We start from the raw sequence: 230,686 nt of genomic DNA on the forward strand, positions 1-230,686 counted from the left end.
CATAAATTTGTCTCTTTACATCTTATTTGCGGCAGGTGCTGTACTAGGCATTTACAGTATTGCCAACAAAAAATAAATTCCATTTTTGATACTGTCATTTTGTAATCGCTATGAATCACTAATATGATGAAAAAATTATTTTCCCTCCTTGTTTTAATCTCCCTGAAGAGCTTCTCACAGATGTATGTTGGCGCGTCAACACCGGTGTACGTTAAAAATCAGGTGCTGTACGTAACCGGCGTCATTAATCTGGCATCGGGCTCCAATCTATATTTACGCAACAACTCCCAGCTGCTTCAAGGCACCGCGGCAGCATCTGCAAATTCAGGCACCGGCACTGTCTCGGTTTATCAGGAAGGCACCTCTGATAATTTTGAATACAACTATTGGTGTTCGCCAGTCGGCGCCGCCAGTGGCGCAGCCGGGGGGTCAAATTTCGGAATTGCACTTCTGAATCGCCCGGTGAATTCAACAGATGCCGTATCGGCTGTAATACTTCCCGCAGGAAGTTACAACGGAACTGCGCTTCCCTTAAGCATAGCCTCTAACTGGATTTACAAGCTTACCAATGCAGGCAGTTATTCCCAATGGAGTTTTGTCGGCGCGGCATCTTCAATGGCGCCAGGAGAAGGATTTACGATGAAAGGGACAAGCGGATCCGATACTGCAGATCCGGAAGCAACAGGAGTTGTAAACAATAACGGCGCCGGCAGACAGCGCTATGATTTCCGGGGCAGGCCCAATGATGGGAATATTTTGGTTTCGGTAGGCACGGGCAATGCTGCGACACTTACAGGCAACCCCTATCCTTCTGCACTGGATTTGAATGCTTTTCTGATGGATCCCTCCAACAGCTCCTGTACCCGCGTAGCTTACTTTTGGGAACAGGACAAGACGGTGGATTCTCATTACCTCTCAGCATACAGGGGAGGCTACGGCACCTATTCGCCCGGCTCGCTGGGAAGCAATGGAATCTACGTCCCCGCCACTTTCAACAGTTACAACAGCGACGGGTCGCTAAACACAACAGGAACATCTTCCGGTCTGGCAATCGAGCGCAGATACAGTCCGATCGGACAGGGATTCCTAATCAACGGAAATACCAACGGCCAGGTTACCATAAAGAATTCCCACAGGGTATTTTATAAGGAAGGGGGCGCTTTATCTCAATTTGCTAAAAATTCAAAAAACACCGAAGCAGGGAAAATGCAGGAAAACACCGAGATTTCACACATTAAGATAAATACGATCATCAATAGCGCTTTCACCAGACAGCTTGCCCTTGCCTTTATGCCGGACGCCACAGACGCTGTTGATCCCGGTCTCGACGCACTGAACATGGACGAGGCCCTGCCTGCTGACGTTTCATTTTGGCTGGAGAACGCCAGCTATGTGATTCAGGGCGTAAATTTTGACCCTTCTAAAAAAATACCGCTTGCCGTCCATGCCGACAAGGCCTGCACCTTGAAGTTTTATATACCTGAAACTGTGGACTTTGATGCTTCCCAAAACGTGTATCTGCTGGATGAACTGGATTCCTCCTATCATGACATCAAAAACGGAAGCTATCAGGTGGGCGTGGCAGCCGGCATCTATAACGACCGGTTTAAAATAGCTTTCAACAGCCAGACATTAGGCACTCCGGGAGCATTGAGAAGCAGTCTTGCCATCTATCAGGAAAATGAAAGCAGGACACTGAAAGCTTTAAATCCCGGCCGTCTTAAATTTCGTTCTTTTAATCTGTACGATATGACAGGAAAAACAGTACTGCACAAAAAAGGACTGCCGCAGGAAGAAGTCTACAGTTTTTCAACGGCAGCTTTAAGTTCCGGCGTCTACATTGCTGTTTTCCTAACCGAGGAGAATGAAAAGATCACCCAGAAAATCATAATTTTCAATTCGGGCGGTTAAATCAGGATCAAAACCCTCTGCTCATATACTTTTTGACTGCCAAACTACTATTCAAATAAACCCATACACTATGACAGCTTCTAAACTTACAAAAAAATACTTCATATCGTTTCTGTGCCTTTTACTCACCTATGCTTCCCACGCGCAGATCGGAATTGGTACTGTGACGCCTAATGCCAGCTCGGTTCTGGACATAACCTCCACCACACAGGGTCTTCTGATGCCCAGAATGACCACTTTGCAGCGAAACTCCATAACTTCGCCTGCCGACGGCCTAATTGTATATGACACCGATCAAAGGGCTTTTTACTACTACATGCCGGCTACCTCTTCATGGGTCCTTATAAACAGCGGTGGAAGTCCAAGATTAAACTTTAAACGCATACGCTCGACAGATAATCTCGCAGTGGTGCTGGCCGCGGAACTTGCTGCCGGAGGAGGGGCAAAATATGTTTTAACTTCAAACACTTTATACGAAATCAATGGCACAGTGACCTTCAATCTTCCTATTGATCTGAACAATGCATACATTCAGGGTCTGGATGCCAATGAAGACATTATAGCAAAAACTTCGGGTATTCTTTTCGACGGCACCACAGGGGGGAGTATCAGAAGTGTGACCATTACAGCTCCCGGGGCAACTGTTTTTAACCTGAATGCATCATCATCGGCTTCCACATTTTTGTTCAGGGACTCCATCATTGCCAATTCAGGAAGCGTAGGAACTGTATCGGGCTTCGGGCTTGTTTTTGCCAGCATAGTAAATTTTTCCGGCAATACAAACGGAATTACATACAGCAATATCGGACAGCTGCTGCTGAGTAATCAGGCATGGTTCAGCAATAATGGCGGCACCTATGAAAAATTGACCGGTATATTTAACCTGGTATCCAAACAGGGGGGTTTCTCGAATGTTGCATCAGGAGCTTATGGATTTGACGTATCGGCCGCAGGTATTTCCATTTTAAGCGATGCTGTATTGGAGTCCGTGGTTTTTACCGGTCCTGCACCTGCCAATTATGTGCGTCCGTACACCTCGGGAACTTATTCGGGCTATAATTTCAACAACAGCTGGAATGTCAGGGCAGCGGGTATACCGACCGAAACCGATGCGAACGCCACGGGCGATTTTGCAATGGACTATGCGGTGGGAAGCGGATTAGCGGTACCTTTTACGAATAACTTAAATCCCAGTGATATTGTAAAGGTAGGGGCCGGCACACCCTCTACGGTCTACTCCAATTTATTCCGATTTTCAACAGATGCCGCCAATCGTCTGCGATACGTAGGCAAAAAGAAAAGGATCTTCCAAATTTCTGGATCTATTTCTTTTCAGGTTCCCGCGGCAGGAACTTACATCATTTACATTGCCAAAAATGGGGTGATGCTCACACAGTACAAGATCTACGGGAGGGGTGCCTCCACTAATGACATCGTGGTGCTGCCTCTGAACGCTACCACCGAAATGATTACCAATGATCAAATTGAGGTTTTCGCACAGCGCTACACGGGAAGCAACGGCAGCATAGTGGTGCCCAATATGACATTAACCATCAAATAGAACTCTCAGAAAAAGCACGGCCGTCGCTTCTTTGCAGCAGCTGAATAGAAAATGACTCTGCGGATTTTTTTTCATTCAGCTGTAATACTTGCCGCACCCTGAGAATAGACAGCTGATAATTGTGCCGGCCTTACCTGAAAAATCCCTTCAGGCGAACTTCAATTATGGAAAACGCAAATAAACTCTGCAATGAATCATCCCTGGATTATCAGAAAATGAAACTGGATGAATTTAAAGAACTTCTTACAGATTATTTAGAATCTGAAAAAGCTTCCCGTTTTGGTCTGCCGGATCCCGGGTACTTTGCGTACAAACTGATGATGCAGACTGTCGATCTGGAGGATCTTGTCCAAAAAGAGACAGGTGCCCCGCTGCAGGAATACATAGAGGGAGGCATAATCAAGGCCGCAAAAGTAAAAATTTTTGACACCAGCAGGTCTATCAACTATACTGCATCAGAATTAGGTTATAAAAACATTCATCATTTCACCAGACTGTTTAAAAATAGGACCGGAATGACGCCTTCTAAATACAGGGAGACGGTGATCAAACATTTTAAAGATAAATAAACAATGGAGTCAGTATTAAAAAATATCCTTAAAACTTTGATTACACTGATTTGAAATGACAGTGGAAATACCTTTTAATTTCGACAAAAACCAATACAAATTTTAAGGATTAATTCAGGAATCAATAATTTTCGTAAAGATTATAAAATAAACTTTAGCGCACATAATCACAACCTTGAGATTTCTGACGATAGTTTGGCAGAGCAGCAAGGGATAGATTTCTTTTATTATAGAGATTAAAGAATGCAGAAATATCTGCCTGGGGATCGAAATCAAATCAGTAGAAAATTTCTTTGTCCAAGGCCGCATTCCAGTTTATTTGAGGAATTTCCCCAGTAAAGATTTAACTACACTGAAACTATAGGCTTTACAGCCTAAAAATCTTCTCCCAGTTCCGACTTCCATCTGTTCTACACCCAATATCCCCTTAAAGACAAGCTGAAGGAAATGTCAAGATTTCTTGGCTTCGAAAATGATTTTTCCATGAGATACATTCCGATAAAACAATTGGAGCTTAACTGCGCCTTTCTATTTTCCAGCCGGGCTCCATGGAGAGTCTCCCAAAAATACAAGAAACAGGCAAACCCGCATGCTGGAGCTATCTGATGGTTTGCTGCTTTTTTAATGCCGTAAATTTTAAGCAAAGGCAAACCATTTACTAATTCGGCATTCATCGATAAATCTTAAACACTATTTGCAGCCTTCCGAACCCAACTATACCTTCAGCTCCTCCTGCTGTAGAATTTAAGCTTCAGACACTGCTTTACGCTATATTCATTAAACACTGTCCTGATGGGCAAATTAGATGATAAAAGTGTAAATTAGCATGCGTCAGATTAAAATCGTAACTTTTTATGAAATGGATTACTAGAGAAAGACCTAAAATAGACAGGATCGCCTGTCCATGGCTTATTAAGAACTTTGTGGATCCCGATGCTGAATTTATTTTCGTGCCTTTTGACAAGGTGATCGAGGAGGCCTCGCGTCTGAATGCTGTCCCTTTTGATATCCCAGATGTTGAATTCACACACTATCACGATCAGTGCACTTTTGACTATATAATAAAGAAATATGCCATAAGCGATCCTGCCGTGTCGATAATTGCATCGATTGTGCGGGGGGCCGATACCGACCGGCATGACATTGCGGCCGAATCAGCCGGGCTTTGGGCAATTTCTGCAGGACTTGCCCACAATATCTCAGATGACAGCCAATTGCTTGAAACAGGCATGATCCTCTATGATGCACTGTACAGCTGGGCTTTACACATGTACAAGCAGAAGCACCTGCAGAACAGTCCGTTTGAAAAGCTGCTGCATGAGGTCTACAGCAAGTTTTTAAAAGACAGCAAATCGGCAAAAACCCCTTCCTGGGTAAAGGAATTGAAAAACATGATCCAGGATCAGATCGATGCACAGTTTTCTTTCGACCTGAAAAAAATTTCTGTCGAACTGGATCTGAATCCTTCTTATCTTTCAAGGGAATTCTCCAAACATTTTGAGGATCTGAATTTTGGAGAATATGTCAGAAAGCAGCGGATTGAAAAAGCAATCAGCCTCATTGAGGGTTCAGAGTATACCCTTACTGAAATCGCCTACATGACAGGCTTTTCAGACCAGAGCCATTTTACCAGGATTTTCAAGCTTCATACGGGACACAATCCATCTGCTTATCGAAAAAAAATCCAGAAAAAGTAAGCAATATACAAAACGTAAGATACGTTCTATTCACTGCCATCTGATAGCGGTAGCTTTGTTTTTATATTCTAAAAACAAAAACCAATGCAGTTAAAAAATCTGCAGTGCATTTTAATGCTGCTGCTTTCAGCCGCCTCGTTTTCACAAAACAGCTTTCACAAGATATCGGCCTACGTCGGGGTCATGCATCCTATCGTAACCATAAACAGGGACGAAACAGCTCTTAATTTCAGGGATTATTACGCAGTGGGGCTTCCAGTGGGAATCAACTTGTGGAAAAGTGAAAAAATCGGATTTTCTTTTGAGGTCGTGCCCAATATCAAAGACGATCAGGGAAGCAGCAAGGTTACCAATCTGCTGTTTCATCCCGGAATTCTGGCCGCTTTAGGACATGGATACACCTTCGCGGGAAGAGCCGCTTTCGAATCTTCGGGAAGATACGGTTTTACCCCCGTTCTGAGCAAGACCGTACTTAAGAGCCAAAACTGCAGTTATTTTCTCGCACTGCCCCTGCCCGTGCGCTTTGGCAATGACCACCCCGCTTCATTTACTGTCGGATTCCAAGCTGGAATCGTTTTTTAAATACTGAGATCATGAACCAAAAACCAAAATACTCATTAAAAGAAATCACACCATACTTTTTAAAGGTGGGCACATTTGGCTTTGGAGGCCCCGTTGCCCTTGTCGGCTATATACATCGGGATCTGGTGGAAGACAGGAAATGGATTTCCGAGGAAGAATACAAAGAAGGTCTGGCGCTGGCACAGCTGGCTCCCGGCCCTCTGGCTGCGCAGCTGGGCATATATATCGGCTACGTCCACTACAGCTTTCTGGGTGCTACTCTGGCCGGATTCGCTTTTGTGCTGCCTTCTTTTCTAATGGTGCTCTCCCTTGGCATTGTCTACCAGCTTTACGGCGGACTGCTATGGATCCAGTCGGTTTTTTATGGCGTAGGTGCAGGCGTTATCGGAATAATCACCCTGAGCGCATACAGGCTTACAGTAAAATCAATTGGAAAATTCAGCCTGGGATCATTCAAGGAAAAATGGCTGCTCTGGCTGTTCTTTATTATCATATTGGCAGTAACCTATATAACCGAACGCGAGCAGATTCTGGTATTCATTGCCGCCGGTCTGATCTACATGCTGATCAAAGCCCGCCCTATGGCTAAAATTTCAAAAACAGCAAACATATCTGTTGTTTTTTTATCCGGAATATGGGAATTTGAAAGCGGAACACTTTTAAAGATTTTTATTTTCTTCGCCAAAGCCGGCGCATTTGTATTTGGAAGCGGACTGGCCATCGTACCTTTTCTGCATTCGGGAGTTGTGGTTGAAAACAAATGGCTGACCGAACAGCAGTTTCTGGATTCGGTGGCTGTGGCAATGATTACACCCGGCCCTGTTGTGATAACAGTCGGTTTTATAGGATACCTTGTAAATGGCATTGCGGGTGCTATTGCGGCCGCAATGGCAACCTTCCTTCCCTGCTATCTGTTCACCATCGTGCTTGCTCCATTTTTTAAAAGAATAGTCCATAATAAAAGCGTAAAAGCCTTTGTGGAAGGCACAACGGCAGCCGTGGTAGGCGCTTTGGTAGGGTCTGTAATCGTAATTGCGAAAAGAAGCATCATAGATGTTCCGACTGCTTTGATCGCTTTTTGCGCCATTCTTTCATTACTGTATATTAAGAAAATCCAGGAACCTGTAATTATTGCCATAGCGGCAGTAGCCGGAGTAATGATAAAATTTATTTTTTAAGCAAATGAATTAAGATTTAATTGTCACTTTTTTGCCATAAAAGCTAAGGCAGTTTTTAAAGATATTTTTTCAATCTAAGTTTTGTGACTAGATCGTGGCACATCGTTATTTCAAAAATAGAAAACCACCTAAATTGTAGCCTAAGAAGTTTCGGTTTGAATATTGAAAGGGATTACTTTTGTGCTACAAAACCTAAATCGCATAAAAGTAATTCATAGAGCCAAAGAAAGACAATCCTACCTTAACTTAAAATATTCTTTTAAAATCCTCCATAAAATTTGTAAATTTCTACATTACTTTAATGCGATAACTCAATCGAGTTTTTATATTTTTTTGCATCAATCCCCAACAGACATCTACTAAACCAAATTTACAAAACCAATGGAAGACAGACACTACATATAGAAAGCCAATTTCTTCAAATCGTCCAAAAATGATTTTGAAATTTGTCCTGTCCCTCACTTAAGGAGACAACTACATAGTAGTTGTCTCTTTTTTTATACACAAAAATATAGATTTTTCAAGCCTTCACAACCTAAATTTGTGGTTCGATTTTTTCACAAGAAATTCTTAGCCTGTTTGAAAAAAACAGCCTTAAGTGGTGCTATTAGAGAATTAGTCGAAACTGAACAATGGTTCGAAATCCCGTTAATGATATAGGATTTTTTTTCTATTTTGGTTTATCGTAATTTTTTGATACTAAATACAGTAATTCCAAATAATTTTAGCTTTCTTCTCATCTATCTGAGTGCTGTTTTTCGATTAAAAATTGTTACTCAACTGATGCAAAAAACAGGTATTTTCCTGTTTTTGAAAACAGGAAAAATAGTAAAATCAACATTTGATAAGCTTAGGTTCGAAAGTTAGGCAATGCCGAACAAACCTCTTCAAAATCAGAAAACATTTAATTTACATAAAGAATAGGCAGATTACTTTTCTTATTGAAGTATTGATAGATTTGTTGTTCTATTGACGCTAAAAATTGATTAATTTTCCCCCCGAATCATCTGGATAAAAATTAAATTTTGAAATTTGTAAAGAAAGACAGCTACATCTTTTTAAAGTTGTCGCTGCCCATGTTTTAATCATCTTTTTAAGAATATTAAGAATTACTTTATTATAATGGAAATTAATATTTGAAATAAAACTAAAAATAAAAATAAACACCTGTTTCTCTAATTAATGCTTCTTCAAAAAGATTGATTATTTCCTCAACCTTTTTTAGTAATTCTTTTTCAAATGAACTCTTATTTGAATTTAATTTTTTAATCACTTTTGTGATGGATTCTTTTCCTCTCACCTGATCAGATTCATAGTCATCAATATTAGAAAAACCTGCATCATTAATCAAATCAAATATCCCACTCTCAGATAAAATCTTAAATTCTTCAACATTTAAAACCAATTCTATAAGTTCATCTTTAGTTGCTTCATCATAGTCTAACGCAGCTTCTGCTTTTTTGTCTTTTGGAACTGTAATTATTTTTTGTCTCATTAATTCTAATCTATATTGTTAAAATGAGTTATTTGATTATATTCAGATTGACTTCTTCCCATCTGTTTTCCATTTACTATTTTATTATTAGGAACTACACCATCTAAGTTCAAATATACTCTGGAGGAATACCTTTTTTGCGACAAAAAGTTAAGGCAGTTTAAAAAATATTGAGAAAGGTTTTGAGTTAAATAACTTTTGAGAAGGACTAATTCTAAAATAATTCAGCACTTTATAAATTTGAAACCATGGAGAATACCCGAAAAAAGTGGCCATTATAATTTAAAATCTGTGCGAATAAATGCTATTTTTGTAGTACATCTTTAATCTCAGGCTCAAACTCCTCAATAACCCAATCAAAAAATACAGCAAAATAATGTTTATACAATTCTACGTAAATATGTATGAATTTATTAAAGCGTACTAGATTTTCGGGACTATTTTGTAAACTATATTTTTTTGTTTCTACATCAAAAAAAGAAATTGGTTCAATATATTTTTCCGTATTTTCTTTATCAAATCTGAAAAAAAACAAATTGAATAAACCTTGATTTATGACTGTTAAGTAATTAGAAAAATTATATGATAAATTAATATTTACCTCTTCTTCTTTTATTCCAAATAAGATTTTCGGCGGATAGAAATAAATCAATTTTTAGCTCCGATGGAACAACAATCAAGTAACTCATAGAGCCAAAAAAAGACAATCCTGCCTTAACTTAAAACATTCTTTTAAAATCCTCCATAAATTTTGTAAATTTATATATCAGTTTAATGCGATGAATCAATTGAGTTTTTACAATTTTTGCATCAATCCTACTCAGGACATCCAAACCAAATTCATAACGCCAATGAAAGACAGACACTACATATAGAAAGCCAATAACTTCAAATCATCCAAAAATGATGTTGAAATTTGTCCTGTCCCTGTCACTAAGAGAGACAACTAATAAATAGTTGTCTCTCTTTTTTTATACACAAATAGTAGATATTTCAAGCCTTTACAACCTAATATTTGTGGTTCGATTTTTCACAAGAAATTCTTAGCCTGTTTGAAATAAACAGTCTAAAAGTGGCGTCGTTAGAGAATTAATCGAAGCTAAACGATGGCTCGAAATCCCGTTAAGGATATAGGATTTTTTTCTCTTTTGGTTTATCGTAATTTTTTGATACTAAATACAGTATTTCCTAGATAATTACTAAACATAACTTAAATATTCCAGCCTTTTATCATGCGGAATATAACAAGGTGATCCCAATATCATTGTATTCCATGGTTTCCAGTCTCCTGCAAGCTTAATATTATTTTCTTTATGATGCTCTAAAATCCCTGCCTTTAAAAAATCCTTTAAAGGGATATGCAATGTCCTTAATGAACATCATACGCTCGTTGACCCAGCGGTAAATAACTTCAGCATAATCCAAAAGCTCCTGTCTTTGTAACAACTTATCCCAACAATACTGCTCTTCATAAGATCGCTCTTTGTTAATCACTATTTTAACCCTGTGGAATTTCTGGTCAGAATCTTTATACTCTTGAAATTTATTTGTCATCTATAATTGTTGCTCAACTGAAGCAAAAAATTGACTTATTGCTCTAAAGATTTGTTGCTCTAATGACACGAAAAACTGGTTTATTTCTGTTATTCAGTTTAAGGCAGAAATTATCTTATTTCTTTAGTAAACTCACTTTGATTTTTTTTAAAGAAGAAAAAACTTAACAAATTATTTGCTTTTTTATTAACAAATGTTCATGTGATAAATTTTTAAAATAAAAAATATTTTTTAATTTTTATTCATACAAGAATGAAGGTAAAAATAGCCAAAGCATCCATTCACAATAGCTTTTTATATTTATTTATTATCATTTCTTAACAATAAAGTATAAAAACAGGTAGAAATACGTGAAATTTTAACTAAAAATATTAAACAAATCTGACAATATATAATTAATATTGTCTTACAAAATTGTATTTAAGATTACTCATGGTTTTAAAAGATAATTTTCATTTTATAACATTACAATACCATTGCTGCCTATGATTTAAAGTCAATACATTAAAGTTAGTTAAATTCTAAAACACAGATTATGAAATTATTATTTTTAATGGAGTCTGTTAATGTTTTTCATATCTGATTCCCCAAATCAACCGAATAACAAACCTAAACTTAACCTATGGCAAAACGACTACCCAAACTACCTCCTTTGCTACAAAGTAAAATTTACAAAACCGGACAAACCAGAAGCGCGAATGATGATGTAATTTTTCAAAACCGAGCCAACAGAAACGGCACTGTTTTGATACCTTTTGAATCGATTCGTTTATTCGATATTTCCATATTCACTTCGGATAAATTTGAAAGCGGTTTTATTGTTTTACTTAGTCCGGAAGAATATTACACAAATCCTGACACAGTACTCCTCATGAGAGCCCGAAAGTTAAAGCTTGGTGTCAATGCAATCTTGCTATACGAAACAAGAGCGCAATGGAACGAATTTAACCCGTACAGAAACAAGCTTAATATCGCTGAAAAAAGAACATCTCCTATAGATGGTCACTTTGTTGCCAGAATACCATCAACTTCAAAAAACGAAGAAAAAGTTATTCTTGGTTTTAATACGAGTAGTTGTAAAGGTGCCGGAATCAGGGTATCGGAATACGCCTCGCTTTCAACGATCAAATCTTCTCACTTGCAACTGGAATATTTATTCTGGCTTTGCCATAACTCAAAAGAAATAGCACTTGGTGCCGGAATGACAGATAGTGAGATCGAAAATCGAATTACGGCGATAACTGCGGCTTGTAATAATCAAAAGTTATCTAATACTGACCGGCTTTACAAAGCCCGGATTATTGATAGTGCTAAAAACACGATTTGTCCACTTTGTTTAAAAAAACTAAGTGCAGAGAATTTTCTCATCAACTTTTTTGAATCCGCAGAAAAGTCGGATATTAATAAAGAAATTAGTCCAATAAATCTTTTTTACATTAATCAGCTCAAAACTGGTGAATTTAATCATACCCCTTATAATTTAGCCTGGGGACACCAAAACTGCAACATGATTTGTAAAGAAACAGGAGTAATCGAAACTATTAAATGGATGAAAGAAATTGTAGTAAATACGATTATTTTCAATAGGGATTCATTCTCTTAAATACCTCTAAGTATTAAGTCAAACATTTAAAAAAGCTATTTGCAAAAAAAAATTAACTTTTGCCCATTGGCATAAATTATTGAATCATTTCTAGATCAATTATTTAAGAGTTAAACCGGAAAAGCGATTTAAAAAACTGTTTTTGATTTATTTAAACAATATGAAAAGAATAAAAAATTTCACCCCAAAAAAAAAGAAATGATGAGAGAGCTAAGAAAAAAATACATAGAAAATTATAGTGGTTTTCCAAAAGAAATTTGGATTTTGACACTAATAACTTTTATAAACAGAACAGGGACAATGGTAATTCCCTTCCTGTCGAAATACATGAGAGAAAATCTCAATTTCGATTATAATCAAATCGGTTGGGTTATGGTTTGTTTTGGTCTCGGTTCCTTTGTAGGTACCTGGCTAAGCGGTGTGTTATCTGATAAAATTGGATTTTATAAAGTAATGATCGGAAGCCTTTTGGGAAGTGGTCTTATCTTCTTTATGCTGCAATATATAACCTCTTTTCAAGGATTTTGTATCGCTATTCTGTTTTTAACAACTATTGCCGATATGTTTAGACCAGCAATGCTCGTGTCCTTAAACACATATAGCCGAAAAGAAAATAAAACCAGAGCGCTGTCTTTAGTAAGATCAGCAACAAGTCTGGGTTTCCTGTTTGGTCCTCCTTTGGGCGGTCTTATAATTATATTAGTAGGGTATAAATATCTCTTTTATGTAGATGCCGCTACGTGTATTTTGGCCGTTTTAGTTTTTGTTTTGCTGGTCAAAGAAAGAAAATTACCTTTTAAACTTAAATCACACAATATAGGAGTTGACAAATATGCGATATTAAAAGATAGAACTTTTTTAACTCATATGTTTATTTCCCTTATTACAGGAATTATGTATTTCCAGGTATTTACGACATTGACACTTTACCACAAGGAACAATTTAATCTATCAGAAGTCAATAGCGGTTTACTTTTAAGTTTTAGTGGGATATTAACTTTGCTGTTTGAGTTACCGATTGTTAATTATGTCGAAAAAAACAAAATGAATAAACTGAATGTTATCATGGTTGGTCTCTCCTTTATGGTACTTAGTTATATTCTTCTTTTATTAAATGACAAGTGGTATGGAATATTGTATGTAATGATGTTTTTCATGACTCTTGGCGTGATGTTGACTTTTCCATTTTCAAACTCTTTTGCCATGACCCGGTCACACAACAATCAGGAAGGCAGGTACATGTCTGTATTTACAATGAGTTTTAGTCTTGCGCATATATTAAGCGCCAAAACAGGTATGGAAATTGTCGCCTATGCCAGTTACAGGGCTGATTTTATATTTATGAGTTTAATTGGAGTATTCGCTATTACGCTTTGCTACTTTTTGGTTAAAATGGTTGAAAAAGAATCAATAGAGACTAAAATAAAAATAGTGCAATCTATTTTTGTTGACAAAAGCAAGAGTGCTTAATTTACTTTTATACGAAAATGAGTTATAAACTTCTTTTCAATATTTAAATAAATTTTATACTCTTAATATGAAACAAAACTCTCATTTAATATGAAAAAATATATTCTACTAAGTGTCATATTTATTTTTAGTTTTTTTATTCCTTCGAGTATAATTTCACAAAAGCTTTATGGCGGAATTGAAATCGGAAGCAAAGGAGTAAAAATGTCGGTAATAAATGTCCAAAACATAAAAAAAGGAAAATATGAAGTAATTGATTTTTGGACAGAAAATGTGGCCATCGCAAAAGGTATTTCCATAGATGGAAAATTAGCGGACAGTGATATTGAAAGTGCTTTTAATGTAGTAGTGAAAAATTACACCAAAATACTGAATGAATACAAAATTGAAGAGAAAAACATCTTTATAGTGGTTTCCTCAGGAGTTGGAATGGCCAAAAATATAGATATTTTACTGCAGAGACTCCATGTGTTTACTAATATTGATGTTGCAAAAATTTCTGCTGAAACGGAAGCAAAGTTACTCTTAAAAGGATGTATCCCTCCAAAAGAGTATTCAGATTCTTTGATTCTTGACATTGGCGGAGGAAATACTAAAGGCGGATATGTGGAGGAATTCGATATCGATGACATTTTAAAATTTTATCCCATAACATTAGATTTGGGTACCGTAACTTTAACAGAGAAAATAAACAAAAAAGCAAAGACCAGTACAATTGATGAATTTAATGAGCTTTTGTCATCAACCTTACCTGAATTAAAAGAGCAAATACAGGATTTGTACAAACAAAACCCAAAAATTTTCAACAAAAAAAACATGTACATGTCAGGGGGTGCTGTTTGGGCATTCTATACGCTGTATAAAGGAAACAATGTAACAGAAAATTTTAGTTCCTTTAAAATTAGCGATGTTGAAGCTTACAACACTATTATAAAAACGGATTATGCAAAATTTGAAACATTAGCTTCTCAAAACAAAGATGTTGAGAAAGTACTTAAAACCTATTCTCAAAAATACCTGATTGCAGCAAATACATTATTATTGACGTTGCTGGAAAAAATGCCTGCCATTAAATCAAAAGATATCTATTTCACAAAACAAGGACAAATGGCTTGGTTGCTTTCGTATATTGCTGATTCAGCAAAAAAAGCTAAAAATATAAATTAAATATTATTTTTCTAAGCACTATCTGGTCTTAGATAGTTTCGAATCAAAAGTTTTGTAATTGGCAATTTGGACAGTAATACACGGATGATCTATTGTAAACATGAGTCATAAAAAATCCAGTAATGATTTGATTACTGGATTTTTTATGGATTCTTTTTATTCAGTGAAGTCAATCATTAAACATTATCTATAAATAACCTCAAATAATTTTTTGCAAATCCAATTGAGAAGATGGCTTAGCTTTTAATTCTAAAATCCGGTTTTTTTCGCATAGATGCGTTTGCAAAAAGATCTTCATTTTTAAGCTTAATAAACTCAAGACCAAATTGTTTGTCCCGGTACCAATTGTTTATAAGCAAATTCAAGTCTTTGCTTTTAGTTATTCCAATAACCTTAGTGTCATTAATAAGCAGATCTTTTAAAATTATTTTATCCAAATATTCATTGGTAATCGAAATGGTATCCGCAAATACAATGAGTTGACTAAACCCTGATATTACGGAATTGGTTAATGTTAAAAAAGTATTTTCCCTGATTAATATGGCTTCATATTTAAGTCCTTCAATTTCAGGTCCAATATTTTCAGTATGCATCATTGTTATATTGGTCGCATTTACTCGAGTCATTTCTTTCTTACTATCTAAGACTTCTCCTTTTCTTGTATCGACTGTTTCCATTTCGAAACATCTGGAACCATACTTATCTGACAAAAATGGACTTCTAATAGCAATACTGTTAGAGATATTGCATTGAACGCCTTGAGTAAAATCAAAGTCATCATCAGCAGATCGAAAAGATATTAAATGACTGGTATTAATATATCCTCCATAAAACTGAAAAGAATCATCATCGCATGAAGTAACTTGTATGTATTCTAACTTTGTTTTTTTACCCACTCCGGCTAATGACAATCCATTTAGTGGTTTATTAGAAGGTGTTTTTTTTCCTGAAAATTCGATTCGCACATATTTTAAAATACCAGAGTCACTTTCTTTATTCTCTCCGCCATAAAGTGCTTTTTGCGGATCAAGTTCAAAATCCAAAGTACCAATTCCTCCAGTCTTATTAATGGGTGCATCTCCCAAAAGAATAATACCTCCCCAATCACCCGCATTTCGATCTCCCGAGTTTTTGCTGGAAGTAAAAACTATCGGATCAGTTTCTGTACCTTCTGCCATAATTTTGGCTCCTTTTGTAATGACTAATATCGACAAAGTCCGGGTATCGCATCTTATAAGTGTACCAGGCTCAATTGTCAGGGTTGCATTTGAAGCAACATAAACTGTTCCAACCAATATATAAACATTTTCTTTTTTTAAAGTCATGTTTGAAGTAATAACACCAGTTAGTATTATAGAGGCTTCATTATAACTTGTGCCTTTAGGATTGAAGTTAGTCCAAATGTTTAACCAGTTAGCGTCACCGCTTATACCTTTGGTCTGCTGTGCGCTAATCAATATTGTGAAACTAAAAAATGCAAGTAATAGGAATTTCTTTTTCATAACTTCTTTTTCTAAAATTATTTAAAAAAAGGCCAATCATTGAAAGTCAGCCGTTTAATGTTTTAAAATCCATTATATTTTAGCAGCAATTTCTTTTTTGTATTTGTTTAGTATTGCTTTTGTCATTCCCATGTTAGCTTTAGTTGAATCAACTGCAAGATAAATCATATACATGTTGTTATCAGAAACGTCAATAATATGAATTTGAGACGATAAAGTAATCATGATATCTAAAACAACTTGATTTTTTAACCCCAAGGCACTGATTGCATTCAATTTTGCTTTGACCACTTCAAGGTTGAAAGCAGAAGCTAATTCAGGATCAAAATCCGGAACCACAGAAAGTGAGTAGTATGAAATTCCGCTTTGAATTTCTGCAATTGAAACTGCAATAAAACCTGGTGTATTTTTTTCAAGATCTTCTCCAAATTGTTTTAAAAAGTCTGACATAAATTTAGTATTAAATTGTTTTTAATAGTTTTTGCTTTCAACTGCAGCATTAATATTACAAATATATTCCTTAAAACAATTTCAACACTTTTCATTTGAAGATAATTTCTTACTTTTTACTTATTTTTTTTTAAAATTTTCTTTTTAGAGAATACTAAAAAGAAAAGCACTGAAAATCAAATGTTTATATTCTACTATTTTATCACCATCAAGTGGTTATTTTCTAAATAACAAAAACAATCCACATTTAAAAACAATAAATTGATAATCAGCTGTTTATACTATATGATTTTAACCACTGCATGGTGTTAATTATTTTAAATTATTATTTTTTGTCAAATTAAAAATCTAATAATCTGTTAGTTACGAATTAAAAAGGTATTTTTCCCCCTTTGATGGTAAATATCCCAGAACTTATTCATAATCACTATGTAAAAATTAAAAAATATAAAAAACAAAACAGTTGTGCATACCACCGGACTCATCTTCAATCCGCAGCGTCTGCTCAGCAGTCTGAGCTTTGCTATGACCTATAAAATCACTGAAGAACTGCTGCCCGATGCCCATGTGGTTAAACTTTTCAAACTCCTCAAAGTGGAAACTGGAAACTCTGATAAAGATGAAATCTTTTATATGAGCTCTCATACATCTTCGCGCATCAAAGTAAAAAACTTCTTGAATTCGCTGCAATTCTCAGCCAGAGACCTTTCAAGAACAATGCAGATCATTCCGATTGGATTACAGGACTGGAATTCTTCTGCTTCAAACTAAAGAAAGTTAAATATCCCGAGGACGCTATTGCAGCAGCACTTTCAATATTTCCCTAAGCTCTGCAATACTGTTGGGCTTGGATATATATTTTACAGGTGTACTATTGGATTCGGCAGACCACATCCTTATTTACTTCATTTACAGACTCACGGAATATGAGGCAGTCATCATGGTCATCATCAATTAGCAATATATTAGCAGGCAAAGGTGTGCAGTTTGTATGGCGGGAACAATATATAGCAGAACACCTGCTTTCTTCAATGATTGAAGACTTTGACGGCAACAAAATCAACATTGTTCAAAGTAATACCACTATTTAAAATTATATACGAAAATAGTTATAGTGAAAATACTTCTTCTAAAGGAACTTCTTTAAAAAGCAATTCTAAAATTCGGTTTTCTTAACCTTTAATTCTTCTTCTAAATCGTTTAAAATAATTAACTGCATCTTATTCCAAGATTATGCTTACTCATACATTAGAAAATCGTACTCATTACATTTTTTGCATTATAAAAGCCTATTAGTTGGTATTTTTAATAAAGAAATTAAAAACTAGGTAGAAAACTCTAAAATTCTAATCATATGAAAAGCAAAAAAAACTTTACCGGCGCCATCGGTGCGTGGCTGACTGATGAGCTACATCCAGCAAACGCGACCTACAGCTCACCCAACAGCAATTTTAGTTCTATTAAGCTCAACGGGATATACCACACCCTTGATTACCTGAGCATCGGCTGGTTTGGAGTGGATATGAGTAACCCTAGCAGTCCCACCCTGCAAACCAGTAACACATATCTTGCACAACAGGTTTTAGATGCCCGTGCACAAAACCCGGACATCACCATATTTGCTTTACTGGCCTATACCCAAGAAATCACCAACGATCTCCAAACGATCATCAACAACCCCACCCTGCTGACCACTTTTGCGACCAATGTTGCCAACTTTTTGGCTAACAATGACCTCAATGGTTTCGACATAGATTGGGAACAGCCCACGAGCCAACTCTCCCATAATCAATGTGGCCAATGGCTCAACGCATTGGGTAAGGCTTTCGGGGATACCTATTATCTGGCCATTTCGGCGAGTTCTAACCAGTCCGGTAATGTCAAAAACCTGAATGCGGATGCTGTGAATGCCAATGTGGATGTGTTCAATTTGCAAAGTTACTGGGTTAGCGATCCTAGCGTATTTATTGCACACGGTATCAATGCCGATCTATTGGGATTCGGTGCTTATTTAGAAAGTGATGTCACTGCGCTTTATGCTTCTCAGCAATACGCTGCTGGGATTCAGTACCAGAGTAAGCAATACCCCTACCAAACTATGATGAGTTGGCGGCTTGATTCTTCCAACTGGCCTTTCGAGCAAAGTCAGCAACTATTGATGCGGCCATACCTGACCGGCCAACCGGATGTGGTTGTGTTCGACGATGGAGCCATCTTGAATGCACAAACTACTCCTACTATTATCCAAAGTATCGTTATTCGTAGCGGAGATGTTGTAGATGCCATCCAATGTACCAATGCCAGCAGCGACGGCTCGTATGTGGTACAACTATTACAACACGGTGGTGATGGCGGCAATGGGAATAATCCGATCAATCTCACAAATGGCCTCACCGCTTTCAGTTACGTAACAGGCTACTGGTACGGACAGAATGTGGTCGTTCAAATCACCATCAACGGCACAAGTTATCCCGCCACCATTAATCCCAACGTAGTTGATACACAAAATTTTCAGGTGACTGCTCCTGCGGGTAGAACTATTATTGCATTCAGTGGACAAACCTCTTATGTGAATTTGGCAGGCGGAGGTTTCAGTTGGGTGTTATCGCAGATCAACGGAGTATTCGGTTAATGATTTTTTTATTCCCTCTGGTGCTCGTATGCAACGAGTGCCTACATAATATTTAAAAGATAATTGTAGCGTTTGTAACGCGGTCTAATAAAAAAAGGTTCTTAATACGTTTTATTAAGTAGTAAGTATCTAAAAAGCCACATTGCAAACGCTTTGATTTAGTTTATACAAGTAAAGGGGGGGGCTCTGTCGCATCTGTCAGAATCAAATATAACACTTTAAGTAATTTAAAAGTTAGGCCGCCAATTTACAGAATGATTTAAACATAGTTATCCCTGGTTCAATCATCTGATTCTTTCTCAGCATATGCACAACTTCAATTCCGCTCAATGTTCGCCTTGCTGGTTCAAAGCTTTTAAAGCCTAACCCGTTTTGTATCCTCCATTTTATAAAACGATGATCCTGTTCTATAATATTGTTGAGATATTTACACTGCCGGATTTTAATCTTTGAGAATGAACGTTTGTTATAGACTTTGATTGCTGCAGTATTAGAACCGCTTTTATCAATGTTTATTACTCTTGGCCGGCAATTATTAGTAATTGCTTTAATTAGAAAAGACTTAGCGCTCATTTGTTGTCTTTTTCTGCTCAAAAGAAAGTCAACCGTATTACCTAATTTATCTACCGCTCGATATAAATAACACCATATACCTTTTACTTTGATATAGGTCTCATCCAATCTCCAGCTCGTCCCCACTCTGCCTTTTCTCTTCTTCATTTCTAACTGGATGAAAGGTGTAAACTTATAGACCCAGCGTTGAATAGTAGTATGATCAACATGAACTCCGCGCATTATCATGATCTCTTCAACATCCCGATAACTAAGTGTAAATCTTAGTTTGACAGAAATCATCTTTTACCCACCCATTTCTTTTCACCCAATATCCCTCTATTAATCAGATAGATACAATCTATTATTTTGTTCATTGTAGCGGTTTTTACTTTGTTTGGATATGCTCTGAATTTTGTTTGAAAATTCCGTTAGGAATTTTTATTTGTAATCTTTTATTATAAATTTACAACTATCACAAAGGGCCAACTTTAGTTAGAAATCAAAAAAAATATGAAATCAATTCAATCAATCACTTTTATTTTATTATTTATAACACAATTGTGTTTAGCACAAAGTAAGAAAGAAAAACTAGAACAGCTTTTTGAATTTTACAATCAACAAAATCTTTTTAACGGTTCTGTTTTTATTTCTGAAAAAGGAGAAACTTTACTAAATAAAGGTTATGGATTATCAAATGTAGCTTTAAAAAAGGAAAATAACGCTAACAGCATTTTTCAAATATATTCCATTACAAAAACTTTTACAGCAACAGTAATTTTAAAATTAGTAGAAGAAAAGAAACTTTCATTACAGGATAAACTTTCAAAGTTCTATCCGGATTATCCTGATGCAAGGACTATTTCAATTGAAAGTTTGCTAACCCATACCTCTGGAATTTATGAATATACCAGAGGCAATGATATGAAAGACCAAACAGAAAAATCATTTGTTGAATTTCAAAAAACTAAACCTTTGGATTTTCCTGCTGGAACTGATTGGAGTTATTCTAACTCGGGATATTATTTTCTAGGCTATGTAATTGAAAAAGTTACTGGAATAAGTTACGAAAAAGCAGTTGAAAAATACATCTTTAAGCCATTGAAAATGAAGCAAAGTGGTTTCGCTTATAAAAATCTAAAAAGCGAAAATAAAACCATTGGCTATGAGATTTTTTCTGAAAAAGAACAAAAACCATCGATTGTTTATGATCCGCCTATGCCTTTTGCTGCTGGTGGAATATACTCAACTGTTGAAGATTTAAATAAATATTATAATGGACTAAAAAATTACAAGATTATCTCAAAAGAAAGTTTAGAAAAAGCATATACGCCTTTCAAAAACAATTATGGTTATGGTTGGATTACAAGGCGTATGTTTGGAAAAATGACAGTTGGTCATAGTGGTTATGCAGCAGGTTTTTGCAGCAATTTTGTTCAAATTCCCGAAGATGATATCTGCATTATACTGCTTACAAATACAGAAAGAGGTTTAGACACTGCTACTTATGCTATTATGAAAACTTTGTATAATTTGTATAATAAAGATTATAAAATTCCAGTTGTAGCCAACATAAGCTCAGAAACTTTAAAGCAATATGTGGGAACTTATCAAGTAGAAGACAATTTTGTAATTTACCTTACAGTTGAAAACAATAAATTAAAATTGCAAAGTGGAAACGGGCCCACAACTATTCTATATCCTGTAAAAGAAAATTTGTTTTACGCTGAAGAATTAATGGGTGATGTAGTTTTTGAAAGAAACGAGACTTCACAAATAGAGTCATTAAATTTTCATGTAGGAAATCAACTAAAAAAAGCAAAAAAAATATTTCCTTCCTGGGGAATTGCAGGAACTGCCACAGAAAAAGGCTGGGAAGGTCCTGATGCAAAACTTGTTGAAACTGAAACAAAAGGAATTTGGACAATTAAAAATATTACTTTAAAAACAGGAGAGTTTAAATTTCGTTTTAATGACGATTGGACTTTAAATTTTGGAAAAGATATGAGCGACGGAATAATGCCAAAAGGAAATAATATAGAAATTTTAACAGGCGTTTATGATATTACTTTGGACATAACTGATTACGAAAAACCAAAATACAAAATCTTCAAGAAAAGTTAAAAAACAGCCTACAACTGCTAAAGGATTCGTTGCCGTGCGTAGCACGAATATTAAGCCTCTAGACTACATACAAACCGCTTCAAAACAAAAAAAGAGACAACCAGCAAATAGTTGTCTCTTTTTTTATACACAAATTTGTAGATTTTTCAAGCCTTTACATCCACATTTGCGTTTCGATTTTTTCGCAAGGAATTCTTAATCTGCTTGAAATAAAAAGTCCTAAAGTGGCATTATTAGAGATTTAATCGAAGCCGGACGATGGTTCGAAACACGCTGTCTCGACTACCGTTTTAATCTAATAAAAGATTTGAAAATGAATTGTTCTAAAATGAAACTACTTACCTTGTCTAATTAAAGAAAATACATGAAAACCAATTCCTAAACAAATAGAAAATAATGCTCTATACCAAGGAATTATTCCTGTACTAACTAATTGTATAGTGCCAACTATAAAAAGTGGTATATAAAAAAGTACGGCAGTTATAATTCCTGGAGAATAACTTTTTAATTTAAAAACTCCCCAAATATGAAAACACGCATTGGCCATAAGAATAGCGGCCACGTCGTACCAGATACTGTGTCCCAGCTTGGTGTCTCCAAAATGAATCGAAAAAGCAATGGCGCACATCATAAAAGTGTTAATCCAGACTAAAAATCCGCCGTTATTTTTTTTAACTTTTTTAGGAGGAACGAGTCTTGCATACCAGTCAGCAAAACCTCCTGGAAATAAAAAATTCTTCAGTAACATGCAGCATAGCTGCCACTGCTAATAAAAGTGTTAGTGTTGAAAATGTTATCATGTTATCTTATTTAATGTTCTGGCAGCAAAGTTCCAGAATCATCAAAACCTAGACGATAACAATTGTTAATTAATTAATCACTTTCTGTTTCGTATTCTGCTCAATGATACAGAAGTAATCCCTAAATAAGAAGCAATATAGTGCTGGGGAACCCTTCTTATAATTTCAGGAAATTCCCGAAGCATCTCCTTGTAACGTTCTTCGGGAGTATTTTTAATCTGCGATACCATACGTTTCTGATACGATAATAATGACTGCTGTATGTAACGGTAGTAAAATTCTCTGACATGCGGCAACTGCTCTATTTTCTTTTTAAAATCGGCTGTACTTATACTGTATAAGATTACGGGCTCGATAGTTTCTATAGCATACCAGCTTTTCTCTCCAGAAATAATACTTTCTATAGAAGCTATAAAACCTCCCTCAAAAAGAAACTGGACTGTAATTTCTTTTCCTTCATGATGTAACCACACCCGTGCGGCGCCATTTTCAATATAATAAATATTCTGCGCTACAGTTCCTTCATTTACAAGCAGTGTCTTCGCTGGAAATTCGCGTCTTTCAAATATCTCTTTTAGTTTCTGTATTGATTCGGCTTGTGATTTCATTACTTATGCTTTTTTTGTCTCCGATCGTACATGCGGCTTGTAAATTTACGATTAAGTAAACAATAAATCAATTAGATGCAATGTAATTACTGCTCGACTGAGGTTGAAAATTGATTAACTCCCTACCAGCTGTATTTTAAAATCAATCTGGCATTGAAAGAAGTTCCCGCGGTAAAATGAATTTCTTCTACCGGATCAGTTTCTTTAACAATTAAGCCAGCATCTTTTTAGTACGCTGCACTATCTCAAATCAATCACATATCGCTTCTCTAAAGATAAAATCTCTATTTTCTCTCATTACCACATCCTACAAAAGTTTAATTATCTATAAAAACAAACATAAATAGCATAATTATCTTATATTGATCAATACTTAGATTTATTAACCTTTTATTTTGAAATTTGCAATACAAAATAACTACAACCAACTAATTAAAAGCGGTCATCTTAGAAGATTCAATAATAAAAGAAATATATGGAAAACACTCACAATACAATCAAGAATGATTTTGTGTTCACCCTAAAGAGCACTTGTTTAGATGAAAACTATCACCCCTCAAGTGAAACGCGTCTGACAACCAACTTTGCAAATCTGGCTAGAGGAGCTAATCGCCAGCAAAACTTGCGTAATGCCTTAAATATGATCAACAATCGATTTAATGCATTGGCTCATTTGGATAATCCAAAAGCGGACCGGTACCTTGTAGAACTTGAAATCATCACAGTAACGATGAGTATTGATGATAAAAATAGCATTAACAGCCTGCCGTTGATTGAAGTTTTAAAAACGAATATTTTTGACCGTAAAACTGGCCAGCGTATCGAAGGTATTGCCGGGAATAATTTTTCTTCTTACGTACGCGATTATGATTTCAGTATTTTATTGATCGAGCATAATAAAGATAAACCTAATTTTTGTATTCCTGAAAATTTTGGTGACCTGCACGGAAAACTTTATAAGTGCTTTGTGAGTTCAACTACCTATAAAGAGCACTTTAAGATGTCACCGATCATTTGTCTAAGTGTATCTGGCAACAAAACTTATACCCGCACTGATTATCAGCATCCGGTTCTGGGTTTTGAGTATCTGCAGAATGAGTATTCTATTACGGATGAATATTTCTCCAAAATGGGCTTAAAAGTTCGTTTTTTCATGCCTGCGAACAGTGTGGCACCGATGGCTTTTTATCATTCGGGAGATCTACTTGCTGATTATACCGATCTTGGACTAATCAGCTCAATCAGCACCATGGAAACTTTCCAGAAGATTTACCGCCCTGAAATTTACAATGCAAATTCAGTGGCTGGGAAAATCTATAAACCTAGTCTTAAACACGAAGATTATTCACTGACCCGCGTTGATTATGACCGCGAAGAGCGCAGCCGACTGGCTGTTGAACAGGGTAAATATGCTGAAGAGCATTTCATTACCCCTTACAAAAGTATCTTGGAACAGTGGTCTGCTAATTTCACTCTTTAATTAATCAAAAATATTATAACTACTGCATTATGAAGAAAATAGTATTGCCCACCTCAATTGTTGGAAGTTTACCTAAACCAGCTTGGCTTGCACCACCCGAAAAACTTTGGTCTCCTTGGAAATTAGAAGGCGATCAGCTGCTTGAAGGGAAACAAGATGCTTTGCGCATTACATTGCAGGAACAGCAATTAGCAGGCTTAGATATCGTTTGTGATGGTGAGCAGACACGCCAGCATTTTGTAACCACTTTTATCGAACATTTAAGCGGTGTCGATTTTGAGAATCGTAAAATCGTAAAAATCCGTGACCGTTATGACGCGAGTGTTCCTATGGTTGTAGGTGACGTTGCACGTCAGAAAGCAGTGTTTGTCGAAGATGCCAAATTTTTACGCAAACTGACTGATAAGCCTATAAAATGGGCATTACCAGGACCGCTTACCATGGTAGATACATTGTATGACGACCATTACAAAAGCCGGGAAAAATTGGCGTGGGAATTTGCGAAAGCACTCAATGAAGAAGCAAGAGAACTTCAGGATGCAGGGGTAGATATTATCCAGTTTGATGAACCTGCGTTTAATGTGTTCTTTGATGAAGTAAACGATTGGGGAATGGCAGCATTAGAAAGAGCCATAGAAGGCTTAAAGTGCCAGACTGCAGTGCATATATGCTACGGCTATGGGATAAAAGCGAATACTGATTGGAAAAATTCATTAGGCTCGGAGTGGCGACAATACGAAGAAATTTTCCCGAAAATTCAAAAGTCTAAAATTGATATTGTGTCATTAGAGTGCCATAACTCAAAAGTGCCTTTGAATTTAATAGAACTGGTTCGCGGAAAAAAAGTAATGGTTGGGGCAATTGATGTGGCAACCAATACTATCGAAACACCTGAAGAAGTAGCTGATACCCTTCGTAAAACGCTTGAATTTGTAGATGCCGAAAATCTTTATCCTTCGACAAACTGCGGTATGGCTCCGTTATCTCGTACTGTAGCAATATGTAAGTTAAATGCTTTAAGCGCAGGAGCAGAAATTATACGCAGAGAATTTGCGATTTAGTTATAAAAATCTATTAATTGGAAAATGTATCCTTGTGATCCCTCAGTCCGTAGAGTTTAGCGAAGTAACTCTGCGGACTATAAATTTAGAAACTACCGCCTCTTCACACATTCGTACAAAAAAAACTTCAATCAAATGTCAATATTCTTAGGGGTTAAGCTCCTTAAATTACATTTTCAAGAAAACTTCCATTATCCACCAAATTGGTTTTTAAAAATAAAATTCACATAAGCTTGCTTATTACAAGTGGAGTTAATTATCTAATCCTTATCGTAACGACAATTAGACAATAACAACCGATCTTCACCCTTATTTTATGGCAGAGAGCCAGCAAAAGTTTAGCCTCATTCTTTACCGAAAAAGATTAAGGAAGCACTGAACATAAATAAAAATTATTCTTCTTTTCGTCTAGCCATACGCTGGGCGATGATGCTCGCTGCAATCAATTGCAGCGCATGATAAAGCATGAGCGGCAAAAGTACGATGCCTGTAATGGAACTGTGCTGAAAGAGCACTTTTGACATGACCGTGCCGTGTACCAATGACTTTTTAGATCCGCAAAACAAAACAGTAATACGATCCTCATCTGAAAAGCCAAATAAGCGACTGAATAGTCCCACACAAAGGAATACAGCAAAAAACAAGGCCATCATCCCTGTGGTTAGTCCGGCAAGTTCAAGGGCGGTGAAACCTTCAAAAAGATGCTGGGAGAATGACTTGCAAAACGACGTGTAAATGATGGTCAGGATAATTCCTTGATCGAAATATTTGAGTTGTTTCTTGTATTTTTCGGCAATGGTGCCAAAACGGGAGTTCAAGCTGATGCCGATAATAACAGGCAGCAGTACTTGTAGAATCAGCTTTATAAAGATATCAGTGGCATCGAAGCCACCTGTTGCAGAAGCGATGAACAGCCCAACCCAGAGCGGTGTCACCACTACCCCAATCAGACTGGAAATACTCGCATTGAAAATGGCCGCTGAAATGTTGCCCCTAGCGATGGAAACCATCACTACAGAAGAGGAAACCGTAGAAGGTAACGCCGCCAGAAAAAATACGCCTAACCAAAGCAGCTCAAAGCCGTTGTTCACAAACAATGGTCGAAATGCCAAAACGATGAGCGGAAAAAACAAAAAGGTAGTCAGCTGCACGACAATGTGCATTTTCCAATTAGCGAGTCCGGATTTTAGTTTCTCAACACTCAGGCGCAAGCCATAAAACAGGAAAATAAACGACACGCCTGCATTGGCAATCTCTTCTAGTGAAACAGGTTCTTTTACCATGCCTGGCTGGGGCAGAAAATAAGCCAACAGAATCATGGTTGCTATCATTAACAAGAAACCGTCCAAACCTGCTTTACTTAATACTTTTAATAATTTCTTCAATGTGAATGTGATTTTAATATATTCCTCCATTTAAACAAACTGAAATTTTTCTCAGTTCAATTCTCTACGCAAAGTTATCTTATATAACTAAAAAAGCTATTCAATACTCTCACTTAGGAGAATTCAGCTGTTTTACCACACATAAAAAGTATTATTTACTTTTTTAAATGTATTTTTGAAACTTAAAAAGATTTTTATTCTATGGAAGAACTCGATACAACCGATCTGCTTTTACTGAAAATATTGGGAAACAACTCAAGCTATACCATCAAGGAACTTGCAGCGCAGGTAAATCTTTCGCCAACTCCTGTGCTTCAGCGTGTAAAAAGGCTGGAAAATAATGGTTATATCAAGAAATATATTGCCTTAATTGACCATGAGAAATTTGGCCATGGATTTATTGTTTTCTGTAATATAAAACTCAAACAGCATGACCGCAACATCGGTAACAGTTTTGTAGAGGATATTATGAAAATTGACGAAGTGGTGGAATGTTATAATATTTCTGGTGATTATGACTTCATTCTGAAAGTATTCGCCAAGGACATGAAACATTATCAGAATTTTGTCTTTAATAAATTGGGATCTGTTACAAGTATTGGCAGTACGCAGAGCACTTTTGTAATGTCAGAAATCAAAAACCAGCATAATATCAATCTATAAAATTCATTGCGGTTAAAAATACTATCTGTAATGACATCAGCAGATCTTCAAGAAATTAAAAAAGTAAGCAATAAATTGCAGGTTTTAAACCCGAATCTGAGACCAATAAAAAAACAGCCCAAAGGCTGTTTTACTTTTATGTGATACTGCTATAAATCGTTACTAATCTGTAAATGTATCAAGCAATAATTAACAACTAAGACATCTGGTGCCAAAAGAAACATTAAAAAAATCAATCATAGATGGCGACAATTGAATTTACTTTGATATACTCTGTTTTCCTCTTTTGTTTTCTTACCAGAAAAACCGTGTAAGAAGCAAAATAATTAACTAGTAAATAAACTAGTTTCGAATCATTTTACTTTTATTTTCTTTTTTTATCACACTCAAAAAATTAAGCAAAATTGTCACTCCATTAAAGTAAAAATTGGTTTATATCTTTATGGTATTTGAAAAAAACATCAGAAAAATAGAGCCTAATTAAAGAAGGGTTCGAATATATAAAAACTTAAATTACTTTATCTTTTCTACATCGCTTGGTTTCCATGTTTTATCAAAAAAGGCCTTTGTTGGTCCGTAAATGCGTAAAATCACAAAAAAGCCTTTATTTGGAATCGTCTTTATCCAGTTTTTACCACTGCCGGGACTTTCTGGACCTGCATAGATATCAATTGATCCATCCTGATTAGTAACTGGCTTATCCATAGCATTAATAGATGGAAAAGGCTGACCGTTATCTAGACCAGAAGCAGTAATAGGATCATACAAAGTAACCGACCAAAATAAAGCCGCCGGAATACCTTTCGGTAAATTCACTTTATACAAATGATCGCCATCAAGGAAATTACCTTCTTTATCAACGAAAGTAACCGGATACTTAGCCCCAACATTTTCCATATTCACTGCCATAGCAGGGCTTGCAGAATAAGCAAATGTAAAGAAACCCGTTCGAGGATCTATAAAATTAAAATCGGTTGATGTAAATGTAGGATTGCCAGGAAATACATTCAGCCATTTTCGATCATCGTACCAAGCCCCGTTTGGCACAATAGTTTGTGGAGAATAAGAAATGGCATGCCCCATACGAAAGGCAGTTTTCGCAGCTTTATCCAACAATTCTTTTGTTTCTGCATTGGGATTAAAGGGCTTGTTTTTTAAAATACCTATTGCGGCGGCCATACCACGCATTTCCATATCGGCAGGATCAGCATATTCGCTGTTAATAAATCGGCTCAACATCTCAAACGCTTTTCCATCCTGAGGATATAACATATTAATTGGCACGTTAGAGCCATTAGGAAACTGCATTGTTTTGGCACTAGCCTCTTTTCCCAGCGGATAAATTTTCAGCTGTTCCATTACCTTTACTGGTTCTTCCAGCTGTTTGGGATCTTTAAAAAAGCCGCGGAGGAAAACAAAAACATTATACGTACGGGAGCGATATGGGTAATATCCTGTCGGTAAAGTGCCTTTGTAATCGGGCGGTAGTAAAAGATATTTACCTCCTTTGCCTTTATCAGGACCGGGCAATCCAATGTCACCAGCCCAGATTCGGCCCTCAATTGGAATTTCGGAAGCTACCGGCCTTTGGAAAAAATCATCTAAAATACCCTGCATGCCTGGAGGAACATCTAATACTAAAGGTGCATCTTTCTTCAAATCAATATATCCCATTCCATAAATTACATCCGAATTTGGCGTGGTAATAAGGGTCTTGGCATTAAGTCTTTGTTTCCAAATCGGCACAATATTATAACCCGCACCAAATTGCTTTTCCGAAGCTTCTTTCATTGAATAAATATTTAATGCAGGAAGAGCCCAAATATAAGTTTGCACTGCACGCTGGAATAATAATTCATTCTGTAAGGATCTAATACCATCTTTTGACGGAAAACCTTTTGTGAAAGGGATATTGGATAAAGCAGCATAATGATCAGAAGATTTTTCATCCTTTTTATTCTCTTTACAAGCTGTTAACAAACAAATTACAAGCAATGATAAAATAACTTTTTTCATAATTTTATGATTGAATAATTATCGGATAATGTTATTTCTTATAACTACTAGAAAATAAATTACTTCTTTATTTTTTCTAAGATTTTAAATTAACCTTCACCTCTCCTATTTTACCTTGAAACGTAAACGGTACTTCATAATCTCGGGTTACAGGAGTACCAAAATCTTCTCCAACATCCAAAGTTTCATCAGATGAAAAACGTTTTGGAACTGTTTTAGGAATATCACCTTTTGCTACTTCTTTTCCGTCTACCATCAAACTTACTTTTGCGGCTTTACCCGCGCCTCCACCTGAATAATCAAAATTCATTACAATGGTGTGTTTTCCAGCGCTCAAAGCTGTCGGAGATTGAATTGTCCATTTGTGATTAGGGTAATGTGAAAAAGCATAAGTAAATGTCGGTTTACCTTTTAGGAGCATCAATGCTGTCCCTCCAAAATAGCCCCCCTGTGTCATGATCATTCCCTCATCTCCTGCTTTTACTTCGATACTAGCGGTAAGGCTGTACGAAGTATTTTTCATATTGGGAGCCATACCTTCTGTGATACGTGATACTCCATTGTGATACACAAATTCAGTTCTTCCTTTATTAAAATTAGGCCTATTCTCTGGGTTAAGTCTTTCAATGTAACGATCATCTAATGGAAAAACTTCATATTTTGATGCTTCAGTCACGAATACTTTTTGCAATTCTTTCAGCTTTTCTGGGTTTTTAGCGGCAATATTATCAGTCTGCGAAAAATCAGTATTAAGATTATAGAGTTCCCATTTATAATCATTCATTGGATCTTTTGATGCCGGGTGATTTCCTTCCCAAGGTAGAATTTTTGGTGTTGTACTTGCTATCCAACCGTCTTTATATATGGCTCTGTTACCAATGATTTCAAAATATTGCGTTGTATGTTTTTCTGGAGCTTTGGCATTATCGAAAGTATATTCAAGACTTGTTCCAGCCATGGGTTCTTGTTTAAATCCGTCTACAGTTTCTGGTATTGGCAGATTCGCAGCTTCCAGAATAGTGGGAACAATATCTGTAATATGTGTAAACTGACTGCGGATTTGTCCTGTCTGCTTAATTTTTGCAGGCCATGAAATAACCATTCCTGTACGGCTTCCGCCTAAATGGGAGGCAATTTTTTTGTCCCACTGATAAGGCGTATTCATAGCGTGAGCCCAGCTTTGAGAATAATGTTCTGCCATCCAAGGTCCTCCAAATTCATCCAAGTTTTTCAGCATAAATTCTTCGGTATCGACTTCTCCGTTTACCATAATACCAATTTCGCTGGTTAATCCATGTCCTGTAGGATCTTCGGCACTTGCTCCGTTATCTCCCATTATATAGATAATAAGCGTATTATCAAGCTCACCCATATCTTTAATGGACTGAATCACTCTTCCGATCTGATAATCGCTGTACGATAATTGAGCCCCATAAACTTCCATTTCTCTTGCTACAATTTTTTTCATATTAGGAGAAAGTGCATCCCATTTTTGGTATTCGGCTGGAGTTGGAGCTAATTTCGCATCTTTAGGAATAATACCTAATTCTTTCTGCTTTTCAAACGTCATCTGACGTTGTTTTTCAAATCCATAATCAAATTTCCCTTTGTATTTTGCAATCCATTCTTTAGGAGCTTGATGTGGCGCGTGTGCTGTTCCTGGTGTGTAATACACAAAGAACGGTTTATTCGGAGATACCGCTTTCTGTGTTTCAATCCATTTGATAGTATGATTTGCTAAATCTTTATCTAAAATATAATCTTTATCTACTTTTCCGTCAACGATATATGGATCTACGGGTTTTGTATTTTCCATTAAGGCTGGTCGAAATTGATGAGCATCGGCACCAAGGAAACCATAAAAATGCTCAAAACCTAAACCAGTCGGCCATAAATTAAACGGACCAGCAGGCGTAGTCTGCCAATCTGGAACATTATGGTTTTTACCAAACCAAGAAGTTCCGTACCCGTTATCTGTTAGAATTTTTCCTATTGAAGCGACACTTCTAGGAACCAAACTATTGTATCCCGGATATGGCGTAGAAAATTCCATTATAATTCCCGTTGCTGCAGTATGATGGTTTCTTCCTGTTATTAACGCAGCTCTTGAAGAAGAACAAACCGCTGTAGTATGAAAACGATTATAAGTAAGTCCCGTTTTTGAAAGATTGTCAAAAACTGGTGTGGGAACAGGTCCTCCAAATGTGGAACTGGCTCCATACCCAACATCGTCGATCATGATTAATAAAACATTTGGAGCTCCCTGTGGTGCACTAATTTCCTTTGGCCACTCTATGGGATCGGAGTCCTTAATTGTAGGAGCAATTTTTCCTAATTTTTGATACGGTTCAATCGGAAGATTTTTTCTGTCCGGCCAGTTTCCATTTTCTTTTTCCTGCGCGTTCATTATTCCACAAGAAAACAATAAAAATATCCCAATACATAAGTGCTTGTAATGTCTCATACTTTTCTAATTTTAAAATGATAATTAAAATTAGTTTTTATGATTAGTTCAAGTACCTGATTTTTTCTTTATGATGTTTCATATTATAATTTGCAACCAATTTAACTTCGTTTTTCATTCAAAAAATAAAGTAAAAACTAAGTATTAATAGTATTTTACAAATCAAGGTTTGAAGTTTCAAGCAGCAATATTAAATATTTGTATAAACTAAAAAAGCCGTCAAACCAAAAATGACATGAGCAAAAAACAATTGAAGATAATAACCTTTGTCTGATGCTTTTTTGTAAAACCCGGAAAATCTGAACATGATAATCCATGAAATGATTCCAATTATACCGCAAACGGCTCCCATATATAAGCCGCTTAAAATAGTGAGAGGTACAATTTTATTATCCCATAACAGGTAGTAACCGAAAACAAAAATAAAACCTATTATATAATGAATAACCCACGCATAAATACTTTGTAAAAATTCGGAAACAGTAATATTACATCTATCAAGGATTAATTTGAGTAAAACTGGTTCCTTATACAACTTTTTAAAGTTTTCAGAAATTAAATAGCTGAATAAAGTCATTGCAGAGGTAGAAATTATCGTTGTAATTAAAAGTCGTATAATCATATCGATATATTTTAATAATTTTTAATCTGTTATAAAAAATTTTGTATTTAGTTTAAAAACAGCAAATTGAGTATGTCATTAGATATTTACTTCTTTTTATTCTTTTTGTACTCCTTCATTCTCTTTTTCGCTCCATCATCAACACCTCGGCCTTCTGGAATTGGTTCATAGATAGAACCTTTTGTATTTGGCGTTTCAGGTCCTGTTTCAATCATGTATTTTTCGACCATATTGCCTCCGAGATGTTCAGAAAGCCTAGGAAATACATTTGCGCTGAATGATGAAACTTGCGCCTTCCATCCTACTGGGACGATTTTTTTTGGACGCAGTGATTTTCTTAAAACGGCATTAACGATTTTTTGAGGTTCATCCATCATGGCCATTTTCGGTTCTACGCCTGTGTAATTGGCTGCATGTTTCCAAATAGGCGTATCAACTGCCCAAGGCTCAATCGTAACCACTTTAATTTTATCATATCCGTTAAGGCGAAGTTCTTGAGAAAGAGCGAGATCTAAACTTCGTATACCAGCTTTAGTCGCAGAATAACCGCTCTGATAAGCAAGCGGAATTTCTCCCATAACCGATGCAACATTAATCAGCACGCCTTCTTTCTGTTTTATAAAAAGATCAACTGCTGTTCTGCTGGCATAGAAAAAACCTTTTAGATTGACATCGATCACTCGCATCTGATCTTCAATCGGTACTTCCCAAAAACGTCCTATTGCCGTCACTCCTGCCATGTTAATCCATACATCAACTTTGGAGAATTCTTTTAAAGCTGCTGCTTTTAATCTTTGCAAATCTTCTTCTTTACTAATATCCATTGTAACAACTACGGCATTGCCTCCAGATTTGCGTATGGTATCAGCGACTTCTTCTAAAAGATCGGTACGTCTTGCGGCAAGAACAACATTGGCTTTGTATTTTCCAAGCTGTTGTGCTATTCCACGTCCCATTCCGCTGGAAGCGCCAATAATGACATATGTTTTAGCCGAAATTTTCTTCTGACCAGAAGCACCAACTTTCCATGTAGTACAGCTTGCGGTTAAAACAGAAATGAAGCATAAAATAAAAAGTGATTTTAAAATCGTAAGTGTAGAACTGACTTTCATATTTCTTGATGTAATTAAATTGAATTGTATTAATGAAAATACAATCAATTCGTTTCTTTAACTTATATGATTCGATACTCCAAGTTGTAAAATTCCAATTTATAACCAATTCATTTATAACAAATTATATTCTGAACTCCTCATATTATGTAAAAGCACGGCATAATAATATAAAACTCTGATTATCAAGCTTGTTAATTTTAGAGTGATTAGATAAAAGAAAAACAACAATTCAAAATTATTATTATGAGCGATAAAAAGCATATCTCCAGACGTTCAGCTATTACAGGAATGGGTGCGATTTGCCTCACCACAGCGTTTACTCCTGTTCTAGGCGCCGACTTTAAAGTTGATGAAACAAGCCCATCTGTACTTCCAGAAGATCCACAGACAAAATATCCCCGTCCTCCTTTTAAAGAACAAAAACAACCTTGGCCAGGTTTGGTCAGCCAAATGAATCCAAGACCTGATCACGGTGAAAAAAGTTACAAAGGTTCGGGAAGGCTTAAAGGACGAAAAGCACTGATCACAGGTGGCGATTCGGGTATGGGAAGAGCGGCCGCTATTGCTTACGCAAGAGAAGGCGCCGATGTTGCGATAAACTATTATCCAACTGAAGAAGAAGATGCTAAAGAAGTAATCCAATTAATTAAAGCAGAAGGTAGAAAAGCGGTTGCCATTCCAGGTGATCTGCGTGACGAAAGTTTTTGTAAATCTTTAGTAGATCAGGCTGTTAAAGCACTTGGAGGTTTGGATATTGTTATTAATAACGCGGCAAGACAGCAGACACACGAATCGATTCTGGATATCTCAACCGAAGATTTTGATGCTACAATGAAAACCAATATTTATGCTCCTTTTTGGATTATAAAAGCGGCTCTTCCTCATTTAAAACCAGGTTCTTCGATAATCGGAACAAGTTCGGTTCAAGCCTACGCTCCTACTGAAGATTTATACGACTATGCACAGACCAAAGCAGCCACTACTAATTATATAAAGTCGCTGGCAAAACAGCTGGCTCCGAAAGGAATACGAGTTAATGGTGTTGCTCCAGGTCCTGTATGGACTCCACTTCAGGTAAGCGGCGGTGCTACAATGGAAAAACTCAAAAATTTCGGATCGCAGACTCCTTTAGGAAGACCTGGACAACCTGTCGAACTTGCCTCCATCTACGTACAACTTGCTGCAGAAGATGCTAGTTATGCCACTGGACAGATTTATGGTTCAAGTGGCGGAGAAGGAAATCCTTAAAAATTTTTAAAGTTTAATTTAAAACTATAAATCATGCCTTGGTATAACGGAGATTATCCTCCCTCCTATAAAAATCAGCCGAAAGAAGTTAGAGAAAAAGCAGTTGAAATAGCCAATGCACTGCTTCTGGATGGCGCGGAAGAAGGAATTGCAATTGCAACTGGACTTAAACAGGCTCGTGAGCTTCTAAAAAATCATCACGAAAAACACTAAAACTTTATAATTATGAAAACAGATAAACAACAATCGGAGAACAGTATTGACGAAAATACAAACCAAAACGCAAATAGTTCCTACAGCGGTTCTGGAAGTATGCAGCCTGGCGGAAGCACAGGTGAAGCTGGTCGATTAAATGACTATTCTGAAGAAGAGGAAAAAACGAAAGAGCAAATAGAAAATGAGAATAAGAGTAGAAACACAGAAGGAAAAAGTATCGATGAGGCAACAGATCCGTCAAAACTGGATAAAATTTAAGCCTTTAACTTTTTAAACAATTCAATATTAACAAATTAAAATTAACTATTATGTCAAGAGAAAACTATGATAACTACGATCAGGAAGATCTTACTTATCACGCAGCAGATCATTCAGCAAGCGATTCGATCAATTCAGAAACAATGGAAAAAAAGATCCTGCTATTAACCAGCATGAAAACGAGTCACAAAGACACAAACACACGCCAGAATATCTGGAAAGAGAAAATGAGGATAATGACACCTCAGATCCTTTCTTTCAAAAAAATGCTTCTATAGCACAAGACCTGGACGACGAACTGAAAGGTGAAGACGATGAAGACGATGATGATTTTGATAATGATGCAAACAGAAGAACTTTAGACGAAACAAAACCTGATGAAGAGAAGGATGATGAATATTAAATCATTTGCAGCATTAAAATCTTTAAAAAAATAAATCCCGAAAAGAAGCGAATTACCTTCTTTTCGGGATTTGTTTTTGCTGTTTTTTAAACTTTTAATCAGCTACATATTTATTGTTCCAATACAGCATTAATAAAAGTGTTACAATAATACAAGATGCTGTTCCTTCAAAAAATAAGGAAAGACAATAAGACGTTACAGAAGGTTCTCCTCCAAACATAAAAGCTTCTGATAATGATTTGACATAATTATTACCGCCTTTGGCATAACTGTAAATAAGAAGTGCGACGATACTTACTACTACCGCTGTAAATGAAGTAATCGTTGCTGATATCGCATTAGGAACGAATTCATTTTTTCCTTCAGCAAGATTCATTTTTAAAGTTCTATTAACACCGTAAAGGATAAAAAGAACATTTAAAAGTCTCAAATAAAATAAGTTGGAGAGATTCAATAATTCCATCAAAAGAAAGAACAAAGCGATTCCCACAAATATCAAAAGTCCATTGACAATTTCTTTAGGTAATTTCATAATTACATTTTTTAATTCAACAATAAAAAACTAATAAACAATGAATTACAAAATAACTAAAGAAATGTTCCTTTTCATTTTAGTATTACTTTTTAAACTTATATAATGTCCACAATCATCCTAATAAAAAACGCTCCGTAAAACAGAGCGTTCTTTATTCTAGAATGTCAATTTATTATTTAACAGAATCTGTTCGTACACTTTGACTACCCTTTTGAGTAGAACCAGCAGTTCCTGAGCCGGTTGAACCTTCACCTGTGGCTCCTGTTGTTCCTGTTTTTCCGTTTTGAGAGCTATCCACAGCGGTAGAATCCATTGCAGGACCAATCGTGTCTACAGACATATCCATAGAGTCTGTCTGATCTGTTTCTGGATAGGTGTTGTTGTTTTCATTCTTTTTACAAGAAAAGGTAAGAGCTGTTAAAAGCACCAATAGTAATACGGTTTTAAAAAGCGTTTTCATAATTAATCATTTAAAGTTATGGCTCAAATCTAAAACTCTGATTAACAGTAATTTTATATAATTGTAAGAGTTAGTTACAGAAATCGTAGCAAGCCACGTATTCCATAAATGTAAAATCTGTAATATCAAGTACTTAATATTGTAAATAATACTCAATTTACTAACCGAAATTTGTCTTATAAATACATTTTTAAAGTGACGAGAGCACAATTTTAAGAGTATAAATCAAAGACAACAGCTATGAACACAACACTAGTATCCAAACAAAATAAAGCTTCAAAACCATTATTAAAAAATAATGTATCCAACCTAGAGCGAATTCTAATGGTTACAAGCGGGGCATATTTACTTTATAATGCCTTATCAAAAGAAAGCAAAAGCATTACACAGGCGGGCGCAGGCGGTGCAATGCTTTTAAGAGGAATTTCAGGATATTGTCCTGTTTATGATGCTGCCGGTCATTTAATGCACGATAAAGCTTCAAATGTGAATATCAGAGTCAACAGCGTAATAGAAAAACCTGCAAGTGAGGTGTATGCTTTTTGGAGAAATCTCGAAAACTTACCAAAATTCATGAACCATTTGGCTTCTGTTAATTCTGTTAATTCCACTATTTCAGAATGGACAGCAAAAGGACCTGGCGGTATAGGACAGCTGTCATGGAAAGCAGAAATCATCAAAGATGAAAAAAATAAACTTTTAAGCTGGAATTCTATCGAAGGTTCTACTATAAAAAATGCTGGAAAAGTTGTTTTTAAATCGAAAGGAAAAGCAACAGAACTAGATGTTACGATTTCGTATCACGCACCACTTGGAATTGCAGGAGAAAGTGCCGCTAAACTTCTGAATCCGTATTTTGAAAAATTAGTTAAAGATGATATTTCTAACCTTAAAGTATATTTAGAAACGCATCAAGATAAAAATAGTTAAAAAAATATCTTTTCTTTATTTTTTTGGGAAAGCGTCTTCTTTTAAATGAAGGCGCTTTTTTTGTTTACTTATCAAACAGTGAAAAAACTATAAAAGAGATAATGAATCATATAAATTTTTTTTGATGCTTTTATTGAAATTTGATTAAAAATTAAAGATCATATGAAGACATTTTTAAAAAATAACGGCTTATGTATCTTCTTTTTAATCCTGTTTATCGGATCATTTTTAGGACAAGTCGTATTTGGTTTTGAAGAATATAACAAAGAACTTATTGAAGATGGAGCCAATACAATAAATCTCGCCAATTATCTCACTTCTGGACACTTCTTCCAGTCAACTTTTGAAAATTGGGAAAGTGAATTTCTACAAATGGCACTATTTGTTGTCGCCACCATCTTTTTCAAACAGAAAGGTTCATCTGAATCTAAAAAAATAGATGAACCCGAACCCGTTGACCGTGAACCGGATCCAACAAAAAAAGATGCTCCCTGGCCGGTTAAAAAGGGAGGATTTATTCTTAAAATATACAAACATTCGCTTACTATTGTTCTTTTACTTTTATTTCTAATTTCTTTTGTTTTTCATTTTTTTGGAAGTTTAAAAGATGAAAATGAAAAGCTTTTAAGAACTGGAAAACCGCTGGAAACAGCATCTGCTTACTTAACAGATTCAAGATTTTGGTTTGAGTCTTTTCAGAATTGGCAAAGTGAATTCCTTTCTGTCTTTGCTATCATTATGTTATCGATTTATCTGCGACAGATTGGTTCATCACAATCCAAACCTGTTGATGCGCCGCATATGGAAACAGGAGATTGATTTTTAATTAACCGCCTTCGTCTCTATTCAAAATAACAGAGACAAAATTGAATGTAAAAATGTATAACTAAAACAGATTACTATGAATGCTATTTCTCCTTGGGCAGCCAATGTACAGACTGATATTGATTATAGTACCGCTTTAACTACAATAAAAAGGTCGGGCTATACTTTTGATCTGTACAGTTCTAGAGATTCATTTTGGATTGTTGCCACAGGAACAAAAAAAGAAAGAATTGCTTTTCGCGCTGCCTACGCATTGAATAGTTTTTTCGAAATTAACAGCATATCCAAGACTAAAAATAAAATTACAGTAAAACTAAAGACAGAACTTGGCAGCTACGAAATAGTTATTGATTTTCCTGAATCTGATTCTCATTTACTGCATTATAAAACTATTTTCAAAGCCAATTTGCCTTTGCTTATTCCGTTTTGGCCGCGCGATATACTGCCTTTGACACAAAACGGAAACATCGAAAACACATCGGGAAAAATACATGTCAGCCAAATTGGAACCAGATCAGGAATCCTATTTGCAAGTGTCAAAAAACCTAAAAGAAGCACTTTGTTCTATTTTCAAAACCTGAGTTCATTGTCAGACTATTGTGAAGCAACAAAAACTTCTGTTGCTGAAACAGTTGGCGGTACGTGGCCTGAAATTGGTTTTCAACTTCCAACGACTATTGAAGAACCTCTTCCAGCAGAAAAATCTTTTGTTATATCGGATGCCTACGTACTGCTTGGGGATGAAACAAAGGACAATCCGTCAAAATTATGCATGGATTATCTTGAAAGTCTTGCTCAGATTTACAAACTTATCCCACGTCCTCAAACAGAATATCACGACTGGACAGAAATTGCTCGTAAAACAATAGCTGATCTTGAATATAATAAAGGATGCTGGACACAGACAAAAGGCATTCCGTATTTAAATGCCTATCTCTGCGATTACGAAACTCCTGCTGAAAGTATGGTGCAGCTGGCGGTTTTGACGCCGCTTAAAGAATACGAAAAATGGAATTCTGAATCGTATCGTTTATCGGAAGATTTACGCAGCGGTCTTTCTGCATTTTATGATCCAAAAATACAAAGCATTACACGCTGGCTTCCTGCCCTGCATGATAAATTAGATCAGTCTGAAGAACAAAAGAAAGACACTACAATGGATTCCTGGTATCTGCATCATCCGCTTATAAACCTTACCAGACTTGCCATTTTTGGTGATAAAGACGCTGAAAAACTGGCGCTAGATTCTATTGATTTTGTGATAAAAGCGGCACATCATTTTGATTATGAATGGCCTGTTTTTTATAACGTAGAAACTTTTGAAGTTATAAAAGAAGAAACACAGCCGGGAAAAGGCGGCGAAAAAGATGTTCCGGGCGCTTATGCACATTTGATGCTTTTAACGTACCAGCTGACCAAAGAAAAACGTTATTTACACGAAGCCGAAAAAGCGGCGAAACAACTTATACAGTGCGGGTTTGATATTTTTTATCAGGCGAATAACACCGCGTTTTCAGCAAATGCTTTATTAGAATTATATAAAATTACCCAAAAGAAAATTTATCTCGAAACCAGTTATATGTGCCTTGCCGGGTTATTTAAAAACATGCAGCTTTGGGACTGCCAATATGGTTTTGGTAAAAACTTTACTAATTTCTTTTCGATTTTTCCTTTAAATGACGCGCCGTATACTGCTGCTTATGAAGAAATGGAAGTATACACAGCATTGACCGAATATATGATTCAGTCGGAAAATATTGAGATACTGCCAGGACTCAAAATTCTTCTTCCTGAATTTGTAAAATATGCTGTAAACAGAATTCCGTATTATTATCCTTCACTCCTGCCAAAAGAAATGCTTTCTGAGGATGTTAAAACCGGCGAAATCCAACAGGATTTATTCGCGCCTCTCGAAGATTTATATACTGGCTGGGAACAAAGCGGTCAAGTCGGTCAGGAAGTTTACGGTGCCGGCGCTGCTTTTGCTGTCGTGTCTAGACAGTATTTTAAAATTAATGATAATTTCCTGATTTTTACTGATTATCCTGCTACTAGTTTTATGAAGAGAAAAAACATTGTTTATTTAAAAATTGGCGGCAATAAAGAAATGCAGTGCAGCTTAAAAATCATTATAAAAAAGAACATAAAATCGCTGCAGGTTTTTCAGAATGAATTACAAATGCTCTATTATAATAAAAATGCACAAATGCAGGAATATAAAATTACCGGCGGCTCTAAAATTAAAATCAGCTGGTAAATATTAAGAAAAAAGGTGAAGATCAAATAAGAACTTCACCTTTTTCTTTTAAAACAATGGAGATTATTTCCATGGATCTAAAACTACTTTGACACAATTATCTTCTTTCTTTTTGAAAATTTCATAACCATGTGAAATTTCAGAAAGCGGCAATCGGTGTGTAATAATATCATCCAGTTTAACTTTACCTTGAATCACATAATCTAAAAGTTTGTCGATGTGTTTGTGTGCAGGAGCCTGTCCTCCTTTTAAAACAATTCCTTTATCAAAAAACTGTCCTAGCGGAAAATTATCATAATTTACGGGATAAACTCCCAAAACCGATACAATTCCGTTTCTTCTTACGGCGCTCATACAGGCTTCTAATACTTTAATAGATCCTTTTTCAAAATTAAGTGTCGCTTTAATTCGGTCGCCTAGATTTCGATCAGGCTCAAAACCAACTGCATCAATGCAGACATCGGCGCCGCGTCCTTTTGTGAGTGCACGAATCTGCTCGACAACATCTTTAGGTCCATCGTTCCAAAGAATTGTTGTTGAACTAGTTGTTACTCTTGCTTTGTCCAATCGGTATTGAAGCGTATCGACAATAATTACTTGTGAGGCACCGCGAAGCCAAGCACTTTTAGCAGCCATTATTCCTACTGGCCCCGCTCCAAAAATAGCAACAGTTTCGCCTCCCTTTACTTCTCCCCAATCTACACCCGTGTAACCTGTTGGAAAAATATCGGTAAGGAAAAGCACTTGTTCGTCTGATAAATCTTCCGGCACTACTCTTGGACCGTAATTTGCATAAGGAACTCTCACATATTGTGCTTGTCCTCCATCATAACCACCGTATAAATCGGTATAACCAAAAAGCGCTCCTCCTTTCTCCGTCATAATTCCGCCTTCTGGTCCGTAATGTTCTGGATTGCTGTGCTCGCAGTTTCCTGGAGAATCGTGATCACAGAAAAAACAATTCCCGCAGGCAATCGGAAATGGCACTACAACACGATCACCGCGTTTTAAATGCGTAACTGCAGAGCCTGTTTCTTCTACAATTCCCATAAATTCATGTCCCAAAACCATCGGCCGTGGCTGCGGGAATCCACCAGAATAGATATGAAGATCGGATCCGCAAATCGCTGTTGAGGTTACTTTTAATATTATATCGTCTTTTTCCTTTAAAATTGGATCATCCACCGTATCATATTTAATAGAGCCTGGTCCATGTATAACTGCTGCTTTCATAGTGTTATTTTTTTATAATTATTCAAAGCCAAATAACTATTAATAAATTAGTTAGACTTACACTATTTTTTAAGTTCCTTACATAAAACACAACTGGCAATCCTATAAAAGACAAAATTTATACTGTAAAAAAAATCTGATTGTTGTTAGTAGATTTGAAAGAATGATTTATAAATATAAACTACATTAAAGATGAATAAATCAGCAGACAAAATAAATGAAGGAAGCATTACTTCTGGAGATAATGTTTCTTTTTGGATTGACACAACTTCAATTTTAGCTTTCGATAAAGTCACGCAAGACATTTCAACAGAGGTGCTTGTTATCGGTGGTGGAATTGCCGGACTTACCACTGCTTACAAATTATTAAAAGCAGGAAAAAAAGTTGTTTTGGTAGAAGACGGTTTCTTAGGAAGTGGTGAAACAGGACGAACAACCGCACATTTAACCTGCGCGCTTGACGATCGGTATTATTACCTTGAAAGTACTTTTGGTAAAGAAAGTGCAAAACTTGCCGCAGAAAGCCATACCGCCGCTATTGATGAAATCGAAAAAATAGTTACCGATTTAAATATTGACTGCTCGTTTAAAAGAGTCAGCGGTTATTTATTCCTGCATCCAAGCGATAAAGAAAAAAACCTTGACGAAGAATTTAAAGCTACCGTAAATGCCGGGATTAATACTTCTATGATGCTCAATATACCTTATTTAGCAGGAGCAGAAAACCAGCGATCTATTAAATTTAGAAATCAGGCTCAATTTCATATTTTACATTATTTAAAAGGACTTGCCGAAGCTGTAAAAGCGCTCGGCGGAACCATCTTTACTGAAGCACATGCCGAAAATATCACGAAAGAAGGAGCTTCAGTTAATGGTTTCGATTTTAAAGCAGATCACATTGTTGTTGCAACCAACACACCAATTAATGATGTCTTGACCATGCACACCAAACAACATGCTTACAGAACTTATGTAATAGGCGCTAAAATTCCAAAAGACACTCTACCCTACGCTTTGTGGTGGGATACTGGAGATGTAAAATCAAAATGGGTTTCGCAGCCGTATCATTATGTTCGTTTAGAAAGTTTTGATGACCAATATGATTTATTGATTTCGGGCGGAGAAGATCATAAAACGGGACAAGCCGATGAAGAAGGCATTTCTGAAGCAGAACGCTACGAAAGACTTGCTGTGTGGACCAAACAGTATTTTCCTATGGTGGATGAGATCACTTACAAATGGTCGGGACAAGTTATGGAACCTTATGATTCGTTAGGTTTTATGGGACGCAATCCTGGCGATAAAAACATCTACATTATTACGGGAGATTCTGGAAATGGAATGACACATGCTACTATCGGCGCTATGATTATTACCGATCAAATTCTGGGGATAAAAAACAAATGGGAGGATTTATATAGTCCGTCCCGAATCACTTTTAAAGCCATTGGCGATTTTGTAAAAGAAGCCGGAAACATGGCATCTCAGTATTTGGACTGGATTACAGCATCGGATCTGAACAATACAGCCGATTTGAAAGCGGGAGACGGAGGTATTCTTTCTTTCGGATTAAAAAAGGTCGCTGTTTATCGCGATTACGATAATACACTTCACGCCTTTTCAGCAGTTTGTCCGCATTTAGGATGCATTGTAAAATGGAATGACGATGAAAAAACATTTGACTGTCCATGCCACGGTTCAAGATTTGCCACCGACGGAACTGTGACCAACGGACCCGCAAAAAACGATTTAAACAAAATTCAAGTTAAATAAACCCACACAATTATGGAAAATATCACAAACTACTTTGGACAGAACATCCTTCAAAAAAGAATTGTAATTACAGGCGGTACAACCGGAATCGGCAAAGCAATAGCTGATCTTTTGGTTTCGCTTGGCGGTCGCGTTTTTATATTCGGAAGAGACGAAAATGACTTTAACAACGCTATGGATGATATCAAAGAAAAATCTAAAACCGGAGAGATTTACGGAGTCACGGCAGATATTACCAAAAAACAGGACATCGAAAAGGTCTGGGAAAAAGTAGACAGCGTTCTTGGCGGCATTGATATTCTTATAAACAACGCTGCTTTACCTGCAAGAGGCATAATCGAAGGGGAATATGAGGAATGGAAATATATTTTAGAAACCAATATTTTGGGTTATATAACTTTCGCAAAAGAAGCTGTTAACAGAATGAAAGAACAAAAATCGGGACATATCATTAATATTGGTTCGATGAGTGCTGAGGTAAAAGAGAAAACCGGCGTTATTTACGTTTCCACCAAGACAGCCATAAGAGGTTTCAGCACGGCACTTAGAAAAGAAATAAATCCGCTTGGAATTAAAGTTTCGCATATTGAACCTGGAGCGGTAACCAGCAACATGCAGCCAGATCCTAAAGAAGTACAGGAAGAAAAAATCGAAAAAATGGAAATGCTTGAAGCAGAAGACATTGCTATGAGTGTTCTTTTCTGTTTATCGCAGCAAAAAAGATGTGATATTGTCAGTATGCAGATTAGGCCTCATTTGCAGCTTATTTAGAATGAAGTAAAAAACTAATTAAAAAAGGCATTTAATCAAATTTAGAAGGCAAAAGTTAAAAATTATAGTATCTTTAATGTAAGAATTACACGTTTCTTGATATACAATGACTTTAGAAAATACCATCACCACTGAAAATATTTCTCATAACTTTCCAATTGCAGCTATTGCAGGCGCTGCGGGAGAATTAGAAGCTTTACATAAAATAATTTCGCAAATACCACAAGACTCTGGGATTGCTTATGTTATTGTACAGCATTTATCATCCAATACTGTCGATAATCTCAGCGTAGAATTAGCACAGTCAGCAAAGATTCCTGTTGCCGAAATTGTAAGTACAATTGATTTTCAGCCTGATCACATCTACCTTGTTCCTCAAAATAATTATTTAATAGCAGAAGATGGCGTTTTAAAAATGGATGTCATAAAACGCATTGATAAAATTACTCACAATATTGATAAAACCTTTGATGCTATTGCTCAGGTTTACAAAAGTTTTGCCATTGGCGTTTTACTTTCTGGAACCGCTTTTGACGGAGCTTTCGGACTGAAAAAAATCAAAGAATACGGCGGTGTAACCATTCTTCAGGATCCTGAAACTGCGACATTTAAAACAATGTCGCAAAACAATGTCGAGACAGATGCAGTTGACTTTATTCTGGCTCCAGAAAACACAGCGTTCCAATTAGCTGCTATCCGTAAAAGTTATCTCGACAATTACGCTTACAGCGAAGAAGAACATATTCCTAAAAAAGAGGAAGATGTACTCAATCAGATTTTAAATCTAATTCTGCAAAAAACAGAAAATGATTTCTTTGATTATAAAAGACCTGCAATCCGAAGACGTATAACACGCAGAATGGTTATTTTGAAAAAAGAAACCATGAGCGATTATTACACGATTCTTCGCAATAATAAAAACGAACAGGAACTGCTTTTTAATGACCTGCTGATTCCGGTTACTTATTTCTTTAGAGACGAAGAATCTTTTGACTCTCTTTCTCAAACCGTTTTACCACAGCTTATTCAAAACTGCACTAATAATACTTTACGTGTTTGGTCGGCAGCGTGTTCTACAGGCGAAGAAGCGTATTCTCTCGCTATTGTTATCTGCGAATATTTGACGCTGCATAATTTTAAAGATTTAAAAGTCCAGATTTTCGCATCGGATATCTCTGAAAAAGCTATTGCAAAAGCCAGATCGGCGGTCTATTCGGCGCAGGATGTTCGACATATTTCTGAAACGCGATTAGAACAATATTTTACCAAACGCGACGGTCATTACCATCTTAATAAAATAATCAGAGACATGTGTATTTTTGCTACACACAACTTTATTAAAGATCCGCCGTTTGCTAAAATCGATTTGGTTTCGTGCCGAAATGTACTAATTTATCTCAACTCTTTCCTGCAGGAAAAAGTGCTGGGTTCCTTCCATTATTCGCTGAAAGAGAAAGGTTTTTTATTTCTAGGAAAATCAGAGTCTGCCAATAATGTACAGCATTTATTTGAACTCGTTCTGAAACAAGATAAAATTTACGCAAAAAAATTCACGCCTGCCCGTTATGTGCCTCAGGCTTTTAAACCGTACACCAATTTACCTGTAAGAACAAAAACATACAGCAGCACAAATCACGAAACGGACTTTAGAAAAACTGCCGACGACATTTTATTTTCGAGATATACACCTTCAAGCGTTATCATAAATGAACATCAGGAAATTGTTCATTTTCATGGAGATACTTCTCCTTATTTATTACCGGCTCCTGGAAGACCGAATTTTAATATTTTAAAAATGGCACGCGAAGGCATTAGTTTCGAACTTCGCAATGCTATTTCAGAAATCACTACGAATAGAGAAAATATCATTCGTAAAAACCTTTCTGTAAAAGATCAAAATTATCAGGCATCTTTTGAGATTCTGACGCTTCCAAATGACGAAAATCATCTAATGATTCTTTTTCATAAAAATCCGCTTCCCGAAATAGATTCAGAATCAAAAAATACTAAAAAAAGTGCCGATCAACTTCGAATTGCAGAACTCGAAAAGGAGTTATCCCAATTACGTGAAGATATCAAAAGAGTTACAGAAGAGCAACAGACTGCTTTTGAAGAACTGCAGACAACTAATGAGGAATTATTAAGCAGTACCGAAGAACTTCAGGCCTTGAACGAAGAATTGCAGACTTCTACAGAAGAACTTCAATCTAATAATCAGGAACTTATGTGTACAAATGACGAACTTTTAGATCGTCAAGAACAACTGCTTTCGATGCGTCATTATGCAGAATCTATCGTACAGACTATTAGAGAGCCTCTTATAATTATTGATCAAGATTACAATGTAAAAAGTGCAAATCCGTCTTTTTACAAATATTTTAATACCACAGAAAAAGATGTCCAAGGATTTTCATTTTTTGAAATTGGTAATGGTCAATGGGATATTCCAGATTTTAAAGATCTAATCTTCAAAATGATAATTCAAAAACAAACTATCGAAGATTATAAATTGGAAATTAGCAGCAATGGCGAAAAGAAGACGCTCATAGCCAATGCGCATTTAATTCAAAATACAAAACCAGAAGGAATGATTCTGCTGGCATTTGAAGATGTTACGGATCTTCTAGCTTCGAATGAGCTTTTAAATAAAAGAAATATAGAATTGCAGATTTATAACGAACAGCTGGAAAACTTTACTTCTGCCGCGAGCCATGATCTGCAAGAACCTCTTAATAAAATTCATATGTTCTGTCATCGAATTTTCGAAAAAGAAAATACTTTGTCAGAAGACGGAAAACATAATTTACAGCGTGCCATGCGTTCGGCAAAAAATATGAGTCAGTTAATCGCTGATCTTATTAATTATTCAAAATTAAATTTCACCGAGAGAAAATTCAAAAAAACCGACTTTAATCTGATTCTGAAAAAAACCCTGAGCGATATCAAAGATTCTATTGATGAAAAGAAAGCCGTTGTAGAAACAGCCGTTACAGAGAATACAGTAAATGTTATTGCCTTTCAAATACAGCAATTGCTTACCAACTTAATTTTAAATGCGGTCAAATATTCAAAGGAAAATGTTACGCCTGAAATACGAATAGAGACGATGAAAGCTCCTATTGATGAAATAACAAATCTTGGTGGAAATACGGAAATAAAATACGTTAAAATTAATGTTATTGACAATGGTATCGGCTTTAATAACGATTTTGAAAACCGCATTTTTGAACCTTTCTTTAGATTACACAGCAAAGATGAATATAAAGGCAGCGGACTTGGTTTAACTCTTGTAAAAAAAATCGTATCCAACCATAACGGATTTATTAAAGCTTTTGGTAAAGCAGGTTTTGGAACTACTATTAGTATATATCTTCCAGTGTAAAATATACTAAAATGTTATTTATGGGAATTATGAAAGAATTTACTGCAATTATAAAAAACTAAAATCAAAAGTAGGTTTTATATTTATTAAAAAGAAAATCTGCTTTTCCTTCTAAAGCTAATTTTTGAAGAATCAAAAATTAGCATGCAATACCCCATTTCATTTAGAAGTTCCGTAGTCTTTTTTTTTATCAAAACATTAAAAATAAGATTGCCGTAAACCTCATAAAATGAAAACTAATGAACCAATAATACCTTCTCATAATTCTCATTTTCAAGTTACAGCAATAGCTAGTGCCGCAACGGAAATTGATTTATTAAAAAAAATTATTTCTGATCTCGCATTAGATTCTGGAAGGGCGTATCTTGTTTTTGAAAGTCTATCGACTCCTCAAACCCATAATCTTGTTGATGAATTAACTTCGCACACTAAAATACCTGTTGTAGAAATTGTTCATCATGTTGATATCCAGCCCAATCATATTTATATTGTTCCCGAAGATAATTTTCTGATTCGTGAAGATGAAATATTAAAACTGCAGCCTAAAATCCGAAGCAGTAAAACAAACAATAGTTTCGATTCCTATTTTGAAGCAGTTGGACAAACCTATAAAAGTTATGCTGTAGGTGTAATTTTAAGCTGGTTCCCACTTGATGGTGCCACAGGGCTCAAAAAACTAAAGGAAGCGGGAGGTGCTACTATTGCGGCGCTTTCTAAAAGAGGAATTATTCAAAATGCCGTTACTTCAGAATATATCGATTATTTTACGGCGCCACATGAAATTGAAGACAAACTTTTACAAATTCATGAGACGAATCTTGTTACGCATTCCTACGAAGAAAAGGAAGAATCAACACCCAGCGAACAAGAACTGCTTGATGAAATAACATCAATACTATTTTTAAAAACGGGTACAGATTTTCAGCACTATAAATATACAACGCTGCGAAGAAGAGTTGCAAAAAGAATGGTTGACACCAGACAGGAAACGATAGAAAAATACCTCGTTTTCCTTCGAAACAACAACAAAGAACAAGACCTGTTATTTGATGATTTTTTAATATCTGTCACTTATTTTTTTCGTGATCAAGACGCTTTTGATAATTTATTCAAGACTGTAATTCCTTTTCTTATCAAAAATGCCATCAATAATACTATAAGAATTTGGTCTGCAGGATGTTCTACCGGTGAAGAAGCCTATTCGCTCGCTATTTGTCTTGACGAATATCTAGAAGAGATCAACAGAAAAGATATTAAAGTTCAGATCATAGCTTCGGATTTGTCTGAAAAATGCATCTCTAAAGCACGTATGGCAACTTATACGCTGCAAGATGTAAAAAACATCAGTGAGAAAAGGCTCGAAAAATACTTTACCAAAAAAGAAAACAGTTTTCATGTCAATAAAATAATTCGTGATATGTGTGTGTTTGCTGTTCACGATTTGACAAAAGATGCCCCATTTTCTAAAATTGATTTTGTATCCTGCCGCAATGTATTAATCTATTTTGATACCGATTTACAAAATCAAGTATTGGCATTATTCAATTATGCGCTTCGCGAAAATGGCTATCTGTTTCTTGGAAAATCGGAATGGGCACATAGTGTTTCCCATTTATTTGCAGCTGTCGATAAACTGGATAAAATATATACCCGAAAAACAATTGTACCGCTTCAATCCAAAAAAATATTCTATCGAGATGATAATACCAAACTAAAACAAAATACCGAAATTGAAAATGATTATATAAAAATTACTTCAGACATTCTGTTAGAGCATTTATCTCCCGCTGCAGTACTACTGATTAATGAAGATTTAGAAATAGTACATTTTCATGGCGATACAAGTCAGTTTTTGCAACAAGCTCCAGGAAAACCTAGTTTTAATATCTTACATATGGTTCGAGAGGAAATAGCTTTTGAACTCAAAAATTATATTACAAAAGCCCGAAACGAAAAAAAGAATTTTTCAGGAGAATTCATTGCCGTAAAAAATCAGCCGCAGCTCACTTCTTTTGAAATTATCTATCTTTCGGCACATTCCGAATTACTGCTTATTATTTTTTATAAAAAGACAATTCCTGCATTAGATTCATATCACAATAATGCACAAAATACAGAAAAAGAATTGCTGCAGTTGCGAGACGATTTTAAAAGAGTTACCGAAGAGCAGCTTATTTATTTTGAAGAACTGCAGACTACAAACGAAGAATTGGTAAGCACCAACGAAGAATTGCAGATGATTAATCTGCAGCTTGAAAATTCTACCCATGAACTACAGTCTAATTCTCAAGAACTTTCTTGTGTAAACGATGAGCTCAGAGATTATCGACAAGAATTGACGTCTGTACGCAACTTTTACGAGTCTATTATAAATACAATAAAACAGCCTTTGGTTATTATTGATAAAAATTTTATCATTAGAAATGCCAATCCTTCTTTTTACAACTATTTTAAAACTACAGAAGAACAAACAGAAGGCTTTTCTATTCTTGATATTGGAAACTCAAATTGGAATAATCCGTTGTTTATAGAATCGGTCTTAAAAAAAGTGAGTCGAAACGAGATTGCAGAAAATTTTAAAATGCAGTTTAATTTTGATAACTCAAACAAAAAAACAATGCTTATTACGGCATCACTTCTCCCCGATTCTACTGCAAACGGTAAAATATTAATAGCATTAGAAGATATTACAGATTTAGAAAAAAGCCTAGAATCTATAAATAGTAAAAATCAAGAACTGCAGCTGTATACTGAAATGTTAGAATCATTTACAAATTCTGCAAGTGATAGTTTATTAGAACCGATTCGCAGAATTTATATGTTTGGAAAAAAACTTTTAGATGCTGAAAAAGACCTGACAGAATCTGGAAAACACAACTTAAATCGTTTATTAAGTTCTGCAGTCAATATGAATCAGCTTATTGAAGATCTGATTGAATATTCAAAAATAAATTTTACCAGGAAGGAATTAAAAAAAACAGATTTGAATGTACTTCTGAAAAAAACAATAATCAGTCTAAAAAACACTATAAGACAGCATAAAGCAACAATCGAAATAGATGCACTGCCTACTCTTTTGATAATTCCTTCGCAAATGATGCAGCTTTTTACGCATCTCATTTCGAATGCCATTAAATACGCGAAACAAAATGATATTCCGAAAATCAAAATTGGTTTTGAAGAAACGGATTCTGATGAAATAATAGATTTTGGTGCAGCTCCTGAAAATCAGTATGTAAAAATTTTTATTAGTGATAACGGAATTGGTTTTCACAAAAACTTCGAAACCCTTATTTTTAATCCTTTCTACAAACTTCCTAATGATGATAAGGAATACGGAAGCGGACTTGGATTAACATTAGTACAAAAAATCGTTTACAATCATAAAGGTTTTGTCAAAGTAGACAGCGAACCCAACAAAGGTACCACGGTGTTTATTTATCTCCCGCTTTTACATTAAATACAAAATATAAAATCTCCATAAACGGAGATTTTTTTTGTTTTGTATAGTTCGTGGCAATTCTAGAAAAATCGTAAGCAATTGTATAAAAATGACATTTCTTGAAAATTTAAATTTGAATCACTTAATAATTCACAATCTAACTACCTGTAAACCCGACACGTAAGTTTGTGAATTATGGAGAGTTTTTAACTAATTAAGAAACACCATGAAAAATTTTCAAGACGAAAAACAAAGAGATTTATCCATCAATACCTCCGATGGAACAAACAAATTTTTAACCACTGATCAAGGTGTAAAAATTAATGATGATAACAATTCACTTAAAGCCGGTGATCGCGGACCCTCTTTATTGGAAGACTTTATTTTAAGAGAAAAAATTACGCATTTTGATCATGAAAGAATTCCAGAAAGAATTGTTCACGCCAGAGGCTCAGGCGCTCACGGATTCTTTGAAGTAACCAATCCGATACCAGAATTAACCAAAGCAGGATTTTTACAGGAAAAAGGACTAAAAACACCCGTTTTCGCTCGATTTTCAACTGTTGCAGGATCAAGAGGTTCTACAGATCTTGCCCGAGATGCAAGAGGATTTGCTGTTAAATTTTATACGCAGGAAGGAATTTACGATTTGGTAGCCAATAATATTCCGGTATTTTTTATTCAAGATGCGGCTAAATTTCCCGATTTGGTTCATGCTGTAAAACCTGAACCTCACAACGAAATTCCGCAGGCTGCATCGGCACACGATACTTTTTGGGATTTTATTTCACTGATGCCAGAATCAATGCACATGATTATGTGGGTAATGTCAGACCGTGCGATTCCGAGAAGTTATAGAATGATGGAAGGTTTTGGCGTTCATACTTTTAGATTGGTAAACGCTCAGGAAGAATCGGTTTTTGTGAAATTTCACTGGAAACCAAAATTAGGGACACACGCTGTCGCTTGGGATGAAGCTCAAAAAATTTCAGGTAAAAATCCCGATTTTCATCGACAAGATTTATGGGAAGCCATTGAAATGGGAAATTTCCCAGAATGGGAATTAGGAGTGCAAATCATTCCAACCGAAGACGAACACAAATACGACTTTGATCTTTTGGATCCGACGAAAATTGTACCCGAAGAACTAGTTCCTGTGACCATTATCGGAAGAATGGTTTTAAACAAAAACCCCGAAAATTTCTTTGCAGAAACAGAACAAATCGCTTTTCATCCCGGTCATGTTGTGCCAGGAATTGATTTTACCAATGATCCACTTTTGCAAGGGAGATTGTTTTCTTATACCGATACACAATTATCCAGATTAGGAAGTCCGAATTTTCATGAAATTCCAATTAACCGAAGCGTGGCTCCTATTCACAATAATCAGCGTGATGGACATATGCGTCAGGAAATCAACAAAGGGCGTGTAAGTTATCATCCGAATTCTTTGGGTGGTGGCTGTCCTTATCAGGCAAAAATTGCTGAAGGAGGATTTGCAAGTTTTAACGAACGTGTTGACGCTCATAAAGTACGAGCAAGAAGCGAAAGTTTTACAGATCACTTTGGTCAAGCCAAATTGTTTTTTAACAGCCAGACACCAGAAGAAAAAAGCCATATTGTAAAAGCGCTTCGATTTGAACTTGGAAAAGTAGAAACCACAGCAATTCGAGTTAGAATGCTGGGATTATTATCTCAGGTTGATGCAGAACTTGCCGAAAAAGTAGCCAAAGGTCTTGGCGCAACAGTTCCTTCTACTTTAGAGAAACCCATAAATAAAGGCGTTTCGCCAGAAACAGAAGAAGCTGGAACTCAGGAACCACAGACAGTTCAATCTTCAGTTGAATCTTCTCAAGCTTTAAGTATGGTTAATAATCCAACCAATTCGCCGACAATCGAATCCAGAAAAGTTGCCATTCTAGTATCTGATGGTGTTTCTGAAGCTTCTGTAATGAATATGAAAAATGCACTTAAAAAAGAAGGAGCAAAAGGCTGTGTAATCGCACCGCATTTAGGTTCTGTAACAACAGATGCTGATGGAGCAATTGCGGCAGAATTTAGTTTCTTAACCGCTTCATCTGTATTGTTTGATGCTGTTTATGTGCCACATGGATTAGGACTTAATGAATTGGCAGAAAATGATGATGCAATAGAATACTTAAGCGACGCTTATAAACACTGTAAAGTAATTGGTGCCGATGGTGAAGCCGCAGCAATTATCAGCGGAGCGCCTTTTGCCGGTAAAATCACAAATGATGATCCAGGGGTTATTGTAACAAGCGAAATCGCTTCTGAAACATTTGCGCAGGAATTTATCACGGCTATGACGATGCACCGTGTTTGGCAGCGTGAACCTAACTTATACAACTAATATCAAAAAAAAATAAAAATGAAAAATTCAGAAAAACAAGGTCAGACTAATGCTGCACAACCAAAAGCAGCTCCGTCTAAAGAGATAAAAAATAATGCAAAAAAAATCGATATTGTAGAACCGGCTGCAGATGCAGCTGTCGAATTGAAAGATTTGTTTGTAGACAGTCTTAAAGATATTTACTGGGCAGAAAATGCCTTAGTGGGCGCGCTGCCAAAAATGGCAGCCAATGCTACGGCAGCGGGGCTTTCTGGGACTATTTTAGAACATCTTTCTGTTACACAAAATCAGGTAGCGAGATTGGAACAGGTTTTTGATTTATTGGGCGAAAAAGCGGAAGGAAAAAAATGCGAAGCTATGGCTGGATTATTAAAAGAAGGTGATAGTATTCTGGAAGAAACCACCCCAGGCGCTGTTAGAGATGCTGGAATTATTGCTGCTTCGCAAAAAATCGAACACTACGAAATTGCTACTTACGGAACATTGGTTGCTTTTGCAAAAGCAATCGGTGAAAATGATGCTGCCAAATTATTAACACAGACTCTTGCAGAAGAGAAAGAAGCAGATTGTCTGTTAAACGATGTTGCTTTGAACGTCGTAAATTTTACAGCGGCTGAATAGGAAAAAATAACTTTAAAAAAATATATTATGAACTTAGAAGAAAAAGAAAATTACAATCTGGAAGATCAAAATTTTCAAAATAAAGAACGATACGAAGATCCTGATATCGATATGCCTCCAACGGATCACCCTATATCTGACAATGCCGAACCAGATTATGGAGACGATTTGGAAATCAATGAATTTGACAAAAGAGAATCAGACGAAGATGAAGTCTTCAATGATGAATTTGAAGACGATGATGATGATGATGACTTTGATGACGACGAATTTGATAATGCAGATTTAGAAGATCTTGACGAAGATGACGAAGACGGCACAAGTCCAGATCGAAATCTATAAAACAAATAAACCCATCTAATTTTTAGATGGGTTTACTACTTTTATACGTTTTGTTTTTCTTTTCGCTTTTTATTTCCTGTTGATTTTGATCTTTTTTGGTATTCCAAAATTGAACAATAGAACTTAAGACTTGTTTGAATTTTTCTTCACTATACGGATTTATAAAATAACTCTTCACGGGAACGGAATAAGTATCAATGATAAAACAGTTCGGAAATAAGATGGAAAAAAACAAACAAGGACAATCTGTTTTTTGACTAATAAGTATATGATTCTCTATATCTTGATGTTTATTTTTTTCTTCAAATTGAAGAATATTAGCGAAAAATATAAATGGGGTTATATCTTCTGATACTAATTCTTCATCTGCTTCTTGAAGTGTATCAAAATAAAGAATCGCGTTTGCTATAGGTAATTCAGAAAAAATTTGACCAAACATACGGCGATTATCTATATTTTCTTCTATAATGATGATTGGCCCTCTCTTATCCATAACATTTTCATTTTTGGGATTATACTTGAGAATCTTACAAAGGTCAGGAGAATTAAACCGTCAATTTATATAATTCATATTCATGTCTTATATAATTCCCATGTTTTGGTGTTTTTTAACTGATTCACGTTAGAAAAATAGATAATATCGGAGATTCTATGGTTGTGGAAATTATGTAAATCGCAAGCATAATTCTGTAAGCAGCAATTCTGTACGAATCTATCTTTGTAAAAATAATCTCTAAAAATAAACCCCATGAAAAAATTTACCCTGCTATCTATGATCATAATTCTGATCTCACTTTTAAATTATGGTTGTGAGCATCTTTGCGAAGATGAAAATTCTTCACAATCCCATGTAGAAGCCTCACTGCATAAAACAGATACACTAAATCTTTCAAAAATAGATTAACCCTACTCATTAAAAATTATGTCATGGAAAATTCAAAAATAAACCCAACTCAAAACTGCAACAGTTCTAATTTAAGAATGTTTCACGGAGAAGATAATGAAATGATCTGCTTAAAAATTTGTAAAGGTGATTGGGGTGACTGGGATGATACTCCTGAAAACACCATTCAAAACACGAATATTGACGCTGACAATACTAGTATGGATATCAATTCAGATAACATTTAAACACTACATCAGGGTTTCCTTTTATAAATACATTGTAGTTGAGATCTTTCTTAATCATACATAAAAAAACAGTCTACAAACGTAAACTGTTTAAATAGACTGCGAATGGATAAATATTTACTTTCCAATAGTTACTATTTTAGAGCGAACCTGCCTTTACAAAAGTCTGCCAGCCGCGCATGGTTTCGATAAAGCGTTCGCTGAGTCCGCCCTGACGAAGATAATCGGCCGCGACAGGCAATTGCGGACTGTCGTACATAGGATTTGCTTGTACCTGGAGCGGAAAATCTCGCTGTAAAATAGCGGCGCGGGCAATAAGTACAAAATCACAGCCTTCATCGAGAAGTTCGCCGGCACGCTGGGCACTCATAATTTTTCCTGCTGCACCTAAGCGCACACCTTTACGAGGCAGTTCAGTAAAAATGCTGAGCATGGTTTTGCCTTTAAAGGTGCCATCTCTAACAATCTGCGCAGAATCCCATAAAGCCAAATCGAGATAATCGATTAATTCACGGTCAAAAATGTCTGCCGTTACTTCACGAAGTTCTTCCAGAAGCAGTCCGAAACGTTCAATAGACAATCGCCAGCCAATTTGGAAATCGGGACCACAGGCTTTACGAATACCTTCGATTACTTCCAGAGTAAAACGAGCACGATTTTCAAGACTTCCGCCGTATTTATCGGTACGATCGTTTAAATTGGGCGACATAAATTCGGAAAGAATCCATCCGAAAGCACCATGAACCGAAATTCCGTCAAACCCTGCCAGCTGCGCTCTTTTTGCTGCAGCGATAAAACTTTCGCGAATGCGTTCAACTTCTTCGGTTGTAATGGCTTTTAATCCTTCTATTGTTTTACCCGATGCAGGAGACACTATTCCTCCTATATCCGGTTTTGCACGGTGTCCGGCATGATGTAATTGTACTGCAGACAAAGCACCTCCATCTCGAATAGCAGACGCCATTTTGGCTAATCCAGGCAGATGATCATCGCTATGAATACCTAACTGACGCTCAAAAGCGATTCCTCCTTTTTCTACGGTTGAAGCACTGGTTTGGATTAATCCGTAGCCGCCTTCTGCCAATTGTTCCATCCAATATTGGTCATAAATAGAAGCTGTACCGTCAAATTCACTTTGCTGGCTTGTTAAAGGTGCCAGCATAAAACGGTTTCTCATGGCAGGTCCATGCAGTAATGTAAGCGGTTTAAATAAATCAGAAACAGACATATTATTTAGTATTTAGTTCAACTTTTATAATCATTAATCGATGCAAAGTTGTACAGATAACCGCTTTCTAAAAATGGATCTTTTTTACTTTCTCATGGACGTTTTTAAACCAAAACAGCTTTATAAAAATTCTCCATCATAAAGTAAATTTCCTCCATTCTCCAGCAGACATTACCGCCTGATCTTTGCGGTGTTAATAAAATTTAATCAAAATGAAAAAAACAGCTATTATTATTCTATCTGATCCAAAAGCAGGTTCAGAAGAGGCTTTAGGACGTGTATTCAATGCTTTAGCATCAGCATACGAATTCAAACACGAAGGTGAAGATGTAAAAATTATATTTCAGGGTGCAGGTATCAGATGGCCTGAACAGCTAGAGAAACCTGAACATCCTGTTTATGCTCTTTATAAAGAAGTAAAAGATCATGTTCACGGTCTTTCTAAAGGATGTGTTGCCGTATTTGGCACCGAAGTATCTGGTTATGAATTATTAAACGATAATGAAGTTCCTGGAACTCCTGGTCTGCCAAGTTTTGTAAACCTTAAAAAAGAAGGTTACGAAATTTTGATTTTCTAACACCACTCTTAACTGTCCTCTTATTTCCAGAGAGGACAGTTTTTGTTTTTTTAAGTACATTAGCGAAACCGTCAAAGATAAACCGCATCAAAACACATAAAATTATGCAGAAAGATTTTCAACAATATATGCATCAATGTCTGGATCTTGCCAAAATTGCTCTTGAAGCGGGAAATCCGCCTGTGGGAGCTATTATTGTTTTAGATGGAAAAGTAATTGGCACAGGCATAGAATCTGGAAGATCAACAGGCGATATTACCAATCACGCCGAAATAATGGCTGTTCGCGATGCTTTGAAAAACGGTTACTCAGACCAGCTGCATGTAACAAAAATGTATACGACGCACGAACCTTGTATTATGTGTTCGTACATGATTCGTCATCATAAAATTTCTGAAATCATTTACGGGACAAGCGTGCCTTACGTAGGCGGTTTTACTTCAAAATATAATGTCTTGGAAGCAGAAAATGTTCCGAAATGGGGAAACAGACCAAAGGTGACCAAAGATGTCTGTGTGGATGAATGTAATGCACTTAATTCTCAGTTTTTAGAATTAATACAAAAAGACCAATAATTATGTTATCACAATCTGTTTATACACTTGTCAATCAGCAAAATGGAAACCTGTCATTCAAAGTCTTTGAGTTTGATAACAGCAGTTATTTTGATCATATTCAGCGCAATAATTTCTTTACAATTATCATTATTAACTCAGGCGAAGGATTGGCGAAAGTTGATCTCAGCGAATATTCGTTTAGAGAGAATACATTATTTGCATTTTATCCTTATCAGCCGTTTATGCTGGCATCAGAAGGACCAATGACGGGAATTTCGGTTCAGTTTCATCATGATTTTTTCTGTATTTACAGACACCATAAAGAGATTGCTTCAAACGGAATTTTATTTAATAATGTCTATCAGCAGCCTTTTATTCTTTTGGATCAAAACAATAAGCTGACACTGATGAATATTGTTCGGGAAATTGTCAATGAATTAAAAATGGAGGCTTTACGAAAAGATGAAGTTTTGGTTTCTTATTTAAAGATTTTTTTAGTGCTCGCTACGCGAATTAAACTCGAACAGCAGTCTGTAAAAGAAATAAGTGGAAATGATAAACAGCTTTTCATCATTCAAAATTTAAGAAATGCTATAGAAGACCATTTCAGAACCAAACATTCTGCCAGTGAATATGCCGATATGCTTCATGTAACACCGGTTGTTCTGGCACGCGCTGCAAAAAATCATTTCAACATGACTCTTTCTGATTTAATAACGGAAAGAATTATTGTGGAAGCCAAAAGGGAACTTTATCTTACTGACAAAACAGTTAAAGAAATTGCTTATGAACTGGGTTATGATGATGAATATTATTTCAGCAGAGTTTTTAAAGGTAAAACCGATATATCGCCGCAGTCATATAGAGAAACTATAGGTTTTAACAGAGGAGCAGTTTCGTAAATTATTTAATTTTATTAAAAAATAGACAACTATAAACTAGTTGTCTATTTTTTTGTCTTTTATATTAAATGAAAAACTTATAAATATATCAGAACTCTTCAATCATCGAATTTTTATTTATTTTTCGCAATTCGAAATCCAAATCCATCATTTCGTGTCCCTTTTGGTGATTGGTATCTGACTTCAGGCATATGAATTCCATATTCCAATGGTCTTCCGTTTTTGTCTTGTGTTTCGTAAAACCAACTAACACCTTTTGAAATTTTATATTGTCCTTCTGTAGGCCCTTGAGGATTTCTTTTACTAACCAAACTATCCTTTTGGGGATTGTACCAATCAAAAACCCATTCGCCAACATTCCCAGTCATGTCATATATGCCAAGTTCATTTGGTTTAAGAAGTCCTATTTTATGAAATGTGTCGTTTGAGTTTTCTTTGACCCAGCCAACTTCAATTGGATTATTACTGCCGCTATATTTATATCTTTTTGTTTTCATTCCACCTTTTGCCGCATATTCCCATTCTGCTTCTGTTGGAAGCCTTCCTCCTGCCCATTTTGCAAATTCATGTGCTTCGTCCCAAGTTGCAAGCATCGGATTTTCGTCTATCCACTTGTAATAAACTTTAATTTCATGCGCATTTTCAATAGGTGGATCAGGCATTTTTCTGCCTGTTTCTTCACAAAATTCTTTAAATTGTTTAACCGTTATTTCATATTTACTAATGTAAAAATCATCAAGTTCAACTACTCTATGCGGACTAGTAAATCCGTTTATAGAGTCGCCTTTCGGACTTACGACAATCTGGTTTTTGCCTTGTTCAAAAGTACCGCCTTCCACAAAAATCCATTCAATTTTTCCTTCACTTTTCTTGCAAGAATTGAGAAATAAAAATCCAATTAAAAATATAAATGTTCTTAAAGTCATTTAAATTATAGTGTTTATTAAATTACTGTCAGCTCATATATAACCTAACAAAAGTTCGCAATTATTACTCAGCAGCCGCCTTTTTGAGGGGCACGTTTATAAATTACCTTATTATTTCGTTCTACATAGTCTCCAGATATAATTGGGTATAAATACTTGGGCGCGTGAGATACACCATGACTTTTTATTATTATTGTGTCGTTAACTTTCAAGCTTTTTAATTGCTCAAATTCATTGCTGCCCGACTTTTCCAATCCAAAACTTAGTATATAATCATCATGATTAATCTTTACCATAATTCCAAAACCTAATCTTGACCCTGGCGGAAGAGAAAGAGAGGTTACAACTCCCTTCATATCGTCATAATCATCTATAGCTTTTCTTATTTTAGCTTCACTAGCATACACTTTTTTGCCTTCGGGAGATGCTTCCCAATTTTTAAACATTATGCCATCAGGAGTAGCCTCCCATTTTTTTCGTTGCACTTTCTTTTCAGCAGTTGAAAGATTTTGGACTACTTCTTTTTTAGGAATTTCATTTTTAATTTCACGATTAGCAAATACCAATCCGCTTACCACCACCAAGGATAAGATTAGCGCATAAATGATTTTTTTCATACTTTTTACAGCTTTAATTAATAAAATAGTTTACTTTCTTTTTAAAGTTTATGCAGCAAAATTACTTTGATAAATTTCGGCTCGAGGGATAAAAATTGTAAATAAAAATGTAAACTTTGTAAATAAATTATTGACAATATGCATCTTAGTAGAAATCTGATCTCTAGAAAACGTAAATATCTATTTGTATTGACATTTGTCTTGTTTTCCGCTATAATTTACGCAGCCTTCCGTACGGAAGATCGTGACGGCTTTGACTTTGCCAAAAGAGAAATTTTACTTCGAAAAATCGGACATGAATTGCTTTTACAATCAGGTGACAGTACATCAAGAGTACTCCCTGTAAAAAAAATTTCAGAAAATGAATATCAGATTAGGTTTGAGAATGATTTTAGTTTTCAACCCGATTCATTGGTCAATATTACAAATCGTTTATTAGTCAAAGACTCGTTCGCAAGTTCTTATATCGTTAACGTTCTGAATTGTGGCAACTCTAGTGTTGCTTATGGATATGTTATATCCAAAAATAAAAAAGATGATATTGTAGCCTGTTTAGGAAGAAAACAGCCCAAAGCCTGTTACATGATTAATATTAAATTCAAATCAACAGAAATAATTACCACAGACAGCAAATATCTTTTGGGAAGTTTGTCCATTTTAGCATTTGTCGGGTTTATTTTTCTGAAATCTGTTAAGCCACGAAAAGAAATACCTGATAGTCAAAATACTGGCATTTATTCTTTAGGATCAGTGTTGTTCGATGCAAATAATCGAAAGCTCATTATAAATGGAAATACAATAGACCTCACTGGAACAGAAACCCGTGTGTTGCTTATTTTTGCTTCTTCTCCAAACGAAATAATAGCGAGAAGCCGCCTCCAAAAAGAGATATGGGAAGATGATGGTGTTATTGTAGGCCGTAGTTTAGATATGTTTATATCTAAGCTTAGAAAGAAACTAGAATCGGATTCAAATATTAATATTGTCGTTGTACGCAGCAAAGGATATAAACTTGAAATTAACTAGAAGAAAATATTATCAGCTGAAAAAATCTTTAATTACAATAAAACATATTAAGTAAGCTATTAAGAATTTACATTCTTATCCAAACAAAAAAAGATTTCCTATGAAAAAAATCAGAATATTTCTTTGTTTACTCCTTCTCGCATCTATTAATTGCACTTCACAGACATTAAATGATACTATTGCCCTTATTAATAAAGCAATGGCGATTTATCTACCAGAAAATCCGGGTTCGCAGTTATCGATAAAGAAAAATGGAAAAATCATTTTCTCAAAAGCTTACGGAATGGCCGATTTAGAACATAATGTTCCTTTAACCTTGACCTCTAAAATTGAAGCTGGTTCTGTTTCCAAACAATTTACTGCAGCTGCAATTTTATTGCTGGAGCAACAGGGAAAACTTGCTTTAAATGATGATGTTAGAAAGTATATTCCAGAACTTCCTGATTATGGAAGCATTATCACTCTGGAACAAATGATGCACCACACGAGCGGCATAAAAGATTGGGGATCTATTGCTGGTCTTACCGGCTGGGGAAGAACTACAAAGACTTTTACAAATGATGATGCTTTAGAAATAATCACATCACAAAAAAACTTAAACAATAAACCAGGAGCCGAATTTATATACAGTAATTCTAATTATACCTTATTTGCCATTATTGTAGAACGAGTTAGCGACTTAAGTCTTGCAGCATTTACTAAGCAAAATATATTTATTCCGGCAGGAATGATACATACAGAATGGAGAGACAACCGTAATCGAATCGTAAAAGAAAGAGCTATAGCTTATGATCTTGAAAAAGAGGAATATCAAACTAATATGCCAAATGAAAATGCATATGGCAACGGAGGTTTACTAACAACTACAGAAGATTTATTAAAATGGAATGACTTTTATCAATCGGGTAAATTTGGAACTCCTTCTCTATTTTCCAAACAATGCAAAACTGAAAAGTTTACTAATGGTAAAATGAATAATTACGCCGCGGGTTTGTTTGTTTTAAAGTACAAGGGCTATGAACAAATTATGCACGATGGAGCTACAGCAAGCTACAGGGCTTATTTAGAAACATTTCCAGAATTAAATCTTTCAATTGCGTTCTTAAGCAATACCTCGCAGTTTGATAATAGTAAAAACCGCTTAGACAACATTTTGAGAAATATTTTCATTTCTGAAAAAGAAAAAACGGAAGAAAAAGAAAAAACAATAAACGCAGCTGCAACAATTTTAAACACGTATACCGGCTGGTATAAAAATGACAGAACTGGTGCGGGATCTGAGATAGAAGTGCAAGACGGGAAACTTTTTTTTAACAAACTTCCGTTTGAAGCAACATCCGAAAATAGATTTATAAATGGTTCAAGAACAATTGAAATAAATCAGAAAAAAGGTCTTTTAAATTATATTACGAATACCGACATTATTCCATTTTCAAGAGTTCAAACCGCAGTATATTCTAACTTAGATTCTTTTACTGGGAAGTATTTTTCTGCCGAAACCAATTCGACATTACTAATTTTTCAGAAAGAAGGAAAACTATTCTTGCAATTAAAGCCACAGAATGAATATCAATTAGCTCCAACTTACCAAGATGCTTTTAATATTATGGATTACGGCGGGAATCTTTATTTTTTAAAAGACAAAAAGAATAAAATTAGCACATTGAAAGTGAGTCTGTCCAGAGCCAGAAATATAGAATTCGTTAAATTACCGTAACGTTTATTATTCAAAAAACATCATTTTTTACTGACTTTTAAGCATCAGATTATATTTTAACTTATTTCTCATTTTTATCCGAATTCATTAAGATCATTTGATATTTTATGAGTAAATTGGTAGTATGAGAACAAATCCCGATGTATTGATAATTGGCGGAGGCCTTGCTGGTCTTGCGGGCGCACTGCATCTATCTAAGAAAGGGCTTCAAGTTACTCTCATCGAAAAATCGGCCTATCCTCGCCACAAAGTCTGCGGTGAATATATCTCAAATGAAATTCTACCTTATCTGCAATGGCTTGGTCTGGATATTTCTGAACTGCAACCTACAACTATTTCAAATTTCGAATTTTCTGCGCAAAATGGAAAAACGGCCAAAACAAAACTTCCGTTAGGCGGTTTCGGAATCAGTCGTTTTGCTCTTGATCATTTTTTATATGAAAAAGCATTACAAAATGGATGTGTTGTTATTACAGAAAATGTAAATGACGTTTCTTTTGAGAATGATTTTTTTACCGTAAAAACTTCACAACAAGTTTTAACTTCCAAAATTGTGCTTGGCGCTTACGGAAAAAGGTCAAATATCGATCAGGTTTTAGATCGAAATTTTATTGCTAAAAAATCTCCCTGGTTAGCCGTAAAAGGACATTATTATGGTCAGTTTGATAATAGTCTTGTAGCGCTTCATAATTTTCAGGGTGGTTACTGCGGCGTATCGGTTGTGGAGAAAAACATCATAAACATCTGTTATTTGGCCGATTACGAGACTTTCAAAAAATACAAAAACATAGACGATTACCAAAAAGCAGTTGTTTACAAAAACAAAAATCTGAAAGCTGTTTTTGAAAACGCCTCTCCTATTTTTGATAAACCGCTTACAATCAGTCAGATTTCATTTGATAAAAAAAATCCTGTAGAAAATCATATTTTAATGATTGGAGATACCGCTGGACTTATACATCCTATGTGCGGAAACGGAATGGCAATGGCAGTACACAGCGCAAAAATAGCATCAGAACTGGTTTTGGATTTTTACAGCGGTAAAATAACATCACACACTTTATTAGAAAAAAAATACAAACAAGAATGGGAAAAGCATTTTAGCAGGCGTTTGTTTATGGGCAGAATTTTAGCCAAAGCACTGACACATAAAACGTTTACACATTTAATGACAGCTGCTGCGGCATCAATGCCATTTTTACTTTCAACAATAATCAAACAGACTCACGGCAGTCCTATAACAATCAACTCATGAGTCTGAATACCGAATATAGAACACAAGAATCGGAGATAATGGATGATTTTACGCTCGAAGGCGAAGAATTAATCGATACATTAGATCAAATAGCCAAAATCAATCAACTTCTTGGAGGCAATAAACTAACACTTAGCGGATTAAAAAAACTATTATTAAAAACAAATACTTCAACAGCTTTAACCATTGCAGACATCGGCTGCGGAAACGGTGATATGCTGCGAATGCTGGCGAGGTTTGGTAAAAAAAACGATTATAATTTTACCTTAATCGGTATAGATGCTAATGCGTTTACAATACAATATGCCGAGGATCTTTCTGCAGCATTTGAAAATATCGAATATAAATGTCTGGATATTTTTAGTCTAGAATTTAGTTCCTTGAAATACGATATCGCATTGTGCACCTTAACCCTGCACCATTTTACAAACAGCGAGATTGAAAATGTGCTGACGCAGATTTACAACAACGCCTCAACAGGAATCGTAGTAAATGATTTACATCGAAGTAAAACGGCTTATAGATTATTTCAATTAATATGCAGTGTTTTCGGCCTCAATGAAATGTCTCGAAAAGATGGACTTGTTTCTATTTTAAGAGGCTTCAAAAAAAATGAACTGGAGCAATTCTCTAAAAAACTAAATTTTAAAAACTATACCATAAACTGGAAATGGGCTTTTCGCTACCAGTGGATAATCAAGAAAATATGAGCGTAAACATAGTTACAGCTGTTAAACAGCTTCCACAATATTCACGAGAAACAAAAGATATTCTTCCTTTTTTAGACGTATGGCTCGAAGGTCAGGAAGAACGTTTTATTAAAAAGGTAAAAAAAATATTTGAAGGCGCCGCAGTAGACAAACGGTATTCTATAATGGAACCAACAGAAGTTTTTACTGCAACGTCTTTTGAAGAAAAAAATGATATTTACAGCCGTGAAATGATCGTTTTAGGTCATCAGGTTTTAGAAAAAGCACTCGAAAAAACAGGCTGGGATCCGCAGAGTCTTGATTATATTATTACGGTAAGCTGTACAGGTATCATGATACCGTCTTTAGATGCTTATCTAATCAATAAAATGAAACTGCGTCAGGATATTGTGCGTCTTCCCGTAACAGAAATGGGCTGTGCTGCTGGGATATCGGGAATTATATACGCAAAGAATTTTCTGAAATCAAATCCCGGAAAACGTGTTGCTGTAATTGCTGTCGAATCGCCTACTGCTACATTTCAGCTCAATGATTTCTCAATGCCGAATATTGTAAGTGCTGCAATTTTTGGTGATGGCGCGGCTTGCTGTCTGCTTTCTTCACATGAAGACGATAACGGTCCAGAAATCCTAGACGAACAAATGTATCATTTTTATGATGCCGAACATATGATGGGTTTTAAACTTACCAACAACGGTCTGCAAATGGTTTTGGATATAGAAGTGCCAGATACTATTGCAAGTCATTTTGGTGACATTATTCATCCGTTTTTAAAACAAAACAATCTGGAAATAAAAGATATAGATCATTTGATATTTCATCCCGGCGGAAAAAAAATCGTTAATACTGTCGAAGCACTTTTTTCGGGATTAGAAAAGAATATCGATGATACAAAAGAAATTCTTAGACAATATGGCAATATGTCGAGCGCTACCGTGTTGTATGTTTTAGAGAGCATTATGAATCGAAATCCTGAAAAAGGAGAAAAAGGATTAATGCTGAGTTTTGGTCCCGGATTTTCGGCACAGCGAATTTTATTACAATGGTAATATTTTAAAATTATGGAATTAACCGATATCATAAAACAACTTCCGTACAGCGAACCTTTTTTGTTTGTAGACGAACTGCTTCATGCCGATGAAAATGGTGTGAAAGGAACATTTACCTTCAAAAAAGAACTCGATTTTTACAAAGGCCATTTTAAGGATAATCCTGTTACGCCAGGTGTTATTTTAACTGAAACGATGGCTCAGATCGGAATGGTTTCTCTTGGCATTTATCTATTAAACAATGACATTAAAAAAGATACCGTAATCGCTTTTACTTCTGCAGATATGGAATTTTTAAAACCTGTTTATCCAAATGAAAAAGTGACCGTGACTTCGCAGAAAATTTTCTTTCGTTTCGGAAAACTAAAATGCAGCGCTGTAATGACCAATGAAGCCGGACAAGAAGTCTGCAGAGGCATTCTGGCGGGAATGATAACTCAAAAATTATGAAAAAACGAATCGTAATAACAGGTCTTGGCGTAGCGGCTCCAAATGGTGTCGGAATTCCGGCATTTATGAATGCGATTAAGAATGGAGTTTCAGGAATTCGTCATAATCCATTGCTCGAACAATTACAATTTTCGTGTCAAATCAGCGGTGAACCTGAAATCTCGGATGAATTGAAGGCGCAGTATTTTACCGAACTCGAACTTCGTGGTTTTAATAGTTCTGGTATTTTGTATGGTGTTATTGCTGGCATAGAAGCTTGGAAAAATGCAGGTTTGCTTTTTAATGAAACCCCAGATTGGGACAGCGGTGCCGTTTTTGGTTCGGGTACATCGGGTATTGATAAATTTCGAGAAAGTATCTACAAAATTGATGAACTGCAAACACGAAGACTTGGCAGTACGGTTGTAGCACAAACCATGAACAGTGGCGTAAGTGCTTATCTTGGCGGTAAAATTGGTTTAGGAAATCAAGTAACAACCAATTCATCTGCGTGTACAACGGGCACAGAAGCAATTTTAATGGCCTATGACCGAATACAATCGGGACAGGCAAAACGAATTCTTGCCGGAAGCACCTCAGACAGCGGTCCGTATATCTGGGCAGGATTTGACACGCTTCGAGTCTGTCCATCAAAATATAATGAAGCTCCAACAGAAGGCTCTAGACCAATGAGTGCTTCGGCTGCGGGATTTGTTCCTGGAAGCGGTGCTGGCGCAATGGTTGTTGAAGATTTAGAAAGTGCTTTAGAACGAAATGCAGTAATTTATGCCGAAATATTGGGCGGAAACGTTAATTCTGGCGGACAGCGTGACGGTGGCAGCATGACAGCACCAAACAGCATTGCGGTTCAAAAATGCATCGAAAATGCTATTATCAATGCTGGAATTACTGCAAACGATATTGACGCCATAAACGGACATCTTACTGCAACCACCAAAGACAGTCTCGAAATTGAAAACTGGACAAAAGCATTAGACCGAAACGGTGCTGATTTTCCGTATATCAACTCTTTAAAAAGCCTTACGGGTCATTGTTTAAGTGCCTCTGGAAGTATAGAAAGTGTTGCCGCTGTATTGCAGCTTCACGAAGGTTTTTTGTTCGGAAATAACAACTGCTCCGACCTTCATCATGAAATTACTGCACTTATAGATCCTTCAAAAGTGCTTTTGAACACTATAAACAGTAATCCAAAAATAATTGCCAAAGCTAGTTTTGGTTTTGGCGATGTAAATGCATGTGTACTCTTTAAAAAATTTGAAAACTAAAATGGATAGAAAAGAACTTACCGAGAAATTAAAAAACATTATAAAACCTTATGCTGCAGACACAGATGCCTACGAAAATCTGTCTGAAGAAACCGATTTTATTAATGATTTAAAAATTAACTCTGCCAATCTTGTTGATATTGTTTTGGATATCGAAGAACAATTTGACGTTGTAATTGACAATGCTGATATGGAACGTATGCTAGACGTTAAAACGGCAGTAGAAATCATAGAAACAAAACTAGCGGCCAAATGATCGGCAATGATGTCATAGATCTTCAACAGTCACGCGTAGAAAGTAATTGGCGGCGTAAAGGTTTTATTGAAAAACTGTTTACTGATGCTGAACAGCGTCTTATAAAAGAGCATCATGATCCCGAAATCATGATCTGGCTGTTGTGGAGCATGAAAGAAGCGGCTTATAAAATCTATAACCGTCAGACCAAAATACGGGAATATATCCCGAAGAAACTAGTATGCTCAATCAACACATTAAATGATTTTGAAGCACAAGGTTTCGTGATTTGCAATGGAAATAAATATTACACCAAAACACAAATTTCGCCCGAAAGCATTCACACTACAGCCGTAACCAATATTGAAAATCTTGACAACATTATTGAAGTAGAAAAAAAGCGAATCGTAAAAAACGAAAATGACATTCCCTATCTGGTTATTTCTTCTAATACTTTAAAAGACGTTTCCATAAGTCATCACGGACGTTTTGAACATATCATTACAATCTCAGAAAATCAATAAAAAATCCGGCACCAAACGTGCCGGATTTGCATTTTTTTCATTTATAAAAGCACAAACTGCTCTCTATTTAAGACAGTCCCAATCGCCGTTAGCGCAGATTTATAATCTGTGCTCGCAAAGTATATCAAATAGCTATTTTCGACTGTAAATGACCTTTTTTATTTTCGTTTCCTAAAATATTTAGGAACATAGAATAACAGAAAAATTACTAGAATTATAAATACAATTTCCATTTTTGAGATTTAATTTGATTTCAAGTAAAATTAAATTTTTAAATCAGTTTATGCTATCCAATGAGGATTAAAAAAAAGAAAATCTAATTTTTTTTATGTTTCGTTGCAGCAATATATCTTCGATCGCGCGGATTTGTAATCTGTGCCTGCAAAGTATATTTTACTAAATGTTATTCCGCTACAGCGTTAATCTGGTTCTTTTCCTTAATTTTCGCTACTCCCCTTTCTTTTATTAATGCTGCTGCATCTAGCATTTTCATTAAATGTATATAAGGCGTCGTTAGATCGGGGTCGGAATCTACGCTGTGTGGTGATAATGAAAACTCAAGCATTAGATATAGAAATAAGTGAAATTCTTCCAGCGTTTTTACTTCAAATGCTTTTTGGAATACAATAAACGGATTCTGGTATTCTTCTTTCGTTAAGGAAGAAAGATTAAAAGCCGTTTCAAAAGTAGAAGATACTTAAAGACCGTGTTATTTTACGGCATAAATCATTTATAATATTTAATGAAATGAATTATTTCTTCTCCGAAATTAAACTCTTCAAAGTCTTGTTCATCTTCTGAGTAAAGTAGAATTTTATCTCCCATTTCATTCAGATAAACTAATCCATCATCACCTACTGAAATATCTATAACATCGCGACAATTATCATTTTTTCTAACTCTTGTTATTGTTTTAGATTCAACTATATTAAAGTTTTTTATTTTGACAACCTCAAATACAGTATCTCGTCTGCTTAAATCCAGATAAGCGCATAAGAGTTTTAAATCGCTACCACTCTCAATGTAATCCATTGAAGTGGAAATAGATTCTTTTAAATGATGAATATTCAAAATTTGAAAATCGTTTTTTATTAAACGAATAAGCAAAAAAACTCCAGTTCCATCAATGGATCCCCTGAGTAAAATTAATTCTTCATCATGATGGTTAATTACTTGAAGATCAATATTTTGTAATTCGTACAAAAAAGAGAATTCTTCATCTGAATCTAACAATTGTAGCCATTCATTAATTTCCTTAAAATTCCTAACACTAGTTCTTATAGATTCAATAGTTACTATTGGGATAAATTGAAAATCTTCTGCTACTTGATAGACAAGACTATTGTTGCTATTAAGGAAGTTACGTTTGATTCCAACAAAACTATTTTTGTAGGGAGTCAACTTAAGGTAGAATTCCATATAATAACTCTTAAATTGGCAAAAATTATTAAAAATCAACATTTTTACTCCTATTTGTATTGTGGTGACAATTTCTCCTTCATTGTTAATTTTACAAAAAACATCATTTATCCTCTCTTTTTCAGATGCATGGTAAAAAAAATTAGCAATTAAATCTTTTTCAGGATTCCAATAAAAGCAATCTCGAGCATTGACACCAACAATTATAGTTGATTCTAGAGTTCTGACGACTTGAATAGCAGATACTTTTAATTGCTTATCTAGCGGTAATTTAGCATATACTTGATTTAAATTTTTAGGGTTTCTGAGTGTTAACTCACTGGAAGTTACAACTAAAATAAACTTTTTAGGTAAATTTCTAATAATAGCAGCCTTCGGTTTTTCAATATAAAGCTCATTTACATCAAACTCCAAATATCTTTTCAATGAGTTAATGATTCTTGTAAGGTTTTCAAATAGATATCTATCCGAACTATACTTTTTAATTAAATCTAACTTCAACGCCATTGAAACTTTTATTTCTCTAATAAATACAGAAAGATGTCCTGAAAAATAAGCATCATGAATAGGACACCAATTCAATAGTTTTAGATCCATTAAAACATCTTTTGGAATTTTATCTAAACAACTATAGGCTAATAAGCCAGTATGAATAAACCGTAAATGATCGAGATTTTCTGGTGTCCATGAATCTTTAAGCCAATCATTAACAATTTCCTTTAATTCAGATAAATCAAAAATTGACTGAATAATATTTTGGCTGAAAGTAAACTTCTCTCTTTTGTCAATTATAGTGTCATTATAATCTTCAAGTGCTTTATTAAATAAGATTACCTTTTCTGACTCTATCCAATAATATTCTTTATCATAAACATCTTCGATAATTGAATTAAGCTTTACATTTTTTTGTCCATCTAATATTAATTCTCTTAAACTCGCCAATTCTTCCATTATACTCTCTATTTCCAATTGTTTTGAGCCAACGCACGTCATACCACAAAACAATTTGCACCATTCATCTCCAAAAAAATTACGCACTATGATAGGATGTTTTTTTAGAATCCTATTGATTTGGACACTATCCCATTTGATCAAGTCTATTTTATCCTTTTTTAGATCAGACTTAAGTTTATTGAATTTATCTTGTAGTCCAGTTGAGTTTAACTCTAAACTTGTACACAAGAAAAACTTGTCACTTTTTGAATACCATTCTCCATTCTTAAATTCTTGAACAATTTCATCAAGTTTTCCTGGAGATATTACTTGATATCTTTTACATTGAAAGCATTCATATTTATTGGAATCTTTGAAAGCAAAAATGTCAATCCCCTCCTGTTTACTACCTGAAACGCCATAAATTTCACAATTATCAATTGAGTGGTATACTTCAACCAACCTAAGGCAAAGTCTTTCAAAATCAACCCATGATAATTTTTCTATAGGTAATTCACTAATTTTTGTATCTGCAGGCGGAAAAATTTTGGATTCTGGACTAGTTAATAAATATGATTTATCTTTTACTTTTTTACTCATTACTTTCTTTTATTGCGCCTTATGTTGTAAAGCTTACTTTTAAGTATTACAAAAAACACAAAGCTATCTTAATTTTTCAGATACAATATTTAATATATGGTTCCCTCTTGCATTAGCTTCTCGCTCGTGAATTTAAGGCACAATTGAGATAATATAGATTTGCTTCATTTTCTACCAAAATCAGCTGGAATTTCACCCCAAGCTTTTGTTTCCCATTTCAATATTTCATTACTATATTCATTTGATCTTAACCATTTTTCTGCACGTTTCATAAGTTCAAAAACTTCTTTATTATTTTCTGTTTCTTGAATATTACTTCGTGAAGTTTTATCCTTAATCCAACTTATTGCTATTCTGCTATCAGAATAAATAGGACGTATATCGTTGCTTTTTTTCATATGCGCTAATGCGTGTACTAGAGCTAAAAATTCACCCATATTATTTGAGGCATCTTTAAAAGGACCTTGTTTAAAAATTATCTTTTTGGTTTCAGTTTCAACTCCTTGATATTCCATTAAACCTGGATTGCCACTGCATGCGGCGTCTACAGAGATGCTATTTAGAATAGGTTCACCTATCAATTCTAATTCTTCTTTAGACAACTCCGATTCAAAAATTTTCTTTCCTTTATAGTCGTCATATTCTTCAGAATATGCTTGCCGTGCTAATTCTAAAGTTTGAAAAGATTTATATTTTGCACTTGCAAAACCATGAACACTTTCCTTGCATTCATCCCAACTTTCGAATATTCCAATTTTTCTCCCTTCCCAAACTACGTAAAACTTCTTGCCTGCCATATTTTCAACTCTTCAAAATTTTGTAATAAATTAAGATAATACTAGTTTACTTATTCTATGTCTTTTTGATCAATAAACAATGCCAAACTTATAGTACCGCTTTCATTTTCTTTTACGGTTTTCCATAAATTGAAGTCATTAAATAACTTGCAAAATAATTTTTAAATGAATAATTAAATAGAGTATAAATACCTATTTTAATTTTAAAGAGTACGAAATATCCCCGATAGCCCGGATTTGTAACCCGATAGCGCGGATTTATAATCCGTTAGCGCAGATTTCAAATCTGCCCTATCGTTGCGGAAATATATCTATGTAATCGGGTATCTGATATTCATATATTATATATTGTTTAAATGCATATTTTTTTTTTTGGGAATTACTGTTCCTTAAGGTAATGCTCGACTAGGCATTATTGTTGGAGAATTCATTAGTTCTGGATTTTAGATTTTTATTCCGTTTAATGGAGGAGTTAACAGGAAATCTCTCCATGCTATTAGAATTTCTTTGAATTCTTGAAGAGGAACTAAATCAACAATGTTTTCAACATTGTCGTCCATTATTTGAACTCCAAATGGTGTTAGGAAGGCTACTTCATAATTACTACTAACATCCGGATCGTCAATTGAACTGAAATTACCATTAATTGTTATATTAGTCATATCAACGAAATTATTTAAAGTTTCAATATTTTTTATTGATTGGATATGCCCAATACCACCAGTAGCAATTTTATAAATTCGACCATCAATAATTTTATTAATAAATTTTATTTTTTTGTTTTCTATTGCATTCATAATTATCTTGTAAAAATTTGATATATACTTATTATCTCATTTGTCCCGATCGCGCGGATTTGTGATTCGTGCCCGCAAAGTATTTCCTTTGCTGGCGCGAGCGCCCCGCTCGTGCACACACAGAAGATTAATTTCTATTTTCAAGTTAACTATTCAATTTTTTGTAGAACAAGAAATACTTTACGTTCACGAGCGGGACGCTTGCGCTAGCGGGGGTTAAAATCAACTTTTTAATTTAGCAACATATTGACTTTCCGTTAAATTGAAATCATTAGGTTCCAGTACCAAAGTAACTGTTATATTATTCAAGGTAATTAAATAGTATATATCTGATGTTGGCCATCTTTTATATTGCAGTGGATTGGCTTTTATTGCAGTAAATGCCTGACCAATTATGGTTTTATAATAATCCCCTGCATGACATTGTTCTTTAAAATTCTTTAGCTCTATTAAAAAATCTCTCAAGCCTAAAGTAGGCACTTCGTATCTTTCTACTTTGTCAAAGTCTCCGTACCGAGATATTGTAGTATCGGAAGATACATAAAATAAATCTGTACCCCAATTCAAATAATCTAACTGTCCTGCAATAACCGCATTTAATTCGCGTAAAGTTTCTGTTATATGGTTTAAACTCATATCTGATAAAGCTGATGCCTGACTTAAACCTGAAGTACTTACTCCAATCATTACGGCTCTATTTATTGAATATTTTGTTACGAGTATCTGATATTCATATATCATAATATATTGTTTATACTTTTCGTTCACGATCGGACGATCGCGCCTGCGTTGGGGTTAAAATTCTCTTTCTAATTGAGTAATATATTGGCTTTGTGTTAAATTGAAATCATTAGATTCTAATTTTAGACTAAAAATTATATTATTCAAGGTAATTAAAAAATCAGTATCTGACGTTGTCCATCTTTTGTATTTTAATGGTTTGGCTTTTATTGCAGTAAAGGCTTCACCAACTATAACTTTATAATGATCGCCTGCAAGACATTGTTCTTTGAATTTCTTAAGTTCTACTAAAAAATCTCTCAAGCCTATCGTAGATACTTCATATCTTTCTACTTTGTCAAAATCTCCATATCGAGACACTGTTGCTTCAGAAAATACATAAAACAAATCTGTACCCCAATCTAAATACTCTAGACTACCCGAAATAACTGCATTTAATTCATTTAGTGTCTTTGTAATCTCGTTTATTGACATTTCAGATAAAGATGATACTTGATCTAAATCTGAAGTACCAACTCCAATCATTACATATCTTTCCGTGTAGTATCTTGTTACTGTTAATTGGTATTCATACGACATACTGGATCTTTTTATTATTTACAATTTTTTTCCATGTTTAGTACACGAGAAAGACTACTTTCGAATTCTTATCCCTTGTTCTTGTAATTTAATAATTCGCGAGTTTCCGGCATATCTTTTCCTTTAGAAGAACAAAAATCTATCAAATCATATTCTATTATACGCTGAATACTTTCTGCTTTATCTGAAATAGATTTAATTCTATCTAACAATTCCTCTTTTATGTTCCCAGCATTGAAATCTTCTTCGTTTCCAATGATAAGTTTGTGAACTAACCAATTCCTTTGCTCTAAAAAAGCATTTAATTCATTTTGCAATGACAAATTATATAGTTCCTCCCTAATTGCAATTCCAATAGCCTTGCCTAAAGTATACCTCTGGTTTTTCTTTAAAAATTCATCCGCCCGTTCTTTTGTTTCTGCAGGATTCATTTTAAGAGTAATTGAATGACTCAAAGCTTGTTCAACCATTTGGGTTTTAAATACAGCTTCTCCAATTAAACAATACAAATTGATTTCAATATTGTTGGCTGGTATTTTTGTAACATTCTTTTCCATATGCTTTTCGTTTTAATAAAATTCATCTAACTTGTATATAATTCTATTAATCAAAGATAATTCCCTTAATACGCAATCTTTTTGCGCAGTGAAAAGATTATTCAATTTTTCTTGAATTTTATTTGCCTACTTCTGCTGGCACAAGCGTCTCTGGTAAACGTCAGCTATTTTTAATATTTAACTAGCAGTAATTTTAAATTTTTCTATATTATATTTAGCAAAAAAAAAGTCATTATATGCGCCAAACTTATCTTATTTCTTTTCTATTCTTTTTAGTAGTAAACACTTTCTATCCACAGAGTAATGATTTATCTGTTTCAGACTTTAGAGGAAAAGTCAAGACCTTAATAACTTACTTAAATGATGAAAGAGAAAAAAGCATTTCTTATAATGAAGATGGAAATATAACAGATTATGTTGGACATGACCCGATAGCGCGGATTTGTAATCCGTGCCCGCAAAGTATATCTTAACAGATTAAAAAAAGAAAATCAAGTTTTATTAATATTGAAACGGGCACGGAAAGAATTTCCGCGCTATAATTGAACATATCACCAGCCGAATCGTTAGCGCGGATTTGCAATCCGTGCCCGCAAAGTATAGCAAACATAACAGTAAGTATTTCAAAATAAACACAATAGAATTACATCTAAATCATTTTCCAATCCCGCATAATTCCTTGCTGAACTAAAATAATAATCTTCAGCCGCACTAACAGTTTTATCTTTTACTGGATTATTGTGAATGTATTCTACTTTTTGCTTAATAAATTTATTGCTGTAAATAAGTTCTGCATGATAACCGTTTTGCCAAACTTTATAAGTCTGATTCTTTTTTAAATGCTCACATGCCTTTTGAAAATATTCGAGCATCCATTCTCTTCTGCTTTCGGGTTCATCGATTATAGTCTTTATTATTTTTTTGGATGTAAATTTTTTAAAATCTCTAATAATATCTGATAATACAAAACTATTCGTCCCTTTGCAGAGCAAATGGATATGACTGCTCATAATACAATAAGCATAAATTTCTAAGCCTTTATTTTCTTGACAATATTTTAAAGCATTTATTAAAATGTTTTTCTGATTTAATCTAGTAAATATATCGATCCAGCCGACAGCTGTTATAGTTATAAAATAGGCTTCATCAGTTGTTGTTGCTTTGTACTTTGTAGACATGTTTTTTCTACAAAAATAAAAATACAAAGAAAAATCTTATATTTATTTTGCAAAATATTAAAAAATACTTTGCGGGCACAGATTGTAAATCCGCGCTATCGTTGTGGACAATATTGAAGAAATTCTTTGTGGGCACAGATTACAAATCTGCGCTATCATTGCGGTTAAGAATACTGAAGAAATACTTTGCGGGCACAGATTGTAAATCTGCGCTATCGTTGCGGAAGAATATTGAAGAAATTACTTTGTGGGCACAGATTGCAAATCTGCACTATCGTTGCGAATTTTGTTTTAAACATTCACCAATTCCAATACCACTATTACCAGTAAAAGTGAAATACCCACAAAAATAAAACCCAAAGAAGTCCAATATAACTTCAAATTAATGTAATCTTTAAAATATTCTGAATTATTATCTCTTTTAATTCCTACTTTCGGCTTGCCTTTACCTTTATATCTAGTGATATATATAGCAGCGCCTATGACTATCATTGCCAATAGTATTAAAATTATTTGTGCCATTGTTATTTTTTTATTTAGTTTTATTTGTTGCGGGCAGTAATTCCGAATAAATTTCTTTATCCGATCGCGTAGATTTGTTAATCTGTACCCGCAAAGTATTTCTAAACAGATTTAAAAAGAAAATTCAGCTTTATATAGGAACGGGCACGGAAAAAATTTCCGCGCAATCGTTGCAGATTATCTACATTTTTGCAAGACAAATTTAAATGCATTACCAATAGATTCGAAAAGTTTGAAAAACGAATTAATAAATAATTCTACAAAAACTCTTCGGAAAGCAGGAGAAACGAGCTAAGAATTAGAATTTAAGTGGACTGGATGAAAAATCCGAAAAATTTGAAATCAATGATGAAGGTTCTACATATTTTGTATTCTTACTGATTTTTCCATCTTTGATGACATAAGGATGAGTAAGCAATATATCTGAAAGTGTATTAGAACTGAAACTATTTACATCATACATACAAATGAGTGATACAGCGTGTTTTGGAGTGAGTAGATTTAGGCTGGCTTCGTATTCTAAAAGTTCATCGGTTCCTGGTAGATTTTTAAGAGCCCAAACCATATCGCCGCAAGCTCTTACGCTTTCATAACCGGCTCTTGATGCTGATAATAAATTCTGTTCAAGCATTTGATACATTCTTTCAGCAGCAAATTTGCCATCTTTTACGTAAGTATTTTCAGAAGCCAATACTTCTAGTTGACCACTCGCTAGTTTTTCAGCAATAGATATTCCATTCTCAGCCAAACATCGGCAATGTTCACCATGACGGTTTACTTCAAGGATGTTAATGACTTTGTCATTTGCTTGCAAACCTTCCAAAATATAAGCAACGATTACCTCATATTGTTGTTCTTTAGAATCGAAAAATCCGCAAATGTGCATTGGAGCTGATAATGATTCTCCGCATACGTTAAAAGATGTTTGTGTGTTCATAAATCAAATGTACACAATTAATTTCGGCAATATGCTTTATCTGTCAAAACTTGCGATATAATTACCCTGCTTATATCCTGCCAAAAATCTATCGCTGATAACAAAAAGTTCAGGTAAATTTCAACAATAAAATTGTAAATAATACTATAGAAAAAAAGATGAACACCAATGAAGTGTATTTTAGTTGTTTTTGATATTCTTCAGAACCTCTTCTTTCTAATAAGTTATTATAATAAGAACTAGTCCATTTAAAGTTTAATAAAAACTTATAAAATTCAAGTCTTTTTAATTCTCTTTTTTGAAATTTTGCGGGATTAATAAAAACATACAATCCAAAAATCAAGGCGGATAAAGCTAAAATAAAAGTAACTAAATCTTCCATATATTAAAGCGATTATTCTTTAGTTTAAAAACCTTATAAAACACAAAAATAATTGTTCTCTACGCTCTTTTAAAGTATAACTATTCTTTTTTTAATTTTACGTTCTATTTCAGGTAACAATTTATCATTTAAAAGATTATTCATGCTTTCATCAAAATTGGGAAAATTTGGAGGACTAAGTATATTTTTCTTTTTTACATTGCTAATATTCCCAACATTAAAATCTGAAACTCCTTCATTCGTTTCTAAATTTATAAAATCATTATTCAAAAATATATTTGTTCTTTTATCTCCATTGAAAGCTCCCGCTTTTTCAAATTCTATTCCAAAATACCCATCAACAATAAGTAAATAGTCCAAATTATATTTCACTTTTATTTTTTTTAAATCGTCGATTACATAATCGCGTTTTGTCCAAACAAAAATTGGGTTACTTGCTTTACTAACTGTATCTTTTATTTGAATAATTTCAACATTTAATGGAGCTAAATTTTTTAAATAGGCATTCATTATTCTTTCAATCGGGTTTCCTTTTCCAGTTTCTAAAAATTTATAAGCACCTTTAAACATATCATTTTTGTCTACGGTTGAAACTTCAACCGTATTAGACATTACTTGTCTGGTTATTCTGTATGGGCCATTAATATTAAAAAGCACACCTAGTTTTTTCTTTTCAGGGTTTTGCGAATAGCTAAAATTAAAAAGTACAGTTATACATACAACTAGAAAGATATTTCTTTGCTTCATTTTTTTATTTAATTAAATTTTAATTGGGGTGCACGAATAATTTAGGAAAACCTATTTATTTTTAGTTTTAAAAACCTTATAAAACACAAAAAGAATCACTAGCCAAACCGGAATTAATTCTACAGATAACTCCGTATTCGTCATCCACATAATAGCTAAAATACCCAATAAAAAGGCAAAACAAATGTAATTGCTTACGGGATAAAATATAGAAGCAAATTTTGTTTTTGTGTTTTCTCTGTCTTTTGCACGTCTAAATTGCAGATGGGTATACGAAATCATAACCCAGTTTATAACCAAGCAAGAAACTACTAAAGACATTAAAATACCAAAAGCTTCTTCGGGCATTATTTTGTTTATTAAAATACAGATCGCAGCAAAACAGGACGAAATTAAAATAGCATTAACTGGTACCGAATGTTTGTTGAGCTTCTTCAAAAAACTAGGCGCACTGCCTTGATCTGCTAAACCAAATAACATACGTGAGTTACTGTAAACACTACTGTTATAAACCGATAAAGCGGCAGTTAATACAATTAAATTAAGCACATTGGCAATAAGCTTTGTAAAAAAGATTTTCTGTCCAAATAACGTAAACTCCATTCCGTTTAAGTTTTGAAAAACCATTACAAACGGACTGCTGTCTGTCGTAATTTGTCTCCACGGTGATAAAGCAAATAAAATAACCAACGCTCCCACATAAAATATAAGGATTCTATAAATAACCTGATTGGTTGCTTTTGGAATGTTTTTTTCTGGATTTTCGGCTTCTGCAGCGGTAATTCCAATTAGTTCTAAACCGCCAAAAGAAAACATAATCAAAGCCATTGCAGACAATAAACCTTGGAAATTTCCATTTGCCGTTTTCTCAAAGAAACCTTTTGGAAAAAATCCTCCATCGTTATACAAGTTATGAATCGTCGCATGCTCTCCTCCTGTTCCGCTTAATAACAAATAAGTTCCAAAAAGAATCATGGCAATAATAGCAACCACTTTTATAATCGAAAACCAAAATTCGGTTTCTCCGTACACTTTTACAGAGGCAAAATTCAAAGCATTAATAACCAGGAAGAAAAATAAACTGGATGTCCAAAGCGGAATTTCGGGCCACCAAAACTGTACATACACTCCAATGGCGGTAAGTTCTGCCATGCTCACGAGGATATACAAAATCCAATAATTCCAACCTGAGGCAAAACCCGCAAACGAACCGCAATATTTATAAGCAAAATAGCTGAAACTTCCTGAGACAGGTTCTTCGACCACCATTTCGCCCAATTGTCTCATTATAAAAAAAGCAATAATTCCGGCAATTGCATATCCTAAAATTACAGAAGGCCCTGCTAATACAGCCGCTGGACCAATGCCAAGGAAAAGTCCTGTTCCTATAGAACCGCCTAAGGCAATTAACTGAATGTGTCGGTTAGTAAGTCCGCGTTTAAGCTGATTCTCTGCTGCAGCATCTTGATTTTTTTCCACAGATTAGGTTTTTAGGAGTTAAATGTATTTGGAAATGTATAAAAAGCGAAGATAAGTTAAAAAAGGAATCGTACAAAGCTTGTTTTAGTGCATCTGTCAGAATCACGTATAAAAATTCAAGTTTTAAAAGTAATGCGCCTATTTCTTTTCTGGAATCTACCAGACATTGGTAAAACAAACAAGTCCACACCCGAAAAGGCATGGACTTGTTTGCCTATATCAAAAATTTATTCACTTCATTACATCTGTTGTTTTATTACCTTCCTCCGCCGGTGCTTCCTCCTATTTTAGTCACCATAGAGGTCAATGTAAAACTGGACGATAATACCGGATCGCTAAACGTTCCTCCTAAGTACAATCCGTTAAATTCTGTTGCATTGGCTACACTAGAAACTGTAACCAGTTTATAGGTTTTACCCGAACTGAATTTACTGCCCGATAATAGCAAAGTTGTAAAACTTGCAGGTGATTTAAAAGTCATTACCTCTGCGTTATCAGGATCTAATACACTGTATATAGTTCCCGCATTTCCACTTCCCAAAATAGCAGAAGCTTGAGTAGATACGCTTGCAGTCGGCGAACTGGTTGCTCCTCCTGCTCCAACTAACAATCCACCCGTAATTTTGAAAGTATTGCTGTCACAATCAAAACCTTCTTCTGGACTCTTAGCTCCTATCGCAAAGGTTTTTCCACCAGTTACAGTAAGTGTTCCGTTAGAATCGATTCCATCATTTGTCGTACTGTAGGAGACAATTGTACCGCCATTAATATAAATTGCTTTGCCTGCATTTATTCCGTCATCTACAGCTTTAATATTAATAGTTCCGTCATTTATGGTCAGCGTGCTTTTACTCTCTATTCCTTCTCCTCCTGTACCTGTTGTGGTAATAGTAATCGTTCCGCCATTGATCACCAAGTACGGGTCTATTGTAGTATCAGTATCGTATGACGCTGTTATCCCGTCATCTGCGGCAGTAATTGTAATTGTTCCCGCGTTGATTACGATTGGTCCTTCTTCTGCTTCGATGCCGTCGCTCGATGCATTGATGTTCAGCGTACCGCCATCGATATAAACACCATCATTGGTATGAATACCGTCTGAAACCGCTTTGGTAATCGTAATTGTACCGCTTTGTACACGAACATAATCGTCTGCTGCTATACCGTGTTTATTGTTTGCCGTAATATTCAGAGACCCCGTACCTGACAAAATAAGCTGTCCTTCACTAAAAAAAGTTCCTTTTTGGTCTTCTGTAGATGTTGCATAAGTGGCACCATCTTCTAAAGTGTTTGTACCGCTTAGTACAATAAAAGCGCGTTTACCTGACTGAATATTAATGGCAGGTCCATCGTTGTTTTTAATCGATACTCCGTTCAGCGTTAGTTTATATTTTTTATCACTGTAAATTTTGAGCATTCCGTCTGTGGTTGAACCCGTTATTTCATACGCAACTTCGGCAACAGTAGAAGTTACGATAACATCTGATCCAGAAATGGCAACAGTTACGCCGGTTACAGCATTTTCGACTGTCGCGGTTGTTCCGTTAAATGTGATTTTAACTGTAGAAGAAAAAGTTGAATTGGCCAGTATATCATCTGCATTCGCTCCAGTCTCTGCCGATCCTTCTGCTGTTCCTTTTGCCGTCGCTGCGCTGATTGTTACGACATCAGATGTAACGACCGTTTCGTCATCATCACTATCATTGTCCTTTGAACATGAAATCATCACAAGGCCTAAAAGCAGGCAGGAATAAAAATATCTTTTTGTTTTCATACTATTGGGTGTTTAGAAAAGCTCTATCTCTGTATTTTAACCATAACTAACTAATAAACAGAGAATAAACAAATACAATTATAACTGCAATACTATGTATATTTTGAAAATCCGAAAAATAAACTAGACCAGCACGCCTTATTTTGTCGTGAAAGAAATGATTTACTCTACGAACGGTTATTTAAAATTTTGTTTTGAATAGTGTCCATCTTTAGTAATATTTCCTGATTCGATAAAATCTTATTCTGAAACTTTTTACCTAAAGTTTTATTTTTTATTCTGATGATTTTGAGAGTAAGGCTTTTTTAAAGGAATAATTTTCGCTATCTTGTTAGTACATTTTTAAAAGCCACAATCATGAAATTCAGTATTTTACTTTCGTTTTTTCTACTTATACTAATGAGTTCCTGTGAGCCAAAAAAGGCAATAGATTTTAAAAAGTCACTTGCACAATCGGAGCGTAAAGCGTTTGATATTATTCTTGGAAAAGAGGGTTCTGGCGAAAAAAAACTGAAATACCTAACAGAGGATAACTACAAAGGCGCCTTAGCTGCTGTAGATCAACAAGCCACGGAGTTTGATCATTTAATAGATGATATCAAGAAGCTTTCAACAAAAGATATTCCTGAAGCTGAACCGCTTAAAATGGCGAGTATTGCGTATTATCAAGCCTTGAAAGAATTACATATATTCGACCGCAAAGAAATAGCCCAGCAAGAACTTCTTGCAACGCTTAAAAATGATGAAAGCAAGAAGGCAAACGATAACCTCATTGCACTTGCAAAACAGAAAAAATTGCTCTACACCACAGTATATAAAAAGGAAGCGCTCCTCCATACAGCAACTGAAAAATTCAATACTGCAAATGGTTTAGAGTAAGAGCTTTCTTTTAATTTAATCTGAACTTTCTAATCCTATAATTTAACTCCATTCTGGAAATTGAGTTCGGTTTAAATCAAGCTTTTCAATAGCTTTCATTTCAGTCGGATCGAGGGTAAAATTGAAGATATTTAGATTTTCTAAAATATGTGCCTTTTGAGATGATCTTGGAATGGCAACGATACCACGCTGAAAGTGCCATCTAAGATTTACCTGAGCAACAGTCTTTCCGTGCTTTTTAGCAATTTGAGTCAATACCTCATTTGTAAAAAGACCATTACGACCTTCAGCAAAAGGCGCCCACGCTTCCATCTGGATATTATGATTTTTTAATACTTTAAAATCATTTCCCTGTTGAAAATAAGCATGAGTTTCAATTTGATTTATAACAGGTTTTATCTTAGCATAAGACAAAAGATCTTTCAACTGCTCTGGATCGAAATTACTTATTCCGATAGCCTTGATTTTTCCTGCTTTGTAAAGTTCTTCCATTGCCTTCCACGATCCTTTTACATCGCCTCTTGGGCGGTGTATCAAGTATAAATCAAGATAGTCAAGTCCTAGTTTTCTCAACGTTTCTTCAAATCCTTTTTTGGCATTTTCGTACCCAGCATCGTCAACCCATAATTTTGAAGTAACAAAAAGCTGTTTTCTATCAATACCGCTTTGTTTTATTGCGCTACCTACTGCTTCTTCATTTCCATATATTTTTGCGGTATCAATAAGTCTATAGCCCGCCGCTATTGCATCGGCAACAGATCGCTGGCATACTTCGCCCGAAAGCCCGTACGTTCCAAATCCGAGCATTGGCATTTTTAGACCGTTATTCAGCTTAATGTCCGGAATGTTTACTGCATCATTTTCTATTAAAACATTTCCAAATAATTCAGGCATTCCAAAGATGCCAAGGTACATTCCCGCAGCTGCAAATTTTACAGTATTTTGCAAAAACTTGCGTCTATTTATTTCGTTTTTTGGATTTTGAGAATTCATTTTTTTGGTTTTTGGTCAGATAATTAGGTAATCAATTTTGGTTACGAAATATACTAAATTATCATTCTCGCAAGATCATTTTTAATTAGTATCATTTCTAAATTCAGAAGGCGTAATGCCTTTATACTTTTTAAAAATATGATTCAGATGGCTTTTATCCGTAAATCCGAAAGCATCGGCTATTTCAGAAATACGCATATCACTGTGAAGCAGACGGTCTTCGATCAATTTTAATTTATAATTTAAAATATATTGCTGCAGACTTATAGCAGCATGTTTTTTAAAATAACTGCCCAAATACGTTGAAGATATGCCAAACTCCTGTCCGATACACTCGATCCTTAGTTTTTCGGGAACGTAAATATTAGATTGAATATATTGCAGAATATGAATGGTTTTCTGATCTGTCGTTTCACTAATCTGCTCGGGATATACTTGATAAACATTTCTAGCTATAATAATTAGAATACTGTTAACCAGTTGAATTGATAATTCTTTCTCATAAAAATCGTGATTCAGCTGTTCTTGAATGAGAATATCCATTAAACTCTTTATTGATTTTGCATCATTCTTGTTTTTAATAATATTGCCTGGTTCATGTCCAACATTTTTCAGGATCATTTCAAGGCGATTGAAGAGTTCGAGTTCTTTTTCATTCGACTTCACAAAAATATTATTAAATCGAATGAAGAAAAACTGAGTCGGTTTTTCAATATGAAAAATATGCTGATCGTTTGGCGCCACCAGAAAAAGATCGCCTGGTTTATAATTCAATTCTAATTCGTTTATATGCTGTTTCCCTGTTCCCTGCACTATATACACCAGCTCAAAAAAGGTATGAGCGTGAAGTCCTCTCGGACAAACATCCAGCATTTCTTTGAGAACCAGCTCAAAAGGCATCCATAAATGATCTTTTACCATAGCCTAAAATTACACAAAAAACATGGATTTATACAACTCACAAAAAATTGGCTGACGGAACTTTGCGATGTAATAATTAACAATAAAAAAAGAAACAAATGAAAGCATTAGTATTAGAAAATTTTGGAGAAAAATATACATTAAGCGATATCAAAAAACCATCTATTGAAAAAGGAGAAGTTTTAGTTAAAATTAAAGCCAGCGGTATTAATCCGTTGGATTTAAAAATAAAAGAAGGTCAGGCGGCACATGCACAAGTAAGTCTACCGGCGATTCCGGGTATCGATTTGGCTGGAATTGTGGAAGCTGTTGGTGAAGGTGTTGCCAATTTTAAAATCGGTGACGAAGTTTACGGAATGACCGGAGGCGTTGGCGGTGTTCAAGGTTCTCTGGCAGAATATGCAGCAGTTGATGCAGATTTGCTGGCTTTAAAACCAAAAAATCTTAGTTTCAAAGAAGCTGCTGCTCTTCCGCTTATTTTTATCACTGCTTGGGAAGGACTTATCGACAGAGCAAACGTAAATGCGGGGCATAATGTATTAATACAAGGCGGTGCCGGCGGAGTTGGTCATATTGCTTCCCAAATTGCCATTGCAAAAGGTGCAAATGTTTTCGCTGCGGTTTCTCCTGCACATATAGAATTAATCAAAAAATATGGTGCAACTCCTATTGACTATACAATTTCGACTCCAGATGATTATATTTTGGAACATACTAATGGAGAAGGTTTTGATATTATTTATGACACTGTTGGAGGCGCTGCTTTAGATAACTCATTCAAAGCTGCAAAACAATATAAAGGTCACGTAATAAGCATTCTTGGATGGGGAAATCACAGTCTGGCTCCTCTTTCTTTTCGCGGTGCCACTTATTCGGGAGTTTTCACCTTATATCCTCTTATCTCGGGGAAAAACAGAAAAGAACATGGTCAGATTTTAAAAGAAGCAACGCAATTAGTAGAAGCGGGAAAAGTTATACCAATTGTTGATGCTAAAAATTATACGTTTGAAACTATCGAAGAAGCCTATAACGCTATAACAAACGGAACAGCAAAAGGAAAAGTTGTGATTACTATTGAATAACAAAAACTAAACTTCTACACTAAATCTTGCAGATCAATGATTTGCAAGATTTTTTATTTTAATCACTTTAGAATTTTGATCGTAAATTAAAAAACAATTAATTACTCAGATCTGCCACGATTGAAATACCGGTTCTTTCGCGATAAAATTGAGGAGAAATAGTTGTGACCTTTTTAAAAAAACGGCTGAAATAATATTCGTCTTCAAAATTTAGTGAATAAGCAATTTCCTTGATACTCATTCTTGTGAGATGTAATTTCTTTTTGGCTTCCAGAATAATGCGTTCCTGAATAAGTGCCGATGGTGATTTTTTAAAATAACGAATACATCTTTTACTAAAATTATTTGGAGTCATAGCTAGCAAACCTGCATAATCATTAGGTTTGTGTAATTTCAAGTAATTTTCATCAAGCAGGCGCATAAACGTTTCCATTTGTTCGTCTCTTTTGTTTAATCTCTTATCATTTTCGATTGATTTATTTTTGATGCCGCTCGATTTAGCCAGAAACAATTGAAGATACGAAATCAATACTACGTCATCCGGATTGTCTTTCATGAGCTCATTTTCCATATCATCGAGTAAAAGCAGAAACATTTTGGCTTCAGATTCATTTAAAACAATTGATGGCTCAATGTAAATATTATTGAACAACAAGCCATTACAACTCACCTGTTCTTTATGATATTCAATACAATAAAAATCTCCGTGAAACTGAAGCATTACAAAAGGAATATGATCATCAGAAACCAAATAAATATGCTGTAAAGGTGTCGAAAACAAAATAGTAGGACCTTCAAATTCAAATACGCCAAAATCGGCATGATAATGTCCTTTCCCTTTTGGTATAAAAATAACACTGTAATTTGAAAAACACTGAGGCTCTGTAAAGTTACAATCCTTTTCTTTTTTTATGCTGATCAGATCATCATTGTCTGGTGAAATTAGTTTTTTCAATGTTTAAGGTTTTGTAATTATTAAAGGATTTCTCTTTAAATGTTATCATTTGAAAAGCTTCGATCTTTAAAAACAACAGGATAAAATTACAACAAAAATCATTGTCACATTTATCCAAGCCTTATCATTTTTTGTCCATTCATTGCCTGTTTCAAGCACAATACCTTTGCTAAGTAAATCATTAATACTAAATAAAAACAAAATGAAAAATACAATTTTACACCAGATTGCCAGCCTTGATCAGCTTGGAAAAAAAGTTATTCGATACGGAATAGTAATCGTTTTTGTCTGGATAGGAACTTTGAAATTCTTTACTTACGAAGCCGATGGAATTGTGCCATTTGTAGCCAACAGTCCGTTTATGTCTTTCTTTTACGAACATCCCGATGAATACAAAACACACGTAAATAAGGAAGGCGAATTAATCCCTGAAAATCATCAATGGCATGAAAGCAATAATACTTACGGCTTTTCGAACGGATTGGGTATTTTTCTAATCGTATTAGGTGTTTTTCTTGCGCTTTATAAAATAGCGCCATTATCAAGTATGATCGCCAGTCTGCTGATTTTTATTATGACTTTGGGAACACTTTCTTTTTTGGTCACTACTCCTGAAAGCTGGGTGCCAAATCTTGGAGATTCACAATGGGGATTTCCTTATTTATCTGGTCGCGGTCGTTTGGTTCTCAAAGATATTGTGATTCTTGGAGGCGCCATTATAACGATGAGTGAATCAGCTCAAATTTATCTTTCACGTTTAAAAACAAAACAGAATTAACTCAAAACATTATTTAACAAATCAATAAAAGCCGATATTCTCCATCATTTTCAACAGGAGCTCTATGAATACATGGAAGTACTTGCTGTTCGGGATGATCTACAGCCAGACGCCACAAATGCATTTGCCCTAAATTAATTATTTCTGCATTATCATGTATTAGGTAATGCAGATCAAAAAAATTCTCCTCTAGGAAATTTTCAAATTCTTCTTCTGGACCATCATGCAGTTCTCTTAGTTTGGCTCGAATTTCTGGAACTAAAATTTTCTGGTCTGCCTGGGAATTAGCAACAATTTCACTTGCCGCTCCATGATAGGTACATAAAAAAGTGTCTGTCAAAATAGGCGAACGATCAACATGAAACGAATAAACATCGGTGGATATGAAATCAAATTCATCATCACGCTCATAACATTTCAGCAAATTAAGAGAAGGCGAAGCTCCAAAATCCATTAATAATTGTAAATCATTTAAGATTATTTCTCTTGCTGTATTACCTTTTTCTGAGAGTTCGAGCGCGATTAAATCTTCGGGATAAACTTCTGTAATATTTTCTTTTAGAGATAATTTGGATACAATTTCCTTAAAATCGCCATCCAAATTTCTATGCCAGCAGAGTGCATTTATTTCTCCTTTAAAATCGGTTTGCACAAGTTCTGAAAAAGTCGATACCAAACCAATTTGACTGCTGGAAGAAAATGTGTTATTCATACTTAGATTTTAAGAGATTATTCACCTGCAAAAATAGGTAATAGTAGTCATTCAGGACATTTTTAGTGCTGTAAACTTACGGATTTTGATCTATCCTTTTTTTAAAGATCAAGAGTTTGTAAATTATTTTATGTGAATAAAAACACATTCAAATAATTGATTCTCAAATCAAAATTAACAGATACATCAACTTTTTTTTACAAAATCCGATATTTTTAGTGAAACAGTGTTGCATTTAAGAATAAGAATTCTATATTTGCAACTCTGTGGCATTAATAAAGTGCAGATTCATTTGAATGAAAAAGAAATTAAAATTTATTAATATTCTGCTTCCGCTGATAGTATTGTTTGCAATACTATTTCCGGCGATTCATTCGTATAATCATATCCACAGCCACAATTCAAATTCTAAAAAAACCGAGCTGTCTCATACAGCAAAAACCGAATTTAAAATACACAAGCATCATGAAGAATGTGCTATCTGTCATTTTAAATTCAGCCCAATTACCACATTTGCTTTTTCACCTTTTGAGTTTTATAAAAACAGCTTCATCACTTCGTTTGTTGTTTTTTATTCAAAAAGCTATTCCAGCTATTTTAAAGGTTCATTATTCGCACTTCGTGCACCTCCCAGAATTTAAGAAATAGTCATTTCAAAAATTTCTCATTTCGTGTTTACTTAAACTCTAAAAATTAGAGAACTGTTTTCTATGCACTAATTGCATCGTAGTTTACATTCTGCAAAAGAAGTTTATCACTCTTCTATTTATAGCTTTAAGTTAACGAAATACGGCTCAATAGCTGTAATGTCAACAATTCCATCAAATCAACTTCAAATGCTTTTTTGCTGCTGTTTTGTTTTGAAATGACGATTTCCTATTTCCCACAAACATACTTTGTACAATCTCTAAACGAGCTATTTAAAAGAATTTGACTTAGCGCAAAAGCGTCTGAGAGGTCGTTGTTATGCCCTATTCTAAAATTCTCCGGCAAAGTATCTTCTACGTAATTTCAAAATAAATATATGAAACGAGTAAAGACCAAATCTCAAAAAATCAAAGCGTTAAAACACATCAGTGTTTTATTTCTAAGCATTTTAACATTCAGTTCATGCAGCAATGACGATAATCACGGAGCAGCTGAATTATTAATACCTACAATCGATAAAATTGAACTCGGATTAGGCAACAATGAAATTGGCGTTATTGGCAAAGATTTCCATTTCAATGCCGAAGTAACAGCTGGAGACAAAATAGAAAACATACAAATAAAAATTGTGCAAATAAGTACTGAAACGTACTCAAAAGTCTGGTCGCACGAAATAAACTGGACACAGTATGCAGGAGCCAAAAATACCATTGTACACAAACATTTCGATATTCCAGCCGATGCTGCAGAAGGCAAATATGAATTTATCATAACTGTAAACGATCAAAACGGTACAAAACTAGAAGTAAAGAAAAACCTAAACATTTATACCACTGAAAATCTGCCTGTAAATCCGACAGCTGTAATATTTAATGTATTTAAAAACGATAATTTTTTCTACCGAAAAGGAAAATATTCTCAAGAAGGAAGCAGCTTTACAACGGCAGATAAATTCTTATCGCAAGTGTCGCTTTCTGGTGTTAAAGGAAACGGAAAAATGTATTTGCTGTTAATCCATAAAAATGCAAAACACATTCCTGAAAGCATTGACCAGATTGATTTTAGCAAAGTAATTGTTTATGATGTTGTTGAACACAAAGACATAGCCGAAACAGGCACTTTTTCTAATACCATTGCCGACGCCAATTTTAATGTTGTACGTGATATGCCTTTACTGAACATTGGCGCCGTAAAAGATAATAATCTGCCAACACCGCAAGACATAACAGGAACAAGAGCTTGGACATCTGGCGATTATCTGTTTTTAGCTGTGTACAAGAACACTACTTACAACATCAACTGGTCTCAGTCTATTAACATTCCAATTTCTTTATAAAACAAGAATTTCATTAAACAATTTAAATTATATGAAACCTTTAAAATCTACACTTTTCTTTTTAGTATTAAGCGCTTTGTTTACAGCCTGCAGCAGTGATAATGACACAGTTGACAAAGAATATCCGGTAATTATTTATAATACTAATGCATTCCCTATTCAATGCAGCCAAGTTACACGCGGACAAAAATTTACTTTTCGCGCTTCATTCAGCGATAATGCGGCTTTAGGATCGTATAGTCTTGATATTCATCACAATTTCGATCATCACACTCACAGCACCGAAGTATCTGACTGCGAAACAGATCCGATAAAAAAACCTGTAAAACCGATGCTGTATATTAATTCGGTTACCATTCCAGATGGTTTAAAAAACTACGAAGCTGTGCAGGAAATATCGATTCCGGAAGATGTTGATCCCGGCGATTATCATTTTATGATTCGCTTGACAGATAAAGAAGGCTGGCAGACCCTTAAAGGTATAAGTATTAAAATTTTATAATCTGTTTTTAATGATTGAAAATAAATCAAACAGCATCTTGATTTTCCTGTTTTTTGGATTCGTCTTTTTAACGAAAGTACATGCTCAGAACAATACAGAAGTAAAAGAACTCGAAGAAGTTATCGTTACCGATCAGTCTGAAAAACGTGCCCAAAAAGAAGCATCGCTAAATGTAGAAACCGTAAACAGCAGTTTTATTCAGCGAAATCTGGGCGGGAGTCTTATGCAGTCTTTACAGCGAATTCCGGGGGTAAAAACTATTTCTATTGGTTCTGGCGGCTCAAAACCATTAATCCGCGGGCTTGGTTTTAATCAGGTTATTGTGGTCGAAAACGGTATTAAACACGAAGGGCAGCAATGGGGCGCCGATCATGGTCTTGAAATTGATCAATATGCGGTTAATCGTGTAGAAATTATAAAAGGACCTTCGTCATTTATGTATGGTTCAGATGCTATTGGAGGTGCCGTAAACATTAAGCCTGTGCCATTTCCGAAGAAAAATACATTTGGCGGCAACATCGATTTTACAGCCAAAAGTAATAACGAACAAGTGGGAAGTTCATTGAATTTATTTGGAAGAAATGGAAACTGGTTTTTCGATACCCGAATTACTTCAATGGATTATGGAGATTACCGCGTCCCTGCAGATGTTGTGCATGTTTATAATTACGCTGTGCCTTTGTATAAAAATCGTCTGCGCAATACAGCAGGACGCGAACTGGACTGGCATGCGAGCGCGGGATTTATTGGAGAAAAGTTTAAATCAGCGTTTTATTTCAGTAACATTTACAGCAAAAGCGGCTTTTTTGCCAATGCGCACGGACTCGAACCTCGTAACGTAGATCTTGAACTTCACGACAAATCAAGCCGTGATATTTTGATGCCTTTTCAGGAAGTTACGCACACTAAAATAAGCAATACCACTTCGTTTGAAATCGCAAATCATAAATTTCAGACGCAGTTAGGTTTTCAAAAAAACTTTAGACAAGAATGGAGCCATTATGTCAATCACGGCTATATGCCGCCGATTTATCCTGCGGATATGTACGCACCACAGGATTTGGAAAGACAATATGATAAGGAAGTAGTTTCGGTTTCAATTAAAGATGAATTTTCAGCAGGAAAACATCAAATTAATTTTGGTTTAAATGCCGAACAACAGCAAAATCAAATCAACGGATGGAGTTTTTTAATTCCTGCTTTTAATCAGTTTAACAGCGGTTTATTTGCTTATGATAAAATACAGCTGAATGATTTGTGGATGCTTCACGGAGCGGTTCGTTTGGATTTCGGTAAAATCGAAATGAAACAATACACCGACTGGTTTGAAAGTGAGGTTTCTCAAAACGGACAAACTGTGCAGGAATATTTAAAACGATCTGAAGATTTAACCAAAACATTCAACAGTTTTACGTGGTCTGCAGGTGTAAACTACAATCCCGGAAAAGTATCTTTCAAAGCCAATGCCGGAACAAGTTTTAGAATGCCTATTGCTAAAGAACTGGCTTCAAATGGTGTGAATTATCACTATTTCCGTTTTGAAAAAGGAAACCCAAATTTGGATGCAGAACGTTCTTATCAGCTCGATTTAGGAATCGATTGGCAGGAAAATAAATGGTCCATTCAGGTAAGTCCGTTTTTTAATTATTTCCCCAATTTCATTTATTTAAATCCAACTTCACAGCATGATATTTATTATGGCGCAGGAAATCAGGTTTTTGAATATCAACAGAGCGAAGTAATTCGTTATGGAGGCGAATTGCAGGCAAAATATCAGTTTCTGAAAAATCTGAGCGGTGAAATGCTGGCCGAATATCTTTATTCAGAACAAATTTCGGGCAGTAAAAAAGGGTATACACTTCCCTTCTCGCCTCCTGCTTCCGTTTTGTTTGGTATTAACTATACTCCTGAAATTAAGTATTTAAAAGAAACTTATTTTTCACTCGATTATCGTTTTACCGCACAGCAAAACCAGATTGTGCCGCCAGAAAAAACAACCGCTTCCAGTCAGGTTTTTAATCTGGGCCTGGGTACAAAATTGCAAACCGCAAAACAGGATTTTATTCTTTCACTGCAAATTCAAAATGTATTCAACACGAGATATTTAAATCATACGAGCTTTTACAGACTTATTGAACTTCCGGAAATGGGCAGAAATATTATTCTTTCTGTAAAAGTTCCCTTTTTGATTCATCCCTAAAAATTACAAACAAATTTTAATACCCAAAACTCATGAAAAAAGTAAAATCAATTCTTTTATTTTTAATGACAGCTTCCCTCTTTACTGCCTGCGACAGTGATGATACTAATGAAGCCGCAAAACCGAAAGCCGAAAATATTGAAATTGGAACAGCCAATAATAAACAAGCTTTAATTGGACGCGATTTTCATTTTAATGCCGACGTAACCGCTGGCGATAAAATTGCAAACGTAGCATTAAAAATACTTCCTAAAATCGGCGAAACCTACGCAAAAGACTGGAAATTAGAGTTTACCTGGCCCCAATACAATGGAACAAAAAATACGAATGTTCACAAACACTTTACGATTCCTGCTGATGCCGCCGAAGGCAAATTTGATTTTCTATTTATTGTAACAGATGAAAACGGATCTGTGCTTGAAATTAAAGAAACCATTACGATAACAGATCCTGCGAATATGCCTGTTGATCCGATAATTGGGCGTGATATGCTGTCTCGAAATGATGATCTGATTTATTATATGGAAACTTGGGTTGAGCCTCAGTTAATCTTCAAAAAGAATGACAAATTAACGGCTCATGCGCAAATCAGCCAGATTATGGGCAACGGCATTTTATATTCTGTTTTAATCAAAAAAAGTCTCAATTATCATCCTTAAAGCATTGATAATCTTGATCTTAAAAAAGTTATTATTATTTCTAAAGTAGAACATAAAGATCTTGGAGCAGCTTCAAAAATTACAACCCTGCAAAAAATAAACGATGTCTACGGAGGTGAAAGCATTGTAATTGGAGCGGAAAAAGATAACGAAGGAAACGCGATAACTGCCGAAAAAGCCTGGGAATCCGGCCAGTACAATTGGGTCGTACTTTACAAAAACACTTCTTATAACGTAAGCACCTATAAATCGATAGCTGTTACGCTCAACTTTTAAACCTAAAATCATTTAAATATTAACCCTAAATACATTTTAAAAATGACTAAAAATTATTTCAAACTGATCTTCTTAGCTGCTTTTTCGCTTATTGCTGTTTCCTGCAGCAATGATGACGACAATACTGTAGAAACTCCAGATGAAGCGCTGACCGAATTTAAGTATTTGAGAATTTTACTTTCTGATGAAAAAACAACACAGCTTACACTTGTAAATCCTGTAGATGCCACATCATCGTTCTTTACTGCTAAGTTTGCTAAATCTTCTCTTTACACAACTGAATCAGGAAGATATGCCGGAATTGTACACAGACTTGACAATACTGTTGAAACTTTTGACAGCGGATTTGAAAGCCACGGCGATCACGTTGATGTTGACGGGGTACCGCAGTTTGGTGCTTTAATTGGTCAGTCACTTCTTCCAACGCACTTTAAAAGTAAAATTGGAGAAATCCTGACTTTTAATGACGGCGACGGAACTTTATCTGTGGCAAAAGAATCTGAAGTAAATACTGCCGGAGCTAAATTTAAAACCATCAATGCCGGGCTTTTGGCACATCACGGAGCAATGGCCACTTTTGGAAACGGAACGTATGCGATTACGGTAAAAGACAATTCGGTAACAGGAACGCTTCCTGAGAAAGTAAAAATTATCGACAATACTGGTAAAACTTTATTTGAGCCGACTCTTGCTACAAAAGGGATTCACGGAAATGCTTCTGACGGAACGTATGCTGTTTTTGGTTCTGCAAGCGGTGTTTTGGTGGTAGAAAACAACGGAAAACAAAAGCTGATTGCTTTTCCAGAAGATTTTGGAACAGCTTGGTTTGGAACTATTTTAGAAACCGATTACAATGGAAAATTTGTTGGTTTTACAGCGGCTAAAGGTGCATATTTAATTGATGTAGTAAACGGAACAATAAAACCTATTATCCAAAACACCACAATTATGCAGTGCAAAGTGAGCTACAATCATAAAAAACTGGGAGTTTTGCTGCACTCTGGTGATTTTAAACTTTATGATTTAAGCAGTCTTTTAGCAGAAAAAGAAGCAAAAGTTATTGCAGAAACAGCAAGTGATGCAACATTAAAACCACAAATACAGCTGACACAAAGATTTGCTTACATTACTTCTCCTTCAACTGGAGAGTTATTACAATTTAGTTTTGAAAAAGGGGCAATTGTAAATAAAATTAAAGTTTCGAACACGCCTTACATGATCACAATTCTTGGACTTGAAAATAGCGAAAGTCACTAAAAATGGACGAGCATAACTACGACTTAAATTGCTGCTGAAAATAATTATTTCCTTGTTACAAAAATGAATACATTAAAAAGCAGTCACTAGATTATTTCGTTTTATTTCTCAAGATTTTCTAGTTTAAGTTCGAATGATGCTCACCATGCAAAAGCCCTAATCTTATTTTGATTAGGGCTTTTTTTGAGATAGTTTCTAACTTTAATTCAAATCAAATTATTTTTTTTCATCTACAAAAACATACAATTTTTGCACTTTTCCGTTTTCAATTACAAACAAATCCATACCGCTTACTACAGCTGGTTTTTCTTTTGAACCAAACTGCCAATACAATCGAACTATATTATGATTGGTTTCTACTGATTTGGCAGAAAATTTAAATTCACGATTTTTGGTCTGAAGTTCTACAATGAACTTACTGATATCCTCAATTCCTTCAGCAATAAAATGACGATCAACCATTTCTACATCAGAAGCATAAACTTGTTTTAATAAAGCTTTACGTTTTGTTTCGTCTTTTTCGTTCCATATTTTAAGATGGTTTTCTACTATTGCTGTATTCTTTTTAGAATCAAAATCATCAGCCGAAACTTTTTTCACTACTTCATTTTTTGGAGACCATAATATTGTTTTTGGATTGGCTTTTTCATATCCTTTTCCGTTTGGATACGAAACCAATTCCATTTTAGAGCCCCAAGGCGTTTCAAAATAAACCCAAGTTTCTCCAGCAGTATCTCCTGATGGCATTGTAAAAGGCTCTCCTAGTATTTTTACGCCTTTACTTTTTAAATATTGCACCGAAGCATTAATATCATTTACATAAAAGGCAATATGTGAAGCTCCAATATCGTCAGTATTCGGGTGATTTAAACTTCCTTTGTTGTCTGCATATTCAAAAACTTCAATGCTGGCTCCGTTTCCTGCATTTATCATTTTTATAGTAACAGCACCGGTATTTGGATTAATATGATTTAATTTTTTCCAGTCGGCGTCAAGCGGAATTGGTCCTAACTGGGTTACAGGCGTAAAACCAAGTACATCGTTAAAAAATGTAACCGCTTTATTGAGATCCGGCACATTGATTCCGACGTGATCGATTCCAACAATTCCTGGATTATTTTGCGCGGCTGTCTTTTCTGATGCAGAAAAGAGTATTAGTAAATTAAGCATTGCAGCCGCTGAAGTTTGTACTTTTTTATTTGATTTTTTATGAGTTGTTTTCATGATTAAAATTTATTGATATTGTTATTGATATTGATATTGATATTGATATTGATATTGTTTAAAAAGAAAATTAATTAGTGTAAGCTGCTACCCATTTTGCTTTAATATTGGCACGAGCTTCTATAAATTCTTTATCAGTTCCCTGAGCGATTGCATCTAGCGGAAAACGAAGCGGTCTCTCTCCTTTTTTCATATTTACCAATTCTAAAATACCATCTGCAATGGTTTGTGGATTCATTTCGAACTGCGCCATTTTACCAAATAAAGCGGTACCTAATGCGTTAAATTTGTCGGTTGCCGCTGTTCCGTATTCTTCGATAATCTCCGTTTTATCAGCGTGAATTCCAGCTTTAGAACCATTATTCATTTCTGTTGGATAAACTCCCGGCTGAATGCTTACGTTTTCAATTCCGTAATCTGCTAATTCATCTTGTAATCCTTCCGTAAAGCTTTCTACCACAAGTTTTGAAGCAATGTAAGGCACCATGAAAGGAAGTGTGTGTCCGCTGGCTCCGGTTGTAATATTAATTACAAGTCCGTTTCTTTCTTTTCTCATTGAAGGAAGCACCGCTTGATACATACGAAGAACACTGTAAACGTTGACATCGAACATTTTACGAACCTGATCTACAGAATAACCTTCAAGCAGACCAAAACCGCTTACTGCTGCATTATTGATAAGAACATCAATTTTTCCGTATTTGTTGATTACTTTTTCGATAGCAGTTTTAACTGAAGTATCATCCGTAATGTCGATATCAACTACTTCAATGTTTTCTATTGCTCCTAGTTCTTTTGCTGCAACAGCATTTTTATCGTTTGTATTACGCATTCCTGCAATAACTGAATGACCTGCATTTGCTAAAGTTACCGCTGTTAATTTTCCAAAGCCTGTACTTGTTCCTGTAATGAAAATTGTTTTTGACATGATTTCTAATATTTAAATGTTTATAATGTTTGTTTCTTTTGAACATTACAAAGTTGCGACGAATGCAAAACCTGCACATTGATTAGAAATAAGTAAAAACTTGATCTAGATCAAGAGTTTGAAACGGGCATAAAAAAAGGAGCTTTAAAAGCTCCTTTCTATATTATTTCTTTGCCGTTTGTTTCCGTATACGGCTTAGTGTTTCTGGCGTCATGCCTAAGTATGAGGCAATCATGGTCTGCGGAATTCGAGAAGCAAACCCCGGATATTTATTTACAAAGTTTAAATACTTTTCTTCGGCTGTTAAAGTTAGCGAAGCCTGAATTCTGTTTTGAGCGGCAATAAAACTTCTTTGTAAAATAGTATTGACCATATTATTAAACGCTGGAATTTCTCTGCACAGCAATTCAAAATTTTCGTGAGTAAAAAGTACAAGTTCAGTGTCTTCAATAGCGTCAATGTTAAAACGAGACGGCTGCTGCATCATTAAACTTTCGCGGTCGCCTGTCCACCAGTTCTCAATACTAAAGCTGTTCACATGTTCGCTTCCTTTTTCGTCAACCGTATAAGTTCTTACACAGCCCTGCGTTATAAAAGCATCGTATTTCCAGACATCTCCTTCTTGAAGTAAATATTGTCTTTTACGTAGTTTTTTAATAATAGCAAAAGATTGGATACGCTCTGATTCTTGCTGCGTTAGTTCAGTCTTTTCGTCAAGATACTTTTGGAATATTTCATACATAGCCTGTAAAATTATACAAAATACATCTAGTGAACAAATTTTTGAAAGTCTAACAAAACTTCACAAACAGCTGAAAGGTCATCCAAATTCTCTAGCCCAAGCTTTCAAAACTACACTATTTGAGAAATCAGTAAAATGGTAATAAAGAAAACTATGGAAAATACCATTAAATTTATTACTCTGTCTTTATTCTTTACCGATTTGTTGGAGAGATAAGATTTTGTTATTTCACGGCTTCGATTTTTATTTGCTTTCATGTTTTTAAGATTAAGAATGTTTTTGATATTACTTTAAAAACAAATGACGTGCCAAAGCGTCTAAAAACAAAACAAACTACTGAATATCAAAACATTCAAAAAAAAATCAAATAATTTACCATTCAAAAAATTATCATTATGATAGGATGAGATGCTTATCATGATAAGAATTAATCTTTTTCAATGCTTAGTTAAACTTCGTCAGCCCTCCAAATGATAATTAAGTAAAATTCTAAATGAATTCTGTAAATCATCCTTACTTCAAAAAAACTATTTTTAGCGACAAAATCAATGAAAGAAATGAAAAGAAGAAGATGAAAGTATAAAACTGCTTTTAGTTATAAAAAGAGAATTACAGCTTTTCCCTAATTAAATATGTTTGAAGAAAACTTATGAATTTTATTTCTTTACTTTTACCAAAACTACAAGACCTCCAGATCTAATACCAAATGTTACTTAAAAACCCAAATTTGAATTTAACTGATACTACTTCCGATTACTACTTTCTTCAAAATGGAGGTAAAGCTGCAAAAATTATTCAACAAATTGACTGGAGTTTAAACCCACTGGGAAGTCCTGAAATGTGGCCGGAAAACCTTAAAAACACTCTTGCAACAATTCTTTCTTCAAAATTTCCTATGTTTTTATGGTGGGGAGATGATTTAATTCAATTCTATAATGATGCTTATCGTCCAAGTTTTGGCGCAGAGGGAAAACATCCCGCTGCTATGGGACAAAAAGCGGTAGACTGCTGGCAGGAAATTTGGGATTTTATATATCCGCTTATCAATAAGGTATTAAGTACGGGAGAAAGTATTTGGTATGATGATCTGCTGCTTCCTATTTACCGCAATGGAAAACTTGAAGATGTTTATTGGACTTTCAGTTACAGTCCGATCCGTGATGATCAGCGCATCATCAAAGGGGTTTTGGTGGTATGCACAGAAACCACTGAAAAAGTACTTTATAATCAAAAAATAAAAGAAAGCAAAGAAGAACTAGAATTTGCTGTTGATGCTGCAGAGTTTGGAACTTTTGATCTAAATCCAGTAACAAATCGTTTTTCTGCCAATAATAGATTAAAAAGCTGGTTTGGTCTCCAGGCAGATGATGATATAGATCTTGCCAATGCAACCAATGTTATTGCGCAAGCCGACAGAGAACGTATTACAAAAAGTATCAAAGATACTATGAATTTCGAATCGGGCGGCAGATACGATGTCGAATACACCATTATAAATCCGCTTACGAAACAACAGCGAATCGTTCATGCATTAGGAAAGGCTTGGTTTGATGAAAATAAAACCGCTTACCGTTTCAACGGTACTTTACAGGATATTACTGCCCATAGAAAAACTACAGAAGAACTTCTAAAATCACGTCAGCTTACCGATCTTACCATTAAAAGTATGGGATTGGGATTGTTTAATGTGGATTTTGCTGATAATAATATAGAATATTCTCCCGAATTCAGCACGTTGATTTCTGGTACTATCAAACACAACTTAAAAAGAAAAGACTTCTTAAAACACGTACATCCAGATGATTTACACCTCCGTTCTGAAGCCATTCAGAAAGGAATAGAAAACGGTACATTTTTTTATACGCCAAGAGTGGTATGGGATGACGGCAGTATACATAGAATTGCAATTTCGGCAGCGAGAATATTAGACAAACAAGGAAAAGCTACAGCTTTTTCAGGAACAGTTGCAGATATCAGCGAGCAGGAAAGAAATCGGGATGCTTTGATTCTTGCTGAATCCCGTATAGAACAAAACAAACGTGATGCAGATACTCTTTTTCAAAACGTAACCGACAGTTCTCCAACTGGTTTGTGGCTTTCTAACAAAGAAGGAACGCTGACTTATTTTAATAAAACGCTTATTGAATTTACAGGACTTCCGTATGAAGAACTTTTAGCAGGAAAATGGACTTCGTCTATTATAGAGGAAGACCGTAAAAACACCAAAGATGTTTATACCGCTGCAATTGCCAGAAAAGTTCATTTTGATGTACTTTTTCGCGGCAGAAAAAGTACAGGTGAAATAATATGGTGCAGAGCTGCAGGAGATCCATTTTATGACAGCGAAGGAAATTATGCAGGCTATGCAGGTTTCTGTATGGATATGGATGAAATTATCACCGGAAGAAAAGCACTTTCAGAAAGTCAGCAGAAAGTCAGCCTTATGATTGAGCAGTCCCCTGTGGCAATCTGTCTTTTTACTGGCTATGATATGAAAATAGAAATCGCCAATGATATAATGATCGGCTATTGGGGAAAAGACAGATCTGTAATTGGTCTTCCTATGGAAGAAGCCGTTCCAGAACTTAAAGGGCAGCCTTTTCTGAGCATTTTACAAGAAATCTATCGCACAGGAATCGCTTACCACGGCAATGCAATGCCCGCAGACTTAAAATTGAACGGCGTACTCAAAACGTACTATTTTGAGTTTACCTATACTCCTATCCGTGATATCAATGGTGAAATTTACGGTATTATGGACATTGCTGTAGATGTAACAGAACAAGTAATGGCAGCAAAAAAGCTAGAGGAAACAAGGACTGCGCTTGCGGGAGCTATTGAATTGGCGGAGCTTGCAACTTGGTCTCTTGACGCATCTAGTAACACGATCACTTGTTCTGACCGATTTAAACACTGGCTTGGAATTAATGATCATACTGCTCCTACTGATGAATTATTAGAACTAATAACGGAACCCAACAGACAGAAAGTTGAAGCATCACTGCAAGAAGCCCTTAAATCTAATTCTCCTTATTTTTACGATTACGAATTTCCTATTACCAATAAGTTAACCGGCCAAGTGCGAATTATTCATGCCAATGCGCAGATTATTTATGGTAAAGATGGTATCGTAGAAGCGTTGAGCGGTACGGCACAGGATGTTACAAAAGAACGTGAACTGCAGGAAGAACTAAAATTTAAAGTTAGAGAAAGTACCGCAGAACTTCAGGCGGCGAACGCAGAACTTGAGAGCAATAACCGCGAGCTTTCGCAGTTTGCTTATATCGCTTCACATGACCTTCAGGAACCCATTCGAAAAATCAGTGTGTTTACAGATATGCTGAAAAACAGTCTCGAAAAGAATCCAGAAAAGGCAAAATTGTATATTGAGAAAATATCAAATTCATCCAGAAGAATGGAAAATCTGATAAAAGATGTTTTACAATTTTCAAGGCTGAACAGCTTTTCTCAAAACTTCGAAAAAGTAGATCTTAATGCCGTAATTACAGATGTATTAAACGATTTTGAACTTACAATCGAACAGAAAAATGCCATCATTACAGTAGATCAATTTCCCGTTTTAGAGGCGATTCCGCTTCAGATGTCACAGCTTTTCGGAAATTTAATTTCGAATGCTTTAAAATACAGCTGTGCTGACAGAGCTCCACAAATTGAAGTAAAAAGTGAAATCATATCAGAATCGGAGAAAAAGGAATATGCAATTAATACGGAAGGGAACTTGCTGAAAATACAAGTTTCAGACAATGGTATTGGTTTTGAACAACAGTATTCTGAACAAATTTTTAATATTTTTCAGAGACTTCACGGTAATGATCAATTTGCAGGAACAGGAATTGGACTTGCTTTATGCCGAAAAATACTTCAAAATCATAACGGAACTATCTCTGCTTTTTCTACAGAAGGCGTCGGAACGGTGTTTACAATCATAATACCGCAAATGCAATAAAAAGAATAACGCGACCAAAAAATATTCGGTAAATAATGTATATTTACATTCATTTTTTAACCACATATGAAAATTGTTTTTTTGATAGATGATGATGCTGATGACCGCGAAATTTTTGCTGATTCATTGTCATCATTAGATTCTAGCATTATGTATCAAGAAGCCGTAAACGGACAAGATGCATTTGAAAAACTGCTGTCTGGCACATTCCCAAAGCCTGATTTAATTTTTCTGGATCTTAATATGCCTATCATGGACGGAAGAACATTTTTAAAAAAAATCAAAGAACATAAAGATTTTTCAGCAATTCCTGTTATTATTTATTCTACTTCATCCAGCGATCACGATAAACAATATGCTTCACAACATCAGGCGGCTATGTTTTTGACTAAACAATATTCAATAGCTTTGCTAACTCGCGATATAAAACAGGCAATCGAAAACTTTCTCGGAGTTTAAGTTTTTTTCATAAATATCTTTTTTTGCAGGTTTTACAATAGTAGCTTTTTCGATAAAGTATTGTATTGCTGTATCTTATTTTTTCCTTACAAATTATTATAAGTCATATTATTATAGTTTAACTTACTCTCTTCTACTACAGTTTTGCCATCGATTTCTAACGGAACATGGACAGATAAACATTGCCCAATAATTAAGTTTAATCAAGTGTTTTAATAATAAAATCAAACTTTTACAATTTACTATTTTTAATTAATCTAAATAAAGTTATATTTGCAACGTTTTAGCGCTTTAGTGTTAAAATAATATAATCGCCTTTAGAAATTATTGCAATGCTTTATTCTTTTACTGCTAAAATATCATCCTCAAAAAAACTAATCTTACTACTATTTTTATTTTTTGTGAAGCTGAGTTTTTCTCAAAACATTATAAAACCTGTCAAGATAACTCTAACAGATTCTGAAACGAATCTTCCTGTAAAAAGAGTTTTAATTACTGTAGAAAATGCTTTTCAGAAATATGAAGCGCAATCGGATGATTTTGGTGTTGCTCTTTTAAACATCACTATTAATGGAACTTATAAGATAAAAATAAACGAAAAAGCATATCAAAAAATTGAAAACCAAATAGCATTAATTGCGGGACAAACTATTTCTTTGGTGCTTATTCCTAAATCGATCGAATTAAACGAAGTTGTTATTACCGCCACTGAATCGCGAGGCATGACCAGCACTTCGATCATTGATAAAAAAGCGATGCAGCATTTACAGCCGTCAAGCTTTACAGATCTGTTGGAATTACTTCCTGGCGGACGTTCAAAAGATCCGGTTTTCAATTCTTCTAATTTTATTAAACTGAGAGAAACTGGAACTTCAGATTCTAATTATGATATTTCATCTCTAGGAACTGCTTTTGTAATTGACGGCGTTCCCATTAATACCGATGCTAACCTGCAGTATACTACAGGCTCCAGAATGAGTATTACTCCTGGTTCTGGATATGCTGATACGCGCAGAAATACAACCTCAAAAGGTGTCGATATGCGTGCTATTTCTACAGATCAGATTGAGAAAGTCGAAATCATCCGCGGAATTCCTTCTGTAGAATATGGTGATTTAACCAGCGGACTTATTAAAATTAAACGCAAAAGAGGCCGTACCAATTTGGAATCGCGTTTAAAAGCAGATGAATTCAGTAAACTGTATTATGTTGGTAAAGGTTTTGAATCGGATGAAAAACGTTTTGTGCTAAATGTTGGTTTTGATTATTTGGATGCCAAACCAGACCCGCGTAATAGTTTTGAAAATTATAAAAGAATTACAGCTTCTATAAGAACACAGAAAACATGGGAAAATGATACACACGAATTACAATGGGATTCTAGTTTAGATTATACGGGTTCTATTGACAATGAACGCGCCGATCCAGATGTTGGTTATGCAAAAATAGACCGTTTCAGTTCTGATTATAACCGATTTTCGACGGCAAATTCTTTCGATCTAAATTTTAAAAAAGACTCTTTTTTAAAGTCACTTCTTCTGTCAACATCAATTAGTCAGCAGATTGATAAGATTGAACAGACTAAATGGGTTCAAGTTTCGAGCGCAACGGCAATTCCTAACAATACAGAACAAGGAGAATCTGACGGTATTTTTTTAACGCCGCAATATATCTCAAACCTTACGGTTGACGGAAAACCTTTTGATGCTTATTTAAAAGCAATGGCAGATTTTGAAATGGGTTTATTTGGATTAAAACACAAATTAAAAGCAGGATCAGAATGGACGTATTCTAAAAACAACGGAAAAGGACAAGTTTATGACACCACACATCCGCCTTCGCCCGAAATGTCGACGCGACCGAGATCTTACAAAGACATTCCTGCAAGCACCGATATTTCTTTTTTTGCAGAAGATGCTTTTACAATTCCGTTAAAAAAACATCAATTGAATATCGCTGGCGGTATCAGGGCCATGTCGCTATTAAATGTTCCTTCGGATTATGCCGTTTCTGGCAAATACTATTTCGATCCTAGAATGAATGCCCAGTGGGTTTTTCCCTCTTTTAATATTGGCAATCATGCTTTTAAAGCAGCATTTACAGCCGGAATTGGGAAGTACACTAAATTCCCTACGCTTGCCCAGCTTTATCCTGATTTTATTTACAACGATTTGGTGCAGCTTAATTATTATCATGATAATCCAGCTTACAGAAGAATCAATTTAATGACGTATAAAACACTTCCGGTAAATTATGATTTAAAGCCTGCGGTTAATAAGAAATGGGAAATTCGTGCCGATTTTTCGTATGATAATAATCGTTTTTCGGTTACCTATTTCAACGAAAGATTAAATTCTGGATTTAGAAATGGCTCTAGATATCAGGCACTTTCTTATAAAAAATACGACAACAATTCGATTGATCCTTCTACTTTAACTGCACAGCCCAATCTTTCTGATATGACTTATGTTACGGAAACTTTATTAACATCTTACAGCATTACAAATAATGGAAGTTCTCTTCTAAAAGACGGAGTTGAATTTCAGTTTTCATCCAAACGTTTTTCCGGCATAAATACCCGATTTACATTAAATGGAGCTTGGTTTAAAACTACTTATACCAACAGCGCCCCAGTGTATAAAAGCGGACAGAAAGATATTATTATTGATGGAAAAAGAATGCCGTACATCGGACTTTATCAATTTGATGATGGTTCTCAAAGGCAACAGTTTAATACGAATGTAATTACCGATACTTATATTCCGTCGCTGGGTATGGAATTCTCTGGTTCGTTTCAGTTTTTGTGGTTTACCAGCAGTCAGTCCACCCCTATGAATGGAACGCCTGTTTCGTATATCAATCCTTCAGGCGAAGAAAATCCTTATCTCGAAAGCTATAAAACTGATCCTATTCTACAATGGCTCGATATTAAATACAACAATGCTTTATTTCAGAAAAAAACAGTTCCGATGTCGATGAATATGAACTTGAAAATCTCAAAAGATTTTTACAAGAGATTCCGAATTTCCATGTTCGTAAATCGTCTTTTCAGTTACTATCAGAACTACGAAATCAATGGTCAGAAAATAGAACGCAGGGGTTTGAATTCTCCTTATTTCGGAATGGAACTCAACTTGAATTTTTAACTTTTAATACTAAATAAATACCCAATTATGAAAATTAAATTACTTCCCATTTATTTAACAATAGCCGTTATGGCAATACTACAGTCGTGTTCTAAAGATGATGATAACGACGGCGTAAAACAAAGCGCTGTAACTTTATCGATAGTAAATCCAGACGATTTAAGCAGTGTTACATACGCTGACCTTTCGGTTTCTTTTAAAGAACTAAATACCGGAAAAGTAACGCAGAACAGTTCTTTTACAGGAAATAATCTTTCGATTACACTTCCAGAAGGTTCATATGAAGTTTCTATTGATGGAAAAATCAAATATTCGGCAGATGGAAGTGCTGCAGAAGCTTCTGTAAGCGGTTATAAAGAATCGGTTGTTATTACAGGTTCTAATGCTTCTGTTTCGTTAAATGTTTTCTTAAAAACGACTCAATCTGATTTCGTTATTGAAGAAGTATTTTTTACCGGAACCAGAACGGCTGAAGGGAAACAATATTTAGGCGATAAATATTTTAGAATTTACAACAACACCGATAAAGTGTTATATGCAGACGGATTGATAATTGCACAGTCTGAGTTTATGACAACAGACAAACAGGATTATACGCCAAACATTATGGCTCAGGCTTTTGCTGCAGCAGCAGTTGCGGTTGTTCCTGGTACTGGTACAACATACCCAATTGCGCCTGGTGAATATTTTATTATTGCTGAAGATGCTATCAATCATAAAGAATACAATCCGAATTCGATGGATATGAGAACGGCTAAATTTGAATTCTACACAGAAGATACTGATGATGTTGATAATCCAGCGGTTCCAAACATGGAAAATTTATTTTCATCTATGGTAATTCATAACAGAGGTTTTAGAAGTTTTGTAATCGCTCGTATGCCTTCAACTGTAACAAAAACAGCGTATTTGACTGATTACACGTATGATTATGAGTACAACTTAGTATTTGGCGGCGAAAGTTATCCGATGGGTGAAAGTGTGTATAAAATTCCAAATACATGGATTATCGATGCAGTTAATTTAAGTGTAGAATCAGAATTTCAATGGATTGTAACGGCTCCGGTTTTAGACATGGGATGGACTTACTGTGGAAAAGTAGATTCTGATGCGACTCGCTACGGAAAAAGTGTACGTCGTAAAACGCTGTCTACGGCTTCAAACGGTAAAAAAATATTAAAAGACACTAATAATTCAACCCTAGATTTTACGCCTGAAGCGAAACCATCTTTAATGAATTAATAATCTAATCATGAGCTTTCGTTCCCTATTTCTATTTTTTGTTTTCAGTTCAAGCATTTTGCATGCGCAGGACAGTACTTCGGTATTAATTCGCATTCATGAAAATTTGTCCCCTGCTGTTCATTTTTCAAATGCTTATTTTGTCAATCCTGCCAATACGCCTTTTTCCCGCCAATATTCTTTATCCGAATTAAGTACGGGATATCAAACAACTTCAGAACAGACTTCTATACAGCAGTTAGGAAATAGAATGAACCAGTTTCTGGTTAATGTGCAGTCGTTTTATAAAATTAATTCTGAAAATACTGTTTTTGGAAAAGCGTATTACAAAAACGGAAAACGTAAAAATGTGCATTGGAACGAAAGCTCAGATTATCAAATGATTTATCCTTATGTAACGGCCGATTCTATAGGCGGTACTATTTCTTTTGAAGAATATGCTTTTAAGGGCGGTTATGCTAAATCATTTTCGAAAACTACTTTTGGAATCGCAGCTGATTATCGCGCTTTACTCGAATATCGCGACGTTGATCCCAGACCCAAAAATACAGTTTCTGACTTGAAAGTTCAGGTTGGAATCGCTCAAAATATTGGCAGTCATTATGTTGTTGGAACTTCTTTTGAAATTCAAAAATACACGCAGTCAAATGCTCTAAAATTCTTCAGCGAATTGGGCGCTCCCGCCATTTATCATATGACCGGAATGGGCGTTTACAACAATCTTCTTACAGGAAATAAAATGAGTTCATTTTATGACGGAAGAGGATATGGTGCTAATTTACAGTTGTTTCCAAAGTATCAAAATGGTTTTATTTTATCAATAGGATATCACCATTTTGATTACGAAAAAATAATGACAGAATTTCAAAACCTCATCGCTTCTTCCCTATTAGAAAAACGATTTGACGGCGAACTTGCCTATTTAAACAAATCTGAGAAACGCATTTGGGGAACCAAAATTCAGGCATTTTATACGGACAGAATTGGTACAGAAAATATATTTGATAATAAATCGACCACTTCCTACATCAAAATATCGGATGCTGATAAATATTCGAATCAGGTTACTTCTATTGCCTTTTCAGGAATGTATTATATTCCTGATCCAGAATTATCTTGGTCGGTTTCGCCTGTTTTTAATTTAAAAAATACCGTTGAAAAATATATCGATCCGTTACGAAAAATGGACATTACGCAGGCCATTGGGAGATTGGATTTTACGGCTTCAAAACTTTTGTCAAAATCCTTAATCAGCATTTTGGCATCTTTTGAATACAACAAGGCTTTAAATTCAAAAATGAGCCTTCAAGATCGTAAAACCAATTCTACTTTTGCTATGCTCGATTCAAATTTTGCTTATTTATCTTCAGATTATGCCAAAATTAATCTTGGCGCAAGATGGGATTTTAAATATGATTCCGATCTTAATTTTTACGTGAAAACTAACCTGAATTATTACAATTTTTCAACAGATAAAAACAATACCGATTTTCAAATGTCGGTTGGTATGACATTTTAATCTGTATTACAATTTCTTATTGCTTTCTAAATGAAATCCCTAGTTTTAAAAACGTTTTTTTTCAGTCTTTTTATTGGTCTTATTTATTCACTTTTGAGTTTTAGTGCTGCATTTTGCGAAAAAATAACCCATTCTAATTTGCGAGAACTTTACAGTAAACCTATAAAAGAATGGCCTAAACCCACTATTGATGAAGGCGTAGCTTGGCAGGAATTTGAATCGCTCGCTGTCGATACTAGTTACTACGATACGATGAATGACCCGAAAGTAATTTTAGGACAAATGCTTTTTTTTTGATCCTAAACTTTCTGGTTCTAATCAGGTTTCGTGCAGCAGCTGTCACGATCCTGAATTGGCTTGGGGCGACGGAAGAGAAGTTTCTTTGGGAAATGATCATTTGCAAGGAAAAAGAAATACCCCTTCGTTATACAATATTGGTTCGCGAAAATCTTTCTTTTGGGACGGGCGCGCCTTAACGTTAGAAGAACAGGCAAAAGCTCCGATTTCTGCGCATCATGAAATGAATATGGAATTGAAAAATCTTTCCAAAAAATTGAAAAAGATTAAAGGTTATGCCGAATTATTTCAAAATGCCTACGGAACGCCTGAGATTACGTATGACAAAATCCTGCATTCGCTAGCCGATTTTCAAAAAACAATCCGCAGTAAAAGAAGTCGGTTTGATGCTTTTATTGATGGAGATTACTCGCAGTTGACCGATATGGAAATTGAAGGTATGCATCTTTTCCGCACCAAAGCACGTTGTATGAACTGCCATTCTGGGAAATATTTTACAGATGAATCGTTTCATAATATCGGACTTACGTATTACAAAAGAGAATATGAAGATTTGGGACTTTATGTTATTACAAAAAAAGCCGCAGATGTGGGAAGATTTAGAACGCCGTCTCTCCGCGATGTCATGCACACAGGCCCTTGGATGCACAATGGTTTATTCGACAATATGACGGGAATTATCAATATGTACAACAGTGGCATGCACATGATTGATCCTGATGAAAACGAAAAAGCAGCAGATCCATTATTTCCTCAGACCGATGTCTTGATGAAAAAATTAAATCTTAATGATGAAGAAATTAATTCTTTAGTCGCTTTCATTAAAACATTATCGGGAAGACAATATAAAATGGATCGACCTAAGATTTTAAGGTAAGTTTTAACTAATTTAAATACCAGATCTTAAAATGCGTTTTCTTCTCTTGCCAATAACTCTATTTTAGCTGTAATGATGGAGAGTTGGTCTTCAATCAAGATTTTACCGTCTCTCCATTCTTTTTGAATAGAATCTAAAGTAACCCTAAAAATAAAAACTCCAGTAAAAACATAATCTGCCGAATCTTCTCCAACACGAGGCGGAATTCTTTTTAATGCTTCTCTCAAAGAAATAGTAAGAGTCGTTTTATTGTCAATAATGACGACTCCTCTATTATCTCTTCCTTTTTCAAATTGGTGTCCTCGGCTTTCAAGAAGTTTTATCAGCGTGTCCATAAATAGCAGCGCCCGAGGCATATTTTCTCTGGAAACATTCAAAAAAAGAACTTCATCTGCGTTTGTTATTGCATTTTGACTGATTGCATTTTGATTCCAGAAATCTTTCGTTTTGCTGATTATTTCTTTGGGATTAACAAGCTCTTCAGGAACTTTTGCTAAAGATGTATTGTCCTTTTTGATTGCCTCTGATAAACTGAGAAGAGTAGAAAATTTTGTAGTGCTTCGTAGTTTTATTTCATATTTTTTGGTTGGAACTGCTATTGATTGTAATCCTCTGTAATCATTAGATAAAGGTCGTTTTTGTTCTTTATCATATTTAAATTTCAGCCAATAAGTACTTTTTGGAACTGGAATTTCCATTTTTATGCAAGCATTTTTTATTCCCAATCTGGTAACATCATAATGTTTTTGGATTACACTTATAGGAAACTTCCAAACCAATTCATAAAGTTCTAAGCGCGTAAAATTAACTTTTTCCATAAAAAAGTACTGCAGGTTAAAATAAAACACTCAAACTCGGTTCATTAATCCGAATCTGAGTGTTTATAAAAAATAACTATCTATTGCACACCGCCGCCAAGTGCACGATATAATTCTGTTGCGGCATTTAATTTTTCTAATTTTATAGCAATAAGATCTAAATCATTTTGAAGAGCGCTGTTTTGCGCCACTATAACGTCTAGATAAGTTGCCATACCGCTTTTGTACAAAAGATTAGCATCGGCAGTTGCTTTTTCTAAAGATGTTGCTTTCTCTGCTGCAGTTTCCATACGTTCGTCTGCATATTTCAATTTTGACATGGCACCTGAAACCTCAGCAACCGCAGTAATAAAAGACTGCTTAAACTGAATCACTGATTTTTCCTGCTCAATTACCGCAATTTGATAGGCTGTACGAAGCGTACGTTTCTTAAAAATTGGCTGTACCAGATTGGCTGCAATTGTTTTTGTTATTGATCCTGGAAAATTAAACCAATTATCAAACTCAAACGAATTGGCTCCAATTGACGGATTTATACTTAATGTCGGGTACATTTCTGCTTTTGCAAGTCCCGTTTTGGCTGTGGCCGACATTACCGCATATTCTGCACTTTTAACGTCTGGTCTTCGGCTTAAAAGTAACGCAGGCACTCCAGAAGGTAAATCGACATCCAATTCGGCTGCGTTTAGATTTCCGGCACGAATTACAGCTTCAGGATATTCTCCGCACAAAATCATAAGAGTGTTTTCCTGTACTGCTATATTCGCTTTTGCCTGCGGTACCAGAAGCTCCGCAGTTTTCTTCTGAGCTTCTGTCTGATTTAAAGCCAACGAACTAATTAATCCTGATTTGAACTGAAGCTGCATCATACTTAAAGTATTAGTGCTTAATTCAATATTTTTTTCTGCAATTTTAAGCTGTTCGTCTAATCCTAAAAGACTAAAATACGATTGCGCAACCTGAACAATTATTCTGGTTTTAAGAGCTGAAAGATTTTCTTTTTGAGCAAAATACGATGCTTTTGCATCACGCTTCTGCATTGCTGCTTTTCCCCAAATATCAGCTTCCCAAGACAAGTTTAATGTTGCATTGTAATCGTCTATATAATCTTTATTTGTAAACTGAGAACTTAAAGAACCATTTAAAGAGTTTTTTGACTGATAGCTGCGACTGGCTCCTGCATTAAAATCTAGTGTCGGCGTAATAGCCCATTTTGACTGTTTGTAGCTCAAATCCAATTGTTCCATAGTTTTTATGGCAGTAAGCACCTCGTTATTCTTAACGAGGGCTTTTTCTATCAATTGAACTAATAACGGATCTTTATAATACGTTCTCCAAGGAAGCAGCACTGTATCGCCGGTTACAACAGCTTCTTCTCTGTATTTTTCAGGCGTTTTTAAATCTGTTCTTGCATATTTCTTTCCAACAACACAAGATGTAAGCATCAGAATACTGCTTAAAGAAATGATGATATGATATTTTATTTTCATTATTATTCCTTAATGGTTTGAACTATATTTTTTTTGCCTGATATTTTTTCCTGTAAGTATTGAAACAGAATAAAAAGCAGCGGAATTACAAAAACTCCTAATACGACGCCGCTCAACATTCCGATTGCCGCGCTGACACTAATGGATTTATTTCCGACAGCTGTACCGCCGTGTGCAAACATTAACGGAATCATACCCACAATAAAAGCAAGTGATGTCATGATAATTGGACGTAATCTTGATCTGGCGCCTTCTATAGCTGCTTCGGCAATTGAAAGTCCAGAGAGTCTTCGCTGCAAAGCAAATTCAACGATAAGAATGGCATTTTTGGCCAGCAAACCAACAAGCATGATTAAACCAATCTGAACGTAAACATTATTATCCAATCCAACTGATTTTATTCCTGCGAAAGCTCCTAAAACTCCTGTCGGAATTGAAAGTAATACCGCCAGCGGCAATAAATAACTTTCATATTGTGCGGCCAATAAGAAGAATACGAATAGTAAACACAACCCGAAAATGGCAACCGTTTGATTTCCTCCCGCTTTTTCTTCTAAACTCAATCCTGTCCATTCATAACTGTAATCTGACGGAAGTTTGTCTAATACTTTTTCAAGATTGGCCATTACTTCTCCATTACTAAATCCTGGCAATGCTACTGCTGTAATATTCACAGAATTGTAAAGATTGTATCGGTTTACAGATTCTGGTCCATATACTTTTCTAAACTTTACCATCGATTTTACAGGAACCATTTCATTTTTATCATTTCGAACAAAAATTTCATTAAAAGCATCTTGGTCTGTTCTAAAGATTCCGTCTGCTTTTACATTCACTCTGTAAAATTTACCAAATCGTGTAAAATCTGCCGATTGATCTCCCGCAAAATACGTTTGAATGTTGTTTAATAATTCACGTACATTCACTCCCATTTGTCTCGCTTTATCTTCGTCAACCTCCAATTCTAACTGTGGATAATCGGCTCTAAAAGTCGTATACGCATATTGTACACCTGGTTGCTGCATAATCTGTCCGATTACTTTATCGGTCATCGCCTTTAATACTGCTGGATCTCGGGCTGTTCTGTCCTGAAGTACAATTTCTGCACCACTTGTTACTCCAAAACCTTCTACCGGAGGCATTCTAAGTGCCATAATAGAACCTTCTTTTATCGTTGAAAGTCTACCGCTGATTTCACCCAAAACGGCATCAATATCCTGAATTTCTCCTCTGTCTTTTTTAGGTTTTAGTTTTACGAAACCTAATCCGTAAGCAGAACTTGCACTGTTACTAAGAATATTAAAACCGGTAATACTGGTGTGCGTTTCAACAGCTTCTAATGTCGATAACTGTTTTTCAATTTTCTTAACTACTTCTGTTGTTCTGTCAAGCGCAGTTCCCGGAGGCATTGATAAACTGTAAAGAATAAAACCGTCATCTTCCATTGGCACAAAACTTTTTGGAGTCGACATCATAAAAAATGCTGCGATTGCGGTAATAATGGCAACTAATCCTACCGAAAGCCATTTTCTGTTAATCAAAAAACGAACACCTCTAATGTATCTATCTGTCAGGTTATTAAAACTGGTGTTGAAACCTGTAAAAAAACGTTCTTTAAATCCTGAATGATGTTCTTTTCCGTCATGTCCGCTGTGATTGTTCTTCAATAATAAAGCACATAAAGCAGGAGTTAACGTTAAGGCATTAACTGCAGAAATGATGATCGCTATCGCAAGTGTGTAAGCAAATTGTTTGTAGAAAATTCCAGAAGATCCTGTCATGAATCCGATTGGAATAAACACGGCTGACATTACCAAAGTAATCGAAACAACAGCTCCAGTAATATCAGACATTGCGCTGTGTGTTGCCTCTTTTGGCGTAAGCCTTTCGTCATCTTCCATTTTACTATGAACGGCTTCGACGACAACAATTGCATCATCGACAACAATTCCGATTGCTAGTACGAGCGCAAACAGCGTTAAAATATTAATTGTAAATCCTAAAACGAGCAGGAAGAAAAATGTTCCAACAATAGCAACCGGCACGGCGATCGCAGGAATAATAGTCGAACGGAAATCCTGAAGAAATATAAAAACTACAATAAATACCAATATAAAAGCTTCAAACAATGTCGATTTTACCTGTCCTGTCGCTTCATCCAGTTTATCTTTTGTGCTTAAAATTTTAACGTACTTTATTCCTGGAGGAAATGATTTTGATAATCTTTCTACTTCTTTGTTGATTCCAATTTCGATATCATTGGCATTTGAACCCGAAGTCTGCAGAATAGCCATTGTCACGGCATTCTTTCCATTCGATTTGTTATCACCGCTATAGGCAATTGATCCAAATTCAATTCTGGCAACGTCTTTTAATCTTAGCAGATTATTGCCATTATTTTTGATTACAATATTCTCATATTGCTCTGGTTTGTTTTTCTTTCCTTTATAACGAATTACATATTCTAAAGCCGCTCTAGACTCTTCACCCAATTTCCCTGGAGCCGATTCTAAACTTTGATCTGCAATAGCCTGCGTAATATCTGACGGAACAAGTCCTGCATTGGCCATTTTTATTGGATCAAGCCAGACACGCATCGAATAATCTTTTTGTCCAAAAATCTGAACCTGCCCTACTCCAGGAACACGTTTCATTTGCGGCACCAAATTTATATTCGCATAGTTTTGAAGAAAAAGCTCGTCGTATTTGTTATTATCATCTGTATAAAGATTGAAGATAACAATCATACTATTTTGCTGTTTAGAGGTGGTAAGTCCCATTCTAACAACTTCCTGAGGCAGTTTTGGAGTAGCCTGTTGTACCCTGTTCTGCACATTTACGGCAGCTTGATCGGGATCTATTCCTTGCTTAAAAATTACGCTGATAGAAAATGAACCATCGTTACTTGCAGTAGATTTTATGTACTGCATATTTTCTACTCCATTAATTTGTTCTTCTAAAGGCGTTACTACCGAACGAATTACGGTTTCACTATTACCGCCGGGATAAGAACCGCTCACCATAACGGTTGGCGGTGAAATATCCGGAAATCTGGTTACCGATAGTCTGGTAAGGCCGATAATCCCTAATATTACCAAGACTATAGATATAACTGTGGCCAATACCGGCCTGTCTATAATTTTCTTTAACATAAAAAATGTTATTTACTTTTTTGATACAAAAATTAATTTTTACTAATCGCTTTAGATGGTTCTTTAGGAACGACTTCCATACTGTCGTTAAGAACATCAATAGAATTTAAAGCGATTTTGTCTCCTTGTTTTAGGCCGCTTTTGACAAAGTAGTTTTCTCCGGCACTTCCTCCAATTTCGATTGGAACCATGGCTACTTTATTGCCTTCTTTTAATACAAAAACAAAAAACTTGTCTTGGATATCTTTTACGCTTGCCATTGGAACTGAAATTACATCTGATAAGCTATTGTTGAGTACAATTCTAGCAGAACCTCCCGAACGTAATATTTTCTTTGGATTGGGAAAAACAGCTTTTAAAGCAATTGTTCCGGTTGTTCTGTCAATGTTTCCGCTGGCAATTTCTAAGTTTCCTTTAAGTTCATAAACACTGTCGTCTGCCATAATAAGGCTAACCGTTTTCTTAGACTTGGTGTCTTTGATGAAAGACAGGTAATCGGCTTCGCTAAGTGAAAAGTATACAAATACGGTATTAATTTCCGAAAGAACCGTTAATGGAACCGCGTCTGAAGGCGTAACAAGATTTCCTACACGATTCGGAATTCTGCTGATATAACCGCTTACCGGCGCTTTGATTAATGAAAAATCGGCATTTATTTGAGATGATCCTAAAGCTGCTTTTGCCTGAGCCACTTGAGCCTGAGCCGCTTCGTAATTAGCCTGTGCTGTTTTTAACTGCATATCAGAATATACATTTCCTTCAACAAGAGGTTTTATTTTTTCAACTTCAAGTTTTGCATTTGCTAAATTGGCCAAAGCACTTTTGTATGAAGCGCGGCTGTTGTTTACCTGCTCTGCAAAAACATCTCCTTTGATTTTAAAAAGGGATTGTCCTTTAGAAACATAATCACCTTCTTTTACATAAATTGCTTCCAGATAACCAGATACCTGAGCTTTTATATCAACATTTACGGTACCTTCAATAATTCCTGGATATTTTTTTTCTACTTCACCTGAAATAGACTGCGCCTGAAAAAAATCGACTTCTGGTTTTGGAGCTCCATATGCTTCTGCTCCAGGATCTTTTTTGCCGCATGAAAAAAGAAGCCCAAAGATTACTAAAATAACCAGCTGTTTCAGTGGTGTATAATTTTGATAAAATTGTTTTGCCATTTTTATTATATTAAATAAATAGATAGAATTTGACGGCAAAATAACAGCGAAAACAAGCGCTCGGATGCTGAAAAATTACCCAAGCGTATTTATTCGCGACTGAAACGAAGTTTTTAACAACTCAATTTTATGGCAGTTTTTTTATGGAAAATATCAGGGATATTTTAGTAAATGAGAGTTGTTGGAAAAGGCAGAATGGTAAAAACAAAAATTAGAGGAATATACTGTATTTCTCTAATTTTATTTTCTAACGATCCATCCAAGATTTAAAAAGGGAAGCTTTTTCCCTGCTGATGATTACCTCATGCTGGGGTGCTCTTTTTAATTCTATTTTAAGTTTAGAATTAAAGTAATTTGAAATTGATTTGATGCTTTCTGCACGGATAAAAAACTGTCTGTTGGCTCTAAAGAAAATATCAGGATCTAGTTCCATATCTAATTCTTCCATTGTTTGGGCGACAGGCACAATGGTATTATCCTTTAGAAAAAGATGCGATGTTTTAAACTCCGAATAAACAAAGTCGATATCGGAAACATTTACACTTTTGTAACCATCACGATAATTTACCAAAAAACGTAATCTGTAAGAAGCTTTATTGACAAAGCTTTTCAAGATTTCGGAAATGTCATTAGTATTTTGAGTTTTAGGAAGTGTCTTAAATTTTTCGAGTGCGGTTTTTAATTCATTTTTTTCGATAGGCTTCATTAAGTAATCAATGCTGTTTACTTTAAAAGCCTTTACCGCATATTCGTCATAGGCTGTTGTAAAGATTACAGGACAACTAATCGTGGTTCTTTCAAAAATAGAAAAACTGATTCCATCCGCCAGACGAATATCCATTGTTATTAAATCCGGCATTTCATTAGATTCCAGCCAGGCAACAGATCCTTCAACTGTATCGATAATATTTACAATCTCGCAGTTAGGTTCCAATTCTTCAAGTAATCTTTTTAGACGACTTGCATTGATACTTTCATCTTCGACTATTAAAATCCTCATATTATTTAAATTAAAGGGAGAATAACACTATAAAAACCATCAGCTTCTAAGAAGATTGGTTTTCGGTTAAATAAAATTTTATATCGGAATTCGATGTTTTTCTTTCCAATTCCTGTTGATATCAGACTCTTTCCTGTAGTCAGCTGCAATGCATTTTTTACAATAAGATTATTTCCTTCCGAATAAACAAAAATCGTGAGCGGATTAGCTTGTGTTGCCGTATTGTGCTTCACGGCATTTTCTACTAATAACTGCAGTGTTAAAGGCGGCAGATGAAATTCTAAATGATCTGAATTTACATTTATTTTCAATTCAATTTTATTTCCCATCCTTTTCTTTAGAAGATAAAAATAGGAATTCAAAAAATCAATCTCTTCTTTTATACTAATTGTATGTTTGTCGAGATTAGAAATCATATAACGATATACTTTTGTAATATTTTCAAGAAAAGAGGCCGCTTCATTTTGATCTTCATAAATTAACTCCGTGAGTGTGCTGAAATTATTAAAAATAAAATGCGGATCAAGCTGTAAACGCAGTGATTCTAATTCAGACCTCGTAACTGCCTCTTGAAGCTGCGAAGCTTTAATTTTTAACTCAGCTGCTTCTTCTGATGTTACACGCCAGCGGTTAAGCAGAAAAATACCTGTGTGTATAAAACTGATAAATAAGGATAAAATAGCCGCTATTATATTAGACTGCCAGACCATTATTAATTCGCTTTCGCTGAGAGGTTTAAATGCATAAAAATAAGACCATAAATAAGAGAAAAAATAATTCAGCAGTATATTACCAAAAATGATAAATAAGAACTGTAAAAAAGCCCTGAAAATTGGTTTCTGATCCCAGCTTATCCAATAATTAAGACTTCTTCCAACAAATAAGCTTAACTCTGTCAGGATTGCACAATAAAGTAAAAGAAGGAAAACATCAAGAGTCCAGCCAATTACAAGCAGTGAATCCTGCTCATGATTTTGATACGGATTCAAAAGATAATAACTAGAAAGATAGGCAAAAAATACAACTGGTATTACTATAACCCTGTAATATTTGTAAAAGAAATTTTTTCCTGATTGTTTTCCGATATTTGAATCCATAAGTTAATGTACTATATTTTTTCGAAAGTAGAAAATCCTAAGACAAACACAGTGCTGCTTGGAATTGATTTACTTTGTAGTTTTCCATTTTCTGCCTGCGCATAACACCCCACTTTATACAGGTTGCTCCCCACGAAAATCCAGCACCAAAGGTAGTAATCAATATATTTTGTCCTTCTTTAAAATCATCTTTAAAATCCCAGAGACATAACGGTACTGTTGCCGACGTTGTGTTTCCGTATTTTTCGATATTGACTTTTACTTTATCAAAGCCGATATTTAAATTGTCGCTTACCGCTTTAATAATTCTCAGATTAGCCTGATGCGGCACTACCCAGTCGATCTCTTCTTTTGTCAATTCATTTGCCTGAAGCACTTCGTTACAAACCTCGCTCATTGATGCTACTGCTTTCTTAAAAACATACGATCCGTCCTGATGAATAAAATGTTTTCTATGCAGGAGGCTCACCATATTTGCAGGATTTCTAGAACCTCCTGCGGGTACCAAAAGTGAATCTGTTCCTTGTCCATCGGTTTTTAATATGCTTTTTTGTATTCCGTATCCGATTTCCGACTGCTCAAGAAGTACCGCACCTGCACCGTCCCCAAAAAGAATACAGGTGTTACGGTCTTCATAATCTACAATCGAACTCATTTTATCAGCACCTGCTACAATTACTTTCTTGTATCTTCCGCTTTCTATCATTGCAGCACCCATTTCCAGCGCATACAAAAAACCGCTGCAAGCCGCGTTTATATCCAATCCAAAAGCATTCCTAAGACCACTTTTTTCGCAAACTTTGCTGGCTGTCGGTGCGAGTTTGTAATCTGGTGTTGCAGTAGCCAAAATCAAACCCTCAATTTCTAGAGGATCCACTTCATAATTCTTCATTAAATTCTGAATTGCTTCACTTGCCAGATACGAAGTAGAATGTTCCTCTTTTTTAGATATGCGTCTTTCTTTTATTCCAGTTCGCTTTTCAATCCAGTCAGAAGTTGTATCAACCATTGCTGTAATTGCATCATTGTTTAATATATAAGATGGAACAAAACCTCCTACGGCTGTAATTACTGCTTTCATTTTAATGTATTTTTTTATTTATAAGCTTTCAATTTATAGGTATATACTTTTGATTTGTTTTTTCTTTGGCTTGTTTAGGTATTTATGAAAATCCAACGCAATTTTTAAAAATGCTGGAAAAGGAAACAGCGTACATAAACTTGAGGAAATCAAAATCACTGCAGCGATAATTAAATCTGTACAATCTGCATTGGCAGAACGATCTGAATAAACGGCATACAAAAGGAAGAAAGTCATTAGCAAAACGGAGACAAACAGCATACTGCCAATTTTTGCCGCTCCATTTAAAATTACCTCATCTATGTTACCACTATTCTGAATGTGATTAACAGCGGCATCGGTTTGTGAAAATACTCCAATTGTCATTACAGTAACACTTCCGATAAAACTGATAAACATCAGGATAGTAGAATCATACAATAAAAAATTACAGACATTCCAAAAAAGTAAATAATGGAGTCCAATAGCCATAATTGGCGCTAAAGCCAATACATAACTTTTGTATCTAAAAACCAATAGAAAAAAATATCCGAGCAGTAAGATTAGGAAAAAATGATCCTGAAAATCAATACCCGAAAAAAACATTTTTTCATTGGTCAAAAAAAGAAATGAACCAAATACAACGGTTAAAAACACGATTACAAAACAGATCGTTTTATTGCTGATGATCGGACTAATAATCCAGACAATTTTTGCGCTGGAGTCATCTATTTTTTGATTTAGTTTTAATGATAATTTTTCGGAAAACGACAATTTTAGATCGTCCTGCATTCTTTCTTCGTTTATATGCCCCAGAAACAAACGGCATAATAACGGAAGCAGTAAACAAGAATTAATCAGAAATACGGTTCCCGCTGCTATTATCAATTTTATATGATTGATTTCAATACTATCCAAGCTAAAAATTAAAAGCAGCATTAGGGTTACCAATGTCAATACAACCGCTTTAAAATAGGTTTTTAAAGCTTGCGAAACCGCATGAACGGCATCGTGATCCAAAGGTTTTTTATTCTGATGGACTGCAATTATCAAATAGATATTCGTTAAAACGGACAGAGCTAAAAAAACAATTAAAATCAATAATGCAATTGAAGAGGATTTTATCTCTAAAAAATCCATACAAAATAGTATTCCTAAAGCGGTGTTTATCGTAGAGACAATCGTAATTAAAACCGAAAATGCGTCATTCAAAAACAAATAACTAATGCCAAAAGAGACTAAAAACCAAAAAGTAAAATTATAGTTCTCCACTCCATATAGGGCTACTTCTGTTTTATTAATAGAAATACATCCTAAAATAAAAACGAATAGCGGAAGAATAGAAATAAGTGAATTATTGAAAAAATCAGCTTTCATTTATAGTGCTTTAAATTACTTTTATAAAGCTGGATAAGACAATAGCGGAATACTTAATCCTGCCGCCATAATTCTGGTTTTGCTTCTATGAACAAGAGAATCCCAAAAACCATATTTCTGCGGTACCATGACTAGAATATCCGCACCATAAGTTTCTATTTCTTTATGTATTTCGTTAATTACTGTATTCGATCTAACACTTTTATAAACATACTTAACCTCTTGAAGTTCTTCGTTTGCAATAGATTTAATTAAAGTTTCACTTTGCTCTTCTTTTAGAGTGTTCAGCTTTTCTTCTACACTAAAAAATTCAATTTCACCTCCAAGCGTACCGACAATTTTTCTAAGCCAGCTGAATTTTTTTATTGAAGTTAAACTTAAAGTATCACAGGCATATAAAATTTTATTGGCTGTTTTATAACTCGCATTAATTGGAACTGCCAAAACGGGAATTTTTAAATTCTTGATAACCGAAGTTGTTGTATTTCCCATAATATCTTGTTCCAGCGAACGTTCTGCCATTCCCATAACCACAAGTTCGGCATTTGTTTTTTCTATAATTTCTTTTAGAAAATCTTCTACAAAAGAAAAACTACAGCAAGTACTTACTTCAATATTGTAAAGCTTTGAAAGATCATTTCCTAAATTCTGAAGCCGTTCGGTATTTTTATCGATCTGTTTTTGCATTGCTTCGGCGGTTATCTGCGAATTGGCACTGTGAACACTTAAAGAAAAAGAATTGAAGAGAATTAATTTTGCTCCAGTTGATTTTGCTATTCCCGCGGCATAATTGACGGCATTATTGGCTGTTTCAGAAAAATTGGTTGCGGCAATGATATTTATTGGAAGACTCATAAAAGAACTATTAAAGATTATAAGAATGTAAAATTGCTTAATAAACCTCTTTAATAGTCTGGAAATTGACTGTACAGTCAATTTTTGCGTCTCAAACGTATTTTTTAGCATCCGAAAAATACATTCAGATAAAATGTATAGAGTAATTTTAAAACATGGATAGTAGAAAAATAGAACAAGAATTGAAAAAAATATGGATTGAAATTCCGACCGCTAATTCTGAAAAAACAAAATTGAATGAATGGGAAAAATTAAGATCTAAGTTGTTTTCTTCTAATGATAAAACGACCTGAAATTTTATTAATCTTTAGAAAGATCATTGTTGACTAATTAAAAAAAAGAAACGGCTAAAAAATTAGCCGTTTTCTCTTATCCTGTGATTTTTAATGATTGAATCATTTGATCTGCTATTTCTAAATGATAACTCAGCACAATTGAGCCTCCGTCAAAATTTCCCGAAACTTCTGCTTTTAAAATCATTTCCTTTTCTTTCTCTTCAAAGCTTAAAGGCTTCATTACAGCTTTGTATCGCTCGTTGGCATCTGCAATCCAATGTTCTATTTCTTTTCTTCCTTTGTGTGTTTTACCTTCATCAAAAACTACGGCCGTTTCTGAAAAACAATTTGCATAAGCAGCACTGTCAAAATTATTTTGCGTTTTTACTAAATCTTGTATTACTTCTGGTAAGTTCATAATTTATCTATTTTATTGTTAATAATTCGGTATTGATTGTAATTTAAATCGTTGGAACTGTGCCTCCGTCGATTACATATTCTGTTCCTGTTAAATAGCCTGCTCTCGGCGAAACAAGGAATCCGACAAATTCAGCCACTTCTTCTGTTTTTGCCGCTCTTCCATAAGGTATTCCTCCTAAAGCATTCATCACACTTTTTTCAGCCTCTTCCAGCGAAATATTAGCGCTTTCAGAAATACGTTCCATCATTCTTACTGATGCTTCGGTCATAATCCATCCCGGAGAAACGGTTAGAACACGAATACCTTTTGAAGAAACTTCTTTAGACAAACCTTTGCTGTAATTAATCAATCCTGCTTTTGCAGCAGCGTACGGAAGAGTCGAATCGTATAAAGGCAATTTTCCCTGAATAGATGCGATATGAATAATAACGCCGCTTTTGTTTTCAAGCATTTGAGGTAAAAATGCCTTATCAAGTCGAATCGGCGCTAATAAGTTTGCTTGTAATGTTTCTTCCCAATGTGTATTGGTTAACACTGCAAAACCACCTCCTGGAGTTTCAGAGCTTCCGAGGTTGTTTACAAGAATATCCAGTCTGCCGAATTTTTCTAGTACCTCAGCTGCAACTTTAGCAGCAGCTTCGGGTTTACTTAAATCTGCCGCTATAAAATGTAAATCGGTGTCGGGAGTTTCCGGCTGGTTTCTCGCACTGATAATTACTTGAGCGCCGGCATTTTTTAAACGTTGTGCTATGGCGCTTCCAGTTCCTTTTGTCCCTCCTGTTACCAGCGCAATTTTGCCTGATAATTCATTCTGATAATCTAATCTTTGTTCCATCTTAATTTGTTTTGTACAAATTTGAGAACTAAGGAACTTTCTCACAAGTACGGAATTACGATTCATATAGGGATAAATTTTTCCCCTATTGCACAAATCAGGACATACTAGTATTTTTACATTATGTATGAAAGAAAGACAATACCCAACTTAAACTGCGGACTTGACCTGATAGGTGAAGTATTATATGGTAAATGGAAGATACGCCTGCTTTGGTTTATAAATGAAGGCCATAAAAGACCAAGTGAATTACAGCGTAAAATTCCCGATGCTTCCCGCAGAGTCTTAAATATCCAGCTGAATGAACTGGAAGAACATGAGCTGGTTACCAGAAAAATATATCCTGTTGTACCGCCAAAAGTAGAATACAGTTTAACCGAATTTGGTGAGAGCCTGATTCCTGTAATAGGAACTTTAGGCCACTGGGGAGATGAGCATCAAGACAGGCTCAGGTCTTTAATTATTAAAAAATTTCCAGCTGCAGATACTGAAACAAAACAAGATATTTAGTAATCCTATTAAATGGAAATCGAAGTATTATATAAAAAATAAACAGCGCAAAAGGCATTGCGCTGTTTATCAAAAAAAAACTAACTTAACTTAACTAACCGATTTTTAATTTCTTTTAATAACCAGGATTATTATCGCTAGGTTTTATATTAGGATTTGAAGAGGTTTCTCTATTTGGAATCGGCCATAATTCGCTTTTACCCGCAGTAAAACCAGTTCCCTGCAATTCGGTATTTGCAATTCCCCATCTTATAATATCATCAAAACGAGACTGTTCGCCAGCAAATTCGACTTTACGTTCGTGAACAATTGCTGTAAATACAGCTTCTTTTGTAGCTGTAATATTGGTTGTCAAATTGGCTCTATCTCTAATTTGTTTGATGTAAGCAATCGCTGCAGCCTGCGAACCTCCGTCTCTTTGGTTTTCACATTCGGCTTTCATAAGCAATACATCAGCATAACGCATTACTTTGAAATTAATACTTGATCGTAAAGCTTCATCTTCTCTGTCATAATAGTTTTGATATTTTTTCCATCCCGCTCTTCTAATACCCGCAGAAGTAGTAAAATTACTAGCAACCATTACCTTAGTTCCTTTTAAATAGGTTGAACCCGGCACATAAAAAGTATCTCCAAAACGGTCATCTCCTACTTCGTATGAGTCTAATAAATTGTCTGACGGATAAACATTAAACCAGCTTAGATTTCCATATTCCTGACCTCTTAGTGTTGCTTCTTCAAAACCAGTTCCGCCACTGTCACCTTGCGATCCCCATTGGTCTCCTGTTCCATTTTTTTCATCAAATTCAATTTCAAAAATAGACTCTTTACCATGTTCTGTTTCTGCCATAAAGTTGTTATAAAAACTTCCTTTGTCTTCAAGGCTGAATCCTGTAACATTATTTAAAGCTGTAAGCGCTTGGTCATATTTCTTTTGGTATAATAAAACTTTACCCAAATAAGCAAAAGCCGCTTCTTTATTTGCTCTTCCTGCAGTTTCTACACCTTTTGCTAAAAGATTTTGAGAGGCAAATACCAAATCTTCTTCAATCAAAGCATACACTTCTGCCTTCGGACTTCTTGCGTTACCGATAATAGTTCCCGTTTTGTAAATTGGTATATCGCCAAAACGTTTTACTAATAGAAAATAATAGTACGCTCTTAAAAAATGAGCCTCTGCTAAAAATTTATTCTTCTGCTCTTGTGGTAAAACCGAATTTGCCAACGCATTGATTTTAACCTCATTATCCAATACAAAATTAGCTCTCGAGATTCCGATATAACAAGATTCCCAGTAATACTGAATAATATCGTTTCCTGCATTAAAAGAAAAATCCTGAAAAGGTTTTTTATTTCCTTCTAATTGCGGGTTACCTAACGTTTCTTGACTCATAAGATCCATTGCAAAAGAAAAGTTTCTTCCATAAAGCCCTCTTGTCTGCAAATTGGCATAAGAGGCATTTACAGCAGATTGTACCTGATCTTTGGTTTTAAAGAAAGTGTCAGGTGATAAGGTGTTAGGATTATTTAATTCTAATTCACCACTGTCGCATGAAGTTAAGGTTAAAACTCCCGACAGAACTATAAGTATATATTTAATTTTTCTCATCATTATATAAATTAAAATGTAACATCAAGTCCAAAAATGATAGATTTTGGCTGTGGATATCTTCCTAAATCGATACCAGCAGAATTTGCATTGGCATCTGCACGCGCAATTTCAGGATCTAAACCGCTGTAATTGGTAATGGTAATAAGATTTTGTCCGCTTAAGTAGAATCTTGCTTTTGAAAAATAAGGTTTAAATGCCTCTCCAGAGAATGTATATCCGATAGCAATATTTTTTAACCTTGTATAAGAACCATCTTCTATATAACGTTGGTTTGCTGATGACCAGTTGATGTCTGCACCTTGCGCTCTTGGCAGTGTTGCTGACGGATTAGTAACTTGTCCGTTCACCACAATGGCCCTGTCTAAAACATCTGTACTGGCATTAAATAAACGATTCATTCCTTTTAGATCAAAAGTATTGGCGTTGTAAATATCATTTCCTTGAACTCCTGATATAAAGCAGTTAAAATCGAAGTTTTTATAAGCTGCATTTAGGTTTAAACCGTAAGTAAAATCAGGGTACGGATTCCCGATATTGGTTTTGTCATTTGCATTAATAATTTTATTACCATCGCGGTCAACAATTTTAATATCTCCCGGTTTGATTGCTGTCTGGCCAGGACCGAAAACTGCATCTACCTCTGCCTGATTCTGGTAAATTCCGTTAGTCTGATAACCGTAGAAATAAAATAACGGCTGTCCTACTTCAAGTCTTGAGAAACTTTCTAAACCAGCTCTTGGTACTGGACCTCCTAAAACGCTAGTTACGCCTGGTGCCAAACCTACAACCTCGTTTTTGCTTGTTCCTAAATTTGCTACAGCAGACCATGTAAAATCTCCTTTTCTGTCATTAAAACCCAATGATATTTCATAACCGCTGACTTTTACGTCGGCAACGTTTTGAATTTGAGTTCCACCGCCCGCAGATCCAACAGAAGCCGGAAGCGGCACTGCAAAAAGAATATCAGTGCTTTTGTTGTTGAAATACTCAAATGAACCCGTTAATTTTTCATCAAAAAAACCGAAATCCAAACCGATGTTTCTATCCAGTTTTGATTCCCATTTCAGATTTGGGTTTGGAGCCACTCCCAGCGAAACACCAGGCGCATTTCCGCCTCCAATTGGGTAGTTGTAATTTGCAATTAAAGTGGCGCTGTATTGATAATTGTCGATTCTGTCATTTCCTGTTGTACCTGTACTAGCTCTAAGTTTTAATGTGCTGAAAACAGAATTCTGCATAAAACTTTCTTTAGCAATGTTCCATCCTAAAGCAACAGAATAGAAATTTCCCCAGCGGTTATTAGCTCCAAAACGAGAAGATGCATCTCTACGTCCTGAAACAGCAAGCAGGTATTTATCATCATAATCATAATTGATACGAGCGATGTAACCAATATTTTTTTCTTCGTAATTAGCAGAACTTAAATTCCCTTCATTGTAACGAAGCTGATCAATTTCATCTGAAATATTATAACGGCTTCCTGCTACTAAATTTTGCGATTTTCCGTCGATTTTGGTAATTACTCCCAGAACCTCAAGATTGTGTTTACCTGCAATTGTCGTTTTATAAGTCAAACTATTATCAAAAACAATTGTCTGTCCTTGACCGTTGGTTTCGGCTGTGGTAGAAAATGCTTGTTTGTGGTAAGAACCATCCTGATAACTTGGAACAAAAGTGTGGTCTTTACCCGTGTAGTAATCCAGAGAAACCTGAGATCTAAATTTTAGACCTTTATAAATTTCTAATTCAGCAAAGATGTTTCCGATTATCGATAAATTATTAATCTTCTGATATCCTAAATTAGCTACACGCACAGGGTTTTCTGCATCATTTCCGTCAATAGCACTTGGCCCTTGATAACCTCCTAAATTCTGGTCATTGTAAATTGGAAAATACGGTGCCATTTTTATAGCGTGCTCCAATAATGTTCTTCCTCCTGCACTACGCTCTGGGTTAATTGTGCTAAAAGAAACCCCAATATTACTTCCAACTTTAAGCCTTCCAATATCTTGTGTGTTATTAGCTCTAAATGAATAACGCTCAAAACCAGTATTAATAACGGCTCCAACTTGTTTCAAATATTCGGCAGAATAACGGCTTGTGGATTTTTCTGTTCCGTTAGAAAAACTTAAGTTGTAATCCTGCATTAAACCCGTTTGAAAAATCTGATCCTGCCAGTTGGTAGTAACATTTCCAAATTCTGCCGCTCTTGCTGTTAAATCACTTCCCAAGTCTTTTGCATATTGAAGATATTGCTGTGTATTTAAAACGCTGTATCTTTTTGTAATTTCCTGTCCGCCGACATACGTACTAAATGTCAGCTGACCTGGCCCTTTTTTACCTTTTTTGGTCGTTACCACAATAACCCCGTTAAAGGCTTTTGAACCGTACAAAGCTGTTGTAGAAGCATCTTTTAAAACCGAGATACTTTCGATATCATTAGGACTCAGACCAGAAAGATTACTCGTTAATACACCATCTATCACATACAACGGCGCACTGTTTCCCATTGTGGCCAGACCACGAATAGTAACGGTCGGATTTGTTCCTGGCGCACCATTAACAACAGTAACTCCCGCCGCGCGACCCTGTAAAGCCGATTCTGCATTGGTAATGGGTACGGCGGCAATGTCTTTTGAACTCACGGTAGAAATCGCTCCTGTTACTTTTGTCTTTTTTTGAGTTCCGTAAGCAACAACAACTTCATTTAAATTTTGAGTAGAAAGAGCCAGCGTAACATCTATTGTACTTCTCTGCCCTGGCGTAATGGTTTGAGAAATCAAGCCTACATAAGAAAAAGTAACTTTATCTGTGGGATTTACTCCTTTTAAAGAATATTTACCATCAAAATCTGTGGAGGCACTATTTTGCGTGCCCTCTACTAGAATACTCGCACCAGGCAAGGGAAATCCTGACGGATCTGTAACAACACCTTGGATTGTTTTTGTTTGTGCGGTTAAATGCTGACTGCCTATTATGAGCAGCCCAATTAGTGCAATTTTAATTTTCAACATACTTAGTGGTTTTTGTTTGGTTTAAATAGTTTGTTTAACGAAACAAATATAAAAAAACACTCACAAAAACAATCGGTTGTTTTTGAATTTATTTAAATTATTAATAAAAATAGATTAAAATAAAAACATTAAATTTAGTTAAAATACAAATATATTATTAATATAATAATTTAACAATATTTAACAGTAAAAAACGTAATGATTTAATAGTCATTTTGACCATTTGCTAAAAATTAAATAATATGTTATATTTTTAAAAACTTGATGTAAAATCTTATTTCATCACTCAAAAAGTAAGTTTTATTGTACCAAAAAATAAATACAACAGGTTATAAATGAACTTTTACTTACATCAATAATGACAGTTTTTACATTCTCCTGACAAAAAATCATCCTGCAATCGGTTGTTAAATAATCAAATCGAGGTATTTTCTATTACTTTTAGTGTTAAAAAAATCAAAATACAATTTAAAGAACAATCCGTTTAAAAAAATAAAAGCCACGATTGAAACTATTCTCAATCGCGGCTATTCATTCTATTTAAGAAGAGAAAATATAACTTCTCTTTTTAGATCTGTTGTTTATGAGTCTGTTTCTGTTTTTTAAATTGATAAATTGAACCTGCAACGAAAAACAATAACAAAACAAGAAGTGTATTGCCAATTACAGGATCGGTAATATCTTTTGCCAGCGGATGCCTGACGGGAACTCTTGTAAAGGTTTCGTTAACTGTTGGAACAAGAGAAAGCAAAAAACTAAAAGACAGCGCGAAGTTTTCAAAATAACGCGCTCTCCTACTATCTTTTCTTTTTAAATTCAGATAATAAGCAATTGTTACCAGAAGAATTATAAAAATCGAAAACGCGTGCCCTGGATTAAATCCGCCGTGTTTTGAAATACCTAATGAAGTTAACGATGTAATGATTGTTCCGTAGAAATAGACTTTACCCGATATGGTGTTCAAATTAATTTTGCCATAATTGATAAAATCTGCCAACGCCGCCACAATTGCTGCAACACCAATAACGGTGTGAAAAATTCCTAGACCTGATAATCCCATTTTTTTAATGATTTAAAGTTGTTTGAAGTACACCGCAAACTTCCGATAGATTCAGAGAAATGATTTTGCCAATTCGTCCAATTGTTTGGCAATTTGGTCCAAAAAAAAAGCATCGTTAGATAAATCGTAACGATGCTTAAAATGAGTATAAATCAAATTTACAATTATAATTGTTTATTGAGTCCTTGACGGTAATTTGTCGGGCTTATCTTGTATTTACTGGTAAAACTTTTAGTAAAATTGGCTAGATCATTAAAACCACAATCAAAAGCAATTTCGGTAATACGCTGGTCTGAAAACTCCAGAAGCTCTGCTGCTTTTTCGAGTTTCTTAGCTTTAATATAATTCGCAGGAGTATCATTATATATTTTGGCAAATTCACGTTTAAATGATGAAACACTCAAATTATGCTGCTGTGCCAATTCTTCGATTGTAAGCTGCGAAAACAAATTGGCTTCTATTATTTGTTTGAAAGTATAAACCGTTGGAGAAAAAAGCTGTGATAATATTAACTGTATTGATTCTGAATTCTGCGTTTGAGACAATAGAAGTATAATTTCCTTTACTTTGAGTACCAAAATATCTTCATTAATCAGAGACGGATTTTCAAAATAAAACAATAAGCCTTCGATGTATTTCTGGATTAGGAAATCATTATTAATTTTTTCACTTGATTTATTCGATATTACATTTTTAGGCTTCTGAAGCAATAATGGAAGTTCTCTGTCGTATATTTTTTTTAATATTTCTGGGTAAAAAGTAACAATCACAATTTCGCAGTTACTCGTTGAATTTGAATGTTGCATCTGTTTTCCAGATTGTATGCAGTTTAGCAATAACGAATAATTGGACGCTATGTTTATTTGCTGGTCATTGAATTGATAATCGGCCTCCCCTCCTTTCACATATAAAAAACAAGCCTGTTCGGTAACCGGAAAATCAAATTTAAACGGCGGTGTTAATTCAATTTTTTGAATGAGTGTTTTGCCGTAAAGCTCATGCTTTTTATAATCGTTTACCATAACTTATTTACATTTTCAGATCGTTTTTGGGTATTGGCAATACCTTTTGATCTTTTGTAAAAATACTATCTTATTGCTGATTAAATAAATTAATGCGCCGTCTATTTTTAAATTATCATTACGGCATTATAGCCATTTTTTCTGTTAGGAGTTTTTTTATACGATTTTCTTTGTCCCGATCATTAATTTTTATCTCAATTCCATTTCCAGAATACTTTTTGTAAGCTGTACCATCTTTTGATTCTATAATTTCAAAAGAAAGTAACTTTCCCGGAATATAAGCTCCCAGCCAATTCGGATCTGGTTTTTGACTCCAGGTAATCCAAATCAATTTTTCGCCATTTTGCATAACTGAATCATTTGCTTTTAACCTCTCAACTGCTTTTTGATTTCCATATAGTAATGAAGTGGTGTGTTTTTTATTATTTATTGATGAATTAATCACCTTTAAGTCTGAAACTTTATTCATTAGTTTTTCTGGAAGTGAAGCTTCGTTATTTAAGCCTTTTTCTCCTTTAAAATCAGAACACGAAGAAAGAAAAAGTAAAAAAAGTACTGTTGTAAAATATAGTGTCGTTTTCATAACTATTGTAAAATTGGAAGAGTAAATACATGATCGTTTTTTTCCATTGGCTGGTGACAGCGCATGCACTCAATTGTAAAATCGGCATTTTTACCGTAGGGTTCCAGCTTCGGTGTTTTAAATCTTGCAAATCCCCAGCCATTTGTTGTTTTGTATTTATTATGATCTTTAATCATAAACTCTACTTGTTTAAAGGCTCCCTGCGAAATATTTCCTTCTGCATCTTCAATTTCATCGTATGCCGCTTTGGCCAGAATCGCTCCATCCGGCCACGGACTGATCTGTTTGTTTTTAATCGCTTTTACAGCAATATCATTACCGAAAATAATACGCATTGTTCCATTATCAACACGTTGCGTGGTACTCACAACTGCCCAGTTTTTATAATCTGCGATATAAGCAATTCCATTAGGCGCTTTTGGAACTTCTGACTGAACTTCTGCCTGAACTTCTGCTTTCTTGAAATGATCAGACTGCGCTTTTAATGCTTTTATTTTTGAAGTATCCTGCGGCATATTATTCACTCTAAGATTCCATATATAACCTTTCAATACTTTGATATCCTGAGGTGATAATTTAGCTTTTGGATGCGCGAGGGTATAACTGCTCAATGGCATGGCACCCAGCGTAACCTGATTTACAGATTCCCATAATTTTGCTTTTTGATCAGCAGGAGACAATTTATCCCAATTAGAAAAATTAAGTCCGTTTCTGCCGTCTTTAATATGCTTTGCAACGAGCCAGGATACAGGCACTATTTTATCATACCAAGTAAGATTCGTTTCATTAGAATGACAATCATAACAGGAATTTTTTAAAATGGTTTGTACTTCGTGAGGTACTTTTAAATCTCCCGTAATTGGTGGATTTGTTATTTCAGGACGCAGAAACTGTAATCCGCAAAAAATGACAAGCAGCGTTACTAAAAGAATTATGACTTTTTTTCTTTTATACATTTTTGGCTTTTCCATATGAATAGTTTTAATTGTTTTCTAGAAGTATTTCTTTAAGCTGCATCAGATTTTACAACTTTAAAATTGATTGTAGAAATCTGATATTCTGTAACAGCCGTAAAAATTTATATTGCAAATTAAGTACGCAGAACGTACTGAAATCAAACAAAAAAGGTCGAAAGGGAAAAAATGAACTTAAAGAGGAATAAATCAAAGCCAATAAAACAGACGCTTTTCTTTACGAATCTGTTTTCAGATTTTTTTTGAAACGCGCAGTATAAAATTATCAATTTTAAAAATTATTATTAACTAAATTTGATTTATTAATTGAACCATTTCCTATGAAAAAAGACAAACTGTATCTTTTTACATTTTTATCCTTACTCGTTGTTGTGTATATCTGCGGTTATTTCAGCATGAATTATTTAGTAGATTTAAGTACCAAGCAGTTTTTAAAAATACAAATCGAATCCAGTAAAAGGGAAGCAAAGGAAATGGCCAATCTCATTTCTTTTCAGGCACAACAGCATAATGACAAACAACTCATCGTCAATAACGTTCAGAAAAGTATTGAAAAAACGGACACACAAACCGGATTCATCTGCATGTTTGATCATACGGGGAAAGAAATCTGTCATCCTAATCCTGAAAAAATCGGACGAATGACGGGGCCAGATGAATCTTTTATTTCTAATATTCATAACAACAGTGAAGTTGACCCTGAAGATTTTTATTCCTATCTAAAAAATAGAACCGAAGGCGGTGGTCTGCGAAACTTTAACGATCCTAAACGCAACTCTGAAATTATCTATTTATACCCTGTTAAAAACACGGACTGGATTGTAGCATCACACGCGAATCTCAAAAATATAAACAAACAAGCAACGGATTTGAAATTTTATTTCATTCTGGTTTATCTCTTAACTGGTACTTTAATTGTCATGCTTTCCTTTTTTATGGTGCGTCTTTTTGGAAGTCGTTATGAGAGAAAACTTGAGCAGAAAAACGAAACACTTTTTAATGAAGTTTTAAACTTATCAAAACTCAATTCTGACCTTACGAACTACAAAACAAAAATAAATGTATCTGAAAATAGAGATACTTTAGATGTTTCGGTATCAAATAAGAAAAGGATTTTGACTTATTTGAAAAATGAAATTGTTTCTCTTGAAATTGAAAACATTGCTTATATCTATATGGAAAATACCATTACTTACGTTAAAGATATAAACTCAAAAGTATCAACCAGCAATAGCAGTTTAGAAGAAATTTATAATGAATTGGACAGTACTGCATTTTTTAGGGCTAACAGACAATTTATTGTTTCTATAAAATCTATTGACAAGATCCTTAAATATGGAAACAATCAATTAAAAATTGAAGTAATTCCGAAATCAGAAGTTGATATTATAATCAGTAAAAATAAAGCCGCTGAGTTTAAAACCTGGCTGAACAGATAGCAGTTAATATTCAATAAAAAAAAAGACCAAACATTTTAAACGTTTGGTCTTTCAATTCATTTTATAAAAGGAATTAACGGTTTTCAAATTCTCTACGATTGTAAAAATTGTCATCATCGTTGTTAAAATGAGAATCGTCATTAGGATAATAAGAGTTCAAAACTCGTTTTTCATATTCCCTGTCAAAATTATGTTGTGTATTGTATCTGCTTGTTTTTCTGAAGGTATTATAGCCAATATTGTTTGCCATAACAATTTTTGTGTCTTTGTTTATGCTGACAGATCCTATTGGAATAATAATATGACTGTCTCCATCTTTATACACAAACTCTTGTCCATTGTCATTTGCTATAACATCGTGGACTTCATTTTTACTGTCGTCAATTAATTTTTTATCCACTTTCACATCCAAATAAACAACGCGCTGCATATCTTTATTTACCCAAAGATTATCGATTGTTCCTATCGTGTGGTTTTCAGAATCTACTATTTTCCATCCTGTTACATCAGAATAGTTTGATGCAACTTTATAATCAGAAAGTTCATCCAGTCTGTATAAGTTTTTTTTATTTTCCATACTTTCAATTTTAATATTTTAATTGTCCATCTTCCACATTAACGAGTGGTATCAACTGCAGTAGCTGTTGTATCCACATCTACAGCGTTTTCAACTTCTACTCTTCTTACATTTTGTGCTTCATCTTCTCTAAAGTAGATGTAATAAACAACTGCACCAATTAGTAGAATTGCTACAATCCAAGGCCAAACAGGCTTCTTTTTCTCAATTTTAATTTCTGCCATAACTATATATTTTAGTGTAACATTAAATTTTTAAATAAAATTACAACTGAGTACAGGACTAAAAAGTATTTAATTTCAGGCAGAATTTATACAATTCCCAGCAACTTAAAATTATATAAGCACCTGTTACTCAAAATGTAAGAATTATAAAATAGTTTTGCGTAACTTCATGTTTAAATTTTTTGGATATGGAATCTAATGATATGCCCGTTTCTCAAAATGAATCTGAACGTCTTGCAGCTTTAAAACGCTATAATATACTCGACACTCTCCCCGATAATGCTTTTGACGATGCTACTGCCCTTGTCTCTTATATTTGCGGCGTTCCTATTGCGTATATTTCTTTTATAGATGAAAGCAGACAATGGTTCAAATCAGAAATTGGAATCGGAGTATCTGAGGTTCCGCGCGAGATAACTTTCTGCCGTTATACCATCATGGATTCTAAGATGGTAGAAATTCCCGATACACTTTTAAATGAACGTTTTAAAGACGATCCGAATGTTACGGGTGGTTTTAAAATCAGGTTCTACGCAGGCGTACCGCTCACCACTCCAGACGGATATCATATAGGCGTTTTGTGCGCAGCCGATCATGTGCCTCGACAACTTAATGAAAGTCAGCGCACTGCACTCTTGATTGTGGCAAGACACGTTATCAACACTTTAGAACTAGGAACAAAAAACAACGAACTGGCGAGTCAGAAAAAAATAGCAGAACGCGCTGTAGCCGCCAAAGACAGTTTTTTGGCCAACATGAGCCACGAAATTAGAACACCACTGAATGCAGTAATCGGTTTTACCGAACTTTTGGCTGGAACCAAATTAGATGATCAACAGCGAAGTTTCGTAAAAGATGTACAAACCGCAGGAGAAAACCTGCTGTTAATTGTGAACGATATTCTCGATCTTTCTAAAATTGAGACTGGCGGACTTACTCTCGAAATGCAGCCGTTTGATTTAAAAAAAGCACTTCGACATATTTATGACTTACTGAAAGTAAAAGTGACTAAAGAAGTTGAATTCAACCTTTTTCTAGATGCAGATCTTCCTGAAATGGTATTAGGTGACCAAGTGAGACTCAATCAAATATTGATGAATCTGGCAGGAAATGCACTTAAATTTACCAGTGAAGGCGAAGTAACCATATCCATAAAAAAAACAGAGGAAACAGATGAAGTTTATATGATTCGGTTTTCTGTAAAAGATTCTGGTATTGGAATACCGCAGGAACATCTAAATATCATCTTCGAACGTTTTACACAGGCAGAAGAAAGTACGACCCGAAAATTTGGCGGTACGGGACTTGGACTTAGTATTGTAAAACAACTTGTTGAAATGCACGGTTCTAAAATTCATGTCAAAAGCCGGGAAGATTTTGGATCTGAATTTTTCTTTACGCTGAGTTATAAAAAAACATTTCAAGAAAAAAATGAACCTGAAGCAAAACCTGTAAACGATCTTGGAAGCCTTAAAATTTTGCTTTGTGAGGATAATCGACTCAATCAGAAATTGGCGCAGAATGTAATTGAAGGTTTTGGTTTTGAACTTGATATTGCCGAAAATGGTGACCAAGGAATTGATTTATTATCAAAGAACCAATATGATCTAATTTTAATGGATCTTCAAATGCCTATTAGAGATGGTTATCAAACAACAAATTATATCCGAAGCCAATTAAAAAGCACCATTCCAATTATTGCTATGACTGCGCACTCGCTGGCTGGAGAACAAGATCGCTGTTACGATGCCGGTATGGATGGTTATGTTCCAAAACCTTTTAAACAATATGAACTTTTGGAAACTATTAAAACTGTCTTGAAAAAAGAACCAAAATCAAGAGAACGCGCGAAAGCAGATTTATCGCGAATTGAAGAAACTGACCGCATAAAACCAGGCTGGAAAAAAGAAGTAATAACTCAGTTTATAGAAAAAGCGCCTTTGGAATTGAAAGAATTTGAAAGCGCTGTAAAACGGGCTGATTTTCAGACTGTACTCCATACTGCTGAAGAGATTCAAATCTGGCTTCATCTTTTTCTTCTTGAAAATCTCAGCAGGCATTTGACTAACATTGAGCATGAAGCCCACAGAAAAAATTTTACTATAGAAACCTCAGACAGCCTAGAAATAGTAATGTGTAGTCTTAAAGATATAATGAATGATTTACAAAAACAGACAAACAACAATTGAAGTTTAGAAAACTTACACTCTTTTAAAAATTAGAATATGGAAAATTTAGAAACACATAAAAATAGTCTCAAAGGAAAAAATGTCGTTATAACGGGTGCCAGCAGTGGTGTCGGGCGTGCAGCCGCAGAAGCTTTTGCACGTGAAGGATGCAATATTGTAATTGCTGCCAGAGGACAAAAAGGCATTGATGAAGTCGTAGACTACTGTCGCGGGTTGAATGTTCAGGTAATCGGCGTAGCTGCGGATGTATCTGTTGCAGAAGATGTGGAGAGAGTTGCCAAGCAAGCGCTTTCTATTGGAAGAATTGATATCTGGGTAAATAATGCCGGCGTTATGGCGAGTGGAAAATTTGAAGAAATTCCGTTAGAAGTTCACCAGCAAGTCATAAAAACCAATTTATTTGGCTATATGCATGGTGCTTACAATGCGATCAAAATTTTTAAAGACCAAAATGAAGGTATTTTAATAAACAATGTTTCGATCGGAGGATTTATGCCTGCACCCTATAGTGCCGTGTATTCAGCAACTAAATATGGCATAAGAGGAATGATGGAATGTCTTCAGGGCGAAATATCGAACCGAAAACATATTCATATTTGTAATCTGTATCCGCAATTGCAAAACTCTACAGGAAACCTGCATTCTGCCAAGTATTCTGGTTTTGATGTAAAAATTCCTTTTATTGCCTCTGATCCGCGTGATACCGCTGCCAAAATGGTTGAATTGGCAAAACATCCAAAAAAAGATTTATTCCCCGATTTACGAGCCGCTGCAATGGCAAATACGTATAGAATGTTTCCAAAAATGATCATTAATACAGCCTCGGCTGCTGTCCGTATGAAAATGAAACTCAACAATGATAAAGAAGGAGATTCTGGAAATGTTTTAACAAATTCTAAAGAACCATTACGTGTCTATGGAAAAACGCCTTCAAGTTCTTCACACAGCATGAGTTTTGCATTATTAGCAGGAATAGGCTTTAGTGCTGCTTTGTTTTTGATTGGAAAAAAACTTTAAAAAAAATTACTTCTGTCTGCTTTGTTCAGGCAGAAGTTTTAATTCCATCTTTCTTTTAAATAAAAAAACATCTTTTCTTACAAAACACGTATAAATACCTATCAAAATCTGCAATATCTTTCTTAAATTTAATTAACTGAATAAAAGCGACTTACAATATTACACCGCTTCTTAAACAGCCTGTATTCCCAGACAACTACTTATATCACTTATAGCTTAACTTAACTACCAGCAATTATGACAATAGGAATTATCGGAATCGGAAGTCTTACCCTCGAACTGGCCAACAGAGCCTCTCACGCGGGATATAAAGTTATTGTAAACAATCCAAGGGGAAATTCACTTGTTCGTGAAACCCTTGAAAAAACAAATCCTACTATTCAGCTGACTACTCTGCAACAAGCGGCGGCAGCAGATCTGGTTATTCTGTTTGTACCCAAAAACGATCTGGAACAGGTTATCTCAGATCTTCCAGATATGACCGGAAAAACCTTGGTGCACACGAGCGGGCTGATCTTTAATCCACAATCGTTGTTATCTGGGCTGAATTACGCTATGACTTATAAAATCACTGCATCGCTGCTTCCTACAGCTCATGTGGTAAAACTTTTTAAACCGCTTAAACTGGAAAGTGGAACAACCGAATCACAAAACAAGGAAGAGATTTTTTTTATCGCAGACCACGCACCTTCCAGTCTTAAAGTAAAAACATTTTTAAATGCGCTGTATTTCTCAGCGATCGATCTTTCAGGACGGCTTCGGCTCAACCATACGGGATTAAATGATGGAAATTCACTTTTTTCGTCAGGAAGAAAATACTAAAAAATTATTGTTTTAAATCTTATTTTTTTACTGTCGCGTTTTCAGTAAACTACGAGATTATTCTCTTGTCCCCTGCTCCATATCTGGTCAGCAGGCAGTTATGCCGTATACTTTATTATGCAATTCCTTGGAGATTATTTATTATTACAGAAACAATAATTCGTTAACAAACTCATTTCCAAGCCATTTTAAAACCATATAAAAGCAGATTTCGTATATGAATTAAAACTTCTATTATGACAACCGATTCTTTACATTTGCCTGCAAAAATATACAAGTACCTTTCGCTAAATGAAGGTCGAAGTGTTTCTTTTGATGAACTGTATGCCTTTGTCTGTCCTTTCTATGGCGAAGATTTTTCTTCTGAAAATTTTTCTGCAAAAACGAGGCATCAGACCCATTTAATGCAGTTATTGGTATTTCTTTCTGATCTAAACTTAATAACTTTAAATCAGTTTACAGACGAAAGCTCTCTTAATTTGTTGAGCAGGAATTAATTTCTGAAATAGCATCAACAGTAAAATCATAAACTAAAAAACTGCGTAAATCCTAAAATCTACGCAGTTTTAATGCTACTGAATTTTATTTTTCCTAAAATAAAACTAATAAGTCACACGAAATCCACGCGTACATGACTTTGATTTTTAATTACTCTTTTAAATTTACTTCTTTCTTTTCTCCGTCTTTATCTATAGTGACACGCTTTTCAATATTGGCCTTGTCAATATAGGATTGCCTTGCTGTACCATAATTTGTTGTAGATCCTGTATAACCCCAATAATTATAATAATTTGTATAACCCGATACATAAGAATAATTATAAGAATTAGAAAAATCGAAACTCGCCATAACGACATAAGTCCCCGGCATCAAATCTGCAAATTCAAAATGTCCTTCGTCATCATAAACTTTGACTCTTTTGATGCTGTAACCAAAATCCGGATCCAAAGGAACTTCGGGCATTTTTTTCTGTTTACGAATTTTCTTGTTGACTTCTACCCATTCTTCATAATATGCCGAATTCGGAAAAAGTGTAATTTCTGTACCTTTTGGTGCAAATTGTTTTTTAGAAGTATTAACCAAACCGCCTAATTTTTTACCAGCGTCTGATCTCGCATAAGCAGTTCCAATAATAACGCTGTTGCCTTTGGAAATCTGTCTAGCAACTTCTTCTTTGTTGAATTTGTTTTTAATTGGCTGATAATCCAGCTCTTCATTAACTGTAATTTCCCACATACCTTTAGCCATAGACATCTCTCGCTGCCAAAGACGGTGATCTTTTTTGTCGATAATATAATTATAAGTGGCTTTAGTACTTTCTTCTAAAACTGTTACAAGCCAAGTATCGTGTTTGCCGGTTCTCGGAGAATTATAAATAAAGCTTTTTACCTGTGTAATGGTATAATCTTCTACGAGAGCGCCTGTCTCATCACTATAATAAAACTGCGGAAAACGGGCTTTGTAACCTACATCTAATGGCAGAGTTGTAATCAAATGATCACTCCAATTGTAGTCAATATACTCTCCTTTCGGATTCAATTTCAGCTTTTTATCTTTTTTGGTTTTCTTAGAATAAGAAGTACCAGTAGTCAACTGACCAAAGTTTAGATTTATTTTTCCGTCTTTTCCGTCAAAGTCATAACTGATAGGTTTTAGCGTTTGTGCATCTACCACAGAAATACGGGTCGTATTGCTTCCTTTGTCTTTTGGAGTATAAACATTGGACAAAGTCAATTGGTTATTGGCCGAGACAATATCATACCTCAATGTTCCCATTTTTCTCCAGCTCGTATCTTTCACATAATAAACCGTATAAAGTGATTTTTCTGCTTTGATATATTTGGTATTGATATCCTTACTGCCTGGAACAATTGTCTTTTGACTGAATGCAATAAACGGAAATAGGATTACTACATAAAAAACCTTTTTAGAACGTGCTGTTTTATTTTTCAAAAAAGCTTCTTTCACTAATAAAAAACGATCTAGAATGTTTACTCTCATGGTGTTTTTTTTATTGTAACAAATTTACCGACGCCAAAAACATAAAACAATACCTGATTTCATGGTTATTTAAAGCTCTCATTAGATTTAGTAAAATATATTTTGATGAATTTTTACTGCTGTAATTTGTTTTTTTCTCTTTATGATTTCGATCATAAAATAGGGCTTCCTTGTCGCTTTAAATTTGTACTCGCAGGTGCTGAAGCGATTTTAGCAGCTGCATTCCAAACATTTACAAAATCCTAAAATTCAAAAAAATGACTAATCATCAAAAAGAGCTCATATCGGCTACGGTGCCAATTTTGAGAGAAAGCGGCGAAGTACTTACCAATTATTTTTATGCCCGAATGTTTAAACACCATCCTGAACTAAAAAACATGTTTAATATGGGAAATCAGGCTAACGGCAGACAAAAATCAGCACTAGCCAATGCCGTTCTTGCTTATGCTGAAAATATAGAAGACCCTAGTGTATTGATTGGTGTTCTTAAAGGAATCGGTTCCAAACATATCAGCCTTAATATTCAGCCGGAACAATACAAAATAGTAGGAAATCATCTTATTGCTTCTATTAAAGAAGTAATTGGAGAACCCGCAACTGATGAAATTCTGGAAGCATGGACTACCGCTTTTTATCAGCTGGCCGCTATTATGATAAACATGGAAAAAGATTTATATGCCGAAAATTTATCAAAAGCTGGTGGATGGAATGGCTGGCGAAAATTTATTATCAAAAAAATTGAACAAGAATCAGCAGAAATCAAATCATTTTATCTTTATCCCGAAGATGGGAAAGAAATTGCTGATTTTCATCCAGGTCAGTTCATAAGTATTCAAGTTTTTATTGAAGAACTCAATCTTATGCAGCCAAGACAATACAGTTTGTCAAGCTCATATAATAAAGAATACTACCGAATTTCTGTAAAAAGAGAAACAGGTATAAATTCAAATCCGTCTGGAAGAGTTTCTAATGCACTGCATTTAAAATCTGAGGGTGATGTTGTATCCATTTCTGCGCCTGCCGGTCTTTTCCATTTAGAGAAAGATTCCGAAGATCCTTTAGTACTTATAAGCGGCGGTGTCGGACTAACTCCTATGTTGAGTATGCTTGAAACGAACATGCATTCGCTGCAGAATAAAAAAACAGTCTGGATTCACGGATGCAGAAATGAATCGGTTCACGCCTTTAAAAAACAAATTGAGCATTTAAATCAAAATGCAGAATGGCTGGAAACATTTACTTTTTATGATACAATAGAAGACGAAACAAATCTTCCTGTAAATACCTCTCAAGGTCGAGTAAATCTGGAAAAATGCAGCGAATCAATTTTGCTTGAAGGTGCTCGATTTTATATTTGTGGTCCCGAAATTTTCATCAAAACACAATATGAAAGTCTGCTTAATTTAAATATAAGTGAGGAAAATATTTTTTACGAAGAATTTGGTCCACAGCTTATCAATTTAAATTAGAATGAAACTTCAGGAAATCTTCAAAAGCAGTTCACTTGAAAAATTTTTGAAAAATATGCTGACAACATTTTTTATAACGCTGACATTAGCCTGCATTAATTTTGGCAGTAATGCCAACTTTTTATACTTATGGATGCGTTCTTGGGGAGTGGCGGCGTTAATTTCTAATTCTTTTACCTTTTTTATTTTTCCGAATAAATATGTTAGAATATGCAGACAGAATATTGCAGACCGTATTTTAATTAAAAACGCTAAGAAATACCTGCTCTAGATTGCAGCATATTTATCACATTAAAAACGGATCAGCAGTCAATTATAGGATTATAAAACTTAAAAATCCTGTATTTGACTGCTGTTCTTAATTTAAAAAATCCGTTAATCTGTTTTCTAATATTTCTTCCTCTATATGACCAAAATGCTGTCCTAAGATATTATAATTATCATCAAAAATAATAAATGACGGCGTTCCGCGTAATTGGTTAAGTGTAAAAGTCTCTGCTATTATGGGAATCTGAGTATAATAGGATTTTACCTTTTTTATTAAACTTACTTTTTCTTCTTCAGAAAAGTCACTAAAATTCGGAACCACACTACACATTAATTCAATTTTATCTGAATTTAAAAATTCTTCAGAAGATATAATAGTATCAAAAGCCGTTGGAAAGTTTATCTTTTCTGAATAATTAGAAAGCCCATAATTGGTATTATAATAGTTTTTGGTTGCTCCTACCAGTGTACCGTCATTCAACAGCAGTTTTAAGTTTGCTTCGTTATTATATTCAAAGTCTTCAAAAGCAGTGGCAACTCCAATAAAACCAACTTTATCATTAAATGAGTTATAAAGTTTATTCATCATCGGAATACCGTAAATAAAACAACCGGGACAATTAACTTGAAATACAAATGCCATATTAACTTTGTTTAATATGAAATCTCCTTGTACTAATTCTTGAATGTTTAGATGAAATTTTGACATCGCTTGAATAATTATTTAGTGTAAATAGTATTAATTACACCTCAAAATTACTCCAGATTACTGTCTTTTTAGTAGACCAGTTTTTGTAATAATTTCTATTTTCTGGTTGATGTAACAAACTTTAAATCAAAACAAAAAGAATATGACAGCGTTATTCTGGAGACCGTTCTTAATTAAGTATTTCCTGAAGAGAATCAATAACTTCTCTAAAGTTACTAGGTTTTTTCAAGAATTTAAGATGTTTGAATTTTTTAACGGCTTCTTTAATCGCACTTCCTGACTGGCCGGAATACAGCACAACCGGAATTTTTTTTAAGCCTTTTATTTCCCAAAGAAGTTCAAGAAATTCACTTCCGTCGAGATAAGGCATATAATAATCGAGAAAGATAACATCTGGAAGTTTCTTGGCCTCTCTCAACTTTTTGAGTGCTTTAAGAGCGTTGTTTTCAACCGAACTTTTTATCTTAGCATCGATTGCTGCTAATGCCATAACAAAAATTTCTGCATCATCTGCATCATCATCGACTAGTAAAATATTCTTGTAACTCATATGTCTAAATTAGAATGATATAAAAATTTAGACCTTATATAATTTTGTTTTCAAGTTACACAATTCCCATATTTCAAAAATAATGCATAAGTCATATACAAACAAAAACACTCATAATCAAACAACTAAAACAAATACATAAAACTATTTACTATAAAAAATTACTCTTTTTTAGGTTCATAACGCATTGCAGTACACAAACAATTTTTTCTGTTTTTACTCTTTAAAATTTCACAGTTCACGCACGACTGACAGTTTTGCCAGAAGTTTTCATCAGATGGAAGTTCTGAGTATGTTACGGGTTGAAATCCAAGTTCATGATTCATTTTCATAACAGGAAGACCCGAAGTAAGGCTGAAAATGAATGCGTCAGGATATTTTTGACGGCTTAACTCAAAAATTTTCTCTTTGATTTTTTTTGCCAGCCCTGTATGTCTAAACGCAGGCGCTACAATTAAACCCGAATTAGAAACGTAATGATCTTGATTCCAAGACGAAATAAAAGAAAAACCTGCCCAAGTTCCGTCTGCAGTATAGGCAATTACGGCGTCTCCGTTTTTCATTTTTTCTGCTAAATATTCTGGTGGTCGTCCCGAAATACCTGTTCCGCGTAAAATAGCTGAAGCGGCTGTTTCTTCGCAGATTTCTTTTATAAAGTAAATATCAGCTGCGTCTGCCACTTTGATAGTAAATTCGGTGCTTATTTGAGCTATTTGGGAATCGGATGAATTTAAAATTTTGTTTTCAGAAAGGTTTATAATTTCTAGACCTTTCTTTGATAATTGTAAATCGATATATCTAGTTTTCATATAAATGGAAAGTATTTCAGCTTTAATTAAATTGTTAGACACAAAGTAATCTGAAACACAAAATCTGATTTTCAAAATATATACCAGTGAACTTTTGCAATACGAAACTCAGTATAAGTACCTGTTTGAATGCAGATTGCAAAAAAACTTTAATTTGATTAGTAAAAAGATTGATTATCAAAATGATAAAATCATTTCATTTTGATAAAAAATAAAAGGCTGTTTCATAAAATATGAAACAGCCCATTATATTTTGTAAATAGACCCCTAATTCTATTTTTTAGTATAAATAATTAAGAGCTATAATGTCATTAGAATTAAATGCTCCAGTTTCATTTGAACCGAAACATGCTCTCATGTAAGAAGTTGCATCATATCCTGAAGGAGTTCCAGGGATTTGAATTGCACCAACGCCAGCTGTACCTTCGTTCGAGTTCTGTCCACAGCTTTGACGGCTAAACCAGTCAGTATGACGTAAACCAATGCAGTGCCCAATTTCGTGAGCTGCTACGTGTGCATTTACATTTACAGAATAGCTTTCTAATCCAGAATACAATGTAACTGAGTTAAAAGGATTTCCTCCAGAAGGGAAACCAGCTACTCCACCCGCAGATCCTGTTTGTCTTCTTACCACAATGTTTGCGCCAGAAGTACTAGAACTGAAGGTCAATGTAAAGTTAATAGACAATCCTAAATTGTTGTACCTGTTAATTGCTGCCTGTAACCCCGCCCGCATATTGGTTGTAAGCGCCGTTGTTCCAGTTCCTGTTAATCCAACAACTTTAATAGTTTTTGGAGCAGCTACTAAGTTTGTAGTACGGTATTGTTCTGTGGTAATACCTCCATGAAGATCCATTTTGCTTAATTGATCTGGAGTTATAACAATACATCCTTCTACCAAGAATGCATCTTCTGTTGTACCATCTAGTTTCGTGTTTTTAATCACTTGAACATCCGAGTTGTTCAGTGAAAGAGAACTAATTTTATCTAACACTTCTTGTGTTACTTTAAGAGTTTCTCCTTTTGCCTGATTTGCTTGAGTTGCATCTTCTTCTTTGTTACAAGAAAAAAGAATCAGTGTTGTAAATGTCAAAGCTAAAATTGTTTTGATCTTTTTCATAAAAAAGTTTTTGGGTTAAGTTGAATGATTAATTAAGAATGGGGCCTTTACAGAATATTATTACTACTTATTTTCAAATTTATATAAATTTAATCTTAAAATACTTATAAAAATATAATATAACAAAATTAACATTTATTGTTATAAAAATATTTGTTTATAAAAAATCATCAATTTTAGAATTGTTTAAGAAAAACATTTATTTAAATAAACAAATAATTATCAATCAATTACAATATAAAGCCATTTATCTAGTTACTATTTCAAAGCAAATTTGTTTCATTATTATTAATTATTTTTGCATTTTCAAGTTTATAATAGAGTAGTTTTTTATGCATAAATACAGACAAATACTTATGAATACTTCAAATTCTGACAAAATAAAAGTTAATTAAATTATTAAGAATATTTTAATAACTTTAGCCTTACCAAAAGGTCAAAATTTGACCTGATAGCAACATACTATTTCCCCCAAATACTATTATAGATGAAGTTTCAAATCATTTTTTTCTTTTTAATGTTAACCACAATAGGTTTTTCTCAACGTTCAGAAAAATGGAACCAATACATGAAGAAGGAAAATGAAAGAGAAATGGAGAAATACTATATTACATCTTTAGAAAATGCGCATGACAAGAAATACAAGGTTGTAAAAAAGCTGGATACAACATTTTGTATCATTAAAATGGAAAGTTTAAAACGGCATCAATTAGAAAAAAAGGTAATTCCAGCCAATAACTTATGGAAATTACCTTCGAATTTTTCAAATCATAAAGATGACAGATACTATATCCTGGCGACAGATTCTCTTGAATCTTTAATAGCTGAATTAGAGTCAATTAATATTTATGATATAAAAGCACAAGCTGGTAATCTGGTAATCATAAAATCTAATTCTCAGAAAATTATTGATGAGGTCATTGCCTTAAGCAGTGTGACTTCCGTTTCTCAAGAGGCAATGACGCCAAAAGGGGAATCAAAAATAATAGATCAAAATTTCAGCATTAATAACATAAATAAAGCACGTGATAATTTTCCTCTTTTAAAAGGCGAAAATCAAATTATATCTATCAAAGATGATTTTTTTGATCCTGATGATGTTGATTTATTACATAAACTTATTCCGTCTTCCACACAATCTTCAACCGTGTCAAGTCATGCAACTGCTATGGCTACCATCGCATCCGGATTAGGAAATAGTTCTGTTTTAGGAAAAGGTGTTGCCGAAAATGCTAAATTGCAATCTTCTAACTTTTTGAACATTTATCCTGACGAAAACTCAACTTTAGAAGGTGCAACGATTCAAAACCATTCGTACGGGACGGAAATTGAGAACTTTTACGGCTCACTTGCAAATGCTTACGATATTCAATTATCAGAAAATCAAGATCTTGTTCACTGTTTTTCATCTGGCAACAGCGGTTTAAAAGGCTATAAATCTATTACGGGAAATTTTAAGCAATCTAAAAACGGAATTGTATTGGGCTGTATCGACCAAAATGAAGTAATTATGCCATTTTCGTCAAAAGGTCCCGCTTATGACGGTCGAACAAAACCTGAGTTAGTCGCTTTTAGCACACAAGGAACTTCTAATTCGACAGCATTGGTTTCTGGAATGATTGCTCTTATGAAACAGCATTATAATTCCTTAAACAATAGCACTTTAAATAATGCTCTTACAAAAGCAATCTTGATTACCAGTGCCAAAGATTTAGGGCAGATTGGTCCCGATTTTACTTACGGCTTTGGCTCTATAAATGCTGATAAATCATTGAAAACCATAAGTGAAAATAGATTTTTTTCTGGTAATCTAAGTTCTGGCCAGACAAACTCACACACTATTATTCTTCCATTAAATGCAAAAAATTTAAAAATTACTTTGGTCTGGAACGATTTGCCGGCGGCTATTAACAGCAATATCAGTTTAGTGAATGATTTAGATTTAGAAGTTACTACACCTGATAATACCGTTTTTCTGCCTTGGATTCTAAATCCGGATTTTCCTGAACAATCGGCCGTTAGAGGAAAAGATAAACTGAATAATGCAGAGCAGGTAACTATCGAAAATCCTGTATCTGGATCTTACACGATTACTGTTACGAGCGCTTATATCACGACATCTCAGGATTACAGCATTGCGTACGACTATGAATTAGAAAATCAATTTGAATGGAATTATCCTAGTAAAAATGATAATTTCCCTTATGATGGTAAAATCATTTCTCCCTTCAAATGGGATTCTTCTTTTTCCGGAACAACAGGTCAATTAGCTATCACTTATGATAATGAACAGACTTGGGAAATTATTGCAAACGGCATCAATCTAGACAGCAAGCAATTTATGTATACTCCTGCAAAGCAAAGATTTTCGAAAGCAAAATTAAAAATGAAGATTAATAACGTAGATTACATCTCTGATGATTTTATTATTTCTTATGATTTGAACATCACAACGAGTTTGGTCTGTAATGGCACAACAGAAATCAATTGGGACAAACCTGCCGATGTTGTTTCATTTAATATTTATGAGCTGAATAATGATTTTTTAGAATTTAAAGAAGAAATAACAACCAATAATTATACCTATGACAACGGAAAAATTCATACTGTTGTTCCCGTATTTGACAATAGTGAAGGAATAAAAAGCGAGTCGACATTGCAGCATGAGCAAAACTCAAATTGTTATTTTGAATTGACTATGGCAGAAACTTTTGAAGAAAATAAAATAAAAGTGAGTGCCAGTCTTTTCAGTCTGTACAATATCAAAACAATTGAATTAATAAAAATAGATCATAATACCGAAATTGTTATAAGCTCAATTACGGAAGTAGATTCAAAAACATTTACATTTTTAGATGATTCACCGATAAAAGGCAGCAATAAATATAAAATCAATATCATTCTGGAAAACAATAATGTCGTAAGTTCTGAGATTATTGATGCGGCTTATTTAGGCGATGATTTGTTTTTTGTTTACCCTACCCTTTTAACTAAAAATAAAGAATTGAATATTGAAGCAAAAAAAGATGAAAATGCAGTTTTCTATTTGTACAATATAGCCGGACAAAATACTATTACTTCTCCGCTGCAGCCAAAAAGTAATAGTATCAATCTTAAAAGTACGGCTTCTGGAATTTACCTCTACAAAATAGTTACAAAATCTGGCGAAATCCAGACGGGAAAAATTGCAGTATTTTAATTCCGTTTTTTATTTTAATTAAAGGAAAGTATCAAATCGCTCAAAGTGACAGGTATATCCGTTAGGATTTTTTACCAGATAATCTTGGTGGTATTCTTCTGCTTTCCAAAATGTTGAGTAAGGCTCAAGGGTTGTAACCACTTTTCCGTTCCATCTTTTAGAATCATCAACTATTTGAATAACCTCTTCGGCAGTTTCTCTTTCCTGATCGTTTTGTATAAAGATAGCCGATCTGTAGCTTGATCCTCTGTCGTTTCCTTGTCTGTCTATTGTTGTTGGATCATGCATACGGAAAAAGTAATCTAAGATTTCTTTATAAGAAGTTACACGAGTATCATACGTGATTTCAATTCCTTCGGCATGTCCGGGATGATTTTGGTACGTTGGATTTTCATTTTCCCCTCCAATGTAACCTACTTCCGTATTTGTTACTCCTGGGCGTACTCTAAACAAATCTTCCATTCCCCAGAAACAACCTCCGGCTATATATGCTTTTTCTAAATATTCCATAATAATTATTTCTATATTTTATTGTAATTAAATCTATTTTTTAGCTCCTACAAAATTAACAAAATGATACGGGTATTTGACCCCGAAGCGATTCTTAAAACTTATTTTATTATAGACAAAAACAGCTGCATTAAACAAGGCCGTTGTTATCCAATTTCTTTAATCAAAAATCATAACTGAATCCTCATTCCCCATTATTATCATATCTGTCAGCCCGATAAAAAGTCCGTGAGCTACTAATCCTTCAATCTGCGTTAATGCTGTGGCTAAAGACTTTGGATCTTTAAGTAAACCAAAATCAGCATCAATAATATAATTTCCTTGATCGGTTAAAAATTCTTTATCTGCTGCCATTCTAATTTTACCTTTTCCATTAATACTCTCAATCTGCCTTAAAACATAATAAGAGGCAAAAGGTATTACTTCAATCGGAAGTTTAAATTTTCCCAGCGTTGCTACTTTTTTTGAAGAATCTGCAATTATAATTTGCTTCTTTGTAACCGACGCCACGATTTTTTCGCGAAATAATGCGCCTCCTCCTCCTTTAATCAGCAATAAATCAGAAGTAAATTCATCTGCTCCGTCAATGGTAATATCTATTGAATCTACTTTATTTATATCTATTAATTCGATATTTAAAGATTTGGCAAGTTCTCTGGTTTCATTTGATGTAGGGATTGCTTTAATTTTTAACCCATTTTTTACTCGTTCGCCGATTTCCATTATGGCATAAAAAGCGGTTGAGCCAGTTCCTAAACCAATAATCATGTTATCGTCAATAAATTTTACCGCCTCTTTGGCAGCAAGCATTTTTTCTTTTTTTAAATCTTTGCTCATTTTTGCAATTACAAATTAAAATCGTAAGACAAATATTCACTTATAAAATCAATAAGTATTAGATATTTTCTCCATCTTTTACAGACTTATAAATGTATTAAAAAACAATAGTTTTTCTAAATCAATTAGCAAATTTATTAGCCTTACAATTCAATCTTCTTTGTTTTAAAAAAGCTAAAAATAGGTACAAAAAATATCCAGACTGGATTATTGCGTACGTAAAAACGTACTTTATTACTCCTCTTGTAATTTAATATTAATCAACTTTGTATCAACCAATTACTAGTTGCGTAATGAAAAAAGATTGGGCACAAAAAACACATCTGTTTCATTATCAACAATGTAATAAAAATCACTTACTAACAATTATTTATTTACTAACCCCTAAAATTTTTAAAATGAAAAAATTTTTAAGATTAACCAGTTTGCTATTTATTACAGCATTAGTATTTAATTCCTGCGAAAAGGAACATGATTTGAATACGCCGGAAGCCGTTGAGAAAGATGAACTTGCCATCGTGAACTCCGACGCTTCTTCACCCAATGTCGAGATAAATGGCAGTTCTACAGCAAAAGGCACTGCAGGTGCTAGAACAATTACATTACAAACCAACACGTTATCATGTCCTGGAGGCTTGTGCACTTCTTATGGCGTTTGGTCAACGGGCGTTTATACTGTTTGGTTTACAATGAAATTTAATAATGGATTTTATTGGAGCCGAGGCGGTAAATGCGGTTACGGAATCTTGATTGGAGACCAAAATACCGGCGGTGATGCGGCTTGGGACGGAAACGGCGGCAGCGCAAGGTTTATGTGGTATTGCCCAAATGGATCTAACAGTGCTAAAGGAAGCGGTGCTTATCTGCAGCCTTATGTTTATTACAGAGATCAGCCGGGACAATTTGGTAATGATTTTGGAAAAAAATACTATATCCAAGAAGGCGTTACCTATAACTGCCAGATTTCGGTTAAGTTGAATACTGGTTCAAATACCGACGGATATGTAAAATATTATGTGAACGGTACGGAAATATTAAATCAAAAAATTCGCTGGGTGACGAATGACGCTAAACGAAATGTAAACGCAGTAAGCCTTCACACTTTCCGTGGCGGCAGTCAGGAATACTGGAAAGCTCCAGTGACAAGTTCTATTTCGTATCCTAGTGCTTCTTGGGATGCTCTGTAATTAAAAAACTTTATTCTAAAAGCTCTAAATCGATGGATTTAGGGCTTTTTTTTATTATAACAGTTTGTTTTTTATCTCTTTATACTTTGAACGTCCTATGGGCAGTAAAGTTCCGCTTTTTAATTGCATACTGTATTTCCCTCCTGTTTCTACAACAATTTTATCTGCCTGTTCCCAACAGAGAATATACGATTTGTGTATTCTTTCAAATGTTTCTGGAAGCAGTTTTTCTAAAGCTTCGAGCGATTTATCGTGAAGTTCTATTTTATGATCCGTCAAATGAAGTTCGGTATAAATCCCTGCTCCTTTTATGTACAAAATTTCATTAACGGGTATAAGTCTAAAGGTCTTTGCTTTTCTTACTGCTAAAAAACGTATAGCCCTGCCAGATTGTTTTCCTGACGTAGTATAACGTGTAAATGCCTGTGCAAGTCTTTGTTCATCAAAAGGTTTCGGAACAAAGTCTAAAACGCCGTAATTGAATGCTGTAATGGCTTTGTCTGTATAAGCTGAAATAATAATTGTCTGAAATGGACCGGCAACAAAAGTCTGCAGAATTTCAAAACCGTCTTCTCCATTTAGATTTAAATCCAATAAAAGCAAATCGATCATATTTTCTTCAATAATCGAAAGTCCATTTTCCAGCGAATCTGAAAGCAGAATTTGTACGTCTTTAGCAAAGAAATCACGTGTCATTCTTTCTATTCTCTTTGCAATACGCGCTTCATCTTCAATGATTAAAATCTTCATTTATCAAAAATTTTAATGGTTGTCTCCCAGCCTTTTTCTATAGAATGAGAATCAAAAGACCAATTTTTACCATAACTTTCCGTTAATCTGGCTTTTACATATTTAAAACCAGTTCCAACACGTTGTTCTTTTTTCTTCTGACGATTTGCAGCAAAAGTCTCTAATGTATATTGTTTGAATTGTTTTTCTCTGGTAAATCTCAGACAAAAAACAATACAGCTGTCTTTTGGCGGCAGACTGTGCGTAATTCCATTTTCAATAATTGTATGAAGAATTGCCGGCGGAATTGTTTCGTTTTCATCAATTCCTTCTTCCTGCCATTCATAACAAATTTCTTTTCGAAAAGACATTACTTCCAAATGTCTTCGGCATAAATCTATTTCTTGTCTTATTGGGATAAGCGTGTCTTCTGCAATGTCATTCATTATATCAAATTCTTCTGCAATAGCGCGAATAAAAACAACACCTTCTTTTGGAGATTCTTCAATCCAGTCAATTAATGAAGTTAAAGTATTTCTAAGAAAATGCGGCTGAATATTTTTCTTTATTAATTGTAATTGTAATCTTGACGAAAGCAGTAAAGATGCGTTATGAGCTTCTTCTAAAGCTTTTGCTCGTATTGTGTGCAAATAAAGCATACAAAGCACAATGATTGTAAAGGCAATAAACAACCCAAAATCATAAAACATAAAATAATTGACTGCGGCGCCTGCCAATAATCCTGCCGCGACAATAATACCACCTTTTATTTTTCGATACACAGCATCAATGGCAATAATAATCGAAAATAAACGAGCGGCAATTGTAAAATATGCGGCTGAAATATCATAATGCCCGTAACAATAAATATAGATATAAATGAGCGTAATCAGCAAAAGAAATAAAACCAATTTCTTTCTTTTAAAATCAAACTGCAGCATAAAATACCAAGGAACCAGTATTGAAATGGCAAAAGTAAGTCCGCCGATGATTTGTAATCGGGTATAAAATTTATTGTATGGAATATCTACATAATACTTTACATATTCCATAATCAGCAGCGAAAAGAAAAGCAGGCACATGATCCCGAAAAGTAAAACCGTTAATTCTTTTCGAGTACTGTTTATATACAAAAAGAAATAATAGATTGCGGCGATTAGAAAAGCACCCGCCATTAGATTCATAAACGATAATACAATTAACGGCGCCCTGTGGAGCTGTAGAAAATTTTTGAGTTTTATATGAATTTCCCGTTCTGCATCGCGAAAATACGTCTGAGTACCAATTAGAGTTACAACGTGATTTCCAACTGTAGACAATTGCTGCGGAATCTGATAAAAAGTGGTTTCTGTTCCTGGTTTTTCAGCAAATCCTGGTTTTGCCATTTGACCATTTTTTCCGACCAAAACGCCATCCCAATAGACATCAAAAGCACCAAAAGCATTTATCTGAAGTCCAAGCGGTTCAGAATTATTTCCCAGCTTTTGTATCGAAACGTTTGCTTTAAATTTAAAAATCGAATTTTCAGATTTCCCTAAATCTGGCCGCTGCTGATCGTAATCTACATTGTACGTTACGTCTGTAGTTGCGTATTCATTGTAATGTTGACAAGAAGCCAACAATAACAGGAATAAAAGGGTTAAAAAAGCACGTTTATACATACGTTAAAGGTAAAATAAATATTGATTTGAAAAATGCATTTGAGAAGTCCACGGAGCCGTTTGCAAGTTTTTAAAAGGAGGATTTTATTTTATCTGCTAATCTTGTACTACAAAACCAACCAAAGATGAAAACTCTAGTAACCGATATTTTAATTTTATTTCTTCCTTTTTTTTGCGCTGCACAGCAAACTGTTATTTCTGGTAAAGTTCAAGACAATGCAACAAAAGAAGCATTGCCTTACGTAACGGTAACGATACAAGATGCTGCCTCAAAAACGATAACAGCCGGCGTAACGGATAATAAGGGTTTATTTAGCTTAGAAGGAATTTTAAATGGCACAGAAACAATTTCTTTTAGTTATACAGGCTATCAAAATTATACGCATCCATTGCAAATCACATCTGGAAAATCTAAAATAGAATTGGGAACCATTTATTTAATAACCGAAGCCGTACAATTAAAATCGGTAGAAATAAGTGGTCAAAAATCAAACATCAGCTTAAAGCTTGATAAAAAAATATTTGAAGTCGGTAAAGATATTTTATCGCAAAATGGTTCTGCTCACGATGTTTTAAATGGCGTTCCTTCTGTGGCAGTCAGTCCTTCTGGCGGCATAAGTCTTCGAGGCAACAATAATGTTTTAGTTTTAATTAACGGAAGACAATCTGGGCTTACGCAAAACAACGCTCTTGACCAAATCGCAGCCGATCAAATTGAACGAATTGAAGTGATTACCAATCCATCGTCTCGATATGATGCTGCGGGTTCTGCGGGTATCATTAACATTATTCTGAAAAAGAATAAAAAAAGCGGTTTCAGCGGTCAAATACGATTAGTTGCGGGGTCTCCAAATGACAGCCGTCTTAATCCGAGTATTAATTTTAAATCCAACAAAATCAATATTTTTTCGAATTTCAGCATTCGTTCCAGCGATTACGTTGGTTTGTATACTACGAATCAGGTAACAAATCTTACTACTTCTCCCAATTATATGAATCGAGTACAAAATGAAGACCGCCACGACGATGGAAAACTTCTTTATTTTGGAGCTGATTATTTTATTGATGAGCATCAAACAATTACCGTTGCTTTTTTAAAGAACGGAACACATGACAATGACAAAACAGATTTAGAATACAATTATAAAAGTAATCCCAATAGTATAACGCCAGACAGCCTTTTGGTGAGAAATGGAAAATCATTAGAAAAACGCGATTACAGTCAATTTGAGTTTAATTATACCCGAACATTCAAACAAAAAACAAAAAAATGGACAGTCGATGTTCAATACGATTGGTGGAACAGCGACAAGAAATGGAATCTTTCTACAGAACGCTTAACTCCAAATCCTTTAGATTATCCCGGTATTCGAACAAGATCAACAGGAAACAGCAGAGACTTTCTTGCCAAAAGTGATTTTATACAGCCAATTGACAGTGTTTCGGTTTTAGAATTCGGAATAAAAACAGAAATAAGAAAAGTTTCAAGCGATTATTTAGCCGAGCAAGAACAAGACAATAATTGGATCATTTATCAAAACATTGATAATGATTTGAATTACAGTGAAACGATAACGGGCGCCTACGTACAATTTAGCGACAAAATCAAGAAATTTAGTTACATGCTTGGACTAAGAACAGAGTTTACAGACATTTCAATTAAAGATGTAGAAAACACTTATAATGACCAGAAAAATTATAATAAACTGTTCCCAACAGTAAATTTAAGTTATGGATTTGAGGCTTCAACTTTGCAATTGAATTACAGCAAACGCATCAGACGTCCTTCACTATATGCTTTATATCCATTTAATGAAGTTACCGATTTGAATGCACAATATATTGGAAACCCAGATTTAAATCCTTCCTATACAGATGCATTCGAAATGGCGTTTCTTAAAACCTGGAAAACATTCACTTTAAATCCTTCCCTATATTATCAATATGAAAAAGGTTATATTCAGGATTTCACCTATCGTGAAGATGATATTTTCTTGACAACGCCCATAAATATTGACTATGAAATACGAAGCGGCGTTGAATTATCAACCTTATATAATCCGTATAAATGGCTTCAGATTAATGCCGAAATGAATTTTTACAGCTTTAAACAAAAGGGAAATTATAATGAGGAAAAGCTGGATTATAAAAGCGAAAATTTTACCGCACGTTTAAGTACGCAGATCAAACTTCCTGCAAAGTTTGGTTTTCAGGGACGCTATAATTTTCGAGGTGAAAAACGTAATGCACAAACAGTAAATGAAGCTTTGCAATCAATTGATTTTGGATTGAGTAAACAACTCTTCAAAGACAAAGCTACACTAGTTTTTGATATCACAAATGCTTTTAATCTCCGTCAAAATAAAAGCGTCACCACAGGAATTGATTACCTTATTAAAGAAAATAGTATTCCGAATGCAGCAAGATATCGACTGAGTTTTGTTTATCGTTTTAATCTAACTGATCCAAAAATAATTAGACAGGCTAAAGATGCTAATAGAAATTGATATAGTTGCAAAACGTATCGAAAGAAAATAAGTTTTTTCATTTTAATATTCAGTCATCTATCAAAACATAATAATGTATGCCGTACAAACATCTTACTGGTTGTCCATCTTTTATAGCCGGAGTCCACTTTGGACATAATTTCAGAACTCTTACCAATTCATTACCAGAACCGTAGCCAAAATCGCGAATAATTTCAATATTAGACAAGGAACCATCTTTTTCAATTATAACTTTTGCAAAAATACCTGCCTGTATTTCTTCTCTAATTATTTCTTCCGATTTAACATAATTCTTTTTTATAAAAGCTTGCAACTTTTCAGTATCACCTGCATATTGCGGTAGAATGTCAACATCTTTAATATTATAAACTGTAGTATCATTTTTTAGGGATTTTTTTTCTGTTTTCTCAGAACGCTTTTGTTCGTTTTCTTTTTTACAACCTGTTAATCCCAGGATAATTATAATAAAAAGTATTTTTTTTATCATTTTTGTTCTTTTTCTATTTTGTCTTCAAATGTTACTTTTCCGTAATTTACTTTTTCCATTCTATACCTAAAAGGAAGATACGAATCGGCTATCCATTCTCCATTTTCAAAGATAAAAGACAAATGTTTTCTAATCCTATTTTCTGGAGTATAAATTTGAAGATTGTCACCTTCAGTCGGTTGATAATCAAAATCAAAACAATTTTTACTGTTAAGATGCGTAAGCATAATTTCATTAGTCAAATCTTCTGATAAAGTTTTCTCTGGCATATACCCCATTCCATCCATTGTAGTTAAGCTTGGACCAAGACATTTTTCTAATGTCCAAGTAAACTCGCTGCGGGCTTTGTTTCTGGATTTTCTAGATTTTTTTTGATGCACAATTTTATCCATCGTTGCTGGAAAACATGTACAAAGTTTGATTTCTTTATCTGATTTACACATCTGTTTTGATATTAGAAAAAATTATTCTTCAAATCCGATATTCATTTTTATCCAATTATTAATCGTTCCTTCACCGCCAATTCCTTTTATAAAAAAATCATCTCCTTCTTTTTTTATCATATACGCAGGTCTTAGATATTTGCAGCGATGATCTTCTCTATCATAATACAATTCTAAAATATCATCATTCTCAATTCCTTTATACTCACCTTCGCATACAAAATCACCTCTATAAGCTATTGATTTTAAATCAATTTTGTCTGCCGTGATCGTAAAATAATAAGTCGTATGACCTACTCCGTCGTTCGTATATTCACCATCTGCTCCAGCTTCAAACTTTCCGTGAAATTTTTCTGTAATTGGTTTTATATCTTTTAATTTATGAGATAAAAATACATCTGTAAAGACATCAATTTGTTTTCTTTCGATAGTACTATGTAACAATCTTTTGACAAAAAACCATTCATTATTTTCATAAATATAAAAGTATCGGTATGCATCTTTTTTCAATGTAAGCTCTCCAAACTTATTAGAATAGTCCAAAATCGCTTCTTTTGGATAAAAGTCAACAAAAACATTATAATTATCTAATTCACGTTTCAAAACCTGATTTGCGCGATCGCCTATGATTTTTTTATCTTCATTATCTATTTTATTCTTTTTAAGTTCAGCAAAAAAACCTTTTGAATTATCAATATCCCAATAGTCTCTAAATTCCCATGATTTACCAATATAGGTAACCATGAATGAACCCAAATTTTCATCAGAAAAAGTATAGGAAAGTGAACCATCATTAAATTGAAAACCTTCAGTTTTATATTTATCATCAAAAAAATCGACTGGAGCAGTTGTATAATCTTTGTATACAGTTGCAGGAACATCGGCGATTTTCTTTTTGCCGTTTTTTTGAGTTTTTACAATTGTTTTAGAAACTTCTTTTGTTTCTTTTTTACAAGAAAATATTACAAATGAAAGTAGAAATAAGTATATTGTTCTTTTTGTCATAGTTAACTTTTTAGTAAAACTAGCAAATTTTATTTTCTAATTAACATCTATTTCAATACCAAATATAAATGAAAAATAACCTGCCAAAACTAGATTTTTTATATTTTAACCCCGAGCGCACAAATGAAAATTTCATTAATAGGATGCAATTACATTATGATAAGTTTGAGTGGGATGACAGACATTTTGATGATTATATGGAAACTTGTTCTTATGAGGAACTTATCTATTTGATGATCTATATTCATAGAGATAACTACCCGAGAGAGGCATTCTATCCTAATATTTCTCTATGCAGTAATTATCAAATTTTAAAAAACTACGTCAATGAAAATGGAAGAACGATAACTGAAACTCTAAGTGAATATAACTTTTTTATGAGAAAAGAGGTTCGCAACATGATCACTCAATATCATTCAGAAGAATATTCAGATGAAGAAGTATTAGAAACCTTATGGACTGGTGAATCTTATATGCAAAGTATGTTTATAGAATTTTATAATGATGTGCCAATTGAGATAATAGAAAAAGCACTTGAAGGAAAAGAGTATAAAAAAATAAAATATAATGATGTCATTTTTTATGAAATGAAAGATAGCGCCTTAACTAATGTAGAAGTTACAAAAAACAGCATCAAAATTAATATAAATGAAGATAAAGCCACACCATATTTTGGTCTATGGTAAGAAATAGATATACTTTAAATTAACATCAAATTTCAACACTAATATTTTATCTTCGTCTATAAAACTTCAAAACCAAAATCTAATTGAAATCAATTAAAAACAGTCTAACTATATTCTTTTTATCTTTTATCGTATTTACATCTTGCAAAAAAGATGAAAAGGTTTCTAATCAAAAGATAAGCAAAGAAAATCTTGAATCGGAAGCACAAGAAGATACTCTCCAAAAAGCAAAATCAGCAGTCATATTTTCTTTTGAAAATCAAGACAATACTGAAGTAATTAAAATAACCGCAAGCGAAGTAAGTGATGATGATAAGTTTTTTCTTGTTGGCAGTAAAAACATTTTGACAGCTTCAAAGTACAAAAAAAGCAAAGACAAACTTCAATTTATTAAGAGTGAAAAATTATTCGTAAGTGACTATTATTATGTACATATTGATCCTAAGCACGTTTTAATAAAAAAGATTCAAAAAGAAGATTATTTTTTATTTGCAGTAGAAGAAGCTCCAATGGGTAATGGAGATACTGAATATTTTTTAGATTTTATTATACTCAACATCAGTAATTTAAATTTCTATACTTTAAAATATAGCGGAGAAGCTACTTTAAGATCTGACGAATCTATAGATGGTAAATTCTTAAAGAATGAAACTTTGGAATCTAACATTTTAATCAAAAAGGAATTATACGAATTTGCAAATAAAAGCAAATGGGTTTATAATCCTTCTGAAAAAGAGAAAAACATTAATTATTATAAAAATTTTGAGCAAAAATGGTATTTAGATAATGACAAACATTTAGATCCATCAGTTTTTAAAAGCACCTATTATACGGAGAATCTATTTCAATATAATGGAAATTACAATAATGATCAGGTTACCGAAAACACAGATTTTAAGATTGTTACCTATTTTCGAAATAACATTATTGGATATGACAAAAATAAAAAACTATACTTCCCAATTTTTGTAGAAAACTGTGTTTCAGGATGTCATAAGGAAGTAAAATTTATATCAGAAAGTGAAATAGAAATATCATATTCCGAAATACAAACACAAAAGCCTGACACTATTGATTTACATAAAATCAAGTTTACCAATTAAGGATTTGTAAAAATTAAAAGCCCTCTTTTTTTAATAAGAGGGCTTTTTAATTTAAGTTTATCTCCAATTCAATGCAGGAGCAACATGTTCTAAAATTGACGACAAAAGATGTATATTATAGTCAACACCTAAAGTATTAGGAATAGTCAACAACACTGTATCAGCTTCCTGAATCGCTTCGTCTTGGGCTAATTCTTCAATTAGTTTATCTGGTTCGGCAGCATAACTTTTTCCAAAAATGGCTCTTTTATCTTGTTCGATATAACCGAAACTATCAGCGCCTTTCCCCTGTCCTCCAAAATAATATCGATCCTGCTCGTTTACTATGGCAAAAATTGAACGGCTTACAGAAACTCTTGCTTCACGGTCATGTCCCGCTTTTTTCCAAGCTTCTTTGTACAATCTAATCTGCTCAGCCTGCTGTACGTGGAAAGGTTTTCCATTTTCATCAAACTTTAAAGTCGAACTCTGCAAGTGCATTCCGTTTTCTGCAGCCCAAATTGCGGTTGCATTCGAGGCTGCTCCCCACCAGATTCTTTCTCTTAATCCTTCAGAATGTGGTTCTACACGAAGCAATCCCGGCGGATTTGGAAACATCGGGTACGGATTAGGTTCTGCAAATCCTTCACCTTTAAGCCCTTCTAAAAAATCTAACGCTTTTTTGCGTCCCATATCGGCATCATTTTCGCCTTCTGCAGGTTGGTAACCAAAATAATTCCAGCCGTCAATAACCTGTTCTGGTGATCCTCTGCTTATTCCTAATTGTAAACGTCCTTCTGATATCAAATCGGCAGCACCGGCATCTTCTACCATATACAAAGGATTTTCGTATCGCATATCGATTACACCCGTTCCTATCTCGATTTTGCTCGTTTTCGCACCAATTGCCGAAAGCAGCGGAAAAGGCGAAGCCAATTGCTGTGCAAAATGATGTACGCGAAAATAAGCGCCGTCTAAACCTATTTCTTCTGCCGCAACGGCCAAATCGATTGATTGAAGCAGTGTATCGCCTGCTGTACGAGTTTTGTATGCTGGATTATTTGCCCAATGCCCGAATGATAAAAATCCTATTTTCTTCATAAATGGCTTGTTTTTTACTATTACCAAATATACGCATACTTGCTGGTTTTGTTACTATTTCCTATGTAATTAATGTATGAATTCTTCAACTTCTTAATCTTCAAATTACTTAACACCTTTATTCGGTTATAAATTAAAATATTATTTTTTAACACATAGAGACATAGTTTTTTTCTTTAAAATAAGACGCTTAAAAGAAACTAGTTTCTCACACATAGCTATGCGAATTCAGTAAAAGTGAAACGCCCTTTTTAAACTTAAAAACTATGTCTCTATGTGTTGAGAATAATAACTTTAAATCATTTTTTAACACATAGAGACATAGATTTTTTCTTTAAAATAAGACCCATTAAAAGGAACTAGTTTCTCACACATAGCTATGTGAATTTAGCAAAAGTGAAACGCCTTTTTTAAACTGAAAAAACTATGTCTCTATGTGTTGAGAATAATTGCTTTCAACATATTATTCCGTAAACATCTGTAATTTGAATACAAGCTTCTGTGATCTGCAAACCTTTACCCTATTCTTTCTTTCGAAATTTGTATTCTAATAAAATGACAAAAAGATGAAACAGATTAAATTAGGAAATCAAGGATTAATTATTCCACCGATAGGTTTGGGATGCATGGGAATGACAGGTTTTGAAGAAGGAAATATGTATGGCGCTGCAGATGAAAAAGAAGCGATTCAAACCATTCATCGTTCATTTGAATTGGGAGGTAATTTTCTCGATACAGCAGATCTTTACGGGCCTTTAAAAAATGAACAATTAATCGCTAAAGCTATCGGAAAAGATCGCGATAAATACATTTTAGCAACCAAATTTGGCTGGGAAATCGATGACAACAATAAAGTAACCTGGGCAATAAACGGAAGCAGAAAGTACATCAAAAAAGCCGTGGAGCGTTCGCTTAAAAACTTAAATACAGATTATATCGATTTGTATTATATGCATCGTCTGGACAAAAATACGTCGATAGAAGAAACTGTAGATGCAATGGCAGATCTTGTGAAAGAAGGAAAAGTAAAATATATCGGACTTTCGGAAGTATCATCTGAGACGATTCGAAAAGCGCACAACGTTCACCCAATAACGGCTGTTCAAAGTGAATTTTCTTTATTTGAAAGAACTGTTGAAGAAAAAGGAGTTTTGAAAACACTAGAAGAACTCAAAATTGGTTTTGTTGCTTATTCTCCTTTAGGACGTGGTTTTTTATCAGGACAAATCCGTTCGATTGATGATCTTCCAGAAAATGATTTCCGAAGAGCAATTCCGCGATTTCAGGAAAACTATTTTCATAAAAACATTAAACTGGTAAAAGCGGTTGAAAAAATGGCGGAAGAAAAAAACGTAACTTCCTCTCAATTAGCGCTCGCATGGATTATCAGCAAAGGAATTGTGCCGATTCCAGGAACCAAACGCAGAAAGTATTTGGAACAAAATATCGCTTCTGCAACTATAGAATTAAGCCAAGCTGATATTCAAAAACTTGAAAGTATCGTACCTTTAGGCACAGATACTGGAGCTCCTTATGATGAATTCAGTATGGGACTTCTGGATTATTAAATTTAAAAAGACGCTGTAATGAACACAATCGCATCTGTATCTGCTTTTCACCGCTTACTTTCACTTCCAGAACCCAAACATCCAATGGTGAGCGTGATAAACTTATCTGAAAGTATTTTTCTGGAAGATGAAATCTGGAAAGGTTTTGTCAATAAATTCTATTGTGTTGCTTTAAAAAGAGATGCTAAAGGAAAAATCAGATACGGTCAGGGTCATTATGATTATGACAAAGGCGTTTTAAGTTTTACTGCACCTAATCAGGTGCAGTATTTGGATTTTCATAATATGGAATGCGGGGCCGGTTATCTGCTTGTATTTCATGAAGATTTTCTTTTAAAACATCCGCTGGCACAGAGAATATTCGATTTTGGATTTTTCTCGTATGCGGTAAATGAGGCTTTGCATTTGTCTGAACAGGAAGAAAATTATCTAATTGAAATTCTGGATCGAATTGATAAAGAATGCCACCATATTGATCGTCATACTCAGGATATTATTCTGTCGCAGATTGATTTACTTCTTAACTATTCTAGTCGTTTTTACGAAAGACAGTTTATAACGCGAAAAAACAACAGCCATGCGTTATTGACAAAATTTGAAAGGTTTGTAAATGAATATTATAACAATGAAAATACAACTGAAAAAGGTCTTTTAAGCGTTAGTTTAATTGCCGAAGCGATGAATCTTTCTCCAAACTATCTCAGCGATTTCCTGAAAATACACACTGGAAGGAATACAAAAGAACATATTTATGAAAGGCTGATTAACAAAGCCAAAGAAAAACTCTCTGCAACTGAATTATCGGTTAGTGAAATTGCGTACGAGCTTGGTTTTGAACATCCGCAGTCTTTTAGCACACTTTTTAAAAAGAGAACGCAAATGGCGCCTTTGGAATTTCGGGAAAAGATTAGAAATAACTAAGCATAACAATCTATAAATCAAAAACTAAAAGTTTTATTACAATATTTTCATTAAAAAAAGTTGCTCTTAAATCCATTTTACCATAATTTTGTATCAATCATTACAAAATAAAAATGAGAGGAAGACCGACAATATATGAAGATGCTAATATTATAAAAAAAGCACAAGAAGTTTTTTGGCAGAAAGGATACAGTGCCGCTTCACTAAGCGATTTGCAAAAGGCAACCGGTGCAGGTGCAGGAAGTTTTTACAACACTTTTAAAGGCGGTAAAAAAGAAGTATTCCAGAAAGCTATTGGGGAACGCAGACTTGCATTTGATGCTTTTAAAAAGGAATTAAGTGCCAGCGAATCTCCATTACAACTTATCAAGGATTTTTTTAGAAGCATTGCGCAGGCGGATCAAAATGAACATTTAAAGGGCTGTATTATTGCCAATACTGTTGTCGAAATGACTTTTATCGATGAAGATCTTGAAGCAAATGCTGTACAGATTTTAAAAGAAGTCGAACAAATATTTACAGAAGTTATAAAACAAGAGCAAACAAAGGGGACTCTAAAAACACAAACTTCTCCTGAAATTCTGGGTAAATATCTCATTACATTTTGGTGCGGACTCAATACATTACGTAGAATGTATCCCGATGAAAATATTCTAAAAGATCAAATCGAAATGCAATTAGCTGTTATCAGCTAATTTTTTTGACTATTTATGTATCGATCATTACAAAAATAAATATAGTAAAAATGAATTTAAAATTAGAAGGAAAAAGAGCTTTCATAAGCGGTTCAACTCAGGGAATTGGTTTTGCAATTGCACAACAATTTTTGGCTGAAAAGGCTGAAGTAATTATCAATGGAAGAAATGAGGAAAAGACAAAACTTGCAGTTCAAAAACTACAAACTGAATTTCCTGAGGCAAAAGTTTCGGGAATTAAAGCAGATTTTGGAAATAAAGATGAAGTTGCAACATTACTTAATAAACTAACCGATATCGATATTTTGATTAATAATGTTGGAATTTTTGATTTAAAAAACCTTGCAGATCTTGAAGATGAAGATTGGTACAAAATATTTGAAATCAATGTCATGAGTGCCGTTCGTCTTTCGAAGAAACTTTTGCCGCAAATGCTGGAGAAAAAAACGGGAAGAATTATTTTTATCAGCAGTGAATCTGGCGTAAACATTCCCCAAAACATGATTCACTACGGAATGACTAAGGCAGCGATGTCGGCTGTAAGCAATGGTTTATCAAAACTGACGATTGGAACAGAAGTTACGGTAAATACAATTTTAGGCGGGCCGACGTATTCTGAGGGAGTAGCTTCTGCCGTAGAGCAAATTGCATCGATACAGAATCTTGAAGTGGATCAAATGAAGAATATAATTGTACAGCAGACAAATCCGCATTCGTTATTACAGCGTTTTATCCATCCATCAGAAATTGCTTCATTGGCTGTTTATCTTTCTAGTCCACTGGCAATTGCAACAAATGGAGCTTCGTTAAGAGCTGACGGAGGCGTTTTAAAAACTATTTAATTAATTAAGTTTATCGAAAAAAACAACCAAAAAAAGCCTTCAAAGCATAATGTTCTGAAGGCTTTTCCTTTTTAAATGTCAAATATTCATAAAAAACCTTGATTGAAAAGACAATCAAGGTTTATAGGACGTTAGTAACTCTAAAATACTATTTTACATCCCAGAATATTTTGGTACTCAAATTATCACTTGCTTTTACAGCATTATAATTATCTGGGTTATAAACACTTTCTGAATTTGGATAAGTCCAACGTGTCGGAGGTGTTTTTCTGATCGAACTGGTTTCGTCTTCCATAAAAAATAAAACTGGTAGTTTTAATCTTCTCTGCTCCGCCCAAGATTCATCAGCCTGCATAACATTATAGTGAATGTACTTTTGAAAAGCAATTAACTCTAATTGCGCTGCGGCAGTTGTTGCTCCTGCGAAATTTATTTTTGTGATATAAGCCTCTATTTCTGCAGATGTCGGTTCCGATGTTGGTTTCCAAGTTAATACATCAGCTTTATCTCCTAATCTCACATAATATTCAACAGATTGTCTGATTGCTTTTTCAAAATGAGTTTTTGCAGTGGCCGCATTTCCGTTTCTTGTATAATATTCTGCTAAAAGTAAATTTACTTCAGCGGCGTTTATTAATGTTCCCGGCAGCCATTTGTTTTTACTGATTACTGATCTATTGTAGATCGCAATTTTTGCATCAGCGATCAATTGCTGCTGTACTCCCGATGTTAATGATGGATCAAGTCCGATATAATCTGTTGAACTGACTCCTTTTTCAAACAACCATGGCTGGCGTGGATCGCTGTTTGCATTCATATGATCGATCATTGGTTTTGGGGCAATGTTATTATTTGCACCTTCCAAAGCATCTACAAAGCCTGAAGTATCCAGATCTGTATCTTGCGTATAAACTCTAAATGCTATATTTTCTGAATTTTCATCAACAATTTTTCCTTCAGCTATGATTTCTGCTATTTCAGAATTTGCTCTTGATGTTAAAGCAGGAACAGCAGAAACTCTATTTAATAATTTCAATCGTAAAGAATTACAATAGTTTTTCCAGCTTACCAAATCTCCTTTGTTAACTAAATCCTGATTTTTGAATTCTAATTCTAATTTAGCTGATAAAGTAATGGTGTTCAACTCTGTAGACAAATCTTTCAATTGATCTAACATCATTATATAAAGCTCCGTTTGTTTATCATATTTAGCTGATGCTGTTGCATAATTTCCGCCTGTATAACTAATTTTACCAGCATCATAAAAAGGAATATCTCCAAAATTATCAATCATTTTTGAGGTATGATCGTACAAATATACCGTTGCAGTAAGCATATAGATTCTATTTTCTACTTGTTCAGCAGGAGACAGAGAAGCCAATACTTTTTCTAACTCTCTATATTGGGTGATAAATTTATAATATCTATTCCATCTGTCGTTTACTGCAGGTCCTGGAATATAACGTCCTGTCGCATTGACAAATCCGTGGCCCTGAGTATAACTTAGAGAAGTTGATCTTATTACAGTATAATAATTCCAATAAGACGGAATTACATCTTCAAAATTAATTTTCATAAAACCAGCAAATTGTTTAGGCATATTTGTGGTTGCTATTGTTGATGGATCTCTATATGCATCTGCAAAATCATCATCTGAACAAGAGCCAAAAAATAGCGTCGCTGCAGCTAATGATGTATATATTAATTTTCTCATGTTGTCTATTTTTAAATTATAATTTATCAAATTAGAAAGATGCTCTCAGCATTACACCATAACTTCTGGTTGATGGCGCTAGTCCTGCATTGTTTACGTTTTCAGACCATCTTGATCCTGATGTAGTTGCTTCAGAATCCATATCTTTAATTGTTCTGTAGAGATAAAGTAAATTACGTCCAAAAACAGAAAAAGTTAATTTAGTCGCACCAATTTTACTGGCGTATGAAGCTGGTACATTAAATGCAAGAGAAACCTCTCTCAATTTTACATAGTCATTTTTTTGAATGTACAATTCATAACGTGAGCTGCTGTATTGTGGACCACCCCAGTTGTATGTCATATTATAATATCCTGCCTGAGAGATCACGTTTGTATTTGGTGTACCATCAGGTGCCATACCTTGCATAAGCATACCATCACGATACAATGTCTGACCTCCAGGTCCTGTTGTTGCGCTGTTAGGAACCTGAACTCCTTTACCGCCATCCATATAATAGGTTAAACCGCCACGCTCATTTGTACTATAATTTAGTGACTCTTCTGTTAGTCCTCTTGATGTCATCCAGCTAACCCCAGTAGGCATCAAATAACCTCCATAAGAATAATCCAAATTGACGTCTAATGTTACGCTTTTATAAGTAAATGAGTTTATTAAACCTCCCACGCCTTTTGGTGTAGCTGTTCCGTATTTTTCCCATTTATCTCCATCAATCATATAGTATCCATCAGAATCTACCATTTTATTGCCATTCGCATCTGTTTTAACAGGATGCGCATAAATTCCTCCCATCGGCTGACCTACAACTGATTTCAATTGCGCTGCAGATCCGTCATAATCTTGATGTAATAATTCAGTAGCTCCATTCGCTAACTTTAAAACTTTGTTTTCGTTTTTAGCCCAGTTTAAAGTCACATCCCATGAAAATGTTTCTGTTCTAAAAGGAGAACCTGTCAAAGCAACTTCAAATCCTTTATTACTCAACTCACCAACATTCGCTAATATTTTACTAGCCCCAGTAGTTGGCGCAAGGGTTAAATCAAGAATCTGATCTTTGACTTTAGCATTATAATACGAAAAATCCAATCCTAATCTTCTATTAAAGAATTTAGTTTCAAAACCAAGCTCGTACTCATTTTTCATTTCAGGTTTTATTCCTTCATTTCCATATTGATCTTGAGAATTTGTAATTAAAACTGGATTCGTTGTTCCCTGATTTCCTAAAGTAGTTTGAACAAATGCAACGTTAGCTCTGTAACGATCTGGATAATTACCCACAATACCCCATGAACCGCGCATTTTTGCATAACTAATAAACTCAGGCAGTTTAACAGCATCAGATAACACAAAACTTGAATTTACAGACGGATAAGTAAAGGCATTGTTATTTGGATTCATTGTCGAAGTACGGTCTCTTCTAATAGTTCCTTCAATGAATAAATAGTTTTTATAGCTTGCACTTAAAGTTCCAAAAACAGCATCTTTAATCATTTTATATCTAGTAGAAGTACTTGTAGCAATACCGATAGACGAATTCATATCATACCATCCTTCAACACTTAGACCACGATTTGTAGAACGTGTCAAAGTTTTACCAGTTTCTTGTGTGCCTGAATAACCAAGAACAGCGTTAACGCCAAAAGCCTCACTTATTTTTTTATTGTACGTCAATAATAAATCGCCATACAAAATATTATAATCATTAGACTCCATCATAAAAGATCCCGAAACATCTCCGTCTCCTCCAAATTGATAAAGCAAAGGAATTTCTACAGGATTTCTATTTTCGATATTAACAGAAGTTAAATCTGTAGAAATACGACCACGCAATGCTAAATCGTTAGTAATAGAAAGCGTTTCGGTAACACTTGCAATCAAACGGTTTGTAATCTCATCTTGTTGTTTCGCATTTGTGTTCCAAAAATAATCACCAATATCTGCTTTGAAACCATTACGGATAATGTTTTCACTTGGAGTTAAACTTTGGGTCTGCAGACCAGAAACGTATTTATATCCTAAACTAGTTTTATATTTTAATTTGTACCAGTCTCCATTATCAAATGGACTAAGCATTCCTGTAAAGTTATTCACCAGACGATCCATCGCTAAGCTTCGATTGTGCACTTTCTGGTTCATATAACTTACAATAACATCTGTTTTTAATTTACCCGTTTTAAATGATGTATTTACATTGAAAGTATTCTTTTTGTTATTGTTCCCCATACTTAATCCTTCTGATTCAATATGTGTGTACGAAAAACGAGTATTGCTGTTATCAGTATTATGCGTAAGAGCAACGTTTGTTGTAGCATCCCAAGCATTTTGGAATAAGTTTTTATATCCATCTCTCTGAGCAGAATACGGGCGCACTACTCCGTCCCAAGACATAACCGGCTGTCCATCGAACCAAGGTCCAAAATTGTTTGTACTTGCAGAAACTCCTCTGGTATCTGGTACTCCATCTCCGTTTGTATCATAACGTGCAAAACCATCTGGAGCTAAATATCCTGTAGAATAATTCGCATTTGTCCAGCCTGGACCTCTTTCATATTGAAATCTAGGCATAAAGGCAAGTTGATTTCCTGAATAACTCGTACTGAAATCAACACCTAATCCTTTTTTTCCTTTACCCGATTTAGAAGTAATCAATACAACTCCATTTACAGCCTCAGAACCATATAATGCTGCAGCAGAAGCTCCTTTTAAGATCGAAATATTTTCAATATCTTCAGGGTTAATATCCGCTAGTCCGTTGCTTTTTACACGAGGTGCATTCCAATAATCGTTGTTTTTAATCTCATTATCACGAATAGGCACACCATCCAAAATAATAAGCGGTTGGTTTCTACCTGTAATAGAATTTATTCCACGAATTTGAATATTGATTGCTCCCGCCCCTCCTGGAGTCGAAGAAATACGTACACCAGGCGCTTTACCATATAAAGAATTGGCAATTGTAGGTGACGCTGTTTTGGTAATAGCATCCGATTTTATTACACTCGTAGCATAACCAATAGATTTATTCTTTTTTGATTGTCCTAATGCTGTAACCGTAAGTCCTTCAAGCTCATTGGTATCAGTTCCTAGTTTTATCTCGATTCCATCTACAGCTTTTACTTCTTTGGTTTTAAATCCAATGGAACTTATAATTAATACCGCTCCAGGTTTTACTGAAATTTTAAAAACACCATTTTCATCTGTAGTAACTTCTTGTTTGGTCCCTTTTTCTTTGACATTGACGTAAGGCACAGGAATATTTGCATTATCTGTAATAACACCAGAAATAGCATTATTTTGAGCATGTGTTTCTTGAAAACACAGTACCGCTAGAAAAACTAACAATACTTCGTATAACAGTTTTTTCATATTAATTTGGTTTGATTGGAATTGGTTGTATGGTTATTAACTTTAGAATTCTTCTGCTCCCACAGAAGAATAAGTCTGCAATTTCAAATTACTTTTCCTCCATTTAGAAACTGTAATCTATTGTTGCGGTTTCTCAAATACTTTAATTTTTTTTCATAAGCAGTTTGTTTTTATTGGTGATTAATAATTTAAAAATTGGCATATAGAGTCCTGTAAATCGATTTAGTAAATCGATTTAGCAAGTGCATTAAAAAAATTTTATTTAAACAGATTCTCTAATAATAAGGCGTCCTCTCTTCTTTTCCTTGACTGCCTTAAAATCACTGACAGTGATCATTTGTCCCATTAATAATTGAACCGTCATTTTTCCAATTTCTTCAATTGGCTGTGCCAAAACAGTTATCGGCGGTGAATGAAGCCTAAAACTATCATGGTCGTCAAAACTAATTACAGCTTTGTCTATCGGAATTCTAAGACCTAAATTCCTAAACGACTGCAGACCGGCAAGCAGTAAATAGTTTGCTCCAAAAAGAACCGCATCGATTTCGGCCTTTTCTCCTAAAAATTTAGAAATTATCTCAATACGATTGTCTTCACTTATATAATAATCCATATCAAGAATTCTAGATTCGTCATAAAAACCAGCTTCTTGTAATGCCTCAACATATCCTTGCTTTCTTAAACTCATCTGAATCAACTGCGAATAATTGGTAACAAAAGCAATTTTTGTAAAACCATTTTGTAATAAGTATTCTACGGCGGTGTAAGCACCTTCATAATTGTCAAGAACAACGTGACTAACTTCTTGATTTTCAAAATAACTATCCGCCAGAACAACAGGACATTTTAGTTGTACTAAATGATCTATCACTTCTCTCATTTTCTCTGTAGGAGTTACGATAAAACCATCTACTTTGGCTTGCAGCAAACTATGAACAAGATCCTGAGCACGTTTGTCATCTCCTTCGGTACTGCAGTAAAAAACCCGGTAATTTAAATCTGCAGCCTCTCTTTCTATAACTCTCGCTAAATCAGAGAAAAAAGGATTTGAAATATCTTCAACAATCAGCCCTATAGATCTTGTTTTTCCAGTACGCAGACTACTGGCGATCATATTAGGCTTAAACTTCATTTCTTCACTGACTTTAATAACTTTTTCTATTACTTCTCTGCTGATTCCTTTTTGCTCTCCTTTTTGATTCAGAACAAACGAAACGGTAGTAACAGATACATCTGCGGCTTTAGCGATATCTTTAATAGTTATCTTCTTCACAAATTGTTAATTTTATATTAAAATTCAGCAAATCTTGTTAAACAAATATATATATTAAATCGATTTACAAAAATGATTTACACTATTTTTTTATACAAAAAAAGTTTATTTTTAACTTCAAAATTTAATATTTAATCTTTAAACCGCATTATTACTGATATTAATTCATTTTAGAAGGAAGAAAAATTTTCCTAAAAAAAGTATAAATTAACATTTTTTAGTGCTCATTACTATTTTTAAAAACCTACAAAAAACAATCTCATTTTGATCCAAAGTTTTACCTTAAACAGACATAAAATGTTGTTCGAAGTTTGATAATTGTCATTCGTCTAAATTTGATTAAAAAAATTAAAAAAAATCGTTTATTTATGATGTTGTACCTTTTAGTAGTATTAATTCCAACTTTTAGACAAAAAACATGGTGACTCGTCGAAATTTTTTAAAAAATGCCGGTATTTTTTCTGCCGGATTATTAGCCGTTCAAAGTGATGCTTTTGGGTTTAATTCTAATATTTTTGAATTTCCATTAAAAGATTTCATCACAAAAAGACCTCCGCTTAAGGAAAGAAAATTTAGTAGTAAAGCTGTGGAGGACACTATTTTGAAAGTAAAAAAACAGATTTCAAATCCTGAATTAGCATGGCTTTTTGAAAACTGTTTTCCGAATACACTTGATACTACTGTAGAATTTGAAATTATAGACGGAAAACCAGATACGTATGTAATTACAGGCGACATAGATGCAATGTGGCTTCGTGACAGTACAGCGCAGATCTGGCCTTATATCTCTCTTGTAAAAAAAGATCCAAAACTGGCTGAATTGATTAAAGGTGTAATCAACCGCCAGACAAAATGTATATTGCTGGATCCTTATGCAAATGCATTTTATAAAGATTTTACTAAAGAAAGCGAGTGGAAAAATGACATAACTGCAATGAAACCAGGAATCCATGAGAGAAAATGGGAAATCGACAGTTTATGTTATCCCGTTCGATTAGCTCACGGATATTGGAAAGAAACCGGCGATGTAAGTATGTTTGACAATCAATGGAAAGAAGCCATGAAGCTGATTCTAAAGACTTTTAAAGAACAACAGCGAATGGATGGAAAAGGCGGTCCTTACAGCTTTATGCGTGAGACTGCATGGGCAACAGACGGAGTGCCACTCAGCGGTTATGGTTATCCGGTAAAACCTTGCGGCCTTATTGTTTCTACTTTTAGACCTAGCGACGATTCGACTTTGTTTGGCTATCTTATTCCGAGCAATATGTTTGCAATCGAAATATTAGGTTATATGGTTGAGATATTCTCCAGCAAAGCTTTAAAAGATGATGCTTTAGCAGCCGAAGCAAAAGAATTACAGCTACAGGTACAAAAAGGTTTAAATGAAAACGGAATTATAGAGCATCCGAAATTTGGAAAAATAATTGCTTTTGAAGTTAACGGATATGGAAGTTTTCATATGATGGATGATGCCAATGTTCCTTCGCTCCTTTCACTTCCTTATTTAGGTGCTATTGCAGCGGATGATCCTCTTTATTTAAATACTCGTAAAGTGGTTTTATCAGAAAACAATCCATTTTTTTATAAAGGTACGGCCGGCGAAGGAATTGGCGGCCCGCATACAGGTGTAGATACCATTTGGCCTATGAGTATTGTTTTAAGAGCGATTACAAGTATTGACGAAAAAGAAATAAAAGCGTGCATTAGCAATTTAATTAAAACCAACGCGGATACTGGTTTTATGCATGAATCGTTTCATAAAGATGATGTGGCCAAATTTACCCGTAAATGGTTTGCGTGGGCAAATACGTTATTTGGTGAAATGATTTTGCACACTTCAATCAAATACCCTCATATTTTAAAAGAAATAGGTAATTAAAAAATAATATTCTGACGTAGATGGAACAACAAGAATGGGCTGATTTGTGTAGATTACTTAAACTCTACATAAATCAGTTTTATTTGCACAAACTGATTACTGCTTTTCAAAATAAAGGTAATCCGTATTGTTACCGACAACATTTCGCAAACGGACTTGAGAATTATTAAACTCAAATAATCTCCAGCTGTTATTATTCAGTTTATTAAGTGATGCTGAGCTAAAATTTAGTTTAAATTCTTTAACACCATACACCACAGAACATTCCCATTGTCCGGTTTCAGAAACTCCTGCTTTGGTTGCAGTAACTGATTTATCATTTTTAAAAACAAATGAATAACCGCTGTAAGAAGATGTTTTATCAGAATCGTCAAAGAAATAAGGTATTTTCCACGATCCGTTGGTTAGTATTGAAGCAAAATCTAGCGAAGTAGTATTGTTTTCTGGACAATAATCGATAGCATATTTAATAGCATTTTCAAAATCAAGATTATTGTTTAAAGATTTTGACTGCGAATTATAATCTAATACCGAAATAGGATATTTTAATGAAATATAATCGCTGTCTTTTAGGTTTTTAATAAAATTAAAAAAAGCCTGATCGCTTGCAATAGACTCAGAACCTGCGATTTGATTTAAACTATTATAAGTAGTAATTGTTATGGGATATTGAATATTTAATCCGTTGATTTTAGATAAAAGGTCTGGATAAAGATTCCAATAATCAATTAAAGTATCAAAATCAGCCTGATTTGGAATCAATTTTTCAATATAATTGTAATACACCATTGTAACCGGAAAATCAATTTTTACAATATCATCGTCGGTATTATTGGCGTTAATATTATCAATTACTTTTTGATAATCAGCAGCAGAATTTATCGCAATCTGTGCATTATTTACTGTAACTGTATACGGAAATTTAATCGTACAGTAACTAGATCCGTCAATAACATTATCCTGCACAGTCGGCACCATAGCAACTCGCTGCCAATATGAAGCCAGCGGCGAAACTTTTGTTAAGGTACCCTGATTGTTAGAATTCTGCTCCTCACTTTCGCTTTGACACGACAAAAAAAGGAAAGGCACTATTAACAAATATTTTCTTAACGACAACATATTTAGATTTTTGCAAATGTAATAAAATTTCAAGAAACTGCTTTTTAATAAATTCGGCATCAAGGGATTCGGTTTCATTTTTTTCTAAATTACTTATTAGAACAACATTTTAGACTTCTATAAAACAATCAGTGCTGCATTTACCCTACTTAAACTAAAAACAAATACTTTTGCAGCTTACTAATCGTAAAACCTACATGCCAAATAACCCCGAATCAAATACTTGTGACGAAATAATTTTTTCATCGTTTTTTAAAAGCAATGTAAAAGCACTGCGCAATTTCCTCTTTTACAAATTTGGTAATCTGGAAAAGGCCGAAGATGCCGCGCACGAAGCTTTCTTAAAACTTTGGCAGAACTGCGCATCTGTACCGCTTGAAAAAGCAAAATCATACGTTTACACGATTGCAAACAACAGCAGTCTTAATGAAATTGCGCATCAAAAGGTCGTTTTAAAATACGAAAAAGACTTTTCTGGCTTAGATAAAACCAATCAAACTCCCGAATATATTCTTGAGGAAAAACAATTTCAGGCTAAACTTTTAAAAGCGATAGAAAACCTGAACGAAAAGCAGCGCGTCGCCTTTTTAATGCATCGAATTGACGGAAAGAAATACAGCGAAATTGCGCAGGAGTTAAACATAAGCGTAAAAGCGGTAGAAAAACGCATTCATTTGGCTTTATTAAGCTTACGCAAAGAAATTGATCTATAAAAGTAGGGTAAAATTAATTCAAACTGTTTTAACAACATAATACCAGTACAATGAAAAAAAATCACTTATTGGCTAAATGGCTTAACGATGATTTATCAGAGGAAGAATTGGCAGCTTTTCAAGCAAGTCCCGATTTCGAAAAATATCAAAAAATTAAAAATTATACAGCACATTTAACATTAGATGATCTGGACGAAAACGCATTGTTGGCCAATATTTTAAAACAGAAAAAGGAAACGCCAAAAGTGATTCCGCTATACAAAACATGGTTTTTCCGTGCTGCTGCAATTTTTGTACTGGCGCTTGGAGTGATGTTTGTTTTTAAAATGCTTATGCCTCAGACACAAACAGCTGATTTTGGAGAAAAAACCACCTTCTCACTTCCTGATAATTCTGAAGTGGTTTTGAATTCTGGTTCTGAAATACATTATAAAAAATGGAATTGGGGCCACAACAGACATCTGGAGCTAAAAGGCGAAGCCTATTTTAAAGTGGCCAAAGGAAAACGTTTTGAAGTTGAAACGAGATTAGGGAAAGTAACCGTTTTAGGAACTCAGTTTAATGTAAAAACGAGAAAAAACAGGTTTGACATTGTGTGTTATGAAGGCCGTGTAAAAGTAAATTATCAAGACAAACAAATTCTCTTAACTCACGGACAAGGTGTAAGTTTTGAAAATGGAAATCAGATTGAAATGAATACCGATTCATCAAAACCGGAATGGATCAACAGCCAAATATCATTTTATAAAGAAAATATCCGAACGATACTCGATGAAGTGGAAAGACAGTATAACATTAGTATAGAATTAAACGTAAAAGACACAACTGCCTTGTTTACAGGAAAATTACCTGCTGAAAATCTCGATACCGCTTTGCAGATTATTAGTACAACATATCATTTAGAAGTTCAAAAAGTCTCAAAAAACAAAATAATTATTGGCGAAAAATAGATGCTGCTCCCCAAACAATATCATTTTTTGTTTTGTATTTTTTTCTATGTCCTGAATATTTTTGCTCAGGACAAAGGAAAAGCTGTGCCTTTCAGCCAAATCATTTCTGATATTGAAAAACAGCATCAGGTTAGTTTTAATTATCTCGAAGAGAACATTGTCGGACTTCGTTTAAATCCGCCAAAAAAAGCACTTTCATTAGAACAGAAACTGCAATATCTAAGCAGCGTCACTCATTTATCTTTTGAAAATATAGACAACAAATTCATTAACATTTTTAAAAGCGAAAACGAAACCCAGACAATCTGCGGTTATGTTTTTTCTGCCTCGGATAAAAGACCGATTGAAGATGCTAATATAAATTTATCCGGAAAAATTCATATTACAACAGATTCAAATGGTTATTTTGAATTTTCAAAAAGAGACAAAAACACTCTTTTAGTAAGTCATATTGGATTTTCTTCTAAAAAAATTACAATCGGAAACCAAGATTCTAAAAACTGTATTCAAATATTTCTTGAACCAGAAGTTACGGAACTAAAAGAAATTAAAGCGAATGCTATTCTGGCTTCGGGGATTTCTAAAAATGCAGACGGCGCATTTGAAATTAAACCTAAAAAATTTGGTATTCTGCCAGGACTTATCGAACCCGATGCTTTGCAGACCATGCAGCAGATTCCGGGTGTAAATAGTATTGACGAAAGTGTAGCCAGCATTAATGTCCGCGGCGGTACGCACGATCAGAATTTGTTTTTATGGAATGGAATACGAATGTTTCAAACGGGACATTTTTTTGGTTTAATATCAGTATTTAACCCCAATCTGGCGCACACAATTTCTATTTATAAAAATGGAAGTTCTGCTTTTTTTGGTGAAAGCGTATCGAGTGTGGTTGATATTTCTTCAACTCCAGAAACTGTTGAGAAAAATAGTTTCAGCGCCGGAATCAATATGATCAATGCTGATATTTATGCTAAATATAATCTTTCAAAAAAGAGTTATATCGAGTTTTCGGCACGCAAATCTATTACTGATTTTTTAGAAACTCCAACGTACAAAGAATATTTTAATAAAGTATTCCAAAACACCACCATAACCGATTTTTCGCAGGCTCAAGATATTGACTATCAAAGTGATAAAAAATTCGGTTTTTATGATGCAACTTTTAAATACGCACAGAAAATAGGAAACAAAGATCAAATTGTTCTGGATTTAATAACCATTCAGGATAATCTCGAAGTTTTTCAAAGTGCCACTGTTTACAATATCAACAAGTCCGAAAACAGTGTTTTAAGACAGCAGAATTATGGCGGTAATTTATCATGGAAAAGAAATTGGAATTCTTTTAATACGACAAAAATCAATATTTACAATTCTGCTTACGAGCTTTTAGGAAATCAAAAAATAAGTATTACCGATCAGGTTGCTGTTCAAGAAAATACGGTTAACAATAACGGAATTAACTTAGAAAATCAGCATATTTTAAACTCAAAATTCAGCTTAAACAATGGTTATCAGTTTAATGAAATTGGTGTTACTAATCTTGAACGCGTAAGCAATCCTGATTTTTATAGAAAAGCTAAAGAGGTTTTGAGAACACATGCTTTTATTGTTGAAGGAAAATATAATGACACTCTTAACAGATTGTATTTTAAGGCTGGTACGCGAATTAATTATATCGAAAAATTCAAAAAAACGATTATCGAACCGCGTCTGCAGTTTAATTACGGCATAAACAAAAACTTAAATTTAGAACTTTTAGGCGAATTAAAAAGTCAGAATGCCCAGCAGATTATTGATTTGCAAAAGGATTATTTCGGAATCGAAAAAAGACGCTGGATTGTTGCTGACAATACTACAATCCCTATTCAACGAAGCAGACAGATTTCTTTAAGCCTTTTATACAAAAAAAATGACTGGCTTATCGATCTGGAAAATTTTTATAAAAAAGTAAACGGAATTACGACTTCTAGTCAGGGTTTTCAAAATCAGTTAGAGTTTGTGCGTACTACAGGCGCTTATGAAGTTTTTGGAACAGAATTTCTGATTCAGAAAAAATTCAACAATTTCCTGACTTGGTTCAGTTATACGTATAACAACAATAATTATCATTTTCCTGATTACGAATTCAGCACTTTTCCAAACAATTTTAAATTGGCTCATACCCTTTCGTGGGCAGTAATGTATGAGAAAAATAATTTCAAAATTGCTTTAGGAACAAAATGGTCTTCTGGCAGACCAAAAACGTCTCCAGATATTTCTCAAATTGATCTTTCTGATCCTATTTTGGTTTATAACAAACCTAATAATACTAATCTTCATGTTTTTTCGCAGGTTAATCTTTCTACCACTTATAAATGGGAAAGCGACAATGGAATTCAATACAAAATTGGAATTTCTATCCTGAACATTTTAAACAGAAAAAACGAAATCAGCGAGTATTATAGAATCGCTTCGCTGACCAATTCGATTGAAGAAGTTGAAACTTTTTCATTACAAAGAACTCCAAATTTGAGTTTCAGAGTTTCATTCTAATCTACTGAATGTAAACTTTCTATAAAATCTTCACGCTTCATTCTTACATTTTTTTTCAAAAATTTATAATTCTTTGGTAGGGTAATCTGCATCAATGCTGTTTTAGTTTTAAACACTTTCAAAAAATTAAAAATGAAAAGAAAAAAAACAGCACTAATAATCGCCGCCTTGCTTATAATGGTTTCTGGAGGTATTTATTTTTATTATGGCTATCTCTTTAAAGAAGCCCGAAACATTGAAACCGAAAAACCAGAAACTAGTATTCCTGCTTCAAAATTAATTGAGGATTATAACTCCGATCCTCAAAAAGCAGATTTACACTATCTAAACAAAACTATCGAAATAACAGGATTAGTGACCAAAGAAACGGATTCTGTTATGATACTTCAAAGTGCTGTTTTCTGCCTTTTCAATCAAAAACTAAATAACAATCTCTTAAACACAAAAGCAGTCATTAAAGGAAAATGTATTGGTTATGACGAACTGTTTCAGGAAATAAAACTAGACCAATGCACCATTATTAAACCAAACAATTAATTTATGAAGAAATTTTTAGTCCCAATCTGTTTATTTCTGGCTACTATGGCCTATTCTCAAGATGATTTACTCAACAGCCTTGATTCTACTCAGGTAGAAGGAAATCATCCTGCAATTGCATTTAAAGCTTTACAAATCGTGACGCTGCAATCAACAAAAATGCCTGCCAAAAAAGAATTCTATTTTGTGGTTTCACACCGTTTTGGTACTGTAAAAGATGGTCTTGACAGTTTTTTTGGTTTGGATAATGCCACAACAAAACTAGGCGGTATTTATGGTATTACCGATTGGTTGTCTGTGAGTCTTTCCAGACATACGCTAAACAAAATGTATGAAACAGGCTTAAAGTATCGAATGCTGCGACAAAGCGATGATTTTCCAGTAGATATCGTGGGTTACAGTGTGGCGGATATTAATACTTTTTTAGAAAAAGACCAATATCCTGGTTTAGAGTTTAAACACCGCACGACGTACATTCAACAATTATTAGTATCTCGAAAATTTAGTGAAAAACTTTCATTTGAGTTAGTGCCGTCTTTCATCCACAAAAACCTTTATAATCCTGATATCGAAAGAGATAATCAATTTTCTTTTGGCGGCGGCGGTCGTTATAAAATTACCAAAAGATTATCTGTCAATTTAGAGTATATGCACAATTTTAATAAACCAGATTTTTACAAAAACCCACTTTCTGTTGGTCTTGACGTAGAAACAGGCGGACACGTTTTTCAGCTACTATTTACCAACTCACAAGCGATGAATGAGAGCGGGTACGTAACCAATGCATCGGGAGACTGGGGCAAAGGAGATTTCTTCTTCGGATTCAATTTATACAGAGTATTCTAATTCAAAAACCATAAAAAAAACAAACGATGAAAAAAGTATTAGCACTTACCATTTTACTAGCTGTATTTGCAAGCTGCAGCGATTCTGACACTTATCAGGATATTGAAACTCCAATCGACACAGGAACTGATCCGGGAACGGGAAATCCTACTGAGCCGACAGCGGCGATAACGTATACTAAAAATGTAAAATCGATTATTGATGCCAATTGTATTGGGTGCCACCAAAGCGGAAGATCGGCTGGTTTTAGACCTCTAACTACTTATGCCGAAGTTAAAGCAGCAGTAGAAAGTGCTGGTCTTTTGAACAGAATTCAACTTCAAACTGGTCAGCAAGGTATTATGCCTCAGGCTGGAAGAATGGCTCAGGCAAACATTGACTTGATTGTAAAATGGAATACAGACGGACTTAAAGAAAATTAAAAGCTATGAAAAAATCATTTCTTACCTATTGGATATTACTGCTGACAATTGCTTTTAATACCAATGGATCTGCACAAAAACTGATAACTAAAACGGGAACCATTAAATTTCAGGCTTCTATGCCGTCTTACGAAGAAGTTGCAGCAGAAAACAAAAGTGTATCAGCTGTTTTAGAACAATCAACGGGCGATTTTGCTGCATTGGTTCTCATTAAAGGTTTTCGTTTTAAAGTAGCTTTAATGGAAGAACATTTTAATGAAAATTATATGGAATCTGAAAAATTTTCAAAAGCGACTTTAAAAGGTAAAATTGATGATTTTGATATTTCTAAAATTTCAAATACACCTAAAAATTTTACGCTGAAAGGAGATCTTACTATTCACGGTAAAACAAAACCTGTTACGGTTACCGTTAAAATTTCTAAAACTGCCAACGGTGTAAATGCGACAGGTTCATTTGAAGCTAAACCAGAAGATTACGGTATTGAAATACCGAGTTTAGTCAGAAAAAAAATTGCTGATAAAGTAAAAATCGATTACAGTTTTTCACTTTCAAAATAACTGTTTTTGATCTAAATCTCAGCTGAGAATTATTTTGAGAGCGGTTTTTCATACTTAGCCGGTCTCCTTTTTTCTAACCTAAACCAAAATTGAAATGATCTGCAAAAATTATAATGTTTCTGGTGAAGATGTAAACGATAATATGGAAATGGAAAGAACAGCGTACAGCTCCTACACACTTCGATTATTATATCATTTTTTATTTTACAACGGATTCTCAAAAGAAAAACTTCATGCGCTTCATCTTGGTTTTCAGGAAGGAAATAATGAATTGGTCTGTTATAAAAATCTTATGTTTACAGAGCCTTTTTCTATAGAATTGAAATACTGCCACATAAACGAAAAAATCAATCTTAAAAGCAGTTTTTTCAACTCCAAACAAGAATGCTGTGCCGAAGTTTTTAAAGAGGTAGAATGGTTTCATCAAATTCAGCAGGAAGTAATTACGACTCCAAAAAAGATTTTTAAGCATTTTAATCCAGTCTATAAATCTTTCTTTTAAAAAATAAAATACATTACAAAACAAAGAGCTGTTTTCCAACAGCTCTTTTAGTTTTATCCGTCAAATTAATTTCGTAAAAATAAATTGTTTTGTTATGATAAAAATTGATGATTTAATCTACAGAAATATAATACGGTACTGTGTATAAACATTTTACTGGTGTTCCGTCTATTTTTCCTGGAATCCAGTTTGGGCATAATTTTAAAACACGTTCAAACTCTTCTCCAGACCCTAAACCAAAATCCCGAAGAATTTCTATATCAGACAAGCTTCCGTCTTTTTCAATAATGAAACTTGCAAAAACCGGCTGTCCCTGAATATCGTTTTCAATCACTTCTTTCGGAAGAACATAATTTTTCTTTAAAAAAGCATAAAACTTATCGATACCACCTGGATAATCAGGTTTAATTTCCACTTCATGGCTTTTATAAACCTTATTCTCATCAAACTGTTTTTTTTCTTTTTTAATTGTTTTTTGAACAGGTTTCGCAACAGTATTTTTCAACACAGGCGCGTTGTTATGCTGACAGCTAAAAAATAATAAAGAACTAACGGCTGCAAAAAATATTCTCATTATCGATATTTCAGTTAATTTATTTGAAATGCAGTTACTTTGAAGTCTCCTTCAAAAATTTAATCAAACCAGTCATATACGTTTGCTGATCATCATACATACTCATATGACTTCCGTTTTCGCAATACAAATATGTTCCGTTTCTAACCTGTGTTGCAATCCATTTCATGTGTTCTGGATCCATCGTGTCGTATTTTGCTCCAATTGAGAGTGTTGGAACTGTAATTTTTGGAAGTTCTTTGGTAATATCCCATTTTTCAAGTTTACCAGAAAGTCCGAACTCACTTGGCCCCTGCATCGTTACATACAATGATTGGTTGATTTTAGCAAAAGATCTATTAACTGGTTCCGGCCATTTGCTGGCGTCTAAACGCAGAATATGTTTCGAATAAAAATTAGGAACAAGCAATTCCATATACTGCGGATTTTCAAAATCTTTATTTTTTTCGATTTCTCTTATTTTGGCTAAAACTTTCGGATCCATTTGTTTTGCCAGCACTTCGTCTGCGTATTTATCGTATTCTATTGCGCTCATCATCATATTTGAAATGATAAGTCCTTTCATATTCTGCTGATATTTAAGCGCGTATTGCGAAGCTAAAATACCGCCCCAAGAATGTCCTAATAAATAGAAATTGTCTTTATCCAGCTTTAATGCCTGACGCACCTGCTCTACTTCTTCTACAAAACGCGGCAAGTCCCAAAGTGAAGGATCATTTGGATTATCCGAATTACCGCATCCCAATTGGTCGTAGTAAATAAATTCAATTCCTTCTGCAGGAAGAAAACTTTCAATACACTCAAAATATTCGTGCGTAGCTCCCGGTCCTCCGTTTAACAGCAGTAATTTAATTTTTGGATTATTTCCGATTCTTTTCGTCCAAACATTAAATTTACCTTTTGGTGTATTAATCTGAACTACCTGTACGCCTCCGGTTTTTATTCCCGATGTCGTATCTTTTAAATAGGCCGTCAGATCTTCGCTTTTGTTTTCTGTGCTGTTTTCATCTTTACATGCCGTCAATAAGAGCATGCAAAAAGCCGCTAATAAAGTTTTTTTATAAGTAATCATAAGGGTTTGGGTTATTATTTTTTGGAATTCTAATATACTAATTTTTATCTCTCAATAAACTCTTTAATAATTTTAGCAGCAGTTTCGCTGTGTTCTTCTAGAAGAAAATGGCCACCTTCTAACTGGTGAATTTCTGCATTTGGCAAATCTTTTCTATAAGCTTCTCCTCCCGCTTCAATAAACATTTTATCATTTTTGCCCCAAATAACAACAGCTTTAGGTTGTTGATTTTTAAAGTAATACTGCCATTCTGAATACAAAGCAATATTGCTTCCATAATCTCGGAATAAAGCCAATTGAATCAAATCATTTCCTGGTCGGTCTAAATAATATTGATCTAACGAATAACTATCTGGACTTATTTTTTCGGGTTTTGAAGCGCCATCCAAATACGTCCATCTTGTGGCTTCAAGTTTTAAAAATACTCTCGCTCCTTTTTCGGCTTCTTCACTGTCACTTTCTATATAAGCTGCCAAGGGCGCAAGTGCTTCGCCAAGTCCTTCTAAATAAGCATTTGCATTTTGTATGATAAAAGAATTTACTAATTCTGGTCTGCGCGACGCTATTCTAAAAGCAATCGGTCCTCCATAATCCTGAACATAAAAATGGATGTTTTTAAGCTTCAGTTTATCTATAAACTTTTCTATAATAAAAGACAAATTGTGAAATGTATACTCAAATTCGCTTGTATTGGGCATACTGCTTTGTCCAAATCCTGGATAATCTGGCGCTATTAGAAAATAAGAATCCGAAAGCAGTTCAATTAAATTTCTAAACATGTGCGAAGAAGAAGGAAATCCGTGCAGTAATAATAAAGTTGGTTTTTCTGGATTTCCCGCTTGACGGTAAAAAATATCCAAACCGTTAATCACTGCATTTTTGTAATAAACATCATTTTTCATAGTAATACATTTTATTGACATCTAACTGATGTCGTTTTTATTTGAAAAGGTATTATGCAAAAGCAAATCTGCTTTCTATAACCTTTCAAATTTCTGACATCTCGAAACATATTCGTTAGTCATATTTTCCCGAATAAGCAGCAATTTTTCCTTTCCAAAATTTACATCATTCAAACCAAAAAAATCAATAAATCAATTCATTACAATTATTAAAATAAGTTTTTACGGTATATCGGCGAAATATATGCTGAAGTCTTTCTATTTCGTCAAATGAAATCTCACACAAAACAAACAAACCTTTATTTATCAATACATTAACCCAAAAGGCTTGATAATTGGCTATTTATAATTTGATAACGTAACTGATAAAATAATCAAAATTTAAATCAATGAAAGATGTATTACAATTAAAAAGAAAGCAAGGAACAGTTTTAAAAAAAATAATACTGACCTTTTTAATTATCATGTCGGCAAATATTTTGTCTGCTCAAAAGCAGGTTAAAAATATAGTATTGGTACACGGAGCTTTTGCAGATGGTTCTGGCTGGGAAGAAGTCTATAAAATTTTAACCAAAAAAGGTTTTAATGTAAGTGTCGTTGCAAATCCAAACACTTCATTTCCTGAAGATGTAGCCGCTGCAAAACGAAGTATTGACCGTGTTGAAGGGCCAACAATATTAGTTGGTCATTCGTATGGAGGCGCAATTATTACCGAAGCTGGAAACTCTGATAAAGTTGTGGGTCTGGTTTACATTGCGGCTTTTGTTCCCGATGCAGGAGAAACATTATTACAACTCGTTCAATCTGGACCTCCAACTCCAAACTCAGGTATTGAAGCGCCGTCTGCTGATGGATTTATCTGGTATGGAAAAGCAAAATTTCATTCTGGATTTTGTGCTGATTTAAGCAAAGAAAAAGCGGCTTTTCTGTATGATTCACAAGTTCCAATTGCAGGATCTGCTTTTGTTGCACCGATAAGCAAAGCCGCATGGAAAACAAAACCGTCGTGGTATATCGTTGCAACAGACGATCAAACTGTACCGATTGAAGGAGCACGTTTTATGGCTAAAAGAGCCAACGCAAAAGTAACTGAAATAAAAGCCAGTCATGCCGTGTATGTTTCTCATGCAAAAGCCGTTGCAGAAGTTATAATTCGTGCTGCTGCAGAAACTTCAAAATAAATACTAATCAATAAACATAAATATCATGAAAAAAAATCTTTTAACCGCAGTTTTAATACTTCTATCAATAAGCGCATTTGCACAAAAACCAAGTCCGGGTTTATTGACTCCTGCAAACCATACTCTCGTTATGATTGATTATCAAAGTCAAATGGCGTTTGCTACCAAAAATATCGATCCAGAATTACTAAGAAATAATGCAGGATTAGTCGCAGGAACAACAAAAATTTTTAATGTTCCTACGGTTGTAACTACGGTAGCAGAAACTACTTTTAGTGGTCCCGTTTTTCCAGAAGTTCAGGAGTTTTATCCTAAAGCGTCTTCCAATTATATCGATCGTACAACCATGAATTGCTGGGAAGATACTAATGCACAAAAAGCTATCGCATCAAAAGGTAAAAAAACTTTGGTTATGGGGGGTTTATGGACAAGCGTTTGTATTGTCGGTCCAGTATTGTCAGCTATTAATGAAGGATATACAGTTTATGTAATCACAGATGCGAGCGGTGATGTTTCCAAAGAAGCTCACGAAATGGCCGTAACCCGCATGGTTCAAGCAGGCGCGCGACCAATTACTTCATTACAATATATTTTAGAATTACAACGCGATTGGGCAAGAAGCGAAACTTACAAAGCCGTAACCGATTTAATCGTTAAATACGGCGGTGCTTACGGAATTGGCATTCAGTACGCACGAGCAGTAATTAAGCACTAAAACTAAATAGTATCAACCAGAGGCAAACGTCTCTGGTTTTAATTTTAATAATTATGACAACACTTACTAAGTTTCTCATTTTGTTCTGTTTAGTTGTATCTTCTCTTACTGCATCGGCTCAGAAAAAAGCTTCTCTTATAATTATTAATGCTAAAGTGGTAACTTTAAATGACGCCGCGCCTCAAGCTCAAGCCATAGCAATAAATGGTGATAAAATTACTGCTGTAGGCACAAATGCTCAGATTCTAAAATTCAAAACAAGCCAAACAACTACAATTGATGCTAAAGGAAAAACCGTTATCCCGGGATTGTATGATTCGCATCTTCATGTCATTCGCGGAGGTCGATTTTATAATACCGAATTACGCTGGGACGGCGTAAAAACAGTAAGCCGTGCATTACAATTATTGAAAGAACAAGCTCAAAGAACGCCAGAAGGTCAATGGGTTCGAGTTGTTGGCGGATGGACTGAATATCAATTTGAAGAAAAAAGAAAACCAACATTAGCAGAAATTAATGAAGCGGCAGGAAATACTCCTGGATTTATTTTAAACCTTTATGGAGAAGCCTATTTAAATCAATCTGGGATAAAAAAGCTGGGAATTAACGAAGATACTCCAAATCCTATTGGCGGATTGATTCAGAAGGACCGTTTTGGTCAGCCAACTGGGCTTTTAGTCGCAGAACCTAATGCTTTTATTTTGTATTCTACTTTGTCAAAACTTCCAGAATTGACGGCTTTAGAAAAAGTAAATTCGACTAAATTATTTATGTCCGAATTGAATTCTTTGGGAGTAACCAGCGTTATGGATGCGGGAGGCGGATTTCAGAATTTCCCTGACGATTACGCGATTACAGATTCCCTTTCAAAATTAAACCAGCTTACCGTGCGTCTTCCCTATTATCTTTTTGCACAAAGACCGGGAAAAGAATTGGAAGATTATAACAAATGGATTTCTATGGTCGATATTGACGCGCATATTGATGATGATAAACCAACGGAATATTACGTTCAAGGCGGTGGTGAAAATCTTGTGGCATCTGGAGGAGATTTTGAAAATTTTACAAAACCGCGTCCAGAATTACTTCCGGTAATGGAAAGTCAATTAAAAAATGTGATTGGAACTTTGGTAAAAAATCGCTGGCCATTTCGTCTGCATGCCACTTACAACGAAAGTATTGTTCGGTTTTTAAATGTAATTGAAGAAGTCAATAAAGAAACGCCGTTAAAAGATTTAGTCTGGTTTTTTGATCATGCCGAAACGGTTTCTGATGAAAGTCTTCTGCGGATAAAGAAACTTGGCGGCGGTATTGCGATACAGCATCGTATGGCGTATCAAGCAGAAACTTTTATTTCTCGTTACGGAAAAAAAGCGGCACTTAACGCACCGCCAATTCGAAAAATGCTCGATTTGGGAATAAAAGTCGGTGGCGGAACAGACGGAACACGCGTTGCCAGCTACAATCCGTGGGTGGGATTGCATTGGCTTGTTACTGGAAAATCATTAGGCGGCATTGAATTCGCAGCTCCAGAAAATCAATTGGATAGAATCACGGCTTTAAAGATTTATACACAAGGAAGCGCATCTTTAATTCGTCAGGAAAAAGACAGAGGAACTATCAAAGAAGGTTATCTGGCTGACATTGTTATACTTTCGAATGATTATTTGACAATTGATGCCGAAAAAATCAAAGACATTTCTGCTGATTTAACTATTCTGGATGGAAAAGTAATTTTTGGAAAAGAGGCTTTTATAAAGTTTGCGCCAGCAATTCCTAAAGCTATCCCAGATTGGAGTCCAGTAAATTATTATGGTGGTTATCAAAAAAATTAAGTATGAAAGAACATTTTCTCTCCTATATGTGCTCAAATAGTAATTTGAGGCATTTTGCTTTGCTTTTCTTTAGAACAGCCATTTCTTTTGAGTTACTGATTGCGCACGGTTTTAAGAAAATCGGAATTGGTGTTACTATCGCCGAAACAGTTCCAAATCCGTTGGGATTGCCCGAATTCTTAAATCAGGCTTTTGCTATTGTTGCCAATATCGTGATGCCGTTATTTATTACAGCAGGATTATTTACAAAAATTGCGACACTGCCTATTTTAGCCGTTACATTAACGGGATTTTTCATTGTGCATTTTCATGATCCGATCGCTGTAAAAGATGTACCGTTTATATACAGCGTTTGTTTTTTGTATATAATGGTTGTCGGACCAGGAAAATTTTCTTTGGATTATTATCTTCTAAATAAATAAAATTATCCGTTGAGTATATTTATTACCTTATTATGAAACAGATAAAAACGGATTTTTTACATGTCTAAATCCGTTTTTATCGTGTTTTTGTGGCAGCAAATCTATTAGATTCCCGTAGTTTTTTTATCGAAAAGTAAAATGACTTTCCATTTTACTGATTTAAACTATTTACTCCCAGTTTTTTCATTTTAGAATATAAAGTAGAAGCTGGAATATTTAAAATCTCTGCCGCACCGCCTTTACCCGATATTTTTCCTTTACATCTTTTTAGAATATAAGTAATATAATCGCGCTCATTTTCATGAATGGTCTGAATTAAAAAATCCTGTGTTTTTTCTTCTTCAGATTTTTTTGAATTTCCAGGTAACGGTATTTCGTTAATTTTAGAATCGCTGCTCAGTAAAATCGCTCTTTGCACTATATGTTCTAATTCTCTGATATTTCCCGGCCAGTCATAATTTTCCATTTGCTGCAATGCATGATCCGTAATTTGTGGTGCTTTTTTACCCAGCGATTCACTAAATGAATTTATAAAATGAGAAACCAAAGCCGGAATATCATCCCTGCGTTCCCTCAGCGACGGCACTGTAATCGGGAAAACATGAAGTCTGTAATATAAATCCAATCTAAAACGTCCTGCTGCAATTTCTTCTTCCAAATTACGATTCGTTGCAGCAATAATTCTAACATTTACTTTTATAGGCGAAGTTCCTCCTACTCTTTCAATTTCTTTTTCTTGTAAAACGCGTAATAATTTAATCTGCATCAGCATTGGCATTTCACCAATTTCGTCGAGAAAAACGGTGCCTCCGTCTGCTGCTTCAAATTTTCCAATTCGTTTTTCCAACGCTCCCGTAAAAGCGCCTTTTTCGTGACCAAAAAAGAGAGATTCAGCCAGATTATCAGGAACGGCGCCGCAGTTTATTACCACAAGAGGTTTATTTTTTCTTGGAGATAATTGATGAATACTTTGAGCAACTTTTTCTTTACCTGTACCGCTTTCACCTAAAATTAAAACCGAGGTTTCAGAAGGCGCTACTTTTTGTATATGATCAAAAACCGTTAGAATCTTTTTACTGCTCCCAATCATCGAACAAAATTCTGATGCATTTTCTTTAACAATAATTGGTTCTTTCTTTTTAACAACTGCAGTACTAAATTCTCTTTTTGAAGTATTCATTGCAGTCACAAATCTCGCAAAAACAGTTTCTAGTTTTGTTAGAAGTGAAAGATGCTCATTGGTAAAACAATTTGAATTTCTGCAAAAAAAGAAAAAATTAAAAATTCCCTGATTTTCAATTCGCACAGGAAAAGCAATAAACGATTTAAGTCCAAAAGACTGCACAATCATTCTTTTTATCGGCGAACTTTGAAATATTTCGGTAAAAGAATCTCCTTCATAAATCTTCGGAAATTCTAATTTTGGAGAGTTTTCCTTTAATTCAAATAATTCTTGTTTGGTTTTTCCAGTAATTTTCGAAAATTTATCGGCATCGATGACTTCATAATTATCAAAGTTTTTTCGAACCAATCCAATCGGGTTTGGATCTTCTGTAATAAATCCTGTTCGAATGTAATCAAACGGAATATAGGTTTGTAATATTTGTGCGAGCTGTATCAATGCATTGTCCCATTTTACAGGAGAATTACTTATTGCTTCGATACTTTCTCGTAAAATATTTTCTTGCTGTGAATGCGATTCTAAAGAGTGTTTATGTCGGTAACAAGCTATTTCTAAAGTAATTAAAACATCTTTTGCTCTAAACGGTTTTACTATAAAACCATAAGGATGTGTTTTTTTGGCTTCTTCTAATATCGATTTATTAGAATTGGCAGATAAATAGATAAATCCGATATGATTCTTATTCAGTTCTTTGGCAAGATCAATTCCCGTTTCTTTTCCTTTTAGCCGAATGTCCAGAAAAACTAAATCCGGCGTTTCTTTTTCAATAGCTTCTAAGGCTTGCGAGACTGATTTTGCAACTCCTATTACTTGATAATCTGCTTTTTGAAGAATAAATCGTAAATCATTTGCTTCTATAAATTGATCTTCAACAATAAGTATTTTCATCTTTTTATTTTCGGCATTATTTTGAAATTCCATATACTATATTTTTAAAGGAAACAGGGCTTTTTCCGAAATTAAAATTAAGAAAAATGTGATTAAAAAATTTATTTAGAACAGGAAAAAAACATTTAAATCGACTAGTTTTATCAGTATAGTATTTTAAAGTCAAAATCCTTGAAAACAAATCAAAAAAATTACTGATAATCAGTGATTTACAAATAAAAATTTAGTATTACAAAAGTTAAAATGATATTTTGAAAATGGCATTTTATGTTATATTTTAACACTTTCTTACCAAGACAATTTATCCATTTATAATGAAGACAATTTATCTTTTTATTCTTATGACAGCTCTTTCGTTTCAGAGCTATAGCCAAACCAAATCAGGAACTTATGATGTAAAGAAAAATAGACTGCAGATTAAAGCTACTGCTATGTATTTATATTCTGTAAATCAAGGAACAGTAGATATTGACAGTGCTATGGTTTTGGCTTGTACAGCTAATAAACTTCCTGTTTCGTTTTCATACGACGAAGGTTATAATGACGGAAAACCAGTATCTGGCAGTGAAATGGTGGATCAAAACAATATAAGCGGTGCGTTGAAAGTACTTTCTAAAATAGAAAAAACAGATCGCATAAAATTATTACTGCATTTGGGAAGTCATTATTTATTTAAATCAGGCGAAAAAAAAGAAGATCTTAAAAATGCATTTTTATATATTAATCAGGCTGTTGAGGCCAGCAATTTGCTGGGAATTTTAAAATGGAAAAATCAAAGTAAACTGCTTTTGGCAAAATATTATGCAAAGGCGGCGAATCTCACAGAGAGTAAAAAGATTTTTTCGAATGTAGTTAACGAAAACAGAAAATCAAACGACAAAAAAGCTTTAGCGGAAGCGTTACATAATAAAGGATCGTACCTGGCAATTGATGATCCTGACAAAGAAAAAACATTAACGGAAGCTAGATTACTTTATAAATCTCTAAATGAAAAAGAATTAGAGATTGAGATATTAATGAAAATTTTGACCATTCATTTCTGGGCGGGCAATCTTGATCTTGCAGAAAAAGAACTTTTAGAAGTTTATAAGATACAGAAACAAATAGGTTTTAGGCATACACACTATACTACTGCCCCGCTTACTTTTATTTACAACATTAAGAACAATCCTAAAAAGGCTCTTTTTTATGCTATTGAAAGTGTAGAAACAATGGAAGCTGCTCAAGATTTTATTTGTGCCGATAATTTTTATCTCCATTTGGGTGATATTTACAGCTCCACTGGTCATAACGAAGAAGCTATTGTTTTGTTTAAAAAAAGTTTTGATAATCGTACACGAAGTATCAATAGCGGCAGCTGGCACAAGAGTTTGTATCTAATTATGAAATCACTTTGCGACGAGAAAAAATACAAAGAAGCGCTTACTTACATCAAATTGACCGATACTTATCCGCCGAAAAATAGTGTTGATGAATTTTTTCTGTCTTTTGCAAAAGCTTCTACATTTAAAGAAATGGGAAATACTCAGGCGGCAGAAAAGTTTTTTATTGAAATGGATAAAAAAGCTCAAGAAATATTTTCACCACAAACTGCATTAGTGATAATATTTGGATATTCTAGAATGTCACTGTTTTACGCACAACAAGGAAATGTCTCAAAAGCAGCTTTCTATGCTGATAAAGTTGTTGATTTAGAAAAGAAAACAAATCAGAGTCCGAAGTTTATGGATTTGGAACTGGCATTGTTTAAGATTGATTCTTTGAATGGAAATTACGATTCTTCCATTATACATTATCAGAATTTCTCAAGAATAAAAGATTCTTTGTACGATATTTCTAATAACAATAAAATTGAAGAGTTAAAGGTTCAATATCAAACCTTAAAGAGAGAAGAAAACATTAAAAAATTAGAAAGTCAAAGTAAGCTGCAACAGAGCAAATTGGACAAATCCAAACTTTTGATTAATTTTTCGGTTGGGGCTATTATATTGCTTTTTGTGATTATTGGATTGTTTTATAATCATTATCAGTTAAAACAAAAAAGCAACCGAAAATTAGAATTGAAAGAAAAAGAAATCAGTCTTCAGAATAAAAATCTTCAAAATTTATTGATCGAAAAAGAATGGCTGATGAAAGAGATTCATCACAGGGTAAAAAACAATCTTCAGACTGTCATGAGTTTACTGAATTCTCAAACGGAATTTATAGAAGATGATCTCGCACTTTCTACCATAAAAAGCAGTCAGCACAGAATTCACGCCATGTCACTCATTCACCAGAAATTGTATATGTCTGAAAATATTGCTTCTATAAATATGCCAATTTACATTAATGAATTGGTCGAATATTTGAGAGATGCTTTTAATTTAAATCAGCGTATTCGATTTATAATTGAAATTGAAGAACTGGAACTCGAAGTAACACAGGCAATTCCGGTTGGATTGATTATTAACGAAGCGGTTACCAACTCGATAAAATATGCTTTTCCTGATAATCAGAAGGGATTAATTTCGATTTCGCTCACTTCAACCGAAACCAATCGATTCTTACTGACTATAAAGGACAACGGAATCGGGATACCGCTTAAAACGGATAAAATAAATACTTCATTCGGCATGAGCCTTATAGAAGGTTTAAGTGAAGATTTAGAAGGTGATTTTTCTATCGAGAATAATAACGGAACTGTACTTCAATTATCTTTTGAAAAAGATATTTTAGATGTTTCTGAAGTGATTTACAACGAATCGTAATATTTTGACGCGGATTCGTTATCACGAAGACACGGATAAAAACGGATTTTAATTTTATAATAGAATCCGTTTTCATCCACGCTTTTATGATAGATTATAATTACTTTTTCGAAAGAAGTGCTTCTAAATCTTTAATCTGTTGTTGAAGATCACTTATATGTTTTTTTTGAAGATCAAAAACTTCTTGGATTTCTGCAACCGAAAATCGAGGCGTAATATGCTGTGGACAATTCCAGTCGTATGCTTTTATCTTGAAAATCATCATTTGTTCGGGTCTGAATTTATAATCTTCTGGTTTTAGCTTTTCATACAATTCACTGTCGGCTTCAACAGCTATAATTTCGGTTTCGGCATACATTTTTAAACGAGCTCTTTGTGGATAAGAAACCATAATGATTGCCACTTTTGGATTTTTAGAAATGTTGCCGCTAGAAATATATTGACGGTTTCCTGCAAAATCAACAATACCAATTGTTTTATCATCAATGATTTTTACAAAGCCCGGGGGTCCGCCTCTGTGTTGTATGTACGGAAATTCGTTTTCGCCGTAGGTTGCCATATAAAAGCTGTCCATACTTTCGATAAATCCAATTTCAGATTCTGTTAAACCATCCGTGTAGGACGTTTTTTCCATTCGGGCATAACTGTTTCTGCTTCCCTTTTTTTCCTGAATTTCTTTTATGGCATCGCTGAAAGCAAGTTCTTGATAGTTCATTACTAGATTTTAATAATTGTTTTTAACTAAATAACAAATGATTACAATTCCTGAATTTGTCTAATCATTTGATTGGTAAATCCCCATTCGTTATCGTACCAAGCCATTACTTTTACCAAATCGCCATCTACAACTCTGGTCATTTCGAGATCTACCGTTGCTGCAAAAGTATTTTTAATAATATCCGAAGAAACCAATTGTTCACTGCTGACATCCAAAACTTTCTGATATCTCGGCGTTTTAGCTTCTTCTGTTAAAACGGCATTAATTTCTTCTACGTTGTCGCTCTTTCGGTTACAAAAGTAATATCCGAAATAGAACCAATTGGCACTGGAACTCGTACCGCAATGCCATCAAATTTACCGACAAACTCAGGTAACGCCTTTGTAACCGCTACTGCTGCGCCAGTTGCTGCTGGTGCCGAATTAAGTCCGGCTGCGCGACCCATTCTTGGTTCTCTTTTTGAAGGTGCATCTACCAAAGTTTGAGAAGCTGTGTAAGCGTGAGTTGTATTTAGAATTGCTTTTTTGACACCGATACGTCGTCCTAAAATTTCTATAATTGGTCCAATATTGTTTGTTGTACAGCTTCCGCAAGAAAAAATGGCAACTTTACCTTCTTCTGTGTTAACACCGTGAACAATCGTTGGCGTATCTTTTGTCGGACCTGAAATAACTACAAATTTAGCGCCTGCATGAATGTGTTTTTCAGCATCTGGTTTATTGGTAAAGAAACCAGTGCTTTCAATTGCGACATCAACATTCAGGGATTTCCACGGAAGTTCAGCTGGATCTTTAATTGCGGTATACTTTATTGCTTTCCCGTCAACAAAAATCGTGTCGTCTTTAAACGTAACTTCTTTTTCATATTTGCCATAAACACTGTCTCTCTGAAGCAGATAAACGGCATTTTCGATGCTCATTAGATCGTTAATTCCTACCACTTCCATTTCAGGCGTATCGGTAATAATTTTTAAGGCTGCACGACCGATGCGTCCAAAACCATTGATTGCAATTTTTTTCATAAATATATATTTAAATGATATCCAAAAAATAAAGTGTAACCGTTGCTCCATAAACAATAGCATTCCTTTTCAGTAAAAGCGTGTTGATTTTTTCATTCCAAGCTTTTCCTAAAAAGCCGCCCAAAATAGAGCCCGCAGTCATGACAAGAGCAAAAGGCCAGAAAATCAATCCTGACCAAATAAAAATGAGTACTGCAATTCCGTTATTCACAGCTATTAAAATCAGACTTACTCTCTCTAAAGTCTCGTTGTTTTTGATACCGTAGAAACGGAATAAAATAAATAACAGCATTCCCATTCCAGCTCCAAAATAACCTCCGTAAATTCCTAAAACAAACAATGAAATCAATTTTACAGGCGTACACTTAAAACTTGTTACTAATTGATTATCAGAATTAAACAAGTTAAATATACGATTATAAAACGTAAAAAGAATCCAACTGCCTAACAATAAAAAAGGGGCAATCGTTTCGAACACTTTATGTGAAAACACAATTAAAAGAACGGCTCCCAAAATTCCTCCCAAAGTACAGGCAGAAAGCATATAATTAAAATGTGTTTTCGAAATTTCTCCTGTATTTTTTATCTTTTTTGAAGAAGCAACAAAACCCGACAAGAGAACAATCGTCGTAGTTGCTGTTCCTTGTACAGGCTGTATTCCTCTAAAAATCAGACTTGGAAAAATAATAAACCAACCACCGCCAATAGTTACATTGACAGCGCCGCCAATAACGGCCATCGCAAAAAGAAATAAAAGTTCCAGATAGGTATTCATATTATCTTCAATCTAAAGTTGTTTCGTTATGGTTCGAAAATCATTTGAATTCCCTGTCTTTTTCTTCGATTTCCAAATCGTTTATACTTGCAAATCGTCTAGCCATTAAGCCATTTTCATCAAATTCCCAGTTTTCATTTCCGTACGCTCTAAACCATTTTCCCTCTTGATTTTGATATTCATACACAAACCGAACTGCAATTCGATTATCAGTATGTGCCCAATATTCTTTCTTTAGTTTATAGTTGAGTTCTCGCTGCCATTTTCCTGTAAGAAATGCGACAATCTGTTCGCGTCCGTTAATAAATTCGGATCGGTTACGCCACTCGCTGTCAACGGTATAAGCTTGAGAAACACGTTCTGGATCTTGGCTGTTCCAGGCATCTTCAGCCAGCTGAATTTTTACTAATGCGGTTTCTAAAGTAAATGGCGGTAATGGATATTTTTTTTCCATGTTGATTGTCTTTGTCTTATTTTGAAACTTTTCTATCCAAGAAATCTTCAATCAGCTCGCCTATTTCTGCTCCGTAACTTTCTAAAGCAAAATGTCCTGTTTCAAAAAGATGAAATTCTAGATTTTTTAAGTCTTTTTTGAAAGCTTCTGCTCCTACACCCGGAAAAATATAATCGTCTTTTCCGTAAACAATTAGTGTTTCTGGCTGGTATTTTCTGAAATATTCCTGAAATTGAGGATATAACGTTACATTGGTTTGGTAATCATAAAACATCGCCAATTGAATTTCGTTATTTTCTGGTCGCTCCAAATGTCTTAAATCAATTTCCCAATTGTCTGGAGAAATAAGTTCTAGATTTGGAACATTGTGCGTGTACTGCCATTTTAAACCGTCCGGACTATGAAAGCCTTGCAAAGTGTTTGCGGCTTCTTTGTTGTTGATGTCTTTCCAATACACTTTAAACGGATCCCAGAAAGTTTCTAAACCTTCTTCGTATGCACAACCGTTTTGAATGATTAAACTGTCTATCTTTTCTGGATTCGCAATGGCAATTCTAAAACCAATCGGCGCACCGTAATCCATTAAGTATAAACTGAATTTTTGAATGTCTAATTCTTTTAAAAGCTGCGTCATGATCGTCGCCATATTTTCAAACGTATATTTAAATTCGGCAATTGGCGGCTGTTCACTTCTTCCGTAACCAGGATAATCTGGCGCGATTAAATGATATTTATCTGATAAGTCGTTTATCAAATTTCTAAACATGTGAGACGAAGTTGGATAACCATGCAGCAATAACAAAGTCGGCTTTTTCTTGTCTCCGGCTTCTCTGTAGAAAATTTCAACTCCGTTGATTTTCTTTGTGTGGTAAGTTGTTTTCATAGGTTTAATTTTATTGATTAATTTTTAAAGTTTAAATCTTACAATACAAATATGCAACACCTAAAAATCAATACATTAAACACATTTTCCCGATGCTTTAACGATTTTTCCTTCATCTGAAATTTATTGCTGAAACTTAGAAATTATTCGATGCAACACGACTTCTTTCCCGATATTGAAGCGGTGACAAACCTTCTTTATTTTTAAAAAATCGACTGAAAGTTTGAATGTCTTCATAGCCCAAATCATAGGCGATTTCCTTTATGGATTTTGTGGTGTGGTAAATCTGTTTTCGCGCATGCACCATGATTCTTTCGTGAATAATATCAATCGGTGTTCGGTCTGATAAAGACGAAAATAGATTTGATAACGTTTTGGGAGATTTATTGAGCTTTGAAGCATAAAAAGCAACGTCATGATGTTTTGCAAAATAGTTTTCGACCAAAAATCTAAAGTCTCTCAAAAGATCTGCTTCTTTCTCGCCTGCAATCGTTTTGTTTTCTTTTTTTAATTTTCTGGCGCATAGAATAATAATTCGTTTTAAAATTGATTGCAGCATTTCATATTGCAGATTGTCTTTGGATTTCATTTCAATGCAAAAAATATCCCAAGAGTTTTCAAAAGCATCCAATTCATTTTCTTCAATAGATAATATCGGAACGCTGGTTACATTAAAAAACAAATCGCCTTTTAGACTATTCTCAATTTCTAAACCGATATGATTAATAAAAGGAAGATTGAATTTTATCAATCTTGCTGACTCAAAACTGGCATCTTCAATTTTATGATGATTGGTGAGGATGATAATATCATTTTTAGATAGTTTGTAGTCAATTTGATTCACGATAATACGTGTAGCATTTCCTCTATTCCAGACAAAAGTCATGTCTGTTGAGCCTGTGTCAAAAGTTTTTTCTTTACTGGATTTGGTAATCTCGGTAACTTTTAAAAACTCGAGAGTATTGTTTTCGTAAATCATGATAAATTGCTTTAAGGTATTTTGTTTTTGTCAACAATAGCATAAAGCCAAAATACATACCAAAGAACATTACTAATGAATATCAGTCTTTTGAATAATAGCAAGCCTTGTAAAGTCTCGATATAAGAGAAAATACAAGGATGATGTCGAAATATCGAGACTGTTTATAATCAAAAAAGCAGACTCAATTTAGTAACTTAGCGGAACATTTTTAATTGATTAACTTTAAAATGAGTTTCTATGATAAATTTTCGATTATTGGTTTTGCGAACAGACGATCAGAAAAGGCTGGCTGATTTTTACAGCCAATTTGGACTTACGTTTGATTATCATCAGCATGGAAATTCTCCTTTTCATTATACCGCAGAAATCGATCAAATGGTTCTCGAAATTTATCCTTTAGAAAAAAATCAGACAAAACCAGATACCAGTTTACGTCTCGGGTTTTCAATTGATCATTTTGATGATGTTGTTAATAATTTGAAAGAAAATGAAGTTCCTTTTCAAATGCAGCCTAAACAAACTGATTTTGGTTTTATGGCGATTATTATTGATCCTGATGGAAGAAAAGTGGAACTTTATAAAAATTAGAAGGTTTTACATTTACTGAACAAAAAATCCAAAACCTTTTAAAAATAAATTAGTACAGAAAAAAAATGGAACTTAAATTCAGCCACATCGATATTTTAGTAAAAGATCTGGAAGAAGCATGTGCTTACTATTCTAAAATATTTAATGCCGAAATTTCAAAGAAATTTGAATGGAAAAGAAACGAACTTCATGTGGTCTATGCGGTTGTAAAAATGGGTTTAGAACGTTTTATGCTTGTACAGCCTTTTTCTGGAAATCTTAAAGACTTAATGGATACTAAAGGTGAAGGAACTATTTACAGACACTGCTACTCTACTATTAATATTGAAACTGCTTTTGATGAATTGACAGCAAGCGGTGTGCAGCCAGAAGATGAGAATGGAAATCCTTTATCTAGAGAAGATTTGAGTTCTCCAAGCGGCGTTAAAATTATCTGGCTTCCGAAACGTTTTGGCGAATTTTCTATCGAAATATTAGAAGAAAATAGTCTTAACCACTTTATGATTGATGCTTTTTCTAAATCTTAACTTTCATTAAAATGGAATATCAAAAATTTGTGGCAACAATAATTGATCTTAAGAATAAAGATTTAGAATTTAGGGAAATACTTATCGCTGCTAAAAAATTGGGCGAAGGATATAATGCAGAAATGGAAGTATTACATAACCAAAATGCTGCAGTGCTAAATGAAATAATCGATAAAATTGGTTATCCGACAATTGATAAAGTGGGCAAAGAAGCTAGTGAAGCAGCTTGGCTTGTAATTCAACATGCAATCAGCAAACCTGAATTTATGAAAAAATGCCTGAAATTGTTAGTAAAAGCTGTTAATGAAAATAAGGCCTCTGAAATCAATCTCGCTTATCTGACGGACCGAATAGCTGTTTTTGAAGATAAACCACAGCTTTACGGAACTCAATTTGACTGGGATGAAAATGGATTGTTAAGTCCGAATACTTTTGATGATTTTGAAAGTGTAAATCAAAGAAGAAAAAGGATCGGTTTGAACTCGCTTGAAGAACAGACCGAAAATATCAGGACGCGTGCCCAAAACGAAAATCAATTCCCTCCAGAAGATCTTGAAATCAGAAAATTTGAAATTTATGAGTGGAAAAAAAGAGTCGGCTGGATTATCTAAAGCAGATGAATTTACTAGAAAAACAAATACGGCTTCTTATTCAGAATACCGTATTTATCAAACTAATCAAAATAAAAATTATATGCTTCCTTTAACTTCCCCGCAGGTCAGCATATTTTTGGGATAATAGGGGTTTTTAATTTCTTTACTGTCGCTTGTCCAGACTGCGCCTGTCATTGGGCAGACTTGTAAATATAAAGTTGCATCTGCCGCTTTAAATTTTGATGCCTGATCCCAGTACTTAACAGAAAGTGTTTCAAATATTTTACGCTGTTTATTGATATTTTTTGTAGCGGTAAGCTGCGAAGCCAACTCCATAATTTCTCTTCTTGACGTTGTTGCTTCGTTCATTTTTTCAAGGGACAGCTTTTTAAACTTGAAGTTTTTTAATGAGTTTTTCAACGCTTCTGCATTTTTAACCACAGCAAGACTGTCAGAAGTCAAAAAACTGTTTTTAAGAGCCAGATAATTTTTTGTGATTTCCTTTTTTTCTGTCTCGCGTTTTGCCACCTGTTCTGGAAGCACTTCTTCTTTTGAAGTTAATTGAGCATTAGCGAACGCGCTTAGGAGAATTAACGTTATAACGAATATTTTTTTCATGATGTAGGTTTATCTAATTTGGTGATGATTTTATCTATTTCTAATAAAATACTTTCGTAATGATCTTTGTTAAATCCTGTTGCAGCATTCATCGATTTGGTAACTTCTGTTTTTAATTTCAAAAGATGCTGTCTGCCATATAATCTAACATCGCTTCGTTGTGCTGCATTTAAAGCTTTTCCTGGTTCTACTTCCTTAGGCAATAACAACATTCCTAATTTTTCAATATAACCGCGTTGTAAACTGCGTCTGTAAAAATCTTGTTTTTCGTTGCCGCTGAATTTTACCCAAACTGTCTGCTGCAAATCGTTTAGAAATTCTGGAACCGTATAAGCTCCTTCTGACTGCATTGCTTTTAGACTGATGTTGTAAAGCATTCCAGAACTTAAAAGCATATTTAAAACCTGATTCTGCTGATCTGAAATCTGCTCTGCCGCTTTTAGCGGAACAAGCTGCTCTATTTCCTGTGGATACATCCAAAGAGGTGCCTCAAACAATTGTCTTCCTACATATCCTATTGCTGCTTTTACTTTAGCTTTTGGAACTGGCTGGTAAACAATACCTTTTTCATCAACAGTTCTTTTGGTTACGTAACTATTACCAATATTTTTTAATACGTGATACAAGTATCTTGAATATTGCCCCACAACCGCTTTATGCATATCTGACAAATTATCGTAAGCATCGTTTGGCTGATACGTCCACTGAATAAGATTTGGAACTACTCGTTTTAAATTTTTAATTCCATAGTCGCTTGCTAATACAGAATCATCCCCAAGATCTTCTGACTGACTGCGCGGGTCTTCGTCTTTACCTTCGCCTCCAAACCATAATTTAGGATTAGCGGTTAAGCTGTCTGTTGTTAATTTTGCAAGGATTGTTTCTTCTTCAAATTCATCTTTGGCATTTGGATAATAATTATAACCCCATTTTACGGCCCATTTATCGTACATTCCAATACGTGGATAAATGCCTTGCGGACTAATATTATCTTCTGGCTGTGCTACGTAATTAAAACGGGCATAATCCATAATCGAAACGGTGTGGCCGTTTTCTTCTACCCATTTTTTATCTCTAAGTTTTTCTACCGGAGTAGCGCTGCTGGCTCCCATATTATGACGCAGACCAATCGTGTGTCCGATTTCGTGCGAAGAAACAAAACGGATTAATTGTCCCATTAAGTCATCATCCAAATGCATTTTTCTAGCTCTTGGATCTAAAGGTCCCGCCTGAATCATGTACCATCTCTGCACTAATTTCATCACGTTATGATACCATCCAACATGACTTTCTATAATTTCACCACTTCTCGGATCGCTGATTCTTGGTCCATAAGCATTTGGTGTTTCAGAAGCAAGATATCTTACTACAGAATATCGTGCATCTTCTAAGCTCATTGTTTTATCGTCTTCCGGCCATTCTTTACCAACTATTGCATTTTTAAAACCAGCCGCTTCAAAGGCTTTCTGCCAATCGTTGATTCCTGCAATTAAATACGGTCTCCATTTTTTTGGCGTTGCTGGATCAATATAATAGACAATTTGCTTTTTCGGTTCAACCAATTCGCCTCTCAAATATTTTTTGATGTCTTTGTCTTTTGGCTCTAAACGATAACGCTGTACAATAAATTTCTTCTGCGCTCTTTGTTCGTCATCGTCAAACAGCACATATTTATTAGCAAAATACCCTACTCTTTCATCAAATAAACGCTTACGCATCGGCGTTTTTGGAAGCAGTACAATTGAAGTATTTAAACGCAATGTTATACTGCCGCTGCTTGAGGTAGAACTTGTATACGTTTTTGTTGTTTTTACTTCAATATTAATTGGATATGAATCGATATTTTCGATAAAAGATTTGTCGTCGGCAAGAGACGTTAGTTTTTTTTCTGTTTTCTCTTTGCTTTCTATAGCAAACATGGCATTGTCTTTCTTAAAAACATCGGTTACATCAATAACCAACGCTTTTGTGTCTGGATTGGTTGTTTTGATTGGAAAAGCCGCTACAATCGGGTTTTCATTACTGTTTGCCAATGCTTTTGCAAGCATAGATTCAGACGAGCGAACATCTTGCCTGTATTGTAATGATCTTAGATAAACAGTATTATTTGCTCCTTTTTCAAAATAGATAGTCTGCTCATTTGCTTTTTCACCGCCAAAAATCCCTATTCCTTCTGGAGTAGAAAGATATCGCGTTACAACCAGCATATATCGATTAAAGAGACTGTCTGGAATTTGAAAATAATACTTAGTATCCACCTGACTTACAGTAAAAAGCCCAGCTTTGTTTTTGGCTTTGTCTGTAATAATCTTGTTGTAAGGCTGCATGCCTTTTGGCTGTGTACTTGTACTATCTGCCTTTTTTTCGGGAGTTTGAGCAAAACCATGCTGCTGTCCGGCAGTCAGCATGATTAGTAAAATAAATAGTTTCTTCATTGGAATTAAAACGGAACTTTTTCGTCTGTGTTTAATGTAAGTTTTGGATTTTTTTGCAGAACAGACAATGGAAATGGAATAATGTATAATCTTGAGCCCGGCTGTAAAGTATATGTTTTCTGCGGAACTGTTTTGTTTACAATCGGAAATACTCTTGTTAGAGTTTTTGCATACTCAGACTCCGTATTTAATCTCTTTAAATCAAAAAATCGATTAAATCCTAAAAGCAGTTCTTTTCTGCGTTCATTAACTACCAATTCCATAGTTTCTTTTCTGGTTGTTGGAACGGATACATTTACCGTGCCAGACAAAATACGTTTTGCTCTTAATGTATTTAAGACTCCAACGGCTTCTGTAAATTTATTTTCTCTTGCATAACATTCTGCCAGCATTAAGTATACTTCTGTGGTTTTCATGCCTACTGTTGGATAGAAAAATCTGGTGTATTGTGTTGCCCAATAAGCGGTATTTGAACCTTGATCAAGATTGGTTGTACTCGTAGAATTAAAGAATAAATTAAAACGAGCATCATTTGTACCGAATAAATTTCTCAATTCTGGACTTATAATATAACTCTGAGCAAAATTCATTTCGTTATACCCTGTCATGTACATATAACTCAGTACTTCTACGTTATTTGCTGCAGGAACAGCCAATGCCGTTGGTCCGCCTTGTGCATTGTAAGCCACTAAGTCGAATATCTGATTATTGTAGCTAAGTGATTTTTCTGCTGCTGCCTGCGCTTGAGCAATTTCACGCTTAAACAAATGAACTTTGGCTTTAAAAGCATAGGCAAATGCCAACGAAGGATGATAAACATCTAATGGCTTTTCCTGAAGATACGGCAGCGCTTCTTCAATATCTTTTTGAATAAAAGCATAAACCTGCGCTACAGTAGATTTTGAAGGCTGTGCTTCTAAATCAAATTTGTCCATAATACAGATTCCTCCATCGGTTGAAGCAGTCTGCGGATCGTAACCTTTTGCATACGTATTTATTAATAAAAAGTGATCGTAAGCTCTGTAAATTTTAGCTTCGGCTTTTGCCAATTGCTTGACGTTTTCATCTCCTTTACTATTATCAACTAATGTAATAATGGTATTCCATCTGTTAATATAAGTGTAAGCCTGGTTGTAAAAACTCGAACCTGTTAATAAAGAAACGCGGTCTACACTTTCGTCAAAAGTAAAATTAAGGATATCGATGTTTGGTGTTCTTCCGATTACATTGGCTTCTCTCATCCATTGATCGTCTGACAAATACTGAAAGTTATTAATGGGATAACCTCTATTTGGAAGGGAAACCATTTCATAAAATTGTGCCGCCGTTTCAATAACCAAAGATCCTTTTGGAGTAATATCGGTATACTCTTCGCAAGCTGTTACGCTAAGCATCAAAGCCGATAGCAGTGTTATATATATCTGTTTCATTTTTTAAAGTGTAAGATTAAAGCCGAATAAATAAGTTCTTGGCGATGGTAAATTACGTGTACCGATATTTGCTGAATACACTTCAGGATCAATACGATTTCCTGCTGCACTCCAATACCAAATATTATTTACCTGAAAAGTTAATTTTGCTGATGACAATTTGATTTTGTTTGCAAAGCTTTTTGATAAATTATAAGCTAATGAAGCATTTCTAAGTTTAATGTAATCGCCATCTACAACATTTGCAGTTGAATTTCTCCATTGACTGCTGATTGTTCCTGCATAATTTCTAACACTTTCGTCAAAATCTACATACAAACGGGTATTGTCATTTCTATTAGAATCGGTGTAACGATCTGCAATTCCATTAAGTGTTACAGCATCTGTACTCATATCCATAGTTTCTTTACGCATTACATTTCCTCCTGAAAAGACCAACAAGAAATTCAGGTCGAATTGTTTGTATGAAAAACGTTGTGAAACTGAACCCGTGTAAGTTGGCGTTAAACTTCCCATGTTTACAAGAGCATCAGGATTTGTAATAGTTTTAATCGTAGTTCCGATCGGGTTTCCGTTGTTGTCAAAAGTAATTGACGGATTACCGTTTTCATCCAAAACATAAGGATACCCGTTTACAGTTCCTCCGTATTGGTACGCATACAAACTATTATAAATATCATCTTCCTTGAAATAATCTGTTGGTGAACCCACATAAACCGATGCAGAAGATTGAGCTCTTGTTACTTTTTTTACAGTTGTTCTGTTGAATGCTAAAATTAAATTAGAAGCAATTTTAAAATTACCATCGTTATACCATTCAGAACCAAAGTTGAATTCTATACCTTTATTTTGCAAAGCTCCTGCATTAATTCTCCTTGTCGTAGCACCAACTGTAGGGTCTAAATCTGTTGTAGCCAATAAGTCACTGCTGTATTTTCTGTAAACATCAATAGTTCCGTTTAATTTATTTCCAAACAAGCTAAAATCTACACCAACATTGGTTCCTTGTGTTTTCTCCCATCTAAGCATTGGATTTGGCTGCCCGGTAACATTAATGTATTGAAGCGACTGATATAAATTGTCATTTCTTCTAGTAGCGGTTACATAAGGTGTTGTACTTTGATCTACGTTTCCGTTAACCCCAATAGTAGCTCTCAGTTTAAGTGTATTAACCCATTTTATTTCTTTCATGAATTCTTCACTGCTGATATTCCATCCTAAACCTGCAGACCATAAAGGGCGGTTTTTATATTTAGGATCAACTCCAAACAAATCGGCTCTGTCTACTCTGTAACTTCCTGTTACGTTATATTTAGATAAAAAAGTATAACCTAAACTGCTGAATACAGAGAAATAACGATGCAAAACTTCCGTCTGTGTTCTTGATGGCGCTGCCAATGTTCTGTTATTTCCGTAAATATAACTTGCGACTCCTGTCTGACTAAGAGAAAGCGTATTAAGCGTTGCCGAAGTAAGCGTTACAGGATCATAACCGTATCGAATTTGTTCTATATTTCTAGGAATAAACGTTTCGCGCATTTCCATACCTGCAAGTGCATTTACCGAATGCTTTCCGTCTGCAAAATCCTGATTGTAATCTAATTGATTTCTAAAAGAATAATTACTTGCCTGACTGTTCCATTGTTTGTATCGGCCTCCTGAAGAAAAACCATCTACATATGTATACGCATTTGTTGTTGGGTTATATCCCGTTAATGCATTAATTGCCATACGCATTTTATAAGAATCAACAGAGTAATATTGCTCATTATCGTTTTTCCTTACTTCATACTGAAATTGTGTATTAAAACTCAATCCTCTCCAAATCTTAGCACGAATATTGGCAAATGTTCTTAAACTTAGTGAGCTTTGTTTTGTAATACCATTATTAAGTTCGTCTAAAACATTAAAACTAGTTGATTTAAAACCACTTAATCCAGCTAATTTTTCTGCTACAGCAGGATTAATAATAGCTCCAGAAGTAAAGCCGTCGCTAATACCTACAAATGGAGACAATACATGATTTCCGTTATCATCTGTAATGCGTTCGTATCTTTTCTGAATATCTAATTTATTGTAACTATCATCTGTAACATCATCGTTGCTGTAAGTTCCGTTTATTCCAAATGTCGCATTTAACCAGTTGTTTATCTGAAAACTGCTTTTTGCATAAAGATTAAAATTTCGACTCTGATTATTTACAATACGATTTTGAGATTGGTCATAATTAAGCGATACATACGTATTTTGTTTACTTGTGCTTCCAGAAAAGGCAACATTATAACGCTGTCTAAATTCTTTCTGCCATACATTATCTCGGTAATCTTTTACAAAATCATTTTTTCTCCATTGACCAATAGTAGCATCATAATCTGAACTGTTGATTTTACCTTCCTCCAAATTCCTATTAAGCTGATAAAGCGGACTATAATACTTCATACTGCTGTTTCCAATATCGCCGTAACTGTTGAACATAGTAGCGGTATTGGCATATCTAGCTCTTTCTCTGTTATAAACCGCTTGTTCATAATCGATTATATCGCTTGTAGAAGCATAATTCAAATCTCTTAAATTTGGTTTATCAGCAATAAAAAAATCGGAGTTTAATGTTACCTTCAATCTTCCATTTCCTTTTTTGGTAGTTAAGACAATAATACCATTGGCAGCACGCGAACCATAGATAGAAGCTGCTGCTGCATCTTTAAGAACATTGACACTTTCGATATCATACGGATTAATTTCGTCTAAAGTCAATTCAGTTGGCAAACCATCGATTACTATAAGCGGACTATAACCAACCGTCAATGTAGAAAAAGTTCCCATACCACGTAAAATTGGTGTGTCTGCAGAAGCTCCGGTTGGATTTTTCTGATACATCAAACCTGAAACACGTCCTTCTAGTGCGGTCATTAAATTACCATTGATATTTTCGTTTAAGGTTTTTTCATCAACTTTAGCAATAGAACCAGTAAAATGCTCTCTGGCAATAGTTTGATAACCTGTAACTACAACCTCTTTCATTGTAGAAATTTTGTCTTCTACAACAAGAGTTAAATCTGTACGTCCGCTTATGCCAAAAGATTTTTTCTCAATAGTTAATCCAGAACATTCTAGAATGGCATTTGGAGACACTTTATCAAGAGCAAAACCTCCGTCAAAATCGGTTATACTTGTTCTGTTTGTTCCTGCAATAGTAACGGTAACACCCGGAAAAGGTTCATTTTTATTATTTAATACTTTTCCTCGGATGTCGATTAGGTCGTTTCCCCGCTCTTCGGTTTTTGAAGCAGTTACCACTATAGTTTGATTAGTAAGCGTAAACTTTACATTTTGATTTCTAAAAACCTGACTTAAAGTTTCGTTCAGAGACGAATTCTTAACATTAATGCTCACAGGCTTAGCATCTTTAAGCAGTTTTTGAGTATAAAAAACTTCGTAATTCGCTTGTTTTCCAATTTCTTTTAAAACCTTTTCGAGAGGTGCGTCTTTAAAATTAATTGTGATATTCTGCGCTTGGCTTGTAAAACCACAAAGCAATAATACCATGCTGATCAGCCATAAACGATTCGAAAAATTACATTTCGGAATCTTTTTCTTCAGTTTTTTGTAAGGTTTTTTTGGTTGTAAATTTAATTTCATACATTTACATTGGTTATAGTTAAACAATAGGTGGACAACTTATACTGGGCTATACACTTTTATAACAACCAGGAGTATCGCAACTACTTCTGGTTTTTTAGTTTATAGACTCAATATAATCGGGTAAACTTAAAATTTAGGGATACACAATAATTGTTTTTCCTTCTACCTTAAATTTTATATTACTAAGCTCAAGTACTTTTAATACTTCAGATAAATTTTTATTTCTAAAGGTACCGCCGTTAAATCTCACATCCGAGACATCGCCGCGATATTCTACTTTAATTCCGTACCAGCGTTCCAGCTGTTTCATAACCGATTTTAGGTCGGCGTTATCAAATTTAAATCGGCCGTTTTTCCAAGCAATTGCAGCTTCTGTATCCACTTCTTTTATTGAAATTTTAGCAGTGTTATCAGAAACACCAGATTGCTGACCTGGTTTTAAAATTGCTTTTTGATCTCTAGAAGTAACGGCAACACTTCCTTCTAATAAAGTAGTTTTTACAACCGACTCGTTATCATAGGCATGAACATTAAAATGAGTTCCTAAAACCTCAATAGACTGTTTATCAGATTTTACAATAAAAGGTTTCGATTTGTCTTCGGCAACTTCAAAATAAGCTTCTCCATCTAACTCTACAATTCTTTTACTGCCATTAAATTGCGTTGGATATTTAACCGATGAAACTGCGTTAAGAAAAACTTTGGTTCCGTCTGCCAAAACAATATTATACTGTCCTCCAGTTGGTGTCGAAAGTGTATTGAATGAATTCTCGTCTTCTTCTGAAGTGTCCGCATTTGGATTTATCACATAAGTAATCACGCCGTTGGCATCTATTTTAATAGTCACCTGGTCCTGATCTCCTTCTTTTGCAATTGTATCTTTTGAAGTTATATCAGACAAAACAATTTGTTTTCCGTTAGAAAGCGTTAAGATTCCTCTATTTCCACCCGGAGCAATTTCGACTGGTTTCGCAGCAACCTGAATATTTTGTTCTTTCTCTGATTTTGTAAAATAGAAAATTCCAGTACCCATTAATACCGCAATCGATGCAGCAACAGCAACGCGCGGCCAAATACGAATCACTTTCGGTTCTTGGTGTAAGGGTAATTTCGATTTCAAATAGTCGTAACTATCTTCCAGCTCGTATTCATTAAGTTGTTGATTACTATTAGAAGCTTTATGTAAATACCAAGCTTCTAATTTATCTTTTTCTTCATGAGATAAAGTGCCTTCCTGATATTTTTGCAGCAGTGTTAAGAATTCTGTTTGATTCATAAATTACAATACGAAATTTTTGTCCCGTTTTAAATAAGACAGTTATAAAGGGCTTTTGTCATAGACAAAAACAAAAAAAAATTAAAAAAAGATTATTATATCGTTAACAAAACAAAAGAAACGATGCTTTCTATTTACAAATGAAGCAGTTACAAAAAGAAAATATTTCAAAAATTAACAAAAAGAATTACAATAATTCATCAAACAAAAACATGCATTAGAGATTTTAGTTTTTCTCTAAGAATTTTTACTGAATTATAGACTTGTTGTTTCGCTGTTTTATCGGTAATATTTAACTGATCTGCAATTTCATCATACGAAAGCTCTTCCACTTTTCGTAATAAAAAAACTTCTCGCATTTTTTCTGGAAGTAAAGCGATCTCTTTTGCAATAATTGCTTCTAATTCTTTTTCTCTAAGATTAGAATCTGCAAACGCATAGTCAATTTCGATAAAATCTGAAAAAGAATCGGCATAACGAGAAACCACATTTTCGTGAGCGATATGATTGAGGACACGGTTTTTTACCGCTTTGTATAAATAAGAAGAAAATGATCCTGTAATATTTAACTCGTGGCGTTTGTTCCAGATAGTCAAAAATACTTCTTGAACCACATCATTCGCTTCATCCTGACTGCCTAGAATTTTATAAGCATGATTAACAAGAAGTCGTGAGTATCTTTTGAAAATTTCTGTATAGGCCAATTGATCATCTTTCTTGAGAAGATTTAACAAAATAAGATCAGTATATTGGCTGTAAAGAGACATTAATAAAACAAGGTGAGTATCAAAAATGCAATATTACTCATTTTTTGCTTTAAAAACCAAAAGGCAATCTATAAAACATTGCAGATAGTTCAATGATTTTTTATTTTAACAAGAATAAATCTAAAACAGAACTAGCTAATTCTAAAAAGCTTAGAAAATAGTTAATTCTGTTTCTAAATTATTTGATGGGATTTAAAATAAAAATATCGTAGTAAAACCTATAATTAATATTAGGTTTATTTAGGAAGATATACAAAAAACGTTGTTCCGATTCCAGGCTTACTTGTAAAATTTAGAATTCCGTTATGATTTTCTATGATTCTTTTACAAAGCGCTAATCCTATTCCGTTTCCGCCGTATTTATCTCTTTCGTGCAAACGCTGGAACATATCAAATATACGCCCTGAATATTTGTTATCCATTCCTATTCCATTATCTATAACTTTTATAACCTGATAATTTCCAATTGGTTTATATTGATCTTCTTCACTACTGTCTTCATCGGCAGTGATGGTTAAGACTGGTTCTTCAGAATTGAATTTAAGCGCATTATTAATTAGGTTAAAAAATAATTGGCGAAGTTGTGTGCTGACTCCAGCAACTATTGGAAGCGGACTTATATTGATCAACGCATTTTTTTCTTCAATTACCAGACTTAAATCGTTAATTGTTTCATGCACAATTTCATTAAGATCAACTGGTAAAAGTGTATGAACATTGTTATCTACTTTTGAATAATTTAGCACATCAGAAATCAGGTCAGACATTCTTCCTGCTGCACCCATAATTTTATCAAAATAATACTGATTCTTCTGTTCTTCCGTTAAATCTTCTCCAGCACGCGAAAGCATGATTCTAATTTTACGTAATGGTTCTTGTAAATCGTGGCTGGCAATATAAGCAAACTGCTGTAACTCTTTATTTTTAAATATCAGTTTAGAATTGGCGTTTTCTAATTCTCTTTGAATTGCCTTTAACTCTGAATTATTTTTAAGAGTTTCTTCGACCGTTTTTTGAGCGTGAATATCTACAAAATAAACAAGCCAGCTCGTAAAAGTGCCATCTTCAATTTTGTTTGGTGTAATAGAAATTAAATACCATCTATACGAATCTCCTTTTTTAACACGAGCTTCTCCAAAATATTCTGATTTATTTTTCTTTAATCTGTTCCAGTTTTCAATTATTACGTCTAAATCATCTGGATGTACAAAAGTGCTTAATTCTTTTCTTTCAAAAACAGTAAACGACGACTGCAGTGTTTCTTGAAGCGATTCATTTATCAGCAGCACATGATTACGTTCGTTGATAATACAGATTAAAATCGGAATTGTATTTGCCAGCTGTCTGTATCTATTTTCACTTTCGCTTAATTTTTCAGAAAGAGCAATAAGTTCAATATTCTTTTTTCTCATTTCGTCATATGGCGACAATGGCGACTCATATTTAAAATAATCAACAAGACTTTTTATTTTCGCCTCCGAAAGAAGTCCCGGAGAAGAAACTTTTTGACTGAATTTTGTTACTGAAATATTATCTGAATAACTATAAGCTATATTTCCCGAAAGTTTAGAAGCATATCTAAATGCTTCCGGGTTACAAGTTTTGAGATCTACATCATCATTAAGAACTGCTACAATTTCTTTATGTGTTGTCTTAACAACATTGATACCTAAAGTTAATATTGAATTTTCGCCATTAGCAATGGAACATCTTGCCACTTCAGAAACTGCAGTAGCAAAACGAGTTTGCAAAGATGAAGGCATACCGCACATTTCGGCAATCTTCATGGATCGTTTATGGGCCAAAATAAGGTCCATTTCGTTATCAAGATTAATCTTTACAATCTCCTTCATAAATTAACTAAGTTATTTTACCGACAAGTACTGTAGCATCATCTGTACCTCTAATATTATCTTTGTACAAACAAGCGGCAATAACTCCCGAATTCTGCTTTATAATGGACATCAGATCGTTTAAATTCCATCTGGTTCTCAATCCATCACTGTGCATTATAATAATTTGATGTTTTAGATAAGGCACCGTTGTACTTTTCATTGTTCTAGGAATATTCATTCCAATAATTCCGTTATAAGGCGTATAGGTTTTATTTTCCAGTCCTCTATAAATACGGGTATTGATATTACCAATACCGCAGATATTCCAAGTCTGGCTTTTAAAATCTGCAATAGCAATAGTCGCAACCAATCCGCGTGTTTTTTTTACTGCATCATGAATATCGCGCAATATATCTACTGCTTCTTCTCCTTTAGAACGAATAAAAGCTTTAATGGCTATTTCGACAGCTTCGTGAGCATGTTCTCCATGACCGAGCCCATCTCCTACAAATATCTGAAAACCTTTTGAAGTATGTTTTACATAATACCCATCTCCGCAGACAATTTCACCTGGATAATTTACACTTACAACATCATAATTAAAACCAACTGGAAGAGCAGGTGTTTTTGGATCGGCTTTCTCACAAATTCTAACATATTGAACTGTTCCCCAATCTCTTAGCGAATAAATTTGAAAATCATTGCTTAATCTTTTAATTGAGCCAAGGCCATGCCCAAGTGTATTTGAAGTAGAATAGCCGTCATTCATTATTTTAACGACATTATCAATTCCTTTGCCTTTATCTAGACAGTAAATTTCGATTTCATTAACCCCTTTTACTTCTCTTGCTCTATATAAAAACTCGCCTCCGTTTGCATATTTTAAAAGATTAGAAGTTAATTCTGCGACAATAATATCGGTTTCAGCCGCACGATGTACGCTGAAACCAGATTGTAAAGCAAGATTGTGTATTTCTCTTTTAATAAAAGCAACCAGACTACGGTCTTCAATTTTGTAGCTGGAAAAAGTGTTATCCATTTTTCCATTTTATTATAGTAACGGTAGTTCCCACTCCCACTTCTGTTTTTAAATCAAATTCATTAACAAGTCTTTTTGTGCCTGGCAGTCCAAGCCCTAAACTTTTTCCCGTGCTGTAACCGTCTTTCATGGCCAAATCGACATCTACGATTCCGGGACCATTATCAGAAAAAATAACACGAACACCTTTATCGCGTCCGTTGCTTACTTCTTCAACAATAACTTTTCCGCCGCCTCCATATTTCAGAAGATTTCGTATGAGTTCGCTAGTGGCAGTAATTAGTTTGGTCTGATTTAAAATACTCATCCCAGCCTTTACCCCATAGTCTTTTACGCGGTTGCGCAAAGGCACCACGTCTTGTTCTCTTACGATTGCTACTTCTATTTTATTCGTCGTCGTTATCGTCATCGATCTGCTCTTCGTTAATGTCAATATACATTTTTGCGCGAAGCAGATCCATCCCTTTTTCAACATTCAGAGCGCTGATAACGCCATTTAATGACAATCCGAGCTCAACAAGCGTAATAGCTACGGCAGGCTGCATCCCTACAACAACTGTATGAGCATCTAATATTTTTGCCATTACTGCTATATTTCCTAAGATACGACCCATAAAAGAGTCAATTATGGAAACAGCTGATATATCAATCAAAACACCTTTAGAATTGTGTTTATTAATTGTGTTTATTAGGTCAGACTCAAGATTTTCTGCCAATTGGTCATATAAATCCACCTGTATGGTAACCAATAGAAAATCTCCCATCTTAAGTATAGGAATTCTTTCCATATCATTCAAAAATCTAAAAATAAAACTATAGTTTTCTTTTCACTACAGACAATTGAAGCATATTAAATGCAGTCTGTAATGCGCTTGCCAATGTTGCTTTAGTAATAATTCCTTCTAGATCTATTCCTAAATGCACAACAGTCTGCGCAATTTCTGGGCGAATACCGCTAATAATGCATTCTGCTCCCATTAATCTTGTTGCGCTTACTGTTTTAATTAAATGCTGTGCTACAAGTGAGTCTACAGCAGGAACTCCAGAAATATCTAAAATAGCAATAGAACTTTCGGTATCAACAATTTGCTGTAATAAATTCTCCATTACGATTTGCGTACGAGAACTGTCAAGCGTACCAATAATAGGAAGCGCTACAACACCATCCCAAACACGGATTACAGGAGTTGAAATTTCGCTGATTTCATCTGTTTGTCTCGAAATTACATCTTCACGTCCTTTTAAGAAAGACTCAAAAGTCATGATTGTTAAGTTATCGACAACATTATTTAATTCAAGATTTGCAGCGTAAAGGAGCGCAGGATCACTTTCTATTTCTGAAAGTATTTGTGAAGCTGCTTCTTTAAAAGAAATAATATATTGCCCTGTTTCACGCGATGAGAAACCACGTTTTGCTCTTGAGATTGAGATTCCAGTCAATAAATCGTATAATTTTTCAAATTCCTGCGAATTTAAGTCTGAACTATTACCGCCTTGTTTTATGGCATCCAAGAAAAGCGTTGTAAATTCTTTCGATTCTTCTTCTTCTGTAGCTCCGTCAGTCGATCCTCTCTCTAAAAGAAGTTGTGTCCAGATAGTATTTAATTTGCTTTCATAATCTTTTAGGCCTGCTAAAACGTTCTTTTGCATTTTTTTTGATGTTTGGGTTTCCAAACAAATATAAGAAATAAAAAGGCGAAGATTTAACGGAATTAAAAAAATCTTAAAACAATTTCGTTTTTACAACATTTTTTTGAGAATTTTTAAATTTCTAAATGCCTATTAACCGTTTAAATTCTTAAAACACAATAAATCTTAAAAATTAGATTTGATATCAAACTACTATAATATCAATTATTTAGTAAGACCAAATTCATCAATTTTCCAACCATTTTTTTGTTTTATCAAACGAAAAACAGCATTGTATCTTTCTTTTTTATTGTCATAAGTAATTTCCCAATTTTCTTTAATTTTGACTTGTTCACCAAAACTACCTGTTCCCCCTAAACTCTTAATACGAGTAATATTAGGAAAAGGAAGCAAAACACTTTTAACTTTCTGAGCCATTTGCTGCGTACAATGTTCTTCTGCAGCCGCCATTTTTTGCTGCATTAATGCATAACTAAAATACGCAACAATTTCATTTGGACTAAGTTTAGAAACATGCTCTGAAGGATTCTCATTACGAATAAATTCGCAGTGCATACTTCCATTTTTGCTGACAATATTTACTGTACCATTTTCATATTTTACTGTAATTATTGATTCTGTATTCTCCGTTTTCTTAGGATATTCTGTTCTTTTGGTTATTTTTATCACCCTATTTTCAGCATCATAAACATTTATAATGCTTTCTGTACGATTGTAATCGCTTCCAACAAAATATTTTTTCTCATAAAGCAAGACAAAACATTTTGAATTGTATACTGTTTTGATCTCTTTTCGAACATCATAACTTCCATATTCTGTTCTAATTTCGGTCATTGTATTGTCTAGAAAAGAATATTCGGCATTTTTACTTTTTTCAAATGATGCTATAGTTTCTTTTTCGATTTCTTTCCAATCTTTTTTAACTGAGAAATAATTATTTAAATCTATTTTCTTAAAAACAGATTCATCTATTTTTTCGATAAGGGTTTCTTTGTCTTTAAAATCTAAAAACTTATTGGTTCTAAAAACTTCGTATGCTTCTGTAGAAAGATTTTCTTTTTTGGAAGGAGAATAAATCTGATCGAAAACCTGTTCGTCAGGATTTCCTTGAGCATTGCAAAAAACAGCAGTTATCGAAAGCAAAAGAAATAAAGTTTTCCTCATAATGTATTCTCTTTTATTTACTTAAATTGAAGATATAAAGATTAAAAAAATATTTAAAATTCGTACAAAAAAAATCATACTGCTGATTCAATTAGTATCTTTTTAAATAAAAAATGGCGCCAACATAAAGTCAGCGCCATTTCTTATTGAATGTAAAAGTGATTTTTTCTTTAAATAATCGCTAAATTATTTTACGTCAAACCAAAGTTTTGTAGTAAGCAAATCTTTTCCTTGAACTGATATTGCAGCTTGATAACTGTTTCCATTTAAAGATTGTTCTGTACCTGGATAAAAGAAACGTGACGGAATCTGACCATCTAAAACGGTTGCTGGACCAGCAGTCAAAACAGGATAATCCAATCTTCTCCATTCTGCAAAAGCATCCAGACCTTGTCCGTAAAATGCGATCCATTTTTGAGTTCCTATCGATTTTGCATAATTAGACGCATCATATTTTACAACAGCCTGATTCAGGTAATTGGTAATAACTGTTGCATCTGTAATCCCAAATTGATTAAAAGAAGCTGTAATCGCATTTTTATAAAGCTGTTCTGCATCTCCCGAAATATAACCGCGAGCAACGGCTTCTGCAAGATTGAACAATACTTCAGAATACGAATAAATTACCGCCGGCGATGTTGATGTAAGGAAATAAGTTCCTGGTTTTGATGTTTTGGCAAAACCCTGACTATTAGCATCACTGTTTGATAAACCATTTCCTCCTCCAACATATTTACCAACGCTTGCATCTGAAGGCAGCTGCGCATAAACTGGTAAACGCGGATCTGCTAATTCATATAATTTATCTACAATCGTTTTTGAAACACGATAATCATCACGAGTTTCAAACCAAGCCGAAGCTGGATTCTGCTGTGGTGAACTAATGTATGTAAATTTAAATGTATCGTTGTTGCTCGCAAGCACGCCTCCGGCATCAGTTGTTGCATCAATAGCAGCTTGTTTAGCCAATGCAGGTTCTCTATCTGAAATTCTAAGAGCAATACGCAGACGTAGTGAATTCACAAATTTTTTCCATTTAGCAATGTCACCTTTATACACTAAATCACCAGTTACTGCGCCATTTGAAGTCCCTAACAAAGACTGTGCTTGTTTTAAATCTTCCAACAAACCTGTATACACCTCTTTTTGAGTGTTGTATGCAGGCGTTATACTTTTACCAGCTTCTTTGTACGGAATATTTCCATAAGCATCTGTCAGTAATAAAAATGTCCAAGAACGAAGCGTTAACGCAATTCCTTTATAATTTGAATTTGCCTGTGCATCTGGGAAATCGATAATAGTATTCAAATCTGTAATTAAGGTCGCGTAACCCGTATTCCATAAAGAAGTGAATGAAGTGTTAGAAACATCATATCGGTCTGGTTCCGTATATTGAATTTTAGCCCAATGCTGCACAAATAACAAAGATGAATCAAAGTTATTTGTAGACCCCCAATATAAGTCAGCTCCTTGTTTTAATGTTCCTGTCAAAAGGTAAGGCGCCAATGGTGTTTCGGTTGCATTCGGATTTTTATTAATATCATCCAACGTGTCGCTGCAAGAGCTGAACGTTAATGCAAATAAAGTTATATAAGCTATTTTTTTTAGCATGATTCTGTATTTTTAGAATTTAAGATTAACATTAAGACTGAAATTTCTTGTTGTTGGCAGCGATAAACTCTCCAAACCTTGTGCATTTCCAGTATTAAAAGCAGTTTCAGGATCAATATTTGGTGCATCTTTATAAATAAAGAACAAGTTACGGCCAACAGCAGTAATACTAGCCCCTTCTAATCCAAGTCTTCTAGCAAATGCTTTAGTGAAATTGTATGACAATTTTATTTCTCTCATTTTTACAAAAGTAGAACTGTAGATATACGCTTCACTAATATTGTATGATGCCTTGTAATATTCCTGCGCACTAAGTACGGTAGTATTTGGAGCTCCATTTTCATAAACACCATTAAAGATCATACCGTCATCATATACTGTAGCTCCAGCTGGTGCAGTTCCGTTTACAAGCGTTTTTGTAGTGCCATTCAAATAGTAATTTAAACCGCCGTTTTCAGCGCCACGTCCTGGAAGAGTTGATGCCAATACTCCTGTATAAGTACCTGTTCTGTTAGTTCCTGAGAAAATTTCCCCACCTACACTTGCATCAACAAGGAATGATAATTCAAGATTTTTGTATGTCAATGTATTGGTAACACCTGCTATATAATCTGGTGTATAATGTCCTAATACTCTTTTTGTTGGATCTGCTTTTGGAAGACCGTTTGCTCCTACTACGATATTGCCGTTCGCATCACGTAAATAAGCCGTTCCGTAAAGTGCTCCATACGCCTGTCCTACAGATGCCAAAACATCTACACCTCCAGAAGTACCGATTGTATAATTTTGAATTTGTTTTGCATAATCTAAAATTTCAACTTTACTTGTGTTTTTAGAATAATTTGCGCCAATATTCCATTTGAAGTTTTCGGTTTGAATCGGGCTTCCGTCCAATTGAACCTCTATACCGCTGTTGTTTATTTTACCAGCATTAATTAACTGTGAGTTGTAACCGCTTGAAGTAGTGGTTTTAATCTCCAAAATCTGGTCAAAACTATTTGTATTGTAATAAGCTACATCAAAATGAAGTCTGTTTTTCCAGAAAGAAGCTTCTAAACCAACCTCTGTTGAACGTGTTGTTTCTGGTTTCAGGTTCTCATTAAGTTTTCTTTGAGATGAAGTCTGAATAGGATTTCCGTCAAATGCCGTTTGGAAATTATAAACGGTAGCCAACTGATACGGATCTGCATCGTTACCCACTTCAGACCATCCGCCTCGTACTTTTAAGAAATCAAGCGTATTACTTTTTAAGTTTAAAGCTTCAGATAAAATTAAACTACCATTAATAGATGGATAAAAGTAAGAACGGTTACTGCTTGGCAATGTAGACGACCAGTCATTACGAGCTGTAAGGTTTAAATAAGCATAATTTTTATAACCAAATTGCGCCGAAGCATATGCACTATACACTCTTAATCTTGATAATGAGTTTGACGACGTTAACGGATCTCTTGAATTTGTTAAAGTATACAAATCTGGTACAGCTAAACGCGGTGCTTTTTGATAATTGTTTGCATCGCTGTGGTTACGAATATTAAATCCGGCAAGAGCATCTACAGTAAAATCATCGTTTAGTTTTTTAGTATAAGTAAAAATACCCTCTGTATTTTGCTCATTTACAGTGTAAGCATCTTCTGCATACGAACCAAAAGGAGTTCCGTTTGTACCGTATCTAATCTCATACTTTCTTCTATCATTATAATAATCAACTCCTGTACGGAATTTAAAATTAAGTCCTTCTGCCAATTTTGCATCCAAATGCACATCTCCGATTATACGGTTACGCTGCTGGCTTGTGGTATTGTAATACGCATTCCAATAAGGATTACTATAATAACTGTTATTCCAGTTAACGTCTCTATTATTTTGAAGTTCGTTGATATCAACCTGACGGCCAAACCAAAGAAACTGAAGCATTACACCTGCAGCACGGCTTCCAGCAGGACCTCCTGGTAAAGCTGGAGCATTAGTTGTCGTATAATTAGCCGTTACCCCAACTTTAATATTTTTTGAGATTTGGTAATTCGTATTAATTGTAAAATTTGTTTTGTTTACTTCACTATTAGGAACTGTTCCCAATTGTTTTTGATTATTTACCCCTAAACGAAAATCTGATTTATCATCTGATCGAGCCACAGAAATACTATTGTCATAAGTAACCCCATTGTTAAAGAAGTCTTTCACATTATTAGGATGCGCTACAAAAGGCACAGCTTCTCCATTTGAGAAAAATTGCGGAATAAGGCGCCCATCCATTCTTGGTCCCCAGCTTTCATCAACACCATCATTTACACCACCACCTTTACCGTCAACAAAACTAAATCGACCGTTTGATCCTTGTCCATACGAATTTTGAAAACTTGGTAAAGTTGCTATTTGTGAAATTGTTATACCCGAATTTAAAGTGATTCCCAATCCTTTTTGGTTTTTTCCTGATTTTGTAGTAATCAAAACAACTCCATGTGCCGCACGCGATCCGTAAAGTGCTGCCGCGTTTGGTCCTTTTAATACTGTTAAGGTTTCAATATCGTTAGGATTTAAATCCGAAATTGCATTTTTAAAGTCACGTGTAGCTCCAACAGTTCCTAATTGTGAGTTATCTACCGGAACTCCATCTACCACAAATAACGGTTGATTGTTTCCTGCGATCGAAGTTTCTCCACGAATAATAATACGCGAAGATCCCATATCTCCTTGTGAATTTGTTATACGTACACCAGCCAATTTACCGCTAAGACTGTTTAAGAAATTGGTTTCTTTTGTCTCTGCCAGATCTTTGTTTTTAAGCGCCTGAGTAGTATAACCTAAAGATTTCTTTTCTTTGGAAATCCCTAAAGCCGTTACGACAACTTCTGATAATTGATTTTGTTCTTCCGTCAGACTAATAGTAACCGGATTTTCATTTACCACAACTTCTGCTCTTTTGTATCCTAAAAACGTAACAATTAGAGTATAAGGTAATTTTTGTCCCGTTTGAAAATAGAATTTTCCATCAAAATCTGTTACAACCCCGTGAGTTGTGCCTTTTATGTTTATTGAAGCCCCAATAATAGGTTCTTTTGTAGCGGCGTCTATTACCGTTCCTTCAAGTTTGGATTGTATTAAAGGTTTTGTTTCTTGGGCTGTAATTCCTATGGAAATCAACAAAATACACAACCATAAAAAGCTATTTAATTTTTTTTTCATTACTTTGTTTTAGTTTAATAAAAAGGTGAGCTGAGAACAGATTCATTCCGTTTTCGCTTCCTTATAGAGATGTACAATTTCTTTTAAGCTTTAACCATTTCTGCTGCAACAGAAATGGTTTTTTATCTGCAGCACATTCGTTTTTTCATTTTTCTTTCTATTTTGGATTACTACTATTTAAACTGGTCTTCAAATTTTTCATAACGATTTAAAATTCAAGAATTTTAATAGTAAACTATCACTCACAAAGTCTATTTTTTCAGATTAAAAATGAAGTACATTTTGGTATGTAATTCGTTTAGTTCCTTACAAACTCTTAAATTCTACTAATTTGATAGAACAAAAGTATATTTAAAAAAACTACTCCCAAAATTTAAATCAAACTTTTTGCAAAAAAAATGTTAAGTAAAAAAGACTAAAATTTATAAAACACTAAAAACAAAACACTTAAGAAATAAAGCTTAATTTAAACTCTGTAGGATTTTTTGCAATTCATTATGTTAAATTTTCAAAAAATGAGTTAATAGAAGTTTTTTATTCTTTTTATAAATACTAAAAACCATCAGATGATTTCAAATTATAAAGGCTATAAGTTCTAATTTATACTGCGAGTTGTACGATATTTATTTCGAATATATTTGAGTACTTTTGCCACAGAATATGAGTATTCGTTTAAATCTGAAATTCAATTCAGGAAAAAATATCGAGTGAAAGAAGCAGTACATAAAGACAATAATTGGACTATTTGTGAAGAATGTCAAGGACGAGGCAAAAAAAGCCGCAGACTGAACAAAAAAGTTCGTCTTGATTATCAAAATGCTTTAGAGCAGTTTGAAAAAACAAATGGTGAAGGTATTGCGCCTCTTAAACCTAAAGCACCGCTTTATAATTGTTTAAAATGCTCTGGATCTGGACTTATTCCTGCTGAAAATGCTCCAGCTCCAAACCCCGATTATCCGCACGTAGCTATTATTGGCGGCGGTATTGGCGGAGTAGCTTTAGCCGTTGCTTGTCTGCATCGTGGTATTCCATTTACACTTTATGAACGCGACAATCATTTTGAAGCCCGATCGCAAGGTTATGGTCTTACGTTACAACAAGCCAGTAAAGCAATTGAAGGTTTTGGGATTTTTTCATTGAATGAAGGCGTAGTTTCAACCCGTCATTTGGTTCATACTCCAGAAGGAAAAGTTGTTGGTGAATGGGGCGTTAGAAAATGGATTCATTCTGATGAAAGAACGGCACCAAAACGCAGTAATATACATATCGCAAGACAATCGCTTCGTTTGGCTTTGTTAGAACAACTAGGCGACAATAATGCTGTAAAATGGGGACATCAATTACTTGATTTTAAACAATCTGAAGACAAAACCATCGATTTAAGGTTTGAGGTAAATGGTGAAATAAAAAATACTAAAGCCGATCTTGTTGTAGGTGCCGACGGAATTAGAAGCGTTGTGAGAACCTTATTAATAGGCGAAAAAACTCCTCTGCGTTACTTAGGTTGTATTGTAATTTTAGGTATTTGTCCTTTGAGCGCTCTCGAAGATGTTGAAAGCGAATTACTGGATTCGGCTACCGTTTTTCAAACGGCTAATGGTAACGAACGAATTTATATGATGCCATTTACCTCCGATTCTATAATGTGGCAGTTAAGTTTTCCGATGTCTGAAGAAGAAGCCAAAACGTTAAGCAGTTTAGGAACTCAGGCACTTAAAGAAGAAGCTCTTAAAAGAACGCAGTGGCACTCTCCTATTCCTCAAATAATACAAGCAACAAATACAGAACAGATTTCGGGTTATCCTGTTTACGATCGAGAATTATTGCAGCAAGAATTATTAGAAAACAACGGACCAATAACTCTAATCGGCGATGCTGCGCACCCTATGAGTCCGTTTAAAGGACAAGGCGCTAATCAAGCTCTTTTGGATGCACTAACATTGGCTAGAGGTATTTATAAAGGTTGTAAATCGAAAGATTTTTGGAAAGAAAACGGATTGCGTAAAAGTGTTTTAACAGAATTCGAATCTGAAATGCTGGAAAGAAGCGCTGTAAAAGTAAAAGATTCTGCAGCTGCAGCCGATTTTCTTCATTCGGAAATTGTATTGTTTGAAGCCGATCACCCGAGAGGAAGTTGTTTGAAAAATAAGTGATTCTAAAACTTACTCTTCTAAAATCCTGACAAATAGCCGACAAGGAAATATATTTTCATTTAACAATAAAAAACTTAATAATTTAAATGTAATATTTAATTCATTTACAGTATTTTTACCCAATCGTAAACCTGTTTTTTAATTAAAAAAATATTCAAATCAATTCTAAATGAAAAAATCAATTTGTACTGCACTAATGTCGATACTAACTTTTTGTGCTTATGCCCAAGAGATTAAAGTTAAAAATGAAGAAGTAAAATTAGATGAAAAACTGGTTGCCTATATAACAGGTAAAAAACCTAATTTTCAAATCTCAAACTTGGATAAACAATACGTTGTAAATGCAGAACTAAAATTTTTAGAATCTTCTGGAAAAAGATGGATGGTTTTAAAAAGTGCTGCAACTGGAAAAACAAATGAAGTAGATTACAAAAAATTCAATCCTTTAAATCAGCAGAAAAGTGTAATTGAAGCTTTTATAGATAAAGGTTTTTTAAGTGCTGAAGGAATTAATCCAGAAGCTATTGAAAACTATATCAACGGAGAAGCAACAGGCGTTTCAGCGAAAATTAAAAATGAGGCCAACGCTGCTATTGAAAAGACAAAACGCATTGAGAAATATAAAATCTCAATTGATAATGCCGGAAATATTTATAGTGCAATTACAAAACAACCACTCCCAACAAATATTGGAACTATTAAAATAGCAGCAACAACGGGTATGGGAATACAGAAATATGAAGTTTTTGACTTAGACAATAATCTTATTGCAACTTGGTACAATATGAGCAGTAAACATGCTGGATATGATAAATTCTTATACGAGGAATTGATAACATTTGATAATAAGGTATTTAAAATAAAACCTGACACCTTTGGAACACTTCAATATAGTATGAGTACTGATAAAACAGCTTTGAGTATCGTTGGCGAACTTTTAGACAGCGGTTATACTTTGCAGCATCAAAGAAAATAAGATAAATTAGAAGATATCCGTTATCAAATTTATAATAACCCATTGGGTGAAATTATTTTTCAATTTTACTCCCTAATTTAGATTTAAATCTGTTATGATCTTATAAAAGCAGATCAAATAAGATTTTAATTTCACCCAGCGGTTTATAATAGTATTAATTCATAAAAAATCAACTGTATATAATTTCATTGGGTGTGCTTTACCGCGAAGAACAATTTCTCCTTGATGCTTAAAAGTAACTGAAGACGTTTTTACAGCATTTTTTATTGCCTCCGAAACTACAAAATCATGATTTAATTCGTTGCATTTACATTGAATTCTCGAAGTTGTATTGAGTAAATCACCATGATAAACAATTTCCTTTTTTACTTTTCCAACCCAAGTAGTTACGGCTTTACCAATGTGCATTCCAGCCTTAAACTTTGGTACCAGATTATAATGCTGTAGATAATACTCTTCTTTGTTTTTAATGCTTTCTTTGAGCAGATAAAAACAATACAGACATCTGTTTTCTTTTAATCCTGCGTCTGTTTTCCAAGTCAGAATAATTTCGTCGCCGGCATATTGATAAACGTCGGCTCTAGAAGCCAAAATTGCATCGGTAAAATCATTAAACAAATCTTGCAGCAATCTGCTGTACAAAACATCGCCAAGCTGTTCTGCCATTGTGGTTGATGACTTTACGTCGACAAACATAAAAATTCGTTCTTCCTGTGTCGGGCGATGGTATTTTCCTGTGAAATAATTGTAGAAAAAACGGCTGTTTAAAAGACTGCTTACTTCTAAAAAAAGAATCATAAGAATTGAAGCACCAATTGAAAACACAAAATCTTTTACCAAACGCTCGTGAATGTATTTTGTCAATGCTTTTTCGTATGAAACATGGCTTAAAATTTCTGAAAAAAACACCACAAAAAGCAGTAGAAACAGTACAATAAAAACGCTGTAAATAAGCGCTTTTAATATTATAGAACCAATAAAAGAATAATTATTAAGCCATGAAAGCGACTTTTCGAAAATGATTACAATAAAACCAATCGAAATTCCGATCAATGTTCCCGGAAGAATTTTTAGTGATTCGTATTCTTTTCCTGCATCGCTCAATATGGTATAAAACAAACCAATTAAACCGCCGATTACGATTGCTTTAAAAACCAAGCTGTATTTTCTAAAGAAAGGTATTTTAGGTAATTCCATAAAGAAAAAGTTAGCCGTTTTATTCGCGTTTTCTTAATAACAAATTCATATAATCCGCGTTCAAATAACGCACGGAAACTGCAAATAAAATTAGTTCATTTTAAGCTGAAATCTCAAAAAAAGAAATGATAGCAGAAAATTGCTTTTCTGCCATCAAATCGCTTCATTAAAAATTATTTTTTAACCAGCCAGTTTTCTACAGCTCTAGAAAAATCGGCAACATCAATTGGATGTCTGCTGGTAATAATATTTGCATCCGTTACAACAGATTGTTCTAGCACAGTGCCGCCAGCATTTTTTAAATCAACTTGAATATTCCAATATCCCGTTAGTTTTTTTCCTTTCAAAATATCTGCAGAAGCCAATACAACAGGCGCGTGACAAATAGCTGCGATTAATTTTCCTGACTGATTAAAATCCTTAATAAATTGAATCACATCTTTATCATATCTTAAATTATCTGGATTCCACGCACCGCCGGGAATAAATACGGCATCGTAATCGCTTACTTTGATCTGGTCGGCTGTTCGGTCAAATTTTATCCAGCCAACGGGCTGTAAATATTGAATCGCCATAACATGGGTTTTGGCCATTTCTGGAAAAGCAAGTCCATATCTTTCTGGTGCCGGATTGTATTTTGGCGATACGATTTCTACCTCTGCTCCCAATTCTTTAAAATACCAAACTGGTCCTGTTAATTCGATTTCTTCAAAACCATCTGCTACCAAAACAGCTATTTTCTTTCCTTTTAAAGCCGTTTTGTTTTTTACCGGCGTAAAAAAGAACGCTTTTAACGCTTCATTTCCAGGAGCATTCAATAATTGTGTTACCGGCATATTGACAACCGCAGACTGCGTTGCCAATTGGTTTACGACAGCCAGTTCATTTGCATAATTTACATTCATCTCTTTTGATTTTACTGTTGTTTGACTTTCTACATTTGCTGCTGTAATCATACTAAATACAAGTACTGCAGCGATTTTATTAATTGTTTTCATTTTTAATTTTTTTATTGATTATGAATCCGTTTTTTAATTATTCTCGAGTCAGCGGTGCAAACTCAATAAGGTTGTGAATTCCATCCTGAAAAGGCTGTTTTTTGATGCTGGAATTCAGATAATCCAAAACAGGCTGGATCGGCGGAAAGTTTAAGTGAAACTGAAAAGCATCGTCGCTTCTAAATTTCTCGAAGGTGATAAACTTGGTCGGATCATCAACAAATTGAGATAACTGATACGTTACAACACCTTCTTCGCTTCTAAATTGAGGCATCGCCGTGTGATAAGTTGTTTTGAAGTTTTCTTCCGTTCCGCTTTTGGCATCTACGAATAACATGATGGTGAGCTGCGAGTCCTCTTTTTTACTCGTTCTTCGCCATTCTTCTTTAGAAATAGGTTCTAAATCATTAACATAGATCGCTTTTTCGGGTTTTAGCAAAGCTGTTTGGGTTAATGTTTGAAGTGCTTCAGCTGCTGGATTTTCTTTGAATTTGTCGAATTCCTTTTGATTCGTCCATCTTTCAAACAGCCAGATTACCGATTGGTTTTCTTTTTCGAAATACGCTTCGGCCATAATATTATCCTCATTTGAAAGTGAAGCCAAAACATAATTACTTACCGCTTTTTGAAAACTTTCTTGAAACTCTTTCTTTACTTCGTAACGCGTTATCTTATTCATAATAAATTGATTTTCAGGTTTTTCAAGTTTAAATTTAACAAATTTTGTTCTATTTTCAGCTATCATAATCATACTGCATAATAAAAACAGCAGCGTCATTTTCTTAAAGATCTTTTTTCTACTATTTGCCACTTCCATAATCTTCTTTTTAGTTACCGATTTTAAGCAGTAAATCTGAAACGGCTTTTGGCTGTGATAAAAAAGGTGAATGACTGGCATTGACCGAATACACGGTTTTAATTGCAGCCGAAGCAATCATTTGTTCTTGAAATTTTGGCGAAATCACAACATCCTGTAAGGTTTTGATATAGATTTTCTCTACGCTTCCAAAATGTTCTTTTGTCCAATTCACTTTACTTCCAAACGGAATAGCGGGTTCAGGTCGGTAATTTTCTGTTACTTTTTGTTTGGCTGCAGCATTTCCGTCAGCGATAAAAAGATTCGTCAATTCTTTTACATCTACATTCAAATACAATTGATCGGCAGACTGGCTCAAGAATGGACCCAATTTAGAGTTCGGATCTTTCATAGAAAGTTCAGCTAAATTCTGTCCCGATTCTGGTACAAAAGCACCAATGTAAACCAGTTTGCTGATTTTGGTCGGAATACTTTCGGCAACGGCCGTTACAACCATACCACCCATGCTGTGTCCTACCAAAATGACTTTTCCTTCTACTTTATTGATTTCACTGATAACTTTATCACGATAACTTTCTATAGATACAGTGTATGCTGGCGTTTGGTCAGCACCGTGCGCTGGAAGTTCTACAACAACAACCTGATTTCCTTTCTTAATCAGATCATTTTTTACTTCATCCCAAACATACGGTGCCTGCCATGCACCATGCACGAAAACGTATGTTTGTGGTTTTGTTACTAATACTTCTTCATTATTCGAACATGATGCAAATGTTGAAAATGAAAATACTGCTGTCAACAGCGTTAAAATTGTTTTTTTCATTGTTTTAAATTTTAATTGATTGGTGCCTCTATTTATACGGTTTTCGGCATTTCCGTTTTATTAATGGTTTCTCTTTTTGAAAACATATACTCCCAAATAATGAAATAGTAAACCTATTGCCCAAGATCCTGTCTGCCATACCGGCCATAAATAAGTCGTATCGGTTAAAAACCAAACCGCCCAAATAATTGGATTTGCCAATACAAATACTAATAAGTGAATTCTAAAACCTTTTTCTGGATTGATATGAGCCGCTTTGTACTCTTTTATTGAATGTCTCATGATGTTTTGATGTTTGTTGTTAATAGTTTATTGTTCTCTATTCTCTATTCTCTATTCTCTATTCTCTATTCTCTATTTTCTATTCTCTATTCTCTATTCTCTATTTTCTATTTTCTATCATTAAATTCTTAAATCAACTTCTCTCCTAATTTCTCAACTTTAGCAAGCCATTTAGTACGTTGTTTTTCAGTTGATTTTCGCATAAATCCGAAAGTGGAAAATTTGATAGGATCGAATCCGACATAACCGAATACGATGTCTTTTAGGATTTGATATTGTGAAGCACGATAGATGAGATAGAACCACCATTTTGGCGTGTCCATTGTGATTAATAATCTTAGGCTTTTTCCTTTTAAGAGTTTTTCTGGAAAGATTTTTCCTGAGTGATGTTTAAAGGCAAATCCAGGTATGAAGATTCTGTCGATAAATCCTTTTGTAACGGCGGGCATAAATCCCCACCAATTCGGATACGCTAAAACAACGTGATCGGCCCATTTGATTAACTCTTGAGAATGAATTAAATCGTCTTCAAGGGGTTTTGTTTCTCCAAATTTATATCCGTCAGCAAGATTGACATCAAACTTTAATTGAGAGATATAAATGGTTTTTACGTTTGCGCCTGTGCGCTCTGCTCCTTTTTTGTAAGCGTTTAAAAGTGCGTTACAAAAAGAGTTTTGGGAAGGGTGTCCGAGAATTAATAAGATATTCGTTTTCATTGCAGCTTATTTTAATTTGACACTGCAAAGATTTTAAATATAGGAAGGCGGTTCCTGACACAAATGTGTCAAAATGCTATTTATGAGCTAGTTTCTGTCGAATTCGGGTAAGTGATTGTCTTTCGATGCCTAAAAAACTGCAAAGCTGCGAGATCGAAATGCGATTAAACAAATCGGAATGGTTTTTAATAAAATCTAAATAACGTTCTTCTGCTGTTTGAAATATAAAACTTTCTATACGAGCTTGTTGCCTCACAAGAATTTCTTCTGCAACCAAACGTCCGTATTTTTCGAAATTGGGTAAGTTTTCGTAAATCCACTGCATGTTTTGGTAAGAAAGGCAGACCATTGTGGTGGGTTCAAGGCATTGAATGGAATATTTACTTGGCTGCTGCGTAAGGAATGAGGCATAATGTGTAGCGTACTCGCCTTCGGCATAAAAACCAACCGTTATTTCGTTTCCATCTTTATCCATAAAAGAAGAACGGACTAATCCTTTGGCAATAAATCCAATGGCTTTCTGGGTTTTGCCAAATTGAAGAAAAAAGTCTTTTTTATCTAATTCTTCGACGGTAATTTTTGAGGTAAATTGAGCCAGCTCCTGATCTGTTACATTCGGGCAGATTTTCTTGACTGATTCTAAAAAAAATGCTGTTTCTGACTCCATAATCTTTTGATTTTTAATCCCTTTAAAAATACGAAAAAAAACAGATACTGGTTATTTTAACGCAAAGAACGCGAAGATTTACTCAAAGTTAGTTAAGGGTTTTTAATGATTTTTATAAAGTTCGCAAAGCTTTGAGATTATACAATAGTTTGAACATACAGCGATTGTAGAGACGCACAGCAGTGCGTCTAACGCAAAGATTGGTTTCAACACAAAGCTTTGCGAACTTTTGCGTTTTACATCAGAAAAAAAACCTTTGCGTACTTTGCGGTTATATCACATTCAAAGTAAATCTTAACTATTCACTACGGTTTCTTTAATAATGTTTTTTATCATTTCAAGAACATCCGAAGCTGTTTCTCTAATAATCAGTTTATTCTTTTTGTCTTTTATTTTAGCAGTAAAAAAATTGTCTTCTGTATTAATGTCTATTATTGTTCCTCCGTATTTTAAGGTTGTTTCGGTAATAGTCATTGGCAGATTTGTTGCTCCAGAAGTACCTATAATAAACAGAACACCCGAATTTTTAGCTATTTTTAAAGAACTGAATACTTTATTTGTTTTTTCGTTATAACGTTCATCAAACCATAAAATATTCGGTCGCATCCACGCACCGCACTCTTGGCATTTTAAAAGTTCTATATCTTTTTGAGTTAAATCTTCGTCTTGATTTTTTCCTTCAATTTCAATAGGAAGATCTAAAATTTCTTTACATCCGTTTGAGCATTTTATTTCTCTCGGTTTTCCATGAATTTCGTATAATTGGTTTGTACCAGCGCGTCTGTGCAGATTGTCAATGTTCTGCGTAATTAAATGAAAACGGTCCTGCAGAAGATTTTCAATTTCGACCAATTCAAAATGGCTTTGGTTTGGCTGTGCATTTTCAAACATTTTTTTTCTAAAAAGCGAATACTGCCAGACTTCTTCAGGATTTTCTTTGAAATATTCAAACGTCCCAAACTCTTCAGGTTTATGAAATTTAGTTCCCTTAACCCAGATTCCGTCAGTTCCTCTATAAGTCGGGATTCCGCTTTCGGCTGAGATTCCTGCTCCTGTTAAAAATGTAAATAGATTTCTATTTTTCTTTTGGTAAACTTCTTTTATAATCTGCTCAAGCTGTTCTTTCATTATTTATTTGCATTTTCCTTCATTCTAAAACAAATATAATCCAAAGTTTGGCGACAGCAACATGACTATATTTCTTATATTTGAAATAAGACCAGAAGTTTCAAATTTCAAAAAAGCCTTTTAAATCAGCATGATCCAATTATCTAAAATTGAGAATTTAAGTTCGCTTACGAATCCAAATCAGAAAATCGAATTAAAATATCTTGGCTGGGAAGAACCACACAGAGGTTTCGAATTGTTTTATTATGCTTTATTTATTGAAGGAATTGATCAA

Annotated in this window: 201 protein-coding genes and 2 pseudogenes (1 of these 203 cut by a window edge); 96 read left to right on the top strand and 107 right to left on the bottom strand. The window is 34.5% G+C overall.

Features of this window, described 5'->3' with window-relative positions; genetic code table 11:
* Positions 1 to 123 precede the first annotated feature (123 nt).
* The 6 genes from ACFSC2_RS21660 to ACFSC2_RS21685 all read left to right on the top strand — a co-directional run bounded on the left by ACFSC2_RS21660 (position 124) and on the right by ACFSC2_RS21685 (position 7,498).
* Positions 124 to 1,911 (top strand): T9SS type A sorting domain-containing protein, encoded by a 1,788-nt coding sequence (locus tag ACFSC2_RS21660; protein ID WP_379818709.1) that lies wholly within the window; start codon positions 124 to 126, stop codon positions 1,909 to 1,911.
* A 70-nt stretch (positions 1,912 to 1,981) separates the two neighbouring features.
* Positions 1,982 to 3,472, top strand: coding sequence for a hypothetical protein (locus ACFSC2_RS21665; protein ID WP_379813182.1), 1,491 nt, complete (start codon positions 1,982 to 1,984; stop codon positions 3,470 to 3,472).
* Positions 3,473 to 3,636: 164 nt separating this feature from the next.
* A complete protein-coding gene (locus ACFSC2_RS21670) occupies positions 3,637 to 4,041 on the top strand; it encodes a helix-turn-helix domain-containing protein (RefSeq protein WP_379813183.1) in 405 nt (134 codons plus the stop codon).
* An 854-nt stretch (positions 4,042 to 4,895) separates the two neighbouring features.
* Complete coding sequence (locus ACFSC2_RS21675) at positions 4,896 to 5,738, top strand: chromate resistance protein ChrB domain-containing protein (RefSeq protein ID WP_379813184.1); 843 nt, start codon at positions 4,896 to 4,898, stop codon at positions 5,736 to 5,738.
* An 84-nt stretch (positions 5,739 to 5,822) separates the two neighbouring features.
* Positions 5,823 to 6,320 (top strand): hypothetical protein, encoded by a 498-nt coding sequence (locus ACFSC2_RS21680; RefSeq protein ID WP_379813185.1) that lies wholly within the window; start codon positions 5,823 to 5,825, stop codon positions 6,318 to 6,320.
* Between the two features lie 11 nt (positions 6,321 to 6,331).
* Complete coding sequence (locus ACFSC2_RS21685) at positions 6,332 to 7,498, top strand: chromate transporter (protein WP_379813186.1); 1,167 nt, start codon at positions 6,332 to 6,334, stop codon at positions 7,496 to 7,498.
* Between the two features lie 1,147 nt (positions 7,499 to 8,645).
* On the opposite strand, the gene ACFSC2_RS21690 is transcribed toward ACFSC2_RS21685, so the two are convergent.
* The 3 genes from ACFSC2_RS21690 to ACFSC2_RS21700 form a co-directional block, all read right to left on the bottom strand.
* Entirely contained in the window at positions 8,646 to 8,993 is a 348-nt protein-coding gene (locus ACFSC2_RS21690) for a hypothetical protein (RefSeq protein WP_379813187.1), read from the bottom strand.
* Between the two features lie 304 nt (positions 8,994 to 9,297).
* On the bottom strand, positions 9,298 to 9,645 hold the full coding sequence (locus ACFSC2_RS21695; protein ID WP_379813188.1) for a hypothetical protein: 348 nt from the start codon (positions 9,643 to 9,645) through the stop codon (positions 9,298 to 9,300).
* Between the two features lie 659 nt (positions 9,646 to 10,304).
* The gene (locus ACFSC2_RS21700; RefSeq protein WP_379813189.1) at positions 10,305 to 10,547 is read right to left on the bottom strand and encodes a hypothetical protein; all 243 of its coding nucleotides are present in this window, start codon (positions 10,545 to 10,547) and stop codon (positions 10,305 to 10,307) included.
* Positions 10,548 to 11,169: 622 nt separating this feature from the next.
* Between ACFSC2_RS21700 and ACFSC2_RS21705 the strand changes: the two genes are divergently transcribed.
* The 3 genes from ACFSC2_RS21705 to ACFSC2_RS21715 all read left to right on the top strand — a co-directional run bounded on the left by ACFSC2_RS21705 (position 11,170) and on the right by ACFSC2_RS21715 (position 14,787).
* Positions 11,170 to 12,150 (top strand): BstXI family restriction endonuclease, encoded by a 981-nt coding sequence (locus ACFSC2_RS21705; protein WP_379813190.1) that lies wholly within the window; start codon positions 11,170 to 11,172, stop codon positions 12,148 to 12,150.
* A gap of 198 nt (positions 12,151 to 12,348) precedes the next feature.
* Complete coding sequence (locus ACFSC2_RS21710) at positions 12,349 to 13,620, top strand: MFS transporter (RefSeq protein ID WP_379813191.1); 1,272 nt, start codon at positions 12,349 to 12,351, stop codon at positions 13,618 to 13,620.
* A 90-nt stretch (positions 13,621 to 13,710) separates the two neighbouring features.
* A complete protein-coding gene (locus ACFSC2_RS21715; protein WP_379813192.1) occupies positions 13,711 to 14,787 on the top strand; it encodes a Ppx/GppA phosphatase family protein in 1,077 nt (358 codons plus the stop codon).
* 236 nt (positions 14,788 to 15,023) lie between these two features.
* Here the strand turns inward: ACFSC2_RS21715 and ACFSC2_RS21720 are convergent, their stop codons facing one another.
* A complete protein-coding gene (locus tag ACFSC2_RS21720; RefSeq protein ID WP_379813193.1) occupies positions 15,024 to 16,289 on the bottom strand; it encodes a hypothetical protein in 1,266 nt (421 codons plus the stop codon).
* 72 nt (positions 16,290 to 16,361) lie between these two features.
* Positions 16,362 to 16,739, bottom strand: coding sequence for a hypothetical protein (locus ACFSC2_RS21725; protein ID WP_379813194.1), 378 nt, complete (start codon positions 16,737 to 16,739; stop codon positions 16,362 to 16,364).
* A 465-nt stretch (positions 16,740 to 17,204) separates the two neighbouring features.
* Here ACFSC2_RS21725 and ACFSC2_RS21730 point away from each other — a divergent pair, with 465 nt between their 5' ends.
* Together ACFSC2_RS21730 and ACFSC2_RS21735 are read left to right on the top strand one after the other, a co-directional pair.
* Positions 17,205 to 17,510 (top strand): hypothetical protein, encoded by a 306-nt coding sequence (locus ACFSC2_RS21730; RefSeq protein ID WP_379813195.1) that lies wholly within the window; start codon positions 17,205 to 17,207, stop codon positions 17,508 to 17,510.
* Between the two features lie 583 nt (positions 17,511 to 18,093).
* A complete protein-coding gene (locus tag ACFSC2_RS21735; RefSeq protein ID WP_379813196.1) occupies positions 18,094 to 19,371 on the top strand; it encodes a glycosyl hydrolase family 18 protein in 1,278 nt (425 codons plus the stop codon).
* A 234-nt stretch (positions 19,372 to 19,605) separates the two neighbouring features.
* On the opposite strand, the gene ACFSC2_RS21740 is transcribed toward ACFSC2_RS21735, so the two are convergent.
* Positions 19,606 to 20,226, bottom strand: a complete 621-nt coding sequence (locus ACFSC2_RS21740; RefSeq protein ID WP_379813197.1) for an IS6 family transposase — start codon at positions 20,224 to 20,226, stop codon at positions 19,606 to 19,608.
* A 210-nt stretch (positions 20,227 to 20,436) separates the two neighbouring features.
* Here ACFSC2_RS21740 and ACFSC2_RS21745 point away from each other — a divergent pair, with 210 nt between their 5' ends.
* Entirely contained in the window at positions 20,437 to 22,047 is a 1,611-nt protein-coding gene (locus tag ACFSC2_RS21745; RefSeq protein WP_379813198.1) for a serine hydrolase, read from the top strand.
* A gap of 334 nt (positions 22,048 to 22,381) precedes the next feature.
* Here the strand turns inward: ACFSC2_RS21745 and ACFSC2_RS21750 are convergent, their stop codons facing one another.
* Positions 22,382 to 22,795, bottom strand: coding sequence for an HXXEE domain-containing protein (locus ACFSC2_RS21750; protein ID WP_379813199.1), 414 nt, complete (start codon positions 22,793 to 22,795; stop codon positions 22,382 to 22,384).
* Between the two features lie 129 nt (positions 22,796 to 22,924).
* Complete coding sequence (locus ACFSC2_RS21755; protein WP_379813200.1) at positions 22,925 to 23,455, bottom strand: Crp/Fnr family transcriptional regulator; 531 nt, start codon at positions 23,453 to 23,455, stop codon at positions 22,925 to 22,927.
* Between the two features lie 475 nt (positions 23,456 to 23,930).
* Here ACFSC2_RS21755 and ACFSC2_RS21760 point away from each other — a divergent pair, with 475 nt between their 5' ends.
* Together ACFSC2_RS21760 and ACFSC2_RS21765 are read left to right on the top strand one after the other, a co-directional pair.
* Positions 23,931 to 24,935, top strand: a complete 1,005-nt coding sequence (locus ACFSC2_RS21760) for a DUF1852 domain-containing protein (protein WP_379813201.1) — start codon at positions 23,931 to 23,933, stop codon at positions 24,933 to 24,935.
* 29 nt (positions 24,936 to 24,964) lie between these two features.
* The gene (locus ACFSC2_RS21765; RefSeq protein ID WP_379813202.1) at positions 24,965 to 25,996 is read left to right on the top strand and encodes a methionine synthase; all 1,032 of its coding nucleotides are present in this window, start codon (positions 24,965 to 24,967) and stop codon (positions 25,994 to 25,996) included.
* Positions 25,997 to 26,388: 392 nt separating this feature from the next.
* On the opposite strand, the gene ACFSC2_RS21770 is transcribed toward ACFSC2_RS21765, so the two are convergent.
* A complete protein-coding gene (locus ACFSC2_RS21770) occupies positions 26,389 to 27,381 on the bottom strand; it encodes a bile acid:sodium symporter family protein (protein WP_379813203.1) in 993 nt (330 codons plus the stop codon).
* A 201-nt stretch (positions 27,382 to 27,582) separates the two neighbouring features.
* Between ACFSC2_RS21770 and ACFSC2_RS21775 the strand changes: the two genes are divergently transcribed.
* Complete coding sequence (locus ACFSC2_RS21775) at positions 27,583 to 28,044, top strand: Lrp/AsnC family transcriptional regulator (RefSeq protein WP_379813204.1); 462 nt, start codon at positions 27,583 to 27,585, stop codon at positions 28,042 to 28,044.
* A 513-nt stretch (positions 28,045 to 28,557) separates the two neighbouring features.
* Here ACFSC2_RS21775 and ACFSC2_RS21780 read toward each other — a convergent pair.
* The 4 genes from ACFSC2_RS21780 to ACFSC2_RS21795 all read right to left on the bottom strand — a co-directional run bounded on the left by ACFSC2_RS21780 (position 28,558) and on the right by ACFSC2_RS21795 (position 34,258).
* Complete coding sequence (locus ACFSC2_RS21780) at positions 28,558 to 30,060, bottom strand: DUF1254 domain-containing protein (RefSeq protein ID WP_379813205.1); 1,503 nt, start codon at positions 30,058 to 30,060, stop codon at positions 28,558 to 28,560.
* 76 nt (positions 30,061 to 30,136) lie between these two features.
* Complete coding sequence (locus tag ACFSC2_RS21785) at positions 30,137 to 32,524, bottom strand: arylsulfatase (RefSeq protein ID WP_379813206.1); 2,388 nt, start codon at positions 32,522 to 32,524, stop codon at positions 30,137 to 30,139.
* Positions 32,525 to 32,714: 190 nt separating this feature from the next.
* On the bottom strand, positions 32,715 to 33,146 hold the full coding sequence (locus ACFSC2_RS21790; RefSeq protein WP_379813207.1) for a hypothetical protein: 432 nt from the start codon (positions 33,144 to 33,146) through the stop codon (positions 32,715 to 32,717).
* An 86-nt stretch (positions 33,147 to 33,232) separates the two neighbouring features.
* Complete coding sequence (locus tag ACFSC2_RS21795; protein ID WP_379813208.1) at positions 33,233 to 34,258, bottom strand: SDR family NAD(P)-dependent oxidoreductase; 1,026 nt, start codon at positions 34,256 to 34,258, stop codon at positions 33,233 to 33,235.
* Between the two features lie 246 nt (positions 34,259 to 34,504).
* On the opposite strand from ACFSC2_RS21795, the gene ACFSC2_RS21800 reads away from it, so the two are divergent.
* The 4 genes from ACFSC2_RS21800 to ACFSC2_RS21815 are packed head-to-tail and all read left to right on the top strand — an operon-like array spanning position 34,505 to position 36,261.
* On the top strand, positions 34,505 to 35,509 hold the full coding sequence (locus ACFSC2_RS21800; protein ID WP_379813209.1) for an SDR family oxidoreductase: 1,005 nt from the start codon (positions 34,505 to 34,507) through the stop codon (positions 35,507 to 35,509).
* Positions 35,510 to 35,542: 33 nt separating this feature from the next.
* Entirely contained in the window at positions 35,543 to 35,722 is a 180-nt protein-coding gene (locus ACFSC2_RS21805; protein WP_379813210.1) for a DUF2188 domain-containing protein, read from the top strand.
* A 12-nt stretch (positions 35,723 to 35,734) separates the two neighbouring features.
* Complete coding sequence (locus ACFSC2_RS21810; RefSeq protein ID WP_379813211.1) at positions 35,735 to 35,983, top strand: hypothetical protein; 249 nt, start codon at positions 35,735 to 35,737, stop codon at positions 35,981 to 35,983.
* Positions 35,984 to 36,033: 50 nt separating this feature from the next.
* Positions 36,034 to 36,261, top strand: a complete 228-nt coding sequence (locus tag ACFSC2_RS21815; protein WP_379813212.1) for a hypothetical protein — start codon at positions 36,034 to 36,036, stop codon at positions 36,259 to 36,261.
* Between the two features lie 219 nt (positions 36,262 to 36,480).
* Here the strand turns inward: ACFSC2_RS21815 and ACFSC2_RS21820 are convergent, their stop codons facing one another.
* Both ACFSC2_RS21820 and ACFSC2_RS21825 read right to left on the bottom strand, forming a co-directional pair.
* Positions 36,481 to 36,918, bottom strand: coding sequence for a hypothetical protein (locus ACFSC2_RS21820; RefSeq protein ID WP_379813213.1), 438 nt, complete (start codon positions 36,916 to 36,918; stop codon positions 36,481 to 36,483).
* A gap of 175 nt (positions 36,919 to 37,093) precedes the next feature.
* The gene (locus tag ACFSC2_RS21825; protein WP_379813214.1) at positions 37,094 to 37,381 is read right to left on the bottom strand and encodes a hypothetical protein; all 288 of its coding nucleotides are present in this window, start codon (positions 37,379 to 37,381) and stop codon (positions 37,094 to 37,096) included.
* Between the two features lie 240 nt (positions 37,382 to 37,621).
* Here ACFSC2_RS21825 and ACFSC2_RS21830 point away from each other — a divergent pair, with 240 nt between their 5' ends.
* From ACFSC2_RS21830 to ACFSC2_RS21840, 3 genes are all read left to right on the top strand, one after another.
* Positions 37,622 to 38,311, top strand: a complete 690-nt coding sequence (locus ACFSC2_RS21830; protein WP_379813215.1) for an SRPBCC family protein — start codon at positions 37,622 to 37,624, stop codon at positions 38,309 to 38,311.
* A gap of 162 nt (positions 38,312 to 38,473) precedes the next feature.
* Positions 38,474 to 39,130, top strand: a complete 657-nt coding sequence (locus ACFSC2_RS21835) for a DUF6766 family protein (protein ID WP_379813216.1) — start codon at positions 38,474 to 38,476, stop codon at positions 39,128 to 39,130.
* Between the two features lie 82 nt (positions 39,131 to 39,212).
* The gene (locus tag ACFSC2_RS21840; protein ID WP_379813217.1) at positions 39,213 to 41,393 is read left to right on the top strand and encodes a hypothetical protein; all 2,181 of its coding nucleotides are present in this window, start codon (positions 39,213 to 39,215) and stop codon (positions 41,391 to 41,393) included.
* Between the two features lie 63 nt (positions 41,394 to 41,456).
* Here the strand turns inward: ACFSC2_RS21840 and ACFSC2_RS21845 are convergent, their stop codons facing one another.
* Positions 41,457 to 42,626 (bottom strand): zinc-dependent alcohol dehydrogenase, encoded by a 1,170-nt coding sequence (locus ACFSC2_RS21845; protein WP_379813218.1) that lies wholly within the window; start codon positions 42,624 to 42,626, stop codon positions 41,457 to 41,459.
* A 192-nt stretch (positions 42,627 to 42,818) separates the two neighbouring features.
* Between ACFSC2_RS21845 and ACFSC2_RS21850 the strand changes: the two genes are divergently transcribed.
* The 7 genes from ACFSC2_RS21850 (at position 42,819) to ACFSC2_RS21880 (ending at position 55,328) form a co-directional block, all read left to right on the top strand.
* Entirely contained in the window at positions 42,819 to 44,399 is a 1,581-nt protein-coding gene (locus tag ACFSC2_RS21850; RefSeq protein WP_379813219.1) for an FAD-dependent oxidoreductase, read from the top strand.
* 12 nt (positions 44,400 to 44,411) lie between these two features.
* Complete coding sequence (locus tag ACFSC2_RS21855; protein ID WP_379813220.1) at positions 44,412 to 45,170, top strand: SDR family oxidoreductase; 759 nt, start codon at positions 44,412 to 44,414, stop codon at positions 45,168 to 45,170.
* 106 nt (positions 45,171 to 45,276) lie between these two features.
* A complete protein-coding gene (locus tag ACFSC2_RS21860) occupies positions 45,277 to 48,552 on the top strand; it encodes a CheR family methyltransferase (RefSeq protein WP_379813221.1) in 3,276 nt (1,091 codons plus the stop codon).
* 229 nt (positions 48,553 to 48,781) lie between these two features.
* Positions 48,782 to 52,012, top strand: a complete 3,231-nt coding sequence (locus ACFSC2_RS21865) for a CheR family methyltransferase (RefSeq protein WP_379813222.1) — start codon at positions 48,782 to 48,784, stop codon at positions 52,010 to 52,012.
* Between the two features lie 208 nt (positions 52,013 to 52,220).
* Positions 52,221 to 54,365, top strand: a complete 2,145-nt coding sequence (locus ACFSC2_RS21870) for a catalase (protein ID WP_379813223.1) — start codon at positions 52,221 to 52,223, stop codon at positions 54,363 to 54,365.
* Between the two features lie 18 nt (positions 54,366 to 54,383).
* The gene (locus ACFSC2_RS21875; protein ID WP_379813224.1) at positions 54,384 to 54,986 is read left to right on the top strand and encodes a YciE/YciF ferroxidase family protein; all 603 of its coding nucleotides are present in this window, start codon (positions 54,384 to 54,386) and stop codon (positions 54,984 to 54,986) included.
* Positions 54,987 to 55,013: 27 nt separating this feature from the next.
* Positions 55,014 to 55,328: a hypothetical protein gene (locus ACFSC2_RS21880; protein ID WP_379814310.1), complete on the top strand. Its 315-nt coding sequence runs from the start codon at positions 55,014 to 55,016 to the stop codon at positions 55,326 to 55,328.
* Positions 55,329 to 55,350: 22 nt separating this feature from the next.
* On the opposite strand, the gene ACFSC2_RS21885 is transcribed toward ACFSC2_RS21880, so the two are convergent.
* Entirely contained in the window at positions 55,351 to 55,821 is a 471-nt protein-coding gene (locus tag ACFSC2_RS21885) for a hypothetical protein (RefSeq protein ID WP_379813225.1), read from the bottom strand.
* Between the two features lie 255 nt (positions 55,822 to 56,076).
* On the opposite strand from ACFSC2_RS21885, the gene ACFSC2_RS21890 reads away from it, so the two are divergent.
* Both ACFSC2_RS21890 and ACFSC2_RS21895 read left to right on the top strand, forming a co-directional pair.
* Positions 56,077 to 56,232 (top strand): hypothetical protein, encoded by a 156-nt coding sequence (locus tag ACFSC2_RS21890; protein ID WP_379813226.1) that lies wholly within the window; start codon positions 56,077 to 56,079, stop codon positions 56,230 to 56,232.
* 23 nt (positions 56,233 to 56,255) lie between these two features.
* The gene (locus tag ACFSC2_RS21895; RefSeq protein WP_379813227.1) at positions 56,256 to 56,459 is read left to right on the top strand and encodes a hypothetical protein; all 204 of its coding nucleotides are present in this window, start codon (positions 56,256 to 56,258) and stop codon (positions 56,457 to 56,459) included.
* Positions 56,460 to 56,598: 139 nt separating this feature from the next.
* On the opposite strand, the gene ACFSC2_RS21900 is transcribed toward ACFSC2_RS21895, so the two are convergent.
* On the bottom strand, positions 56,599 to 57,687 hold the full coding sequence (locus tag ACFSC2_RS21900) for an NADH:flavin oxidoreductase (protein ID WP_379813228.1): 1,089 nt from the start codon (positions 57,685 to 57,687) through the stop codon (positions 56,599 to 56,601).
* A gap of 212 nt (positions 57,688 to 57,899) precedes the next feature.
* On the opposite strand from ACFSC2_RS21900, the gene ACFSC2_RS21905 reads away from it, so the two are divergent.
* From ACFSC2_RS21905 to ACFSC2_RS21915, 3 genes are all read left to right on the top strand, one after another.
* Positions 57,900 to 58,265, top strand: coding sequence for a DsrE family protein (locus ACFSC2_RS21905; RefSeq protein WP_379813229.1), 366 nt, complete (start codon positions 57,900 to 57,902; stop codon positions 58,263 to 58,265).
* A gap of 104 nt (positions 58,266 to 58,369) precedes the next feature.
* Complete coding sequence (locus ACFSC2_RS21910) at positions 58,370 to 58,840, top strand: nucleoside deaminase (RefSeq protein ID WP_379813230.1); 471 nt, start codon at positions 58,370 to 58,372, stop codon at positions 58,838 to 58,840.
* A 2-nt stretch (positions 58,841 to 58,842) separates the two neighbouring features.
* Positions 58,843 to 59,724, top strand: a complete 882-nt coding sequence (locus ACFSC2_RS21915; protein ID WP_379813231.1) for a helix-turn-helix domain-containing protein — start codon at positions 58,843 to 58,845, stop codon at positions 59,722 to 59,724.
* A 113-nt stretch (positions 59,725 to 59,837) separates the two neighbouring features.
* Here ACFSC2_RS21915 and ACFSC2_RS21920 read toward each other — a convergent pair whose 3' ends face one another.
* Entirely contained in the window at positions 59,838 to 60,650 is an 813-nt protein-coding gene (locus tag ACFSC2_RS21920) for a formylglycine-generating enzyme family protein (protein ID WP_379813232.1), read from the bottom strand.
* A 68-nt stretch (positions 60,651 to 60,718) separates the two neighbouring features.
* Entirely contained in the window at positions 60,719 to 61,267 is a 549-nt protein-coding gene (locus ACFSC2_RS21925) for a hypothetical protein (RefSeq protein ID WP_379813233.1), read from the bottom strand.
* Positions 61,268 to 61,405: 138 nt separating this feature from the next.
* On the opposite strand from ACFSC2_RS21925, the gene ACFSC2_RS21930 reads away from it, so the two are divergent.
* The 9 genes from ACFSC2_RS21930 (at position 61,406) to ACFSC2_RS21970 (ending at position 69,498) form a co-directional block, all read left to right on the top strand.
* Positions 61,406 to 62,293 (top strand): winged helix-turn-helix domain-containing protein, encoded by an 888-nt coding sequence (locus ACFSC2_RS21930; protein WP_379813234.1) that lies wholly within the window; start codon positions 61,406 to 61,408, stop codon positions 62,291 to 62,293.
* 100 nt (positions 62,294 to 62,393) lie between these two features.
* Complete coding sequence (locus ACFSC2_RS21935) at positions 62,394 to 64,010, top strand: serine hydrolase domain-containing protein (protein ID WP_379813235.1); 1,617 nt, start codon at positions 62,394 to 62,396, stop codon at positions 64,008 to 64,010.
* A 124-nt stretch (positions 64,011 to 64,134) separates the two neighbouring features.
* Entirely contained in the window at positions 64,135 to 65,265 is a 1,131-nt protein-coding gene (locus ACFSC2_RS21940) for an NAD(P)/FAD-dependent oxidoreductase (protein WP_379813236.1), read from the top strand.
* Positions 65,262 to 65,975: a methyltransferase domain-containing protein gene (locus tag ACFSC2_RS21945; RefSeq protein WP_379813237.1), complete on the top strand. Its 714-nt coding sequence runs from the start codon at positions 65,262 to 65,264 to the stop codon at positions 65,973 to 65,975. Before ACFSC2_RS21940 ends, ACFSC2_RS21945 begins: the two co-directional genes overlap by 4 nt.
* Positions 65,972 to 67,024, top strand: a complete 1,053-nt coding sequence (locus ACFSC2_RS21950) for a type III polyketide synthase (protein WP_379813238.1) — start codon at positions 65,972 to 65,974, stop codon at positions 67,022 to 67,024. The genes ACFSC2_RS21945 and ACFSC2_RS21950 overlap by 4 nt, the downstream gene beginning before the upstream one ends.
* Positions 67,025 to 67,036: 12 nt before the next feature.
* The gene (locus tag ACFSC2_RS21955; RefSeq protein ID WP_379813239.1) at positions 67,037 to 67,474 is read left to right on the top strand and encodes a 3-hydroxyacyl-ACP dehydratase FabZ family protein; all 438 of its coding nucleotides are present in this window, start codon (positions 67,037 to 67,039) and stop codon (positions 67,472 to 67,474) included.
* Entirely contained in the window at positions 67,471 to 68,739 is a 1,269-nt protein-coding gene (locus ACFSC2_RS21960) for a beta-ketoacyl-[acyl-carrier-protein] synthase family protein (RefSeq protein WP_379813240.1), read from the top strand. The genes ACFSC2_RS21955 and ACFSC2_RS21960 overlap by 4 nt, the downstream gene beginning before the upstream one ends.
* 1 nt (position 68,740) lies before the next feature.
* Positions 68,741 to 68,995, top strand: a complete 255-nt coding sequence (locus ACFSC2_RS21965; protein ID WP_379813241.1) for an acyl carrier protein — start codon at positions 68,741 to 68,743, stop codon at positions 68,993 to 68,995.
* Positions 68,992 to 69,498: a 4'-phosphopantetheinyl transferase superfamily protein gene (locus ACFSC2_RS21970; RefSeq protein ID WP_379813242.1), complete on the top strand. Its 507-nt coding sequence runs from the start codon at positions 68,992 to 68,994 to the stop codon at positions 69,496 to 69,498. Before ACFSC2_RS21965 ends, ACFSC2_RS21970 begins: the two co-directional genes overlap by 4 nt.
* A 726-nt stretch (positions 69,499 to 70,224) precedes the next feature.
* Here the strand turns inward: ACFSC2_RS21970 and ACFSC2_RS21975 are convergent.
* The 12 genes from ACFSC2_RS21975 to ACFSC2_RS22030 form a co-directional block, all read right to left on the bottom strand.
* Complete coding sequence (locus tag ACFSC2_RS21975) at positions 70,225 to 72,450, bottom strand: restriction endonuclease (RefSeq protein WP_379813243.1); 2,226 nt, start codon at positions 72,448 to 72,450, stop codon at positions 70,225 to 70,227.
* Positions 72,451 to 72,614: 164 nt separating this feature from the next.
* A complete protein-coding gene (locus ACFSC2_RS21980; protein WP_379813244.1) occupies positions 72,615 to 73,247 on the bottom strand; it encodes a ribonuclease H1 domain-containing protein in 633 nt (210 codons plus the stop codon).
* A 443-nt stretch (positions 73,248 to 73,690) separates the two neighbouring features.
* On the bottom strand, positions 73,691 to 74,044 hold the full coding sequence (locus ACFSC2_RS21985; protein ID WP_379813245.1) for a hypothetical protein: 354 nt from the start codon (positions 74,042 to 74,044) through the stop codon (positions 73,691 to 73,693).
* A 222-nt stretch (positions 74,045 to 74,266) separates the two neighbouring features.
* Positions 74,267 to 74,731: a hypothetical protein gene (locus ACFSC2_RS21990; RefSeq protein WP_379813246.1), complete on the bottom strand. Its 465-nt coding sequence runs from the start codon at positions 74,729 to 74,731 to the stop codon at positions 74,267 to 74,269.
* Positions 74,732 to 74,839: 108 nt separating this feature from the next.
* A complete protein-coding gene (locus tag ACFSC2_RS21995; RefSeq protein WP_379813247.1) occupies positions 74,840 to 75,364 on the bottom strand; it encodes a hypothetical protein in 525 nt (174 codons plus the stop codon).
* 68 nt (positions 75,365 to 75,432) lie between these two features.
* Positions 75,433 to 75,921, bottom strand: a complete 489-nt coding sequence (locus ACFSC2_RS22000; RefSeq protein WP_379813248.1) for a hypothetical protein — start codon at positions 75,919 to 75,921, stop codon at positions 75,433 to 75,435.
* Between the two features lie 623 nt (positions 75,922 to 76,544).
* Complete coding sequence (locus ACFSC2_RS22005) at positions 76,545 to 77,099, bottom strand: REP-associated tyrosine transposase (protein WP_379813249.1); 555 nt, start codon at positions 77,097 to 77,099, stop codon at positions 76,545 to 76,547.
* 291 nt (positions 77,100 to 77,390) lie between these two features.
* The gene (locus ACFSC2_RS22010) at positions 77,391 to 77,621 is read right to left on the bottom strand and encodes a hypothetical protein (protein ID WP_379813250.1); all 231 of its coding nucleotides are present in this window, start codon (positions 77,619 to 77,621) and stop codon (positions 77,391 to 77,393) included.
* Between the two features lie 298 nt (positions 77,622 to 77,919).
* On the bottom strand, positions 77,920 to 78,558 hold the full coding sequence (locus ACFSC2_RS22015; RefSeq protein ID WP_379813251.1) for an MEDS domain-containing protein: 639 nt from the start codon (positions 78,556 to 78,558) through the stop codon (positions 77,920 to 77,922).
* Positions 78,559 to 79,009: 451 nt separating this feature from the next.
* A complete protein-coding gene (locus ACFSC2_RS22020; protein WP_379813252.1) occupies positions 79,010 to 79,687 on the bottom strand; it encodes a hypothetical protein in 678 nt (225 codons plus the stop codon).
* A gap of 51 nt (positions 79,688 to 79,738) precedes the next feature.
* A complete protein-coding gene (locus ACFSC2_RS22025; RefSeq protein WP_379813253.1) occupies positions 79,739 to 81,166 on the bottom strand; it encodes an amino acid permease in 1,428 nt (475 codons plus the stop codon).
* A 256-nt stretch (positions 81,167 to 81,422) separates the two neighbouring features.
* A complete protein-coding gene (locus tag ACFSC2_RS22030; protein WP_379813254.1) occupies positions 81,423 to 82,940 on the bottom strand; it encodes a carbohydrate-binding domain-containing protein in 1,518 nt (505 codons plus the stop codon).
* A gap of 357 nt (positions 82,941 to 83,297) precedes the next feature.
* Here ACFSC2_RS22030 and ACFSC2_RS22035 point away from each other — a divergent pair, with 357 nt between their 5' ends.
* Entirely contained in the window at positions 83,298 to 83,819 is a 522-nt protein-coding gene (locus ACFSC2_RS22035) for a hypothetical protein (RefSeq protein ID WP_379813255.1), read from the top strand.
* Between the two features lie 42 nt (positions 83,820 to 83,861).
* On the opposite strand, the gene ACFSC2_RS22040 is transcribed toward ACFSC2_RS22035, so the two are convergent.
* Together ACFSC2_RS22040 and ACFSC2_RS22045 are read right to left on the bottom strand one after the other, a co-directional pair.
* Entirely contained in the window at positions 83,862 to 84,812 is a 951-nt protein-coding gene (locus tag ACFSC2_RS22040; protein ID WP_379813256.1) for an aldo/keto reductase, read from the bottom strand.
* Between the two features lie 81 nt (positions 84,813 to 84,893).
* Positions 84,894 to 85,733 (bottom strand): AraC family transcriptional regulator, encoded by an 840-nt coding sequence (locus ACFSC2_RS22045; RefSeq protein WP_379813257.1) that lies wholly within the window; start codon positions 85,731 to 85,733, stop codon positions 84,894 to 84,896.
* Between the two features lie 98 nt (positions 85,734 to 85,831).
* Between ACFSC2_RS22045 and ACFSC2_RS22050 the strand changes: the two genes are divergently transcribed.
* Positions 85,832 to 86,815 carry a zinc-dependent alcohol dehydrogenase family protein gene (locus ACFSC2_RS22050; protein ID WP_379813258.1) on the top strand — a complete coding sequence of 328 codons (984 nt, stop codon included), beginning with the start codon at positions 85,832 to 85,834 and terminating at the stop codon, positions 86,813 to 86,815.
* A gap of 97 nt (positions 86,816 to 86,912) precedes the next feature.
* Here the strand turns inward: ACFSC2_RS22050 and ACFSC2_RS22055 are convergent, their stop codons facing one another.
* On the bottom strand, positions 86,913 to 87,770 hold the full coding sequence (locus ACFSC2_RS22055) for a helix-turn-helix domain-containing protein (RefSeq protein ID WP_379813259.1): 858 nt from the start codon (positions 87,768 to 87,770) through the stop codon (positions 86,913 to 86,915).
* A 202-nt stretch (positions 87,771 to 87,972) separates the two neighbouring features.
* Here ACFSC2_RS22055 and ACFSC2_RS22060 point away from each other — a divergent pair, with 202 nt between their 5' ends.
* Positions 87,973 to 88,548 (top strand): DUF417 family protein, encoded by a 576-nt coding sequence (locus tag ACFSC2_RS22060; RefSeq protein WP_379813260.1) that lies wholly within the window; start codon positions 87,973 to 87,975, stop codon positions 88,546 to 88,548.
* A gap of 13 nt (positions 88,549 to 88,561) precedes the next feature.
* On the opposite strand, the gene ACFSC2_RS22065 is transcribed toward ACFSC2_RS22060, so the two are convergent.
* Entirely contained in the window at positions 88,562 to 89,260 is a 699-nt protein-coding gene (locus ACFSC2_RS22065; RefSeq protein ID WP_379813261.1) for a DUF1826 domain-containing protein, read from the bottom strand.
* Between the two features lie 296 nt (positions 89,261 to 89,556).
* On the opposite strand from ACFSC2_RS22065, the gene ACFSC2_RS22070 reads away from it, so the two are divergent.
* The 6 genes from ACFSC2_RS22070 (at position 89,557) to ACFSC2_RS22095 (ending at position 96,138) form a co-directional block, all read left to right on the top strand.
* Positions 89,557 to 89,901, top strand: coding sequence for an LIM domain-containing protein (locus ACFSC2_RS22070; RefSeq protein ID WP_379813262.1), 345 nt, complete (start codon positions 89,557 to 89,559; stop codon positions 89,899 to 89,901).
* Between the two features lie 383 nt (positions 89,902 to 90,284).
* Complete coding sequence (locus ACFSC2_RS22075; protein WP_379813263.1) at positions 90,285 to 91,244, top strand: DUF4625 domain-containing protein; 960 nt, start codon at positions 90,285 to 90,287, stop codon at positions 91,242 to 91,244.
* A 31-nt stretch (positions 91,245 to 91,275) separates the two neighbouring features.
* Positions 91,276 to 91,746: a DUF4625 domain-containing protein gene (locus tag ACFSC2_RS22080; protein WP_379813264.1), complete on the top strand. Its 471-nt coding sequence runs from the start codon at positions 91,276 to 91,278 to the stop codon at positions 91,744 to 91,746.
* A 10-nt stretch (positions 91,747 to 91,756) separates the two neighbouring features.
* Positions 91,757 to 93,946: a TonB-dependent receptor gene (locus ACFSC2_RS22085; protein WP_379813265.1), complete on the top strand. Its 2,190-nt coding sequence runs from the start codon at positions 91,757 to 91,759 to the stop codon at positions 93,944 to 93,946.
* Between the two features lie 32 nt (positions 93,947 to 93,978).
* Complete coding sequence (locus tag ACFSC2_RS22090) at positions 93,979 to 94,605, top strand: DUF4625 domain-containing protein (protein WP_379813266.1); 627 nt, start codon at positions 93,979 to 93,981, stop codon at positions 94,603 to 94,605.
* Positions 94,606 to 94,923: 318 nt separating this feature from the next.
* A complete protein-coding gene (locus ACFSC2_RS22095; RefSeq protein ID WP_379813267.1) occupies positions 94,924 to 96,138 on the top strand; it encodes a hypothetical protein in 1,215 nt (404 codons plus the stop codon).
* A 216-nt stretch (positions 96,139 to 96,354) separates the two neighbouring features.
* Here the strand turns inward: ACFSC2_RS22095 and ACFSC2_RS22100 are convergent, their stop codons facing one another.
* The 3 genes from ACFSC2_RS22100 to ACFSC2_RS22110 all read right to left on the bottom strand — a co-directional run bounded on the left by ACFSC2_RS22100 (position 96,355) and on the right by ACFSC2_RS22110 (position 99,032).
* Positions 96,355 to 97,362 (bottom strand): VOC family protein, encoded by a 1,008-nt coding sequence (locus ACFSC2_RS22100; RefSeq protein WP_379813268.1) that lies wholly within the window; start codon positions 97,360 to 97,362, stop codon positions 96,355 to 96,357.
* Between the two features lie 70 nt (positions 97,363 to 97,432).
* Positions 97,433 to 98,290, bottom strand: coding sequence for an SDR family oxidoreductase (locus ACFSC2_RS22105; protein ID WP_379813269.1), 858 nt, complete (start codon positions 98,288 to 98,290; stop codon positions 97,433 to 97,435).
* A gap of 163 nt (positions 98,291 to 98,453) precedes the next feature.
* On the bottom strand, positions 98,454 to 99,032 hold the full coding sequence (locus tag ACFSC2_RS22110) for a Crp/Fnr family transcriptional regulator (protein ID WP_379813270.1): 579 nt from the start codon (positions 99,030 to 99,032) through the stop codon (positions 98,454 to 98,456).
* 706 nt (positions 99,033 to 99,738) lie between these two features.
* On the opposite strand from ACFSC2_RS22110, the gene ACFSC2_RS22115 reads away from it, so the two are divergent.
* From ACFSC2_RS22115 to ACFSC2_RS22140, 6 genes and pseudogenes are all read left to right on the top strand, one after another.
* Positions 99,739 to 102,999 carry a PAS domain S-box protein gene (locus ACFSC2_RS22115; RefSeq protein WP_379818712.1) on the top strand — a complete coding sequence of 1,087 codons (3,261 nt, stop codon included), beginning with the start codon at positions 99,739 to 99,741 and terminating at the stop codon, positions 102,997 to 102,999.
* A gap of 66 nt (positions 103,000 to 103,065) precedes the next feature.
* Positions 103,066 to 103,458, top strand: coding sequence for a response regulator (locus ACFSC2_RS22120; RefSeq protein ID WP_379813272.1), 393 nt, complete (start codon positions 103,066 to 103,068; stop codon positions 103,456 to 103,458).
* A 332-nt stretch (positions 103,459 to 103,790) separates the two neighbouring features.
* The gene (locus tag ACFSC2_RS22125; RefSeq protein ID WP_379813273.1) at positions 103,791 to 106,604 is read left to right on the top strand and encodes a TonB-dependent receptor plug domain-containing protein; all 2,814 of its coding nucleotides are present in this window, start codon (positions 103,791 to 103,793) and stop codon (positions 106,602 to 106,604) included.
* Between the two features lie 27 nt (positions 106,605 to 106,631).
* Complete coding sequence (locus tag ACFSC2_RS22130; RefSeq protein ID WP_379813274.1) at positions 106,632 to 107,846, top strand: DUF4876 domain-containing protein; 1,215 nt, start codon at positions 106,632 to 106,634, stop codon at positions 107,844 to 107,846.
* Positions 107,847 to 107,856: 10 nt separating this feature from the next.
* Complete coding sequence (locus ACFSC2_RS22135) at positions 107,857 to 109,365, top strand: DUF6850 family outer membrane beta-barrel protein (protein WP_379813275.1); 1,509 nt, start codon at positions 107,857 to 107,859, stop codon at positions 109,363 to 109,365.
* A 30-nt stretch (positions 109,366 to 109,395) separates the two neighbouring features.
* Positions 109,396 to 110,539, top strand: a pseudogene (locus tag ACFSC2_RS22140) (cytochrome-c peroxidase).
* A gap of 26 nt (positions 110,540 to 110,565) precedes the next feature.
* Here ACFSC2_RS22140 and ACFSC2_RS22145 read toward each other — a convergent pair.
* The 9 genes from ACFSC2_RS22145 to ACFSC2_RS22185 form a co-directional block, all read right to left on the bottom strand.
* The gene (locus ACFSC2_RS22145; RefSeq protein ID WP_379813276.1) at positions 110,566 to 111,357 is read right to left on the bottom strand and encodes a hypothetical protein; all 792 of its coding nucleotides are present in this window, start codon (positions 111,355 to 111,357) and stop codon (positions 110,566 to 110,568) included.
* 80 nt (positions 111,358 to 111,437) lie between these two features.
* Entirely contained in the window at positions 111,438 to 112,847 is a 1,410-nt protein-coding gene (locus ACFSC2_RS22150) for an efflux transporter outer membrane subunit (RefSeq protein WP_379813277.1), read from the bottom strand.
* A gap of 2 nt (positions 112,848 to 112,849) precedes the next feature.
* Complete coding sequence (locus tag ACFSC2_RS22155; protein WP_379813278.1) at positions 112,850 to 115,999, bottom strand: efflux RND transporter permease subunit; 3,150 nt, start codon at positions 115,997 to 115,999, stop codon at positions 112,850 to 112,852.
* 32 nt (positions 116,000 to 116,031) lie between these two features.
* On the bottom strand, positions 116,032 to 117,171 hold the full coding sequence (locus tag ACFSC2_RS22160) for an efflux RND transporter periplasmic adaptor subunit (RefSeq protein WP_379813279.1): 1,140 nt from the start codon (positions 117,169 to 117,171) through the stop codon (positions 116,032 to 116,034).
* Between the two features lie 247 nt (positions 117,172 to 117,418).
* Positions 117,419 to 118,171 (bottom strand): LytR/AlgR family response regulator transcription factor, encoded by a 753-nt coding sequence (locus tag ACFSC2_RS22165; protein ID WP_379813280.1) that lies wholly within the window; start codon positions 118,169 to 118,171, stop codon positions 117,419 to 117,421.
* 5 nt (positions 118,172 to 118,176) lie between these two features.
* On the bottom strand, positions 118,177 to 119,268 hold the full coding sequence (locus tag ACFSC2_RS22170) for a sensor histidine kinase (protein WP_379813281.1): 1,092 nt from the start codon (positions 119,266 to 119,268) through the stop codon (positions 118,177 to 118,179).
* A gap of 37 nt (positions 119,269 to 119,305) precedes the next feature.
* On the bottom strand, positions 119,306 to 120,349 hold the full coding sequence (locus ACFSC2_RS22175) for a beta-ketoacyl-ACP synthase III (RefSeq protein WP_379813282.1): 1,044 nt from the start codon (positions 120,347 to 120,349) through the stop codon (positions 119,306 to 119,308).
* Between the two features lie 33 nt (positions 120,350 to 120,382).
* A complete protein-coding gene (locus ACFSC2_RS22180; RefSeq protein ID WP_379813283.1) occupies positions 120,383 to 121,705 on the bottom strand; it encodes a hypothetical protein in 1,323 nt (440 codons plus the stop codon).
* A 21-nt stretch (positions 121,706 to 121,726) separates the two neighbouring features.
* Entirely contained in the window at positions 121,727 to 122,560 is an 834-nt protein-coding gene (locus ACFSC2_RS22185; RefSeq protein WP_379813284.1) for a universal stress protein, read from the bottom strand.
* A gap of 155 nt (positions 122,561 to 122,715) precedes the next feature.
* Here ACFSC2_RS22185 and ACFSC2_RS22190 point away from each other — a divergent pair, with 155 nt between their 5' ends.
* Complete coding sequence (locus ACFSC2_RS22190) at positions 122,716 to 122,853, top strand: hypothetical protein (RefSeq protein ID WP_379813285.1); 138 nt, start codon at positions 122,716 to 122,718, stop codon at positions 122,851 to 122,853.
* Positions 122,854 to 122,929: 76 nt separating this feature from the next.
* Here ACFSC2_RS22190 and ACFSC2_RS22195 read toward each other — a convergent pair whose 3' ends face one another.
* Both ACFSC2_RS22195 and ACFSC2_RS22200 read right to left on the bottom strand, forming a co-directional pair.
* Entirely contained in the window at positions 122,930 to 123,253 is a 324-nt protein-coding gene (locus tag ACFSC2_RS22195) for a nuclear transport factor 2 family protein (protein WP_379813286.1), read from the bottom strand.
* Between the two features lie 43 nt (positions 123,254 to 123,296).
* Entirely contained in the window at positions 123,297 to 124,091 is a 795-nt protein-coding gene (locus ACFSC2_RS22200; protein ID WP_379813287.1) for an SDR family oxidoreductase, read from the bottom strand.
* Positions 124,092 to 124,214: 123 nt separating this feature from the next.
* Here ACFSC2_RS22200 and ACFSC2_RS22205 point away from each other — a divergent pair, with 123 nt between their 5' ends.
* On the top strand, positions 124,215 to 124,601 hold the full coding sequence (locus ACFSC2_RS22205) for a winged helix-turn-helix transcriptional regulator (RefSeq protein WP_379813288.1): 387 nt from the start codon (positions 124,215 to 124,217) through the stop codon (positions 124,599 to 124,601).
* Between the two features lie 115 nt (positions 124,602 to 124,716).
* Here ACFSC2_RS22205 and ACFSC2_RS22210 read toward each other — a convergent pair whose 3' ends face one another.
* From ACFSC2_RS22210 to ACFSC2_RS22235, 6 genes are all read right to left on the bottom strand, one after another.
* A complete protein-coding gene (locus ACFSC2_RS22210) occupies positions 124,717 to 126,210 on the bottom strand; it encodes a RagB/SusD family nutrient uptake outer membrane protein (protein ID WP_379813289.1) in 1,494 nt (497 codons plus the stop codon).
* An 11-nt stretch (positions 126,211 to 126,221) separates the two neighbouring features.
* Positions 126,222 to 129,227 (bottom strand): SusC/RagA family TonB-linked outer membrane protein, encoded by a 3,006-nt coding sequence (locus ACFSC2_RS22215; protein WP_379813290.1) that lies wholly within the window; start codon positions 129,225 to 129,227, stop codon positions 126,222 to 126,224.
* Positions 129,228 to 129,795: 568 nt separating this feature from the next.
* Positions 129,796 to 130,287, bottom strand: a complete 492-nt coding sequence (locus ACFSC2_RS22220; protein WP_379813291.1) for a hypothetical protein — start codon at positions 130,285 to 130,287, stop codon at positions 129,796 to 129,798.
* Between the two features lie 164 nt (positions 130,288 to 130,451).
* Positions 130,452 to 131,309 carry an AraC family transcriptional regulator gene (locus ACFSC2_RS22225; protein ID WP_379813292.1) on the bottom strand — a complete coding sequence of 286 codons (858 nt, stop codon included), beginning with the start codon at positions 131,307 to 131,309 and terminating at the stop codon, positions 130,452 to 130,454.
* 118 nt (positions 131,310 to 131,427) lie between these two features.
* Positions 131,428 to 131,892 carry a hypothetical protein gene (locus ACFSC2_RS22230; RefSeq protein WP_379813293.1) on the bottom strand — a complete coding sequence of 155 codons (465 nt, stop codon included), beginning with the start codon at positions 131,890 to 131,892 and terminating at the stop codon, positions 131,428 to 131,430.
* Between the two features lie 2 nt (positions 131,893 to 131,894).
* Positions 131,895 to 132,863: a heme-binding domain-containing protein gene (locus tag ACFSC2_RS22235; RefSeq protein ID WP_379813294.1), complete on the bottom strand. Its 969-nt coding sequence runs from the start codon at positions 132,861 to 132,863 to the stop codon at positions 131,895 to 131,897.
* A gap of 323 nt (positions 132,864 to 133,186) precedes the next feature.
* Between ACFSC2_RS22235 and ACFSC2_RS22240 the strand changes: the two genes are divergently transcribed.
* On the top strand, positions 133,187 to 134,305 hold the full coding sequence (locus tag ACFSC2_RS22240; protein ID WP_379813295.1) for a LytTR family transcriptional regulator DNA-binding domain-containing protein: 1,119 nt from the start codon (positions 133,187 to 133,189) through the stop codon (positions 134,303 to 134,305).
* A 73-nt stretch (positions 134,306 to 134,378) separates the two neighbouring features.
* Here the strand turns inward: ACFSC2_RS22240 and ACFSC2_RS22245 are convergent, their stop codons facing one another.
* A complete protein-coding gene (locus ACFSC2_RS22245) occupies positions 134,379 to 134,882 on the bottom strand; it encodes a PRC-barrel domain-containing protein (RefSeq protein ID WP_379813296.1) in 504 nt (167 codons plus the stop codon).
* 38 nt (positions 134,883 to 134,920) lie between these two features.
* Positions 134,921 to 135,106: a hypothetical protein gene (locus ACFSC2_RS22250; RefSeq protein ID WP_379813297.1), complete on the bottom strand. Its 186-nt coding sequence runs from the start codon at positions 135,104 to 135,106 to the stop codon at positions 134,921 to 134,923.
* Between the two features lie 188 nt (positions 135,107 to 135,294).
* Here ACFSC2_RS22250 and ACFSC2_RS22255 point away from each other — a divergent pair, with 188 nt between their 5' ends.
* The 4 genes from ACFSC2_RS22255 (at position 135,295) to ACFSC2_RS22270 (ending at position 139,631) form a co-directional block, all read left to right on the top strand.
* Positions 135,295 to 137,295 carry a GAF domain-containing hybrid sensor histidine kinase/response regulator gene (locus tag ACFSC2_RS22255; protein ID WP_379813298.1) on the top strand — a complete coding sequence of 667 codons (2,001 nt, stop codon included), beginning with the start codon at positions 135,295 to 135,297 and terminating at the stop codon, positions 137,293 to 137,295.
* 36 nt (positions 137,296 to 137,331) lie between these two features.
* Entirely contained in the window at positions 137,332 to 138,312 is a 981-nt protein-coding gene (locus tag ACFSC2_RS22260; protein ID WP_379813299.1) for an SDR family NAD(P)-dependent oxidoreductase, read from the top strand.
* A gap of 237 nt (positions 138,313 to 138,549) precedes the next feature.
* The gene (locus ACFSC2_RS22265) at positions 138,550 to 139,134 is read left to right on the top strand and encodes an NAD(P)-binding domain-containing protein (protein WP_379813300.1); all 585 of its coding nucleotides are present in this window, start codon (positions 138,550 to 138,552) and stop codon (positions 139,132 to 139,134) included.
* A 236-nt stretch (positions 139,135 to 139,370) separates the two neighbouring features.
* Positions 139,371 to 139,631, top strand: a complete 261-nt coding sequence (locus tag ACFSC2_RS22270) for a hypothetical protein (protein ID WP_379813301.1) — start codon at positions 139,371 to 139,373, stop codon at positions 139,629 to 139,631.
* 151 nt (positions 139,632 to 139,782) lie between these two features.
* Here ACFSC2_RS22270 and ACFSC2_RS22275 read toward each other — a convergent pair whose 3' ends face one another.
* A complete protein-coding gene (locus ACFSC2_RS22275) occupies positions 139,783 to 141,135 on the bottom strand; it encodes a DUF3108 domain-containing protein (RefSeq protein WP_379813302.1) in 1,353 nt (450 codons plus the stop codon).
* Positions 141,136 to 141,392: 257 nt separating this feature from the next.
* Here ACFSC2_RS22275 and hmpA point away from each other — a divergent pair, with 257 nt between their 5' ends.
* The gene (gene hmpA, locus ACFSC2_RS22280; RefSeq protein ID WP_379813303.1) at positions 141,393 to 142,604 is read left to right on the top strand and encodes an NO-inducible flavohemoprotein; all 1,212 of its coding nucleotides are present in this window, start codon (positions 141,393 to 141,395) and stop codon (positions 142,602 to 142,604) included.
* Between the two features lies 1 nt (position 142,605).
* The gene (locus tag ACFSC2_RS22285) at positions 142,606 to 142,875 is read left to right on the top strand and encodes a DUF2798 domain-containing protein (protein ID WP_379813304.1); all 270 of its coding nucleotides are present in this window, start codon (positions 142,606 to 142,608) and stop codon (positions 142,873 to 142,875) included.
* 87 nt (positions 142,876 to 142,962) lie between these two features.
* Here ACFSC2_RS22285 and ACFSC2_RS22290 read toward each other — a convergent pair whose 3' ends face one another.
* The 4 genes from ACFSC2_RS22290 to ACFSC2_RS22305 form a co-directional block, all read right to left on the bottom strand.
* Positions 142,963 to 143,580 carry a hypothetical protein gene (locus ACFSC2_RS22290; protein WP_379813305.1) on the bottom strand — a complete coding sequence of 206 codons (618 nt, stop codon included), beginning with the start codon at positions 143,578 to 143,580 and terminating at the stop codon, positions 142,963 to 142,965.
* Positions 143,581 to 143,749: 169 nt separating this feature from the next.
* Complete coding sequence (locus tag ACFSC2_RS22295) at positions 143,750 to 144,130, bottom strand: response regulator (protein WP_379813306.1); 381 nt, start codon at positions 144,128 to 144,130, stop codon at positions 143,750 to 143,752.
* A 161-nt stretch (positions 144,131 to 144,291) separates the two neighbouring features.
* The gene (locus ACFSC2_RS22300) at positions 144,292 to 144,834 is read right to left on the bottom strand and encodes a GNAT family N-acetyltransferase (RefSeq protein WP_379814302.1); all 543 of its coding nucleotides are present in this window, start codon (positions 144,832 to 144,834) and stop codon (positions 144,292 to 144,294) included.
* A 385-nt stretch (positions 144,835 to 145,219) separates the two neighbouring features.
* On the bottom strand, positions 145,220 to 146,059 hold the full coding sequence (locus ACFSC2_RS22305; protein WP_379813307.1) for a M57 family metalloprotease: 840 nt from the start codon (positions 146,057 to 146,059) through the stop codon (positions 145,220 to 145,222).
* A gap of 487 nt (positions 146,060 to 146,546) precedes the next feature.
* On the opposite strand from ACFSC2_RS22305, the gene ACFSC2_RS22310 reads away from it, so the two are divergent.
* The gene (locus tag ACFSC2_RS22310; RefSeq protein WP_379813308.1) at positions 146,547 to 149,258 is read left to right on the top strand and encodes a S8 family peptidase; all 2,712 of its coding nucleotides are present in this window, start codon (positions 146,547 to 146,549) and stop codon (positions 149,256 to 149,258) included.
* A gap of 18 nt (positions 149,259 to 149,276) precedes the next feature.
* Here ACFSC2_RS22310 and msrA read toward each other — a convergent pair whose 3' ends face one another.
* Positions 149,277 to 149,768: a peptide-methionine (S)-S-oxide reductase MsrA gene (msrA, locus tag ACFSC2_RS22315; RefSeq protein WP_379813309.1), complete on the bottom strand. Its 492-nt coding sequence runs from the start codon at positions 149,766 to 149,768 to the stop codon at positions 149,277 to 149,279.
* A gap of 159 nt (positions 149,769 to 149,927) precedes the next feature.
* A complete protein-coding gene (gene rpiA, locus ACFSC2_RS22320) occupies positions 149,928 to 150,605 on the bottom strand; it encodes a ribose-5-phosphate isomerase RpiA (RefSeq protein ID WP_379813310.1) in 678 nt (225 codons plus the stop codon).
* A gap of 398 nt (positions 150,606 to 151,003) precedes the next feature.
* Between rpiA and ACFSC2_RS22325 the strand changes: the two genes are divergently transcribed.
* Positions 151,004 to 151,792 carry a polysaccharide lyase gene (locus ACFSC2_RS22325; RefSeq protein ID WP_379813311.1) on the top strand — a complete coding sequence of 263 codons (789 nt, stop codon included), beginning with the start codon at positions 151,004 to 151,006 and terminating at the stop codon, positions 151,790 to 151,792.
* A gap of 54 nt (positions 151,793 to 151,846) precedes the next feature.
* On the opposite strand, the gene ACFSC2_RS22330 is transcribed toward ACFSC2_RS22325, so the two are convergent.
* Positions 151,847 to 152,542, bottom strand: a complete 696-nt coding sequence (locus tag ACFSC2_RS22330; RefSeq protein ID WP_379813312.1) for a LytR/AlgR family response regulator transcription factor — start codon at positions 152,540 to 152,542, stop codon at positions 151,847 to 151,849.
* Complete coding sequence (locus ACFSC2_RS22335) at positions 152,539 to 154,182, bottom strand: histidine kinase (protein WP_379813313.1); 1,644 nt, start codon at positions 154,180 to 154,182, stop codon at positions 152,539 to 152,541. The genes ACFSC2_RS22330 and ACFSC2_RS22335 overlap by 4 nt, the downstream gene beginning before the upstream one ends.
* A 125-nt stretch (positions 154,183 to 154,307) precedes the next feature.
* Between ACFSC2_RS22335 and ACFSC2_RS22340 the strand changes: the two genes are divergently transcribed.
* Positions 154,308 to 156,689 (top strand): TonB-dependent receptor, encoded by a 2,382-nt coding sequence (locus ACFSC2_RS22340; protein ID WP_379813314.1) that lies wholly within the window; start codon positions 154,308 to 154,310, stop codon positions 156,687 to 156,689.
* Positions 156,690 to 156,738: 49 nt separating this feature from the next.
* On the opposite strand, the gene ACFSC2_RS22345 is transcribed toward ACFSC2_RS22340, so the two are convergent.
* From ACFSC2_RS22345 to ACFSC2_RS22355, 3 genes are read right to left on the bottom strand one after another with little or no spacing between them, the layout of a single operon-like run.
* The gene (locus ACFSC2_RS22345) at positions 156,739 to 157,176 is read right to left on the bottom strand and encodes an energy transducer TonB (RefSeq protein WP_379813315.1); all 438 of its coding nucleotides are present in this window, start codon (positions 157,174 to 157,176) and stop codon (positions 156,739 to 156,741) included.
* Positions 157,173 to 157,619, bottom strand: a complete 447-nt coding sequence (locus tag ACFSC2_RS22350; RefSeq protein ID WP_379813316.1) for a hypothetical protein — start codon at positions 157,617 to 157,619, stop codon at positions 157,173 to 157,175. Before ACFSC2_RS22350 ends, ACFSC2_RS22345 begins: the two co-directional genes overlap by 4 nt.
* Before the next feature lie 21 nt (positions 157,620 to 157,640).
* Complete coding sequence (locus tag ACFSC2_RS22355; RefSeq protein ID WP_379813317.1) at positions 157,641 to 158,624, bottom strand: hypothetical protein; 984 nt, start codon at positions 158,622 to 158,624, stop codon at positions 157,641 to 157,643.
* A gap of 68 nt (positions 158,625 to 158,692) precedes the next feature.
* On the opposite strand from ACFSC2_RS22355, the gene ACFSC2_RS22360 reads away from it, so the two are divergent.
* The gene (locus ACFSC2_RS22360; RefSeq protein WP_379813318.1) at positions 158,693 to 159,310 is read left to right on the top strand and encodes a hypothetical protein; all 618 of its coding nucleotides are present in this window, start codon (positions 158,693 to 158,695) and stop codon (positions 159,308 to 159,310) included.
* An 83-nt stretch (positions 159,311 to 159,393) separates the two neighbouring features.
* Positions 159,394 to 160,413 (top strand): hypothetical protein, encoded by a 1,020-nt coding sequence (locus ACFSC2_RS22365; RefSeq protein ID WP_379813319.1) that lies wholly within the window; start codon positions 159,394 to 159,396, stop codon positions 160,411 to 160,413.
* Between the two features lie 57 nt (positions 160,414 to 160,470).
* Here the strand turns inward: ACFSC2_RS22365 and ACFSC2_RS22370 are convergent, their stop codons facing one another.
* Positions 160,471 to 161,493 carry an LLM class flavin-dependent oxidoreductase gene (locus ACFSC2_RS22370; RefSeq protein WP_379813320.1) on the bottom strand — a complete coding sequence of 341 codons (1,023 nt, stop codon included), beginning with the start codon at positions 161,491 to 161,493 and terminating at the stop codon, positions 160,471 to 160,473.
* Between the two features lie 566 nt (positions 161,494 to 162,059).
* On the opposite strand from ACFSC2_RS22370, the gene ACFSC2_RS22375 reads away from it, so the two are divergent.
* From ACFSC2_RS22375 to ACFSC2_RS22390, 4 genes are all read left to right on the top strand, one after another.
* Positions 162,060 to 163,061, top strand: a complete 1,002-nt coding sequence (locus tag ACFSC2_RS22375; RefSeq protein ID WP_379813321.1) for an aldo/keto reductase — start codon at positions 162,060 to 162,062, stop codon at positions 163,059 to 163,061.
* Positions 163,062 to 163,079: 18 nt separating this feature from the next.
* Entirely contained in the window at positions 163,080 to 163,982 is a 903-nt protein-coding gene (locus tag ACFSC2_RS22380; protein ID WP_379813322.1) for a helix-turn-helix domain-containing protein, read from the top strand.
* Between the two features lie 113 nt (positions 163,983 to 164,095).
* Positions 164,096 to 164,677 carry a TetR/AcrR family transcriptional regulator gene (locus tag ACFSC2_RS22385; protein WP_379813323.1) on the top strand — a complete coding sequence of 194 codons (582 nt, stop codon included), beginning with the start codon at positions 164,096 to 164,098 and terminating at the stop codon, positions 164,675 to 164,677.
* A gap of 50 nt (positions 164,678 to 164,727) precedes the next feature.
* On the top strand, positions 164,728 to 165,519 hold the full coding sequence (locus tag ACFSC2_RS22390; protein ID WP_379813324.1) for an SDR family NAD(P)-dependent oxidoreductase: 792 nt from the start codon (positions 164,728 to 164,730) through the stop codon (positions 165,517 to 165,519).
* 148 nt (positions 165,520 to 165,667) lie between these two features.
* Here ACFSC2_RS22390 and ACFSC2_RS22395 read toward each other — a convergent pair whose 3' ends face one another.
* The 3 genes from ACFSC2_RS22395 to ACFSC2_RS22405 all read right to left on the bottom strand — a co-directional run bounded on the left by ACFSC2_RS22395 (position 165,668) and on the right by ACFSC2_RS22405 (position 171,873).
* On the bottom strand, positions 165,668 to 167,233 hold the full coding sequence (locus tag ACFSC2_RS22395; protein WP_379813325.1) for a SusD/RagB family nutrient-binding outer membrane lipoprotein: 1,566 nt from the start codon (positions 167,231 to 167,233) through the stop codon (positions 165,668 to 165,670).
* Between the two features lie 31 nt (positions 167,234 to 167,264).
* Positions 167,265 to 170,600 carry a SusC/RagA family TonB-linked outer membrane protein gene (locus ACFSC2_RS22400; protein ID WP_379813326.1) on the bottom strand — a complete coding sequence of 1,112 codons (3,336 nt, stop codon included), beginning with the start codon at positions 170,598 to 170,600 and terminating at the stop codon, positions 167,265 to 167,267.
* A gap of 262 nt (positions 170,601 to 170,862) precedes the next feature.
* Positions 170,863 to 171,873 carry a LacI family DNA-binding transcriptional regulator gene (locus ACFSC2_RS22405; RefSeq protein ID WP_379813327.1) on the bottom strand — a complete coding sequence of 337 codons (1,011 nt, stop codon included), beginning with the start codon at positions 171,871 to 171,873 and terminating at the stop codon, positions 170,863 to 170,865.
* A 418-nt stretch (positions 171,874 to 172,291) separates the two neighbouring features.
* On the opposite strand from ACFSC2_RS22405, the gene ACFSC2_RS22410 reads away from it, so the two are divergent.
* Positions 172,292 to 173,755, top strand: coding sequence for a glycoside hydrolase family 125 protein (locus ACFSC2_RS22410; protein WP_379813328.1), 1,464 nt, complete (start codon positions 172,292 to 172,294; stop codon positions 173,753 to 173,755).
* Between the two features lie 96 nt (positions 173,756 to 173,851).
* On the opposite strand, the gene ACFSC2_RS22415 is transcribed toward ACFSC2_RS22410, so the two are convergent.
* Positions 173,852 to 174,874 (bottom strand): hypothetical protein, encoded by a 1,023-nt coding sequence (locus ACFSC2_RS22415; RefSeq protein WP_379813329.1) that lies wholly within the window; start codon positions 174,872 to 174,874, stop codon positions 173,852 to 173,854.
* Between the two features lie 197 nt (positions 174,875 to 175,071).
* On the opposite strand from ACFSC2_RS22415, the gene ACFSC2_RS22420 reads away from it, so the two are divergent.
* From ACFSC2_RS22420 to ACFSC2_RS22455, 8 genes are all read left to right on the top strand, one after another.
* The gene (locus ACFSC2_RS22420) at positions 175,072 to 175,587 is read left to right on the top strand and encodes an RNA polymerase sigma factor (RefSeq protein WP_379814303.1); all 516 of its coding nucleotides are present in this window, start codon (positions 175,072 to 175,074) and stop codon (positions 175,585 to 175,587) included.
* A gap of 50 nt (positions 175,588 to 175,637) precedes the next feature.
* Positions 175,638 to 176,537: a FecR family protein gene (locus tag ACFSC2_RS22425; RefSeq protein WP_379813330.1), complete on the top strand. Its 900-nt coding sequence runs from the start codon at positions 175,638 to 175,640 to the stop codon at positions 176,535 to 176,537.
* A 27-nt stretch (positions 176,538 to 176,564) separates the two neighbouring features.
* Positions 176,565 to 179,072 carry a TonB-dependent receptor gene (locus ACFSC2_RS22430; RefSeq protein ID WP_379813331.1) on the top strand — a complete coding sequence of 836 codons (2,508 nt, stop codon included), beginning with the start codon at positions 176,565 to 176,567 and terminating at the stop codon, positions 179,070 to 179,072.
* A gap of 132 nt (positions 179,073 to 179,204) precedes the next feature.
* Entirely contained in the window at positions 179,205 to 179,609 is a 405-nt protein-coding gene (locus ACFSC2_RS22435; protein WP_379813332.1) for an OB-fold protein, read from the top strand.
* Between the two features lie 3 nt (positions 179,610 to 179,612).
* Complete coding sequence (locus ACFSC2_RS22440; RefSeq protein ID WP_379813333.1) at positions 179,613 to 180,455, top strand: DUF5777 family beta-barrel protein; 843 nt, start codon at positions 179,613 to 179,615, stop codon at positions 180,453 to 180,455.
* A 26-nt stretch (positions 180,456 to 180,481) separates the two neighbouring features.
* Positions 180,482 to 180,877, top strand: a complete 396-nt coding sequence (locus ACFSC2_RS22445) for a cytochrome c (RefSeq protein WP_379813334.1) — start codon at positions 180,482 to 180,484, stop codon at positions 180,875 to 180,877.
* Positions 180,878 to 180,882: 5 nt separating this feature from the next.
* A complete protein-coding gene (locus ACFSC2_RS22450) occupies positions 180,883 to 181,437 on the top strand; it encodes a YceI family protein (RefSeq protein WP_379813335.1) in 555 nt (184 codons plus the stop codon).
* A 94-nt stretch (positions 181,438 to 181,531) separates the two neighbouring features.
* Entirely contained in the window at positions 181,532 to 181,939 is a 408-nt protein-coding gene (locus tag ACFSC2_RS22455; RefSeq protein WP_379813336.1) for a hypothetical protein, read from the top strand.
* 112 nt (positions 181,940 to 182,051) lie between these two features.
* On the opposite strand, the gene ACFSC2_RS22460 is transcribed toward ACFSC2_RS22455, so the two are convergent.
* The 3 genes from ACFSC2_RS22460 to ACFSC2_RS22470 are packed head-to-tail and all read right to left on the bottom strand — an operon-like array spanning position 182,052 to position 184,487.
* On the bottom strand, positions 182,052 to 182,513 hold the full coding sequence (locus ACFSC2_RS22460; protein ID WP_379813337.1) for an energy transducer TonB: 462 nt from the start codon (positions 182,511 to 182,513) through the stop codon (positions 182,052 to 182,054).
* A 34-nt stretch (positions 182,514 to 182,547) separates the two neighbouring features.
* Positions 182,548 to 183,585, bottom strand: coding sequence for a proline iminopeptidase-family hydrolase (locus ACFSC2_RS22465; protein ID WP_379813338.1), 1,038 nt, complete (start codon positions 183,583 to 183,585; stop codon positions 182,548 to 182,550).
* 44 nt (positions 183,586 to 183,629) lie between these two features.
* A complete protein-coding gene (locus ACFSC2_RS22470; RefSeq protein ID WP_379813339.1) occupies positions 183,630 to 184,487 on the bottom strand; it encodes an alpha/beta fold hydrolase in 858 nt (285 codons plus the stop codon).
* Positions 184,488 to 184,876: 389 nt separating this feature from the next.
* Between ACFSC2_RS22470 and ACFSC2_RS22475 the strand changes: the two genes are divergently transcribed.
* Genes ACFSC2_RS22475 through ACFSC2_RS22490 form a run of 4 tightly spaced genes read left to right on the top strand, consistent with a single transcriptional unit; the run spans position 184,877 to position 188,640 of the window.
* Positions 184,877 to 185,668 (top strand): alpha/beta fold hydrolase, encoded by a 792-nt coding sequence (locus tag ACFSC2_RS22475; protein WP_379813340.1) that lies wholly within the window; start codon positions 184,877 to 184,879, stop codon positions 185,666 to 185,668.
* A 25-nt stretch (positions 185,669 to 185,693) separates the two neighbouring features.
* Positions 185,694 to 186,383, top strand: a complete 690-nt coding sequence (locus ACFSC2_RS22480) for an isochorismatase family protein (protein ID WP_379813341.1) — start codon at positions 185,694 to 185,696, stop codon at positions 186,381 to 186,383.
* Between the two features lie 53 nt (positions 186,384 to 186,436).
* Positions 186,437 to 188,218, top strand: a complete 1,782-nt coding sequence (locus ACFSC2_RS22485; RefSeq protein ID WP_379813342.1) for an amidohydrolase — start codon at positions 186,437 to 186,439, stop codon at positions 188,216 to 188,218.
* Positions 188,219 to 188,220: 2 nt separating this feature from the next.
* Positions 188,221 to 188,640 (top strand): DoxX family protein, encoded by a 420-nt coding sequence (locus ACFSC2_RS22490; RefSeq protein WP_379813343.1) that lies wholly within the window; start codon positions 188,221 to 188,223, stop codon positions 188,638 to 188,640.
* Positions 188,641 to 188,791: 151 nt separating this feature from the next.
* Here the strand turns inward: ACFSC2_RS22490 and ACFSC2_RS22495 are convergent, their stop codons facing one another.
* On the bottom strand, positions 188,792 to 190,744 hold the full coding sequence (locus ACFSC2_RS22495; RefSeq protein WP_379813344.1) for a sigma 54-interacting transcriptional regulator: 1,953 nt from the start codon (positions 190,742 to 190,744) through the stop codon (positions 188,792 to 188,794).
* 281 nt (positions 190,745 to 191,025) lie between these two features.
* On the opposite strand from ACFSC2_RS22495, the gene ACFSC2_RS22500 reads away from it, so the two are divergent.
* Positions 191,026 to 193,461, top strand: coding sequence for a histidine kinase dimerization/phosphoacceptor domain -containing protein (locus tag ACFSC2_RS22500; protein WP_379813345.1), 2,436 nt, complete (start codon positions 191,026 to 191,028; stop codon positions 193,459 to 193,461).
* 100 nt (positions 193,462 to 193,561) lie between these two features.
* Here ACFSC2_RS22500 and ACFSC2_RS22505 read toward each other — a convergent pair whose 3' ends face one another.
* The 6 genes and pseudogenes from ACFSC2_RS22505 to ACFSC2_RS22530 all read right to left on the bottom strand — a co-directional run bounded on the left by ACFSC2_RS22505 (position 193,562) and on the right by ACFSC2_RS22530 (position 198,291).
* A complete protein-coding gene (locus ACFSC2_RS22505) occupies positions 193,562 to 194,176 on the bottom strand; it encodes a pyridoxamine 5'-phosphate oxidase family protein (protein ID WP_379813346.1) in 615 nt (204 codons plus the stop codon).
* A 41-nt stretch (positions 194,177 to 194,217) separates the two neighbouring features.
* A pseudogene (locus ACFSC2_RS22510) lies at positions 194,218 to 195,263 on the bottom strand (type I glyceraldehyde-3-phosphate dehydrogenase).
* A complete protein-coding gene (locus ACFSC2_RS22515; protein WP_379813347.1) occupies positions 195,211 to 195,975 on the bottom strand; it encodes a sulfite exporter TauE/SafE family protein in 765 nt (254 codons plus the stop codon). The pseudogene ACFSC2_RS22510 and the gene ACFSC2_RS22515 overlap by 53 nt, the downstream one beginning before the upstream one ends.
* 40 nt (positions 195,976 to 196,015) lie before the next feature.
* Positions 196,016 to 196,429 (bottom strand): nuclear transport factor 2 family protein, encoded by a 414-nt coding sequence (locus tag ACFSC2_RS22520; RefSeq protein WP_379813348.1) that lies wholly within the window; start codon positions 196,427 to 196,429, stop codon positions 196,016 to 196,018.
* A gap of 16 nt (positions 196,430 to 196,445) precedes the next feature.
* Positions 196,446 to 197,312, bottom strand: a complete 867-nt coding sequence (locus ACFSC2_RS22525; protein WP_379813349.1) for an alpha/beta fold hydrolase — start codon at positions 197,310 to 197,312, stop codon at positions 196,446 to 196,448.
* A gap of 136 nt (positions 197,313 to 197,448) precedes the next feature.
* Positions 197,449 to 198,291 (bottom strand): AraC family transcriptional regulator, encoded by an 843-nt coding sequence (locus ACFSC2_RS22530; protein ID WP_379813350.1) that lies wholly within the window; start codon positions 198,289 to 198,291, stop codon positions 197,449 to 197,451.
* A gap of 240 nt (positions 198,292 to 198,531) precedes the next feature.
* Between ACFSC2_RS22530 and ACFSC2_RS22535 the strand changes: the two genes are divergently transcribed.
* The 3 genes from ACFSC2_RS22535 (at position 198,532) to ACFSC2_RS22545 (ending at position 200,020) form a co-directional block, all read left to right on the top strand.
* Positions 198,532 to 198,882: a VOC family protein gene (locus tag ACFSC2_RS22535; RefSeq protein WP_379813351.1), complete on the top strand. Its 351-nt coding sequence runs from the start codon at positions 198,532 to 198,534 to the stop codon at positions 198,880 to 198,882.
* 65 nt (positions 198,883 to 198,947) lie between these two features.
* Positions 198,948 to 199,409, top strand: a complete 462-nt coding sequence (locus tag ACFSC2_RS22540) for a VOC family protein (RefSeq protein WP_379813352.1) — start codon at positions 198,948 to 198,950, stop codon at positions 199,407 to 199,409.
* An 11-nt stretch (positions 199,410 to 199,420) separates the two neighbouring features.
* A complete protein-coding gene (locus tag ACFSC2_RS22545; RefSeq protein WP_379813353.1) occupies positions 199,421 to 200,020 on the top strand; it encodes a DUF6624 domain-containing protein in 600 nt (199 codons plus the stop codon).
* Between the two features lie 78 nt (positions 200,021 to 200,098).
* Here the strand turns inward: ACFSC2_RS22545 and ACFSC2_RS22550 are convergent, their stop codons facing one another.
* The 14 genes from ACFSC2_RS22550 to ACFSC2_RS22615 form a co-directional block, all read right to left on the bottom strand.
* Positions 200,099 to 200,620: a DUF3347 domain-containing protein gene (locus ACFSC2_RS22550; RefSeq protein WP_379813354.1), complete on the bottom strand. Its 522-nt coding sequence runs from the start codon at positions 200,618 to 200,620 to the stop codon at positions 200,099 to 200,101.
* Positions 200,617 to 203,055 (bottom strand): zinc-dependent metalloprotease, encoded by a 2,439-nt coding sequence (locus ACFSC2_RS22555; RefSeq protein WP_379813355.1) that lies wholly within the window; start codon positions 203,053 to 203,055, stop codon positions 200,617 to 200,619. Before ACFSC2_RS22555 ends, ACFSC2_RS22550 begins: the two co-directional genes overlap by 4 nt.
* A gap of 5 nt (positions 203,056 to 203,060) precedes the next feature.
* Positions 203,061 to 204,485, bottom strand: a complete 1,425-nt coding sequence (locus ACFSC2_RS22560; protein WP_379813356.1) for a RagB/SusD family nutrient uptake outer membrane protein — start codon at positions 204,483 to 204,485, stop codon at positions 203,061 to 203,063.
* A gap of 3 nt (positions 204,486 to 204,488) precedes the next feature.
* Positions 204,489 to 208,124 (bottom strand): SusC/RagA family TonB-linked outer membrane protein, encoded by a 3,636-nt coding sequence (locus ACFSC2_RS22565; protein ID WP_379813357.1) that lies wholly within the window; start codon positions 208,122 to 208,124, stop codon positions 204,489 to 204,491.
* A 136-nt stretch (positions 208,125 to 208,260) separates the two neighbouring features.
* Positions 208,261 to 209,403 carry a FecR family protein gene (locus ACFSC2_RS22570; protein ID WP_379813358.1) on the bottom strand — a complete coding sequence of 381 codons (1,143 nt, stop codon included), beginning with the start codon at positions 209,401 to 209,403 and terminating at the stop codon, positions 208,261 to 208,263.
* 200 nt (positions 209,404 to 209,603) lie between these two features.
* Positions 209,604 to 210,170, bottom strand: coding sequence for an RNA polymerase sigma factor (locus ACFSC2_RS22575; protein WP_379818714.1), 567 nt, complete (start codon positions 210,168 to 210,170; stop codon positions 209,604 to 209,606).
* A gap of 236 nt (positions 210,171 to 210,406) precedes the next feature.
* Entirely contained in the window at positions 210,407 to 212,023 is a 1,617-nt protein-coding gene (locus ACFSC2_RS22580) for a sensor histidine kinase (RefSeq protein WP_379813360.1), read from the bottom strand.
* 7 nt (positions 212,024 to 212,030) lie between these two features.
* The gene (locus ACFSC2_RS22585; protein WP_379813361.1) at positions 212,031 to 213,044 is read right to left on the bottom strand and encodes a SpoIIE family protein phosphatase; all 1,014 of its coding nucleotides are present in this window, start codon (positions 213,042 to 213,044) and stop codon (positions 212,031 to 212,033) included.
* The gene (locus ACFSC2_RS22590) at positions 213,037 to 213,453 is read right to left on the bottom strand and encodes an anti-sigma regulatory factor (RefSeq protein WP_379813362.1); all 417 of its coding nucleotides are present in this window, start codon (positions 213,451 to 213,453) and stop codon (positions 213,037 to 213,039) included. The genes ACFSC2_RS22585 and ACFSC2_RS22590 overlap by 8 nt, the downstream gene beginning before the upstream one ends.
* Positions 213,431 to 213,808: an STAS domain-containing protein gene (locus ACFSC2_RS22595; protein ID WP_379818716.1), complete on the bottom strand. Its 378-nt coding sequence runs from the start codon at positions 213,806 to 213,808 to the stop codon at positions 213,431 to 213,433. The genes ACFSC2_RS22590 and ACFSC2_RS22595 overlap by 23 nt, the downstream gene beginning before the upstream one ends.
* Positions 213,809 to 213,857: 49 nt before the next feature.
* Positions 213,858 to 214,694 (bottom strand): STAS domain-containing protein, encoded by an 837-nt coding sequence (locus ACFSC2_RS22600; RefSeq protein WP_379813364.1) that lies wholly within the window; start codon positions 214,692 to 214,694, stop codon positions 213,858 to 213,860.
* A 204-nt stretch (positions 214,695 to 214,898) separates the two neighbouring features.
* Positions 214,899 to 215,858 carry a hypothetical protein gene (locus tag ACFSC2_RS22605; protein ID WP_379813365.1) on the bottom strand — a complete coding sequence of 320 codons (960 nt, stop codon included), beginning with the start codon at positions 215,856 to 215,858 and terminating at the stop codon, positions 214,899 to 214,901.
* 186 nt (positions 215,859 to 216,044) lie between these two features.
* Positions 216,045 to 217,469 carry a SusD/RagB family nutrient-binding outer membrane lipoprotein gene (locus tag ACFSC2_RS22610; RefSeq protein ID WP_379813366.1) on the bottom strand — a complete coding sequence of 475 codons (1,425 nt, stop codon included), beginning with the start codon at positions 217,467 to 217,469 and terminating at the stop codon, positions 216,045 to 216,047.
* A gap of 12 nt (positions 217,470 to 217,481) precedes the next feature.
* Entirely contained in the window at positions 217,482 to 220,655 is a 3,174-nt protein-coding gene (locus ACFSC2_RS22615) for a SusC/RagA family TonB-linked outer membrane protein (protein ID WP_379813367.1), read from the bottom strand.
* Positions 220,656 to 221,362: 707 nt separating this feature from the next.
* Here ACFSC2_RS22615 and ACFSC2_RS22620 point away from each other — a divergent pair.
* Together ACFSC2_RS22620 and ACFSC2_RS22625 are read left to right on the top strand one after the other, a co-directional pair.
* On the top strand, positions 221,363 to 222,808 hold the full coding sequence (locus ACFSC2_RS22620; RefSeq protein ID WP_379813368.1) for an FAD-dependent oxidoreductase: 1,446 nt from the start codon (positions 221,363 to 221,365) through the stop codon (positions 222,806 to 222,808).
* Positions 222,809 to 222,977: 169 nt separating this feature from the next.
* Positions 222,978 to 223,784 carry a hypothetical protein gene (locus tag ACFSC2_RS22625; RefSeq protein WP_379813369.1) on the top strand — a complete coding sequence of 269 codons (807 nt, stop codon included), beginning with the start codon at positions 222,978 to 222,980 and terminating at the stop codon, positions 223,782 to 223,784.
* 159 nt (positions 223,785 to 223,943) lie between these two features.
* Here ACFSC2_RS22625 and ACFSC2_RS22630 read toward each other — a convergent pair whose 3' ends face one another.
* The 8 genes from ACFSC2_RS22630 to ACFSC2_RS22665 all read right to left on the bottom strand — a co-directional run bounded on the left by ACFSC2_RS22630 (position 223,944) and on the right by ACFSC2_RS22665 (position 230,412).
* A complete protein-coding gene (locus ACFSC2_RS22630) occupies positions 223,944 to 224,981 on the bottom strand; it encodes an adenylate/guanylate cyclase domain-containing protein (RefSeq protein ID WP_379813370.1) in 1,038 nt (345 codons plus the stop codon).
* Positions 224,982 to 225,154: 173 nt separating this feature from the next.
* Positions 225,155 to 225,979 carry a DJ-1/PfpI/YhbO family deglycase/protease gene (locus ACFSC2_RS22635; protein ID WP_379813371.1) on the bottom strand — a complete coding sequence of 275 codons (825 nt, stop codon included), beginning with the start codon at positions 225,977 to 225,979 and terminating at the stop codon, positions 225,155 to 225,157.
* 37 nt (positions 225,980 to 226,016) lie between these two features.
* On the bottom strand, positions 226,017 to 226,658 hold the full coding sequence (locus ACFSC2_RS22640) for a putative quinol monooxygenase (protein WP_379813372.1): 642 nt from the start codon (positions 226,656 to 226,658) through the stop codon (positions 226,017 to 226,019).
* 148 nt (positions 226,659 to 226,806) lie between these two features.
* Positions 226,807 to 227,619 carry an alpha/beta fold hydrolase gene (locus ACFSC2_RS22645; RefSeq protein ID WP_379813373.1) on the bottom strand — a complete coding sequence of 271 codons (813 nt, stop codon included), beginning with the start codon at positions 227,617 to 227,619 and terminating at the stop codon, positions 226,807 to 226,809.
* A 60-nt stretch (positions 227,620 to 227,679) separates the two neighbouring features.
* The gene (locus tag ACFSC2_RS22650) at positions 227,680 to 227,901 is read right to left on the bottom strand and encodes a 2TM domain-containing protein (protein WP_379813374.1); all 222 of its coding nucleotides are present in this window, start codon (positions 227,899 to 227,901) and stop codon (positions 227,680 to 227,682) included.
* Positions 227,902 to 228,029: 128 nt separating this feature from the next.
* Positions 228,030 to 228,617, bottom strand: coding sequence for an NAD(P)H-dependent oxidoreductase (locus tag ACFSC2_RS22655; protein ID WP_379813375.1), 588 nt, complete (start codon positions 228,615 to 228,617; stop codon positions 228,030 to 228,032).
* Between the two features lie 76 nt (positions 228,618 to 228,693).
* Complete coding sequence (locus ACFSC2_RS22660) at positions 228,694 to 229,284, bottom strand: Crp/Fnr family transcriptional regulator (RefSeq protein ID WP_379813376.1); 591 nt, start codon at positions 229,282 to 229,284, stop codon at positions 228,694 to 228,696.
* A gap of 294 nt (positions 229,285 to 229,578) precedes the next feature.
* Positions 229,579 to 230,412 (bottom strand): SIR2 family NAD-dependent protein deacylase, encoded by an 834-nt coding sequence (locus ACFSC2_RS22665; RefSeq protein ID WP_379813377.1) that lies wholly within the window; start codon positions 230,410 to 230,412, stop codon positions 229,579 to 229,581.
* 130 nt (positions 230,413 to 230,542) lie between these two features.
* Between ACFSC2_RS22665 and ACFSC2_RS22670 the strand changes: the two genes are divergently transcribed.
* Positions 230,543 to 230,686 carry the 5' portion of a hypothetical protein gene (locus ACFSC2_RS22670; RefSeq protein ID WP_379813378.1) on the top strand. It continues 552 nt past the right edge of the window, so the window shows 144 of its 696 coding nt (coding positions 1-144); it begins with the start codon at positions 230,543 to 230,545; its stop codon lies beyond the right edge, outside the window.

Source organism: Flavobacterium artemisiae, from assembly GCF_042678225.1.
Lineage (GTDB): Bacteria > Bacteroidota > Bacteroidia > Flavobacteriales > Flavobacteriaceae > Flavobacterium > Flavobacterium artemisiae.

Coding starts and splice junctions, on each gene's coding strand:
- ACFSC2_RS22260 (WP_379813299.1), top strand. CDS start 137,332: ATGGAAAATTTAGAAACACATAAAAATAGTCTCAAAGGAAAAAATGTC.
- ACFSC2_RS22165 (WP_379813280.1), bottom strand. CDS start 118,171: ATGAGGATTTTAATAGTCGAAGATGAAAGTATCAATGCAAGTCGTCTA.
- ACFSC2_RS21785 (WP_379813206.1), bottom strand. CDS start 32,524: ATGAGACATTACAAGCACTTATGTATTGGGATATTTTTATTGTTTTCT.
- ACFSC2_RS21960 (WP_379813240.1), top strand. CDS start 67,471: ATGAAAAAACGAATCGTAATAACAGGTCTTGGCGTAGCGGCTCCAAAT.
- ACFSC2_RS21910 (WP_379813230.1), top strand. CDS start 58,370: ATGCAGAAAGATTTTCAACAATATATGCATCAATGTCTGGATCTTGCC.
- ACFSC2_RS22490 (WP_379813343.1), top strand. CDS start 188,221: ATGAAAGAACATTTTCTCTCCTATATGTGCTCAAATAGTAATTTGAGG.
- ACFSC2_RS22370 (WP_379813320.1), bottom strand. CDS start 161,493: ATGAAGAAAATAGGATTTTTATCATTCGGGCATTGGGCAAATAATCCA.
- ACFSC2_RS22580 (WP_379813360.1), bottom strand. CDS start 212,023: ATGAAGGAGATTGTAAAGATTAATCTTGATAACGAAATGGACCTTATT.
- ACFSC2_RS22115 (WP_379818712.1), top strand. CDS start 99,739: ATGTTACTTAAAAACCCAAATTTGAATTTAACTGATACTACTTCCGAT.
- ACFSC2_RS21870 (WP_379813223.1), top strand. CDS start 52,221: ATGAAAAATTTTCAAGACGAAAAACAAAGAGATTTATCCATCAATACC.
- ACFSC2_RS21915 (WP_379813231.1), top strand. CDS start 58,843: ATGTTATCACAATCTGTTTATACACTTGTCAATCAGCAAAATGGAAAC.
- ACFSC2_RS22345 (WP_379813315.1), bottom strand. CDS start 157,176: ATGATAAAAAAAATACTTTTTATTATAATTATCCTGGGATTAACAGGT.
- ACFSC2_RS22130 (WP_379813274.1), top strand. CDS start 106,632: ATGAAAATTAAATTACTTCCCATTTATTTAACAATAGCCGTTATGGCA.
- ACFSC2_RS22465 (WP_379813338.1), bottom strand. CDS start 183,585: ATGATTACTTATAAAAAAACTTTATTAGCGGCTTTTTGCATGCTCTTA.
- ACFSC2_RS21795 (WP_379813208.1), bottom strand. CDS start 34,258: ATGAAAGTCAGTTCTACACTTACGATTTTAAAATCACTTTTTATTTTA.
- ACFSC2_RS22515 (WP_379813347.1), bottom strand. CDS start 195,975: ATGAATACCTATCTGGAACTTTTATTTCTTTTTGCGATGGCCGTTATT.
- ACFSC2_RS21820 (WP_379813213.1), bottom strand. CDS start 36,918: ATGAAATTACCTAAAGAAATTGTCAATGGACTTTTGATATTTGTGGGA.
- ACFSC2_RS22455 (WP_379813336.1), top strand. CDS start 181,532: ATGATCTGCAAAAATTATAATGTTTCTGGTGAAGATGTAAACGATAAT.
- ACFSC2_RS21735 (WP_379813196.1), top strand. CDS start 18,094: ATGAAAAGCAAAAAAAACTTTACCGGCGCCATCGGTGCGTGGCTGACT.
- ACFSC2_RS21955 (WP_379813239.1), top strand. CDS start 67,037: ATGGAATTAACCGATATCATAAAACAACTTCCGTACAGCGAACCTTTT.
- ACFSC2_RS22570 (WP_379813358.1), bottom strand. CDS start 209,403: ATGAATCAAACAGAATTCTTAACACTGCTGCAAAAATATCAGGAAGGC.
- ACFSC2_RS22460 (WP_379813337.1), bottom strand. CDS start 182,513: ATGAGAATATTTTTTGCAGCCGTTAGTTCTTTATTATTTTTTAGCTGT.
- ACFSC2_RS22135 (WP_379813275.1), top strand. CDS start 107,857: ATGAGCTTTCGTTCCCTATTTCTATTTTTTGTTTTCAGTTCAAGCATT.
- ACFSC2_RS21805 (WP_379813210.1), top strand. CDS start 35,543: ATGCCTTGGTATAACGGAGATTATCCTCCCTCCTATAAAAATCAGCCG.
- ACFSC2_RS22525 (WP_379813349.1), bottom strand. CDS start 197,312: ATGAAAACAACTTACCACACAAAGAAAATCAACGGAGTTGAAATTTTC.
- ACFSC2_RS21800 (WP_379813209.1), top strand. CDS start 34,505: ATGAGCGATAAAAAGCATATCTCCAGACGTTCAGCTATTACAGGAATG.
- ACFSC2_RS22375 (WP_379813321.1), top strand. CDS start 162,060: ATGAAACAGATTAAATTAGGAAATCAAGGATTAATTATTCCACCGATA.
- ACFSC2_RS21945 (WP_379813237.1), top strand. CDS start 65,262: ATGAGTCTGAATACCGAATATAGAACACAAGAATCGGAGATAATGGAT.
- ACFSC2_RS22410 (WP_379813328.1), top strand. CDS start 172,292: ATGGTGACTCGTCGAAATTTTTTAAAAAATGCCGGTATTTTTTCTGCC.
- ACFSC2_RS21925 (WP_379813233.1), bottom strand. CDS start 61,267: ATGAAAAAAATCATTTATGCGCTAATCTTATCCTTGGTGGTGGTAAGC.
- ACFSC2_RS22445 (WP_379813334.1), top strand. CDS start 180,482: ATGAAAAAAGTATTAGCACTTACCATTTTACTAGCTGTATTTGCAAGC.
- ACFSC2_RS22610 (WP_379813366.1), bottom strand. CDS start 217,469: ATGCTAAAAAAAATAGCTTATATAACTTTATTTGCATTAACGTTCAGC.
- ACFSC2_RS22080 (WP_379813264.1), top strand. CDS start 91,276: ATGAAACCTTTAAAATCTACACTTTTCTTTTTAGTATTAAGCGCTTTG.
- ACFSC2_RS21780 (WP_379813205.1), bottom strand. CDS start 30,060: ATGAAAAAAGTTATTTTATCATTGCTTGTAATTTGTTTGTTAACAGCT.
- ACFSC2_RS22470 (WP_379813339.1), bottom strand. CDS start 184,487: ATGAAAAATGATGTTTATTACAAAAATGCAGTGATTAACGGTTTGGAT.
- ACFSC2_RS22255 (WP_379813298.1), top strand. CDS start 135,295: ATGGAATCTAATGATATGCCCGTTTCTCAAAATGAATCTGAACGTCTT.
- ACFSC2_RS22270 (WP_379813301.1), top strand. CDS start 139,371: ATGACAACCGATTCTTTACATTTGCCTGCAAAAATATACAAGTACCTT.
- ACFSC2_RS22245 (WP_379813296.1), bottom strand. CDS start 134,882: ATGGAAAATAAAAAAAACTTATACAGACTGGATGAACTTTCTGATTAT.
- ACFSC2_RS21710 (WP_379813191.1), top strand. CDS start 12,349: ATGATGAGAGAGCTAAGAAAAAAATACATAGAAAATTATAGTGGTTTT.
- ACFSC2_RS22380 (WP_379813322.1), top strand. CDS start 163,080: ATGAACACAATCGCATCTGTATCTGCTTTTCACCGCTTACTTTCACTT.
- ACFSC2_RS21980 (WP_379813244.1), bottom strand. CDS start 73,247: ATGGCAGGCAAGAAGTTTTACGTAGTTTGGGAAGGGAGAAAAATTGGA.
- ACFSC2_RS21950 (WP_379813238.1), top strand. CDS start 65,972: ATGAGCGTAAACATAGTTACAGCTGTTAAACAGCTTCCACAATATTCA.
- ACFSC2_RS22105 (WP_379813269.1), bottom strand. CDS start 98,290: ATGTCAAAAACAATTTTCATTACAGGAACAAGTACAGGCTTTGGAAAA.
- ACFSC2_RS22655 (WP_379813375.1), bottom strand. CDS start 228,617: ATGAAAACGAATATCTTATTAATTCTCGGACACCCTTCCCAAAACTCT.
- ACFSC2_RS22650 (WP_379813374.1), bottom strand. CDS start 227,901: ATGAGACATTCAATAAAAGAGTACAAAGCGGCTCATATCAATCCAGAA.
- ACFSC2_RS22230 (WP_379813293.1), bottom strand. CDS start 131,892: ATGAAAACGACACTATATTTTACAACAGTACTTTTTTTACTTTTTCTT.
- ACFSC2_RS22175 (WP_379813282.1), bottom strand. CDS start 120,349: ATGAAAGCAGTAATTACAGCCGTAGGAGGTTTTGTTCCATCTTATATA.
- ACFSC2_RS21705 (WP_379813190.1), top strand. CDS start 11,170: ATGGCAAAACGACTACCCAAACTACCTCCTTTGCTACAAAGTAAAATT.
- ACFSC2_RS22035 (WP_379813255.1), top strand. CDS start 83,298: ATGAAATTCAGTATTTTACTTTCGTTTTTTCTACTTATACTAATGAGT.
- ACFSC2_RS22220 (WP_379813291.1), bottom strand. CDS start 130,287: ATGGGATTATCAGGTCTAGGAATTTTTCACACCGTTATTGGTGTTGCA.
- ACFSC2_RS22195 (WP_379813286.1), bottom strand. CDS start 123,253: ATGAACTTACCAGAAGTAATACAAGATTTAGTAAAAACGCAAAATAAT.
- ACFSC2_RS21935 (WP_379813235.1), top strand. CDS start 62,394: ATGAAAAAAATCAGAATATTTCTTTGTTTACTCCTTCTCGCATCTATT.
- ACFSC2_RS22225 (WP_379813292.1), bottom strand. CDS start 131,309: ATGGTAAACGATTATAAAAAGCATGAGCTTTACGGCAAAACACTCATT.
- ACFSC2_RS22145 (WP_379813276.1), bottom strand. CDS start 111,357: ATGGAAAAAGTTAATTTTACGCGCTTAGAACTTTATGAATTGGTTTGG.
- ACFSC2_RS22435 (WP_379813332.1), top strand. CDS start 179,205: ATGAAAAGAAAAAAAACAGCACTAATAATCGCCGCCTTGCTTATAATG.
- ACFSC2_RS22020 (WP_379813252.1), bottom strand. CDS start 79,687: ATGAAGCAAAGAAATATCTTTCTAGTTGTATGTATAACTGTACTTTTT.
- ACFSC2_RS21765 (WP_379813202.1), top strand. CDS start 24,965: ATGAAGAAAATAGTATTGCCCACCTCAATTGTTGGAAGTTTACCTAAA.
- ACFSC2_RS22545 (WP_379813353.1), top strand. CDS start 199,421: ATGGAATATCAAAAATTTGTGGCAACAATAATTGATCTTAAGAATAAA.
- ACFSC2_RS22305 (WP_379813307.1), bottom strand. CDS start 146,059: ATGAAAAAGATCAAAACAATTTTAGCTTTGACATTTACAACACTGATT.
- ACFSC2_RS21895 (WP_379813227.1), top strand. CDS start 56,256: ATGGAAAATTCAAAAATAAACCCAACTCAAAACTGCAACAGTTCTAAT.
- ACFSC2_RS22355 (WP_379813317.1), bottom strand. CDS start 158,624: ATGACAAAAAGAACAATATACTTATTTCTACTTTCATTTGTAATATTT.
- ACFSC2_RS22190 (WP_379813285.1), top strand. CDS start 122,716: ATGGATAGTAGAAAAATAGAACAAGAATTGAAAAAAATATGGATTGAA.
- ACFSC2_RS21760 (WP_379813201.1), top strand. CDS start 23,931: ATGGAAAACACTCACAATACAATCAAGAATGATTTTGTGTTCACCCTA.
- ACFSC2_RS21830 (WP_379813215.1), top strand. CDS start 37,622: ATGAACACAACACTAGTATCCAAACAAAATAAAGCTTCAAAACCATTA.
- ACFSC2_RS22400 (WP_379813326.1), bottom strand. CDS start 170,600: ATGAAAAAACTGTTATACGAAGTATTGTTAGTTTTTCTAGCGGTACTG.
- ACFSC2_RS22625 (WP_379813369.1), top strand. CDS start 222,978: ATGAAAAAATCAATTTGTACTGCACTAATGTCGATACTAACTTTTTGT.
- ACFSC2_RS22075 (WP_379813263.1), top strand. CDS start 90,285: ATGAAACGAGTAAAGACCAAATCTCAAAAAATCAAAGCGTTAAAACAC.
- ACFSC2_RS21680 (WP_379813185.1), top strand. CDS start 5,823: ATGCAGTTAAAAAATCTGCAGTGCATTTTAATGCTGCTGCTTTCAGCC.
- ACFSC2_RS21715 (WP_379813192.1), top strand. CDS start 13,711: ATGAAAAAATATATTCTACTAAGTGTCATATTTATTTTTAGTTTTTTT.
- ACFSC2_RS22310 (WP_379813308.1), top strand. CDS start 146,547: ATGAAGTTTCAAATCATTTTTTTCTTTTTAATGTTAACCACAATAGGT.
- ACFSC2_RS22120 (WP_379813272.1), top strand. CDS start 103,066: ATGAAAATTGTTTTTTTGATAGATGATGATGCTGATGACCGCGAAATT.
- rpiA (WP_379813310.1), bottom strand. CDS start 150,605: ATGAGCAAAGATTTAAAAAAAGAAAAAATGCTTGCTGCCAAAGAGGCG.
- ACFSC2_RS22040 (WP_379813256.1), bottom strand. CDS start 84,812: ATGAATTCTCAAAATCCAAAAAACGAAATAAATAGACGCAAGTTTTTG.
- ACFSC2_RS21700 (WP_379813189.1), bottom strand. CDS start 10,547: ATGACAAATAAATTTCAAGAGTATAAAGATTCTGACCAGAAATTCCAC.
- ACFSC2_RS21675 (WP_379813184.1), top strand. CDS start 4,896: ATGAAATGGATTACTAGAGAAAGACCTAAAATAGACAGGATCGCCTGT.
- ACFSC2_RS22530 (WP_379813350.1), bottom strand. CDS start 198,291: ATGATTTACGAAAACAATACTCTCGAGTTTTTAAAAGTTACCGAGATT.
- ACFSC2_RS22155 (WP_379813278.1), bottom strand. CDS start 115,999: ATGTTAAAGAAAATTATAGACAGGCCGGTATTGGCCACAGTTATATCT.
- ACFSC2_RS22485 (WP_379813342.1), top strand. CDS start 186,437: ATGACAACACTTACTAAGTTTCTCATTTTGTTCTGTTTAGTTGTATCT.
- ACFSC2_RS21985 (WP_379813245.1), bottom strand. CDS start 74,044: ATGAATGCAATAGAAAACAAAAAAATAAAATTTATTAATAAAATTATT.
- ACFSC2_RS22390 (WP_379813324.1), top strand. CDS start 164,728: ATGAATTTAAAATTAGAAGGAAAAAGAGCTTTCATAAGCGGTTCAACT.
- ACFSC2_RS22520 (WP_379813348.1), bottom strand. CDS start 196,429: ATGGAAAAAAAATATCCATTACCGCCATTTACTTTAGAAACCGCATTA.
- ACFSC2_RS21905 (WP_379813229.1), top strand. CDS start 57,900: ATGAAAAAAACAGCTATTATTATTCTATCTGATCCAAAAGCAGGTTCA.
- ACFSC2_RS22335 (WP_379813313.1), bottom strand. CDS start 154,182: ATGTATAAACGTGCTTTTTTAACCCTTTTATTCCTGTTATTGTTGGCT.
- ACFSC2_RS21855 (WP_379813220.1), top strand. CDS start 44,412: ATGGAAAATATCACAAACTACTTTGGACAGAACATCCTTCAAAAAAGA.
- ACFSC2_RS22605 (WP_379813365.1), bottom strand. CDS start 215,858: ATGAGGAAAACTTTATTTCTTTTGCTTTCGATAACTGCTGTTTTTTGC.
- ACFSC2_RS21865 (WP_379813222.1), top strand. CDS start 48,782: ATGAAAACTAATGAACCAATAATACCTTCTCATAATTCTCATTTTCAA.
- ACFSC2_RS21845 (WP_379813218.1), bottom strand. CDS start 42,626: ATGAAAGCAGCAGTTATACATGGACCAGGCTCTATTAAATATGATACG.
- ACFSC2_RS21890 (WP_379813226.1), top strand. CDS start 56,077: ATGAAAAAATTTACCCTGCTATCTATGATCATAATTCTGATCTCACTT.
- ACFSC2_RS21825 (WP_379813214.1), bottom strand. CDS start 37,381: ATGAAAACGCTTTTTAAAACCGTATTACTATTGGTGCTTTTAACAGCT.
- ACFSC2_RS22595 (WP_379818716.1), bottom strand. CDS start 213,808: ATGGGAGATTTTCTATTGGTTACCATACAGGTGGATTTATATGACCAA.
- ACFSC2_RS21860 (WP_379813221.1), top strand. CDS start 45,277: ATGACTTTAGAAAATACCATCACCACTGAAAATATTTCTCATAACTTT.
- ACFSC2_RS22330 (WP_379813312.1), bottom strand. CDS start 152,542: ATGAAGATTTTAATCATTGAAGATGAAGCGCGTATTGCAAAGAGAATA.
- ACFSC2_RS22010 (WP_379813250.1), bottom strand. CDS start 77,621: ATGGCACAAATAATTTTAATACTATTGGCAATGATAGTCATAGGCGCT.
- ACFSC2_RS22265 (WP_379813300.1), top strand. CDS start 138,550: ATGACAATAGGAATTATCGGAATCGGAAGTCTTACCCTCGAACTGGCC.
- ACFSC2_RS22060 (WP_379813260.1), top strand. CDS start 87,973: ATGAAAAATACAATTTTACACCAGATTGCCAGCCTTGATCAGCTTGGA.
- ACFSC2_RS22000 (WP_379813248.1), bottom strand. CDS start 75,921: ATGGAAAAGAATGTTACAAAAATACCAGCCAACAATATTGAAATCAAT.
- ACFSC2_RS21670 (WP_379813183.1), top strand. CDS start 3,637: ATGGAAAACGCAAATAAACTCTGCAATGAATCATCCCTGGATTATCAG.
- ACFSC2_RS22630 (WP_379813370.1), bottom strand. CDS start 224,981: ATGGAATTACCTAAAATACCTTTCTTTAGAAAATACAGCTTGGTTTTT.
- ACFSC2_RS22495 (WP_379813344.1), bottom strand. CDS start 190,744: ATGGAATTTCAAAATAATGCCGAAAATAAAAAGATGAAAATACTTATT.
- ACFSC2_RS21885 (WP_379813225.1), bottom strand. CDS start 55,821: ATGGATAAGAGAGGGCCAATCATCATTATAGAAGAAAATATAGATAAT.
- ACFSC2_RS22275 (WP_379813302.1), bottom strand. CDS start 141,135: ATGAGAGTAAACATTCTAGATCGTTTTTTATTAGTGAAAGAAGCTTTT.
- ACFSC2_RS22170 (WP_379813281.1), bottom strand. CDS start 119,268: ATGGATTCAAATATCGGAAAACAATCAGGAAAAAATTTCTTTTACAAA.
- ACFSC2_RS21815 (WP_379813212.1), top strand. CDS start 36,034: ATGTCAAGAGAAAACTATGATAACTACGATCAGGAAGATCTTACTTAT.
- ACFSC2_RS22240 (WP_379813295.1), top strand. CDS start 133,187: ATGAAAAAAGACAAACTGTATCTTTTTACATTTTTATCCTTACTCGTT.
- ACFSC2_RS21970 (WP_379813242.1), top strand. CDS start 68,992: ATGATCGGCAATGATGTCATAGATCTTCAACAGTCACGCGTAGAAAGT.
- ACFSC2_RS21745 (WP_379813198.1), top strand. CDS start 20,437: ATGAAATCAATTCAATCAATCACTTTTATTTTATTATTTATAACACAA.
- ACFSC2_RS21790 (WP_379813207.1), bottom strand. CDS start 33,146: ATGATTATACGACTTTTAATTACAACGATAATTTCTACCTCTGCAATG.
- ACFSC2_RS22540 (WP_379813352.1), top strand. CDS start 198,948: ATGGAACTTAAATTCAGCCACATCGATATTTTAGTAAAAGATCTGGAA.
- ACFSC2_RS21965 (WP_379813241.1), top strand. CDS start 68,741: ATGGATAGAAAAGAACTTACCGAGAAATTAAAAAACATTATAAAACCT.
- ACFSC2_RS21940 (WP_379813236.1), top strand. CDS start 64,135: ATGAGAACAAATCCCGATGTATTGATAATTGGCGGAGGCCTTGCTGGT.
- ACFSC2_RS22415 (WP_379813329.1), bottom strand. CDS start 174,874: ATGTTGTCGTTAAGAAAATATTTGTTAATAGTGCCTTTCCTTTTTTTG.
- ACFSC2_RS22550 (WP_379813354.1), bottom strand. CDS start 200,620: ATGAAAAAAATATTCGTTATAACGTTAATTCTCCTAAGCGCGTTCGCT.
- ACFSC2_RS22395 (WP_379813325.1), bottom strand. CDS start 167,233: ATGAGAAAATTAATATATACATCATTAGCTGCAGCGACGCTATTTTTT.
- ACFSC2_RS21990 (WP_379813246.1), bottom strand. CDS start 74,731: ATGATTGGAGTAAGTACTTCAGGTTTAAGTCAGGCATCAGCTTTATCA.
- msrA (WP_379813309.1), bottom strand. CDS start 149,768: ATGGAATATTTAGAAAAAGCATATATAGCCGGAGGTTGTTTCTGGGGA.
- ACFSC2_RS21975 (WP_379813243.1), bottom strand. CDS start 72,450: ATGAGTAAAAAAGTAAAAGATAAATCATATTTATTAACTAGTCCAGAA.
- ACFSC2_RS22160 (WP_379813279.1), bottom strand. CDS start 117,171: ATGGCAAAACAATTTTATCAAAATTATACACCACTGAAACAGCTGGTT.
- ACFSC2_RS22005 (WP_379813249.1), bottom strand. CDS start 77,099: ATGTCTACAAAGTACAAAGCAACAACAACTGATGAAGCCTATTTTATA.
- ACFSC2_RS22050 (WP_379813258.1), top strand. CDS start 85,832: ATGAAAGCATTAGTATTAGAAAATTTTGGAGAAAAATATACATTAAGC.
- ACFSC2_RS22090 (WP_379813266.1), top strand. CDS start 93,979: ATGAAAAAAGTAAAATCAATTCTTTTATTTTTAATGACAGCTTCCCTC.
- ACFSC2_RS22150 (WP_379813277.1), bottom strand. CDS start 112,847: ATGAAAATAAAATATCATATCATCATTTCTTTAAGCAGTATTCTGATG.
- ACFSC2_RS22065 (WP_379813261.1), bottom strand. CDS start 89,260: ATGAATAACACATTTTCTTCCAGCAGTCAAATTGGTTTGGTATCGACT.
- ACFSC2_RS21875 (WP_379813224.1), top strand. CDS start 54,384: ATGAAAAATTCAGAAAAACAAGGTCAGACTAATGCTGCACAACCAAAA.
- ACFSC2_RS22360 (WP_379813318.1), top strand. CDS start 158,693: ATGAAAAATAACCTGCCAAAACTAGATTTTTTATATTTTAACCCCGAG.
- ACFSC2_RS22180 (WP_379813283.1), bottom strand. CDS start 121,705: ATGAAAGCTGATTTTTTCAATAATTCACTTATTTCTATTCTTCCGCTA.
- ACFSC2_RS21750 (WP_379813199.1), bottom strand. CDS start 22,795: ATGTTACTGAAGAATTTTTTATTTCCAGGAGGTTTTGCTGACTGGTAT.
- ACFSC2_RS21900 (WP_379813228.1), bottom strand. CDS start 57,687: ATGTCTGTTTCTGATTTATTTAAACCGCTTACATTACTGCATGGACCT.
- ACFSC2_RS22665 (WP_379813377.1), bottom strand. CDS start 230,412: ATGAAAGAACAGCTTGAGCAGATTATAAAAGAAGTTTACCAAAAGAAA.
- ACFSC2_RS22500 (WP_379813345.1), top strand. CDS start 191,026: ATGAAGACAATTTATCTTTTTATTCTTATGACAGCTCTTTCGTTTCAG.
- ACFSC2_RS22635 (WP_379813371.1), bottom strand. CDS start 225,979: ATGAAAACAATTAATAAAATCGCTGCAGTACTTGTATTTAGTATGATT.
- ACFSC2_RS22450 (WP_379813335.1), top strand. CDS start 180,883: ATGAAAAAATCATTTCTTACCTATTGGATATTACTGCTGACAATTGCT.
- ACFSC2_RS22385 (WP_379813323.1), top strand. CDS start 164,096: ATGAGAGGAAGACCGACAATATATGAAGATGCTAATATTATAAAAAAA.
- ACFSC2_RS22640 (WP_379813372.1), bottom strand. CDS start 226,658: ATGAATAAGATAACGCGTTACGAAGTAAAGAAAGAGTTTCAAGAAAGT.
- ACFSC2_RS22030 (WP_379813254.1), bottom strand. CDS start 82,940: ATGAAAACAAAAAGATATTTTTATTCCTGCCTGCTTTTAGGCCTTGTG.
- ACFSC2_RS22555 (WP_379813355.1), bottom strand. CDS start 203,055: ATGAAGAAACTATTTATTTTACTAATCATGCTGACTGCCGGACAGCAG.
- ACFSC2_RS22250 (WP_379813297.1), bottom strand. CDS start 135,106: ATGGCAGAAATTAAAATTGAGAAAAAGAAGCCTGTTTGGCCTTGGATT.
- ACFSC2_RS22045 (WP_379813257.1), bottom strand. CDS start 85,733: ATGGTAAAAGATCATTTATGGATGCCTTTTGAGCTGGTTCTCAAAGAA.
- ACFSC2_RS22475 (WP_379813340.1), top strand. CDS start 184,877: ATGAAAGATGTATTACAATTAAAAAGAAAGCAAGGAACAGTTTTAAAA.
- ACFSC2_RS21685 (WP_379813186.1), top strand. CDS start 6,332: ATGAACCAAAAACCAAAATACTCATTAAAAGAAATCACACCATACTTT.
- ACFSC2_RS22480 (WP_379813341.1), top strand. CDS start 185,694: ATGAAAAAAAATCTTTTAACCGCAGTTTTAATACTTCTATCAATAAGC.
- ACFSC2_RS21720 (WP_379813193.1), bottom strand. CDS start 16,289: ATGAAAAAGAAATTCCTATTACTTGCATTTTTTAGTTTCACAATATTG.
- ACFSC2_RS21775 (WP_379813204.1), top strand. CDS start 27,583: ATGGAAGAACTCGATACAACCGATCTGCTTTTACTGAAAATATTGGGA.
- ACFSC2_RS22505 (WP_379813346.1), bottom strand. CDS start 194,176: ATGAACTATCAAGAACTTGCTTTCAGCGATGCCATAAAAGAAATTCAG.
- ACFSC2_RS22295 (WP_379813306.1), bottom strand. CDS start 144,130: ATGAGTTACAAGAATATTTTACTAGTCGATGATGATGCAGATGATGCA.
- ACFSC2_RS22560 (WP_379813356.1), bottom strand. CDS start 204,485: ATGAAACAGATATATATAACACTGCTATCGGCTTTGATGCTTAGCGTA.
- ACFSC2_RS21880 (WP_379814310.1), top strand. CDS start 55,014: ATGAACTTAGAAGAAAAAGAAAATTACAATCTGGAAGATCAAAATTTT.
- ACFSC2_RS22425 (WP_379813330.1), top strand. CDS start 175,638: ATGAAAAAAAATCACTTATTGGCTAAATGGCTTAACGATGATTTATCA.
- ACFSC2_RS22645 (WP_379813373.1), bottom strand. CDS start 227,619: ATGAAAAAAACAATTTTAACGCTGTTGACAGCAGTATTTTCATTTTCA.
- ACFSC2_RS22340 (WP_379813314.1), top strand. CDS start 154,308: ATGAAAACTCTAGTAACCGATATTTTAATTTTATTTCTTCCTTTTTTT.
- ACFSC2_RS22285 (WP_379813304.1), top strand. CDS start 142,606: ATGAAACTTCAGGAAATCTTCAAAAGCAGTTCACTTGAAAAATTTTTG.
- ACFSC2_RS22565 (WP_379813357.1), bottom strand. CDS start 208,124: ATGAAATTAAATTTACAACCAAAAAAACCTTACAAAAAACTGAAGAAA.
- ACFSC2_RS21740 (WP_379813197.1), bottom strand. CDS start 20,226: ATGATTTCTGTCAAACTAAGATTTACACTTAGTTATCGGGATGTTGAA.
- ACFSC2_RS22015 (WP_379813251.1), bottom strand. CDS start 78,558: ATGAACACACAAACATCTTTTAACGTATGCGGAGAATCATTATCAGCT.
- ACFSC2_RS22600 (WP_379813364.1), bottom strand. CDS start 214,694: ATGCAAAAGAACGTTTTAGCAGGCCTAAAAGATTATGAAAGCAAATTA.
- ACFSC2_RS22215 (WP_379813290.1), bottom strand. CDS start 129,227: ATGTTGAAAATTAAAATTGCACTAATTGGGCTGCTCATAATAGGCAGT.
- ACFSC2_RS21810 (WP_379813211.1), top strand. CDS start 35,735: ATGAAAACAGATAAACAACAATCGGAGAACAGTATTGACGAAAATACA.
- ACFSC2_RS21920 (WP_379813232.1), bottom strand. CDS start 60,650: ATGACTTTAAGAACATTTATATTTTTAATTGGATTTTTATTTCTCAAT.
- ACFSC2_RS22575 (WP_379818714.1), bottom strand. CDS start 210,170: ATGTCTCTTTACAGCCAATATACTGATCTTATTTTGTTAAATCTTCTC.
- ACFSC2_RS22235 (WP_379813294.1), bottom strand. CDS start 132,863: ATGGAAAAGCCAAAAATGTATAAAAGAAAAAAAGTCATAATTCTTTTA.
- ACFSC2_RS22210 (WP_379813289.1), bottom strand. CDS start 126,210: ATGAGAAAAATTAAATATATACTTATAGTTCTGTCGGGAGTTTTAACC.
- ACFSC2_RS22125 (WP_379813273.1), top strand. CDS start 103,791: ATGCTTTATTCTTTTACTGCTAAAATATCATCCTCAAAAAAACTAATC.
- ACFSC2_RS22590 (WP_379813362.1), bottom strand. CDS start 213,453: ATGACGATAACGACGACGAATAAAATAGAAGTAGCAATCGTAAGAGAA.
- ACFSC2_RS22325 (WP_379813311.1), top strand. CDS start 151,004: ATGAAAAAATTTTTAAGATTAACCAGTTTGCTATTTATTACAGCATTA.
- ACFSC2_RS22440 (WP_379813333.1), top strand. CDS start 179,613: ATGAAGAAATTTTTAGTCCCAATCTGTTTATTTCTGGCTACTATGGCC.
- ACFSC2_RS22205 (WP_379813288.1), top strand. CDS start 124,215: ATGTATGAAAGAAAGACAATACCCAACTTAAACTGCGGACTTGACCTG.
- ACFSC2_RS22110 (WP_379813270.1), bottom strand. CDS start 99,032: ATGTATGAAATATTCCAAAAGTATCTTGACGAAAAGACTGAACTAACG.
- ACFSC2_RS22085 (WP_379813265.1), top strand. CDS start 91,757: ATGATTGAAAATAAATCAAACAGCATCTTGATTTTCCTGTTTTTTGGA.
- ACFSC2_RS21840 (WP_379813217.1), top strand. CDS start 39,213: ATGAATGCTATTTCTCCTTGGGCAGCCAATGTACAGACTGATATTGAT.
- ACFSC2_RS22585 (WP_379813361.1), bottom strand. CDS start 213,044: ATGGATAACACTTTTTCCAGCTACAAAATTGAAGACCGTAGTCTGGTT.
- ACFSC2_RS22290 (WP_379813305.1), bottom strand. CDS start 143,580: ATGTCAAAATTTCATCTAAACATTCAAGAATTAGTACAAGGAGATTTC.
- ACFSC2_RS22535 (WP_379813351.1), top strand. CDS start 198,532: ATGATAAATTTTCGATTATTGGTTTTGCGAACAGACGATCAGAAAAGG.
- ACFSC2_RS21930 (WP_379813234.1), top strand. CDS start 61,406: ATGCATCTTAGTAGAAATCTGATCTCTAGAAAACGTAAATATCTATTT.
- ACFSC2_RS21850 (WP_379813219.1), top strand. CDS start 42,819: ATGAATAAATCAGCAGACAAAATAAATGAAGGAAGCATTACTTCTGGA.
- ACFSC2_RS22200 (WP_379813287.1), bottom strand. CDS start 124,091: ATGGAACAAAGATTAGATTATCAGAATGAATTATCAGGCAAAATTGCG.
- ACFSC2_RS22185 (WP_379813284.1), bottom strand. CDS start 122,560: ATGAGTCTTCCAATAAATATCATTGCCGCAACCAATTTTTCTGAAACA.
- ACFSC2_RS21660 (WP_379818709.1), top strand. CDS start 124: ATGATGAAAAAATTATTTTCCCTCCTTGTTTTAATCTCCCTGAAGAGC.
- ACFSC2_RS22660 (WP_379813376.1), bottom strand. CDS start 229,284: ATGGAGTCAGAAACAGCATTTTTTTTAGAATCAGTCAAGAAAATCTGC.
- ACFSC2_RS21665 (WP_379813182.1), top strand. CDS start 1,982: ATGACAGCTTCTAAACTTACAAAAAAATACTTCATATCGTTTCTGTGC.
- ACFSC2_RS21755 (WP_379813200.1), bottom strand. CDS start 23,455: ATGAAATCACAAGCCGAATCAATACAGAAACTAAAAGAGATATTTGAA.
- ACFSC2_RS21690 (WP_379813187.1), bottom strand. CDS start 8,993: ATGAGACAAAAAATAATTACAGTTCCAAAAGACAAAAAAGCAGAAGCT.
- ACFSC2_RS22420 (WP_379814303.1), top strand. CDS start 175,072: ATGCCAAATAACCCCGAATCAAATACTTGTGACGAAATAATTTTTTCA.
- hmpA (WP_379813303.1), top strand. CDS start 141,393: ATGACTAATCATCAAAAAGAGCTCATATCGGCTACGGTGCCAATTTTG.
- ACFSC2_RS22350 (WP_379813316.1), bottom strand. CDS start 157,619: ATGTGTAAATCAGATAAAGAAATCAAACTTTGTACATGTTTTCCAGCA.
- ACFSC2_RS21995 (WP_379813247.1), bottom strand. CDS start 75,364: ATGTCGTATGAATACCAATTAACAGTAACAAGATACTACACGGAAAGA.
- ACFSC2_RS21725 (WP_379813194.1), bottom strand. CDS start 16,739: ATGTCAGACTTTTTAAAACAATTTGGAGAAGATCTTGAAAAAAATACA.
- ACFSC2_RS22100 (WP_379813268.1), bottom strand. CDS start 97,362: ATGAAAACAACTCATAAAAAATCAAATAAAAAAGTACAAACTTCAGCG.
- ACFSC2_RS21835 (WP_379813216.1), top strand. CDS start 38,474: ATGAAGACATTTTTAAAAAATAACGGCTTATGTATCTTCTTTTTAATC.
- ACFSC2_RS22070 (WP_379813262.1), top strand. CDS start 89,557: ATGAAAAAGAAATTAAAATTTATTAATATTCTGCTTCCGCTGATAGTA.
- ACFSC2_RS22095 (WP_379813267.1), top strand. CDS start 94,924: ATGACTAAAAATTATTTCAAACTGATCTTCTTAGCTGCTTTTTCGCTT.
- ACFSC2_RS22615 (WP_379813367.1), bottom strand. CDS start 220,655: ATGAAAAAAAAATTAAATAGCTTTTTATGGTTGTGTATTTTGTTGATT.